General features: G+C 63.5%; 197 protein-coding genes and 6 pseudogenes (1 of these 203 cut by a window edge). 94 read left to right on the forward strand and 109 right to left on the reverse strand.

The features are described from left to right. The first annotated feature begins 481 nt into the window (after positions 1-481). The gene (locus C0Z18_RS05295; protein ID WP_102644351.1) at positions 482-1,408 is read left to right on the forward strand and encodes a glutaminase; all 927 of its coding nucleotides are present in this window, start codon (positions 482-484) and stop codon (positions 1,406-1,408) included. A gap of 38 nt (positions 1,409-1,446) precedes the next feature. Here C0Z18_RS05295 and C0Z18_RS33880 read toward each other — a convergent pair. Further along, positions 1,447-1,668: pseudogene (locus tag C0Z18_RS33880) on the reverse strand (inorganic phosphate transporter); the annotation flags it as partial. Between the two features lie 120 nt (positions 1,669-1,788). Between C0Z18_RS33880 and C0Z18_RS05300 the strand changes: the two are divergent. Next, a complete protein-coding gene (locus C0Z18_RS05300) occupies positions 1,789-2,130 on the forward strand; it encodes a zinc ribbon domain-containing protein YjdM (RefSeq protein ID WP_102644352.1) in 342 nt (113 codons plus the stop codon). Between the two features lie 78 nt (positions 2,131-2,208). Beyond that, a complete protein-coding gene (locus C0Z18_RS05305) occupies positions 2,209-2,598 on the forward strand; it encodes a nuclear transport factor 2 family protein (RefSeq protein WP_102644353.1) in 390 nt (129 codons plus the stop codon). A 144-nt stretch (positions 2,599-2,742) separates the two neighbouring features. Here C0Z18_RS05305 and C0Z18_RS05310 read toward each other — a convergent pair whose 3' ends face one another. Together C0Z18_RS05310 and C0Z18_RS05315 are read right to left on the reverse strand one after the other, a co-directional pair. Beyond that, positions 2,743-3,264, reverse strand: a complete 522-nt coding sequence (locus C0Z18_RS05310) for a hypothetical protein (protein WP_146013937.1) — start codon at positions 3,262-3,264, stop codon at positions 2,743-2,745. Then, on the reverse strand, positions 3,261-3,845 hold the full coding sequence (locus C0Z18_RS05315) for a GNAT family N-acetyltransferase (protein WP_233217098.1): 585 nt from the start codon (positions 3,843-3,845) through the stop codon (positions 3,261-3,263). The genes C0Z18_RS05310 and C0Z18_RS05315 overlap by 4 nt, the downstream gene beginning before the upstream one ends. Before the next feature lie 140 nt (positions 3,846-3,985). Between C0Z18_RS05315 and C0Z18_RS05320 the strand changes: the two genes are divergently transcribed. From C0Z18_RS05320 to C0Z18_RS05330, 3 genes are all read left to right on the forward strand, one after another. Further along, positions 3,986-5,467: an NfeD family protein gene (locus tag C0Z18_RS05320; RefSeq protein WP_199189395.1), complete on the forward strand. Its 1,482-nt coding sequence runs from the start codon at positions 3,986-3,988 to the stop codon at positions 5,465-5,467. Further along, positions 5,464-6,219: a slipin family protein gene (locus tag C0Z18_RS05325; RefSeq protein WP_102644356.1), complete on the forward strand. Its 756-nt coding sequence runs from the start codon at positions 5,464-5,466 to the stop codon at positions 6,217-6,219. Before C0Z18_RS05320 ends, C0Z18_RS05325 begins: the two co-directional genes overlap by 4 nt. 171 nt (positions 6,220-6,390) lie before the next feature. Continuing rightward, the gene (locus C0Z18_RS05330; protein ID WP_102644566.1) at positions 6,391-7,692 is read left to right on the forward strand and encodes an NCS2 family permease; all 1,302 of its coding nucleotides are present in this window, start codon (positions 6,391-6,393) and stop codon (positions 7,690-7,692) included. Positions 7,693-7,798: 106 nt separating this feature from the next. Here C0Z18_RS05330 and C0Z18_RS05335 read toward each other — a convergent pair whose 3' ends face one another. Beyond that, positions 7,799-8,089 (reverse strand): DUF1488 family protein, encoded by a 291-nt coding sequence (locus tag C0Z18_RS05335; RefSeq protein ID WP_102644357.1) that lies wholly within the window; start codon positions 8,087-8,089, stop codon positions 7,799-7,801. Between the two features lie 386 nt (positions 8,090-8,475). On the opposite strand from C0Z18_RS05335, the gene C0Z18_RS05340 reads away from it, so the two are divergent. The 7 genes from C0Z18_RS05340 to purU all read left to right on the forward strand — a co-directional run bounded on the left by C0Z18_RS05340 (position 8,476) and on the right by purU (position 15,102). Further along, a complete protein-coding gene (locus tag C0Z18_RS05340) occupies positions 8,476-8,775 on the forward strand; it encodes a 2Fe-2S iron-sulfur cluster-binding protein (protein WP_102644358.1) in 300 nt (99 codons plus the stop codon). Positions 8,776-8,903: 128 nt separating this feature from the next. Further along, positions 8,904-10,073 (forward strand): histidine decarboxylase, encoded by a 1,170-nt coding sequence (locus tag C0Z18_RS05345; protein ID WP_102644359.1) that lies wholly within the window; start codon positions 8,904-8,906, stop codon positions 10,071-10,073. Then, positions 10,070-10,459, forward strand: a complete 390-nt coding sequence (locus C0Z18_RS05350; protein ID WP_102644360.1) for an ACT domain-containing protein — start codon at positions 10,070-10,072, stop codon at positions 10,457-10,459. Before C0Z18_RS05345 ends, C0Z18_RS05350 begins: the two co-directional genes overlap by 4 nt. 68 nt (positions 10,460-10,527) lie before the next feature. After that, the gene (locus C0Z18_RS05355; RefSeq protein ID WP_102644361.1) at positions 10,528-11,775 is read left to right on the forward strand and encodes an NAD(P)/FAD-dependent oxidoreductase; all 1,248 of its coding nucleotides are present in this window, start codon (positions 10,528-10,530) and stop codon (positions 11,773-11,775) included. 196 nt (positions 11,776-11,971) lie between these two features. Continuing rightward, positions 11,972-12,256, forward strand: a complete 285-nt coding sequence (locus tag C0Z18_RS05360; RefSeq protein WP_102644362.1) for a DUF3331 domain-containing protein — start codon at positions 11,972-11,974, stop codon at positions 12,254-12,256. A gap of 283 nt (positions 12,257-12,539) precedes the next feature. After that, positions 12,540-14,102, forward strand: coding sequence for a methyl-accepting chemotaxis protein (locus C0Z18_RS05365; protein WP_102644363.1), 1,563 nt, complete (start codon positions 12,540-12,542; stop codon positions 14,100-14,102). Positions 14,103-14,223: 121 nt separating this feature from the next. After that, positions 14,224-15,102 carry a formyltetrahydrofolate deformylase gene (gene purU / locus C0Z18_RS05370; protein ID WP_102644364.1) on the forward strand — a complete coding sequence of 293 codons (879 nt, stop codon included), beginning with the start codon at positions 14,224-14,226 and terminating at the stop codon, positions 15,100-15,102. A gap of 106 nt (positions 15,103-15,208) precedes the next feature. On the opposite strand, the gene C0Z18_RS05375 is transcribed toward purU, so the two are convergent. From C0Z18_RS05375 to C0Z18_RS05420, 10 genes are all read right to left on the reverse strand, one after another. Beyond that, positions 15,209-16,072 carry a glycine betaine ABC transporter substrate-binding protein gene (locus C0Z18_RS05375; protein WP_102644365.1) on the reverse strand — a complete coding sequence of 288 codons (864 nt, stop codon included), beginning with the start codon at positions 16,070-16,072 and terminating at the stop codon, positions 15,209-15,211. A 122-nt stretch (positions 16,073-16,194) separates the two neighbouring features. Then, the gene (locus tag C0Z18_RS05380) at positions 16,195-17,346 is read right to left on the reverse strand and encodes a hybrid-cluster NAD(P)-dependent oxidoreductase (protein ID WP_102644366.1); all 1,152 of its coding nucleotides are present in this window, start codon (positions 17,344-17,346) and stop codon (positions 16,195-16,197) included. A gap of 18 nt (positions 17,347-17,364) precedes the next feature. Then, positions 17,365-18,606: an aromatic ring-hydroxylating oxygenase subunit alpha gene (locus tag C0Z18_RS05385; RefSeq protein WP_102644367.1), complete on the reverse strand. Its 1,242-nt coding sequence runs from the start codon at positions 18,604-18,606 to the stop codon at positions 17,365-17,367. Between the two features lie 47 nt (positions 18,607-18,653). Continuing rightward, positions 18,654-19,439, reverse strand: a complete 786-nt coding sequence (locus tag C0Z18_RS05390) for a drug:proton antiporter (protein ID WP_102644368.1) — start codon at positions 19,437-19,439, stop codon at positions 18,654-18,656. Beyond that, a complete protein-coding gene (locus tag C0Z18_RS05395; protein ID WP_102644369.1) occupies positions 19,436-20,620 on the reverse strand; it encodes an electron transfer flavoprotein subunit alpha/FixB family protein in 1,185 nt (394 codons plus the stop codon). The genes C0Z18_RS05390 and C0Z18_RS05395 overlap by 4 nt, the downstream gene beginning before the upstream one ends. A 7-nt stretch (positions 20,621-20,627) precedes the next feature. After that, complete coding sequence (locus C0Z18_RS05400) at positions 20,628-22,553, reverse strand: (Fe-S)-binding protein (RefSeq protein ID WP_102644370.1); 1,926 nt, start codon at positions 22,551-22,553, stop codon at positions 20,628-20,630. Positions 22,554-22,555: 2 nt separating this feature from the next. Further along, complete coding sequence (locus tag C0Z18_RS05405; RefSeq protein ID WP_102644371.1) at positions 22,556-24,619, reverse strand: NADH:flavin oxidoreductase; 2,064 nt, start codon at positions 24,617-24,619, stop codon at positions 22,556-22,558. 68 nt (positions 24,620-24,687) lie between these two features. Further along, the gene (locus C0Z18_RS05410) at positions 24,688-25,221 is read right to left on the reverse strand and encodes a DUF5943 domain-containing protein (RefSeq protein ID WP_102644567.1); all 534 of its coding nucleotides are present in this window, start codon (positions 25,219-25,221) and stop codon (positions 24,688-24,690) included. Between the two features lie 34 nt (positions 25,222-25,255). Continuing rightward, positions 25,256-26,227, reverse strand: coding sequence for a dipeptidase (locus C0Z18_RS05415; protein ID WP_102644372.1), 972 nt, complete (start codon positions 26,225-26,227; stop codon positions 25,256-25,258). 37 nt (positions 26,228-26,264) lie between these two features. Then, positions 26,265-27,539: a serine hydroxymethyltransferase gene (locus C0Z18_RS05420; protein WP_102644373.1), complete on the reverse strand. Its 1,275-nt coding sequence runs from the start codon at positions 27,537-27,539 to the stop codon at positions 26,265-26,267. Between the two features lie 327 nt (positions 27,540-27,866). Between C0Z18_RS05420 and C0Z18_RS05430 the strand changes: the two genes are divergently transcribed. Next, positions 27,867-28,940 carry a GlxA family transcriptional regulator gene (locus C0Z18_RS05430; RefSeq protein WP_408646964.1) on the forward strand — a complete coding sequence of 358 codons (1,074 nt, stop codon included), beginning with the start codon at positions 27,867-27,869 and terminating at the stop codon, positions 28,938-28,940. Positions 28,941-28,967: 27 nt separating this feature from the next. Here C0Z18_RS05430 and pdxR (C0Z18_RS05435) read toward each other — a convergent pair whose 3' ends face one another. Next, positions 28,968-30,464, reverse strand: a complete 1,497-nt coding sequence (gene pdxR / locus C0Z18_RS05435; protein WP_102644376.1) for a MocR-like pyridoxine biosynthesis transcription factor PdxR — start codon at positions 30,462-30,464, stop codon at positions 28,968-28,970. 77 nt (positions 30,465-30,541) lie between these two features. On the opposite strand from pdxR (C0Z18_RS05435), the gene C0Z18_RS05440 reads away from it, so the two are divergent. Further along, entirely contained in the window at positions 30,542-31,312 is a 771-nt protein-coding gene (locus C0Z18_RS05440; RefSeq protein WP_102644377.1) for an NAD-dependent epimerase/dehydratase family protein, read from the forward strand. Here C0Z18_RS05440 and C0Z18_RS05445 read toward each other — a convergent pair. Further along, complete coding sequence (locus tag C0Z18_RS05445; RefSeq protein ID WP_233217099.1) at positions 31,309-32,019, reverse strand: TetR/AcrR family transcriptional regulator; 711 nt, start codon at positions 32,017-32,019, stop codon at positions 31,309-31,311. The two genes, C0Z18_RS05440 and C0Z18_RS05445, sit on opposite strands and share 4 nt — an antisense overlap. A gap of 36 nt (positions 32,020-32,055) precedes the next feature. Here C0Z18_RS05445 and C0Z18_RS05450 point away from each other — a divergent pair, with 36 nt between their 5' ends. After that, the gene (locus C0Z18_RS05450; protein WP_102644378.1) at positions 32,056-32,688 is read left to right on the forward strand and encodes a glutathione binding-like protein; all 633 of its coding nucleotides are present in this window, start codon (positions 32,056-32,058) and stop codon (positions 32,686-32,688) included. Positions 32,689-32,748: 60 nt separating this feature from the next. Here the strand turns inward: C0Z18_RS05450 and C0Z18_RS05455 are convergent, their stop codons facing one another. Then, positions 32,749-33,228 (reverse strand): cupin domain-containing protein, encoded by a 480-nt coding sequence (locus C0Z18_RS05455; RefSeq protein WP_199189396.1) that lies wholly within the window; start codon positions 33,226-33,228, stop codon positions 32,749-32,751. Positions 33,229-33,321: 93 nt separating this feature from the next. Here C0Z18_RS05455 and pdxR (C0Z18_RS05460) point away from each other — a divergent pair, with 93 nt between their 5' ends. Then, positions 33,322-34,788: a MocR-like pyridoxine biosynthesis transcription factor PdxR gene (pdxR, locus tag C0Z18_RS05460; RefSeq protein ID WP_102644379.1), complete on the forward strand. Its 1,467-nt coding sequence runs from the start codon at positions 33,322-33,324 to the stop codon at positions 34,786-34,788. On the opposite strand, the gene C0Z18_RS05465 is transcribed toward pdxR (C0Z18_RS05460), so the two are convergent. Continuing rightward, positions 34,785-35,192 carry a CBS domain-containing protein gene (locus C0Z18_RS05465; protein WP_102644570.1) on the reverse strand — a complete coding sequence of 136 codons (408 nt, stop codon included), beginning with the start codon at positions 35,190-35,192 and terminating at the stop codon, positions 34,785-34,787. The two genes, pdxR (C0Z18_RS05460) and C0Z18_RS05465, sit on opposite strands and share 4 nt — an antisense overlap. Before the next feature lie 229 nt (positions 35,193-35,421). Between C0Z18_RS05465 and C0Z18_RS05470 the strand changes: the two genes are divergently transcribed. Together C0Z18_RS05470 and dmeF are read left to right on the forward strand one after the other, a co-directional pair. Further along, complete coding sequence (locus C0Z18_RS05470; protein WP_102644380.1) at positions 35,422-35,694, forward strand: metal/formaldehyde-sensitive transcriptional repressor; 273 nt, start codon at positions 35,422-35,424, stop codon at positions 35,692-35,694. A gap of 10 nt (positions 35,695-35,704) precedes the next feature. Then, positions 35,705-36,721 (forward strand): CDF family Co(II)/Ni(II) efflux transporter DmeF, encoded by a 1,017-nt coding sequence (dmeF, locus tag C0Z18_RS05475; RefSeq protein ID WP_102644381.1) that lies wholly within the window; start codon positions 35,705-35,707, stop codon positions 36,719-36,721. Between the two features lie 41 nt (positions 36,722-36,762). Here the strand turns inward: dmeF and fdhA are convergent, their stop codons facing one another. Continuing rightward, positions 36,763-37,959: a formaldehyde dehydrogenase, glutathione-independent gene (gene fdhA, locus C0Z18_RS05480; protein ID WP_102644571.1), complete on the reverse strand. Its 1,197-nt coding sequence runs from the start codon at positions 37,957-37,959 to the stop codon at positions 36,763-36,765. Positions 37,960-38,238: 279 nt separating this feature from the next. Between fdhA and betB the strand changes: the two genes are divergently transcribed. From betB to C0Z18_RS05495, 3 genes are read left to right on the forward strand one after another with little or no spacing between them, the layout of a single operon-like run. Further along, positions 38,239-39,717, forward strand: a complete 1,479-nt coding sequence (gene betB / locus C0Z18_RS05485; protein ID WP_102644572.1) for a betaine-aldehyde dehydrogenase — start codon at positions 38,239-38,241, stop codon at positions 39,715-39,717. A gap of 12 nt (positions 39,718-39,729) precedes the next feature. Further along, on the forward strand, positions 39,730-41,466 hold the full coding sequence (betA, locus tag C0Z18_RS05490) for a choline dehydrogenase (protein WP_102644382.1): 1,737 nt from the start codon (positions 39,730-39,732) through the stop codon (positions 41,464-41,466). Between the two features lie 45 nt (positions 41,467-41,511). After that, a complete protein-coding gene (locus tag C0Z18_RS05495) occupies positions 41,512-42,957 on the forward strand; it encodes an MFS transporter (RefSeq protein WP_102644383.1) in 1,446 nt (481 codons plus the stop codon). A gap of 45 nt (positions 42,958-43,002) precedes the next feature. Here C0Z18_RS05495 and C0Z18_RS05500 read toward each other — a convergent pair whose 3' ends face one another. Further along, a complete protein-coding gene (locus C0Z18_RS05500; RefSeq protein ID WP_102644384.1) occupies positions 43,003-43,395 on the reverse strand; it encodes a type II toxin-antitoxin system HicB family antitoxin in 393 nt (130 codons plus the stop codon). Positions 43,396-43,549: 154 nt separating this feature from the next. On the opposite strand from C0Z18_RS05500, the pseudogene C0Z18_RS05505 reads away from it, so the two are divergent. Next, positions 43,550-43,843, forward strand: a pseudogene (locus C0Z18_RS05505) (methyltransferase domain-containing protein); the annotation flags it as partial. Positions 43,844-43,973: 130 nt separating this feature from the next. Here C0Z18_RS05505 and C0Z18_RS05510 read toward each other — a convergent pair. Genes C0Z18_RS05510 through C0Z18_RS05520 form a run of 3 tightly spaced genes read right to left on the reverse strand, consistent with a single transcriptional unit; the run spans position 43,974 to position 47,735 of the window. Next, positions 43,974-46,214 (reverse strand): xanthine dehydrogenase family protein molybdopterin-binding subunit, encoded by a 2,241-nt coding sequence (locus C0Z18_RS05510; RefSeq protein WP_102644386.1) that lies wholly within the window; start codon positions 46,212-46,214, stop codon positions 43,974-43,976. Between the two features lies 1 nt (position 46,215). After that, a complete protein-coding gene (locus C0Z18_RS05515) occupies positions 46,216-46,671 on the reverse strand; it encodes a (2Fe-2S)-binding protein (protein WP_102644387.1) in 456 nt (151 codons plus the stop codon). Between the two features lie 11 nt (positions 46,672-46,682). Continuing rightward, on the reverse strand, positions 46,683-47,735 hold the full coding sequence (locus C0Z18_RS05520) for an NAD(P)-dependent alcohol dehydrogenase (RefSeq protein ID WP_102644388.1): 1,053 nt from the start codon (positions 47,733-47,735) through the stop codon (positions 46,683-46,685). A 190-nt stretch (positions 47,736-47,925) separates the two neighbouring features. Between C0Z18_RS05520 and C0Z18_RS05525 the strand changes: the two genes are divergently transcribed. Beyond that, positions 47,926-48,906, forward strand: coding sequence for an AraC family transcriptional regulator (locus C0Z18_RS05525; RefSeq protein WP_102644389.1), 981 nt, complete (start codon positions 47,926-47,928; stop codon positions 48,904-48,906). A gap of 18 nt (positions 48,907-48,924) precedes the next feature. On the opposite strand, the gene C0Z18_RS05530 is transcribed toward C0Z18_RS05525, so the two are convergent. Next, a complete protein-coding gene (locus tag C0Z18_RS05530; RefSeq protein WP_102644573.1) occupies positions 48,925-49,914 on the reverse strand; it encodes an aldo/keto reductase in 990 nt (329 codons plus the stop codon). Positions 49,915-50,220: 306 nt separating this feature from the next. Here C0Z18_RS05530 and C0Z18_RS05535 point away from each other — a divergent pair, with 306 nt between their 5' ends. Both C0Z18_RS05535 and C0Z18_RS05540 read left to right on the forward strand, forming a co-directional pair. Next, a complete protein-coding gene (locus C0Z18_RS05535; RefSeq protein WP_102644390.1) occupies positions 50,221-51,225 on the forward strand; it encodes a sensor domain-containing diguanylate cyclase in 1,005 nt (334 codons plus the stop codon). An 89-nt stretch (positions 51,226-51,314) separates the two neighbouring features. Then, positions 51,315-52,562, forward strand: a complete 1,248-nt coding sequence (locus C0Z18_RS05540) for an MFS transporter (protein WP_408646965.1) — start codon at positions 51,315-51,317, stop codon at positions 52,560-52,562. A 369-nt stretch (positions 52,563-52,931) separates the two neighbouring features. Here the strand turns inward: C0Z18_RS05540 and C0Z18_RS33405 are convergent, their stop codons facing one another. Continuing rightward, the gene (locus C0Z18_RS33405) at positions 52,932-53,291 is read right to left on the reverse strand and encodes a hypothetical protein (protein WP_233217108.1); all 360 of its coding nucleotides are present in this window, start codon (positions 53,289-53,291) and stop codon (positions 52,932-52,934) included. Here C0Z18_RS33405 and C0Z18_RS05545 point away from each other — a divergent pair. Continuing rightward, positions 53,290-55,284 carry a M1 family metallopeptidase gene (locus C0Z18_RS05545; RefSeq protein ID WP_408646972.1) on the forward strand — a complete coding sequence of 665 codons (1,995 nt, stop codon included), beginning with the start codon at positions 53,290-53,292 and terminating at the stop codon, positions 55,282-55,284. The two genes, C0Z18_RS33405 and C0Z18_RS05545, sit on opposite strands and share 2 nt — an antisense overlap. Positions 55,285-55,367: 83 nt before the next feature. On the opposite strand, the gene C0Z18_RS05550 is transcribed toward C0Z18_RS05545, so the two are convergent. Genes C0Z18_RS05550 through C0Z18_RS05575 form a run of 6 tightly spaced genes read right to left on the reverse strand, consistent with a single transcriptional unit; the run spans position 55,368 to position 62,434 of the window. After that, entirely contained in the window at positions 55,368-55,823 is a 456-nt protein-coding gene (locus tag C0Z18_RS05550; RefSeq protein WP_408646966.1) for a dihydroneopterin aldolase, read from the reverse strand. After that, positions 55,820-56,446, reverse strand: coding sequence for a sarcosine oxidase subunit gamma (locus tag C0Z18_RS33410; protein ID WP_102644393.1), 627 nt, complete (start codon positions 56,444-56,446; stop codon positions 55,820-55,822). Before C0Z18_RS33410 ends, C0Z18_RS05550 begins: the two co-directional genes overlap by 4 nt. Further along, positions 56,436-59,462 (reverse strand): sarcosine oxidase subunit alpha family protein, encoded by a 3,027-nt coding sequence (locus C0Z18_RS05560; RefSeq protein ID WP_102644394.1) that lies wholly within the window; start codon positions 59,460-59,462, stop codon positions 56,436-56,438. Before C0Z18_RS05560 ends, C0Z18_RS33410 begins: the two co-directional genes overlap by 11 nt. A 1-nt stretch (position 59,463) precedes the next feature. Further along, on the reverse strand, positions 59,464-59,757 hold the full coding sequence (locus C0Z18_RS05565; protein ID WP_199189397.1) for a sarcosine oxidase subunit delta: 294 nt from the start codon (positions 59,755-59,757) through the stop codon (positions 59,464-59,466). 23 nt (positions 59,758-59,780) lie between these two features. Continuing rightward, positions 59,781-61,025, reverse strand: coding sequence for a sarcosine oxidase subunit beta family protein (locus C0Z18_RS05570; RefSeq protein ID WP_102644395.1), 1,245 nt, complete (start codon positions 61,023-61,025; stop codon positions 59,781-59,783). Positions 61,026-61,048: 23 nt separating this feature from the next. Continuing rightward, positions 61,049-62,434, reverse strand: a complete 1,386-nt coding sequence (locus C0Z18_RS05575) for an L-serine ammonia-lyase (RefSeq protein ID WP_102644396.1) — start codon at positions 62,432-62,434, stop codon at positions 61,049-61,051. Positions 62,435-62,705: 271 nt separating this feature from the next. Between C0Z18_RS05575 and C0Z18_RS05580 the strand changes: the two genes are divergently transcribed. Next, positions 62,706-63,776 (forward strand): GlxA family transcriptional regulator, encoded by a 1,071-nt coding sequence (locus C0Z18_RS05580; protein WP_102644576.1) that lies wholly within the window; start codon positions 62,706-62,708, stop codon positions 63,774-63,776. A 430-nt stretch (positions 63,777-64,206) separates the two neighbouring features. Here the strand turns inward: C0Z18_RS05580 and C0Z18_RS05585 are convergent, their stop codons facing one another. The 4 genes and pseudogenes from C0Z18_RS05585 to C0Z18_RS05600 form a co-directional block, all read right to left on the reverse strand. Beyond that, entirely contained in the window at positions 64,207-65,157 is a 951-nt protein-coding gene (locus tag C0Z18_RS05585) for a choline ABC transporter substrate-binding protein (protein ID WP_102644397.1), read from the reverse strand. Positions 65,158-65,250: 93 nt separating this feature from the next. After that, the gene (locus tag C0Z18_RS05590) at positions 65,251-66,237 is read right to left on the reverse strand and encodes a GlxA family transcriptional regulator (RefSeq protein WP_102644398.1); all 987 of its coding nucleotides are present in this window, start codon (positions 66,235-66,237) and stop codon (positions 65,251-65,253) included. Positions 66,238-66,253: 16 nt separating this feature from the next. After that, entirely contained in the window at positions 66,254-67,162 is a 909-nt protein-coding gene (gene choW, locus C0Z18_RS05595; protein ID WP_102644399.1) for a choline ABC transporter permease subunit, read from the reverse strand. Further along, positions 67,155-68,441: pseudogene (locus C0Z18_RS05600) on the reverse strand (quaternary amine ABC transporter ATP-binding protein); the annotation flags it as partial. The pseudogene C0Z18_RS05600 and the gene choW, both read right to left, overlap by 8 nt. A 224-nt stretch (positions 68,442-68,665) precedes the next feature. Between C0Z18_RS05600 and C0Z18_RS05605 the strand changes: the two are divergent. From C0Z18_RS05605 to C0Z18_RS05620, 4 genes are all read left to right on the forward strand, one after another. After that, complete coding sequence (locus C0Z18_RS05605; protein ID WP_102644400.1) at positions 68,666-69,589, forward strand: TorF family putative porin; 924 nt, start codon at positions 68,666-68,668, stop codon at positions 69,587-69,589. Positions 69,590-69,726: 137 nt separating this feature from the next. Then, complete coding sequence (locus C0Z18_RS05610) at positions 69,727-70,503, forward strand: CDP-diacylglycerol diphosphatase (RefSeq protein ID WP_102644401.1); 777 nt, start codon at positions 69,727-69,729, stop codon at positions 70,501-70,503. A 197-nt stretch (positions 70,504-70,700) separates the two neighbouring features. Beyond that, a complete protein-coding gene (locus tag C0Z18_RS05615) occupies positions 70,701-71,234 on the forward strand; it encodes a hypothetical protein (RefSeq protein WP_233217116.1) in 534 nt (177 codons plus the stop codon). Then, positions 71,231-71,734, forward strand: coding sequence for a hypothetical protein (locus C0Z18_RS05620; protein WP_233217123.1), 504 nt, complete (start codon positions 71,231-71,233; stop codon positions 71,732-71,734). The genes C0Z18_RS05615 and C0Z18_RS05620 overlap by 4 nt, the downstream gene beginning before the upstream one ends. A 65-nt stretch (positions 71,735-71,799) precedes the next feature. Here the strand turns inward: C0Z18_RS05620 and C0Z18_RS05625 are convergent, their stop codons facing one another. Genes C0Z18_RS05625 through C0Z18_RS05640 form a run of 4 tightly spaced genes read right to left on the reverse strand, consistent with a single transcriptional unit; the run spans position 71,800 to position 77,499 of the window. Continuing rightward, positions 71,800-73,806: an acetyl/propionyl/methylcrotonyl-CoA carboxylase subunit alpha gene (locus C0Z18_RS05625; RefSeq protein WP_102644403.1), complete on the reverse strand. Its 2,007-nt coding sequence runs from the start codon at positions 73,804-73,806 to the stop codon at positions 71,800-71,802. A 35-nt stretch (positions 73,807-73,841) separates the two neighbouring features. Beyond that, a complete protein-coding gene (locus tag C0Z18_RS05630) occupies positions 73,842-74,627 on the reverse strand; it encodes an enoyl-CoA hydratase/isomerase family protein (RefSeq protein ID WP_102644404.1) in 786 nt (261 codons plus the stop codon). A gap of 34 nt (positions 74,628-74,661) precedes the next feature. Further along, a complete protein-coding gene (locus tag C0Z18_RS05635) occupies positions 74,662-76,269 on the reverse strand; it encodes a carboxyl transferase domain-containing protein (protein WP_102644405.1) in 1,608 nt (535 codons plus the stop codon). Positions 76,270-76,317: 48 nt separating this feature from the next. Continuing rightward, on the reverse strand, positions 76,318-77,499 hold the full coding sequence (locus tag C0Z18_RS05640) for an isovaleryl-CoA dehydrogenase (protein ID WP_102644578.1): 1,182 nt from the start codon (positions 77,497-77,499) through the stop codon (positions 76,318-76,320). Between the two features lie 199 nt (positions 77,500-77,698). On the opposite strand from C0Z18_RS05640, the gene C0Z18_RS05645 reads away from it, so the two are divergent. Beyond that, entirely contained in the window at positions 77,699-78,490 is a 792-nt protein-coding gene (locus tag C0Z18_RS05645) for a TetR/AcrR family transcriptional regulator (protein WP_102644406.1), read from the forward strand. A gap of 70 nt (positions 78,491-78,560) precedes the next feature. Further along, complete coding sequence (locus tag C0Z18_RS05650) at positions 78,561-79,571, forward strand: DUF2891 domain-containing protein (protein WP_102644407.1); 1,011 nt, start codon at positions 78,561-78,563, stop codon at positions 79,569-79,571. 67 nt (positions 79,572-79,638) lie between these two features. Here C0Z18_RS05650 and C0Z18_RS05655 read toward each other — a convergent pair whose 3' ends face one another. From C0Z18_RS05655 to mreB, 4 genes are all read right to left on the reverse strand, one after another. After that, positions 79,639-81,948 carry an amylo-alpha-1,6-glucosidase gene (locus C0Z18_RS05655; protein ID WP_102644408.1) on the reverse strand — a complete coding sequence of 770 codons (2,310 nt, stop codon included), beginning with the start codon at positions 81,946-81,948 and terminating at the stop codon, positions 79,639-79,641. Between the two features lie 107 nt (positions 81,949-82,055). Next, on the reverse strand, positions 82,056-82,838 hold the full coding sequence (locus C0Z18_RS05660; protein ID WP_102644579.1) for an alpha/beta fold hydrolase: 783 nt from the start codon (positions 82,836-82,838) through the stop codon (positions 82,056-82,058). A 101-nt stretch (positions 82,839-82,939) separates the two neighbouring features. Next, positions 82,940-83,809, reverse strand: a complete 870-nt coding sequence (locus C0Z18_RS05665) for an MOSC domain-containing protein (protein ID WP_102644409.1) — start codon at positions 83,807-83,809, stop codon at positions 82,940-82,942. A 106-nt stretch (positions 83,810-83,915) separates the two neighbouring features. After that, a complete protein-coding gene (gene mreB, locus C0Z18_RS05670) occupies positions 83,916-84,968 on the reverse strand; it encodes a rod shape-determining protein (protein WP_102644410.1) in 1,053 nt (350 codons plus the stop codon). A 250-nt stretch (positions 84,969-85,218) separates the two neighbouring features. On the opposite strand from mreB, the gene C0Z18_RS05675 reads away from it, so the two are divergent. Further along, on the forward strand, positions 85,219-86,802 hold the full coding sequence (locus C0Z18_RS05675) for an ABC1 kinase family protein (RefSeq protein WP_102644411.1): 1,584 nt from the start codon (positions 85,219-85,221) through the stop codon (positions 86,800-86,802). A gap of 22 nt (positions 86,803-86,824) precedes the next feature. Here C0Z18_RS05675 and C0Z18_RS05680 read toward each other — a convergent pair whose 3' ends face one another. From C0Z18_RS05680 to C0Z18_RS05700, 5 genes are all read right to left on the reverse strand, one after another. Continuing rightward, positions 86,825-87,841 carry a hypothetical protein gene (locus C0Z18_RS05680; protein WP_102644412.1) on the reverse strand — a complete coding sequence of 339 codons (1,017 nt, stop codon included), beginning with the start codon at positions 87,839-87,841 and terminating at the stop codon, positions 86,825-86,827. Between the two features lie 81 nt (positions 87,842-87,922). Then, entirely contained in the window at positions 87,923-89,425 is a 1,503-nt protein-coding gene (locus C0Z18_RS05685; RefSeq protein WP_102644413.1) for a PAS domain-containing protein, read from the reverse strand. Next, positions 89,422-89,880 carry a response regulator gene (locus C0Z18_RS05690; RefSeq protein WP_102644414.1) on the reverse strand — a complete coding sequence of 153 codons (459 nt, stop codon included), beginning with the start codon at positions 89,878-89,880 and terminating at the stop codon, positions 89,422-89,424. The genes C0Z18_RS05685 and C0Z18_RS05690 overlap by 4 nt, the downstream gene beginning before the upstream one ends. Positions 89,881-89,905: 25 nt before the next feature. Then, a complete protein-coding gene (locus C0Z18_RS05695) occupies positions 89,906-92,059 on the reverse strand; it encodes a sensor histidine kinase (RefSeq protein WP_102644415.1) in 2,154 nt (717 codons plus the stop codon). Positions 92,060-92,203: 144 nt separating this feature from the next. Next, the gene (locus C0Z18_RS05700) at positions 92,204-93,223 is read right to left on the reverse strand and encodes an AraC family transcriptional regulator (protein ID WP_102644416.1); all 1,020 of its coding nucleotides are present in this window, start codon (positions 93,221-93,223) and stop codon (positions 92,204-92,206) included. 291 nt (positions 93,224-93,514) lie between these two features. Between C0Z18_RS05700 and C0Z18_RS05705 the strand changes: the two genes are divergently transcribed. Then, positions 93,515-94,648, forward strand: coding sequence for an acyl-CoA dehydrogenase (locus C0Z18_RS05705; RefSeq protein WP_102644417.1), 1,134 nt, complete (start codon positions 93,515-93,517; stop codon positions 94,646-94,648). On the opposite strand, the gene C0Z18_RS05710 is transcribed toward C0Z18_RS05705, so the two are convergent. Further along, on the reverse strand, positions 94,629-94,982 hold the full coding sequence (locus C0Z18_RS05710) for an amidohydrolase family protein (protein WP_199189398.1): 354 nt from the start codon (positions 94,980-94,982) through the stop codon (positions 94,629-94,631). The genes C0Z18_RS05705 and C0Z18_RS05710 overlap by 20 nt on opposite strands. Before the next feature lie 183 nt (positions 94,983-95,165). Between C0Z18_RS05710 and C0Z18_RS05715 the strand changes: the two genes are divergently transcribed. The 6 genes from C0Z18_RS05715 (at position 95,166) to C0Z18_RS05740 (ending at position 101,942) form a co-directional block, all read left to right on the forward strand. Next, positions 95,166-95,633 carry a hypothetical protein gene (locus C0Z18_RS05715; protein WP_102644418.1) on the forward strand — a complete coding sequence of 156 codons (468 nt, stop codon included), beginning with the start codon at positions 95,166-95,168 and terminating at the stop codon, positions 95,631-95,633. Positions 95,634-95,895: 262 nt separating this feature from the next. Beyond that, entirely contained in the window at positions 95,896-96,144 is a 249-nt protein-coding gene (locus C0Z18_RS05720; RefSeq protein ID WP_102644581.1) for a hypothetical protein, read from the forward strand. A 304-nt stretch (positions 96,145-96,448) separates the two neighbouring features. Next, positions 96,449-98,200 carry an AMP-binding protein gene (locus C0Z18_RS05725; protein WP_102644419.1) on the forward strand — a complete coding sequence of 584 codons (1,752 nt, stop codon included), beginning with the start codon at positions 96,449-96,451 and terminating at the stop codon, positions 98,198-98,200. A 31-nt stretch (positions 98,201-98,231) separates the two neighbouring features. Continuing rightward, positions 98,232-99,752, forward strand: coding sequence for a CoA-acylating methylmalonate-semialdehyde dehydrogenase (locus C0Z18_RS05730; RefSeq protein WP_102644420.1), 1,521 nt, complete (start codon positions 98,232-98,234; stop codon positions 99,750-99,752). A 37-nt stretch (positions 99,753-99,789) separates the two neighbouring features. Beyond that, the gene (gene mmsB / locus C0Z18_RS05735; RefSeq protein WP_102644421.1) at positions 99,790-100,686 is read left to right on the forward strand and encodes a 3-hydroxyisobutyrate dehydrogenase; all 897 of its coding nucleotides are present in this window, start codon (positions 99,790-99,792) and stop codon (positions 100,684-100,686) included. A 53-nt stretch (positions 100,687-100,739) separates the two neighbouring features. Next, on the forward strand, positions 100,740-101,942 hold the full coding sequence (locus C0Z18_RS05740; protein ID WP_102644422.1) for an enoyl-CoA hydratase/isomerase family protein: 1,203 nt from the start codon (positions 100,740-100,742) through the stop codon (positions 101,940-101,942). Positions 101,943-102,048: 106 nt separating this feature from the next. On the opposite strand, the gene C0Z18_RS05745 is transcribed toward C0Z18_RS05740, so the two are convergent. Further along, on the reverse strand, positions 102,049-102,771 hold the full coding sequence (locus C0Z18_RS05745; protein ID WP_102644423.1) for an autoinducer binding domain-containing protein: 723 nt from the start codon (positions 102,769-102,771) through the stop codon (positions 102,049-102,051). An 88-nt stretch (positions 102,772-102,859) separates the two neighbouring features. Between C0Z18_RS05745 and C0Z18_RS05750 the strand changes: the two genes are divergently transcribed. The 9 genes from C0Z18_RS05750 to C0Z18_RS05790 all read left to right on the forward strand — a co-directional run bounded on the left by C0Z18_RS05750 (position 102,860) and on the right by C0Z18_RS05790 (position 115,857). Next, on the forward strand, positions 102,860-103,303 hold the full coding sequence (locus C0Z18_RS05750; RefSeq protein WP_102644424.1) for a DUF4902 domain-containing protein: 444 nt from the start codon (positions 102,860-102,862) through the stop codon (positions 103,301-103,303). 250 nt (positions 103,304-103,553) lie between these two features. Beyond that, complete coding sequence (locus C0Z18_RS05755; protein WP_102644425.1) at positions 103,554-104,189, forward strand: acyl-homoserine-lactone synthase; 636 nt, start codon at positions 103,554-103,556, stop codon at positions 104,187-104,189. Positions 104,190-104,481: 292 nt separating this feature from the next. Next, on the forward strand, positions 104,482-105,399 hold the full coding sequence (locus C0Z18_RS05760) for a hypothetical protein (protein ID WP_146013938.1): 918 nt from the start codon (positions 104,482-104,484) through the stop codon (positions 105,397-105,399). A gap of 646 nt (positions 105,400-106,045) precedes the next feature. Next, positions 106,046-107,455: a hypothetical protein gene (locus tag C0Z18_RS05765; protein ID WP_146013939.1), complete on the forward strand. Its 1,410-nt coding sequence runs from the start codon at positions 106,046-106,048 to the stop codon at positions 107,453-107,455. Positions 107,456-107,833: 378 nt separating this feature from the next. After that, positions 107,834-108,565 (forward strand): hypothetical protein, encoded by a 732-nt coding sequence (locus C0Z18_RS05770; RefSeq protein WP_102644428.1) that lies wholly within the window; start codon positions 107,834-107,836, stop codon positions 108,563-108,565. A 10-nt stretch (positions 108,566-108,575) separates the two neighbouring features. Further along, positions 108,576-109,493: a fatty acid desaturase family protein gene (locus tag C0Z18_RS05775; RefSeq protein ID WP_102644429.1), complete on the forward strand. Its 918-nt coding sequence runs from the start codon at positions 108,576-108,578 to the stop codon at positions 109,491-109,493. Further along, entirely contained in the window at positions 109,490-110,236 is a 747-nt protein-coding gene (locus C0Z18_RS05780) for a metal-dependent hydrolase (RefSeq protein ID WP_102644430.1), read from the forward strand. Before C0Z18_RS05775 ends, C0Z18_RS05780 begins: the two co-directional genes overlap by 4 nt. A gap of 120 nt (positions 110,237-110,356) precedes the next feature. Then, a complete protein-coding gene (locus tag C0Z18_RS05785; protein ID WP_146013940.1) occupies positions 110,357-111,415 on the forward strand; it encodes a hypothetical protein in 1,059 nt (352 codons plus the stop codon). A 119-nt stretch (positions 111,416-111,534) separates the two neighbouring features. Continuing rightward, complete coding sequence (locus C0Z18_RS05790; protein ID WP_102644432.1) at positions 111,535-115,857, forward strand: type III effector protein; 4,323 nt, start codon at positions 111,535-111,537, stop codon at positions 115,855-115,857. 206 nt (positions 115,858-116,063) lie between these two features. Here C0Z18_RS05790 and C0Z18_RS05795 read toward each other — a convergent pair whose 3' ends face one another. From C0Z18_RS05795 to C0Z18_RS05815, 5 genes are all read right to left on the reverse strand, one after another. Further along, positions 116,064-117,851 (reverse strand): hypothetical protein, encoded by a 1,788-nt coding sequence (locus C0Z18_RS05795; RefSeq protein WP_199189399.1) that lies wholly within the window; start codon positions 117,849-117,851, stop codon positions 116,064-116,066. Between the two features lie 76 nt (positions 117,852-117,927). After that, positions 117,928-118,389, reverse strand: coding sequence for a hypothetical protein (locus tag C0Z18_RS05800; protein ID WP_102644433.1), 462 nt, complete (start codon positions 118,387-118,389; stop codon positions 117,928-117,930). After that, positions 118,386-118,862, reverse strand: a complete 477-nt coding sequence (locus C0Z18_RS05805; protein ID WP_102644434.1) for a CesT family type III secretion system chaperone — start codon at positions 118,860-118,862, stop codon at positions 118,386-118,388. The genes C0Z18_RS05800 and C0Z18_RS05805 overlap by 4 nt, the downstream gene beginning before the upstream one ends. A gap of 173 nt (positions 118,863-119,035) precedes the next feature. Next, complete coding sequence (locus C0Z18_RS05810; protein WP_102644582.1) at positions 119,036-119,668, reverse strand: response regulator; 633 nt, start codon at positions 119,666-119,668, stop codon at positions 119,036-119,038. Beyond that, complete coding sequence (locus C0Z18_RS05815; RefSeq protein ID WP_102644435.1) at positions 119,661-121,295, reverse strand: response regulator; 1,635 nt, start codon at positions 121,293-121,295, stop codon at positions 119,661-119,663. Before C0Z18_RS05815 ends, C0Z18_RS05810 begins: the two co-directional genes overlap by 8 nt. 632 nt (positions 121,296-121,927) lie before the next feature. Between C0Z18_RS05815 and C0Z18_RS05820 the strand changes: the two genes are divergently transcribed. The 4 genes from C0Z18_RS05820 to C0Z18_RS05845 all read left to right on the forward strand — a co-directional run bounded on the left by C0Z18_RS05820 (position 121,928) and on the right by C0Z18_RS05845 (position 127,245). Then, complete coding sequence (locus C0Z18_RS05820) at positions 121,928-123,277, forward strand: RNA polymerase sigma factor (protein ID WP_102644436.1); 1,350 nt, start codon at positions 121,928-121,930, stop codon at positions 123,275-123,277. 587 nt (positions 123,278-123,864) lie between these two features. Further along, complete coding sequence (locus tag C0Z18_RS05825; protein WP_158244200.1) at positions 123,865-124,656, forward strand: response regulator transcription factor; 792 nt, start codon at positions 123,865-123,867, stop codon at positions 124,654-124,656. A gap of 260 nt (positions 124,657-124,916) precedes the next feature. Next, on the forward strand, positions 124,917-125,741 hold the full coding sequence (locus C0Z18_RS32890; protein ID WP_158244201.1) for a hypothetical protein: 825 nt from the start codon (positions 124,917-124,919) through the stop codon (positions 125,739-125,741). 73 nt (positions 125,742-125,814) lie between these two features. Further along, on the forward strand, positions 125,815-127,245 hold the full coding sequence (locus tag C0Z18_RS05845; RefSeq protein ID WP_102644440.1) for a hypothetical protein: 1,431 nt from the start codon (positions 125,815-125,817) through the stop codon (positions 127,243-127,245). A 240-nt stretch (positions 127,246-127,485) separates the two neighbouring features. Here C0Z18_RS05845 and sctC read toward each other — a convergent pair whose 3' ends face one another. The 10 genes from sctC to C0Z18_RS32895 all read right to left on the reverse strand — a co-directional run bounded on the left by sctC (position 127,486) and on the right by C0Z18_RS32895 (position 136,966). After that, positions 127,486-129,387 (reverse strand): type III secretion system outer membrane ring subunit SctC, encoded by a 1,902-nt coding sequence (gene sctC, locus C0Z18_RS05850; protein WP_233217144.1) that lies wholly within the window; start codon positions 129,385-129,387, stop codon positions 127,486-127,488. A 29-nt stretch (positions 129,388-129,416) separates the two neighbouring features. After that, entirely contained in the window at positions 129,417-130,871 is a 1,455-nt protein-coding gene (locus tag C0Z18_RS05855; RefSeq protein WP_102644441.1) for a helix-turn-helix transcriptional regulator, read from the reverse strand. 306 nt (positions 130,872-131,177) lie between these two features. Then, positions 131,178-132,014, reverse strand: coding sequence for a type III secretion system export apparatus subunit SctT (sctT, locus tag C0Z18_RS05860; RefSeq protein WP_102644442.1), 837 nt, complete (start codon positions 132,012-132,014; stop codon positions 131,178-131,180). After that, the gene (locus C0Z18_RS05865; protein WP_102644443.1) at positions 132,011-132,514 is read right to left on the reverse strand and encodes a hypothetical protein; all 504 of its coding nucleotides are present in this window, start codon (positions 132,512-132,514) and stop codon (positions 132,011-132,013) included. Before C0Z18_RS05865 ends, sctT begins: the two co-directional genes overlap by 4 nt. Further along, a complete protein-coding gene (locus C0Z18_RS05870; RefSeq protein ID WP_102644444.1) occupies positions 132,511-133,833 on the reverse strand; it encodes a FliI/YscN family ATPase in 1,323 nt (440 codons plus the stop codon). The genes C0Z18_RS05865 and C0Z18_RS05870 overlap by 4 nt, the downstream gene beginning before the upstream one ends. A gap of 1 nt (position 133,834) precedes the next feature. Beyond that, positions 133,835-134,587 carry a type III secretion system stator protein SctL gene (sctL, locus tag C0Z18_RS05875; RefSeq protein WP_102644445.1) on the reverse strand — a complete coding sequence of 251 codons (753 nt, stop codon included), beginning with the start codon at positions 134,585-134,587 and terminating at the stop codon, positions 133,835-133,837. Continuing rightward, on the reverse strand, positions 134,572-135,261 hold the full coding sequence (locus C0Z18_RS05880; protein WP_102644446.1) for a type III secretion protein HrpB4: 690 nt from the start codon (positions 135,259-135,261) through the stop codon (positions 134,572-134,574). Before C0Z18_RS05880 ends, sctL begins: the two co-directional genes overlap by 16 nt. Continuing rightward, complete coding sequence (sctJ, locus tag C0Z18_RS05885) at positions 135,258-136,052, reverse strand: type III secretion system inner membrane ring lipoprotein SctJ (protein ID WP_102644447.1); 795 nt, start codon at positions 136,050-136,052, stop codon at positions 135,258-135,260. Before sctJ ends, C0Z18_RS05880 begins: the two co-directional genes overlap by 4 nt. 11 nt (positions 136,053-136,063) lie before the next feature. Then, positions 136,064-136,480, reverse strand: a complete 417-nt coding sequence (locus tag C0Z18_RS05890; protein WP_102644448.1) for a hypothetical protein — start codon at positions 136,478-136,480, stop codon at positions 136,064-136,066. A gap of 9 nt (positions 136,481-136,489) precedes the next feature. Beyond that, a complete protein-coding gene (locus C0Z18_RS32895) occupies positions 136,490-136,966 on the reverse strand; it encodes an HrpB1 family type III secretion system apparatus protein (RefSeq protein WP_158244202.1) in 477 nt (158 codons plus the stop codon). 271 nt (positions 136,967-137,237) lie between these two features. Here C0Z18_RS32895 and sctU point away from each other — a divergent pair, with 271 nt between their 5' ends. Genes sctU through C0Z18_RS05945 form a run of 10 tightly spaced genes read left to right on the forward strand, consistent with a single transcriptional unit; the run spans position 137,238 to position 145,762 of the window. Continuing rightward, entirely contained in the window at positions 137,238-138,353 is a 1,116-nt protein-coding gene (sctU, locus tag C0Z18_RS05900; protein ID WP_102644450.1) for a type III secretion system export apparatus subunit SctU, read from the forward strand. Beyond that, the gene (gene sctV, locus C0Z18_RS05905) at positions 138,350-140,410 is read left to right on the forward strand and encodes a type III secretion system export apparatus subunit SctV (protein ID WP_102644451.1); all 2,061 of its coding nucleotides are present in this window, start codon (positions 138,350-138,352) and stop codon (positions 140,408-140,410) included. The genes sctU and sctV overlap by 4 nt, the downstream gene beginning before the upstream one ends. A gap of 17 nt (positions 140,411-140,427) precedes the next feature. Next, the gene (sctP, locus tag C0Z18_RS05910; RefSeq protein ID WP_102644452.1) at positions 140,428-141,177 is read left to right on the forward strand and encodes a type III secretion system protein SctP; all 750 of its coding nucleotides are present in this window, start codon (positions 140,428-140,430) and stop codon (positions 141,175-141,177) included. Between the two features lie 18 nt (positions 141,178-141,195). Further along, on the forward strand, positions 141,196-142,266 hold the full coding sequence (locus C0Z18_RS05915) for a FliM/FliN family flagellar motor switch protein (protein WP_102644453.1): 1,071 nt from the start codon (positions 141,196-141,198) through the stop codon (positions 142,264-142,266). Next, on the forward strand, positions 142,250-142,897 hold the full coding sequence (gene sctR, locus C0Z18_RS05920; protein ID WP_102644454.1) for a type III secretion system export apparatus subunit SctR: 648 nt from the start codon (positions 142,250-142,252) through the stop codon (positions 142,895-142,897). The genes C0Z18_RS05915 and sctR overlap by 17 nt, the downstream gene beginning before the upstream one ends. A 3-nt stretch (positions 142,898-142,900) precedes the next feature. Then, entirely contained in the window at positions 142,901-143,161 is a 261-nt protein-coding gene (gene sctS, locus C0Z18_RS05925; protein ID WP_102644455.1) for a type III secretion system export apparatus subunit SctS, read from the forward strand. Next, positions 143,158-143,910 (forward strand): hypothetical protein, encoded by a 753-nt coding sequence (locus C0Z18_RS05930; RefSeq protein WP_102644456.1) that lies wholly within the window; start codon positions 143,158-143,160, stop codon positions 143,908-143,910. Before sctS ends, C0Z18_RS05930 begins: the two co-directional genes overlap by 4 nt. Positions 143,911-143,955: 45 nt before the next feature. Continuing rightward, entirely contained in the window at positions 143,956-144,978 is a 1,023-nt protein-coding gene (gene hrpD5, locus C0Z18_RS05935; protein WP_102644457.1) for an HrpD5 family protein, read from the forward strand. 17 nt (positions 144,979-144,995) lie between these two features. Then, positions 144,996-145,247 (forward strand): hypothetical protein, encoded by a 252-nt coding sequence (locus C0Z18_RS05940; RefSeq protein ID WP_102644458.1) that lies wholly within the window; start codon positions 144,996-144,998, stop codon positions 145,245-145,247. A gap of 59 nt (positions 145,248-145,306) precedes the next feature. After that, the gene (locus C0Z18_RS05945) at positions 145,307-145,762 is read left to right on the forward strand and encodes a CesT family type III secretion system chaperone (protein ID WP_102644459.1); all 456 of its coding nucleotides are present in this window, start codon (positions 145,307-145,309) and stop codon (positions 145,760-145,762) included. Positions 145,763-145,803: 41 nt separating this feature from the next. On the opposite strand, the gene C0Z18_RS05950 is transcribed toward C0Z18_RS05945, so the two are convergent. Then, the gene (locus tag C0Z18_RS05950) at positions 145,804-148,524 is read right to left on the reverse strand and encodes a hypothetical protein (RefSeq protein ID WP_102644460.1); all 2,721 of its coding nucleotides are present in this window, start codon (positions 148,522-148,524) and stop codon (positions 145,804-145,806) included. A gap of 440 nt (positions 148,525-148,964) precedes the next feature. On the opposite strand from C0Z18_RS05950, the gene C0Z18_RS05955 reads away from it, so the two are divergent. Beyond that, complete coding sequence (locus C0Z18_RS05955; RefSeq protein WP_102644461.1) at positions 148,965-149,162, forward strand: hypothetical protein; 198 nt, start codon at positions 148,965-148,967, stop codon at positions 149,160-149,162. 236 nt (positions 149,163-149,398) lie between these two features. Here C0Z18_RS05955 and C0Z18_RS32620 read toward each other — a convergent pair whose 3' ends face one another. Both C0Z18_RS32620 and C0Z18_RS05965 read right to left on the reverse strand, forming a co-directional pair. Next, entirely contained in the window at positions 149,399-149,716 is a 318-nt protein-coding gene (locus C0Z18_RS32620) for a hypothetical protein (RefSeq protein WP_146013942.1), read from the reverse strand. 387 nt (positions 149,717-150,103) lie between these two features. After that, a pseudogene (locus tag C0Z18_RS05965) lies at positions 150,104-150,667 on the reverse strand (hypothetical protein); the annotation flags it as partial. 577 nt (positions 150,668-151,244) lie between these two features. Between C0Z18_RS05965 and C0Z18_RS05970 the strand changes: the two are divergent. Beyond that, positions 151,245-153,419: a hypothetical protein gene (locus tag C0Z18_RS05970; protein WP_146013943.1), complete on the forward strand. Its 2,175-nt coding sequence runs from the start codon at positions 151,245-151,247 to the stop codon at positions 153,417-153,419. A gap of 104 nt (positions 153,420-153,523) precedes the next feature. Then, positions 153,524-153,901 (forward strand): hypothetical protein, encoded by a 378-nt coding sequence (locus C0Z18_RS05975; protein ID WP_146013944.1) that lies wholly within the window; start codon positions 153,524-153,526, stop codon positions 153,899-153,901. Positions 153,902-153,949: 48 nt separating this feature from the next. Here the strand turns inward: C0Z18_RS05975 and C0Z18_RS05980 are convergent, their stop codons facing one another. Next, the gene (locus C0Z18_RS05980; protein WP_102644466.1) at positions 153,950-156,673 is read right to left on the reverse strand and encodes a sensor histidine kinase; all 2,724 of its coding nucleotides are present in this window, start codon (positions 156,671-156,673) and stop codon (positions 153,950-153,952) included. A gap of 248 nt (positions 156,674-156,921) precedes the next feature. Then, complete coding sequence (locus C0Z18_RS05985; RefSeq protein ID WP_102644467.1) at positions 156,922-158,160, reverse strand: autotransporter strand-loop-strand O-heptosyltransferase; 1,239 nt, start codon at positions 158,158-158,160, stop codon at positions 156,922-156,924. 389 nt (positions 158,161-158,549) lie between these two features. Between C0Z18_RS05985 and C0Z18_RS05990 the strand changes: the two genes are divergently transcribed. Continuing rightward, on the forward strand, positions 158,550-161,348 hold the full coding sequence (locus C0Z18_RS05990) for an autotransporter domain-containing protein (protein ID WP_158244203.1): 2,799 nt from the start codon (positions 158,550-158,552) through the stop codon (positions 161,346-161,348). A 38-nt stretch (positions 161,349-161,386) separates the two neighbouring features. Here C0Z18_RS05990 and C0Z18_RS05995 read toward each other — a convergent pair whose 3' ends face one another. The 3 genes from C0Z18_RS05995 to C0Z18_RS32900 form a co-directional block, all read right to left on the reverse strand. Beyond that, the gene (locus tag C0Z18_RS05995; protein ID WP_102644469.1) at positions 161,387-162,493 is read right to left on the reverse strand and encodes an AVRPPHE avirulence protein; all 1,107 of its coding nucleotides are present in this window, start codon (positions 162,491-162,493) and stop codon (positions 161,387-161,389) included. 292 nt (positions 162,494-162,785) lie between these two features. Then, the gene (locus C0Z18_RS06000; protein ID WP_146013945.1) at positions 162,786-163,067 is read right to left on the reverse strand and encodes a hypothetical protein; all 282 of its coding nucleotides are present in this window, start codon (positions 163,065-163,067) and stop codon (positions 162,786-162,788) included. After that, a complete protein-coding gene (locus C0Z18_RS32900; protein WP_158244204.1) occupies positions 163,064-163,438 on the reverse strand; it encodes a hypothetical protein in 375 nt (124 codons plus the stop codon). The genes C0Z18_RS06000 and C0Z18_RS32900 overlap by 4 nt, the downstream gene beginning before the upstream one ends. Before the next feature lie 529 nt (positions 163,439-163,967). Between C0Z18_RS32900 and C0Z18_RS32625 the strand changes: the two genes are divergently transcribed. After that, positions 163,968-164,612, forward strand: a complete 645-nt coding sequence (locus C0Z18_RS32625; RefSeq protein ID WP_146013947.1) for a hypothetical protein — start codon at positions 163,968-163,970, stop codon at positions 164,610-164,612. 150 nt (positions 164,613-164,762) lie between these two features. On the opposite strand, the gene C0Z18_RS06015 is transcribed toward C0Z18_RS32625, so the two are convergent. From C0Z18_RS06015 to C0Z18_RS06025, 3 genes and pseudogenes are all read right to left on the reverse strand, one after another. Next, entirely contained in the window at positions 164,763-165,206 is a 444-nt protein-coding gene (locus tag C0Z18_RS06015) for a hypothetical protein (RefSeq protein ID WP_102644473.1), read from the reverse strand. A 58-nt stretch (positions 165,207-165,264) separates the two neighbouring features. Continuing rightward, on the reverse strand, positions 165,265-166,650 hold the full coding sequence (locus tag C0Z18_RS06020; RefSeq protein WP_146013948.1) for a hypothetical protein: 1,386 nt from the start codon (positions 166,648-166,650) through the stop codon (positions 165,265-165,267). A 280-nt stretch (positions 166,651-166,930) separates the two neighbouring features. Next, positions 166,931-168,487: pseudogene (locus C0Z18_RS06025) on the reverse strand (methyl-accepting chemotaxis protein); the annotation flags it as partial. Between the two features lie 404 nt (positions 168,488-168,891). On the opposite strand from C0Z18_RS06025, the gene C0Z18_RS06030 reads away from it, so the two are divergent. Further along, positions 168,892-169,467 carry a chorismate mutase gene (locus C0Z18_RS06030; protein WP_102644476.1) on the forward strand — a complete coding sequence of 192 codons (576 nt, stop codon included), beginning with the start codon at positions 168,892-168,894 and terminating at the stop codon, positions 169,465-169,467. A 26-nt stretch (positions 169,468-169,493) separates the two neighbouring features. On the opposite strand, the gene C0Z18_RS06035 is transcribed toward C0Z18_RS06030, so the two are convergent. Beyond that, on the reverse strand, positions 169,494-171,710 hold the full coding sequence (locus C0Z18_RS06035; RefSeq protein ID WP_102644477.1) for a LamG-like jellyroll fold domain-containing protein: 2,217 nt from the start codon (positions 171,708-171,710) through the stop codon (positions 169,494-169,496). Positions 171,711-172,174: 464 nt separating this feature from the next. Here C0Z18_RS06035 and C0Z18_RS06040 point away from each other — a divergent pair, with 464 nt between their 5' ends. Then, positions 172,175-173,452, forward strand: coding sequence for a hypothetical protein (locus C0Z18_RS06040; protein ID WP_102644478.1), 1,278 nt, complete (start codon positions 172,175-172,177; stop codon positions 173,450-173,452). Between the two features lie 341 nt (positions 173,453-173,793). Further along, entirely contained in the window at positions 173,794-175,770 is a 1,977-nt protein-coding gene (locus tag C0Z18_RS06045) for a hypothetical protein (RefSeq protein ID WP_146013949.1), read from the forward strand. A gap of 69 nt (positions 175,771-175,839) precedes the next feature. On the opposite strand, the gene C0Z18_RS06050 is transcribed toward C0Z18_RS06045, so the two are convergent. Then, complete coding sequence (locus tag C0Z18_RS06050; protein ID WP_146013950.1) at positions 175,840-177,252, reverse strand: hypothetical protein; 1,413 nt, start codon at positions 177,250-177,252, stop codon at positions 175,840-175,842. A 311-nt stretch (positions 177,253-177,563) separates the two neighbouring features. Next, on the reverse strand, positions 177,564-179,147 hold the full coding sequence (locus C0Z18_RS06055; RefSeq protein ID WP_102644481.1) for a ShET2/EspL2 family type III secretion system effector toxin: 1,584 nt from the start codon (positions 179,145-179,147) through the stop codon (positions 177,564-177,566). Positions 179,148-179,551: 404 nt separating this feature from the next. On the opposite strand from C0Z18_RS06055, the gene C0Z18_RS06060 reads away from it, so the two are divergent. The 5 genes from C0Z18_RS06060 to C0Z18_RS06080 all read left to right on the forward strand — a co-directional run bounded on the left by C0Z18_RS06060 (position 179,552) and on the right by C0Z18_RS06080 (position 185,352). After that, positions 179,552-180,064, forward strand: a complete 513-nt coding sequence (locus tag C0Z18_RS06060; protein WP_102644482.1) for a sigma-70 family RNA polymerase sigma factor — start codon at positions 179,552-179,554, stop codon at positions 180,062-180,064. An 8-nt stretch (positions 180,065-180,072) separates the two neighbouring features. Beyond that, positions 180,073-181,050 carry a FecR family protein gene (locus C0Z18_RS06065; RefSeq protein ID WP_102644483.1) on the forward strand — a complete coding sequence of 326 codons (978 nt, stop codon included), beginning with the start codon at positions 180,073-180,075 and terminating at the stop codon, positions 181,048-181,050. Between the two features lie 152 nt (positions 181,051-181,202). After that, positions 181,203-181,979 (forward strand): energy transducer TonB, encoded by a 777-nt coding sequence (locus C0Z18_RS06070; protein ID WP_158244205.1) that lies wholly within the window; start codon positions 181,203-181,205, stop codon positions 181,977-181,979. A 53-nt stretch (positions 181,980-182,032) separates the two neighbouring features. Beyond that, positions 182,033-182,806, forward strand: coding sequence for a response regulator transcription factor (locus C0Z18_RS06075; protein ID WP_102644485.1), 774 nt, complete (start codon positions 182,033-182,035; stop codon positions 182,804-182,806). A gap of 257 nt (positions 182,807-183,063) precedes the next feature. Continuing rightward, the gene (locus C0Z18_RS06080) at positions 183,064-185,352 is read left to right on the forward strand and encodes a TonB-dependent siderophore receptor (protein WP_158244206.1); all 2,289 of its coding nucleotides are present in this window, start codon (positions 183,064-183,066) and stop codon (positions 185,350-185,352) included. A gap of 24 nt (positions 185,353-185,376) precedes the next feature. On the opposite strand, the gene C0Z18_RS06085 is transcribed toward C0Z18_RS06080, so the two are convergent. The 6 genes from C0Z18_RS06085 to C0Z18_RS06110 form a co-directional block, all read right to left on the reverse strand. Then, entirely contained in the window at positions 185,377-185,655 is a 279-nt protein-coding gene (locus tag C0Z18_RS06085; RefSeq protein ID WP_102644487.1) for a hypothetical protein, read from the reverse strand. Positions 185,656-185,760: 105 nt separating this feature from the next. After that, positions 185,761-187,920: an ATP-binding protein gene (locus C0Z18_RS06090; protein WP_233217150.1), complete on the reverse strand. Its 2,160-nt coding sequence runs from the start codon at positions 187,918-187,920 to the stop codon at positions 185,761-185,763. 4 nt (positions 187,921-187,924) lie between these two features. After that, positions 187,925-188,863 (reverse strand): substrate-binding periplasmic protein, encoded by a 939-nt coding sequence (locus C0Z18_RS06095; RefSeq protein ID WP_146013951.1) that lies wholly within the window; start codon positions 188,861-188,863, stop codon positions 187,925-187,927. Positions 188,864-189,000: 137 nt separating this feature from the next. Beyond that, on the reverse strand, positions 189,001-189,345 hold the full coding sequence (locus tag C0Z18_RS06100) for a hypothetical protein (RefSeq protein ID WP_102644489.1): 345 nt from the start codon (positions 189,343-189,345) through the stop codon (positions 189,001-189,003). 49 nt (positions 189,346-189,394) lie between these two features. Then, positions 189,395-189,724, reverse strand: coding sequence for a DUF3088 family protein (locus tag C0Z18_RS33415; RefSeq protein WP_102644490.1), 330 nt, complete (start codon positions 189,722-189,724; stop codon positions 189,395-189,397). Then, entirely contained in the window at positions 189,721-189,960 is a 240-nt protein-coding gene (locus C0Z18_RS06110) for a biopolymer transporter ExbD (RefSeq protein ID WP_233217162.1), read from the reverse strand. The genes C0Z18_RS33415 and C0Z18_RS06110 overlap by 4 nt, the downstream gene beginning before the upstream one ends. Positions 189,961-190,811: 851 nt before the next feature. Here C0Z18_RS06110 and C0Z18_RS06115 point away from each other — a divergent pair. Together C0Z18_RS06115 and C0Z18_RS06120 are read left to right on the forward strand one after the other, a co-directional pair. Further along, positions 190,812-191,252 carry a hypothetical protein gene (locus tag C0Z18_RS06115; protein ID WP_102644491.1) on the forward strand — a complete coding sequence of 147 codons (441 nt, stop codon included), beginning with the start codon at positions 190,812-190,814 and terminating at the stop codon, positions 191,250-191,252. Further along, positions 191,231-192,538 (forward strand): ImmA/IrrE family metallo-endopeptidase, encoded by a 1,308-nt coding sequence (locus C0Z18_RS06120; protein WP_102644492.1) that lies wholly within the window; start codon positions 191,231-191,233, stop codon positions 192,536-192,538. Before C0Z18_RS06115 ends, C0Z18_RS06120 begins: the two co-directional genes overlap by 22 nt. Positions 192,539-192,634: 96 nt before the next feature. On the opposite strand, the gene ribA is transcribed toward C0Z18_RS06120, so the two are convergent. Then, entirely contained in the window at positions 192,635-193,282 is a 648-nt protein-coding gene (ribA, locus tag C0Z18_RS06125) for a GTP cyclohydrolase II (RefSeq protein WP_102644493.1), read from the reverse strand. Between the two features lie 220 nt (positions 193,283-193,502). Here ribA and C0Z18_RS06130 point away from each other — a divergent pair, with 220 nt between their 5' ends. Together C0Z18_RS06130 and C0Z18_RS06135 are read left to right on the forward strand one after the other, a co-directional pair. Then, positions 193,503-193,979, forward strand: a complete 477-nt coding sequence (locus C0Z18_RS06130) for a CBS domain-containing protein (RefSeq protein WP_102644494.1) — start codon at positions 193,503-193,505, stop codon at positions 193,977-193,979. Positions 193,980-194,491: 512 nt separating this feature from the next. Then, entirely contained in the window at positions 194,492-195,196 is a 705-nt protein-coding gene (locus C0Z18_RS06135; protein WP_102644495.1) for a helix-turn-helix transcriptional regulator, read from the forward strand. Here C0Z18_RS06135 and C0Z18_RS06140 read toward each other — a convergent pair. Continuing rightward, on the reverse strand, positions 195,159-195,488 hold the full coding sequence (locus tag C0Z18_RS06140; protein WP_233217171.1) for a helix-turn-helix domain-containing protein: 330 nt from the start codon (positions 195,486-195,488) through the stop codon (positions 195,159-195,161). The two genes, C0Z18_RS06135 and C0Z18_RS06140, sit on opposite strands and share 38 nt — an antisense overlap. 210 nt (positions 195,489-195,698) lie before the next feature. Between C0Z18_RS06140 and C0Z18_RS06145 the strand changes: the two are divergent. Next, positions 195,699-196,187: pseudogene (locus C0Z18_RS06145) on the forward strand (acyl-homoserine-lactone synthase); the annotation flags it as partial. Positions 196,188-196,199: 12 nt separating this feature from the next. On the opposite strand, the gene C0Z18_RS33420 reads toward C0Z18_RS06145, so the two are convergent. Next, positions 196,200-196,868 (reverse strand): DNA-3-methyladenine glycosylase, encoded by a 669-nt coding sequence (locus tag C0Z18_RS33420; protein WP_102644496.1) that lies wholly within the window; start codon positions 196,866-196,868, stop codon positions 196,200-196,202. A 27-nt stretch (positions 196,869-196,895) separates the two neighbouring features. Continuing rightward, positions 196,896-197,822, reverse strand: coding sequence for a bifunctional Delta(1)-pyrroline-2-carboxylate/Delta(1)-piperideine-2-carboxylate reductase (gene lhpI, locus C0Z18_RS06155; RefSeq protein WP_102644497.1), 927 nt, complete (start codon positions 197,820-197,822; stop codon positions 196,896-196,898). Between the two features lie 256 nt (positions 197,823-198,078). Here lhpI and C0Z18_RS06160 point away from each other — a divergent pair, with 256 nt between their 5' ends. After that, on the forward strand, positions 198,079-198,933 hold the full coding sequence (locus C0Z18_RS06160) for a helix-turn-helix domain-containing protein (protein WP_102644498.1): 855 nt from the start codon (positions 198,079-198,081) through the stop codon (positions 198,931-198,933). Positions 198,934-199,022: 89 nt separating this feature from the next. Here the strand turns inward: C0Z18_RS06160 and amaB are convergent, their stop codons facing one another. From amaB to C0Z18_RS06175, 3 genes are all read right to left on the reverse strand, one after another. Next, a complete protein-coding gene (gene amaB, locus C0Z18_RS06165; protein WP_102644499.1) occupies positions 199,023-200,534 on the reverse strand; it encodes an L-piperidine-6-carboxylate dehydrogenase in 1,512 nt (503 codons plus the stop codon). 74 nt (positions 200,535-200,608) lie between these two features. Further along, a complete protein-coding gene (locus C0Z18_RS06170) occupies positions 200,609-201,850 on the reverse strand; it encodes an aminotransferase-like domain-containing protein (RefSeq protein ID WP_102644500.1) in 1,242 nt (413 codons plus the stop codon). Positions 201,851-201,903: 53 nt separating this feature from the next. Beyond that, positions 201,904-202,923, reverse strand: a complete 1,020-nt coding sequence (locus C0Z18_RS06175) for a DUF1338 domain-containing protein (protein WP_199189401.1) — start codon at positions 202,921-202,923, stop codon at positions 201,904-201,906. A 202-nt stretch (positions 202,924-203,125) separates the two neighbouring features. Here C0Z18_RS06175 and C0Z18_RS06180 point away from each other — a divergent pair, with 202 nt between their 5' ends. Next, complete coding sequence (locus C0Z18_RS06180) at positions 203,126-204,097, forward strand: LysR substrate-binding domain-containing protein (RefSeq protein ID WP_102644501.1); 972 nt, start codon at positions 203,126-203,128, stop codon at positions 204,095-204,097. On the opposite strand, the gene gcvA is transcribed toward C0Z18_RS06180, so the two are convergent. Continuing rightward, on the reverse strand, positions 204,024-204,893 hold the full coding sequence (gene gcvA / locus C0Z18_RS06185; protein WP_102644502.1) for a LysR family transcriptional regulator: 870 nt from the start codon (positions 204,891-204,893) through the stop codon (positions 204,024-204,026). The two genes, C0Z18_RS06180 and gcvA, sit on opposite strands and share 74 nt — an antisense overlap. Before the next feature lie 106 nt (positions 204,894-204,999). Between gcvA and bla the strand changes: the two genes are divergently transcribed. After that, a complete protein-coding gene (gene bla, locus C0Z18_RS06190; RefSeq protein WP_102644586.1) occupies positions 205,000-205,899 on the forward strand; it encodes a class A beta-lactamase in 900 nt (299 codons plus the stop codon). A 66-nt stretch (positions 205,900-205,965) separates the two neighbouring features. Next, the gene (locus C0Z18_RS06195; RefSeq protein WP_102644503.1) at positions 205,966-207,252 is read left to right on the forward strand and encodes an NAD(P)/FAD-dependent oxidoreductase; all 1,287 of its coding nucleotides are present in this window, start codon (positions 205,966-205,968) and stop codon (positions 207,250-207,252) included. Positions 207,253-207,287: 35 nt separating this feature from the next. On the opposite strand, the gene C0Z18_RS06200 is transcribed toward C0Z18_RS06195, so the two are convergent. The 6 genes from C0Z18_RS06200 to C0Z18_RS06225 all read right to left on the reverse strand — a co-directional run bounded on the left by C0Z18_RS06200 (position 207,288) and on the right by C0Z18_RS06225 (position 213,339). Next, positions 207,288-208,568 (reverse strand): hypothetical protein, encoded by a 1,281-nt coding sequence (locus C0Z18_RS06200; RefSeq protein WP_102644504.1) that lies wholly within the window; start codon positions 208,566-208,568, stop codon positions 207,288-207,290. A gap of 292 nt (positions 208,569-208,860) precedes the next feature. Further along, positions 208,861-209,604 carry an AraC family transcriptional regulator gene (locus C0Z18_RS06205; protein ID WP_233217173.1) on the reverse strand — a complete coding sequence of 248 codons (744 nt, stop codon included), beginning with the start codon at positions 209,602-209,604 and terminating at the stop codon, positions 208,861-208,863. 82 nt (positions 209,605-209,686) lie between these two features. After that, positions 209,687-210,961, reverse strand: coding sequence for an NAD(P)/FAD-dependent oxidoreductase (locus C0Z18_RS06210; RefSeq protein ID WP_102644506.1), 1,275 nt, complete (start codon positions 210,959-210,961; stop codon positions 209,687-209,689). Next, positions 210,958-211,245, reverse strand: a complete 288-nt coding sequence (locus C0Z18_RS06215) for a (2Fe-2S)-binding protein (protein WP_102644507.1) — start codon at positions 211,243-211,245, stop codon at positions 210,958-210,960. Before C0Z18_RS06215 ends, C0Z18_RS06210 begins: the two co-directional genes overlap by 4 nt. After that, positions 211,235-212,365 carry an NAD(P)/FAD-dependent oxidoreductase gene (locus C0Z18_RS06220; RefSeq protein WP_102644508.1) on the reverse strand — a complete coding sequence of 377 codons (1,131 nt, stop codon included), beginning with the start codon at positions 212,363-212,365 and terminating at the stop codon, positions 211,235-211,237. Before C0Z18_RS06220 ends, C0Z18_RS06215 begins: the two co-directional genes overlap by 11 nt. Next, positions 212,362-213,339, reverse strand: coding sequence for a 4-hydroxyproline epimerase (locus C0Z18_RS06225; protein ID WP_102644587.1), 978 nt, complete (start codon positions 213,337-213,339; stop codon positions 212,362-212,364). Before C0Z18_RS06225 ends, C0Z18_RS06220 begins: the two co-directional genes overlap by 4 nt. Positions 213,340-213,531: 192 nt before the next feature. On the opposite strand from C0Z18_RS06225, the gene C0Z18_RS06230 reads away from it, so the two are divergent. Further along, the gene (locus tag C0Z18_RS06230; RefSeq protein ID WP_102644509.1) at positions 213,532-214,437 is read left to right on the forward strand and encodes a dihydrodipicolinate synthase family protein; all 906 of its coding nucleotides are present in this window, start codon (positions 213,532-213,534) and stop codon (positions 214,435-214,437) included. Positions 214,438-214,460: 23 nt separating this feature from the next. Here C0Z18_RS06230 and C0Z18_RS32905 read toward each other — a convergent pair whose 3' ends face one another. Further along, positions 214,461-214,634, reverse strand: a complete 174-nt coding sequence (locus tag C0Z18_RS32905; RefSeq protein WP_158244207.1) for a hypothetical protein — start codon at positions 214,632-214,634, stop codon at positions 214,461-214,463. A gap of 103 nt (positions 214,635-214,737) precedes the next feature. Here C0Z18_RS32905 and C0Z18_RS06235 point away from each other — a divergent pair, with 103 nt between their 5' ends. Continuing rightward, positions 214,738-215,646 carry a hypothetical protein gene (locus tag C0Z18_RS06235; RefSeq protein ID WP_102644510.1) on the forward strand — a complete coding sequence of 303 codons (909 nt, stop codon included), beginning with the start codon at positions 214,738-214,740 and terminating at the stop codon, positions 215,644-215,646. A 10-nt stretch (positions 215,647-215,656) separates the two neighbouring features. On the opposite strand, the gene C0Z18_RS06240 is transcribed toward C0Z18_RS06235, so the two are convergent. The 6 genes from C0Z18_RS06240 to C0Z18_RS06265 form a co-directional block, all read right to left on the reverse strand. After that, positions 215,657-216,547 carry an alpha-amylase family protein gene (locus C0Z18_RS06240; RefSeq protein ID WP_233217175.1) on the reverse strand — a complete coding sequence of 297 codons (891 nt, stop codon included), beginning with the start codon at positions 216,545-216,547 and terminating at the stop codon, positions 215,657-215,659. A 28-nt stretch (positions 216,548-216,575) separates the two neighbouring features. Further along, positions 216,576-218,267 carry a bacteriophage N4 adsorption protein A gene (locus C0Z18_RS06245; RefSeq protein WP_102644589.1) on the reverse strand — a complete coding sequence of 564 codons (1,692 nt, stop codon included), beginning with the start codon at positions 218,265-218,267 and terminating at the stop codon, positions 216,576-216,578. Then, positions 218,264-220,222: a glycosyl transferase family protein gene (locus C0Z18_RS06250; protein ID WP_102644511.1), complete on the reverse strand. Its 1,959-nt coding sequence runs from the start codon at positions 220,220-220,222 to the stop codon at positions 218,264-218,266. Before C0Z18_RS06250 ends, C0Z18_RS06245 begins: the two co-directional genes overlap by 4 nt. A gap of 112 nt (positions 220,223-220,334) precedes the next feature. Then, on the reverse strand, positions 220,335-221,549 hold the full coding sequence (gene wecB, locus C0Z18_RS06255) for a non-hydrolyzing UDP-N-acetylglucosamine 2-epimerase (RefSeq protein ID WP_102644590.1): 1,215 nt from the start codon (positions 221,547-221,549) through the stop codon (positions 220,335-220,337). A 220-nt stretch (positions 221,550-221,769) separates the two neighbouring features. Further along, complete coding sequence (locus C0Z18_RS06260; RefSeq protein WP_102644512.1) at positions 221,770-223,413, reverse strand: DUF2334 domain-containing protein; 1,644 nt, start codon at positions 223,411-223,413, stop codon at positions 221,770-221,772. Positions 223,414-223,424: 11 nt separating this feature from the next. Next, positions 223,425-223,715 carry a hypothetical protein gene (locus C0Z18_RS06265; protein ID WP_146013953.1) on the reverse strand — a complete coding sequence of 97 codons (291 nt, stop codon included), beginning with the start codon at positions 223,713-223,715 and terminating at the stop codon, positions 223,425-223,427. A gap of 378 nt (positions 223,716-224,093) precedes the next feature. Between C0Z18_RS06265 and C0Z18_RS06270 the strand changes: the two genes are divergently transcribed. Further along, the gene (locus C0Z18_RS06270; protein ID WP_233217182.1) at positions 224,094-225,551 is read left to right on the forward strand and encodes an MFS transporter; all 1,458 of its coding nucleotides are present in this window, start codon (positions 224,094-224,096) and stop codon (positions 225,549-225,551) included. 30 nt (positions 225,552-225,581) lie between these two features. Here the strand turns inward: C0Z18_RS06270 and C0Z18_RS06275 are convergent, their stop codons facing one another. From C0Z18_RS06275 to C0Z18_RS06285, 3 genes are all read right to left on the reverse strand, one after another. Beyond that, positions 225,582-225,854 carry a hypothetical protein gene (locus C0Z18_RS06275; protein ID WP_102644514.1) on the reverse strand — a complete coding sequence of 91 codons (273 nt, stop codon included), beginning with the start codon at positions 225,852-225,854 and terminating at the stop codon, positions 225,582-225,584. A 76-nt stretch (positions 225,855-225,930) separates the two neighbouring features. Continuing rightward, positions 225,931-226,359: a DoxX family protein gene (locus C0Z18_RS06280; RefSeq protein ID WP_102644515.1), complete on the reverse strand. Its 429-nt coding sequence runs from the start codon at positions 226,357-226,359 to the stop codon at positions 225,931-225,933. Between the two features lie 132 nt (positions 226,360-226,491). Next, positions 226,492-227,934, reverse strand: coding sequence for a sigma-54 dependent transcriptional regulator (locus C0Z18_RS06285; RefSeq protein ID WP_102644516.1), 1,443 nt, complete (start codon positions 227,932-227,934; stop codon positions 226,492-226,494). A 1,008-nt stretch (positions 227,935-228,942) separates the two neighbouring features. Here C0Z18_RS06285 and C0Z18_RS06290 point away from each other — a divergent pair. From C0Z18_RS06290 to cpaB, 4 genes are all read left to right on the forward strand, one after another. Next, a complete protein-coding gene (locus tag C0Z18_RS06290) occupies positions 228,943-229,119 on the forward strand; it encodes a Flp family type IVb pilin (RefSeq protein ID WP_102644517.1) in 177 nt (58 codons plus the stop codon). Positions 229,120-229,191: 72 nt separating this feature from the next. Then, the gene (locus C0Z18_RS06295; protein ID WP_102644518.1) at positions 229,192-229,368 is read left to right on the forward strand and encodes a Flp family type IVb pilin; all 177 of its coding nucleotides are present in this window, start codon (positions 229,192-229,194) and stop codon (positions 229,366-229,368) included. Between the two features lie 150 nt (positions 229,369-229,518). Continuing rightward, entirely contained in the window at positions 229,519-230,052 is a 534-nt protein-coding gene (locus tag C0Z18_RS06300; protein ID WP_102644519.1) for an A24 family peptidase, read from the forward strand. Positions 230,053-230,539: 487 nt separating this feature from the next. Further along, positions 230,540-230,686: the beginning of a Flp pilus assembly protein CpaB gene (gene cpaB / locus C0Z18_RS06305; protein WP_102644592.1), read on the forward strand. 675 nt of this gene lie beyond the right edge of the window; 147 of the gene's 822 nt are visible here — the first part of the coding sequence; its start codon is at positions 230,540-230,542; its stop codon lies off the right edge, out of view.

Here is a 230,686-nt window from a genome sequence, read left to right on the forward strand (position 1 = left end):
CGCGTCGCTCAACCGTCGACAGCGCCAGAACAACTTCTTCTTTAGCACCGCCCGTCTTGCGTTGCTGCGTCAGCAGCAGAGAAACGAGATTATGCAGAACCTTTTGCATCTCGTCAACAGTTTTTTTAGCGTCGCTTGCATCTGCTTGCTATCGAACCGTTGACGAAAACCTCGCGGAAAACCGCACCGCGTAAGGCCTCGCTTCTCTTCGCTCAGTCACGTTGACTGCACGAAAGGGCGCAATTCTAGGCGGCTTCTTCGAACCGCGCAAGCGGTATTTTGCAGCACCCATTCGCACGCATCTCGGCACCGGCGCCACCCTCGTATACCGAGGCCAAGCCGGTACGCTCGACCAATACGCTTGACGACAATGCCCGCTTGCGGGTTCCATACGGGGGCTCCGCGCGCCCTATATATATGCAGATGGATGCCATGCGCGCGGACAGGCCTCTCGCAAGCCTATCGGTCCACAACACACCCAATGAATCATCAGCCGAACTACCCGCTCATCCTCGAGCAGATCTATCGCGACATCGAGCCCTGGCGAACCCAAGGTCGAGTCGCCAATTACATACCCGAGCTCGCCAAGGTGCCCGCCGAACGCTTCGGCATGGCCGTCGTCACGCTAGGCGGCGACGTCTTCACCGTGGGCGACGCGCACGAGCGTTTCTCTATCCAAAGCATCTCCAAGCTTTTCGCCTGCACGCTCGCGTTTCAATTGCTCGGCGACTCGCTTTGGCAGCGCGTCGGACGCGAACCGTCGGGCACGGCCTTCAACTCGCTCGTACAACTCGAGACGGAGCGCGGGCTGCCGCGCAACCCATTCATCAACGCCGGCGCGCTGGTCGTGACCGATGTGCTCTGCCGGCGCTTCGTCGGGGCCGAAACGGCGCTCGTGCAATTCGTTCGAAGGCTGTCCGGCGCATCGGACATCGATTACGACTCGCGCGTCGCGCAATCGGAACTGCAACATGCGGAGCGCAACCGCGCGATGGCGCATTTCATCGCGAGCTTCGGCAATCTCGAGATGCCGCCCGAAACGGTCGTCGATGCGTATTGCCGTCAATGTGCGATCGAGATGAATTGCGTCGAGCTCGCGCGTGCCGCGCTGTTCCTAGCGGGCGGCGGCGTATCGCCCGCCACGCAAGAGCGCATCCTCGATCCGAGTTCGACCAAGCGCCTGTCCGCGCTGATGCTCACGTGCGGCACCTATGACGCAGCCGGTGACTTCGTCTACCGCGTCGGGCTCCCGGCCAAGAGCGGGGTCGGCGGCGGCGTCGTGGCCGTGCTGCCCGGCGAGATGGCGGTTTGCGTTTGGTCGCCGGGGCTCGATGCAAACGGCAACTCGCTCGCGGGCACATTGGCTTTGGAGTGGTTGACGACCCACTCGGGACGATCGATCTTTTGATTCCCGCCCGGCGCCGGCGGCAAGATATCGCCGAGCGCATAGGCGACGGAGATACCGCCCACGAGTACGCCCACCAGATTCATGATCCCAGACCACACCACCGCAGGTACCGGTTGCAAGGTATGGGTATAGATGACCGTGGCAACGGCGTTCGACGAATCACGAAACCCATTGCTCGCCTCGAACGCCAAGACCATGACGAGACACACGATGAGCATCGCGACGATGACGGCTGAGGATGGAGCGAAGTGAGCGAGCATCTTGGCAATCCGCGTCGGATGACAGGCGTAAAGAAGGCGCCGCTGATCGCGCGAGTCGGTCCACCGGTGCGCGTATACTTCCGTCCTTTCATGACCGCCTCAAGCTATCTAGGATCAAACATGAGCGCACTGCCGCCCTGTCCGAATTGCAATTCCGAGTTTACGTATGAAGATGGGAGCGCCTACGTCTGTCCCGAATGTGCACACGAATGGTCGCCCAAAGAAAGCGCCGCAACCGAGGCGCAAGCCAAGGTCTATCGCGACTCGGCCGGAAACGTCTTGCAGGACGGCGACACCGTGACCGTCATCAAGGACTTGAAATTGAAGGGTTCGGGAGGCGTCGTGAAGATGGGAACCAAGGTAAAAAACATCCGATTGGTGGATAGCGACCACGATATCGATTGCAAGATCGATGGCTTCGGCGCAATGAGCCTGAAATCGGAATTCGTCAAAAAGGCGTAATTCGGGCAAGCGATCGCAGTCCTCGGGCCAGCCCAGCCGGTACGTCTGACGTCACGAACGTAACCGCGACCATCGAACATGAACGATCGAACCTACGCACGAGATTCGGCCGCATTCCCCGTCGAACAGCAACTGAACGCCTACAACGCGCGTGACATCGATGCGTTCATGCAATGGTGGACTGACGATTGCGAGTATTACGAATTCCCCTCCCGCCTGCTCGCAAGCGGCGCGGCGCAAATCCGCGAGCGCCACGTCAAGCGATTCGAGGAATCGAACCTGTTCGGCCGCCTCATTCACCGCGCCGTGGTGGGCAATATGGTCGTCGACCAGGAGTGCGTGACGCGAACGTTTCCCGAAGGCCCGGGGGAAATCGATGTTCTAGCGATCTATGAAGTGGCCGACGGGAAAATCGCGAAAGCCTGGTTCAAGATGGGGACGCCGCGACTGGCAGGCGAGACGCAGTAGTTCGCGGCTCGCCTGCCAGTCGCAATGGCCAAGCGCCGGTGTCGACACAACAGTATTGGAGCGATGAAATGGACTCGTCCGAAAACTGTGTCGAAGCCTGTAACAACTGCGCGGACGCATGCAACGCGATGGCGTGATTCGAGGTTATCGGCCCCCCACCGCATCTGTCGTGATCTGCCGGAGTACCACGCCATAGGGGCCCGCGAGTTCGGCGACTTGCAATACGCCCGCCTGAGGCGTGGCCGCCAACCTCCAGCGAGTTCCGCAGACCGTCATGCGAGCGCGCAGGACGGGATCCTCGAATGCGACGCCGAATCTGCAGTTTTTCCAACCCGCAGTAATGACATAAGCGGTCGATTGGGTGTGCGGCCGGTGTGCCGTCAGAACCACGACCACATCCGTCGTCAAGCGAACCAGGAATACGCCCGCGATAGCGCCAGTCACGACTGAGCCGAACGCATGGATCAACGGATTCTCCAGCGGCCGTCGCAGCCCGCGCAGCAGCCAAACGCAGGCGAGCGCCGCGAAGAGCGCGCAGGCAACGGTGAGCCGAAGCGCTGGAAGGCCAGGCGCCGGATAGACGTCGCGCGACAGAACGGCCAGGCCGAGAAGGAGCGTCAACAGCGCGATAAAGGCGCCTACCTTTACGACGGTGCCGCGAGTCAAGGGCGGGTTCCGCAAGCTAGTCCACCGGCCGTGTACGTCGCCCGCTCAAGATCCGCTGGCAGGCCAGCGCTCATGGCGCGCTCCGATAACGATGCAGCGCCCGCCATCGCCCGCCTGACGGCCGGCCGTTTCGCCAATTCCTCTATCGCGGCACGAAATTCCAGCGCGCGGTCATTCTCACGCATCGTTTGAAATCCGAGTTTCCGATGAAACGCAATCGATAGCCGATTCGTTTTGTAGACATGGCTCGTCAATTCGCGGATTCCTCGCTGGCTTGCCAGCACGGCGAGCTTCGCGATCAATTCGCTGATCACCGCGGAGGTGCGATATGAAGGATGCGTACCGAACGCGCCGACGAACCATTGCTCGCCCGAATCCGGGCGGAGCATAGCGTAAGCGACGAGTTTGCCTTCCCGTCGCACTGCGCAGACTTCGCTCACTGCTAGCGAAGCCTCGAGCATCGCCTTATGCTCGCTGAGCTCGAACGGAACGCCAGCCAGCTCTGTGTGTTCGCGCAAAGTCAGCGCATCGAGCGTAAGAAGTTCGTCGACGGACGGCGACATCATTAAGGGTAAGAACATTAGAAGAACCAAAATATACTGCAAACACCGGTTTTCGAGGCGGCAGCATTTAGCGAACGAGCGCAAATCGTCCTAAGCTTTTCGTATTAAGGCGGCTGTTCCGCCGGCGGCGACGCAATCGCATGCGTCGGCTGAAAACGATGAAAACCCATCCGTTGCCGCGACTCGCATCGACTCGCCTCGCGCGCCCGCACACGTGGCTGCGTAAGTGGCTTGCTCATTGCGCAACCGGTTTGATCGCCTTCTTGGCCTGCGCGGCAATCGCGAATGCCGCCACAGCCGTCGGCAAAGTCGTCGTCATTCCCGTCGTCGGGGCAATCAGCCCCGCCAGCGCCGATTTCGTTACACGCTCGCTCACCCGAGCGGCGAACGAACAGGCCCAATTGGCGGTCATCGAGTTGGATACGCCCGGTGGGCTCGATATCTCGATGCGGCAAATCATCAAAGCCATTTTGGCGTCCCCCGTTCCCGTCGCCGCCTTTATCGCGCCCGGCGGGGCGCGGGCCGCGTCCGCGGGCACCTACATCGTGTATGCCAGTCACGTCGCAGCCATGGCCCCCGGCACGAACCTCGGCGCGGCCACGCCGATCCAGCTCGGTGCGCCGGGTTTAGCGGCTCCGGAGCCGAAACGCCCGAACGAGCCCGGCAAGGGCGCCGCATCGTCCCCGGCTACCGATACGCAATCGACCGAGACACGCAAGCAGATCGACGACGCAGCCGCCTACATCCGCGGGTTGGCCCAACTGCGCGGACGTAATGCCGCCTGGGCAGAGCGAGCGGTCCGCGAGGCCGTCAGCCTCTCCGCCAAGGAAGCGCTCGAGCAAAATGTCGTCGATCTCACCGCCCGCGATGTGCCGGATCTAATGGCTAAACTCGACGGCCGAGTCGTCGAAACGGCAACCGGCCCGCACAAGCTCGCGACTGCGCACGCGCAAGTCGTCACGTTCGAGCCCGACTGGCGCAGCCACTTTCTTGCGGTCGTAACCGACCCCAACGTTGCACTGATCCTCTTGACGATCGGGATGTATGGCCTCTTTTTCGAATTCGCCAATCCCGGCTTCGTCCTGCCGGGCGTGGCGGGCGCCATTTGCCTGTTGGTCGGCCTTTTCGCGCTGCAATTGCTGCCGATCAGCTATACCGGCCTGGCATTGATTTTTCTCGGCATCGCGTTCCTCATCGCCGAGGCCTTTCTGCCCACTTTCGGCACGCTCGGCTTCGGCGGAATCGTCGCGTTCGCCGCCGGTGCGCTCATGCTGATCGACACGGACCAGCCCGGCTACGGCGTCCCGTTGCCGACAATCGCCGCCATCACGGCCGCCGGCGCTGTTTTCGTCTTCTTCGTCTCGAGCTTCGCCTACCGCGCGCGGCGACGGCCCGTGGTCAGCGGCGGCGAAGCGCTCGTCGGCAGCGGCGGCGAAATCATCGACGCCGCGCTCGCCCCAGCCGAAGGCGAAGCCGCGGGCGTCAGCGTCGGCTGGGCCCGTATTCACGGCGAGCGCTGGCGGGTACGGGCCAGCGCGCCGCTCGCGGCCGGCGCGCACGTGCGCGTTACCGGCCGGCAGGGGCTCATGCTCGAGGTCGTATCGGCCGAAGAACCAAAACAACGAGGAGTATCGCCATGATCGGTTTCACATTTAGCTTCGGCACGATCCTATTTCTAATCGTGATCGTCATCGTCGCCTCGTCCATTCGCGTCTTTCGCGAGTACGAGCGCGGCGTCGTCTTCTTGCTCGGCCGTTTCTGGAAAGTCAAAGGCCCTGGCCTCGTCCTAATCATGCCGGTCGTGCAGCAAGTCGTACGTATCGACCTACGCACGATCGTCTTCGATGTGCCGCCGCAAGACGTCATCACCCGTGACAATGTCTCGGTGAAAGTCAATGCCGTCGTGTACTTTCGCGTCGTCGATCCGGAAAAGGCCGTCATTCAAGTCGCCCGTTTCATGGAAGCGACCAGCCAGCTATCTCAAACCACGCTGCGCGCCGTATTGGGCAAGCACGAACTCGATGCGCTGCTGGCCGAGCGCGAGCAACTCAACGCCGATATTCAGAAAACACTCGATGCCCAAACGGACGCCTGGGGCATCAAGGTTTCGAACGTCGAAATCAAGCATGTCGACATCAACGAGTCGATGATCCGCGCGATCGCCCGGCAAGCGGAAGCCGAGCGGGAGCGCCGCGCCAAGATCATCCACGCCGACGGCGAGCTTCAGGCTTCGCAGAAACTATTACAGGCAGCGCAAACGCTGGCGCAAGAACCGCAGGCGATGCACTTGCGCTATTTGCAAACCCTGACAACGATCGCCGCCGACAAGAATTCCACGATCGTTTTCCCGCTCCCCATCGATCTGCTCAATACCCTGCTTACCCGCCGTTGAGCCGCCCACGGCCGCTTAGCCCTGCCGCAAGTGGCGCGCTGGCGTCCGCGCAGGCGCGCTATTACACTGTGCGGCTGGTCCGCGGATTGGCCGCCAGCGTTGAGCGTAGCGGCCGCCGGCGCATTCGATAGGAGACGGTACTCAATGGAACAAGTCAAAGCCCTTCCGTTTTTGGAATCGGCAAAGCGCTACTTCGGCTTCGAGGAAGCCGGCACGAATTTCCGGACGGAGATTCTTGCCGGTGTCACGACGTTTCTGACGATGGCTTACATCATCTTCGTGAACCCGGCGATCCTTGGGGATGCCGGCATGCCGAAAGCCGCGGTATTCGTCGCAACGTGCCTCGTGGCCGCCATCGCAACGCTGATCATGGGGCTGTACGCGAACTACCCGATCGCTTGCGCGCCCGGCATGGGACTGAACGCGTACTTCGCCTACGCCGTCGTCAAAGGCATGGGCTTTTCGTGGGAAGCCGCGCTCGGCGCCGTCTTCGTCTCGGGGTGCTTGTTCTTGGTGGTCACCCTGATCGGCGTGCGCGAAATGATCGTGAACGGCATACCGCGATCCATCCGCGCCTCCATCACGGGCGGCATCGGCCTGTTCCTCGCCATCATTTCGCTGAAGACGGCCGGTGTCATTACGGGCAATCCGGCCACGCTCGTCACGCTCGGCGATCTGCACAAACCCGAAGTGGTGCTCGCCACCATCGGGTTCTTTACGATCGTCACGCTCGACGCCCTGCGCGTTCGCGGTGCGATCTTGATCGGCATCCTCGCGGTGACCGTTTTGTCGTTCTTCTTCGCGGGCAACCAATTTCACGGTGTGGTTTCGGCACCGCCTTCCATCATCCCCACGCTGTTTCATCTCGACGTCCGTGCCGCGCTTTCCACCGGCATTTTGAACGTCATCCTCGTGTTTTTCCTCGTCGAATTGTTCGATGCCACCGGCACGCTGATGGGCGTGGCCAACCGCGCCGGGTTGCTCGTCGAAGGGAAAATGAACCGTTTGAACAAGGCTTTGCTCGCCGATAGCACGGCCATCCTCGCAGGTTCGCTGCTCGGTACCTCGTCCACCACCGCATACATCGAAAGCGCCTCGGGCGTGCAGGCCGGCGGACGCACCGGAATGACGGCGATCACCGTCGCCGCGCTCTTCCTCGCGTGCCTATTCGTCGCCCCGCTGGCGGGCGTGGTGCCCGGCTATGCCACGGCACCCGCTCTGCTCTATGTGTCGTGCTTGATGCTGCGCGAACTGGCCGACTTGCCTTGGGACGACGCGACCGAGGTCGTACCGGCCGTACTGACCGCGCTGATGATGCCGTTCACGTACTCGATCGCAAACGGCGTGGCGTTCGGCTTCATCACCTATGCCGGCCTGAAGCTCTTCACGGGGCGGGCCCGGCAGGTCGAGCCCATCGTCTGGATCATCGCCGCCATCTTCCTGTTCCGCTTCTTCTATTTGGGCGGCGGCTGACGGCGGCGGATGCGCGCCGGGCGCAAGTCACCAAGCCGCCGCCATCCTGGGGCGGCTTCGTCGTTTTTACGGCGAGCGAGCTTCGAGGCAACGACCTTCGGCGCCGTTAGGCGCGCGCGTTCGCCTCGTAGAATCTGACGTAGCCGCTGCGCAGCGTCACGCATTGGGCGCTCGTCTCGGCGAGCAACCTGCGCGTCGCCGCCTCGATACGGGTCCTGTGTGCGTCGAACGCGCCGACCATGTCCTCGAGCCGCGGCGAAGCGGCGCCGAAATGGTCCTCGAGCGCTTCCGCCGTGATGCTGCACCAGATACGCTCGCCGTTGACGAGCGCCGGAAATGCCACTTTAAGCTCGCGCCCCGAGTACTCGGGCGCTTCTTTAGGAAAACTGATCTGCATGGGGTTCGCCTTTGCCGTGACGAAGACACGCCGATGACCGCGCCGAGTGGGAGTGCTTCCTTCTTGCTGGAAGCGCGGGCTTCACGGCGGAAGCATACCGCCCCCCGCCGATTGCATTTACTTTAGAACGTTTGCGGCAGCGAGCAAGTTTTCCTTGCGTCGCAGGGGCTTTGATATGAGGAAATGCTCATCAACCGAGACATGCCGATAGATAGGAGTCCGAACCCTTTGGCCGGCGTACGCGAATCGTCCGCTTGGACCGCCTTTGCACCGACCATTATCGGCAAAGCGGGCCCTGCACATCGCTCGGCCGTCGTCGGTTGCGGTAAGCTCGCCTGACACCAAGGGCCTTCCCCTCAACTCATCCATTGCGCTTTTCGCTCGTCATGACTCACCCCGCCGCGCCGCGAGCCGTTCGCATCGAGCCTCACGGGCACTCATTCGAGGCGCCCGCCCCCCTTTCGGTACTCGAGGCCGCCACTGCCGGCGGCGTAAGACTTCCGCGCTCGTGCCGCAACGGCACCTGCCGCACCTGCATGTGCAAGCTCGTGAGCGGCAGCGTGTCGTATCGCATCGAGTGGCCTGGGCTGACGAAGGAGGAAAAAGCCGAAGGCTGGATCTTGCCGTGCGTGGCGACGGCCGACACCGATCTGGTCTTACTCGTGCCGGACGCCGAACTCGACTGACCGTTCTCGCCCCGGATTTCTTTCCCACCTTCCGTTGGCGTTAGAATGCACGCGCCTCATGATGGTGCATCGGCGACAGAATCGATGCCGCATGCGGCGTATCGTCCACCACTAGAAGTGTCTGCATCATGCTTACCGAACATGACCTCCGTCGGCTCGACGCGCTCTATCAATCGCTCGAGCAGGCTACGGAACGCTTCCTCGGCTATCCCGTCTCCAAAGACTTCGAGATGGGGCCGCTCGAGCGCTTTCTGCGCTTTCCCCTCAACAACCTCGGCGATCCGTTCGTCGATTCCACTTTCGAGGTGGGCACACGCGAGTTGGAGCGCGAGGTGGTCGGCTTCGTCGCCGACCTGCTGCGCGCACCGGCCGGCGAGGTGTGGGGCTACGTCACCAATGGCGGTACCGAAGGCAACCTATACGGTCTTTATCTCGCCCGCGAATTGCTGCCGAAAGGCATCGTCTACTTCTCCGAGGACACGCATTACTCGGTCGCTAAGAATATCCATTTCCTCGGTCTTCGGTCGATCACGATCCGCAGTCAAGCCAACGGCGAGATGGACTACGAGGACCTGGCCGAGACGCTGCGCATCAATCGCGACAAACCGGCCATCATCTTCGCCAATATCGGTACGACGATGACCGAAGCCCGCGACGACATCAACGTCATCAAAGGCTTGCTGGGCCGTTTCGCGATCCGCGACTACTACATTCATTCGGATGCCGCGCTGTGCGGTGGCTTCGCGCCGTTTCTGGATCCGCGCCCGGCTTTCGATTTCGCCGACGGTGCCGACTCGATCTCGATCAGCGGCCATAAGTTCTTCGGCTCGCCGATGCCCTGCGGCATCGTGATCGCACGTAAGCGCCACGTCGAGCGCATCGCGCGTTCGATCGGCTATATCGGCTCGCTCGACACGACGATCACCGGCTCGCGCAACGGCTTCACGCCGCTCGTGCTCTGGTATCGGCTCAAGGAACTCGGCATCGATGGGCTGCGCCGGCGCGCGGGCGCGGCGCTCGAACTCGCCGCCTATGCCGAGGCTCGCATGAAGGCCGCCGGCATCCCGGCTTGGCGTAACGCGCAGGCGCTCACGGTCGTGTTTCCGAAGGTCAGCGACGCGCTCAAGGCGCGCTGGCAACTCGCCACGCAGGGCGAACAATCGCATCTGATCGTGATGCCCAACGTCACGCGCGCCCAAGTGGATGCGCTCGTGAACGATATGATTGCCGAGCGCGAGCCACGCGAGAACGGCAACCCCACGAATACCCCGTCAACCCAGGAGCCCGGGCACGCATGAATTCCCTCACTGTGATCACCACCGACCGGACCGGTTTGATCGCCGAACTGTCCGGCCTGCTCGCGACGAACGGCGTCAACGTCGCGGCGATGGACGGCCGAGCCGTCGGCACGAACGCGATCTTGCACATCGATGTGGACAACCTTTCCGCCGCCATGGCCGTCCTGACGCGCGCCGGCTGCCAAGTCATGTCGGACGAGGTCCTGACGTTGCAGGTGGAAAACGTACCGGGCGCGCTTGCGCGCGTGGCAAGCGAGCTGGCCGAGGCGAACCTCGACATTCGCATGATGCGCACCGTGAGCCGTCAACCCGACAGTTGCATCGTCACGATCGCGACGAGCGACAACGCGCAAGCCAAGCGCTTGCTGGCCGACCGGCTCGTCTGATTCGCCGCCGCGGCGCGCCGCAGCCTCTCGCGCTGAATGCCTCAATCAATCGAACCGGACCACATCCCATGGATTTCGACGTCGTCGTTCTCGGGGCGGGCATCGTCGGCGTGTCTTGCGCCATCCATCTGCAAGACCGTTCGCGCCGCGTCGCGCTCGTGGATCGAGGTGCGCCCGGGGAAGGGACCAGTTTCGGTAACGCGGGGCTCATCGAGCGCTCGGCCGTGGTGCCCTACGCTTTCCCGCGCAGCCTAGGCGCGCTGCTGCGGTACGCGCGCAATCGCTCCACCGATCTGTACTGGGATTACAAGGCGCTGCCCGGCTTCGCGCCATGGCTCGCACGGTACTGGCACGAATCGTCGCCCGAGCGGCTCGCGGCCGCGGCGCGCGAGATGCTGCCGCTCGTTCAGCGATGCGTCGAAGAACACGATGCGTTGGTGGCCCGCGCCGGCGTGGAGGCGGCCACCCTCGTGCGTCACGGTGGCTGGATCGAAGCATTCAGGACGCCTGGCGAATATGCGGCCGCCGCCAAACGCGCGGAAAAATTGGCCAGCGCTGAAGGCTTGAGCCTCGACACGCTCGATCGCGCGGCACTGCGCGATCGCGAACCGGCACTAGCCGATGCGTTTTGCGCGGGTCTGCACTGGCGCGATCCCGAGAGCGTCACCAATCCCGGCGCCCTCACCAAAGCCTATGCGGCGCTGTTCGAAACGAGCGGGGGCAAGATTTTGCTCGGCGAGGCCTCCACGGTGCGCGCTGAAAACGATGCCTGGACGGTACGAACCAGCAACGGGGTGATCAGCGCGCGGGAAATCGTCGTTGCACTCGGCCCCTGGTCGGATCTCGTGTTCGAGCCGCTCGGCTACCGCATTCCGCTGCGAGCGAAGCGCGGCTATCACATGCACTACGAAGCGACGCGCGAGGCGCCGCTCGGCCGCCCCATTCTGGACCGCGAGCAAGGCTATGTGATCGCGCCCATGCAACGCGGCCTACGCTTGACGACCGGCATAGAACTCGCCGCGCGCGAGGCCCCGCCGACCGGCATCCAACTCGCCCGAGCGGAAGCGTTTGCGCGTCCCGCTTTCGGGCTCGGGCAACGCCTGGATTCGCAACCTTGGCTCGGGCTGCGTCCCTGCACGCCCGACATGCGCCCCGTCATCGGGCCGGCGCCACGGCATCGCGGCCTATGGTTCGCATTCGGTCACGCCCATCACGGCTTGACGCTGGGCCCGGTCACGGGCCGGCTACTCGCCGAAATGATGACCGGGGCAACGCCTTTCACCGACCCGGCGCCCTATCGTGCCGGGCGCTTTTGAGTACCGCGCGACATGCGTCGTTACCGTCGGCGAACGCACTATCACGCGAAGGTGCAGAAATGTGTACTGATTTGTGCAAATTGACGTAAGCCGAGTTCGATTATTTCCATTTGGAGAATTGTGTTTCTACGGATATAACGATAGCGATCCTGGCCGGACCCGAATACATTTAGAAAGCTCGAGTCCAGGAGCTGCTATGAGGACCAAAAAGTCTCACGCTATAGACGTAAGCCGCGTCCAAATCGAAATTCTCGAACAATCCGACACGACGCTAATCATTCGTTGGGTTGAGCCCGGCCGTTGCCACTACGGGGAGCAACGCTGGCGCCGCCGCTCGGCCAATGCTTCGGGAACCTGCATCGTTTCGCGCCGGGCGATCCGCCGCGGCGATGCCGTATTTCGTCCGGCGGAACGCCCGGCGCCGGCCAATGCGGCAGCCATGATCTCCGTCGATGCATTTCGACGTTCAGTCGAGGAGTAATTCTATTTAACCGCCTCGGCACGACTACGATTTTCTGTAGTTGCCTGCCACCGACAATTATGTCCATCCCGGCGTGCCTTGCACGCTCCCGCCCGAACCGTCTGTCGCAATTGTTCAGACCGCCGTCGCTTGCCGGCTATAGCGGCTCATTTCGGCTGCCGATATTCACGCGGTAAGCGCCGCTAGTTCACCGCTAGTTTGCGCGCTCACGTCGCCGTCTGCCGTCTTCGCACGCGCACCGGCGCCCGCCCGCCGTTGGGCGCACCGCAAGCGAGCAAACGTCATGCGAATCTCGTTGTCCATTCGAGGCGGCCTGGCCGCCGCCATCGCCGGCTACACGGCGTTGCTGGTACTCGTCATCGCGGGTGCGATCGCGATGCTCTCAGCGGGCAACGCCGCGCTGGCCGCCATGTATCGCGACGACACGGCCGCATTGCTTCATTTGAAAACGAGTTCCGAACAGTTGCTCGTGCTGCGCGGCGGCCTGAGCGAAGTCGAGCAACTCATCAGCGCCGGCCAACCGGCGCAAGCCCAAATCGCGCGCTTGCATCGATTGCTCGCGCAGAGTAACGACGAATTGGCCGCGTACCGGCAGTTGCATCGCCCGGATGCGGTGGAGAAAGACCTGCTCGACGTATTGCTGACCCGACGGCAAGCCCTCATGAGTCAAACCGTGCAAAAGGCGCTCTCGCAATTGGACGCCGACAACATGGTCGACTTTCTTTCGACGCAACGCGAGGCGCCGCCGGCGCTGTTCTCGGCCTATCAAGACGCCATCGCCGCGCTGGAAAACCTGCAAGTGGAGCGCGAGAAAGCGCGATTCGAGGCCGCCGATCTGCGCTTTCACCGAGCGTTATGGGTACTCGGCGCGGCGGCGCTGCTGGCGATCGCCGTGGGCGTCTCGACCCAGCGTGCACTGTCACGCGCGATCGTTACGCCGGTCAATTCAGCCGTGGACCATTTCGAGCGCATCGCTAAAGGCGATTTGACTCATACCGTATCGATCGCGCGCATGAACGAAATGGGCCATCTACTGACTCGGCTCAATCAGATGCAAGCCGGCCTCGCGCAGACGGTGAGTCAAGTGCGCGCGAGCACGGAATCGATCGTGGGCGATGCGCGCGCGATCGCCCACGGAAATATGGAATTGTCCGATCAAACCGAGCAGCAAGCCGCGTCGCTGCAAGAAGCGGCGGCCAGCATCGAGCAACTGACGGCCACCGTGCGTCAGACTGCGGAGAACGCCCGCAACGCACGCACGTATGCCGGCAGCGCCGCGGAGATCGCGCTCAGAGGCGGTGATGCGATGGGCCGCGTGGTCTCCACGATGAACGCGATTTCGACGAGCTCTGCGCAAATCGCCGGCATCGTCGGCGTCATCGAAGGCATCGCGTTTCAGACGAATATCCTCGCGCTGAACGCGGCGGTCGAAGCGGCGCGCGCCGGAGAAAACGGCCGCGGCTTTGCGGTCGTGGCCGCGGAAGTTCGTAATCTGGCGCAACGCTCGGCGTCGGCGGCGAAAGAAATCAAAACGCTGATCGGCGATTCCACGCAACGGGTGGACGGCGGCAGCGCACTCGTGGGCGAAGCAGGCGCCACGATGAGCGAACTCGCGCACGCCGTGGAGCGCGTGCGCACGATCATCGCCGAGATCAGCTTGGCCTCCGAGCAGCAGTCGATCGGTATCGAACAGGTCAACACGTCGGTGGCGCATATGGAGCAGGCGATGCAACGCAACGCGGCGCTCGCCGAGCAAGCGTCCGCCGCGGCGGCCTCGCTGGAAGATCAAAGCCACCGCCTGGATCAAGCCGTCGCCCGCTTCCGGCTTGCGCGCGACAGCGGCTGACGTACCGATACCATCGGCGCGGCGATTCGGTTCTATCGGCGGGAAATCTGGCCTGGTCTACTGCATGAGCCGCGTGGTGGTTCGATCACGCGCTTTTCATCGAAGAACCAAGGCTACCTTCATGTCCACTCCCGATCGTTCTCACCAATTCGTGCTCACCCTCGCTTGTCCGAGCGCCGCGGGCCAAGTGGCCGCCGTCGTGGCGCTGCTCGATAGGCATGGCGGATACATCGACGAGCTCACCGTTTTCGACGACGACCTCAGCGAACGCTTTTTCATGCGCTGCGTCTTTCACGGCGCGAGCGCGCAGAACACACCGCTCGATATCGATCGCCTCAAAACGCAGTTTGCTCCGATCGCCGCCGATTTCGACATGAAGTGGGCCATCCACGATGCGAACGTGCGGCCCAAAGTGTTGCTCATGGTGTCCAAGCTCGAACACTGCCTGGCCGATTTGCTGTTCCGGTGGCGCATGGGCGAGCTGAAGATGGATATCGTCGGCATTGCGTCGAACCATACGACGCTCGAACCGATGGCCGTTCAGCACGGCTTGCCTTTCCACTATCTGCCGCTCACGCCCGATACGAAAGCCCGGCAAGAAGCTCGGCTACTCGATTTGTTCGAGACGACCGGCGCCGAGTTGATGGTGCTCGCGCGCTATATGCAGATTCTTTCCGAAGACACGAGCCGCAAGCTCGCCGGCCGCGCCATCAACATCCATCATTCGTTCCTACCGGGCTTCAAGGGGGCGAAGCCCTATCACCAAGCCCACGCCCGGGGCGTGAAGCTCATCGGCGCGACGGCCCATTTCGTCACCGACGATCTCGACGAAGGACCCATCATCGAGCAATCGGTCGAGCGCGTCGATCACTCGCACAGCCCGGAGCGGCTGCTGGCCGTGGGGCGCGATGTCGAATGCATTACGCTCGCCCGCGCGGTCAAAGCGTTCATCGAACGGCGCGTATTCATTAACGGCGAACGCACGGTCGTGCTCCAGTAAGCGAGCATCGAACGAAGCCTCTTGCGCGTGCGCACCCGCAAAAAACCGGGGCGCACCGGTCTTCGACGACCGTGCGCCCCGTAGGGACACTGCTGTAGGCCCGACGTTACTTCACATCGGCTGTCCATTCGGATACGCGGTCGGGATGCGCCGACACCCACGATTTCGCCGCATCCACGGGCTTCGTGCCGTTTTGAGCCGCGAGCATCACGCCGTCGATCTCGCCCGGCTTCCACTGGAATTTCTTCAAGAATTCGACCACCTGCGGCGCCTTCTTTTGAAGCTCCGGATTGATCACGCTGTCCACGTGTTCCGCACCGCCGAATACCTTCTTCGGATCTTCGAGAAACTTCAGCTTCCACTTCGCGAACATCCAATGCGGCGCCCATCCAGTCACGACGATTGGCTTATCCGCGTGGATGTCGCGGGCAAGCTCGGCCGTCATCGCGCTGCCCGAGCTCGGCATCAATTGGTAGTCGAGGTTGTAGGCCTTGATCGCGTCGTCGGCTTTCTTCATGACGCCGGCGCCTGCATCGATCCCGACGATACGTCCGCCGAAGTCGCTCTTTTGCGACGCCAGATCCGCGATCGAAACGGCCTTCACGGTGACCGGCACGACGAGCCCGATCTTCGCATCGTTGAAGTTCGCGCCGAGGTCTTCGACCTTCGACTTATATTGTTCCCAATAAGCAGCGTGCGTGGCAGGCAGCCAAGCCGACAGCGTCGCATCCAAATCCCCGCGTGCCACCCCGCCCCACATCACGCCGGCCGCGACGGGCACGAGCTTGACCGGATACCCGAGCTTCGTCTCGATGACTTGCGCCGCCACGTTCGAGGTGGCGACGCTGTCGTCCCAGCCCTCGACATAGCCGATCTTGATGGTGGGTTTGCCGTCCGCTAGCGCGGGAATGGCGCTGGTCAGCGCCATGCCGAGCACTACGGTTGCCAGCAATCGTCTACGTACGTTCATGATGGTCTCTCCTGGTCATCGTCCGCGGCGCGGGTGTCACAGGCTTTAGAATGATGAGCCATAAATCGCCCGTGAGTGCGGTTTCCGACATGCGTTTGTCCGCGAGCGACGCGCGCATGTCGTTATTTGTCCACGACGAGATCGCTGAGCGGTTTGCTGCAGCAAAGCAACACCATGCCTTGATCGATCTCGCGCTGACGGATACCGCCGTTATGGCGCATATCCACCTGGCCCGACACGAGCTTGACTTTGCACGTCCCGCACATCCCTTGCGTGCACGATGCCGGAAGACGAACGCCCGCGCGCTTGGCGGCGTCGAGCACGTGTTCGTGGCCGCCGCATTCGATATCGCGGCGCATCTTCGCAAACGTCACGGAATACGACGTTGCACCCTCCGCTTGCGCCTCGCCGGCCGGCACGTTCGCGCCCTCCAACGCCGCCGCCTGCTCGGCGGCGGGCAGCGCATCGAAGGAGAAGCTCTCCTCGTGATAATGCGCGCGGTCGAAACCGGCCTCGGCCAGCATGTCACGCACCGCCTTCATATAGGGCGCGGGGCCGCACGTGAAGATCTCGCGCTCCATGAAGTCGGGGGCGATCAATCGCAGCAACGGCAGCGTCAGGAAGCCGGTGATCCCGGGCCACGTGGTGCGCTGTCCGACACGTTCGCAGACGAACGACGTTCGAAAATGCTGTTGATTCGCCGCGATCAGATCGAGTTCGCGCGCAAAGATGATGTCGTCCGGCGTGCGAGCACTGTGCACGAAGACGATATCGCGGTCTTCGCCGAGCTCGTGATGCGAGCGGCTCATCGACATCAGCGGCGTGATGCCCGAGCCTGCGGATAGGAACAAGTACTTGCGGGCGGCATGACGGGCGCAGGTGAATTCTCCGGCCGGCCCCAGCACGCGCACCGAATCGCCCGGGCGCAGATTATCGTGCAGCCAATTCGACACCTTCCCGCCGGGCACGCGCTTGACCGTGATCGAAATCGTGTGGGGTCGCGTGGGGGGCGAGGAGATCGTGTAGCAGCGATTGATCGTCTCGCCGTCGATCTCCAATTCGAGCGTGATGAACTGCCCTGGCTCGAACGCAAACGTCCGCCCCGCTCTCGACATGAAGAAAAAGCTCTTCACGTCATGTGTTTCCTGCCTAACTTGGCAGCAAACGAGCGTTTCCTCGGCATCGCTCGTCCACGGCTCGCCGGGGGCGCTCCAAAATGCGGGCCGCGTAAGGCGTCCGTCTTGCAGCTCGAAAGTGTGCGCGTCTCGCATCATGTCGTGCCTCGTGTATCGCTAAGCGCCGACGTGGGCGCCCATGCGCCGGATATACCAATCGCAGAACTTTTCCACGAGCCCTTCCGTGTACGGCGAATACGGCCCCGGCTCGTAGGCGCTGCTGCCCGCGCCGCGCTGCGAGAACTCCACGAGCGCGCGATCCTGGGCATTCGTCGCGTTCCACACGGCGGTCAGGTTTTCGACGTCGTAATCCACGCCTTCCACCGCATCTTTGTGCACCATCCACTTCGTGCGCACGAGCGTCTTGCCGGCCGAGAGCGGAATCACCGAGAACGTCACGATGTGATCGCTCATGAAGTGATGCCAGGAATTGGGTTGGGTCCAGAACGAGAGCCCGCCCAAATCGGCCTGCTTGAATTCCCCGAGCAGTTTCTTCGACGCCACTTTCGCATCGAGCGTCTGCGATTCGCCGCTGCGATCGAGCGGCAAGCGCTGCGTGCGAAAACCGGTGACGTCGCTCAAGCGGTCGATCTCCACCGACGGCAGACTCATCGCTTCCCACTGGGCCGCGCGCTCGACACAGGTGCGCTCGAACGCGGCCATCCCTTCGGCGTTGGCCGGAGAAGGTTGATAGCCGAAGCCGTATTCATAGAGGGAAATCGTGAGCTCCGGATGATTCGCGACGCAGTGGTAGCACTCGCGATTGTTTTCCATCGTGAGCTTCCAATTGCCCTCTTCGATGATGTCCACTTGCGCGGCGATCTTGCAACTGGGCAGATCGTGCGGCAGCAGGTACGGCTCCATCGCCGCCCGCATCATCGCGAAATCGGTGGGCGGCTCGTCCGCCAGGCAAACGAAAATCAGGCCCCCTAGGCTTTCGACGTGAACCGATTTCAAGCTGTGCTTGCAGCGATCGAACTTCTCGCCCATGTGCTCGGCGAACATCAGCGCGCCGCTCAGGTTGTAGGTCCAACTGTGATAGGGACAGACGATATTGCCCACCGTGCCGCGCTCTTCGTTGCACAAGCGCGCGCCCCGGTGCCGGCAGACGTTGTGGAACGCTCGGATCGACATATCGTCGTCGCGCACGATCAAAACCGATTCCCCGGCCAACTCGACGGTCACATAATCGCCGGGCTCGGGAATATCGGGCTCGACCGCGACATGAATCCAGTGCTTGCGGAAGATCGCGTCCATATCGAGCGCGAAAATCTCTTCGCTGAGATAAAACGGCGCCTCCAGGCTGTAACCTTGTTTGCGCCGATCGATGAGCGCGCGAATGTCTACGGATACGGTCATATCTGCTCCGGATGCTTACTTGCTTTAAGTGCTTCGTGTTTGCGAATTCAGTAATCGACGAGTCGATGCTCCCGCAAATACCCTAGGATGGCTTGTGCTTTTTCGACCGAAGTCCCTTCAATTACGACGTTTCCGCCACGGCTTTCCGTCGTCGTCGCCGTCAGCATCCGGGCGTGCCCGGAACGCTTCTCGGCGGCGGCGAGCTTGATCGGTTTGCGCTGCGCCGGGGCCGTTTGCCAGGCGTCGGCATCGGCATCGCGAACGCAAACCGTGCGTTGCGGCTCGATCGAACCCTCCACGGTGCGGGCATAGGCATAACGCGGCTTGGCCGCGGCTTGCGGATGCACGGTCACGACGGCGGGCAGCGCCGCGTCGAGACGGCGGCGAAAACCCTTCGGTAAGAACTGCGTCACCGATACGCGCTCGCCTTCGATCGCCATGTCAAGCGCGGCATCGATGAGCGCGTAGCCGAGTGCATCCGCCACCCGGTAAGGCAGCGTGCCGGTGTCGTATGCGCCCTCGGCGCGCATGCCCGTCAGGACGAGCGGCACGCCGCGCAGGCGATCGGCCAGCAATGCGGCGGCATCGTCGCCGTCGGCGCAGGTCAAGACGTCCACGCGCGGCGCGCCCAGGGCCAGGTAGTCGGTCAGCGCGAGATTCGAGGGATCGCCCGCGTGAACCACTTCGAGCGTGGCGCCGTTCGCTTGCGCGAGCGTACGCGCGATGTCGAGCGCGCATGCATCGTTTCGGCTATAGCAGGACACCCCGCTGACGCGATGGCGCCCCACCGAGACGAGCACGGCGATCCGATCCAGTTTCATCTGTGCTTTCATGCCGCCATCCCCTCACGAACGTCGGTACCCGCGACGGCCCCGACCTGATTGTGGCCGCTTTGCTTGGCCTGCCCGACGGTATCCGTCAACGCACGCATCGTCGATTGCGCATCGGCGATCACTGTCAAGTTCGCGCGTTTCACGATCGGCGCGCTCGCGTCCAAGTTCACCGCGATCACGTGGCGGCAATCCTTGATCCCTTGCAAATGCTGGACGGCGCCCGAGATACCGAAGGCGATGTAGACGCTCGCATTGACGGTCTTGCCCGTCGCGCCCACTTGCTTGTCGCGCGTGAAATGTCCGTTGTCCACCGCCACGCGGCTCGCACCGACCGCCGCACCCAACGTACGGGCCAGCGCCTCGAACGCCGCGATGTCGGTCACGCCGTTGCCTGCGGAGATGATGAAATCGGCTTCCTCGAGCGCAACTTCGGCGGCGTCGAGCTGAGCCGTGCCGCGATCGCCGTACCGCCCCACCGCGTGCGGCGGCTGAGCGGCGCCGCTTGTATCCAACGCCACGGATTCGCCCGCTCCGACGAACGGCAGCTTGGCCGATACGGCGTCGAACTCGAGCAGGATCACGTCGGGCAAGCTGCGCGTGGCGAACGAACGACCCGCATCCACGTAGCAGCCGACGTGCTCGGCATCGATCTCGACGACATGCGTCGCGATACTCGCGCGCGCCTGCGCCGCATACCGGCGTCCCAAGTCGCCGTCGCCCGTCGCGTTATCGGGCATGAACACATGCGCGGGAGAAAACGCTGCCACGCAATCGCGCAGCGCGGCGAGTGCTTGCTCGGGAGCAAACACCGGCCTCGCCAACGACGGCAGGTGGATCACCTTGTCCGCGCCGAGGGCAGCCGCATCGTCGGTCAGCTCGCCGAGGACGAGCAAGACGACTTCCGTTTGCGCATCGGCGAGGATCGCCGCGGCGGCCACAGCCTGGCGCGCATGTTCGTCGAGTGCGCCACGGTCGCTGTGAGCAACGGCCAACAGCGTGCGCCCGCCCGGTCGATAGACTCGCTTCGGCTTAGGCGCCGGCGCGTGGGCGCCGCGCAGGGCCGCGAACACGGCAGCATCGCTCGCATCGGCCGATCGCTCGTCGCCGAGCGTAATGCGCCGGAGGCCCGATGCAGCGATCACGAAGGGGCGCCGCGGATCGATTCGTTTGACGGTGTTCATTGACTTATCACTCCAGCGCGCTGGCAACGAGTTCCGCGACGTCCAGCACCTCGGGGCGCGGACCCACGACGCCTTCGAGCATCGCCGTACAGTTCGGGCATCCGACGGCGACCACATCCGCGCCGATCGCGCGCGCATCGCCCATCCGGATATCGGGGATGCGGGCTTTGCCGGGGATATCGGTCAACGGCGCGCCGCCGCCACCGCCGCAGCAACGGCCGCGCATGCCGTGACGTTCCATCTCGATCACCTTGATGCCGATCGATTTGAGCGCGCGCCGCGGCGCTTCGGTCTCGCCGTTGTATCGGCCGAGGTAGCACGGATCGTGATAGGTGATACGTTTGTCGGCCAAGGCCGCGGAAGCCTTCGGCGAAACGCGCCCCGATTGCACGAGTTCGGCGATGAGGCTCGTATGATGCTGAACCTCGTAGCGCACGCCGAACGCGCGGTACTCGTTACGCAGGCTATGCATGACGTGCGGATCGGCCGTGACGATGCGCTTGAAACTGAGTGCGCCCAGCGTGGCCGTCATGCGCCCCGCCATCGCGCGGAACGTCGCTTCGTCGCCCAGACGCCGCGCGACGTCGCCGGTATCGGCTTCGGCGCCGCCGAGCACGGCGAAGTCCACGCCCGCCTTGTTCAACACTTTGACCAGCGCGCGCAACGTGCGCTGATAGCGCATGTCGAATGCACCTTCACCGGCGATCAGCAATACGTCGACGGCAACGCCTGGCTGGGCGACGCGCGCATTCAGATCGACCGCCCAGTCGTAGCGCGCGGCGATATCGTAGCCCCCGGCACTGCCCGTCTCGCGCAAGTTGGCCAGGACTTCGGGCGCCTTGCCGGGAATGTCCCCTTCGGTGAGCGTGCGGTTGCGGCGCATATCGACGATCGCATCGACGTGTTCGATCAGCATCGGACACTCTTGCACGCAGGCGCGGCAGGTCGTGCACGACCAAATCGTGTCCGACTCGATGAGCCCGGAGACGATCGGGCCGCCCGGGCCGCCGCCGTGGCGGCCCACGGCGATACCCGGCGTCGGGCTGCCCGCGTAGGCCGCATCGGTGCCGCCCACCATCCCCACGACCAGATCTTGAATCAGCTTCTTCGGATTGAGCGGCTGCCCCGCGGCGAACGCCGGGCACGCGGCTTCGCATTTGCCGCATTGGACGCAGGCGTCGAAGCTGAGCAGTTGGTTCCAACGGAACTCGACCGGCCTGGCCACGCCGTATTCGCGGTGCTCGAGATCGGGCACCTTCAGCGCCGTCGGGGGCGTCGCATCGCCGCTGCCGGTGTAGGCCGCGCTCGTACCCGAAAACCGCTCCTGGCGCGGATGAAAGGCAAGGTGCAGCAATCCCGCGATGGCGTGCTTCATCGGGCCGCCCTTCGCTGCCCCGAGCGTCATCGCGAAGGCGCCCATGCCGATCAGCACCGCGCAGACGACGGCGAACGCCCGCGACATCGCACCGGCCGGTACGACGGTGAAGAGCAGCAGGCCGAGCGCGAACGAACCCAGCAACCACGGCAACGTATTCCAAGGGCCGCGCGAAAGCCGCGCCGGCACGTCGCGCGCTTGCCTGCGGCGCCAAACGAATACCGCACCGATCAGCATCGCGAGCGCCGCAAGGAAAATCAGCTTATCGAGCCACGGCGAATAGATCGCTAGACCGTAGTTGACGAATACCAGCGCGAGCGCGGCGATCGCGCCGCCCGCCGTCGCGACGTGGGTTTTCGCGATATACGGGTCGCGCGCCACGACGTGGTGCAGATCGACGAAATATCGCTTGGGAATGGCGAACAGATTGGACACGCCGAACGCACCGGGTGCGGTCGCGCGCCCAAGCCGCCAGTACGCCGAGCGCTTGGCGACGGCGAATGCGAGCCCCGCCACCGAGAGCCACAGCAACACCGTGATGAGAAACGCCGGGCTCATGGTTAGAAGTCCTTACAAAGCCGCAGCGCGTCGTAAATCGCACCGTGGATATTGTGCATGGAGATGCAATCGCCGACGCGGAACAACAGGAAGCGGCCGTCGCCGAGCGTTTCCGACAGCGACGGCTGGGGCTCGGCCGCGAAGAGTTTGTTCACGTCGGTCTGCCCGCGATTCACCGATTCGGGCTTGAGCTTCCAGTAAAGCGAATCGTTGGGCGTGCTGCCGTTTTCGATCACGACTTGATCGACGGCACGTTCTTCTTGCTCCTCCGTATACTCGTTGCGCAGTACGGCGATCGTCTTGCCGTCTTCCTCGTAGACACGGTCGAGCCAATAGTTCGGCGTATGAATCACGCCTTGCGCATAGAGCCGCCGGTAGAAGATCGGGAAGGTCGTCCCGCCGCAATCGTCGGCCACCTTGACGTCGGGCGTCACGATCTCGACCTTCGAGCCGCGGCTCGAGATGAAGTCGGCCACGCCCGCGCCGGCGTGTGTACTTACACCGTCATAGACGAGCACGTTCTGTTTGGGCTCCACGCGGCCGGACAGGATGTCCCAAGAACTGACGGCGATGCCGTCGGCCACGCCCCAAGCCGCCACTTGATCGGAGAAAGCCCGGCCGCCGGTTGCCAATACGACGATGTCCGGCTTCTCGGCCATGATCGCGCTCACGTCGGCTTGCACGCCGAGCCGGCGATCCACGCCGAGACGCTTCGTCTCCATATCGAACCACCGGACGATCCCAGCCATTTGCTCGCGCTGCGGCGCCTTCGACGCCAGGACGATTTGGCCACCCACCTCGGTGTTCTTCTCGAACAGCACGACGTCATGACCGCGCGAGCGCGCCACGCGCGCCGCCTCCAATCCCGCGGGGCCCGCGCCGACCACGACGACCTTGCGCTTGGGCCCCCGCGATTTTTCGATGACATGCGGCATGGTGGCTTCGCGCGAGGTTGCCGCGTTCTGCACGCACAGCACGTCCAAGCCGTTGTATTGGCGATCGATGCAATAATTCGCGCCCACGCACTGCTTGATCTCGTCTTCGCGCCCGTCGCGAATCTTGATGACCATGTGCGGATCGGCGATCTGCGCACGCGTCATGCCGACGAGATCGATCATCCCCGACGCGAGCAAGCGCTCGGCTTGTCCGGCATCGCGAATGCTTTGCGCGTGCATGACCGGAACCTTGACGACCGACTTGATGCCGGCCGCGAGATGAACGAAAGGCTCGGGCGGCAAGGCCATCGGCGGCATGCAATTGGCGAGCGTATTGTGTGTATCGGCCCCGGAGCCGATGACGCCCAAATAATCGATGAGCCCTGTTTCCGACATCGCCTGCGCGATTTCCTTCAGTTGCTCGTGATCGAGCCCATCCTCGTGAAACTCGTCGCCGCACATGCGCAGGCCCACGACGAAGTCTGGGCCCACGGCTTCGCGCACGGCCGTCAATACTTCCACGCCGAAGCGCAGCCGGTTCGCGAGCGAGCCGCCCCATTCGTCGGTACGGAAATTCGTACGCGGGCTCCAGAATTGATCGATCAAATGCTGGTGGGCCGCGGAGATTTCGATGCCGTCCATGCCCGCCTGCCGCACGCGCTTGGCCGCGGCCGCGAAATCGCCGATGATGCGGCGGATTTCCTCGACCTCGATCGTCTTCGCATTGCCGCGGTGAACAGGCTCGCGCACGCCCGAGGGCGTCATCAGATGCGGCCAATGCTCGCCGTGGAAGGCCGAACGACGCCCCATATGGGTGGCCTGAATCATGATCTTCGCGCCGTGCCGATGCATCGCCTCGGCCAGCCGGTTCAACGGATCGATGACGCGATCGGTCGAAAGATTCACCGATTTCCACCACCCTTGGGGGCTATCGATCGACACGGGGCTCGAGCCGCCGCATACCGCCAAGCCGACGCCGCCCTTCGCCTTTTCCTCGTAATAACGGATATATCGATCGCCGGGCAATCCGCCGGGCTCCGCGTAGACTTCCGCATGCGCCGTGCTGACGATGCGGTTGCGCAGCGTCAGCTTGTTCAGCGTCATCGGTTTGAACAGATGGGGGTAGCGCATGTCGATCGACCTCGAGCGAATTCTTTAACGAGCCGTATTGCTAAATCACAAGATGTTTGCGCCGCGAACTAATTCGGCCGCGGCGAGACTTCGAAAACGCAATACGCGTGGCCCTCGCCCGCGCACTGCGTCTCCTTCGATTGCGAACGCGGAGCGTGATTGGCTTGCCCGGCCGTATCGTTGACCCAATCCATCGCTCCGGCGAACCAGCCGGCGAACATGTAGCAAAGCTTGCCTTCCTTCTCCGGCTGAGCCAGAACGAACGACGAATGACGCAATTCGATACGGGCGTGCGCGCGCGCCGGATCGGCCTCGGCGATCGTGAACAGCCCCCACCCGCGCTGCGAAAGGCGTTTCAAGTAGTGCTCGAACACGGCCATGCCGGCGAGCCCATGTTGCTTCGCTTCCTTGTCGCACCAGTGATAGGCCGATTTGTAGCCGGCGCGATAGAGGATCTCGGCGTAAGCGTCGCGCCCGAGCGCCTCTTCGACGGCGACGTGGTTATTCGTGAAGAAATGGCGCGGCACGTAAAGCATCGCCAGCGCGTCGGTCGTCCAGACGCCCGTATCGGGATCGACGTCGATCGGAAGTTGCGGTTGCATCAAGTGGTCCTCGTTCGAAATCAATAGCGGTGCGTCACGCGCCCCATACTTCGCCAAATACCCGCACCCAGTTTTCGCCCATGATTTTGCGAATGCGCGTTTCGCTCCATCCGGCGCGCTCCATGGCGGCGGTCAGGTTCGGAAACTCGCCGATCGTGCGGATGCCCTCGGGATTGACGACCTTGCCGAAGTTCGTCAAACGGCGATAACGGCCCTTGTCGTGCGTGAGCCAATCGAAGAAATCGACGCTGTAACCCTGCGTGAAATCGGTGCCGATCCCGACGGCGTCCTCGCCGATCAGGTTCACGACGTAATCGATGGCTTCGATGTAGTCCTCGACCGTCGCATCGATGCCGCGCTTCAAGAACGGCGCGAACATCGTGACGCCGACGAAACCGCCCGCGTCGGCGATCTCCTTCAGTTGCGCATCGCTCTTGTTGCGCGGATGCTCTTTGAGGCCCGAGGGCAGGCAGTGCGAATAGCAGACCGGCTTTTTCGAAAACGCGATCGCCTCCGATGACGTGTTGCCGCCGACGTGCGACAGATCGACCATAATCCCCACGCGGTTCATCTCGGTGATCACTTCGCGGCCGAAATCGGACAGGCCGCCGTCGCGCTCGTAGCACCCGGTGCCGACCAGGTTTTGCGTGTTGTAGCAAAGCTGCACGACACGCACGCCCATGTCGTGGAACGCCTCGACATAGCCGAGGTTGTCCTCGAACGCATGCGCGTTTTGAAAGCCGAGGATGATCCCCGTCTTGTTCTCGCGCTTGGCGCGCAAGATGTCGCCGGTCGTGCGCACGAGCGTCAGGATTTCGCTGTGCTCGCGGATTTGCTGCTTCATCAGCGCAATGTTGTCGACGGTCTTCGGAAAGCTTTCCCAAACGGAAACCGTACAGTTGGCGGCGGTGATGCCGCCTTTGCGCATGTCCTCGAACACCGAGCGCTCGAACTTGGATATGTTCAAACCGTCGATGACGATGCTGTTTTCATGAAGAGTGGACATCGATTGCTCCTGGCTTGGGCGGGTCGAGTGGAAGCGGTCAATAGATGGGGAAGCGTTCGCACAGCGCGAAGATTTCGCGCCGCACGCGTTGCTCGGTTTGCGCGTCGCCTTCGGGGTGACGCGTCAACGCCTCGAACACCTCCAGAATCAGCCGCCCGATCTGCTCGAATTGCGCCACGCCGAAGCCGCGCGTGGTGCCGGCCGGCGTACCCAATCGAATACCCGACGTCACCGTCGGCTTTTCCGTGTCGAACGGGATGCCGTTCTTGTTGCAGGTAATGCCGGCGCGCTCGAGCGCCGTTTCCACCTGCGTGCCCTTCAATCCCTTCGGCCGCAGATCGACGAGCAACAGATGGTTGTCGGTCCCGCCCGTCACCAAATCGACGCCGCCTTCTCGCAATACCGCGCCGAGCGCTTGCGCGTTCGCCAAAACGCGATCGATATAACCCTTGAAGCTGTCTTCGAGCGCCTCGCCGAAGGCCACGGCCTTACCTGCGATCACATGCATGAGCGGGCCGCCCTGCAAGCCGGGGAACACGGCCGAGTTGATCTTCTTGGCGATGTCCTCGTCATTCGTCAGCACAAAGCCGCCGCGCGGCCCGCGCAGTGTCTTGTGCGTCGTGGAGGTCACGACGTGCGCATGTTCGATCGGATTGGGGTGGCGGCCGGCCGCGATAATGCCCGCGATATGCGCCATGTCGACCATGAGCTTAGCCCCGACGCTATCGGCAATCGCACGGAACCGCGCGAAGTCCAATGCGCGCGGATAGGCGGAAAAGCCCGCAATGATTAGGCTCGGGCGGTGTTCGGCCGCCAGCGCTTCGATCTGGTCGTAATCGATCAGCATCGTGTCCCGGCTCACGCCGTACTGCACGGCGTTGAACCACTTGCCCGACAACGCGGGCTTGGCGCCGTGCGTCAGGTGCCCGCCCGCATCGAGCGACATCCCGAGCACCGTGTCGCCGGGCTTGGCCAGCGCGAGCATGACCGAACCGTTGGCTTGCGCGCCGGAATGCGGCTGCACGTTCGCATACCCTGCGCCGAACAGCCGCTTCACGCGCTCGATCGCGAGCGCCTCGACCTCGTCGACGAACTCGCAGCCGCCGTAGTAGCGCTTGCCCGGATAGCCCTCGGCGTATTTGTTGGTCAACACCGACCCTTGCGCTTCGAGCACGGCGCGCGAAACGATGTTCTCCGATGCGATCAACTCGACTTGCGACTGCTGCCGCTCGAGTTCCCGAAGCACGGCCGCGCGCACGGGGGCATCGCGGTCGGCAAGCGTCTGCGTGAAAAACGGCTCTGAATTCGACATGGCTTATCCGTAATGAAGGCGCGGCGCACGCTAGTGGCTCGGCGCCGCCGATGTTCGTTGGCGACGGCTCTATTCTTGTCGCTCGCCCTTTTTGCGGATTGACGAATTCAGACGCGTTCTTTACCTTTTCCGACACGCGCGTCCGTTTTGGACAAGTCCGATGCGCCGGGCCGCGCTCGCCTTGCGATGCAGCACGGTTGCACCGTGATCAGGCCGAGTTCGGCTCCCATTGGGGCAGCCGCGCACGACCGCGGTGCAACATCGGACACCTAATCAGCCGGGTATAGGGTTAAGCCGTATGGCATGCTTGTTGCCCTGGAATCCACAATGAAACGCGCCGGCTCGGCGGTAGCCGCAGCAGCTTTAGATCGGATTCCAAGGAACGTCCCCATGTCCCCTGACCGCACTGCATCGCTGTCGAACTTCGCGTTTATGGCCTTGCCGAACTTCACGATGATCGCGTTCTCGAATGCGGTCGAAGTGCTTAGGATGGCTAATTATCTGAGCGGCCAGACGCTTTATCGATGGTCGGTCGTCAGTCCCGACGGCGGGCCGGTTATGGCCAGCAACGGGTTGGCCGTCGAGACGGCGCCGGTGTCCTCGCTCGAGCAGCAACCCGACGTCGTCTTCGTCTGCGGCGGCGTCGACGTCCAACACTCGACGACTAGCGCGCATTTGTCCGAACTGCGCCGTTTCGCGCGTTCGGGCGTCGCGCTCGGCAGCCTGTGCACGGGTACTTATGCGCTCGCGCGCGCGGGTTTGCTCGATGGCTACGCCTGCGCCATCCATTGGGAAAACATGTCGGCGCTCAAAGAGGAATTTCCGGGCACGCGTTTTCTGAAGGAGCTCTTCGTCGTCGACCGCGACCGTATCACCTGCACGGGCGGCGTCGCTCCGCTCGACATGATGCTGCATTTGATCGCGCCGCGTATCGGCACGCCTCGCGTCACGCAAATCGCCGAACAGTTCATCGTCGAACATGTGCGCGATACGAGCGCGCAGCAAAGGATGCCGCTCGTGGCACGCCTGGGCTCGGCGAACAAATCGTTGTTCGAAGTCATCGCGCTGATGGAAAACAATATCGAAGAGCCGTTATCGCGCGAGGAACTCGCGCGGCTCGCGAACATGTCGCAACGGCAGCTACAGCGGCTGTTCCGCGAACATCTGGGCATGACCCCGACGCATTACTACTTGACGCTGCGCTTGCGCCGCGCGCGCGAACTGCTGCTGCAAACGGACATGTCGATCATGCACATCACGATGGCGTGCGGCTTTCAATCGGCCTGCCACTTCAGCAAAAGCTATCGCGATGCGTTCGGCACCGCGCCAACGCGCGAACGCCGCAAACAGGTCGCACCGCTCGCACGCCCGACTGCAGCCGTTCTCGAGTTGCACGTTTGAAGCCCGGCCGCGCGCACCGCGCCGGCATCAACCGAGCGCCCACGCCTCGTGCAAGCGCCTCGCAATGACGCTCGCCTCGCGGGCCGACGTCACGTTCGTGAATCCCATCAACACGCCTTTGTCGCGCGCGCCCGCACCCGCGTTCGCGTAACGTTCCGATAGCGGCTGGCAATTCAAGCCTGCCTGTTGTGCGCGGCGCGCGAGCGTGCGATCCGTTGCACGGCCGCGAACACGCACGATCAAGTGCATGCCGCCGCGAGTCTGATCGATTTCGATCCGCTCGCCGAACGCGGTACGCAATGCTTGCGCCAGCCAATTGCGACGTTGCGCGTACAGCAGTCGCATCTTCTTCAAATGGCGCGCGAAGTGGCCCTGCTCGAGAAAATCGGCGACCACCGCTTGCATCATGCGCGCTCCGCTGCCTGGGGCTATGCGCGCGGCCACCGCGAAGCGCGGCACGAGCGCATCGGGCACGACGAGATAACCGAGCGATAGCGCGGGAACGAGCGTCTTCGAAAAGCTGCCGGCGTAGAGCACGCGGTCGCCCGAATCGAGGCTCTTCAGCGCCGGCAGCGTCGGGCCCTCGTAGTGAAACTCACCGTCGTAATCGTCCTCGAAGACCCAAGCCCTCGCCTTGGCAGCCCATTCGAGCAGCGTCAACCTGCGCGCGACAGTCATCGAGACGCATAGCGGCGCCTGATGCGACGGCGTGACGACGGCCAAGCGCGCATCGGGGGCAAGCGCGCGCCCCTGCGCGACCACGAGCCCCTCATCGTCCACCGGGACCGGCGCCACCGCCATCGATGCGCGTTCGAGCACCGCGCGCGTCGGCGGATAGCAAGGGTCTTCGATCCATACGGCGTCGCCCGGCGCGAGCAGCGTGGTGGCGGCAAGCGCTAGGCCGGCGCGATAGCCGGACGTCACGAATACTTGACGCGGCCGGCACGCGACGCCGCGCGAAACGAGTAAGTACGCGGCGATCGCTTGTTTCAGCGCGAGCTCGCCGGATGGATCGCCGTACCCGAAATCGGCGGGCAAAGTAGCGCGTGCGCGGCGCCCGGCGAGCCTCGACCAAATCTTGCGCGGAAACGCGTCCAACGCGGGGATGCCCAGTTGAAGCGGCGGCGGCGGATCCGGCGCGGTCGCGGTCGCGGCTTCATGTTGATCGACCATCGTCGAAGCGGCGGCCCGGCCTGCGCCATGGGCGCGTGCAAGGACACGAGGCACGATCGACAGGTTCGGCGAAACAATCGTCCCGGCCGGCCCCCGCGCCAACAAGTAGCCCTCTCCCGCAAGCCGCTGATACGCCGCCTCCACCGTTCCGCGCGCCACGCCGAGTTCGCTCGCCAGTACCCGGGCCGACGCGACGCGCGCCCCGGGCGTGAGCGCGCGCGTATCGATCGCGGCGCGGATCCGTTCGTAGATCTGCAACGCGAGCGGCACGCGATTGCGCCGGTCGATTCGCGCAACGGGCCCATCGTTATCCACGCCCTCGCGAATCGCTCGTTTCGATGGCCTAGTCATTTTGTCTAGTTTTGGTTCTTTCCAGTGGTGCATCGCTCGGACACACTGGCCGTCAGTGTACAGCGGAGGAACGGACCATGAACGAAAAGGTATTTTTGGCTGGGGCGGCCGGAGCGATCGGCACCGCGCTGACGCCGTTGCTCGTCGAGTTCGGCTATGAGGTGTACGGCACCACACGCCGGTTGGACCGAACCGATGCCATTCGCGCGGCCGGCGCGCATTCGGTACTCGTCGATATATTCGACCGCGAAACGCTAGCCAACACGATCGAATGCATTCAACCGTCGATCGTGATTCATCAATTGACCGATTTGCCGCCGGCGCTTGCACCGAATTTGATGAGCGAGGCGGTTGTCCGCAACGCGCGAATTCGTAGTGAAGGCACGGCCAATCTCGTATCGGCCGCGCGTGCGGCCGGGTGCAAGCACGTTGTCGCCCAAAGCATCGCATGGGCCTATGCGCCAGGGGTCGCCCCATACGACGAATCCCACCCGCTCGATATCGACGCGCAGGGGGCGCGCGCCGTAACGGTCGTCGGCGTGGCAGCGCTCGAGCGCTGGGTATTGAGTATGAATGAAGCGGGCGGCGTCGGCACCGTGCTGCGCTACGGCAACCTATACGGCCCCTGCACCGGCCGCGACGCACCCGAAGGCGCAAGCCCGTTGCATGTCGAGGCGGCCGCATGGGCCGCGTTGCTCGCCGTCCAGCATCCCATGGGCTGTCCATTCAACATCGCGGAAGACGGCGCGCAGGTCACGAGCGAAAAGGCCAAACGGGCGCTCGGCTGGCGGCCCGATATGCGGCTCGCCGAACCGCACACGGCTCAATCGCGATACGCCGCGCGCTAACCGCCCTGCTTGCCTTCGCGTTTCGGCATGCCGGCGCCGCATATCATGGCGACGCCGGCCTCGGCCGTCGCGCGCAGCACCGCACGCTCGTCGCCCGCGCGCGAACGTATGGCCATCGAATGCAAAATGGACGATGCGATCCTCGCGAGCAACACGGGATCGGCATGCGCGGGTAACTCCCCGCTGTGCTGCGCGCGTACGAGCCGTGCCTCGAACGAGCGATCGAACACCCGCAACCCGTCGGCGAGAATCCGACGAACTTGCTCGTCGTGGAACGCCTCGGCGACCGCCGTGCCGGTGAGAAAACACCCGGTGGGCGTGTCGCTCGAGCGATAGTAGAGCGCCAATGCGAGGTCGTACACGCGCATCAAAGCCGCATCGAGCGGCAAGTCGCTGCCCAATACCTCGTTCATCGCCGCGAGGCTGACTTCGATATAACGCTCCAGCGTGGACAGATAAAGCGCGTGCTTATCGCCGAACGCGCCGTACAAGCTCGGCCGATTCATGCCCATCGCCGCGCTCAATTCGTCCAACGTCGTCGCGCTGTACCCGCCCTGCCAGAACGTATCGCGCGCACGTGTGAGCGCATCGGACACATCGTATGCGCGCGGCCGGCCGCGCGTGCGCTTAGGCTCCGCGGTTGAGCCTTCCTTCTTTTTTTGTACCATGATGAACAAAAATGCTTGACCGTCCAGAATTTTGTTCACTATAGTACAAAAACCAATCTACGAAGGGGACGAGACATGGAGTTGTACTTTTCACCGCTGGCTTGCTCGCTTGCCACGCGGATCGCGTTCTACGAAGCCGGTTACGAGGCCACGTATCGGCAGGTCGACACGAAGCGCAAGCGGTTGCAGGACGGCACCGACTTTTACGAGGTCAACCCGCTCGGACAAGTGCCGGTGTTGCGCACCGACGATGGTGAGCTTTTGTTCGAGAATGCCGCGATCTTGCCTTACGTGGCCGATCGTTTTCCATCTGCCAACCTCGCGCCGAGCGGCGGCTTGGAACGCGCGCGCCTGCATCAGTGGCTCGGATTCATCGGCACCGAATTGCACAAGGCCGTGTTCGTGCCGGTACTGGACCCGAGCGCGAACGAGGACGTCAAGCGCTATGCGCGCGAAGATATACCGTTGCGGATGCAACGACTTCAGACCCACCTCGCCACGCGCGAATGGCTGCTCGACGCATTTAGCGTAGCCGATATCTACCTAGCCGTCGTTCTGAATTGGGCCCGCTATTGCGAGGTCGATCTTTCGCCGTGGCCGGCCGTGCTGGCTTTCTTCAAGCGCATGTCGTTACGCCCCGCCACGGCGCGAGCATTCGCCGAGGAATTCGAGCTTTACGGCTTGGAATTAAAGCGCGCAAACACCTAAGCTTGCATGCATCGCGGCGCCGGGTGCACGCCGCGGCGCTTCAATCGGCTGAAAGCGGCTTCAATCGATCAGATCTTGCACCGCCAAGCCGTTTGCTTCGCAGTACTGACGATAGGCGGCCAACTGCGTCGATGCGCCCACGCGGTTGCGCACGCTGCCGTCCGCGCCGATGAATTCCACCTCGCCGTACACCACCACCATGACGGTCAACGGCACGTCACCCACCACCTTCCACCAGTCGGTATTGCCCGGCGGCTCGAACACGTACTGCCCCGGGCCGATCCGCTCTCCCGTGCAAAGCAAGCGTTCGCCCTCGAGATTGAAAGCGTGAATCGCCCCCGTGTGCCGATGCAGCGGCATGATGGCACCCGGGCTCATCCGCATCAATTCCACGAAGCCGCTGCCGTCGGAGAAGAACCGCAGCGGCTTCCACGACTTGACGGGAGACTCGGGAATCCAAGGCATATCGGGCGCGCTGGCGATACGCGCGGGCAGATATTCGATCGGGGATGCGGGCAGTTGCAGCTCGGCGTGACTCATGACGGTGGCTCCAATAAACGTCGACCAAAGGCCGTATGAGTCGTACTTTAGCGATACACTGGACCACAATTTGATCCAGTTTTCGACCATTTAATGGAACCAGTTTTCGAATTTCCGATCGAGCTCGGCAAGCGCGGCCCGGGCAGCCGTGTGCAGCGCTTGCATCAGCAATTGCGCGCCGCGATCATCGAGCGACGCCTCGCCGCCGGAACGCGGATGCCGTCCACCCGGCGCGTCGCGCAAGCCTATGGTGTCGCACGCAATACGGTTATCGCCGCGTACGACCTGCTCATGGCGGAAGGGTTTATCGTCACGCGAGCGGGAGCCGCCGCCGAAGTGGCCGACGTCGCGACGCGAGCCGACACCGGCACGAGCAAGCGGCAGCGTCGGCTCGCCCTTCGTCCGCCAGCGATGGCGTGGCACAAGGCGCCCGGCGCAACGAGCGAACGCGTCACCGTATCGCGCACCTTCGAATTGGGAATTCCAGAGCATCGCTGGTTTCCGTCCGACATCTGGCGCCGTGCGCTTCTGCGTTCGACGAGCCTCGCCCTTGCCGACGCTTTCGGCTACCCCGCCCCGGAAGGCCGGCCGCTGTTGCGCGAAGCGATCGCTCAGCACGTCGCTTACGCGCGTGCCGTCGTCTGCACGGAAAGCGATGTGGTCGTGACCTCGGGCGCGCAGCAAGCGTTCGATTTGCTCGCACGCGTGCTCGTCACGCGCGGACAAACGAAAGTGGCCGTCGAAGACCCAGGCTATCCGCCGCTGCGAGCCGCCCTATCCGCAGCCGGTGCGCAACTGGTGCCGATACCGGTGGACGACGAAGGGCTGGTGGTCGAGCGATTGCCGCCCGATGTGCGGATCGTCTGCGTCACCCCGTCCCATCAGTTTCCGACGGGCGTTGCGATGTCGCTTGCGCGCCGGCGCGCGCTGCTCGATTTCGCGCAACGCCATAGGGCCGTCGTCATCGAGGACGACTATGACGGCGAGTTCCGCTACGGCACTCAGCCGCTCGATGCGTTGCAAATGCTCGATCGAAACGAGAAAGTCATTTACGTCGGCACGTTTTCGAAGAGCCTTTTTCCCGCGCTGCGGCTCGGTTATGTCGTGGCGCCGCCCTGGCTCATGAAGACGCTCGCAGCCGCCAAACAAAACGCCGATAACGGCGGCAACGTGGCCGTGCAAGAGGCATTGGCGCGCTTTATTCTCGACGGTCATCTTGCCCGGTACACGCGCCGGATGCGCAAGCGGTACGCGCGGCGCCGAGACACGCTGCTGGCGGCGATAGAACGCGAACTCGGCGAGTGGCTCATACCGGTCGTGCCCGATGCGGGCATCCATCTGTACGCACGGTATCGCGATCGGAGACAAGCGAAACGTATCGCCTCGGTCGCGGCGCACTATGCGATCGGCGCGCAAACCTCGGGCGATTTCCTGCTGGGGCGCGATGCCTCCGCCGGCCCCGCCGCGGACGCGGGCATCGCATTCGGATTCGGGTGCATCGACGAAGACGAGATCGAAGCATCGATCGCGCGCTTCGCGCATGCGATGGCGCGCGCTTAAGCGGCTCGCGGGTCCGTTCTCAAGACGTCGCGCCAACTGACGATCCCGATCGGCCGGAACGAGCCGTCGACGATCGGAATACAAGAGATCGGGTTTGCCAACAGCAGCGCGATGGCATCGGCCACCGTGGCCTCGGCGGTGAGCGTGACGGGTTTGCGCGACATGATTTGATGCACGCGCTTGCCGAGCGTACCCAAGTCCCTCGCGTTTTCGACGACGCTATCGATGAAAGGACTCAGCGCCGACAGCAAATCGCGGTCGGACACCACGCCTTGCAGGACGCCATCGTCCACCACGAGCAAGTGGTGAAAGTTCGCGTGATGAAAGATCTCGCGCACCGTCGCCAACGTCTCGTCGAAACCGACGGTCACGAGGCGGGTCGTCATGAGTTCGCTTACGTACATGGTCATCTTCGTTCGTCTTCTCGCTCAATAGGCGGATACCCGCGCAACGCGGCCAAACATTGTATCAATCCTGCCTCGCAAAACGAGATTTCGCGAACAAATCGACCCGGCTGTGAGCCAAATGCACCACGTTACTCGATATTGGCTCCCGCCGTTCGGATCGTCCGCTTAGCATAGCCCCCTAGGGTATTGCGCTATACTCCCGGCGGCCAGCAAAGGGAGCCCAAACATGAGCCATACGATCCGCGAGAAGCAAAAGCTTCTCAATCGCGTGCGTCGAATCAAAGGACAGATCGAAGGCATCGAACGCGCGCTCGAGCAAGAGCGCGGCTGCATCGACGTACTCCAGCAAATCACGAGTTGCCGAGGGGCCATGAACGGGCTCCTCGCCGTCGTCCTCGAAGACCACATCAAGACCCATCTCGTCGACGCGGAACCCGCCGACGAACACGGCAGCGGCACCGAGCAGTTGATCGAAGTCGTTCGCAGCTACTTCAAGTAAGGGGAATGCGATGAGCGAATTCGAGAACGTCGCGTTCGGCGCGGGGCACGACCACATTTTCCTCGGCGCCGCACACGAGGAAAACGAGCGCAGAACATGGATGGTGATCGGGCTGTGCAGCGCGATGATGGTGGCCGAGATCGTCGGCGGCACGTGGTTCGGGTCGCTTGCGCTCGTGGCCGACGGCCTGCATATGTCCACTCACGCGGGTGCGATGCTGATCGCCGCAATGGCCTATACCTATGCGCGCCGGCATGCAAGCGATCCTCGCTTCGCGTTCGGGACGGGAAAGCTCGGCGATCTCGCCGGGTTCTCGAGCGCGATCGTCCTGGCCATGATCGCTGCGCTCATCGGCTACGAAGCGATCGCCCGCATTCTCGCCCCGGTACCGATTCGGTTTAGCCAGGCGATTCCTATCGCCGTCGTTGGCCTGCTCGTCAATCTCGCCAGCATCTGGCTGCTGAGCGGGGATCATCATGGACATGGACATGGACATGGGCACGGGCACGAGCATGGTCACGACCACGGGCACGGGCATGGTCACGATCACGACGATCATCACGAGCACGCAGACGAAGCCCACGCTGCAACGGTTCGCGATCACAACATCCGCTCGGCGTACGTGCACGTCATCGCCGACGCCGCCGTCTCCGTGCTCGCCATCGTCGGCCTGATACTGGCCCGTTCATTCTCCTGGTACTGGATGGACCCGCTCGCCGGGATCATCGGCGCACTCGTGATCGCGAACTGGTCGTGGGGATTGATGCGCGATACGGGCGGCATCTTGCTCGATATGAATCCGGATCGGCGCATGGCCGAGAACGTCCGCCGCGTCGTCGAACAGCACGGCGACACGGTGCTCGACTTGCACGTCTGGCGCGTCGGCCCGGGACATTTGAGCGCGATCGTCTCGGTGGCGACGGACGATACCGAGCGCAACCCGAGCTTCTATCACGCTGCGCTGGCAACGTTCAACGGGCTATCGCACGTAACGGTGGAAGTGAACCGCCGGCAAGCGCTTGCTTGACCGGCACCGGCCGGCGATTCCCTACCCGGTTAGACGGGCCATTACGCGGCCTTGAGCATCCCGTGCGGGTCGATGACGAACTTGCGCGGGGCGCCGCCATCGAATGCGCGATACCCTTCGGGCGCCTGCTCGAGCGAGATGACGGTCACGTTGACGATCTTGGCGATCGGCAGCTTGTCCCACAAGATCGCTTGCATCAAGTTGCGGTTGTACTTCATCACCGGCGTTTGCCCCGTGTGGAACGAGTGCGACTTCGCCCAACCAAGGCCGAAGCGCAAGCTCAGGCTACCGCGCCGCGCAGCCGCATCCGTCGCGCCCGGATCGTCGGTCACGTAAAGCCCCGGGATGCCGATCGCCCCGGCCGGGCGCGTGATTTCCATCAGCGAATTCAGCACCGTCGCGGGTGCCTCTTGCGTATGGGCGTTGCCGTGACCGTGAGCCTCGAATCCGACGCAATCCACCGCGCAATCGATCTCGGGTGTGCCCAGAATCTGCTCGATTTGCTCGCCCAGCGAAGCGTCGAGCGACAAGTTGACGGTTTCGAAGCCCATCGCCTTGGCATGCGCGAGCCGCTCTTCGTTCATATCGCCGACGATCGTCACCGCCGCGCCGAGCAACCGCGCCGAAGCGGCGGCCGCCATCCCCACCGGCCCCGCCCCCGCGATGTAGACGGTCGAGCCCGGTTTGACGCCCGCGGTCACCGCGCCGTGGTAACCCGTCGGCAAAATGTCCGATAGGCAAGTCAGATCGCGGATTTTCGACAGAGCTTGATCGCGATCGGGAAACTTCAGCAGATTGAAATCGGCGTACGGCACGAGGACGTATTCGGCCTGACCGCCGATCCATCCGCCCATATCCACGTAACCGTATGCACCGCCCGCGCGCGACGCGTTCACGTTCAAGCACACGCCCGTGTGCTGCTCCTTACACATCTGGCAGCGGCCGCATGCAACATTAAACGGCACCGAAACCACATCGCCGACCCTGAGCGTCTCCACGTCCCGCCCCACCTCGATCACCTCACCCGTGATCTCGTGGCCCAGCACGAGCCCTTCCGGCGCCGTCGTCCGCCCTCGCACCATATGCTGGTCGGAGCCGCAGATATTCGTGCTGACGACTTTCAAAATCACGCCGTGCTGGATCGCGCGGCCGTTCGGATCGACCATCTTCGGATAGTCGATCGACTCCACCTGCACCTTGCCCGCCCCTTGATACACGACACCTCGGTTGCTGCTCATCGTATTCGTCTCCTTTCGTCTCGATCGCCGAAAAGCGATCACCATTGCGGCGGAGTCCACGGGCGGCAGGTGCAGGACGCGCAGGTGCCGGCCGGTCTCCTCCGTTGCCGCTTGCAGCGTAGTCCGCAACGCACTGCGGCGATCGTACAAAACGCGACACGGGCTTGCTAGAACCCGACACGCAGGGCGCGATACCGCCCTTATCGATTGAACGCCAGACGTAAAACGCCTATCGTTGGAGCCTTCGAATGACTGACGAAGCTTCTTGGAGAAATGCCGATGAATCCGTCCTCCGTCTACGGTCCGCAGCGCCTGTACATTGGCGGGACCTACGTCGAAGCCACGTCGGGCGAGCACTTCGAGACGTTCGATCCCGCCACGGGCGAACGCCTGGCGACGGTTGCGCAAGCGAGCCGCGACGATATCGAGCGCGCCGTGGTCTCGGCGCGCGAAGGGCAGCGGCAATGGGCGGCCATGAACGCCATGGCGCGCTCGCGCATCTTGCGCCGCGCCGTCGAGTTGCTGCGCGCGCGCAACGACGAACTGGCCGAACTCGAAATGCGCGACACGGGCAAGCCCATCGCCGAGACGCGCGCGGTCGATATCGTGACGGGCGCGGATGTCATCGAATACTACGCGGGCCTTGTGCCCACGATCGAGGGCCGCCAAATCCCGTTGCGCGACGATTCGTTCGTCTACACACGGCGTGAACCCTTGGGCATCTGCGCGGGTATAGGCGCTTGGAACTACCCGATTCAAATCGCGTGCTGGAAGTCCGCGCCCGCCCTAGCCGCGGGTAACGCGATGATTTTCAAGCCCAGTGAAATCACGCCGCTGTCGGCGTTGAAGCTGGCCGAGATCTATACCGAAGCCGGTGTGCCGGCCGGCGTATTCAATGTCGTCCAAGGCGGCGGCGCGGTCGGCGCGATGCTGGCCGAACATCCGGACATCGCGAAGGTCTCGTTCACGGGCGGTGTCGAGACGGGCAAGAAAGTGATGTCTATGGCCGGCGCATCGTCGTTGAAGGAAGTGACGATGGAGCTTGGCGGCAAATCCCCGTTGATCGTATTTGCCGACGCCGATCTCGAACGCGCCGCCGATATTGCGGTCACCGCGAATTTTTTCAGTGCCGGTCAGGTATGCACGAACGCCACGCGCGTGTTCGTGCAGCGTTCGGTCATGACCCGGTTCGAGGCACTGGTCGCGGAACGCGTGAAGCGCATCCGCGTAGGCAAGCCATCCGATCCCGATACGAACTTCGGGCCGCTCGCGAGCGCCGCCCAACTCGACAAGGTGCTCGGCTACATCGAACACGCGAAGCGCGAAGGCGCTCGTCTAGTGGCGGGCGGTATGCGCCTCGCCGAAGGTCATTTCGCGCATGGGCAGTACGTGGCGCCCACGGTGTTCGGCGAGTGCCGCGACGACATGCGTGCCGTACGCGAGGAAATCTTCGGCCCCGTGATGTGCCTGCTCGCATTCGATGAGGAAAACGACGTCGTCGAGCGCGCCAATGCGACCCATTACGGGCTCGCGGCAGGCGTCGTCACCGAAAACCTCGCGCGCGCCCACCGAGTGATCCATCGTTTGCAAGCCGGTATTTGCTGGATCAATACGTGGGGCGAATCGCCGGCGGAAATGCCCGTGGGCGGCTATAAACAATCGGGCGTGGGCCGCGAAAACGGCATCGACACGCTCGAGCATTACACTCAGATCAAATCGGTGCAGGTCGAACTCGGCCCCTACCGGCCCGTGTTCTGAAGGAGAGCGCTCGTGAGTGCCAAGGAATACGACTACATCATCGTCGGCGCGGGCTCGGCCGGCAACGTGCTGGCCACGCGGCTGACCGAGGACGCGGGCGTCACCGTGCTGCTGCTCGAAGCGGGCGGCCCCGATTACCGCTTCGACTTCCGCACCCAAATGCCGGCGGCGCTCGCCTATCCGCTGCAAGGGCGGCGCTACAACTGGGCCTATGAAACGGAGCCCGAGCCGCATATGAACCACCGCCGCATGGAGTGCGGCCGGGGCAAGGGGCTTGGCGGATCGTCGTTGATCAACGGCATGTGCTACATCCGCGGCAACGCGCTCGACTACGACGGCTGGGCGTCGAATAAGGGGCTCGAGAACTGGCGCTACCTCGATTGCTTGCCCTACTTCAAGAAAGCGGAAACGCGCGACGCCGGGCCCAATGCGTACCATGGCGGCGACGGCCCCGTGCACGTCACGACGAGCAAGCCCGGTAACAACCCGCTCTTCGGCGCGATGGTCGAAGCCGGCGTGCAAGCGGGCTACGCGCGGACCGACGATCTGAACGGTTACCGGCAAGAGGGCTTCGGCCCGATGGACCGCACGGTCACCGCGCGCGGGCGTCGCGCGAGCACGGCGCGCGGCTACCTCGACCAAGCACGGCAACGGCCGAACCTGACGATCGTCACGCATGCGCAAGCCGATCGTGTTTTATTCTCGGGCAAGCGCGCCACGGGCGTGGCTTACTTGCATCAAGACACGAACGTGACGGCCCATGCGCGGCGCGAGGTGCTCGTGTGTTCGGGCGCGATCGCCTCGCCCCAACTGCTGCAACGTTCGGGCGTCGGTCCCGGCGAATGGCTCAGCGAACTGGACATACGGATCGTGCTCGATCTCCCGGGCGTCGGCCGGAATCTGCAGGATCATCTCGAGATCTACATGCAGTACGAGTGCAAGGAGCCCATCTCGCTCTATCCCGCGTTGCAGTGGCACAACCAGCCCGCGATCGGATTGGAATGGCTCGTCAACGGGACCGGTATCGGCGCAAGCAATCAGTTCGAAGCGGGCGGCTTCATTCGAACGCGCGACGACGACCCTTGGCCGAACATTCAATACCATTTCCTGCCGATCGCTATCAACTACAACGGCTCCAACGCGATCAAGATGCACGGCTTTCAGGCGCATATGGGTTCGATGCGCTCCCCCAGCCGTGGACGAATTCGGCTGCGTTCGCGCGATCCGCGCGTCCATCCGAGCATCTTGTTCAACTACATGGCCGAGCCGCTCGATTGGCGCGAGTTTCGCGACGGCATCCGCGCGACGCGGGAGATCATCGCGCAACCCGCACTCGATCGATATCGCGGACGCGAGCTGAGCCCCGGGGCCGATCTGAAAAGCGATGCGGAACTCGACGCATTCGTGCGATCACACGCGGAGACGGCTTATCACCCATCGTGCTCGTGCGCGATGGGATATGACGAGATGTCGGTCGTCGATGCCGAAGGTCGCGTGCATGGTATCGATGGGCTGCGGGTGGTCGACGCCTCGATCATGCCTCGCATCACAACCGGCAATCTGAACGCGCCGACGATCATGCTCGCCGAGAAGATCGCCGATCGCATTCGAGGCCGTGCGCCGCTGCCCAGCGTCGAGGTGCCGTATTACGTGGCGAACGGGGCGCCCGCGCGAGCGGGAGCGCCTGCGCGTATGCCTGCGTCCGATGCCGCAAAGGCCCTGCGATCGACGGCGAACGTCGTGAGTTAGTCCCAACGCATTCCCACCGGCCTCTCATTCGGAGCGCAGCCCGCCATGCCGAAAGCCCAATTAGCGACGCCGCTTCGCGCAAGCGCCGCCGCTCGACTCGAACGCCTGCCGTTTTCGTCGTATCACCGCTTGCTGTTCGTCGTCATTGCCCTCGCCTTTTTCTTCGACTCTGTCGATCTCGGCACGATGACGTTCGTGCTGGGCTCGATCAAGAAAGAGTTCGGTTTGAGCACGGCGGCAGCCGGTCTCGTTGCAAGCGCGAGCTTCTTCGGCATGGTGGCGGGAGCGGCGGTGGCAGGCTTGCTTGCCGACCGTTTCGGGCGGCGGCCCGTGTTCCAATGGAGCATGGTGCTCTGGGGCATCGCCTCGTATCTCTGTTCGACGGCGCATAGCGTCGAAGCACTCATCGTCTACCGCGTCTTGCTCGGTATCGGCATGGGGATGGAGTTTCCGGTCGCGCAGGCATTGCTGTCTGAATTCGTGCCGGCCCGGTCACGCGGCCGCTTGATCGCGCTGATGGACGGATTCTGGCCGCTCGGGTTCATTACGTCGGGGGTCGTCTCTTACTTCGTTCTGCCGGGCTTCGGTTGGCGCACTGTCTTCGCACTGCTCGCGATTCCGGCCGTATTTGTTTTGGTCGTCCGCCGCATCGTTCCCGAGTCGCCGCGCTGGCTCGAGCATCATGGCCGCGTGCGCGAAGCGCAATCGGTGCTCGCCTCGATCGAAGCGAAAGTCATGCGCGCTTGCAGACTTCGTGAATTACCCGCGCCGGTCATCGACGCGGGTCCGCCGCCGGCGTTGCGGCAACGAGGCGCATTCCGCGAGATATGGAGCGCGACCTATCGCAGCCGCACGATCATGGTTTGGACGCTCTGGTTCTTTGCGCTGCTCGGGTTTTACGGCCTAACCTCTTGGCTCGGCGCACTCATGCAGCAATCCGGTTTCGCGGTGGCCAAATCGGTGCTCTATACGGTTTGGATTTCGCTCGCGGGCATTCCGGGCTTTCTCTGCGCCGCATGGCTCGTCGAGCGCTGGGGACGTAAGCCGACCTGCGTGGCGTCGCTCACGGGCGGGGCGGTGATGGCCTACGTCTACGGACAAACCGCATTGCACGGCGCGAGCGTCGCGCTGATCATTTGCGCCGGGCTGGCCATGCAGTTCTTTTTGTTTGGAATGTGGGCGGCGCTCTATACCTACACGCCCGAGCTTTACGGTACGGGCGCCCGTGCGACGGGTTCGGGATTCGCGTCGGCGATCGGGCGTGTCGGATCGTTGATCGGGCCGTACGCGGTGGGCGTCGTGCTGCCGACGTTCGGGCAAAGCGGCGTGTTCTCGCTGGGCGCGTGTTCGTTCGCGCTCGCCGCGATCGCGGTCGCGACGATGGGTATCGAGACGAAGGGGCTCGCGCTCGAGGCGCTCGGCCAGGCCGATCCCGAAGCATCGAACGCGAACGAGTACGTCGCCGCGTTCGATGAGGCGCGGGGAGGCTAATCGGCGATCGCGCGGCCATGGGGCTCGCGATGGCGCGACGGACCATCAGCGCGCGGTCATTTCATGCTCGGCAGCGAGCGCGAGAAACGCGGAGCGTGACATTCGGCGTTCGCGAGCCGCCTCATCGATTTGTTGGACGAGCCGCTCGGGAAGGCTGATATTGAGTCGAACTGCTTTCCCGTTGATGCGCGAGAGGTCGATATCGAACAACATCCAAACGCCGCCTTCGTATTGCGGGTCGTGAGCCAGACGCTCGAGCGGGGTCGGCTCGGGAACGCTCTCATCACCATCGGAAAAATGCGCTTCGACCGCTTCCTGCACCGCGCTCGGTAGATCCTCCCATTCGTCCGCCGCCGCGAAACAGCCGGGGAAATCGGGAAACGTTACGCCGTGCGAATGCTTGGCATCGCCAACGTGGACATAAAGTGGATAGAGCATTTCGAGCTCCTTCTATCTTCTATTGTGTAATCATACACAACGAACAGTCTCCAGCGTGGCGCCGGAAGCGTCGGTGCCAAGTGGTGCTCGATAATCCGGCAATGCACCGTCACTTTCGACGAGAGACAGATCGATCTAAAAACCGAGGCTTCACATGCCCAACACCGGCAACTCAAACGAATCGACCGGCCGGGAAGCGTATTCTCAGTTCGCCGAACGTTACGCCGAATTCGCGCCGACCAAAGCCCATAACGCGCTCTACGAACGCCCTGCAACGATGGCCCTAGTGGGCGACGTGCATGGCCTGGCGGTGTTGGACGCCGGGTGCGGTCCCGGCATTTGCAGCGAGCATCATGCGCGGCAAGGAGCGTCGGTACACGCGTTCGACGTGACGCCTGAGATGGTCGAGTTGGCTCGCAAACACTGCGAAGGCTTAAAAGTGAACGTCGTCGAGCCGCAGCCCTTGAAAGAGATGAAGGCGAAGTCGGAACGCCTGTACGCCGAGCTATCCCACTCGCCCGCCTTCATCTGCATCCGCGCTCGATGCTGACCGCGGCTCGACAATCACAACACGCGCATCACGCCTGCTTCAACTGCGTCCCAACCGGCAGCTTGCGCACGCGCGTACCCGTCGCCGCGTAAATCGCGTTCGTCACGGCCGGCGCGAGCGCCGCGGTACCGGGCTCGCCGATGCCTCCCGGCGCTTCGGTACTCCGCACGATGTGCACTTCGATCGGCGGCGTCTCGTTCATCCGCAGCACGCGATAGTCGGTGAAGTTCGATTGCTCGACGCGCCCGTCCTTCAGCGTAATCTCGCCATAAAGCGCCGCACTGATACCGAACACCACCCCGCCTTCGATCTGCGCCTCGATCGTCTTGGGGTTCACGGTCATACCGCAATCGACCGCACACACCACGCGTTTAACGGTGACTTGCCCGTCATGATCGACCGCCACGTGCGCCACCATCGACAAATAGCTGCCGAACGCATGCATGACCGAGACGCCGCGGCCCTCGCCCTTCGGCAACGGTTGCCCCCAACCGGCGGCACGCGTCGCCACCTCGAGCACGTTCGCCGCACGCGGCGACTTCTCTTTCAGCAGATCGCGCCGGTATTGCACGGGGTCGATACGCGCTTGAACCGCTAGCTCGTCGATAAAGCTTTCGACGACGAACGTGCCGCGCGTCGCACCCACACCGCGCCAAAACGCCGTCGGCACCGTGCGCGGCTCCTGACGGACATAGTCCACCCATTGATTCGGAATCGCATACGGCAGTTGCGCGGCCACCTCGACGGCATCCGAATCGACGCCGTTCTCGACGGCGCCGGGCGCGAATCGCGAAAGGATCGACGAGCCGACGATGCGATGCCGCCACGCGATGGGCCGCCCGTCGTCGTCGAGTGCCGCCGAGATGCGGTCGTAGTAGTACGGCCGATACATATCGTGCTGAACGTCTTCCTCGCGTGTCCAGAACACTTTGACGGGCGTATCCACCTGCTTACCGATTTCAAGCGCCTGCGCGATCATGTCGACTTCGAGCCGCCGCCCGAATCCGCCGCCGATCAAATGGTTATGCACCGCGATCTTTTCAATCGGCAAACCCGTCGCTTTTTGCGCAGCCTGCGCGGCGAATCCCGGCACCTGCGTGCCGACCCAAATATCGCAGCCATCGCGCCGCACGTGGACGGTGCAATTCATCGGCTCCATCGTCGCGTGCGCGAGAAAGGGCTGCTCGTAGACGGCATCGATGCGATGCTTGGCCGTACCGAACGCTTTGTCCGCGTCGCCTTCCTTGTGCGCAACGGCGCCGTTCTTTTGCGCGGCGCTCGCGAGGTCGTCGACGATATCCTTTGTCGACAACGTCGAGCCCTCGCCTCCGTTCCACTTCACGTCGAGCGCCGCGGCGCCGCTTTTCGCCGCCCAGGTATGGTCTCCGACCACCGCAACCGCGTCTTTTAGCTTGACCACTTGCCGAACGCCGCTGACTTTCTTGGCATTCGTCTCATCGACGCTCGCCAGCGTTCCGCCGAGCACAGGACAGTGCACGATGGCGGCATAGCGCATCCCGGGTACATGTGCATCGAACCCGAAGCGGGCGGCCCCATCGGCTTTTTGCGGAGAATCGAGCCGGTTGGTCGGCTTGCCCACGAGCGTGAATTGCTCGGGGCTCTTGAGCTTGATCTCGCTCGGCACCGGCATCTTCGCGGCGGCATCGACGAGCGCTCCGTAGCCAATGCGGCGCCCCGACGAAACGTGCACCACGGTGCCTTGCTCCGCTCGGCACGTCGCGGCATCGACCTTCCATCGCTGCGCAGCCGCGGCGACGAGCAGCGCGCGTGCCGTCGCGCCCGCTTCCCGCATCGGCTGCCAGGCATAGCGGATCGAGGTCGAGCCTCCCGTCAGTTGTCCGCCGCCGAGCAGCGGATCGCCGTATAGCTTTGCATTCGGCGGCGCATGATCGAGCGCGACGCTTTGCAGCGGCACCTCCAACTCCTCCGCGATCAGCATCGGAATGGCCGTATAAACGCCTTGCCCCATCTCGACCTTGGGCATGATCAGCGTGACCAAGCCCTTGCGATCGATTTGAACGAACGCATTCGGCTCGAACACGCCGGCAGGCAACGCCGGCGGGGCGTCGCCGATCTTCACGCCCGCGCGGTGCGCGGATTGCGCGGCGGCGGACACGCTGAAGCCGAGCAACAACCCGCCACCCGCGGCCGCACCCACCGACACGCCGAATTTGAGGAAGGTACGGCGCGATACACCGGCGTTCGAGGTTGCCCGCACTCGCCCGGCATCAAGGAGACCTTGGGACATATCAGGCCTCCTGAGCGGCATGTTTGATCGCCGCGCGAATACGGTTATAGGTGCCGCACCGGCAGATGTTGCCCGACATGGCCGCATCGATATCGGCGTCGTTCGGATGCGGGTTCGTCGCCAGCAGCGACGCGGCCGACATCACCTGCCCGGACTGGCAATATCCGCACTGCACCACATCGAGTGCGGTCCAAGCCGCCTGCACCTTGCGGCCGGCCGGCGTCTCGCCGACGGCCTCGATCGTCGTAATCTTTTTCCCGGCGACGGCCGCGACCGGTAAAACACATGAGCGAACGGCCGCGCCATCCAAATGAACCGTGCATGCCCCGCATTGCGCAATTCCGCAACCGAATTTAGTGCCCGTCAACCCTACGATATCCCGTAATACCCAAAGCAACGGCATATCGTCGGGCACATCCACATCATGGCTCTTACCATTGATCGTCAGCGTCGTCATGAACCCTCCGGTTATTGCCTCAGCGAATCGAGGTCGATTACGAAGCGGTACTTTACATCGCTCTTCAACATTCGGTCGTAAGCTTGATTGATGTTTTGCATGGGGATGATTTCAATATCCGACGTAATCCCATGCTGACCGCAGAAATCGAGCATCTCTTGCGTTTCGGCAATACCGCCGATCAACGAACCGGCCAGACGCCGCCGCTTCAAGATCAAGTTGAACACTTGCGGCGACGGGTGGTCGTGCTCCGGCGCACCCACGAGCGTCATCGTCGCATCGCGCTTGAGCAATTCGATGAACGGATTGAGGTCGTGCTGGGCGGCCACCGTATTGAGAATGAAATCGAAACTATTCGCGTGCGCTTGCATTTGCGCCGGGTCTTTCGAAATCACCACTTCATGGGCGCCGAGACGCTTCGCATCCTCGACTTTGGACGGCGACGTCGTAAACAGCACGACATGCGCGCCCATGGCACGCGCGAGCTTCACGCCCATATGCCCGAGACCGCCTAGCCCCACGATGCCGACCTTCTTGCCCGGCCCCGCGCCCCACTGGCGCAGCGGCGAGTAGGTCGTGATCCCGGCGCACAATAGCGGCGCCGCGCCGGCGGGATCGAGGTTATCGGGCACGCTGAGGACGAAGGCTTCGTCCACGACGACGCTCGTCGAATAGCCGCCGTACGTGATCTCGCCGCTCACGCGGTCCACGCCGTTATACGTTCCGACCCAGCCGTTCTCGCAGTATTGCTCGAGGCCTTCGGCGCAGCTTGCACACGTACGGCAAGAATCCACGAGGCAACCCACGCCGACCAAATCGCCGCTCTTGTAGCGGGTGACGCCGGCACCGACCTTCGTCACGCGGCCGACGATTTCGTGGCCCGGCACAACGGGGTAGATCGTGTTGCGCCATTCGTTGCGTGCCTGATGCAGGTCCGAGTGGCAGACGCCGCAAAACAGCACTTCGATTTGCACATCGTGCTCGCGTACGTCGCGGCGCTCGATGTCGAACGCGGCGAGAGGCGTATTGGCGTCGTTCGCTGCGTATCCGTGAGTCTTGTACATGGTGATTCGCTCCTGCAAAATGCGCGCTCCGACATGGAGCTTCGCAGGTGCAAATGGTAGAAACCGGGCGGGCCCCAAGCCAATGCCTGAATCTATCGAACGCTTGCCTTTTTCTCTTGAGGGCCGGCGACGCAGCAAAATAGGCGCTATATTTTCAGCCTGATTCTCCTAACCGCTGTGTTCGACGGCCATGTCCACTCCCGCCTTACCCCCCTCTTTCACCAGTCCCGCTCAGGCGCGCATGGTGCAATTGCTTGCGACGCTGGCCCCGGACGAGGGCTACACGCAATCGGCGCTGGACGGCGTGAAGTTCATGCGTGCGAATGCCCCGATCCCGCGCGTGCCGGTGATGTACGAACCGTCGATCGTCATCGTCGCGCAAGGCCGCAAACAGGGGTTTCTCGGGAGCCAGGCGTTCATCTACGACGCCCAGCACTATCTCGTGCTCGCCGTGCCGCTGCCGTTCGAGTGCCAAACCGAAGCGACACCCGAGGAGCCGATGCTGGCCATCTCGATCCGGGTGGACCTCGCCGTCGTGGCGGAGTTGCTGATGATGCTCAACGATACGCGCGGGCCGATGGACAGCGAGCCGCGAGCCGTTTACGCCACGCCGCTCGACACCACGCTCAGCGACGCCGTGCTACGGCTCCTCGAGTCGCTCTCGTCGCCGCACGATGCCCGCATCCTCGGTCCGGCGATCGTTCGCGAGATCTGCTACCGCGTCCTCACGGGGTCGCAAGGCGACATGATTCGAGCCGCGCTCACCCATCAAGATCATTTCGGCAGGATTGCAAAAGCCTTACGACGCATTCATATGGATTTCGCCGGCAACCTCGACGTGCCCACACTCGCACGTGAGGCCGGAATGAGTTTGGCCGTGTTTCACGCGCAGTTCAAAGCCGTCACCGAAACCTCGCCCATGCAGTACGTGAAGACGACGCGGCTGCATCATGCGCGGTTGTTGATGGTTCAGGACCGGCTCAATGTCAGCGCGGCCGCGACGCGCGTGGGGTACGAGAGCGCTTCGCAGTTCAGCCGCGAATTCAAGCGCTTATTCGGCATGAGCCCCGCCGACGACGTGAGGCGCATGCGCAGCGGAGGCGACACGCAAGCCAAACGGGTGCCGCAGTCGGCCAAGCCCGGCGAGCCGTGCTACGTCACCGCCGACTGAGGCCCCGGCCGGCGGTCGTTAGCGCGTCGCGTCGCCGAAACGATATTCGTGCGTCAGTTCGTCGAGCTGCGCTTTCAGTTGCGGATCGAGCGTAAGATCGACGGCGGCCAAGGTATCGGCCAACTGCTCGGGACGGCTCGCGCCCAGTATCGCCGACGTAATCGAACTATGGGCCAGCACCCAAGCGACGGCGACGGTGGAAAGCGAAAGACCGGCATCGGCCGTCAGTTTCTTCAGCGCTTCGATCGTCTCGAACTCGCGCTCGTGCCAATAGCGCGCTTGGTACATCTCGCCCGCCGTACCGACCGTGAACCGTCCCTCGGGAGGGGGCGCCTCGCGCCGGTGCTTGCCCGTCAGCAAGCCGCCCGCGAGCGGGTTATAAGGAAGGACTGCTAAACGTTCTTCCTCGGCAAGCGGCAGCAGCTCGCGTTCGATCTGACGAAATAGCAGGTTGTAACGCGGCTGAACCGAGACGAAGCGAGCCGTGCGCAACGCATCCGCTCGACCGAGGGCCTTCGCCAAGCGGTACGCCAGGAAATTCGACACGCCGATGTAACACGCGCGGCCCGAGCGGACGATGACGTCGAGCGCTTCGAGCGTTTCGTCGAGCGGCGTTTCGCGGTCATCCGAGTGCAGTTGGTAAAGGTCGACGTAATCGGTGCCGAGCCGCTGCAAGGAGGCATCGATCGCGTCCAGCAAGTGCTTGCGGGAGGCGCCCTGATCCCAAGGCGCAGCGCCCATTTTGCCGACGGCCTTCGTCGCGAGCACGAAGCCGTGCCGCTTGCCCTTGAGCCAACGGCCGACGATTTCCTCCGTGTGTCCGACGCGCGTGTCGCCGCCTCCCAGCGGATAAACGTTCGCCGTGTCGAAGAACGTCACGCCGGCTTCGGCCGCCGTGTCCATGATCCGGATCGACGTCGCCTCATCGGACTGGAAACCGAACGTCATCGTCCCGAGGCACACGCGCGATACGCTCAAACCCGTTGCGCCGAACTTACGGTATTGCATCGCATTCTCCCAAGCACGCCGCTCCATGCGGCCAAGGCGAAAGGATAATCCCTCTTGGAAAAGGCCGTACGCGATGCGCGCAGCGGGACGCCGCGCCGTCATCATGGCTCCCTTCGCGCGTGATTGCTCCGACGATTGCAACGTTCGTACCCAGCCGCCGGGGGGCGTCCAATGCCGCGAATCGACGGCTAATGGCGGCGTTGTTCGCTCAATCGTCGAGCGCGCAGGCGTCTTATCCTGTAGGGCATGAAAATGGTGCGGCCGGTAGATCGCACCTGGCCAATCAAATGGAGCGATAGGAGCACTATGGACATCCCGGCTCATGGGTCGAACGAGGCCGCTCGAATCGCGCTCCTGCGATCGCTGAATATTCTCGACACGCCTCCCGACGAGCGCTTCGATCGCTTGACGCGGCTGGCCAAACGCCTTTTCGACGTACCCATCGCGACCGTCTCGCTCGTCGACACCGATCGCCAATGGTTCAAATCGTGCATTGGGCTTTCCGTCGAGGAAACCCCGCGCGACATTTCGTTTTGCGCTCATACGATTCTCGACGACGATTTGCTCGTCGTCGACGATGCGCAATTGGACCCGCGCTTCGCCGACAGCCCGCTGGTCACCGGCGATCTCGGCATACGCTTTTATGCGGGGTGCCCGCTCACACTGAATAAGAGCCTGCGAGTGGGCGCTTTTTGCATCGTGGACAAAAAACCTCGGAAACTCGACGCGACCGAGCGCGAGTTACTGCGCGATCTCGCCCGTATTGCCGAGCGCGAACTCGAGGTCTTGCAACTCGCGGCCACGGACGATCTGACCGGGCTTTCCAATCGCCGCGGGTTCGAGGCGCTCGGCCATCACGTGCTCGCGCTCACCAAGCGGGCTCGCTCGCGCGCGTCCTTGCTCTTCTTCGATCTGAACGGATTCAAGCAGATCAACGATGTCTACGGTCATGCCGAAGGCGATCGAGCCCTCGTCGGCTTTGCCGGGGTATTACGTGGGGCTCTGCGCGAAACCGACGTCCTCGCTCGCCTTGGCGGCGACGAGTTCGTGGCGCTGGTCGCGGGCGCGCAAGCCGGTGACGAAGCGCAAATCATCGATCGCGTTCGCCTTGGCGTGGCCCGCTACAACCGTGACAACCGGCGCGGCTACGATCTGAAATTCAGCGTCGGATACGCGCCGTGCGGCACACAAGACGACACATCGATTGCGGAATTGATCGATATCGCCGATCACGCGATGTACGCGAATAAGCGGGCGGCGCGAGAAAAAAGCCCCCGATCGGAGGCGAGTGCGCTGGTCCCGGCGCAATAGCGGGTCTCGACGGTGCCAACGAAGTAAACTATCGGCCGCCCGGCGCCGTTGCCGGTCGTTAGCCGATCATTATTTTCACGAAGCGCACCGTGCAAGCACAAGCCCAACCGCCCGTCGCCGATTCCCCGCTTACGGCTCCCCCGTCGCCCTCCTACGCACGCAAGGCGCTGCTCGGCTCCGCGCTCGGCTACGCAATGGACGGCTTCGATTTGCTGATCCTGGGGTTCATGTTGCCCGCCATTCGGGCAGCGCTGCATCTATCGCCCGAACAAGCGGGCGCGCTCGTCACTTGGACGCTCGTCGGCGCTGTGGCGGGCGGCATCGGCTTCGGGCTGCTCAGCGATCGCTTCGGCCGGGTGCGCGTTCTCAGTTGGACGATCGCCGTCTTTGCGCTGTTCACGGGTTTATGCGCGCTTGCTCGGGGATTTGGCGATCTGATCGCCTATCGAACCATGGCGGGAATCGGGTTGGGCGGCGAGTTCGGCATCGGTATGGCGCTAGCGGCCGAGGCGTGCCCCCCGCATGCGCGCGCGAGGTATTCGTCGTGCGTGGCGCTCGGGTGGCAGGCCGGCGTACTCGGCGCGGCGCTGCTTACACCGGCCCTGCTCCCGATCGCCGGCTGGCGCGGCATGTTCGCCGTTGGACTCGTACCGGCGCTCGTTGCCTTCGGGGTGCGGCGTACGCTGCGCGAGCCGGAGACCTTCGCTCGGCGCGAACCGGCGACGGTCCGCGCGAGCGAACGCCTCAGGGCGCTGTTCGCCGATGCGCAATCGACGCGATCGAGCATCGGCCTATTCATTCTGTGCTCGGTTCAAAATTTCGGGTACTACGGGATCATGATCTGGATGCCGACGTTTCTATCGGCAAAGCTCGGGTTTTCGCTGACGCGTTCGGGTATGTGGACCGCCGTGACCGTCCTCGGCATGATGGCCGGCGTGTGGTGCTTCGGGCAGCTAGCCGATCGCATCGGCCGTAAGCCGGCCTTCTTGCTGTACCAAGTCGGCGCGGCCGCCATGGTGCTCGTCTATGCGCGCTTGGCCGATCCCTTATCGATGCTCTGGGCCGGCGCCGTCATGGGCGCATTCGTCAACGGGATGGTCGGCGGGTACGGCACCTTGCTCTCGGAACTCTATCCCGGTCACGCGCGGGCCACCGCGCAAAACGTTTTGTGGAATGCGGGACGGGCGGTAGGCGGCTTCGGCCCGCTCGCGGTCGGGGCGGTTGCGGCCCGATACGCTTATCCCGTCGCGATATCGGCACTTGCCGCGCTCTATCTACTCGACATCGCCGCCCTGCTCTTTCTAATCCCGGAGCGCAAAGGGGAAGCGCTCCATTGAGCGTGCCGGGCAAGAGGCTGAGCAGGTAGCGCCTGAGCCCCCCGATCCTCAACGCTCGGAACGACCCACAAGCCATTCAGTCAATATTTCACATATTTAGATCCCCGCGGAATCAATTACCACAAAAAATATACAGACCAATCTACTGATCGCCGTAGTAAAAAAACCTTCAACTGTTTTCAAAAAATAAAAAATTGAAATGAAGTTGACACGGCGAGCTTGGCGCACCTAATCTCTCTCGCATCGCCGTCGAATATCTCGATCGAGATGCACGTACAGAGGCCGAACCTCCGAACCTGCGCCGGCGAAACCATGAAAGACAGGCCTGTCCATCGCTGTCGTTTCGATTCCGCATTTTGTTTAGCAGTCCTAACCAGCATCGTGTTTATCGTAGCCCGAAAAATACCGGGCCCGAATAACACACTCCACTATTTCGCACGCCTTGATTGCGCGCAATAGCATCGCCTTGCCTTTCTTCGAGATAGCTTTAAAAGAAGTTCGTCCCGCAAGTGAACGAAACATTCCCATCAGAGGGTTGAAAATGCGCTTTCCATTCAATACGAAATTGAACTGCATTTCGTTGGCCGCCGCCATTGCGCTGGCAGGTTGCGGCGGCGGAGACGGAGGCTCGTCGGCGGGCACTCGCGCCGGCGCCGCGGCGTCTCCGTCGGGATCCTCCGCCGCAGCGGCCCCCGCTCCCGCCGCACCGGCCGCCGCGACACCTGGCATCGACAAAACGGTCCCCCCGGTCGAGATGCCCGATACCGTGGTGCCGGTGAACTACAAGCTATGGTTCCGTCCGAACCCTGCGCTCAACGCGTTCGATGGTCGCGCCGACGTCGAAATCAAGGTGCTCCAGCCGGTCAACTCGATCGTCGTGGCCGCGCACCGCCTCTCGTTCGTCAACGGCAACCTGACGCTCCAGCCCGGCAATGTCGCGCTCATCGCCACTCCGCAAGACGACGGCGACTACTACCAGCTTCGCCCGCAAAGCGGCCAGATCGCGCCGGGCACCTATTCGCTGCATATGGAATGGAAAGGCATCATCAACTTCAAGACGTACGACGACCCGGCAACGAAGACGGGCGGTAGCTGCGGTAACGACAACTATCCGGGCTGCTCCGCCGCCGAAGGCGTATTCCGCGTCGACCTGAAATCGCCCGAAGGCAAGACGAGCGGCGCGATCTTGACGCAAGGCGAATCGGATCTCGCGCGCCAATGGTTCCCGGGCTGGGACGAGCCCGCGTTCCGTCCCACCTACGAGGTGAGCGCCGACGTGCCGCAAAACTGGCGCGTGGTGTCGAACGCCGCCGAGAAGGACGAGGTCAATGTCGATCAAGGCTACAAGCGCGTGAGCTTCGAGAAGACGCCGCCGATGCCGTCGTATCTGCTGTTCTTCGGCGGCGGCCAGTTCGAGACGCTGGAGGACGACTTCTCGAGCCCGCTACCCGACGGCAAAGGCCTGCATCTACGCGTGTTCACGCCCCCGGGCATGAGAGAGTGGGCGAAGCCGGCGATGGAGCAAACCAAGCAAGCCCTCGATTTCTACTATCGCTATACGGGCATCGCCCTGCCCCTGAAGAAGTTCGACACGATCGCAGCCAACGACGCATTCAAGGCCGAGAAGGATCTGAACTTCGGCGGTATGGAGAACTGGGGCGCCATTCTCGAATTTGCCGACGACATCCTGCCGCCGCCCGGAACGACGATGTCGGACTATGGGGTCACCGTGCTGACGCACGAAGCGGCCCACCAATGGTTCGGCGATCTCGTCACGCTCGATTGGTGGGACGACGTTTGGCTGAACGAATCGTTCGCGACGTTCTTCGAGAACAAGACGAAGATCGCGTTCTTCCCCGACCGCTTCAGCTTGGCCGGTCAGGTCAAGAACAAGTATCAAGTCATCGCGGGCGATCTATCGTCGTCGTCCTACCCGGTGCAGCCGAACTTCAACGCCTGGGCGTCGAACGATTTCGTGATCAACGCGGCATCGTTCGTCTACGACAAGGGCGGCCAAGTGCTGAAGATGTTCGAGGGTTACCTCGGCGAAGACGTGATGCGCAAGGGATTGCAGCAGTATCTGACCGACTATTCGTTCGGCAATGCCACGCCCAAGCGGCTCTGGGACGAACTCGCTCGCGCGAGCGGACAACCGATGAACGCGATCGGCGACAGCTTCGTGCGTCAAACGGGCGTGCCGCTCGTCTCGCTCGAAACTCAATGCGATCTCACGAGCAACCAAACCGTCGTCTCGCTCAAACAGCAGCCGTTCCCGAATCACAATGCCTACCCGGGTACGCAGTGGACGATTCCGCTGACGCTGGCCTACGGCGAAAGCCTGACGAGCCGGCAAACGGTGGCGATGAAGGATACGAACATGCAGGTGCGCTTGCCGGGCTGCGGCGCCGTGCTCGCCGATCCGAGCGGTCAGGACTATTACGTGGTCAACTACGGCGACAACGCGTGGAGCCAATTGCTCGCGCAAAGCACCGCGCTGCAAGACCCGCCGCGGCTCATGAACCTGAAGCTCGAAGCGCACTTGCTCGTGGGTGCGGGCCTGGCGGACCCGTCGCGCGAGCAGAGTATCAATTCGATCGCCACGGCACCGGGCGTCGTCGCGCGGATGATGATGCTAGATCGCACGCCGGTGGAATCGGTCGTTCGTAGAATGCCGTTCTATCAAGGGAAAATGAAGGCCAAGCAGCAATCGAAGTCGAACTGATCCACCCCGTCCCGGCGCGTTCGATCGATACGACGGACGCACCGGGACGGACATTTGGAAGCCCCCGCAACCCTCCCCGACGCTCATGCGGCGCGACGGTGCGCTTCATAGTCCGACCGGGTCCAAGCCAATTCGATACCGATCCGCTGCGTGCCCGGGCGGATCTTGGGCTTGTACAGCACGAGCGTGACGGCGTCGAGCGCGCCCCATTGCTCGAACGACAACACCGCGAGCTCGACCGCCAGGGTTTCGAGCAAGCGCGTGTGCGGCTTCGTTTCTAGAAACCGCGTCAATCGCTCGCAATACCCTTCGTAGTCGATCCACTCGCTCGTATCCGTTTCCGCGGGCGTGCATCGGTAGCCGAGCCGGGCGTCGATGACGACCGGCTGCGGCGCCTCATGCTCGTGCGCGTGAATGCCCACCCGCGTGCGCACCTCCAAAGCGTCGACGAACACGGTCCATCCGCGCCCACCGCGGATAGGCGGTTCGCGCAAGCGCCACAGCGCTTCGTCGACGGCGAACGGCTCGTTTGGCTTCACGATACGATCGGCGCGGCCGCATCGAGCAGGATGCGGCAAAAGTAATCGGCGAAGCTGCGCCGCACGATGATCTCGAAGGTATCGTCGCTCGTCGGAATCAAAACGATCGACGCCTTGAAGAAGTGGCTTTGCGCGCATTGCCCGCATTGCAGCATCTTGGGATGCAGATCGAGCGGACACCCGCGCGAAATAACATCGCGCACGCGTTCGCCGCTCGCCTCGAGCACCGTGTATCCGCTGCCCACATCGACGACAGATGCGAACAGCGCGCCCAACGCCGTGCGCATTTTTCCTTCGAGTTCGGGCGTGCGCGCCTCGTTGGGGCGGACGAGCCACTCGTCGGGGCCGAGCCACAGTGCCTCATACTCGCTGCCCCGAGAGACGGTGTTCGGCGTAGTCGGCAACGGCGTGCCGATGACGCTGTGCACCGCCGCCGCGATCGCACCGTCGCGCGCATCGCCGCGTACGTTGACGAGTTCGAGGAACGGCCGCTCGCGCAATCGGAACAGCTTCGATTGCTGCGCCAGGCTCGCGTCCAGCAAGGATTGCGCGCCGACGAGCGGGGATTCGAGGCGCACACCCGTGCCGGTCATGACCGCGCTGCTTCTATTTTCATTCCACATGTTGGCGCACTCCTTCGACGTCGTAGAAGACGGGGCTCGCGATCGTCGCAGCCATCGACTTTCCGTTCAGATCCACCGAAACTTTCTGGCCCATCTTGCCGAGGCCGCCCTTCACGACCGCCATGGCGATCGAACGCTTCAAGATCGGGCTGTAGTAGCTCGAGGTCACGTGCCCCAGCATCGGCACCGGACTCTCCGCGACTTGGTCCTTGGCCGGACCGGTCGCCCCTTGCGCAACGATTTGACTGCCCTCGGGCAACACGTACGACGGATCGTCCGTCAGCAGACCGACCAATTGCTTACGCCCTTCCTTCGCGGTATCGGAGCGCGTCAGCGAGCGCTTGCCGAGACAATCCTTCGTTTTAGCGACCAGCCCGCCCATACCGAGATCGAACGGTGTCATCGAACCGTCCGTATCCTGGCCGACGATGATGTAGCCTTTCTCGGCACGCAGCACGTGCATCGTTTCCGTGCCATAGGGCGTGATGTCGAATTCCTGGCCGGCGGCCATCAACGCTTCCCACACCGCGCGTCCCGCATTGGCCGGTACGTTCACTTCGTAAGCCAACTCGCCCGAGAAGCTGATCCGCATGATGCGCGCGGGCACCTCCGCCACCGTCCCTTCCCGGAACGACATGAACGGGAACGCCTCGTTCGCGAAATCGATGTCGCGGCAGACCTTGCGCAAAACCTTGCGGCTGTTGGGGCCCACCACGGCGAACGTCGCGAAGTGATCGGTCACCGAGGTGAGCCGAACCTTCATGTCGGGCCATTCCGTTTGCAGCCAACGTTCGAGCCAGGTCAAGACGCGAGCGGCGCCGCCCGTCGTCGTCGACATCAAGTAGTGCTGCTCGCCGAGGCGCACCGTGACGCCATCGTCGAACACCATGCCGTTTTCGTCGAGCATGAGGCCATAACGGCACTTGCCCACTTCCAGCTTCGACCACGGGTTCGTATAGACCCAATTGAGCAGCTTCGCCGCATCGGGACCTTGGACGTCGATCTTGCCAAGCGTCGAGGCATCCATGATCCCCACGCTCGTTCTCACCGCCAAGCATTCGCGCGCCACGGCCGCATGCAAATCCTCGCCGCCCTTCGGGAAGTACCAGGGTCGCTTCCAATTGCCTACGTCTTCGAAGAGCGCGCCGTGTTCGACGTGCCATTCGTGGATACACGTCTTGCGGATCGGATCGATGAAGTCGCCGATCTCACGCCCCGCGATCGCGCCGAACGTCACGGGCGTGTAATTCGGGCGGAACGTGGTCGTCCCGGTCTCGGGAATCGTCTTGCCGAGCGCTTGGGCGAGGATCGCCATGCCGTTGATGTTGCCGAGCTTGCCTTGGTCCGTGCCGAAGCCCATCGCCGTATAGCGCTTGACGTGCTCGACCGACTCGAAGCCTTCGCGCGCGGCCAACAAAATGTCCGCGGCCGATACGTCGTTTTGGAAGTCGACGAACTGCTTGGGCCCGCGCGCCGCGCGCGCATGGGTGCCGACCAGCCAAAGCGGCAGGATCGGCGACTCCTTGATATCGGCCACTTGCGGCGAAGCGGGCCGCGAAGCCGTTTTCAAGCCGAGCGAATGGACGGCCTCGGTGCCCGCATCGAGCGCCAATCGTATCCCGCGCGCCAAGCTGAATTCGCCCGCGGCGGCGCCGACGCTCACCTCCGGCTGCATGCCCTTGCCGGGCACGAAGCAAGCCTTGTCATCGTGCCAATGCGCTTTGCCGCCCGATTGTGCGAACAAGTGCAGCACGGGGCTCCAACCGCCCGACATGGCCACGAGGTCGCAAGAGAGTGTCGCGAGGTGCGCGCCCACCGCGCCCTTGGAAAACGATGCGACTTCGACGGACGATACTCGCCACTTGCCGTGGGCCTCGTTGATCACCGCGCCGTTCATCACCACGACGCCATGCCGCCGGGCCGCAGCCGGCAGCGAGCCGTCGGTTTGCGCGCGCGGATCGACGACGGTGACTTTCGCGCCGCACGCCTTCAAATCCAGTGCGCTTTGATAGCCGTCGTCGTTGTTCGTGAAGACCACCGCCTCGCGCCCGGGCAATACGCCATAGCGCTGAATGTACGTCGATACGGCCGAGGCGAGCATGATTCCGGGCAAATCGTTGTTGCCGAACACGAGCGGCCGCTCGTGAGCGCCCGTCGCCAAGATCACGCGCTTGGCGCGGATCTTCCAAACGAGCTCGCGCGTGCCCTTTCGCATCGACACGGGCAGGTGGTCGGTCAGCCGTTGCACGACCGTGACGAGGTTATGGTCTTGGTAACCGAACGCCGTGCTGCGCGACAGGATTTTGACGTCTGGCATCTGCGAGAGCGCCAGCTCGATCTTCTCGACCCATTGCATGGCACTCTTGCCGTCGATCTGCGCGCGGCACGAGAGCAACGAGCCGCCCAGCTCGCGCTGATCGTCGACGAGAACCACGCGCGCACCGGAGCTGCCCGCCGCATGCGCGGCGGCCAGTCCGGCCGGCCCGCCGCCGACGACGAGCACGTCGCAATGCGCGAAGCATTTGTCGTAGCGATCGGCGTCGCGCGTATCAGGGGCCTTGCCGAGCCCGGCCGCCTCGCGGATTTTCTCTTCATACTTGGGCCACCATTTGCGCGGCCACATGAACGTCTTGTAGTAGAAGCCCGCGGGAATGAAGCGCGCGATCTTCTGATTGACGGCGAGCCTGTCGTTCTCGATCGACGGCTCGGCGTTGACGCTCGTCGCCACGAGGCCCTGATAGAGTTCGATTTCGGTCGCGCGGGCGTTCGGCACGCTATAGGCCCCGCTTTCGAGTTGCACGATCGCGTTCGGCTCTTCGACCCCGGCCGTCATCACGCCGCGCGGCCGGTGATATTTCCAGCTCCGGGCCACGAAATGCACACCGTTCGCGAGCAGTGCCGAGGCGAGCGTGTCGCCTTGATAACCCTGGTACGTGCGCCCGTTGAACGTAAATGTGAGCGGGATGGCGCGATTGATACGCCCACCCGAGCCCAGGCGATCTTTTTGATTGCTCATCTCACTTGTCTCCTTGCGTGCTCTTATGCGCAGCCGCGCCGCCGAACGTTTCATAGCCATGGAACGCATAGGACACCGTATCGCGCGTCGCCATGAACCAGCGGCGGCAGCCTTGCGTGTGCAGCCATTGCTCGCGATGGACGCCGCGCGGATTCTTTCGCATGAAGAGGTACTCGCCCCACTCGCGATCGCTCAGTTTTTCGGGTTCGAGCGGACGGGCGATATCGGCCTCGCCGCCGCAGGAAAATTCGCTTTCGGCGCGCGGCCCGCACCAAGGGCATTCAATCGTCAGCATTTGAGTCTCCAAAAGTGCGTGCGTTAGTGCGCGACGGCGGCAGCGCCGTGCTCGTCGATGAGGTGGCCCGTGTAGAAGCGATCGAGCGAGAACGGTGCGTTCAAAGGATGCGGCTCGTCCTTCGCGATCGTATGGGCGAACACCCAGCCCGAGCCCGGCGTCGCCTTGAAGCCGCCTGTTCCCCATCCGCAGTTGAAGTACAGGCCCTTCACATCGGTCTTGCTGATGATCGGGCAGGCATCGGGCGAGACGTCGACAATGCCGCCCCATTGACGGTTCATCCGCACGCGCGAAAACACCGGAAACATCTCGACGATCGCTTGCAGCGTGCCTTCGATCACGTGGAAGCTGCCGCGCTGGCCAAAGCCCGTGTACTGGTCGATACCGGCGCCGATCACGAGGTCGCCCTTATCGGATTGACTGATGTAGGCGTGCACCGCATTGGACATCACGACCGTGTTCACCACCGGCTTGATGGGCTCGGAAACCAATGCCTGCAAGGGGTGGCTTTCCAGCGGCAAACGCACGCCGGCCATGTCGGCCAGTGTCGTCGTGTTGCCGGCCGCGACGACCGCAACCTTCTTCGCCTTGATGAAACCCTTCACCGTTTCGACGCCGACGACAGCGCCCCCTTCGCGGCGAATGCCGGTGACTTGGCAGTTCTGGATGATATCGACGCCATGCGCATCGGCCCCGCGCGCGAAGCCCCAGGCCACCGCATCGTGGCGGGCAACGCCGCCGCGACGCTGGAACGAGGCGCCCAGCACGGGATAACGTGCGTTGAGATTGATCGTCGGCTCGATTTCCTTGATCTGCTCGGGCGTCAGAAACTCGGCGTCGACGCCGTTCAATCGATTCGCGTTCACGCGCCGCTGCGTGTCGCGCACGTCTTGCAGCGTATGCGCGAGGTTCATCACCCCGCGCTGACTGAACATGACGTTGTAGTTGACGTCTTGCGATAGCCCTTCCCAGAGCTTCATCGCCTTCTCATAGAGCGCCGCCGATTCGTCCCAGAGGTAGTTCGAGCGGATGATCGTCGTATTGCGAGCCGTATTGCCGCCGCCGATCCAGCCTTTCTCGAGCACGGCGATGTTGCGCACGCCGTGCTCCTTGGCCAGGTAATACGCCGTGGCAAGGCCGTGTCCGCCTCCCCCGACGATGACGACGTCGTATTCGCGCTTCGGCTCGGGGCTGCGCCATTGGCGCTCCCAGTTCTCGTGATACGACAACCCGTTGCGCACCAAACTGAATATCGAAAAGCGGCTCATAGCGGTGGTCCCGATGGGTTGAATTAGCATTCGATGACGTTCACGGCCAACCCGCCGCGAGACGTCTCCTTGTATTTGGTCTTCATGTCCGCGCCCGTCTCGCGCATCGTCTTGATGACGGAATCGAGCGAGACGTAATGATCGCCGTCGCCTTTGAGCGCCATGCGCGAGGCGTTGAGCGCCTTGATCGCGCCCATCGCGTTGCGCTCGATGCACGGAATCTGAACGAGGCCGCCGACCGGATCGCACGTCATGCCGAGGTTGTGTTCCATGCCGATTTCGGCCGCGTTCTCGACTTGCCGGGGCGTGCCGCCCATGACGGCTGCCAGCGCCGCCGCGGCCATCGAACAAGCGACACCCACTTCGCCCTGGCAGCCGACTTCCGCGCCCGAGATCGAGGCCGTTTCCTTGTAGATGATGCCGATGGCGGCCGCCGTGAGCAGGAAGTCGACGATGCCGCTTTCGTTGGCACCCGGGACGAACTTCACGTAGTAATGCAGCACGGCGGGAATGACGCCGGCGGCGCCGTTCGTGGGCGCCGTGACGACGCGCCCGCCCGCCGCGTTCTCCTCGTTGACGGCCATCGCATAGAGATTGACCCAGTCGAGCATGGACAACGGATCGCGCAACGATTCCTCCGAGCGGGCCCGCAGATGCTTCGACAGCTCGGCCGCGCGCCGCTTGACGCGCATCGGCCCCGGCAATTCGCCTTCGGCTCGGCAGCCTCGCTCGACGCAGGCTGCCATCGTGCGCCAGATTGCAAGCAGCCCTTCCCGCACTTCGGCAGCCGATCGCGAGGCGCACTCGTTTTCGAAAGCGACTTGAGCAATCGACAGGCCGCTCGCTTCGCACGCCCGCATCAGGTCGGCGCCCGTGCGGAACGGGTGCGGTACCTCGGCGCCGGCGCGCACGCCGTTGACGCGGTCGCCGTCGCGGTTGACGACGAAGCCGCCGCCCACCGAGTAATACTCCTTCTCGACGAGCAGTTGCCCGTTTTCGTCGAAGGCTTGAAAGCGCATCCCGTTCGGATGCACGACGCTCGTGCCGCTCATGAGCTTGCGGTAGAACGTCAGATCGTCCTTTTCATCGAAACGGATCGGCGAGCGCCCCATCAACGTCACCGATTTGTTCGAACGAATGCCGGCCAGCCGCGGCTCGATTACGTCCGGATCGATCGAGTCGGGCAAGTTGCCTTCAAGCCCGAGCAGCACGGCCTTGTCGGTCCCGTGCCCCTTGCCGGTCGCGCCGAGCGATCCGTACAGCTCCACTTTGACGCGCCGCACATAGTCGAGAAGATTGGCATCCTCCACATGCGATACGAAGCGGCAAGCGGCGATCATCGGTCCGACCGTATGAGAACTCGACGGGCCGATGCCGATCTTGAACAGATCGAAGACGCTGACGTTCATGGGGGCAGCCTCGCGATGACGATGAGTGTCGTTGGGTGTCGTTGGAACGTGGGTTGGAGCGGCAATCGACTTCACCGCGCTTGGACGCCAGTACACCAAAGCGTAAAATCGGCCGATAGAACAAAAACGGCATCGCCGTGGGATGCCATCGCCAAACGCGTATCCGGTGGGCGTTCGCATGCGTTTATGCGATGATTGGCGGCGAAAAAACGCAAACCCGGGAGCATATCGAGGCTACCCTGTCGTTGCGCCCTACTTATTGCCGAGCAGCATGAACGCAGTCGAATCGTCACCGCTGGTTACTACTCCCCCGCGCACCCGCATCCGGTTCGGCATCGTGCTGCTGCCGAATTTCACGTTGACGGCGTTCTCGGGTTTCGTCGACATGCTGCGGCTCTCGGCGGACGACAGCGACTTCAGCAAGCCCGTACGCTGCGCGTGGAGCGTCGTGGGAAAAACCCTCGCTCCGGTGCGCGCCAGTTGCGGGATTCAAATCACGCCGTGGGAGACGTTCGACGAGTCGGAGCCGTTCGATTACATCGTCGTCGTGGGCGGATTGCTGCATTCCGGTCCCCAAGCGGACGACGATACGCTGGCCTTCATTCGTCGTGCCGCGACCAATGGCGCGACGATGGTCGGTATTTGCACGGGGGTGTTTACGCTCATGCGGGCCGGCGTGCTCGATGGCCATCGCGTATGCGTGAGTTGGTTTCACTACTGGGATTTCATCGAGCGCTTTCCGCATACCGACGTGCAAATGCTGGTGGCCGATCGCCTATTCGTGATCGACCGGCGGCGCATTACGTGTTCGGGGGGACGCGCGTCGATCGATGTGGCCGCCGCTATTTTGCTGCGGCATTTCGATCATGCGACGGTGCAAAAGGCGCTGCGGATTTTGCTCGTTGGAGAAATGCAAAGCGGCAACGCCCCGCAGCCTCATCCGCCGGGGCTCGAGCCGGCCACGCATCCGAAGATCAAGCGCGCGATCTTGCTGATGGAGCAGCACCTGGGGCGTGCGTTGACGCTCGAGGAATTGGCCGGCAAGCTCGATTTATCGCCGCGTCAGTTGGAACGGCTTTTCAAAGCGCAAACGGGTAAGTCGCCGCAGACGTTCGCCAAGCATGTGCGGCTGCGCACGGCGGCTTGGTTGCTCACGAGTTCCGATCGAACGGTGGCCGATATCGCATCGAGTTGCGGCTTTTCCGATGCCTCGCATTTGGGGCGGGAATTCCGCAAACAGTACGGGATGCCGCCCGTGGCGTTTCGAGAACAGCGCGCGGGAAGCGCGCCGGACGAGCAGGTTTGTGACGAGTATTTTTTGGCCTCGGGGGCGGGTGTCTGACTTGTTGATTTCTACTCTCTTCTCTTTTGCGTCGCCGCACGGCGCTTGGCTAGGATTTCCCTGAGCGGGCGGAGCCGTCCGAACTCCTCGTCGCTTAGCTCCCGAGTGTCCGGGTCCGCAGCGATACCGAGCCGAATCGCCGCATCTTCTTCTTCAGTCGGATAGACGAATTCACGGTTTCCGCTCATAGCGGTGGGCCCTCGACAAAAGCTGTCCATGATGGATCCGCCCGACGTCGGCTGGCCGTTTCGCCGTCGGAATCGGAATGAATTACCCCGATCGTATCCCACGCCCGCTTCGCCCGAACACCGTATACCCTGGGTTAAAACAAAAACGGGCCGAACGGCCCGTTTCAAATTGCTGCATCGAGTAAGACCACCCTACCGCAGCGATGCGAATATCGTCCGCCCCCGGGGGCGAACGTCCGCCTTCAATGCGACGCGATATACGACTTCACCGCGGCCAGTCCATCCTTGCCGTCGAACGTCGTCACGCCCGCGAGCCACTTGTCGAGTACCTGCGGGTTCTTCTTCAACCACGCGGTGGCCGCCTTGTTCGGGTCTTGCTTGTCCATGATCGGCATCATCACGTGGTTTTCGATATCCGTCGTGAAGTGCAGGTTCGACACGAGCTTCGCCGCATTCGGACAACGCGTCGAGTAATCGGGCGGCGTGGCCGTGAAGACCTTCGCCTCGCCGTAATTCGGCCCGAACACCGCATCGCCGCCATTCAGATAGTCGATCTTCATCTGCACGTTCATCGGGTGCGGCTCCCAACCGAGGAAGACGATCCATTGCTTCTCGCGAATCGCCTTGTTCACCTGCACGAGCATGCCCGCTTCGCTCGATTCGACGAGCTTGAACTTGCCCAGCCCATACTGATTGCCCGTGATCATCTTCTGGATCAACGCGTTGCCGTCGTTGCCAGGCTCGATACCGTAGATGCGCCCGCCGAGTTTATCGGCGAACTTCTGAATATCGTCGAATGACTTGAGGCCCCCGTTGTAGACGTAATCGGGCACGGCGAGCGTGTATTTCGCGCCGGTCAGATTCGGCGTGCCGAGCACTTCGATCTGCTTCGCCTTGACGAACGGTTCGATCATCGGGTCCATCGTCGGCGACCAATAGCCGAGAAATACGTCGATCTGCTTGCTCTTGATACCGGCGAACGTGATCGGCACCGACGCGATCGTCTTCGTCGGGTTGTAGCCCAGCCCCTCGAACACCGCCGAGGCGAGCCCCGTCGTGGCCGCGATATCGGTCCAGCCGACGTCCGCGAAGCGCACGTTGCGGCACACGGCCGAATCCGAGGCATAAGCACTCGTCGTGACCAGGGCGGCCGCAGCCAAAGCCCAGCCTGCTTTCGTCAAGCGTTGGTTCATTAGACTCTCCTCAATCGCGCAATTATGTCGGCTCATCGCCGTTTTCAAAAATACTTCGACGTATTACAAGGACTCCTAAACATCGACTTCGAATCAATTGACTTGCCGGCGTTCGCGGCTCGGCGCGTAACCGAATTGCGCCCGGTACGCCTTGCTGAAGTGGCACGGCGACTGAAACCCGCACACACTGGTTACGCGTGCGATCGAAGCATCGGTCGTGCGCAGCAGGTCGCGCGCGCGCCGCAATCTCAGCGATAGGTAGTAATGCGTCGGCGACACGTCGAGGTACACCTTGAACATGCGCTGCAAGTGCCGTTGCGACAGCCTCACGAGCCGCGCGAGTTCTTCGAGCGAGAGCGGCTCCTCGATGTTCGCCTCCATCAGCCGCACGACCTCGATCAGCTCCGCCCGTGAAAATCCGATGCGGGCATCGACGGGAATCGGTTGATGATCGTTGGCGCTGCGGATGCGTTCGAGAATGAATTGCGCCGATACCTGCGCGGCGAGATCGCGCCCGAGCCGCTCGCCCACCAGGTGCAACATCAAATCGAGCGGCGCCGTGCCGCCCGTGCACGTCATTCGATCGCGGTCGATGACGAAGAGCTCGTCGCGGAACTTCACGCGCGGAAACTCGTTGTGCAGCGACGACATATCCTCCCAATGCACCGTGCAGCGATAGTCGTCGAGCAGCCCCGCGCTCATCAAGGCGTAGGCCCCCGTGCAAATGGCGCCTAGCTGCACCCCGCGCGCGCCGAGGTCGGCCAGCAGCGCCTTCACGCGCGTATCCACGGCGCTACGAATCTGAGTACCGCCGCACACGATCAAGACATCGGGGACGCCGGCCTCCTCGAGAGTGCGCGTCGGCGTGACCGTCACGCCGTTGCTGGCGCGCACCGGCACGCCGTCGCTCGAGACGACCGACCAGCGGTAGTGCGTCCCGCGGCTGACGTAGTTCGTCATCCGCAGCACCTCGACGGCGCTCGTGAAAGCGATCATCGAGAAGTTGGGCAGCGTCAGAAACCCGAAATGAACGGGCCTCGACTCCACGGGTTCGGGCTGCATCACGGTGGCCGGCGTCATGCTTGCCTCGCGCAGGTCAGCTTTGCGTCATCGGTTGCTGGGCACCGGCGCGCAACCGCATCACGCTGCGCAGGCCTTTGAAGCGCGGCGCGTTCGCCATTCCGGGCGTGCGGCCGAAGCTTTCGGTGATGCGATCCAACACGATCGCGAGCAGCACGACCGACAAGCCGCTCTCGAAGCCCAAGCCGATATCCAAGCGCTGAATGCTCGCGAGGACATCGTTGCCGAGGCCGCCCGCGCCGACCATCGACGCGATGATCACCATCGAGAGGGCCATCATGATCGTCTGGTTCACGCCCTGCATGATCGAGGGCAACGCGTTGGGAAACTGCACTTTGTAGAGCAATTGCCACGGCGTGCAGCCGAATGCCTGCCCCGCCTCGACGATCTCTCGATTGACGTGGCGAATGCCGAGACTCGTAAGGCGCACCGCGGGCGGCATCGCGAACACGACCGTCGACAAGATGCCCGGCACGCGGCCCAGACCGAACAGCATGGCGGCCGGAATCAGGTAGACGAACGCCGGCATCGTCTGCATCAGATCGAGGATGGGCCGCACGATCACGGCCACGTGCTTGTCCTTGGCGGTCCAGATGCCCAGCGGAATGCCGAACACGAGGCTGATCAACGTCGAGGACAGCGTCAGCCCCAGCGTGATGACGGTCTGATCCCAGAAGCCGGTGGCATAGATGAGCAGCAGCGAGAGCAGCGTAAATAGCGCAAAGCGCCAGCCGATGCGCCACAGGCCGACGCCGACGAAGACAGCCATCAACGCCCACATCGGGATAGCTTGCAGACCGTGTTCGACGAGACCGGCGAGACCGTCGATCCCGCGGCCGATCATATCGAACGTTTGGCTGTCATGATCGAGCAGATAGTGGACCGATTCGTCGACCCAAGTGCCGAGCGGGATGAGTTCAGACATGGGAGCCTCTCGTACGCGTGATGGCTTTCAGAACAACGGCGCGATCGACCGAGCCGCAATAACAGCCGTCGTCGTCGACGACCGGGAGCGCGCGCGTATGCGCGACGACGCGCGAAACGACATGCTCGAGCGTCGCGCTGCGCGCGATGCACTCCACCTGCGCGACGCTCGGTGCACTCTGTCCCAGCGCGTCACGTGTGACGAAACCACGGATTTTTCGTTCGGCATCGAGCACGAACGCAAAATCCGCACTGCCGTTGAGGGACGCGGCCACGCCGGCCGCATCGAGTTGGCGCACGAGCGGAACGGCATCGGTTTGCATCAGATCTCCCGCCGTCAAATAACGGCTCGTATCGACGCCCTCGAAGAAGGCGCGTACGTAGTCGTTGGCCGGGCGGCTGATGATCTCTTGCGGCGTGCCGAGCTGCACGAGGCACCCGCCTTCCATGATCGCGATGCGGTTACCGATACGCAGCGCCTCTTCCAGATCGTGCGAAACGAACATGATCGTGCGGCGCTGCTCTTTTTGCAGTTGCAGCAAAACGTTTTGCATTTCCTTGCGCTTGAGCGGATCGAGTGCCGAGAAAGCTTCGTCCATGATCATCAGCGAAGGATTCACGGCCAGCGCCCGCGCCAGCCCCACGCGCTGCTGCATGCCGCCCGACAATTCGGCGGGCAGCTTGTGGGCGAACGGCGCAAGCCCCACCTGCTCGAGCACCGCCATGGCGCGCGCCTCCCGCGTTTTGCGGGCGATGCCGGCCACTTCGAGGCCGAAGGCGGCGTTCGAGAGCACGGTGCGCTGCGGCATCAGCGCGAACGACTGAAACACCATGCTCATATCGGTGCGGCGCAGCGCGGTCAAATCGCTGCGCCGCGCCGTGGCGATGTCGCGGCCGTCGATCAAGACCTTGCCGGCCGTCGGATCGACGAGCCGATTGATCAGGCGAATCAACGTCGACTTGCCGGAGCCCGAGAGCCCCATCAAGACGAATATTTCGCCTTCCTGAACATCGAACGAAACGTCGTGCACGCCGACGACCTGCCCTGTGCGAGCGAAGATTTCATCCTTCGTCGCACCGGCCGCCAGCATATCGAGCGCTTGCTTAGGGTTTGCACCAAACACCTTGCATAGACCCTGCACCATCACCTTCGGTGAACTCATCTCTTCCGTCTCCTTGCGGCAGGCCGACGCCTGCACAGTCTGCCTACATGGTTGCCAGAAAAATCCCCGTGCGGCCGACGAATTCCGACGCACGCTTGCGAAAATGCGACACGAGCGGTTTCGCCGCTGCGGCCGCCATTCACGCCGAGCGCCGTAGCATAAGGCTCCGAGGCTCGAATGCAACACTCGTATGCGTGACCCGTGTCGCGAAACGACAGATTCCCGTCCAAAAATGCGTGCGCACCGCGCATATCGGCTGGCAATACTCAGCCAACCGGATCCGTACCTGATTGGAATCCGGGCAGGTCGCGAGACCGATTACAACGACGACGGAGCGCACTATGAGTCAACGCAAGACCCAGTCACGCCTATCGTCCGCTGCTCTCGGCAGCGCGGCGCTATTGATCGGATCGCTGCATGCGAGTGCCGCACTCGCGCAAACGGCCGATACCACCGGAACGAACGCTGCGGCACCGGCCGCCACAGCACCGGCTGCCGCAGCACCGGCTGCCGCAGCATCGGCCCCGAGCGCCGCCGCACCGGCCGCGTCGCCGTTCACGGCCAACGTCACCCTTGCATCGCAGTACGTCTCGCGCGGCTTCCGCCAAACGTGGGGCAAGCCTGCCATTCAAGGCGGCTTCGACTATACGAATCCGAACGGCTTGTTCGCGGGCACATGGCTCTCGACCGTCAGCAGCAAGTTCATCGAAGGCGGCAGCGTCGAATGGGATCTATACGGCGGCTATGGCGGCTCGCTCGGCGATCTGTCGTATACCGGCACGGTGTACTACTACGTGTATCCGGGCGCGCGCATGTCGGCCAGCGCGACGAACTACAACTACGGCGAGTTCGTCGCCGCGCTGACGTACAAGTGGTTCACCGCCAAGTACTGGCTTACTTATACGCCGAATTACTTCGGTTATGACAGCCAATCGCTCGGCGTTGGCAGCGGCCAAAACAGTCGCGGCTCGGGTTACCTCGACTTGAACACGAACATCGACCTCACGCACGGCGTCTCGTTGCTGGTCCACTACGGCTGGCAACGCGTGCAGAACTTCTCGGCCTACAACTGGCAAGACGCGAAGGTCGCCGTCTCCAAGACGTTCGACGGCGGCTGGACGCTGACCGGCGCGGTGACCAAGGGCTGGGGCGCGACGAACGTCTATGACCGCTACACGACCGGGGCGCCCGATTCGTCGGGCAATATCGCGGTGTCCAACCCGTTGCAAACGACGTTCTTCGCAACGCTCACGAAGGTGTTCTAAATTTGTCGAATCACCCGGCGCACCGCCCTCGACGGCGGCGGTGCGCCGGCGGACGGCGTCTGCTCGGCCGGACGCCGTCCGTTTTCGTTTCATGCCAGAATTGCCGCGTCTCGCAACCTGCCCGCACGCGACAAGCCATGTCCCTTTCGTTGCGATCGCCCCGACGATCCTTCATCCTCGCCGCATGCGCCGCGCTGTTCGCGGCCGGCTGCTCGGTACTCGCGGCCGCCGACCCCAACGCGCTGTGGCAGATCGTCGATCTCGACTGCGTGCCGGCCGCGCGCACGACGGGAAAAACCGGCATCTGCGCGACCGTCGATCTGCCGGGACGCTATGCGTTATTGAAAGATCGATCCGGCGTCGCCCAGCACCTATTGATTCCGACCGACCGGATCTCGGGCGTCGAAAGTCCCCTGCTGCTCACGCCTAACGCACCGAATTACTGGGCCGATGCGTGGGACGCGCGCCGTTACGTCGAGGCCGCCTTGAAGCGCGCCCGGCGCGCGCCGCTCCCCGACGATCGAATCGGTCTCGAGATCAATTCCGCCATGCGCCGCTCCCAGGAGCAATTGCATATCCATATCGACTGCATGCATGCCGATGCGACAGCCGCGCTCGCCCGGCACCGCGAAGACCCGCCGCGAGTGTGGACCTGGGACACGATCGACGGCACCCGCTATCGCATCATGCGCATTCCGGGTCCGGCGTTCGACTTCAATCCCTTCGATCTCGTCGCCGGCGCCAGGTCGAGCCCCGACGTCATGGCGAGCCAAACGATCTTCGTGACGGGTGCCGGGGCATCGGCCTCCGAGGCAGGCTGGCTAGTCCTCAACAGCAGCCTGGATACCGACGGCGGCACAGGCTCCGCCGAAACGCTCCTCGATCATGGATGTACGGCAGCGGCCCCGTTGTAATCGAATAGCCGATTCAACTCGCCGTTTGCAATTTTTTGCATTTTTTGACTGCCATTATCCAATCCGATCCTGCAAAATGCCGCGGCAATGCACGCGCCGCGCGGTTTGCGGCGGGCCAAGGGAGTCGACCCGCTAGGCGGCTTGCTTCGTGCTATCCGAAAGCCAATGCAAAAAGTAAGAACCAAGAGGCAGGCAACATGCAATTCACCAAGCAGCGGTTTGCGATCGCCGTACTGGCCGCGGCGGCCATTGCGAATCTGAACGCTTGCAGCTCGTTGTACGGCGAAAGCGCCTCGGCCGGTGCCGGTATTGCCGGCGCCGCCCTGGCGGCCAAAGTCACGCGGAACGCGGCCGTGGCCACCGGTATCGGCCTGGGCGCCGTCGCCGCTGCGAAAGCCGGCGTGCAATACACCGAGCGCGTAGTACACCGAAACACGCAAAACTCCATCGCCGCGGTGGCGGGGCCGCTTGCGGTCGGCGCGGTCGCACCATGGGACGTGGAGCACACAGTAGCGATCGAAGCCGACGAACACGGCCGCGTGACCGTGAGCCGCACGATCAGCACCGGCGCGCTCGACTGCAAGGAAATCGTATTCTCCGTCGATCAGGACGCGACGAAGAAGGAGCCCGCCTCGAGCGCCTTCTACGTCGCATCGATCTGCCGGGACGGCAATGCATGGAAATGGGCCTCGGCGGAACCCGCTACCGAACGCTGGGGTGCCCTGCAATGAGCGCGCGCATGATGCTGGCCGCGCTCGTATGCGCCGGCGCCGGCGCGGCGCTCGCCGGCTGCTCGTCGATCGGGGCAGCCAGCGGCGCGGCCGCCGGTGTCGCGACGGGCGTCGTCACCTCGAATCCGGCGGTCGGAATCGGCGTGGGTATCGCCGTGCAGGCGGCGACGGACGAAGCCGTCAACCGCTATATGCTCGTCATGCATCGAGATCAGCAAGACGCGATCGCCATGCTGGTCGGCGAGATGCCCGTAGGCGCAGCTCAGCCGTGGCGAGTGAGCCACACGCTCCCGATCGAGAACGGCCATGGGGAAGTGCGTGTGATCCGCGCCTTCGACACCGCATTGACGAGTTGCAAGGAATTCGCCTTCTCGGTCGTCGACGGCGACAAACCCGATGCGAAGGTCGATTGGTTTACCGCAAGTGCGTGCCAACAAGGCGGACGGTGGAAGTGGGCGTCGGCCGAACCCGCGGTCGAGCGCTGGGGTACGTTGCAATGACTTTGCAATGACGATGGGGCACCGGCGCGTTCGATGGCGAACGCGCCGGTGCCCCCGGGTTCGGCTTACTGCGCTTCCATGACCAGCAACTGCGCGCCGTCAGCCACTTGATCGCCCACGGCGTAAAGCACTTCCGCAACGGTGCCCGATGCCGGCGCGCCGATCGTATGCTCCATCTTCATCGCTTCCATCACGATCAGCGGCGCGCCCTTCTCCACGACCGCGCCCGGCTCCACGAGCACTGCGATGACTTTGCCCGGCATCGGCGCCGTCAACCGCCCTTCGCCGTGCTCCGCGTCGGCCGCGTGCGCCAAGAGGTTCTGCCATTCGAACGTGAGCGCGGAACCTTGGCAGAAAACGTGGAAAAGATCCCCGTCGACGAATACCCGCCCGGTGATACGCGCTTCGCCCAAACGCGCGCCGAAGGTATGCGGCTCGCTCCCGCGCCACCAGTCGAAGGTTTCACGCGCACCGTCGTGTTCGAGCGTACGCGTCTCACCCTCGCGCCCATAGACGACCTGAAACGCGTGCTCGTTGTCCGTGTCGCGCCATTCGATCGTTTGTCGATAGCTGCCGTTCAAGCGCCAATGCGACAACCCATCCCACGGCGAGGCGCCATGCGCGAGCCCGCCTTCGCGCGTGAGCAGCGCGCCGCATGCGAGCGCCAACGCTTCCTTGAATGGCTTCTCGACGGGCGCGAACAGCGCCGCATGATGGCGTTCGATAAGCCCGGTATCCAAATCGGCCGTTGCAAATGGTTCGCTTTCGACGATGCGCTGCAGGAACGCCACGTTCGTTTGCGGACCCACGGCCTCGCACGCCTGCAACGCCCGGCTCAAACGCGCGAGCGCTTCCGCGCGATCGGCGCCGTGAACGATCAGCTTAGCGATCATCGGATCGTAAAACGGCGTGATCGTATCGCCTTCGCGCACGCCGCTGTCGATCCGAACCGGCGCGCGCGTGGGCGAGCCGATCGCGAATTCGACGCCTTCGGGCATGCGCAGATACTTGAGCGTGCCCGTCGAAGGCAAGAAGCCGCGCGCCGGATTCTCGGCATACACGCGCGCCTCGATCGCATGGCCGTCGATCCGCAATTGATCCTGCCGCAACGGCAACGGCTCGCCGGCCGCGACTCGCAATTGCCATTCGACGAGATCTTGCCCCGTGATCATTTCCGTCACCGGGTGCTCGACCTGCAAGCGCGTGTTCATCTCCATGAAGTAGAACGCGCTGTCGGTCATGATGAATTCGACCGTACCCGCGCCTACGTACGAGACGGCGCGCGCGGCGGCGACGGCCGACTCGCCCATCGCGCGGCGCACTTCGTCGGCCAGACCCGGCGCCGGCGCCTCCTCGAGCACTTTCTGATGGCGGCGCTGGACCGAGCAATCGCGGTCGAACAAATACACCGCGCCGCCGTGCTTATCGGCGAACACCTGCACCTCGACGTGGCGCGGCCGCGTCAAATACTTTTCGATCAGCACGCGATCGTTGCCGAAGCTGCTGGCCGCTTCGCGCTTGCACGAAGCCAACGCTTGCGCGAAGTCCTCGCTCTTCTCCACGACGCGCATGCCCTTACCGCCCCCGCCCGCGCTCGCCTTGAGCAGAACCGGATAGCCTATCGCGTCGGCTTCGCGCTGGAGCAGCTCCGCGTCTTGCTCGTCGCCGTGATAACCCGGCACGAGCGGCACGGCCGCCGCGTGCATCAACGCCTTGGCCGCGGCCTTCGAGCCCATCGCGGCGATGGCGGAAACCGGCGGGCCGATGAATACGAGGCCCGCGGCCTCGCATGCCTGCGCGAAATCCTCGTTCTCCGAGAGAAAGCCGTAGCCCGGATGGATCGCTTGCGCGCCCGTACGCACGGCGGCGTCGATGATGCGCTCGATGCGCAGGTAGCTCTCGCTCGCCGCGGCACCGCCGATATGCACCGCCTCGTCGCACGCCGCGACGTGCTTGGCGTTGGCATCGGCATCGGAATACACCGCGACGCTCGCGATGCCTAGCCGCTTGCACGTCGCCGCCACACGGCAAGCAATCTCGCCGCGATTTGCAATCAGAATCTTGTTGAACATGGAATGTCTCGCAATGGAGCGGCTATCGGTTGCGGTCAATCACGCCAAGCCGGCGCGCGTTTTTCGAGGAACGATGCAACGCCCTCGCGCCCCTCGTCGCTCGCGCGTATCCGCGCGATACGGCGAGCGGTATCGTCGATCAAAGCTTCGTCGAGCGGACACCCGGCGACGTCCTGCACGAGGCGCTTCGATTCGCGCACGGCCTGTGGCCCGTTCGCGCACAGCGCGGCCGTGATCTTTTGGATCGTGGCGTCGAGCGTATCGGCCGTGGCCATTTCATGCACGAGCCCGAGGCGCTGCGCGGTCGCGCAATCGAACGGCTCGGCCGTCGTGAAGTAGCGGCGCGACGCACGCTCGCCCAGCGCACGCACGACGTACGGAGCGATCGTCGCGGCAATCAGACCGAGACGCGCTTCCGATAGACAGAACCGCGCGCTATCGACGGCCACGACGATGTCGCACGCCGCGACCAGACCCACGCCGCCCGCGAACGCATCGCCCGACACGCGGGCGACGACGGGTTTGGACACACGATAGATGGCCGCGAGCATGTCGGCGAGACGCCGTGCGTCGACGCGGTTCTCCTCGTCGGAGAACGCCGCCATCTTCTTCATCCAGTTCAAATCCGCCCCCGCGCAAAACGCGGGACCGTTGGCGGCCAGCACGATCGCGCGCACGTCTTCGCGCGCATTGAGCTTCGCGAACACATCGGTCAACTCGGCGATCGTCGTTTCGTTGAAGGCGTTGCGCACGTCCGGGCGATTGAGCGTGACGGTTGCCACGTGCCCCGCGAACGCCATTTCCAGCATGCTGTAATGCATTGACATTGATCGTCTCCGTGCGAAGGACGACGCCTTACATTCTGAACACGCCGAAGCGCGTGTCTTCGATCGGCGCATTCATCGCGGCCGACAACCCTAAGCCCAGCACGTCGCGCGTCTGCGCGGGATCGATGACGCCGTCGTCCCAGAGCCGCGCGCTCGCGTAGTACGGGTGCCCTTGGTGTTCGTATTGTTCGCGCACCGGCTTTTTAAAGGCCTCTTCCTCCTCGGCGCTCCACGTACCGCCCTTCGCTTCGATGCCGTCGCGCTTGACGGTGGCGAGCACCGACGCGGCCTGCTCGCCGCCCATCACCGAGATGCGCGCGTTCGGCCACATCCACAGGAAGCGCGGCGAATACGCGCGGCCGCACATGCCGTAGTTGCCGGCCCCGAACGAGCCGCCGATGATGACGGTGAACTTCGGCACCTTCGCGGTGGCGACGGCCGTCACCATCTTCGCCCCGTTGCGCGCGATGCCTTCGTTCTCGTACTTGCGGCCCACCATGAAGCCCGTGATGTTTTGCAGGAACACGAGCGGAATCTTGCGCTGGCAGCACAACTCGATGAAGTGCGCGCCCTTTACGGCCGATTCGGAGAACAAGATGCCGTTGTTCGCGACGATGCCGACGGGGTGCCCCCAGATATGGGTGAAGCCCGTGACGAGTGTCGTGCCGAAACGCGCCTTGAATTCGTCGAACTCCGAATCGTCGACGATCCGCGCGATGACTTCGCGCACGTCGAACGGCTTGCGCGTATCGGCTGGAATCACGCCATACAGGCTTTGCGCGTCGTAGCGCGGCGGCTTCGGCTCGCGCATCGCGACGCTCGGCTGCTTCGTGCGATTGAGCTTACCGACGATGCCGCGCGCCAATGCGAGCGCGTGGGCGTCGTTTTGCGCGAGATGATCGACCACGCCCGACAGCCGCGTGTGGACGTCGCCGCCGCCGAGGTCTTCGGCGCTCACTTCCTCGCCCGTAGCCGCTTTCACGAGCGGCGGGCCGCCCAGGAAAATCGTGCCTTGATTCTTGACGATGATCGATTCGTCGCTCATGGCGGGCACATAGGCACCGCCGGCCGTGCACGAGCCCATCACGACGGCGATCTGCGCGATGCCCGCGGCCGACATGTTCGCTTGGTTGAAAAAGATGCGGCCGAAGTGATCGCGATCGGGAAAGACGTCGTCTTGATTAGGCAGGTTCGCGCCGCCCGAATCGACGAGATAGACGCACGGCAACCGATTCTCGGCCGCGATCTCTTGCGCCCGCACGTGCTTTTTGACCGTCATCGGGTAGTACGTGCCGCCCTTGACCGTGGCGTCGTTACAGACGATCACGCACTCTTGCCCCGCGATCCGGCCGATGCCGGTGATGATGCCGGCACCCGGCGCGGCATCGTGATACATCGAGAAGGCGGCGAGCTGAGAGAATTCGAGGAAAGGCGTCCCCGGGTCGAGCAACTGCGCGATACGATCGCGCGGCAGCAGTTTGCCGCGCGAGACGTGCTTGTCGCGCGCGGCTTGTCCGCCGCCTTGCGCGAGGTGGGCCACCTTCGCGCGCAGATCGGCGACGAGCGCCTCCAGCGCGGCGGCGTTCGCTCGGAATTCGTCCGAGCGCGGGTTCAACTTGCTTTCGATGATCGGCATAGGGCTCGATGCTCCGTCGCGAAGAACGTACTTAAAGTTGGATCGGCATCAAAGCGTTTCGGCGAACAGCTCGCGGCCGATCAGCATCCGGCGCACTTCGCTCGTGCCCGCGCCGATCTCATAGAGCTTCGCGTCGCGCCACAAACGGCCCACCGGATACTCGTTGATGTAGCCGTTGCCGCCGAGCACTTGGATCGCTTCGCCCGCCATCCACGTGGCCTTTTCCGCGGTGTACAGAATGACGCCCGCGCAGTCCTTGCGCACCTGGCGCACATGGTCCTTGCCGAGCGTGTCGAGTTGACGGCCGACGGCGTACAAATAGGCACGGCATGCCTGCAGCGTCGTGTACATATCGGCGACCTTGCCTTGAATCAGTTGGAACTCGCCGATCGCTTGGCCGAATTGCTTGCGATCGTGGATGTACGGAACGACGGCGTCCATGCAGGCGAGCATGATGCCCGTCGGGCCGCCGGCCAGCACGGCGCGCTCGTAGTCGAGCCCGCTCATCAGCACCTTCACGCCGCCGTGCAGTTGGCCGAGGATGTTTTCCTCGGGCACTTCGACGTCTTGGAATACGAGCTCGCCCGTATGGGAGCCGCGCATCCCGAGCTTGTCGAGCTTTTGCGCGACCGAGAACCCTTTCATCCCCTTCTCGACGATGAAGGCCGTGATGCCGCGCGCACCCGCCTCGACATCCGTCTTCGCGTAGACGACGAGCGTGTCGCAGTCCGGGCCGTTCGTGATCCACATCTTCGTGCCGTTCAGCACGTAACGGTCGCCGCGCTTGTCCGCGCGCAGCTTCATGCTGACGACGTCGGAGCCGGCGTTCGGCTCGCTCATCGCCAACGCGCCCACGTGCTCGCCCGACACGAGCTTGGGCAGGTACTTGCTCTTTTGCGCCGGCGTGCCGTTGCGGTGGATCTGGTTGACGCACAGGTTCGAGTGCGCGCCGTACGAGAGGCCGACCGAGGCCGATGCCCGCGAGATCTCCTCCATCGCGACCATATGCGCCGTGTAGCCCATGTTCGCGCCGCCGTACTCCTCGGAAACGGTCATGCCGAGCACACCCAGTTCGCCGAACTTGCGCCACAAATCCATGGGGAATTGGTCGTCGCGATCGATCTCGCCCGCGCGCGGCGCGATTTCCTTCGCGGCGAAATTGGCCACTGCGTCGCGCAGCATGTCGATGTCTTCGCCGAGCGCGAACTGCAAACCAGGCACATTGCTCATGAACGTCTCCTCGAATTCGGATGGGGAGGCCGGGTGCGGCCATACGAGCGGCAACCACGCTCGATCACCGCGCATTTCACGCCAGATTTACGTAAGCGTCAATAGTTTTCTTGAGTAAAGCTCATATTTTTGCGGCGCCGCGTGGATCTGGGCCTGCGGTGCTAATATCGGCCCCGGCAATCGAGCGAGCGCGACGAACTTGAATACGACTCAGACCGGGGAAGAAACGAAGCCCGAAGCGGGCGGCGCCAGGCGTCAGCCGGCCGGACGCAAATCCCAGCAACGCGTGAAGGACATCCTTCAGGCGGGCCGCGAGGTGTTTTCCGAAAAAGGTTACGAACGTGCGACCACCGCCGAAATCGCACAGCGGCTCGGCGTCTCGGAGGCAACCGTATTCAGTTACTTCCGCGGCAAGCGTGAGCTTTGCGCGCGCGTCATCGCCGACTGGTACGACGAAATCATCGCCGCGATCGAAACGGGCCTGCCGCGCGAGGGCACGGCGCGTCAGCAGTTCGCCTTCATCGTACGAACCCATCTTCGACTGATGCTGGTGCACGGTACCGGCATGTGCTCGCTGGTTTTATCGGAAGGGCGGGCCAAACATCATGAACTCAGTGCCGAGTTGACTTCCTTGCAGCGCCGCTACACGGCGCCGCTCATGCGCGTGCTCGCTCAGGCCCAGCAAGCGGGGCAGATCCGCACCGATTTGCCGTTGCGCTTGATGCGCTCGATGGTGTTCGGCCCGCTCGAGCATGTGCTTTGGGACGCGGCGTTGGGCCATCGCAGTCCGGACATCGATGTCACCGCCGACCGTCTCGTGGACGTTTTATGGACGGCGCTGCAACCGCCGGCTCCCGCCATTTCGGCCCTGGTCCAACTCAAGGACGACCTCGGCGAAGCGATGCGGCGCTACGAGGCGAGCGCGGCCAACGGACCGCCGCCCGCCTCCGCCGAGAAGCGCAAGTCGAAGCGCGATCGAGCAGACGATTGACCGCATCGGCGCACTTGCCCAATACGGATGGCACGACTATCGTGTGGGTTCCTCATCTTTTGCCCCTTCGATGACTACCCGTCTTACGCCTGCGCTCGCCTCGAAGTTCGCCGACTTGGCGTTATCCCATCTGACCCGCGAATACCCGAACAAGCTGACGCATTCGCTCGCCGGCCCGCAAGACGTTCGCTCGCCGCGCGAATTGCACCCGATCTTTTACGGCAGCTACGACTGGCATTCCTGCGTCCACGGGTACTGGCTGCTGCTGCGGCTGCTCGATCGATACCCGGAGCTGCCGCAAGCGCAGCAGATCCGCGACGTCGTCAATGCGCACTTCACCGATGCGAAGGTCGCGGGCGAGCTCGCTTATTTGAGCCTTCCTCACAATCGTGGCTTCGAGCGGCCCTACGGCTGGGCCTGGCTGCTCGCGCTGGCCGGTCAATTGGATGCGATGCGCTCGCCCGAAGCCGCGCGCTGGGCGTCGGCGCTGGCCCCGCTGACCGATGCCTTCGTCGATCGATTCACTGAATTCCTGCCGAAGGCGACCTATCCGTTGCGCGTCGGCACGCACTTCAATACGGCATTCGCGCTCGCGCTGGCGCTGGACTTCGCTCAAGCGACCGAGCGCGCCAAGCTGGAAGCGCTCATCGAGGAAACGGCCTGGCGCTGGTACAAGCGCGATATGGACTGCCAGGCATGGGAACCCGGCGGCGACGAATTTCTATCGCCTGCGCTGATGGAAGCGGAATTGATGCGACGCGTGCTGCCGCACGACGCCTTCAGCATCTGGTTCGAACGGTTTTTGCCTCGCCTGGCACAACAAGAACCCGCCACGCTCTTCAGCCCGGCCGTGGTGACCGACCGCACCGACGGCAAGATCGCCCATCTCGACGGGCTCAACCTGAGCCGAGCCTGGTGCCAGCGCTCGCTCGCGAGGGCCCTGCCCGATGGCGACGTGCGTAAGGCGTTACTCGAAGACGCCGCCGAGACGCACCTGAACGCGGCGCTGCCGCACGTGGCAGGCGACTACATGGGCGAGCATTGGCTCGCGACGTTCGCCTTGCTCGCCCTCGAAGCGTGAGCGCCGCGCAGGCTCGACCCTCGTGAACGTTGGTGTTGCTGCCCGGGCAGCGCCCGGGCCGGCGCCATCACAGCATCGCCACGACGCGCACGTTGCCGCCATCGGTTGACGGCACCACCTTTTCGCCGACGCGCCGGAACGTAATCGAGACGGTGCCCTCGCCCACCCGCAAATTGCGCACTTCGAGCCAATCGATACCCTCCGGCAAGGCGGGCTGATCGATCCGCACTTCGCCGCGCTCGGCATCGACCGTCACGCCGAGACATGCTTCGAGCATCATGAACGGCGCGCCCGCGGCCCACGCCTGCGGCAAGCAAGCGACTGGATACGCCGTGGGCGGCTCGCCGCGGCGGCGCCCCAATCCGCAAAACAGCTCCGGTAGCCGCATGTCGAAACTGACCGCGGCTTCGAACAGCGCCTGCAGCAAGTGCACGGCGGCTTGCTTGTTGCCATAGCGCGCCAGCCCGCGCGCGCACAGCGCGTTGTCGTGCGGCCAGACCGAGCCGTTGTGGTAGGCCATCGGATTGAAGCGCGCCTGGCCGGCCGCCAGGGTACGCACACCCCATCCCGTATGAAACAGCGTCGATTGCAGATGCCGCGCGACGGCCTCGCCGCGCGCCCGAGTAGGCAGTCCGAACGCGAGCAAGTGACCGGCGTTCGATGCCAGCACGCGGCACAGCTCTCCGTGTCCGTCGAGCGCGATGCCGTAAAAATCGGCCTCGGGCATCCAGTACAACGCTTCGACACGCTCTCTGAGCGCGGTCGATCGCGCCGCATAGCGCGCGGCGTCCTCGGTCAAGCCACGCTGGGCCGCGAACTGCGCCATCGTGTCGAATGCCGCGCACGCGTAAGCCTGCACTTCCACGAGCGCGATCGGGCCTTCCGGGAAGCGCCCGTCGGCATGAAACACCGAATCGTGGCTGTCCTTCCAGCCCTGGTTCGCGAGACCGCGATCCGACTCGCACCGGTAATCGACGAGCCCATGACGATTCTTGTCGCACACTCTCGCCACCCACTGCGCTGCCCGCTCCAGCGCCGGCCACAATTCGGCGATCAGCGCCTGGTCGCCCGTGCGCGCGGCGTAGGCGCCCGCCAGCACGATGAACAGCGGCGTGGTGTCCACACCGCCGTAATACAGCGCGAACGGCACCTCGCCCGTCGCGGCCATCTCGCTCTTGCGCATCTCGTGCATGATCTTGCCCGTGGCCGCGTCACGGAACTTCGAATCTTCGCGTGCTTGGTGCTCGGCGAGAAAGCGCAGCACGCCGCGTGCGAGCCAAGGCTGCAACCACAGGGTTTGCAGCGACGTCACGACGGCATCGCGCCCGAACGGCGTCGAAAACCAAGGGATACCGGCGTACGGATACGGGCCCGTGGGCAGATCCGTCGTCAGCAAACTGAGATCGGCGAACGAGCGATCGAGCCATGCGTTGAACAGCGGATTGCTCGAGCGAAGCCGCGCGGTACTCTGGCGGCGTTCGCGCATCGACAAGTGCGAATTGGCCAGCGCCGCCCGCACCGCGGCGCGTCCCACGCGTGGCGGTACCGCATCGATTTGCGTGAAATGGGCGGGGCGCGCGCTATGGGGCGGTTGCGCGACTTGGGCGCTGGCCGGTTCGACACCGTCCGCGCCGGCGAGCGTTTGCGTGTGCGCGGCCACGGACAAGTAGATCGATACGCAGGCATGGGCCGGGAGTTGCACCGTGTAGTCGGCCCGATCCTCGAAAAGGTAATCGGGCGCGGGCGCGAAGGCGATGCCGACAGTGCGGCGCACGTGGTCCAGGCCGACGTAGACCAACTTCACGTCGTCGCGCCCGACTTGCGCCGGCTCGAGCGAGCCGTGCCGCGTGCGCTTCAAGCCGCGCACTTCGAACATGTCTTTGAAATCGCTGGCGAACGAAATCGACAACGGCACGACCGCATCGCTGAAGCCGTAGTTCGTCAACGTAATCGCTTCGTATAGCACCGTGCCGCACAGCACACGCAGCCGCTCGACGTGAATGACGCCCTCGGGCGTGCCCTCCCCACCCATCGGCGGCAACGGACGGTTCGTCAAATGCGCTGTAAACGATGTGTTGTCGCTGCTGACGTTCCCCGAGAGCAACGAGGGCGCGCGCCCGCCGAACGTCAAACGCAATTGCGACAGCATCCGCGTGTCGTTGACAAACAGGCCGTCGTCGAGCCCGTTGATGTCGCCCAGCGGATCGTTGACGACGAACGTATCGCCCGATTTCAGCACGTATTGGCTGGTGCGCGCGATGTAGGGATGCTCGGGCGCGATGAACGCGCCGTCGGGGTCGGCGTGCAACGGCGCGCCGGTTTGCGTGGGGATATCGGTCAGTGCGTCGGTTGCGTCGGTTGCGTCGGTATCGAGCATCGTCTTGCTCCGGTCGGTTGGAGTTGGCGCTTCGCCACTGTACCGCTTCGGCTCGCTTCGTGCCTATGGTGCCTGCATCGGCGCAAATGCGATGCCCGTCGATCGCGTTACTCGCTCTCGCGGATGAACTCGTCGATGTGACGATTGAACGCGCTCGGATGCGCAAGATTCATCCCATGCGATGCCCCGCGGATCGTGTGCCGCCTCACGTCGGGCAACCAGCCTTCGAGCATACTCACGTTGCGTCGAAACAGCCCCGGGCTCTTTTCTCCGTCGATCAACATGGAAGGGCATCGTAAGCTCCATGCGGCCTCGCGCGTATAGGCGGGCAACGGATCTTGGAACTGCAGGGGCAACGTCAGCGCGTTATCGAGCGCCATGGCACGGAAAGCGGGAGGGCTCTTCGCCCACGAGCCGACGCGGCTCACCGAATCGACGAACAGTTCCAATCCCGCCTCGAGTTTCCCTTGCTCCACCAAGTGCTCAGCCCGCGCGCGAAGCGGGTTCACGGTATCGGGAAGCACGGCCTGGGGCTGGCCGGGCGCCCACAGCGGGCCGCCCGGATCGGCGAGCGTCAACGTGCGCACATGCTGCGGATGGCGCACGGTGAATTGGAATGCGACCGCTCCGCCGCGCGAATGCGCGACGACGTGAGCCGGACCGCCGCCAAGCCGTTCCAAGAACTCGGCAAGCTCGTCGGCATGGTGGCTCCAGCTGAAGGGCACCGTGCTCGGCAACGCGGTGGCGGGCCAGTAGTGCGTCAGGCTCACCGCCACGCAACGGTAGCGCGCCGCGAGCCCCGCGAGTTGCGGCTGCCAGTACCGGTAATCGCAAAGCGAGCCGTGCACGAATAGCACGAGCGGCCCGTCGCCGCGCTCGACGTAAGGCATTCGTAACCCGCCATCGAGCGCCACGAAACGCACTTCATCGTCGGGAACGACGGCCGCGCGCCCGATCGCACCCGACCGGGCCGGCATCGATGAGGCTCGGCTCATGCGTCGAACCGCAGTTCGGCCTCGACCGCATGCCCGACGGCCAGCGTCGCACCGGCCCCGGCGGCGACGATCGCGTTTTGCCCGAACGTGATCGCGCCGTCCACGCGGCTGTCGCTTCGATAAAGGCTCATCGTATCCGTCGGCTCGTTCGGCCAACGCGGATCGCGCTCGCCACTTGCTTGATCGATCGTGGGAATCGGACAACGCGGGCACGGTTTGACGAGGCGCAGCCGCACGCTGCCGCCCGCGGCCTCGATGCCGAGCGTGTCCGTGTAATCCTCTTCGTAAGCATCGATGCCGGCCAGCACCAGGTTCGGCCGGAACCGGTTCATCGGGATCGAATCGACCCCCTTGGCGCTCAGGCGCGCATTCAAATCCGCCAGCGACGCTTCGCCGATCACGAGCAGCGGATAACCGTCGGCGAAATGCACGTCCGCGGTGAGATCGCCCGTCCACTTGCGGCTCGCGGCGCGCTCCACCGCGGGGCTGAACCGCACCAGCCGCAGCGGCGCGCCGAGGAAATCGGAGAACCAGCGCGCGGCATCGTCGCCCGCGTCGAGCGCCGTCACGGTGTCGCTCCAGACCGTCACGGCCAGCGCCGGTGCGCCGGCCAAGGCGGCGGCGTCGAGCGCGAGAGTGAGCGTGGTCATCCCCGGCGCCAGCACCTCGAGCCGATCGTCGTTCAACGCAGGCTGAATCAGCGCCATGCGCGGGTGGGTGCGCTGCGTGACGAACCGCCCTTGCGCGTCCACCACCATCCAATCGCGGTCGTATTCGAGGCCGTGCGCGGTCAAACGGACGGCATCGCGCGAAATACCCGCGCACGACTTGATGGGATAGACGTTGAGTTGACTGATGGAAGGCATGGCGAGGCACGCGCCCACTGACGCGAATAGGCAAACGGCGATGGTAACACCGTGCCGTGGCGAGCGTTTTTCGCTTGGGAAGGCAGGCCCGGCGTTGCGCCGGGCGTTATTGAAGAAATGATGCGGAGTCGACGCAATCGGCTGCCGCGCCGGCGCCGCGCACCGCGCAGGTCAAGGGCTCGTTCGCGACGCGCACCTCGAGCCCCGTCACTTCGGCCAGCCGCCGGTCGAGATTGGCCAGCAGCGCACCGCCACCCGTCAACACGATCCCCGTATCGGCGATATCGGTCACGAGTTCGGGCGGCGCATTCTCGAGTGCGTTCTTCACCGCCCCGATGACGACCTTCAGCGGCACGGCCAGCGCCTCGGCAACGTCATAGTTCGACAACTCGATCGTGCGGGGCAGCCCGTCGCTCAGGCTGCGGCCAACGGCGCGCATGCATTGACGCGGTACGTTAGACGTCGCCGTGCCGATGGTTTTCTTGACGAGTTCGGCCGTCTGATCGCCGATGATGACGCCATAGGTATTGCGAACGTGCCCGATGATCGCGGCATCGAATTGATCGCCGCCGACACGCACCGACGTTTGATAAGCGATTCCGCCCAGGGAGACGATGCCGACTTCGGTCGTCCCGCCGCCGATATCGACGACCATCGAGCCGCGCGCTTCCGCGACGGGCAAGCCCGCCCCGACCGCCGCCGCGAGCGATTCGCCGATCAGCGTCACTTTGGACGCCCCCGCGGCGATCGCCGCCTCGCGGATCGCGCGCCGCTCGACGGCGGTCGCGCTGGACGGCACGCAGATGGTGAATTCCGCCCGGCGCCCGAAGAGCGAGCGCAACCGGGCCATATCGACGAATTCGCGAAACATGTGCTCGGCGGCGGAGAAATTGGCGATGACGCCGTGCCGCATCGGCCGCACGGTCTCGACGTTACCGGGTGAGCGCCCGATCAGTTGCTTCGCTTGATCGCCGACCGCCGTGACCTTGCTCCTGCCCGCCTCGGCCGATTTTTGGAAACAGACCACCGACGGCTGATTGAGCAAGATGCCCTCGCCGCGCGTGTAAATGAGGGTATTCGCCGTGCCGAGATCGATCGCCACGCTTTGCGGGAACAGTCGATTAAAAAACGCAGGATGCGACATCGTTGACTCTCTCATGGATGACAACAACGGCAGGCGTCCCGTCACGACGAGCGAGACGCTCGCGTACTCGTTGCGGGTAGCGCGGTCGGGCCGATGTCCCCTTTACGGCAATGTGGCGCATAACTTTAGGGTCGGTTGGTTTTTTCCGATTGTGCGGTGCCGCAGCCGATAAGCGCGGCGACAGTCAACGCGTGCGTTCGCCGATGCGCCGGACGTGGCATTCTTCTCGCTGGCATCCCTCCTTCCTTTCGCCAAGCCCTCGCCCATGCGCACAACGTTTCGACGACTGGTTCTCCTGGCTTGTCTACTGCGCTACGGCGCAAAGCTGTTATGGTCGGCGGCGCCGCGCGGGCAACGGCTGCGTTGGTTCGCGCACCTCGCGCGGCGCTTGCACGAAACGCCGCGCTCACGGCAGATGTTGCATACGGCGCTCCCGCTGCTGGGCCCGCTCGTCAGCGCGTTTGCGGTGCACGCGCTCTCCGATCCCGAAACCGCGGAACGCTCGATTCACGATGCGCTCGCTCGGCTTGCCGATATCGAAACGGCGCTCACGCGGCCGCTTCCGCCCGGCGAGGTGGCCGCCGCGCTCGAACAAGCGATGGGACACGCGCCCGATGCCGTATTTGCCTCGATCGATCCGATGGCTTTCGAAAGCGGAATCGCGGAGCAAGTCCATGCAGGCCGACTCCGAAACACGGAAAGCGCCGGCAGAGCCGACGGCGGCTTCGACAGAACGGCGATCAAGCTGCTGCGCGTCCGGGAAGTGGAGCGCCTTGGCGACGATATCGCCGTACTCGGCTGGGCGGCGCGGCTGCTCGAGCGCTTCTCTCCCAGAGCGCGAGAACTCCAATTGCACGCCCTTGCCCAATCGTTCGCCGCCGAAGTTCAGCGCCGCTTCGATTTGCGCACGGAAGCGGCGAACCTCTCGCAAACAGGCCGGCATCTCGAAGACGACGAACGCGTCGTGGTGCCCGAAGTCGTTTGGGCGCTCAGTAACGACGACGTCCTCGTCATCGAGCGGATCGAGTCCGTCGCGATCACCGACCTTGATTCCCTACGGGCGAGCGGCGTCGATCTCGAAGCGTTGGCCGAGCGCATCGTGCAGATCGTCGTCGAACAGGCGTTCGCGCATGGCTTCTTTCATGCCGCGCTCGATGCGCAGCGCCTGCGGGTCAGCGTCGAGGCGCGCAGCTTGGGCAGGCTCGTGTTCGGCGAGGGCAAGATCATGGCGACGCTCACCGAGTCCGAGCGCGAATTTTTCGTTCACGGGGCGACGGCTCTGTTCGAGCAGGAATATGGACGGCTCGCCGCGATGCATCGCGAAGCCGGCCACGTCGCGCCGGGCACGCGCGACGAAATGCTCGGCGCGGAATTGCGGACACGCGCCGAGCCGCATTTCGCGGCGCGCGGCGCCGATCGCTCGCCCGCCGCGCTATTGGGGCATCTACTCGGCGCGGTCGAGGCGTTCGACGGCGGAGTCTCCCCCGCGCTCGGGTTGGCCCATCAAGCACTTGCGCGCGCGGAATCGCTCGCCCGCGCGCTGGCGCCGGGACTCGACACGTGGCAGGTCGTCAAAGGCGCGCTCAAGGGACTCGCTCGCGAGGATATCGGCCACCGCGGCTGGATCAAGCGGCTCGCGCGCGAGCTGCCGCATCTGTCGGCCATGCCGCGTCTGCCCAATCTCTTCGTGCATCGGCTGCAAGCGCACTTCAGCGAGCACGAGCGGCCCGATACGGCGCTATGGGCCGCGCAACTGAGTCGTGAGCAACGTCTGACGCGGCGCTTGCTTTGGGCGTGCGTCATGACGGGCGCGCTGCTCGGCGCCGGCGTCGTCTGGCTTGTTCGATGAGAAGCGCGCGAACGGGCGCGGATCAATCGGCCGTATCGGCACCCTCCGGCACCCGCGCTCGCACCTCCGGCTTCGGCTGCGGCGACCATGCCGGCCGCGTACTCGCGCCCGAGTCCACGACGACCAGGTAGCGGCCGGCCCATGGCGTCACCGCGCGATCGGGATGCAGCACCCACAATGAGAGGCCGGCGTCCGCCATCGCTTGGTAATCGGCGTCGAGCACGCCGAAATGGTCCAAAAAGCGGTCGAGCGAACCGGGTATCCGCACGCATCCCTTCGAGTGGCGAATACCGAGCAACGGTTCGAGCTTGTCCGGGTCGGTTGCATGCATCTGCAAGCGCATGGAGGAAATGCCGCCCTTGCCCCACCCGCGCTCGGCGTCGTTCCAGCCGAAATCGAAGATTCGCGAGTCGCGCGCGCCGTAGCCACGGATGCCGTTTTCGTTGAGCGTGCCCTCGGCACGGAAATCCATGTTTTGCGGCGTATGCTCGAACACGCCGATCGGCGTCACGAAATGATCGTATTGACCGGGCCAGCCGGTCGAGACGGGCGATGCGCCGAGGAGCGACCAGGCCCCGCCCGGATCCCCTCGAAAATAGATGAACAGCGCTTGCACGTTCGGATTGCGGTCCACGAGCACGACGTATTGCCGGGACAATGCGCCGAGCCCTTTTGCCGCCAACGCGGCTTGCAAGCGGCGCCCATAGGCCAGTTGGTCGGCCGGCGGTACGGCCAACCGCCTCGTCACCGCGCTGTCGAACTCGCTGCCGAGTTTGAGCGCATCGCGCGGGTCGAGGTGCGCCGCGCGATCGGCGGCTTGATGCGCCGCAATCGCAACCGCCGCGGAGGCGGCCGATGCGGCTTCGGCGGCCGAAGCTGCGGACGCCGCCGAAGCGGCAGACGCTTCCGAACCGGCCGAGGCACTGGCGCCTGCCCCGGACGCGAGTGCGGGACACCCGAACGTCGCGAAAACCACCGCGCAAGCGGTTACCGATAAACGGTGCGCGAGGCGCCGGCCGGAAAGCTTTGCTTCTGTCATCGACGAGACCCGTAGAAAGTGCCTAACCTACGAGCAAAGCAACTTCCGTGCTCGTGTTGGCGCTTCGTTCCTAGTCGCTCGTCAATGCCTGACCGCCCCTACTCCCGCATCGTCGATATCAGGCGCCTCGACCACCGTGAGCGGCAACGTCACGGTCAACGAAAAACCTTCCCCTGGCGCCGTGGCGACGTTCAATTCACCGCCGAGGCGAGCGGCCCGCTCGCGCATGCCGAGGAGTCCGAACGACTTGCGGCTGCGCCGCGCATCGGGCAGCGCGCCACGGCCGTTATCGCGAATCTTGACGATGCAAAACGGCTCCTCGCGTGCAATTTCGACCTCGGCCTCGCTTGCGCCCGAATGACGCGCGATGTTGGTCAACGCTTCCTGCACCATCCGAAATACTTCGGTGCCGCTGTCGCGATTGAACGCGACCTCGTTGATGTCGAGCTGCGCGTTGACGGCGATCCCATGCCGCGCCGAGAACTCGTGAATGAACCAATCGATCGCCGGAATCGGGCCGAGATCGTCGAGCATCACCGGGCGCAAATCGGCGGCGATGCGGCGCACCGAGGCCACGAGCTGGTCGATGAGCCCATAGATACTGCGTAGCGCATCGCCGGCGGATTCGTCGATTTTGCCTTCGATCGTCCGCTCGAACCGTCCCATGTCGATCTTCATCGCGGTGAGCAACTGCCCTAGATCGTCGTGCAGCTCGCGCGCGATCCGCGTTTTCTCCTCTTCGCGAATGTGTTGGATATTCGCCGATAAGCGCTGCAATTCCTCACCCGATTCGCGCAGCGCCTCGTCGGCGCGTCGCCGGTCGGTCACATCCAAAATCCAGCCCACCATCCGATACGCTTTGCCGGACGCATCCCAAAGCGCTTGCGCGCGCGACTGAATCCAACGGTATTCCCCGGCGCGCGTCCGAACCCGATATTCGACGTCGTACGGATGCTTGTCTTGGATATGCGCATTGATTGCGAGCATGACGCGCTCGAGGTCGTCGGGATGAACGAGGTCGTAATGCGCGCGCATTTCGTTCGGCAATTCGTCTTCGTCATGCCCGACGATTTCACGGAAATGCGGCGACAAATACATTTCGCCCGTACGCAGATTCCAATCCCACAGGCCGGCGCTCGCGCCGCTCACCGCGAGTTGGAACCGTTCCTCGCTCGCGGCGAGCGCGGTCAGGGCGCGGTTGCGCTCGATGGCATAACGTATTGCGCGGCTCAGCAACGCGGCCTGAATCTCGCGCTTGAGCACATAATCTTGCGCACCCTCTTGGATCGCCACGAGCCCGACGGAGATATCGGCGAGGCCCGTCAGCACGAGCACGGGCGTATCGGGTGCGATGTGGCGAAAGCGCCGGAACGTATCGATACCGTTCCCATCGGGCAACCCTAAGTCGAGCAACACGACGTCGAAGTGCGCGCCGCAAGCCAACGCGAGCGCATCCCCGAGCGACTCCGCACGCGTCAGCGTGTGCTCGAACTCGCTGATATCGATCAGTGCCTCGCCGATGATCAACGCATCGGTCGGACTGTCTTCAACGAGCAAAACCTTGACGGACGAAGGTGTATTCAAGAGCGCACGGGTGGCAGAGTAACGACACCGAACCAGAAATCACTGATGCTGCGCACGACGTCGATGAATTTCGAAAAATCCACGGGCTTGGTGATGTAGCAATTCGCATGCAGACAGTACGACTTCACCACGTCCTCTTCCGACTTCGAGGTAGTCAGCACCACGACGGGAATGTTGCGCAATTCCGGATCTTGCTTGAGCTCGTAGAGCACTTCGCGGCCGCTCATCCGCGGCAAGTTCAGATCGAGAATGATGAGCCCCGGGCGCGCCGGCTCGCGGTCGGCGTACTTGCCGCGCCCCTTTAGGTAATCCATGGCGTCCACGCCGTCCTCGACGATATCGAGCGGATTGAGGACCTTGTATTGCTCCATCGCCTCTCGGGTCAGCATGACGTCCGTGGGGCTGTCTTCGACGAGAAGGATGTGGACGAGCTTACCGCTGTCATCGCATAGCATGAGCAACACTCCAAAGAACGATGCATTAGCCAGCCGCTGCCGCACCCGCCGCGCGCGGCATGGTAAAGAAGAACGTCGTGCCTTCGTCCGGTTTGGACTCCAGCCAAATGCGCCCGCCGTGGTGCTCGACGATACGCTTGCACAATGCGAGCCCGAGCCCCGTTCCGGGGTACTCGCGGCGCGTATGCAGCCGCTGGAAGATCACGAAAATGCGTTCGAAATATTGCTCCGCAATACCGATGCCGTTGTCCGCAACCGAGATCTGCCAGGCATCGTCCGCCGGCTGCGCGCCCACGTGGATGCGTACCGGCCCGTCCTTTTTCCGAAACTTGATGCCGTTGCCGACGAGGTTCTGAAACAACAATGTCAACTGCGTCGGAATGGCCTGCACCGTGGGCAACGGGTCGTGCGTCACCTCGGCCTGGGTCTCTTGAATGATGACCGCGAGATTGCGAAGAGCAAGCTCGAGCGCATGCCCGACCTCCACCGGCTGCTTCGGATCTTCGAGCCGGCCGACACGCGAATAGCTCAGCAAGTCGTCGATGAGCGTCTGCATGCGCGTGGCGCCGTCCACGGCGTGACCGATGAATTCATCGGCGCGCTCGTCGAGCTTGCCTTCGTAGCGACGCTGCAAAAGTTGCAATGGTCCGGCCACCGCGCGCAGCGGCTCTTGCAAATCGTGCGACGCAACATAGGCGAACTGCTCGAGATCGCGGTTCGACCGGGCGAGCTCCTCGGTACGCTGCCGAAGTTGCCGCTCCGAGCGCTTGCGCTCGGTGATGTCCGCGATCGAACTCAAGACGAAGGTCCCCTCGGACGTCTCGATCGGGTTCAGACCGATCTCGATCGGAAACTCGGAGCCGTCCTGCCGCAAACCGTAGAGATCGCGGCCCGAGCCCATCGGCCTTACCGACGGATTGGCATAGAACGCCGTGCGAAAGCCAAGGTGACCGCTGCGAAAACGCTCGGGAACGAGCATTTCGATCGTCTGACCGAGCAACTCGTCGCGCTTATAGCCGAAGAGCCGCTCCGTTTGCGTATTGACGAGCGTCATCTTGCCGGCGTCGTCGACCATGATCATCGCGTTCGGCGCCGCCTCCACCGCCACACGGAAACGCTCCTCGGCACGCTCGCGTTCGGTGACGTCGTGCAAGACGAGGACCGACCCGACTAGCTGCCCCGCCGAATCGAAGGTCGGTGCGCCGTTCGCATTGACGGGCGTGCGCTTGCCGTCTCGACCGATCAGCAGCGTACCGCTCGAATGATCGACGGCGCGCCGCTCGCGGATGGCCATGATGCCCGGGTTCTCCGCGCGGCTCTTGTCGCTGCTGCGCTCGAATCGCAAGATGTCATCGACAGGACGCCTCATGACCTCCTCGGCACGCCAGCCGGTCAGTGTCTGCGCCACCCGGTTGAAGAAGGCGATGCGCCCGTCGACATCGGTGGCGACCACGCCGTCGCCGATGCTCGAGAGCGTTACCTCCAGCAACTCTTTCTGTTCGAACAACGTATTGGCCGATTTCGCGGCGTCTTGAAACATGCGCCGCGCCAGGTAGCCGAACGACAGACACAGGAAGACAGTCAACGCCCCGGACGCAAGGCCCGCCACGACGGCCAAATCGCGCGTGCGCCGCGCCACCGACTGGCGCGCGGCCAGTTGCACCGACACCTGATGCTCCATCGCAAGCACGAGCGCCCGTGCGCGATCCATGAAGTTTTTGCCCGTATCGTTCAGTACGATCGCCTGCGCGGGCTCGAACCCGCGCGCACGCCGAAGGTCGATGACCGAGCGCAGTTCCTTGCGCTTTTCGTCGAGCAATGCGCTCAGTTGGGCCAGCCGCTGCTCCTGCGGGGCGTCCCCTTTCAACAGCGCTTCGAGACGATCGAGCTGCGCCCCGATCAGCGGCTCGGCATCGACATAGGGCTGAAGGTAGTCTTCGCGTCCCGTAATGACGTAGCCTCGCTGCCCGGATTCGGCGTCGCGCGCGAGCGAGAGCAGCCGCTCGAGATCGGCGTAGACCTCGTTCGACTTTTGCACCTCGGCCTCGCTGTTATACAGCGTGACGGTGCCAACCGCGCCGATACCCGCCGTCACGATCATGAGCAGCCCGATGAAAGGCCAGCCCCATCCGATCCACCGCCACGCCTTGCCGCTGAATTGTTTGACAGCGTTGTTCATTTCCTCGCGCCTCGAACGTGCATTTCGGTGCTTCGTTACAAGATAGTAGGAAATTCAACCGACGAATCGCAAACGCAAATACAAACGCCCATTCCGGCCGGCCGTTGCCCCGACCGCCCGGTGGCGGTTTCGTCATGGTCCGCGCTAGGTGGCTCCCGCGCTCGCCGGACGGTAATCGGTCGGCCGCGCGCCGGTCCATTTGCGGAAGGCCCGATGAAAGGCGCTCGGCTCGGCGAACCCCACGGCGACGGCGATGTCCGCGATCGTTCCCTCGCCGCTTTGCAGCGCGGCGATCGCGATGTCGCGGCGCAGCGCGTCCTTGATCGACTGATAGGTTTCACCCTCGCGCTTGAGCTTGCGACGCATCGTTGCCTCGGCAATGCGCAATTCTTCGGCCAGGACATCGGCCGCGGGCCAATCGGGGATCGGACGCGCCCGCAACGCTCGCCGTACGCGCGCCGCCAAGGAATCGGGGTTACGGTACTTGACGATAAAGCTTGCCGGGGCGTTGCGTAAAAACGTTTTCAACGATTTCGGCGTTTGAACGACGGGCAACGCGAGGAAGGTGGGCTCGAGTTCGACGTAGGACTGCCCTTGCTCGAAACGAAGATCGTCGCAAAACATCGAGCGATACTCGTGCCCCGCGGCGGGTTCGGCGCAACCGAAGCGAGCGGCCCGGACCGGAATGCGGCGCCCGACGAGCCAGCACACGAGGCCGTACACGAGGATGAAATGCGTGGCGTAGGCGAACATCGGCTTTTCGTCGACGCCCTCGCGAAGACGATAGACGAGGCGTACGCATTCGCTCGAGATATCGACGTGGGCCACGATGTCGTCGAGGACGAGCCGCATGAAGCCCGTGGCGCGGGCGATGGCCTGGGCACCGTCGCGCGCGGTCAGCGCGGCCTGGCACATCGCGATGAAGCTGCCGCTGCGCATCGGATGCGAATCTTGGCCGAAAAATTCGTCGTCGAGCCCTCGGCCGATCGCGTTCCAGAGCGCGCCGTACTGCGTCGACGAAACGCGCGCTTGCGGCGAGGCGAGTAGTTGGGAAGAGATGCCGGCGAGTTCGAGCATCGGCGAGGGATCGACGCCGCAGCGCTCGACGCAGCGTATCGCTTCCTCCACGAGACTAACGGCGATGGTCCCTTTTTCTTTGTCCATGAATCGTTCCAAGCGCGCCTGGGGCTCCCCGTGGCAAATGCGCTCACGCCGATTGAGCGGCCTGAGCATCGAAAGCCGCGGCGAGGCTGCCTACACTTCGACGCGTATGCGGCTTACCCGATGAACGCGCCAACGCACAGGCCGCGGGTTCGCGCCCGAGCGGCCGCACAAACGCGACAGTGTAAAGCCGGCCCGTCCCGGCGCCAAGCCGGCGTCCTAGCGGGCCCGCGTGCCGGCGCGCGACGGCCGCCTGTCGCGTTCTCCCTTTTTTTCGTAGCTTCTTGCACTGCCATGGACGAGTTCTACACCGAAGAACAACGGATGATCCGCGATACCGCGCGGCAATTCGCGACCGAATGTCTCGCGCCGCATGCCGCCCAATGGGACAGCGAGGGTGCGTTGCCGGCCCACATCGTCCGGCAGATGGGCGAGCTCGGCTTGCTCGGCATGATCGTTCCCGCGGAACTCGGCGGCACCTATACCGATTACACCGCCTACGCGCTTGCGCTGGAGGAGATCGCCGCCGGCTGCGCGTCATGCGCGACGATGATGAGCGTCCACAACTCCGTGGGCTGCGGACCGATCCTGAAATTCGGCACCGCGGCACAACAAGCCCGTTGGCTCGGCGAGCTTGCCCTGGGCAAGACGATCGGCGCGTTTTGCTTGACCGAGCCGCATGCCGGCTCGGAAGCGAACAACTTGAAGACGCGCGCCGTGCTCGAAGGCGGGCGTTGGGTCATCAACGGCAGCAAGCAATTCGTGACGAACGGGGGACGTGCGGGCGTTGCGATCGTGTTCGCCGTCACCGATCCCGAATTGGGCAAGCGCGGAATTTCCGCCTTCATCGTGCCGACGGATACGCCCGGTTTCATCGTGGGGCGACCGGAGCACAAGCTCGGGATTCGAGCATCGGATACCTGCCCGATCACGCTCGACGCCTGCGCCGTGCCCGAAGAGAACTTGCTTGGCGAGCGCGGAGAAGGCTTGAAGATCGCCTTGTCGAACCTGGAAGGCGGACGCATCGGCATTGCCGCCCAGGCCGTAGGCATTGCCCGGGCTGCCTTCGACGCGGCCAAAACCTATGCCACCGAGCGAATCCAATTCGGCAAAGCGATCAAGGAGCACCAGTCGATCGCCAACATGCTCGCCGACATGACGACGCGCCTGAACGCCGCGCGGCTGCTCGTGCATCACGCCGCGCGTTTGCGCAGCGCGGGGATGCCGTGTCTTTCGGAGGCATCGCAGGCCAAGCTCTATGCGTCGGAAGTGGCCGAAGACGTCTGCTCGAAGGCGATTCAAATCCATGGGGGCTACGGCTACCTGGCGGACTACCCCGTCGAGCGCCACTACCGCGATGCGCGGATCACGCAGATTTACGAAGGTACGAGCGAAGTGCAGCGGATGGTCATCGCGCGCAGTCTCTGAGCGGCGCGCCGCCCTCGATTCTCCTTGAAGCTGCCGGAAACAGCTTCAAGGCGTTGCGGCCGATCCGCGCTACTTGTCCGGCATCCAGTCCCGACGACAGGCGCAACGCGCGCATGTTGCCTTCCATCGCCTCGAAGCACGTGCACGGCACGCCGCAGTCGGAGCCGTAGACGATATGCTCGACGCCCGCCATAGCGACCGCGGGAGCGATCGTATGAATCGAGCCGGGCATCGCCGTATCCACATACAGTCGTGCAAGCTGATTACGCTTTCGGCCGCCGTCATCGGACGGCGTAAAATGCCCGTGCACGTCTATCCAAGTATTCGACTCCATATTTCCCTCTCCGACATGGCCAAGTGGATATGCCCCGTTCCGACCTGTCATATTTGGGCGTTCGCGCCTAGTGTGCGCCCGGTCCATGCAAGGGCGGCGAACCCGAATTTTCAAGCAAAGGACCCGCACTGTCCGATACATGGCTGCGATCTGGAATACACGCCCGACGGTCCGGGGAGGCCGATGGCGCTAAAGACGGCGGCTGTCCGTCGCTTGGACGCGATCGGTACCATCGATAGGAAGCTCGGCATTCTCGTGGCCATTCACGATGACTCGGTTCCGATCTACTGCGACTACCATCAGCGCAAGCACGTCTATCTCGGGAACTGGCCAGGGCAGACGCCAACCGACAAGCCGGTTTTTTTGGGCAGTCTATACGGCCAGAGCGAACTCACCCTCTGTAAGCGCATTGCGGCCGCCGTCCCATGGGAGCGATTCATGAATAACGTCGGTGGCGTCGATATCATCTTCGATTGCGGCCGAGTGATCGTCGGGACGGAGGATGAAACCGATATTCTCGTGCAGGGTGGCTGGCAGAAAGAAAAAGACGGGCCGGTGATTACGTTCCATGCCTATCCGATCGCCAACGCCGGGTCACAGGCCAATACATTCAAGAGTTGCAAAAAAGACGGCAGATACCTACGGCTGTAACGACGGCCCAGCGTGTCGAACCGTGTGTTTCACGATTGGCTTCGGGGTGTTCCCATCCTTCGAAACTGTAACGTCCCATTACTTGCCGGGTCGCCACAATTATGCGGCAACGTCAAAAACCCGTTATATATCAACGGCTCTCGATCTTCTCGGTATCGGAGCGACGCGCCGGCGCCTAGGCCGGCAACCCGCCTTTTTAAGCATCTCTTAAGGCGCAATGTCCAATATCTGCCCGCAGCCAGACGCGATGGAGGCCGGCCCCATGAGTGACCCGAACGAATACCCTACGCCGCGCAAGCCGCGCACCATGTTGCGGCGCATCCTCAGCCATCACGAGATCGCCACGTTGTTGCTGCTCCTGCACGCGCCGATCGATGCCTCCGCCAAGCCCGAGATTCCCATGCTGCAAGAGGCCGGGCTCGTCGAACCTATCGAGATCGAATCGGGCGGCACCCGCTTTCAGTTGACCGAGGACGGCACCGCCGTCTTGCGCGGGCTCGGCATCCGCTGAACCGCGCATCGCCCCCCCTCTCCCTCGCTACGCCCCGTGCCTCCACGGGGTGGCAAATGCGCTCATACAATGTGAGCGTCTTGAGCATCGAAAGCGGCCCCGCCGCTGCCTACACTTCGACGCAGTAGTACATCGGCATAAGCGGCCAAAGAATCGCCTTGCCGGTCGCATCGACGTAGCCGCATCCATCAACGAGGAAACGCGCGGGCAACATCGGCAAGGCCATTCGACCTTGCGCGGGCCACGCGCGCCATGGGATCCAAGCATCCGCGCAAACGCCTGCTTGGATCGACGGGAGACAAGGATGAACGCATCACAGCGCTTTCTGGCCGCGCGCGATTTCCTATTGCGCCATCGGACGGACTACGACCACGCCTATCGTCATTTCACGTGGCCCGAACTGGACGATTTCAATTGGGCCCTCGACTATTTCGACGAAATCGCCCGCGGCAACGATGCGTGCGCCTTGTGGCTCGTCGACGCCGCCACGGGGCAACAAACGAAGCGCTCTTTCGCTCAGATGTCCGAGCATTCTGCGCGTATCGCGAACTTTCTACGCGAGCTCGGCGTGGGCCGCGGCGATCGCATCTTACTGATGCTGCCGAACCGCGTGGAACTCTGGGATACGATGCTCGCCGCCATGAAGCTCGGCGCGGTCGTGATGCCGGCCACGACTCAGCTTTCGGCGGAGGATTTGCGCGAGCGTATCGAGGTCGGGCAGCCGACGTACGCCGTGGTCGATACGGCCGAATGCGGCAAGTTTGCCGGCATCGAGGCGCCGCTCGTCAAACTGGTGGTCGGGGCGCCAGAAGGCGCGCACGATCATGCCGGCTGGCGCCGCTTCGAAGACGGCTATGCGGCCTCACCCGCCTTCGAGCCGCTCGGCGTCACGCGCGCGCGCGATCCGCTGCTGCTCTACTTCACCTCGGGCACGACCTCCAAGCCGAAGCTCGTCGAACACACGCACGAGAGCGCCCCGGTCGGTCACTTGTCCACCCTGTACTGGATCGGACTGCAACCGGGCGACGTTCATTGGAACATCAGCTCGCCCGGTTGGGCCAAGCACGCTTGGAGCTGCTTTTTTGCCCCGTGGAATGCACAGGCTTGCGTCTTCGTCTTGACGTATGCCCGTTTCGACGCCAAGACCGTACTCGATACGCTCACGCAGCACGGCGTTACGACCCTGTGCGCGCCGCCCACCGCGTGGCGCATGCTCGTGCAGGAACCGCTCGCGTCGTATCGCGTCTCGCTGCGCGAAATCGTCGGGGCGGGAGAGCCGCTCAATCCGGAGATCATCGAACGCGTCAAAGCGGCATGGGGCATCACGATCCGCGACGGTTACGGCCAAACCGAGACGACTTGCCAGATCGGCAATTCGCCGGGACAACCCGTCGTGCCCGGCTCGATGGGGCGTCCGCTGCCGGGCTACCGCGTGATGCTCGTCGATCCCGACGGGCACCCCGCCGACGAAGGGGAAATCGCATTGCCCCTCGGCAATCTCGGCACGCCGGACGATACGGCCGGCGCCGGCGAGCCGTGCCGCCGCCCGCTCGGGCTGATGACGCGCTATGCCAATAACGCCGACGCGACCGCGCACATCATGCGCAACGGCCGCTATCACACGTCCGACGTCGCGATGCGCCGCGACGACGGCTATTACGTCTACATCGGCCGGGCCGACGATGTCTTCAAGTCATCCGACTATCGCTTGAGCCCGTTCGAGCTCGAAAGCGCGCTGATCGAACACGAGGCCGTCGCCGAAGCGGCGGTCGTCCCGAGTCCCGATCCGCTGCGGCTTTCGGTGCCGAAAGCCTACGTGATGCTGCGCCACGGCTATACGTTCGACGCGGAGCTTGCTCGTAGCATTTTCGCGTTCTCGCGCGAACGTCTGTCGACGTACAAGCGTATTCGGCGCCTCGAAGCCTATGAGTTGCCGAAAACGATTTCCGGCAAGATCCGCCGTGTCGAGTTGCGCCGCCGCGAGATGGAGCGCGGCGACGCGGCGGAGCGGCTGCCGGGCGAATATTGGGAAGAAGACTTCCCCGAACTACGATGATTTACGAACCGAACCGATCAGGAGTCCATCGATGAGCCATCCCTCCGCCGCCGGCACGAACCGGCCGACCGTCAAGCTGCTGATCAACGGAGAATTCGTCGAATCCGTCTCGACCGAGTGGCGCGACATCGTCAATCCCGCCACGCAAGAAGTACTGGCGCGCGTGCCGTTCGCGACGCGCGCTGAAGGCGACGCGGCCGTCGGCGCCGCGCATGCGGCATTCGCACAGTGGAAGTCCACGCCGATCGGCGTACGCGCGCGCATCATGCTCAAGTACCAGGCGCTGATACGCGAGCACATGCCGCGTATCGCCAAGATCCTGACCGCCGAGCAAGGCAAGACGCTGCCCGATGCCGAAGGCGATATCTTCCGCGGGCTCGAAGTGGTCGAACACGCCGCGTCGATCGGCACGTTGCAGCTCGGCGAGTTCGCCGAAAACGTCGCCTCGGCCGTCGATACGTACACCCTGCGGCAGCCGATCGGCGTATGCGCGGGCATCACGCCGTTCAACTTCCCCGCCATGATCCCGCTGTGGATGTTCCCGATGGCGATCGTGTGCGGCAACACGTTCGTGCTCAAACCGTCCGAGCAAGACCCGCTCTCCACGATGGCGCTGGTCGAGCTCGCGCTCGAAGCCGGTGTGCCGCGCGGGGTGCTCAACGTCGTGCACGGCGGCAAGGAGGTCGTCGATGCGCTGTGCACGCACGAACACATCAAAGCCGTTTCGTTCGTCGGTTCGACGGCCGTCGGCACGCATGTCTATACGCTCGCGAGCGAGCACGGCAAGCGCGTCCAATCGATGATGGGCGCGAAGAATCACGCCGTGGTGCTGCCCGACGCCAATCGCGAGCAAACGCTCAATGCCCTCGCGGGCGCGGGCTTCGGCGCGGCGGGCCAGCGATGCATGGCCACGTCGGCCGTGGTCCTCGTGGGCGAGGCGCGCGAGTGGCTACCCGATCTCGTCGCGCGCGCGAAGACGCTCAACGTCAACGCCGGTACCGAACCGAACACCGATGTCGGCCCGCTCGTATCGAAAGCGGCCAAGGAACGGGTGTCGTCGCTGATCGCCAAGGGTGTCGAGGAAGGGGCAACGCTCTTGCTCGACGGCCGCGGCGTACAAGTGCCCGGATACGAGAACGGCAACTTCATCGGCCCGACGATCTTCTCCGGCGTGACGACCGAGATGGCCATCTACCGCACCGAAATCTTCGGCCCGGTGCTCGTCGTACTGACCGTCGATACGCTCGACGACGCCATCGCGCTCGTGAACCGCAATCCCTTCGGCAACGGCGTCGGTCTATTCACGCAAAGCGGCGCGGCGGCGCGCAAGTTCCAAAGCGAGATCGACGTCGGCCAAGTCGGCATCAACATTCCGATCCCGGTGCCCGTGCCGATCTTCAGCTTCACGGGTTCGCGCGGCTCGAAACTCGGCGATTTGGGCCCGTACGGCAAGCAAGTGATCCAGTTCTACACGCAAACGAAGACGGTCACGGCGCGCTGGTTCGACGACGCGCCCGCCGGCGGCGTGAATACGACGATCAACCTGCGCTGACCTGCAAGGCCGAGCACCGCACACGGAGAGACACGCCATGAAGATTGGATTCGTTGGGCTGGGCAACATGGGTGCGCCGATGGCGCGCAACCTGCTGAAAAACGGTCATTCGCTGCAAGCGTTCGATTTGAGCGAGGACGCGTTGCGCTCGCTCGCGCAAGCCGGCGCGGCGGTGTGCGCCTCGCCGAAGCAAGCGGCGGCCGACGCCGAACTCGTCGTGACGATGCTGCCCGCCGCCGCGCACGTGCGCAGCGTGCTGACCGACGAGCAAGGCGTGCTGGCCGGCATCGCGCCCGGCGTGACGATCGTCGATTCGAGCACGATCGATCCGGCTAGCGCGCAAGCGTTCGCCAAGCTGGCGGCCGCCCACGGCAACGCGTTCGTCGATGCCCCCGTGTCGGGCGGGACCGGCGGCGCGGCCGCCGGCACCCTGACGTTCATGGTCGGCGCCAGCGAAACGCTATTCGCCGAGATTGCACCCGTGCTCGGCGCGATGGGCAAGAACATCGTCCGATGCGGCGACACCGGCATGGGCCAAGTCGCGAAAATCTGCAACAATCTCCTGCTCGGCATTACGATGACGGGCGTTGCGGAGGCGATGTCGCTCGGCGCCGCGCTCGGCATCGATCCGAAGGTATTGGCGGGGATCATCAACACGTCGACCGGCCGCTGCTGGAGTTCGGACACTTACAACCCGTACCCCGGCATCGTCGAGACCGCGCCGGCGTCGCGCGGCTACACGGGCGGCTTCGGCGCGGATCTCATGCTCAAAGACCTGGGCCTCGCCGCCGAAGCGGCTCGCGGCGCCAAACAGCCGATTTTCCTCGGCGCGCTCGCGCAGCAGCTTTATCAAACCATGAGCGCGAACGGCCAAGGCGGACTGGATTTTTCCGCCATCATCGCGCTGTATCGACACCACGCGGCCCAGCAATGAACGAGGCTCGGCCGCGCTTACCGTCATGTATCGACTATGAATGGAGACAATGAATGAACGCACGTGTCGAACTCTCGGATGCCGGACGCGACGGCGTATCGGGCGCCACGCCGCCGGCCGAGGGACGCGTGCTCAGCCACGTGGTCAACGGCGTCGCGATCCTCACGCTCGACCGGCCGCACGCGCTCAATGCGCTGTCGCACCGGATGGTGCGCGAGCTCGCTGAGCACGTCGAGCGTTACCGCGAAGACGATGCGATCGTCGCCGTCGTGTTGCACGGCAGCGGCGAAAAGGGGTTTTGCGCGGGCGGCGACGTCCGGGCGCTTTACCACGCGGCCAACGCCGGCCGCGCGGAAGGCGACGACGGCTGGCGCCAATTTTTCATCGACGAGTATCGCCTCGATTTCGCCCTGCATGCGTTTCCGAAGCCGATCGTCGCGCTCGCGGACGGCATCACGATGGGCGGCGGCATGGGACTCGCGCAAGCCGCTTCGCTGCGGATCGCGACCGAGCGCAGCAAGATCGCCATGCCCGAAACGCGCATCGGCTTCGTGCCCGACGTCGGCGCCACCCGCTTTTTGAGCGTGATGCCGGTCGAACTTGCGCTTTACGTCGCGCTGACGGGTGCGGTGTTGTCGGGTGCCGACGCCGTGCGCTGCGGGCTCGCCGACGTGTGCGTCCAAAGCGAATGGCTGCAGGGATTCGAAGCGCGTCTGACCGCGCTGCCGGCCGATGAGGTCGGCGCGCGTTTGCGCGAGGCATTCGTGCCGCCCACGGCACCCCTGCCGCCCGCCCCGATCGAGGGGGTGCTCGGCGGAATCGAAAAGCACTTCGCGGCGCGGTTGACCGTGGATGAAATGGCGGCCTCGCTGGCGGCCACGCTGATCGCGAACCCGCCGCCCGAGATGCGTGCCTGGCTCCAATCGGCGCTGGATACGCTGCACGGCTACTCGCCGACGATGCTGCACGTCACGCGCGAGGCCATCTTGCGCGGACGGCGCATCACGCTGGCCGACGCCTACCGCATGGAACTCGGGATCGTATCGCGCGCGATCGAGGAAGGCGATTTCCGCGAGGGCGTACGCGCGCACCTCGTCGACAAGGACCGCAGCCCTCGCTGGCAGCCGGGATCGCTGGCCGAAGTGCGCCAGGAGCGAATCGCGCACTTTTTACGCTCGCCGTGGCCGAGCGCACGGCATCCGCTCGCCGATCTCGGCGCGTTGCCGCAGACCCGCGCCTCGCGGTTGCCGTCCTAGGCGCGAGGGCGCGCTAGATTCTCGCATCTAGCGCGCCGAGCACGAAATGAAACGGGCGGCTCATCGGCCGCCCGCATCGCCTCGCCCCACCGGTTCGCGCTCTACGTCAAACCGAAGCGATCAGCCCCATTGCGATCGCCTTCACGACCGCCTGCACCTTGTTGGTCGCGTTCAGCTTCAACAGGACGTTGTTGACGTGGAAGTTGACGGTTCTCTCGGAGATGCTGAGGATTTGGCCGATCTCGCACGCGGTCTTTCCCTCGCCGGTCCAGCACAGCACCTCGCACTCCCGCGGCGTGAGCACGACGCCGGCCTCGGGCGCGAGCCGCGGCACGAGAAACTCGCTCATCAGCGAATGCGATAGGTTCGCCAGCCAACTCGCTTGCAGCGTCAGATCGTCGATTTCCGCGGTGGTGAGCGAGTCGGAGTGGCGCGCCATCGTCAGCAAACCATAGACACCGTGGGCGGCCCAACTCGAATGGGCGACACCCACACGCAGCCCGAAATCGCGCGCATCGTTCCATAGCCGCGGCGCGTTCGCCGACGCTTCCGGCCAGACGATGAGCCGCGAGCTGGTCATCCCCTCGCGCACCGTCGGGTCCACGTCGATGAAGTGGTTGTCTTGGTAGTGCTTCATCCACCCCGACGGATAGGTGTCGAAGATGGCGACGGCAGGATTGGACACCGGCAGAGGCACGCGAATCCCGTAACAGCAGTACTCGAAACCGAGCCGCTTCGCCAACCCCGCGATCCGGTCGAACAGTTGCCGCTCGTCGGTCGCCGAGCGCAACTGTTCGTAACTATCTTGCCACCGCAACGGCGATTCCATGAATACCCCAATTGATAAGTAACACGGGACACAAGGCTGTCATAGTTGCCAGGTCCCACGACTGCGACAGGCTGCTACAGTCCGGCGCATGAGACATCCTTCTGCCACGCAGCGCATCCACCGCGTCGACGGCTATGTCCGCCTCCAAGAGTGCGCGCTTGCCGGACTTCATTTCGACCACGTCGACTCCGGGCTCGACGACAGCCTGCTCGCCGAATTGCGCGCCGAGGGCGTCGATGCGAGCACCGCGGGATACACCGAGTGGCAACGCGCGCGCGGTCCCGGCGCGACGTACGTCACGCTCGGCTGGGACTGGTACGTCGACCGCGGCTCGGGCGCCCTGCTCGTTGCCTGGAGCGATATTCGCAGCAACGTCATGTGCGTCGATCCACGCGGAGTCGACCTCGGCATGAGACAAACGGCCCAAGCATTGTTGCGGCGCGTCGCCGGCCTGAACTGGCCGAACGCGGTCGCGCAAGCGGCGCTCGCCCCGTTGGGCGAACCGGTCACGTGCAACCCGACTCTCCAATAACGCCGAGTGGGGGCGCCAAATCGGTACGCCCGCGCTCGATTCATCCGTAAATTTATCCACAGGTCTCATTTATAAGCAAATCGTCGCCCCATTTCAATCTCATTATTAGATTCGACTGACTTGCCCTGAAGCGGACTGCCGCTTTGGCAGGGAAAAGTACGTCCATTCTAGTCCTGTCAACGTTGACAGTTACCGACCCTCGGAGCGCGCGCTGTAATGCGCTCATCAAAAATCAAAAGCGAGGGATTTCATGCGGACTTCTGTTCACGGCGACGGGCGGTTGCCCGAAGATCTCGATGCTGCACTAGCGCATTATCGGCACCGGATTTTCGTCGAGTTGTTGGGATGGCGTCTGCCGAGTGCCGATGACCGCTTCGAACGAGACCAATACGATCGCGACGACACCGTGTATGTCGTCGCCCATGACGAATCGGGGGCCATTTGCGGTTGTGCACGATTGTTGCCTACTACCCGTCCTTATTTGTTGCAAGAGCTTTTTCCGTCCTTATTGGCCGACGGTATTGCGCCGCCGAGCACGGCCGACGTCTGGGAATTGTCGCGTTTTGCCGCGAGTACGTCCGACGGGGCGTTCGGGGACGAAGCGGGGGCGTGGGCGGTGCGCCCGATGCTCGCATCGGTGGTCGAGTGCGCCGTCAAGCTCGGTGCACGGCAGTTGATCGGGGTGACGTTCCTCAGTATGGAGCGCCTGTTCCGGCGCATCGGCGTGCATGCTCACCGTGCCGGTCCCGCCCAGCGCATCGACGGCCGCATGGTCGTGGCATGTTGGATCGATCTGGATGCTCAAACGTTGACGGCACTCGGGCTGGATTTAGCACTCCTTGCGCACACCGAGGACTGCGACCTGGCTTTGCAAGCCTGCGTTTGACGGCTTCACGGTGTGCCGCTCCCCGCGTGGAGCGGCGCCCGCAATCCTTACCGGACCGCGTCCGGCCGCGTCGCGTCTCGAGAGCGCTGCGCGGCAAGTCTCGGCGCTCGCTCGCCGCCATCATCTGCCTGCCCGGGCCGGCCGGGTGCTCGCGCCTGCGGCGGGCATCCCACCGCCACCACGCGCCTGCTCACTCCGCCCCCCTTGCTTCGCGCGTTGCCCCTCGATGCGAGCGGCCACGCGTCAAGGCCGCCGCTGCCGTCGGCCCACGCTATATAGAAGGAGAAACACCGTGTATATCAGTCATGACGTGCCGACACCCGTTTCCCGTGACGACTTTGCGGCACGGGCGAGAATCGACGTGCAATTTGCCGACGATCCAGTGGCGATGCCGCTTATCAAGCTAGACCGTCAAGGCCTGACCGTGACCGTTGGCGAAGCCGATCGACCGGCGCTTGGCTTGCCGCGGCGCGCACGGATCGTCGCCGGTCATGAGACGCTTTGCGAGCTACGGCTCGTGGCCCGCCGAAGCGCTCCATTGCGAGGCGGCGCGGTCGCGCTCACACTGCAACCGTCGCGCGCCGACGATCACGCGCTGCTCTGGCGAGCGCTACGCGCCTATCAAATTCACCTCGGCGGCGTTGCATCGGGAGACGAGCCGGTTCAATGGACCAGCCCGGCCCCGGCCGAACCCGACTACAGTGCGCCACGAGCCGTTCGGCTGCCGCTCGGCGCGAACGCGGCTAAGAAAGGTAAGCGCTCGCAAAGCGAGCGCAGCGACGGCACCGGTTCGCATTGGGCGAACGCAGCCGGCCTGCGCAGCCTCGTTTCGTGCGACGCCGCTTTTTCGTTGGCGGGCCCCGAAGACGCCTGGTTCTTTTCTCATTGGCTCGACTATCACTTCGCGGAAATCCGAGCGTGGGCAAAGATGAGCGATGCGACAGTCGATCTACGCGAGATTTTCATTCGCGTGGCCGATCACGAGGTGGAAGTACGTTTCGTCTTTCAATCGCCCGAGCGCGCTGTCCGGGCCGCAACGGAAACGGTCTGCGGCCGCATCGAGGCCGAGGCGGCGCGCCAATTGGGAATGACGGTCGAGCACTGGTTGTCGGGCGCCGCGACTACCTTGGCATCCACAACTGCATGGTCGGGACGCGGCGCCGTCGTCGGCTCGTGCGCAGGCGGCTATTCGTTCTCGTCGAAGTATTGATCCTTCCATTTCGCAACCATGAAATTGATATTGAAATTGATTCCAGAAAAACAGAGAAAACAAAATCGTTCGCTGATGTAAAAGCAAGTTCGCTGGAATCGCCCTCTCGCGCGAGTTACTCGTGATCTCATGCTGGCCAGCCTGAGCGCTAAAAATCGAAGCGCAAAAACCTCAGCCACGCCTTTAGATGAGAGAGCAAGGAACAATGGATTTCAATTCATGCGGGCTTGAACTTTTTCACCAGCACTACGGAGACGGGTCGGCCTCCGAATCGCACGAAGCGCATCATGCTCAGGCGAACGACGCGCCCAGCAGCCATCAATTGGACAACGGCCCACTGCACACGCTTGCTCGCAGCAACAGCCTCCCGGCCCGGCTCGGCCCTTCCCCCACTGTGACATCGCCCTCTCCAAGGCCGCGCCTGAACATCGGCGGTGGCCCCGGTTCGGCGCCGCCGGACGCGTCCGATATTGCCGATCGCCATTCCGGCGTCGAAAGGCCGGCCGTCGAACGGGCGGGTATACCGGCCGCGCACGAGCATCGTGTCGATATCGACGACGAGCGCGGGTCGGTCTCGCCGAGCGCTGCGAACGGAAACCGGCCCTGGGCATCTTCCGCGCTTCGCACCGCAAAGGCGTTGGTGAAAATGAGCGACGCCGGTACGTTGTTGAGTCGCGCCGACGACCGCGAATTCATCGCCGGACTGCGTGCGCCGTCGAACGGCGCAGCCGGCGACGGCCCGAAACTCGATCGCTTGACGGCTCACGTCGGCGAGCTCAAAGCGCGTATCGGCGAAGCGGGCTTGGAGGACGCCCTTGCGGCGCGCTTCACCAAGCGCTTGGACGAGGTGGGCGTCACGCTGAACGCACTGCGAACAGACCGGCCGCTACACGAGCGAGCAGCGAAAATCGCCGGCCTGCATATGCTGCTCGCGCCGCTGCCGCTCGCCATCCCGCTGATGACGAAGCCCCGGCAACAGAAGACGGAGGCGGAAATTGCAGCGCTCATGGCCAAAGCGATGGTCGAAGCGATCGGCATGATCCGTACGCCGACCACGGACGACAACCTCCTGAAAGACCGGGCCATGGCGCGCTACTACGCGAACATGGTGCAGGCTATCGAGTTCGCCCTGCCGACCTTCGTCAGCAGCCTGCGTTTTTTGAACAGCAACGCGGCATTCAACATAGCCGCGGGCGCGGTTTCGACCGGCGCGCTGTTCGGCGGCTTCCTTTCGGAGGAGATCCGCCAAAAGTTCAACGTTTGGCGCTCGGGATCGGCGAACCCGCACTTGCATCGGGCGGGGCGCTCGCTGTCGGCCGAAACGAAAGCGGCGTTGGAAGCCGTGAGAGCCGCTGCCGAGTCGGACGGGCAGTCGCTGAACGACGCAAAAGCCGCATTTTTGGCGAACGGATCGCACGAACTCAGTCCTCACGTCGGCAAACAAGTCGCGATCGCGGTCAACGCATATCAGCGGCTTGCGGACGAATTGGCCGATTGCATCGGCTTGCCGCCCGCGGCATCCCCGGCGGAAAACCGCGATCGTTCCGCCAAACTCGCCCTCGCGTTGTTCTCCACGGCGGTCTGCGTAGCGACGACGGTACTCATGCTGCCCGACAAGATCGGAACGGTCGATCTCGCATCGGATGCCGCTTTCACCTCGGCGTTGATGTTCAGCCTCATGGCGGACAAAAACGTCAGCCGCAAAGATGCGCTCGAGGAATTCAAAACGTTTGTCGGATTAAGCCTGGTCATGCTGGCCGTACTCGCGGTCAATAAAGCGGCGAACGACTTCATCGAAGACGGCGTCAGCGGACTGATGGTGGGATCGATCGCGATGACCGCGCTGAATCTAACGGTGCCGGGTCCGGTCGGCCACGCAGCCGCGCAAGCGATCGAGACGCTCATGTCCTTGAAACCGGCCGACTTGATGGCGGGACTCAGAAACATCGGCGATCGCGTATTCCAAATGTTCTGCGGCCAGACGCCGACGCAAAATCCAAGCAGCGTGCGCATCGAGGAATTGCCGGCCGACATCGACGGCGGGCTACCGGCATGACCAAGAAGCGATAACCACGAGCGTATTCGTTCCGCATGCCGGATAACACAAATCCGGCAATACGCCTTGCCCGGCGCCGACCCGCGCAAGAATCATTCCTCTTTTCTTTCAAACGGACAGAAGCCAGTTATCGGACCGCCATTAAGGATTTCCTGAAATTGCCGTCAGGAAATGATTAAACAATGACGCCCCGCCAACACGTCAATCATACCAAACATCCATACATTTCATGCACTTACGCATATAATCATTCAATATAAAACCGTCGCTTCCCGTTACCCCACCGATACCGTCATATCGACGACATACGAATAAGAAAAAATCCCGGCCATTCGCACTTGAATCGACTGCGCACTCTTTCGCGCAGCATGCTAGCCAATGGATCACAGCCTTCATTTCCTCGCTCCGCCCGCCGCCCGCCCGGTCGAGACAGAACCGGCGAGGGCGCGATTGCTCGGCCGTCGCGACCTGCCCGCCCTGATGGAGTTGGAACGCGAGAAATGGACCGACGTGCAGGCGGCATCCGAGGACCAGCTTCGCGAGAGGATCGACGCGCATCCTGAACTAGCGATAGGCGCGTTTTGCACGCGAACCGGCCGTCTGCTCGCTTCGTTGTTCATGCGCCCCATCGCCGATGATTTTTACCGGCACGTTCAAACCTGGGACGATTGCGTGAGCGCACCGTTGCCGGATCAGAGTTCGACGCTGTTCGGCATTAGCCTGTCGAGTCGCAATTGCGAGGGTGTCACAGCGCTGCTGAACTATTTCTGGCCCATCGCGCTCAAGCGCGGCTGGCGCCACATCTATCTCGGCTCTCCCGTGCCCGGCCTACGCGACTGGCGCGAGACTCATCCGGAGCGGCCCATCGACGACTACGTTCACGCAACGCGTCGCGGTATGCCGCTCGACCCGCAGTTGCGCTACTACCGCTCGCGCGGTTTCACCAAGATCGTCTGCGCCAAGCCGCGGTACTTTCCGCACGAGCGCTCGCTCGACTACGGCGCGATTTTGCGCGGCACGGTTCCGCTGTCGACGCTCGCGCCGCTGTGGGCCGCGTTGCCCGAGTCTTGCGTGCGACGCGTCACACGCGCGCTTTCGTCATTGCTGTGAAGCGCGCCGCATGACCGCACACGTTCGACCGTCACGCTACCGGTGGTACGCGGACCTCCCAAGCGCGTTGTTCGTCTTGGCCGTGGCAACGAATACGATCGTCATTTGCCGAACCTCCAGCACCGAACTGCTGGCCGCACTCATACCCCTGCAGGCGCTACTGATGGTGGGATGCCAGGAGGCCAAGCACCTGAGCGTGCATGGGACGTTTTTCCGCAGCCGCCGTTTGAACGACGCGGTGGGGATCGTCTGCGCGGCCTTGTTCGGCGTGAACTTCGTCGCGTACCGTTACTTTCACTTCGCGCACCACCGTGCAACTTGCACGGAGGCCGATCCCGAAGGGCGGCTTTATTCGCTCAGTTGGCCCACGCGGTGGATCTGGCTGCTCGCCCCTATCGAGCTACCTTGGGTGGCTTGGCATATCGGTCGAACCGCTTGGCCGATGGTGCCTGCCGGCAAGCGCTCGCAACGCCACGTTGCGCTGCTTTGGATGGTGGTTTTCGGCCTGCTCGTCGTCGCGGGTTCGCTCCTCGCACCGACGGCAATCGCCTGCGCTTACCTCATCCCGCTCGCGTTGTTTTCGTGGTTCGACTTCATTCTGACGCAAGCGGAGCATTACGGTGCGGCAGTCACGCCCGCTTCGTACGCGCGCGATCCGCAAACGGTGAGCCATGACATCGTGCTGCCCTTGGGGCTCGGATGGCCGACGCTGCATCGCTCGCTTCATGCGGTCCATCACGGCAATCCGGCGCTTCGATGGTTCGAGGCGCCCCGCGTGTTGAAACGAGATCGGGCGGCCGAGCCTGTCTCATACGGCGCGTTCGCGCGCCGATGGTTCACGAGCGGACCGCGGCTTTGGCTGACCGAGCAAGGCGAACGCGCAAGCGCAACGATGTCCGATTCATTTCGCTCCACTCGCCGTTCATGACAAGCAACCTTCGCCTTTCCACATCGGCTCCGAGCCCGCACCCATGGAACGGAACAGGCGTGCGTAGCCGCTTCTTCGATGCGCTCTCGCTGCTGCTGCCGGGCGGCGAACAATTCCTGATCGAGACGCTCGAATCGTGGCGAGCGTCGGCGCAGTTGGGCCCGGGCGATGAGCTCGGCGGTGAAATCGACCGGTTCATTCGGGAAGAGCAAGCGCATCGGCGCGCGCATGCCAACTACAATGCCGCGCTCGTCGATGCCGTTCCGCACATGCAGCCCCTCGTCGAACGCGCCAACGCCATTACCGCGGACCTCGCCGGGTTTTCCGCACCGATGAAACTGGCGCTCGTCGTGGCATTCGAGCATCTGACGGCGGTACTGGCCGAAGAAATCGAGGCTCATCCGTTCTTGCTCGTCCGGAACGACTCGCGCGCCGCACGGCTTTGGCGCTGGCACGCGCGAGAAGAACTCGGGCACCGTCATGTCGCCGTTTGCGTAGCGAACCGCGCCGGCATCGGACGCGGTGCGCTCACACTCGCCCTCCTGCTCGCGACGCTCTATCTTGCAACCGATCTGCTGCGTTATACGTTCGCCCTTTGTCGTTGCGACGTTCGCGCGGGAGCAAGCCGCGCAACGTTGATTGCCGATAGCGTCCGTTTCGCGGGCGGCGCGATCCCTTCCCTTCTTCGCATGGCTCGGCACTGGTTCGGCCTGCTTCTCTCGCCCACGCGGTGCGCGCGCTGACACGCGCAGTCGGCACCGGGTGCGGCGGCACCCGCTTCGCACATTATTTTCTGACGGCCTATGACTCGGTACTCCCTTTGCTTGGCAGATCCCGCGGACGACGCGCAGTTGCGTGCACGAATGGCACACGATTGGATCGAAGGCGACGCCGCGATTACCTTGCGGCGCGAGCCATCGTACTTCGACGCCTCGCGCCTGCTCGGCCCCGCGGTGCAGGTCATCGTGGCCCGGGAAGCCTCGACCGATCGCATCGTCGCAACGGGATGCCGCTCCGTCGCGACTTCGTATATCGATCGCGAGCCGCGGCGCACGGCCTTTCTCTCCGATCTGCGCATCGATCCTGCCCATCGCAACGGCTTCTTGCTCGCACGCATCTATCGATTTCTTAGAACGCTCCACGACGCTGATCCGTTGCCGAGTTACACGCTCGTCTACGATGACAACGAGCGGGCGCTCACCACGCTAGTGGGAGGCCGCGCAGGCCTGCCGCACTATTTGCCGCGCGGACGCATGATCGCGCGGGCCGTCAGGCTCACGCGCAAGCGCAGGATGCCGCGCTTGGCGGGGATCGACATCGGACGCGCGACGCGCGACGCACTGCCCGATATCGTGGAATTCCTCAATGCGCAACGCGCTTCCCACCGTTGGGCGCCCGCGCTCGATATCGCCGATTTCGAGCACGGGCGGCGATGCGATACGCTTCGCGCGGAAGACTTCTTCGTCGCGCGTCGAGACGGACGGATCTGCGCCACGATGGCCGCATGGGACCAAGGTGCGCTGCGTCAGGCTCACGTCGAACGCTATGCGCGTGCCATGCAATGGCTTAGGACTCCTTATAACCTGATGGCGACGGTACGCGGATGGCCGAAGCTACCCGAGCACGGCAAGCCGCTTCCCTATGTTTATCTTGCCTTCATCGCGGTGCAAGACGACGATGCGGCGCTTTGCGCCGCGCTCTTGTCACGCGTCTATAACTCACTGTGCGGCGAACGCTATCTTTACGCGCTCGCCGCGTTGCACGACGACGATCCGCTACTACCGGTGTTCGACGACTATCCCGGTACGACCTCCGCGGTCCGGCTATTCGAAGTGGATTTCTCGAGCGAGCCTGAGGGCGATCCCACGCGAGCATCGACGTTTTCCGCCGGGCGTGCCTGTGTCGAATTCGCCCTGACTTGAGCGGTTCCGGCGCGAGACCCCGCTTCGCTCCGGGAGAAAGGGTTTCGCCGGCGCGGAAAAAAGTGCAACGGGGGCTGACCTAGCATGCGCGATACGTCCTCTCCCGCTGCGTGGTCCCCATGAAATCCGCCTCGAACCGCATCCAATCCACGGCCACCGCTTCCTCGTCGCCCCCACCGGCGGTTGCCGGCGCACCCGCGCCGCAAGGGGCCGCCCCCGAGCCCGCCGCACAGCCGTCCGGCTCGGCTAAGTCGGCGCGCGGCACGGTGCGCGGGCGCCTCGCTCAGTTGCTCGACATCAAGAAGGTGCAGCACGATCCAGCGGTAAGCGTCCCGCAATGGGACGAAGCGTCCACGCTCGAGATTTGCGAGCGTTGGACTCAAGGGCAGCGTTCGCAGCCTTCGATCGCCGGGCTCGCGCGGCTGGCGGCGCTGAACTTCGAACGCGCAAGGCCGGACTCGATTCCGGCCGAACTCAAGAACCAGCGTTTGCTGCCCGAAGGCGCGGGCAACGAGGCCTACTATCGCGAGATGATTGCGACGTTCTTGAAGACGGTCGGGCTCGACGATGCCGATGCGGCGATCGATAGCTTCAAAAAAGCGGGGACAGGTAGCTTGCATCGTCAATACGCGACCGCCTCGTCGTTGGCGGGCGGTGCATTCGGCGTCGCGCAATTGGCCGCTTCCGCCAATCTACCGGCGAAAACGGCCCTTTCAGCCGTGCAGTTGCTCATGACGGCGCTGACCACCGAACTCGGTTTCGAATCGGCCAATCTCCGGTTTCGCAACTCGGGGACCGAGGAGATCATGCCGGCCGGCAAAGCCGATGCGTCGCCGAGCGCGAAGGCCGGACCCCACGTGATGCAGGCCGCCGGGCGCGTTGCCTGGGACCTGCACAAGGTGGGACACGCGGTACGCAAGATGGAGCGCGCGCAAGCCGACTTCGACGATGCGCGAGCACGCCTTTCGAATCCGGCAGCCACCGCGCAGCAGCGCAAACAGGCCGAGAAGGATCTGCATGCCGCCGGACAGGCGCTCTCTATCGCGCACGCGCGTTATTGCATGCGCGCGCAATTGAAGGCCGACTACAAGAGCGCCTCCGAAAGCGCGAAGATCGAGTACCACGGCAACAAGCGCGCACTGGGCGTGGGCGTGGCATCGAGCGCGGCCAGCATCACGGCGACGGTGCTCGGCGTACTGACGCCCGTGGTCGTATCGGCGGCGGTCACGGCCGGTGCGACGGCTGCGGCTGTGGCACTGGCCGCGACACTCTACGTGGGCTATCAGTTGAGTGCCGGCCCGAGCAAAGACGGCGAGGACAAGGCCAAGCGCGCCATCGTCGCGCTGGCCAAGTCTATCGATTGGCTGGCGGGCAATGCCGCGCAGCAGCAGAAAGACCGCGCTGACGCTTATCGAACCTACATTTCCGAAAAGCGCACGTTCGCCAAGCCTCAAGTACGCAAGCAAGCGAAAGCCAAGTTGCTTGCAACGCTCGATGAAATCGCGCGGCGCGACACCGTCAAGGACGATCTCGATCCGGTCAAGAACTGGAAAGACTACGCGGCGTTTCGAGGACAGGTGGCGGCGTCCGGTGCGGACGAAGCAGCGGTGCAAGCGCTCGAAGAAGCGTTCACGCAAGCCCATGCGAGTCAGTTCAAAACCTCCACGGTCTCCGGCGCGTGGAAGACCCCGGAACGCATGCGCTTCGACAGCATGGGGCGCGTACTGGCCGGCAAGGTCACCGCGTCGCTCGTTTCATTGCACGAATTCAACGAGCGCGGCGCGCCCACCCACGCCCGCGATCCGCGCCTTGCGAGCGCCACGCGAGCGCAACTGCAGGGCCGGCGCGCCGAGGTGAAGGCGAGCCTGCGCGATTGGCTTCATTTCGAACTGGCGCAATCGCGCATGAAGGCGGCGCTGGCGGAGAAGGATCCGGCGCAGGCCCGAGCCACGTTGCAGATGGCCGCGAAAGCGATGGCGGCGATCGAGAACCCCGACGCTCGCGATCTATTCAGCCCCGATGCTCGCAAACAGGTCGAAGCAACCGAGCGCGCCAAGGCGAGCACGATCGGCGAACGCGAGCGCTATACGATGACGAACGCCGGCCCCGCGGCGCTGGCCGGCGCCGTCAACGCGTTCGGTGCAGCGGCGGGTTTCGGGTTGACCGTCGAGAAGGACATCGCGGTCGGTCACGGCATTCATCCCCAGGCCAAGTTCGGCGATCAAAACGACGCACGCGTCCTCGTCCAAGGCAGTGCGCCCGTGACGGCGCCTTATTCCGCCGCCGAGCGTGCCCGTTTTCAGAAGACGGGCATGAGCAAGCTCGTGGACACGATCAAGCGCGATACGGAGCCGGTCGTATTGAAGGTCGATCTCGCAGCCGCGAATGCGATGCTCATCGATCTGAACGACCGGCACAACGACGCGGCGCTCGACAAGCTGCTCGCCGCCATTGAAGCGACGAACGACGTGCCCGATGAGATCCAGTTTTCAATCGGCGGCGCCAAACTATCCTCCGCCAAGCTCAGCGGCACGACGGGATACTACGACTGGCGCTATCGGCAGGCGCCGCTCGCGGCGAAAGCAAAATTCGTGGCCCAGAAAGTAAAGATGTTCGCCGACAGCGTCCGCGTGTCGGTCGCGAGCCCGGTGGCGCAAGCAATTGCGCAAATCCCGCTGACGGCGACACGCCGCGCGGTAGATCGCGGCAATGAAATGAACGCCGGGGTGCGTGAACGCCTAACCGAGTTCGCCGCGCGCAAAGAGAACGACGAGAGTCAGGCCGCGCAAGACGTTCCGGTTGCAAGCGAGCCTCCGCAGGAGCAGGCCGTGAGCGCGGAGCGCGATTCGATGGTCCATGGCGATGCGCCCGTCACCGGCGATGCCGCAGCGCGAGCGGACACCCCGCTGCCGAGCGAAACACCCGCGGATGGTGATGCGCCTTCAGGAAGCGAGGCATCGACGAGACGCGATGTCCCGGCGGCGGCGGCGGAGCCTAACGCTCCTGCGTTCGATCCGCGCGCGGCGGCGCTCGCATTGCGCGACATTCCCGAGTTGGGGCACAGTGCGCGCGCCACCCACGGCGACACCCCGGCGGCGCGTCCCGAAGCCGCATTCCGCCCGCGACCCGCGCACACCTCGTCAGCCGATCCAGCGGACGAACGTCGAGCGATTCCCGCGCTCACCGAGCAACGCGACATGATGATGGGCACCGGCCGTGCCGAGACGCTGCAGTGGTTCGAGCAGCACGGCATCCGTGCAGCGTATAACAGCGGGCACGGGATGGACTGCCTGATCATTTCGCTTTTGCAGCACGCAACAGGCCGATATGGCCCGGAATCGGAGCCCGAACTGGTCGGACTGGCCGCGCGCTACCGCGCACAACTGACCCTTAGCCACCCCGAGATCGAGCAGGGCGATCGCATGCTGTACGACGACGAGCCCGCGCTCGAGGCCTTGATTCGGTCGATCAATCGCGACTATCAGGCCGACATGAACGTGCAGTTGATCACGCCGAGCACCGATGGACCCGTGCGCTTTCAGACCTCCGCCTTGGGTTCGCATCCGGTCGGCGTCGTCATGTTCGGCAATCACTTTCAGGCGGTACATCGGCCGGCGGACGAGGCACCGGAAGCCGGCGCGGGCGCAGGCGAAGCCGAGGCCGAGCACGACCGGCCGTGGCCGTCGCCCTCGCGCGAAGCAAGGGATGCAGGCGGCGACACATCGCCTCGCACATCGCTCGGGCCTCGCGCGCTCAGCCGGGACGACGAGTCACGCATGTCCGGCCTCGCTGCGCAGCGGGCACGCACGCGCGCCGGAGCCAGCCAGCGGACGAGCGAAACGCCGGACGAAGCCGCATTCGTACGTACGCCGAAACGTGATGCAAAGTCGGCACGAAGGAGCGTCAAAAGCTGGCTCTCGGCGAGTCCGCATCCCGATGCCATGGAGCAGCACGAAGACGACGGTTTCGTTAGCACCCCTAAGCGCGACTCGAAGTCCGCGCGAAAGAACGTCAAAGCGTGGCTTTCGGCGAGTCCCCTTCCCGATCCCGTCGAGCAGCACGAAGGCAACGATTTTATTCGCACGCCAAAACGCAACAAAAAGGCTGCACGAGAGAAAGTCGACGCCTGGCTGTCGGCGCTTCCCGAACCGGGTTCGATGGATAGGCCGGAAGAAGACGGTTTCGTTCCCACCCCCAAGCGCGACTCGACGGCCGTAAGAAACGACGTCAACGCTTGGCTCCAGACGAATCGCGGTTTGGCGCCCGCCTATCCGATCAATGCCGGCAGCGCCGCTCGCACACCCGGGCGCGGCGGGCAAGCCGCGAGCCCCGAAGGCGGAGCGTGGTGGGAGGCCGTCCCCGATCCGAATTCCGACGAGGCGATCGCGCAACGCATCAAGGCTACATTCGATTCGGCTCTTGATCCAAAAGAGGAAGAATGAGGCATAAGCCGGGCGTCGAAACGAGGCGCTAGGCAGCGGCAAGCCGCGGCGCAAATGGGCATTCGCAACGAAATCAAGGCTATCGGCATCGCTCGCGGCCTAGGCATGGCCAATACGGTGGCGGAAGCGGTGGCCCGATCAAAAACAAATCGCCGCCGATTCGTTTGGAATCCGAATCGGCGGCGATCTTCCAGCCCCCTCCGCACTCACACGTTTTCGTCGCCTCTCGGCGCGTCGGTCTCAGCCGCCGCTTCGGGGGTGGCATCATTGCTCCGGCGGTTAGTCTGCGCTTCACGCACGGCCGATCGCACAGCGGATTCCGCTTGCCACGTGCGCGCGATCGTACTGTATGTCGCGCCTGCCCAAACGGCGGTCGCGCCGTTGGTCATCAAGCCGCTCAACCACGCCGGCGCGTGCAGTTTCTGCGCCACGATCCCCAATGCGTTGCCGAGCGAAATGTTCGAGCCGATGACCGCGGTACGCGTCACCGATTGATCGAGCACCCGCCCATAGTCGACGCCCGTCAACGCGGGATCCAATACTTGTCGCGTGCCCGCCTCGTTCGCTTCTTGTTGCGTGACGTGGATCCAGTCGGACGTCTCGAGCAGCGTATTGATCGTCGCTTTGACGGCCGACGAATGGGCAAACGTACCGAGCGCCTGTCCCATCGAGAGCGGCGACGGATGGGCCGCGAGCGCCGCTTGCGCGTCCTTGTCGCCGAACTTCGCGTCCAGTGTCGTGCGCGCGTCGCTCAAGCCCGCCGGGACGGCGCCGAACGCGTAATTCGCCGCGAAGTTTGCCCCACCATAGAATGCGGCAGCCTTGCCCAAATGCGCGCCGCTGACCCCGCCGTTCGTCTCCTGCTCTGTGTTGACCATCCGGAACGACGCCTGAATCGAATCTCGCGCGGCCGCGTAGGCCATCACTTTCAGATCCGTCGCGAGCACCTGCGCGCCAAGGTGGGGTTGCCCGATGCTGGCTCCGCCGAAACTCAACGCGACGTTCGTCACGACGCTCGACATCGCAAGCGACATCACGGCATCGGAGTAATCGCGCTGCGCTTTCATCTTCGCTTGTTTCTCTTCGTGAGGCAGCGCCTCCCACTGCGCCGCGCTCAGGTTGTGAAACCCGCGCGCCGCCACTTCCGGATTGCGCTGCTCTCGAACCTGGCGCAACCGATGCAAGCCGAGCGTCGTGACGCCTGTCGCGACTTGCATCGCGGACACCGCATGCGGCGGCAGCTGGCGCAACGCGGCGTAGATCGCCTCGTACATCATCTCCCGCGCGAACGTCGGCAAGCCGGTCGAGACCGTCTGGTGGACGAGGTGCCCGGCTGCCGCGCCGACCAAGCGCGGCGGGACACCTAGCACGCGCAGGCCCGACACCGCGCTCGTTCCCACCTGCGCAGCATGGTGAGCACCTGCGCTGAGTAGCTGGCCGCCGCCCTCAACGGTCGCCACGACGCCGTCTTTCGCCGCGGTGAGCCCGGTTGCCGCCGCATTCTTGGCCCTCGTGCCCAGTTCCGCCGCCTTGCCGTACAAGTGTTGAAGCGGAGCGGTCAGCGAGCGCCCGCCGCCGCTCGGTGCCCCGCCGGTTTCCGTTCGCGCCTGCCCGCCTGCGGCACTCGTCTGTCCGTGCTCCGCGCCCGAGTCCCCCTGGGGAACGGTCGCGCGCATCGATGGGAAGTCCGTCTCCAACGCCAAGCGCATTCGTGTCGAGCCGAACCGAGAGGACGGCGCCCCATGGAACAGCGTCGAGCTCTCGCTTTCGTCGCTTTCGTGGCCGTCGCTTTCGTCGTCGATGTCCCCGGTCGTAAGCGGCAATGGGCCGCGTCGCGCCGACGGTAAACCTTGCAACCGAGAATCGGTCGTCCGCACCGAGTGCGCACCGGCAGGCGGTGTCCAACGCGGCTGCCGCGCCGTGTTTTCCTGTGCGGGTTGTTCGTGCTGCGCCGATGAAGCGCCCGACGTGCCCGCGATACCTTTGTTGTGCATAGCCTCTACCTCATGTCGAAACTACCGGACTAATGGTCGAACGATCGGTCCGGTCCGATCGCAGCGCACATGACTGTCAAGCACGCGCGGCTTGTAAATCGGCCGCGAACGCGGCGAAATTTCCCAGCCATCGCGCGAGCGCATCGGGCATCCGGGGTTCCAAAGTCCATCGGCAGAGCAATTGAGGACCGCCCAGACCGATGGCGAAGCTGATGCCGGCGGTCAGCAGCCAGTGCGCGTTGGCTTGCAGCAGCAGCGCGCGCCGCTCTCGGGAGCCGGCCCAATCCTCGTCGAGCAAGGCGCCCACGATCAGTGCGGATTCGTCGGGCGCCAGGACGAGCTGCAACCGTTGCGCCCCGAGTTGAATGCGGCCCGTGCGGGCCGCTTCCCGGGCCACGTCCGGCGCAGCGCCGAGCGCAGCCATGACTTCGACGACAAAATCGAGCACCGCCTGGGGCGCGTCGAACTCCTGATCGGTCGCGGACGCGGCATCCATCGTTCGCGTTGCGCCTGTCTCCCGGGTATCGATCGTTTTCATTGGGAGACCCTCTGCGAAGTGGGCAGCGCCGATGCGCCCTCACGCACGGCGGTGCAAAGCTCGTACATGCCTTCGAGTACGGCGCGAAGGCAGGCCGGGGTTTGCATCGATTCGGTCACGCGCATGACGAGGCTCGCCGCGCCTTCTTCATCGACTACGAAGCCCCACTCGCCGCTGATCATGGCCGCCTCGTTGGCCACGAGCAGCGCGTCGTGCCAAGTCGAGCGCTCCACCTGCGGCGGGCAAGCGAGCGCTGCCTCGGCAATCAACTGCCGCGGGTGCGCCGATCGATCGTTCGTGTGGAGCGCAAACTCGATATCGCCGAGACTCAAGCGCCCCGAGCCGGCGAATTGCCGCGCGGTCTCATCCTCTAGTCCCAGCGTGCCCGCGAGCTCCATCAAGAGCGCCGCATCGTTGCGATGCGGTGGGCTTTGCGACGCCAGCGCCTGTTGGCCGGTTTGCGCCATATCCATGTCCCTCCTAGTCCGGTTGCGCATGTCATGTTGGATAGGGAACCCAACGATGCGAACCGAGTCTAGGTGGGCAAAACTTCGCTCCCCGCGCTAGCCGGCGAAATGCCTCGTACGGCAGCGAACGAAATCGTTTTCACCCCCGGGCGGGCGAAAGGTGCTCTGGGCGGCGGCTTTCAGTGCGCCGCGAGACCGTGGCGAATGGAATAACGGATCAGTTCGGCGTTGTTTCTCAAACCCAACTTCTGCATGAGACGCCGCTTGTGGGTGCTGATCGTTTTCGCGCTGAGCGCGAACGTATCGGCGATATCGTTGATGCTGCGTCCGCTCGCGAGCGCACGCAGCACCTCGAATTCGCGATCGGAGAGGATTTCGTGGGGCGGCACGTCGGTCGAGTGGCGCTCGAACACCACCGCGTCGACGAGCTTCGGATCGATGAAGCGTCCACCGTCGGCGAGCTTTCGGATCGCGGCCAGCAATACCTCGGGATCGCTGTCCTTGGTGACATAGCCGGCCGCGCCGGCACGCAACGCGCGCGACACGACCTGCGCTTCGTTATGGATGCTCAGAATGAGGACCGGCATCTCCGGATACTCGCCGTGCACGCGGCGAATGAGGTCGACCCCGCTGATACCGGGCATCGTCATATCGAGCATCAGCAAATCGACTTCCTTGCTTCGCAACTTGGTCAACACGTCGGCGCCGCTCACCGCCTCGTCGACGACGGCGATATCCGTGGCCGTCGCCACGATCTGCTTCAATCCGCTTCGCACGACCGCGTGGTCATCCGCGATGAGAATCTTAATCATGTCCGCTTCCATCTTTAGCAGGAATACCAATTGAGATCACGGTCCCGCAACCGGGCGCGCTGTCGATCTGCAGCGACGCGCCGATGAGGCGTGCGCGTTCGATGATACCGAGCAGTCCATAAGAGTCACGCTTTCCCGCACTGGCCGGGTCGAACCCACAGCCGTCGTCGCTCACGTGAATCTGTAACGTGTCTTCCCCGGACACGACCGTAACATGCGCGCGCGTTGCGCCGGCATGTCGAGCGACGTTCGTCAGCGATTCTTGCACAACGCGAAACACGGCTGTCGCGTGCGAATCGCTAACGTTGGGCTCGCAGCCGATCGACAGAAGCTGACAAGAAATACCCGTGCGCTTCATGAAGTCTTCCGCCAGCCACTCGAGCGCCGATAGTAGCCCAAAGTTCAGCGCCGCCGGGCGCAAATGATTGGCTACGTTACGCACCATGAAGATCGTGAGCTCGACCAATTCGCGCATGTCGGTCACTTTCTTGAGCAATTCGGGGGCATCGCTCAGCCGCATTTTGAGCAACGATACGTCCATCTTCAAAGCTGTCAGCAACTGCCCGAGCTCGTCGTGTATTTCTAGCGCGATCCGCTTGCGTTCCTCCTCGCGAATCGCTTCCATATGTGCGCTGAGCTCGCGCAGTTGTTCGCGCGATTCGAACAATACGCGTTCGATACGCTTTCGTTCGGTAATGTCGCTAATGCCGAGGTAGATCGCCGGTTCGTCGTGGTACGTGGCCAGCCGTGCGGTGAGCGTCCCCCAAAACGTCGAGCCGTCGCGCCGGCGCAACTGCACCTCTTCGTCCTGCACGATGCCGTCTCGCCTTACCCGCTCCGTCACCCGCTCGCGATCGCTTTCATCCACGTACATGTCGTGGCTATCGGTCTCGCCTCGCGCTTGCTCGCCGATGCCGAACAATTCTCGCCACGGGTCATTCGCATAGAGGGCATACGGCGCATGCAGACGGCCGATGCTGAGCGGCACGGGGCTCGCCTCGACGATGACGCGCAATCGGGCCTCGCTGCGCTTGAGCTCGGCCTCGGCGCGTTCACGTACCGCGATCTCCGCGCGCAATTCGTCGTTCGCCAGCGCAAGCTCGCGCGTACGCTGCACGACGCGCTGTTCGAGTTCGGCTCGGATGCGCGACAATTCGTGCTCGGCCTGCTGCCTGACGCGCACTTCCTCCTGCAACTGGTGGTTCTGCTCGACGAGCGCCTCTTGCATCTCGCGCATCGTCAAATGAACGTTCATTCGGGCGATCAGTTCCTCGACGCGAACGGGCTTCGTCACGTAATCGGCTCCCCCCGCGCGGAACCCTTCGAGCATTTCGTCCACGCCGTCTGCGACGGTCATGAACATCACGGGGATATCGCGCGTTTGCGCGTCGGCTTTCAAGCGCCGGCAGGTTTCGAAGCCGTTCATTCCACTCATGTTGACGTCGAGAAGGATCAGCTCGGGCAGACCATACCGGGCACGCTCGATCGCTTCCACGCCATCGAGCGCGATCAACACACGGAAACCGCGTTCGCTCAACGTATCGACGATCACACCCAGATTCGCCGGTGTATCGTCCGCGATCAGCACCGTCATGGTACGCAGTTGGGACTCGGGCGGTCCGTTCATATTTACGCGGCCTCCTGTCCAGCGCCGATTCCAACGAAGGCGACGGCGAACAGCCGCGCGATCGCGCGGCCATGCAGGCGATCGACCGGGCTCCATCCGGAAAGCGGGACACGGACCACCATGTCCTCGTCAAATGAGAATCGTTGGCATGCGCATATTGTGCATGCGTTGGCGTGGCGGTTGCAGCCTCATCTCCGAGGAAAAGGCGGCAAAGAAGCTGAGCAAAATGCTGATTATCGCGTCAGGAAATCCTTACCCACAACCGGTACCTTGGTCTCACGCTCGGGCACGGCGCGTCGCGCGAGCCGCAAGATCTCCGCAGCGCAGCGGCGACGGAACGCTCGATTTGGTCATCCTTCCCTTCTGAATTTTCAGGATTAGCTGACCTCGTTACGCATTCCGGCTGCACCGATAGATACAGTAAATTGCGGCGATAGGCGCCGACGATACCCATCCGTATGGCCCCGCATCGAAGCGATGGAAATATCGATATCTATGCCGAGGTGCGCCGCGTATCGGGCCGACGCACCGCGCAACCGGGCGGCGCTGTTCGAACCGAGGCGCCATCGTGATTCACGCGCGGTAACCGCCGTGCGCGAAGAATCGGCAGTTCGTAGGGAGAAGATAAAGATATGACGACAACGAGCACAAAGGAGCCGCGTCTGCTTTGGTCCAGTGCGCACGGGCGATCCGCACCGGCCGCACTGGCACCGTATGCGGCGCACGCCGGCCTGGCCGCATCGATCGGCGCAGCCGACCCGACCGTCGTATTCATCGACTGCGTCGATGTCGACGCCGACGCCTCTACCGAAGTGAGCAAGTGGCGAAACCGTCATGGATCGGCACCGTACCTCGTGCCGGTGGTGAAAAACGTATCGCCGCAAATCATCGTCTCGCTGGTGACCCGCGGCGCCAACGACGTCGTCGGACAAGACGACTTGCTGTTCCCCGACGCCATCGTCGGCCGTTCTCGCGACGAAGCCAGGCTCATGCACCTCGCCAAGTCGTGCGCCGGCGATACCGATTGGCTGCAACGCGCCGCGGACAATCTCTCGTCGCCCGTCTTCTTCAAGGACGCGGCCGGCGCCTATACCGGGTGCAACGAGGCCTTCGAGCGCCGGTTGGGCCGTGATCGCAGGCAGCTCACGGGAAAAACCGTCTACGACATCGCGCCCTCCGATCTTGCGCTCGTCTATCAAAAGGCGGATCTCACGCTCGCCTCGCGCGGCGGTGTACAGATCTACGCCACGGGACTGCCCAAACCTTCGGGCGAAGTGGGGCTCGTGCGGTTCTACAAGAGCGTCATCTCCGACGGCACGAACGTGGCCGGCATCGTGGGCACCGTTCACGACATCGGGTCGTCCACGGCGGAAGAGGAGATTCAAGAGGCCCTGCGCGAACTGCTGCACCACGCGAATGCCCATGGCGCCGAGGCATTGCGTGCCGATGCGCGAGCGGAAGCCGACCGTCTGCTGCTCGCACGCATTGCACGCAAAGACGGCGCTGCGTTGGCGCAACTGCACAGGCAATACGCACGGCGGCTCGCACGATTCCTGAACCGGATGACGTGGAGCAGCCATATGATCGATGAGGTCGTGAACGATGTCTTCCTCGTCGTATGGAACAAAGCCCCGGATTTTCGCGGCCAGTCCTCGGTGTCCACATGGCTGATGGGTATCGCGTATCGGTGCGCCTGTCAGGCGATTCGCAGCGAGCACCGATTCGCGAATACGGTGCCGCTCTCCTATGAACAGCATCTGGCGGCGCTTCACTATTCGCACGACTACGAAGGAGCGGACTTGCTGACGAAAGCGATGGGGCAGCTGCCCGTCGATCAGCAGCTCGCCATGTCGCTTTGCTACGCGTTCGGTCATTCCACGGAGGAAGTCGCGGCCATCACCCAGTCGACGGAGTCAGCCGTCAAGGCGCGCATTCGCAGGGCGAAGGACCGCTTGCGCGACGTCATCGAACAACTGGGCTGACGAGCCCCTCCTCGGTCGGGGCCGGAGGCAATCTCCGGCTTCCCCCGCCCGCCGCGGATGCACGAATGACCGCACCCTCCACCTCGTAGTCCGCTTCTCCCCCGCTCCCACGTTCGGCCTTCACACCAGGCCATGCGTCCTGTCGATAAAAATGCAACTTGCGCGCATCGAATAACGAATCGTCGATTCCGAGGTTCGATCGCGCGCGATCGCTCAGATCAGTCGGATTCAACTGTAAGAACTTTCTGACGTCACATTACCGGTGAATCGCGCAAAGCCAACGTACACGGCGCTGGCCCGCGTAAGGATGTCGGAGAGTGCGCTAAAAACCGGGCAAAACCCGAAGTATCCGGAAGAACGGCGAACGACACTAACGGATAAGACTTCATTCAATGAAGCAAGGCCGCGACCGAGCGCGACCGATTGGGGGTGAACAACGCCGACGACGCGGGAGCCCCTGAACGAAACAGTATTCGTCGGAGAGGACGATACGTTTCATCGAAAGGCCGATCATCGCAGGAGCGTACGCGATGCGGCAGCTGTGGCATGCGATCGAGCCTCGATCGAGCGCCGACTGGAGAATTAAAGTGCGATTCGCTCTCGTTACCGATGACCCGCAACTAGCGACCAACCTTAGTGATTGCTTCGCCGAAGACGGCATTGCCATCGAACCGTTCGAGGCTGAGTTGCCGCTCTTTCGCGCCATGCGGACGAAGGCGTTCGATGCCGTCTTGATCGATGCGAAAGACAACTCGATGCTCGTGAACTCATTGCTGTCGTGGCAGAACTGTAACGGCGCAACGTCGCTTCCGGTTATCGTGCTCACGCCGTTTTCGAATTCGGCGGCCATGCTGCGCTGGATCACCTCGGGCGCGACGGACGTGGCAAACCGCTTCGATCTGCAGCAAGTGCGGTTGCGCGCGCATATCGCGGCGCGGCGCCGCGCGCCCGAATCTCAGGACGATGTGGTGTCATCCGGCAGATACGTGCTTCGACGGCATGAGGGCACACTCACCATCGACGGTGAGCAAATACCGCTGACGCCGCGCGAATTCGCCATGGCATGGCTGCTGTTCTCCAATGCCGGCAAGTTCCTGAGCCGCGCACAAATCGCAAGCAGCGTGTGGGGCGCTTGCGAAGACATCGCCGGCCGTTCGATCGAACAGCACATCTACAAGCTGCGCAAAAAGCTCCAGCTCTCGGGACAAGGCGGCGCGAACCTCAAGACCGTCTATGCGCTCGGCTATAAGCTCGATCTCGCTTCGGCGGAGGGTTTCACGCCTGAGCCGTTGCAATGGGACGCTCCTCGCTCCCGCACCGCGCCCGCCAAGCCCCGCTCTTACGGTGTTTCATTCGCCGTCGCACCGGCGCAAGGCTGACCGGTCCGCATCGCCGTGCTCGACCGCTGCGTCGATTTTCGCCGGCGCTACGCATTGTCAGTGAATTCTTTCGCACGCGGCAAATAGACTTCGCCGCGACGCCCGCGCGAAAACCTGCCCGTCGATATCTTCGAGACCGAACGATGCCCTCTGTGTTTCCTCTTTCGGCAGGAATGCGCGCGGGCCTCGTCGCGCGGCGAAACACCTAGACGCTGTCTTTTGGCGGCGGGCATTCACTATTCATGACGACGAGGTCATTCATGAGCGTATCGATCGGCGGTTCTTCCCAAGTCGGCCTCAACGGCGCCGACTTTTCGGCGTCCTTTGGCGCGGACAGCAGCAACGGCAGCAGCGGCACGGCAGAAATCGAAAAAATGCTGGGCATGATGCTCGACATGATCGAGAAGATGCTGGCGCAAGCGATTCAACAGCAAAACCAGATCGCAGGCATCGACACGAAGGGCAGCACCAGCCCCGCGCCCGCGGCCGGCACTAACGCGGGCAGTGGCGCCGACGCAGGCGCCGGTGCGACGGGTGGCGCCGGTGCGACGGGTGGCGCCGGTGCGGCGGGCGGCGCGGATGCGGCAGGCGGCGCCGATGCGGCAGGTGGGGCCGATGCGGCGGCCGGCGGCCTGCAACCGATCGAATCGATGCTGCAAACCATCTTGCAGATGCTTCAGCAACTGCAATCGAGCGGCAGCCAGGCGAACGGCGGTCAGGACAACAACCAGATTCTGCAGATGCTCGGCGAAATCACGCAGATGCTCGGACAGATCCAGCAAGCCAACGGCGCGCAAGGCGGCGCCGCAGGCGGCGACGCGGCCAGCGGTCCGGCTGCCGGCGGTGCTGCGCCTGCCGGCGGTTCGCAAGCGGCAACGGGTGGCAATCCGCAATCGTCGATCGAATCGATGCTGCAGGAAATTCTGAAGATGCTGCAACAGATGACCGCCCAGCACGGCCACTCGGGCAACAGCGACGGACGCAGCGGCGACGGCAATCAGCAGGTCCTGCAGATGCTCGGCGAGATCACGCAAATGCTGCAGCAGATGTTGCCGCAGGCTCAGGCGAGCGCCGGCGCGAAGTGAGTGCGCGAGGCGAAGGCCGGCTCGACGATCCGGCCTTCGCCACTTCATCGCTACAGCAAACAAAGGAAATGTGATGAGCATTTTTTCCAAGATCGGACACGCTTTCGAGCACCTCGGCGACGACATCAAGCACGTCGCCAAAGACGTCGAGCACGGTGTCGAAAACATCGGTAAAGACATCAAGCAGGGCGTCGAACACCTGGACCCGTTCGCGAACACCAAGATCGGCGAAGGCATCGAGCATGCGTTCGCCAAGATCGGCAAAGGCATCAAGGACGGCGTCGAGGAAGTCGGGAAGGGACTGGCCAAGGATGCATCGACGGTCGTCAAGGATGTGAAAAAGACCGGCCACGATCTCGCTCACGGGCACTTCAAGCAAGCCTTCCACGATGCCGTCGACACGGGCAAGGATGCGTTCAACGGCTACTACGACGCCGTCACCGCGGTCGGTCACGCGGCCGTCGATTCGCTCGCCGACATGCACCTGAGCAAGGGCATGGACAAGGCGATGGGCAAGGTCGAGAAGGGCTACAACGCGTTCACCAACGACATCAAGTCCAGCGTCGACCAAGTGGGCTCCGAGGTGGTCGAAGGCACGGTGGGCGCGATCTCGAGCACGATCCAGGCGGGCAAGGATGCGGTGCACGGCAAGTGGGGCGCGGCGCTCGACAAGTTGGGCGAGGCCGGTATGGACACCCTCAGCGTGGCGTCGGATCTCACGCCTGAAGGCGCCATGGCCGCAGTCGGCACGAACGCCCTCATCAATGCGCACATCGGCAACGCGCAACTGGATACCGTGATCGGCGGCGCTTTGCACGGTAACGTCGCCGAGACGGCGAAGGGTATCGCGAAGGGCGTCGGCGAAATGGAAGCCGGCAACGTGGCACAAAAGGCGCTCGGCGGCGTCGAATCGAAGATCATGTCGACGGGTGGCGGGTCGGATTCGAGCATCGTGGCGGCCAGCGTCTTGGGCGCCGCGGCAGGGGGAGCAGGCGGCTTTTCGTTCGGCCGCAAAGGCTCGCATGAGTCGTTCGGCGGTTCGGGCGGCTCCGGCGGTTCGGGCAAGTTCGGCAAGTTCGCCTCGTTCGGCAAGTTCGGCGGCGGGAGCGGCGGCTCCGGCGGCTCCGGTCTCTCAAGCCACTTCCCGACGCTCAGCAAATTGGGGCAATCGGGCAAGTTCGGCGGTAAGACGAACACCGGCGGCCAGGAAGAACTGCATGCAGGGCACGCAGGCGCGGGAAGCCCCGACCACGCGAACTATGCGGCCCGTGGCGCCGAAGACGAGCACGAAAAGAAACAACAGCGCGCCGACAACGCCCAAAACGCGGCCGACAACGCCGCGGCCAATAACACGGCATCCAACACTGCGCCCGGCGGCATGTCCCCCATGCCGTTCATGATGCCGCCCCAAGCACCGGGAGCAGGCCGCAGCGCGAGCCTCGTCGGCGGCGACGACTCGAGCTCGAGTTCGAACTCGAGCCCAACCTCGCACTCGAAGGCCTGAGCGCCAGGCATCGCGTCGTATCGCCAGGCAGGCCCGTACGGAAACGACAGCCTGCCGACCCGCTGCGCTCGGCACTCAGTGGCAGGACTTCGGACCGGCATTTCAGCCGGTCTTTCTATTTGCCCCAGCGTCGGGCGAAATCGTTACGGCCATCGAGAACAAAAAAAGCATCCGCCCGCTTGTGGCGGTGCGGATGCAAAGCGCTTAAAGCTCAACGCTTCAAACGAGGGAAGACGGTGGCTACATGGCGGAATCGCGACCGCAGCAAGCCGAGGCATCGGCCGCCGAGGCATCGGCCGCCGAGGCGGCCGACACGACGCGCGGCGTCAATAAGAACAAACGTTGGAACTTCTGACCCTGATGGTGCTTGAACTTGAACAGCCCGCCGATCACGGGGATCTTCGACAGGGCAGGCACGCCCGACTCGCTGTGATCGTCCTGATCCACGGTATAGCCGGCAATGAGTAAGCTTTGCCCCTGATCGATCAACGTCTGCGTATCGATCGTGCTCTTGCTGACGATGGGCAACTGCCCCACGTTCTGGCTCGTCAACTGGCCGTCCTCGATATGCACATCGAGCCGAATCTGCGGCTTGCCGTCCTCCGAGACGATGCTGGGCAACACGCGCAGCGCCACGCCGGCCGATACGCTGTACAGGCTCCCGGATTCGAAGCCCTGCACCGGCACGTAGAACGTCTGCTTGTTGTCCATCACGGCTTCCACGTTGTCGAGGGTGGTCACCTTCGGGCTGGCCGTGATACGTGCGTTGTCCGTCTGTTCCAGCGCGCTGATGCGGCTGAGCAGGTAACGCCCGGTGCCCCCGATGACTGCCGTCAACACCCCGCCGACCGGCGTCATCGCGGCGGCCGCGCCGGCCGCGTTCGATAGCGCGGACGACGTGTTCGAGTTCGGGAACCCCTGCGGGTTGATCGAACCGGGGAAGCCCGCCTGCGCGTTCTGCCCATTGCCCGTTTCGATATCGATATGGCTCGAGTTGAGCCGCCAATCGACGCCGAGTTCCTTCAAGCCGGTTTCCGAAATCTCGATGATGCTCGCGTCGATTTCCAGCACACCGGGGCGGCGGTCGAGCGACGTGATCAAATGTTCGAGCGCGGGCATCGACTCGGCGCGCGCACGCACGAGAACGGCGTTGTCGCGTGCGTCGGCGCGAATGATCGGCGCGTCGGGATGGGGGGACCCCGATCCCATCGACGACGGCAACCCCGAGCTGGCGCTCATCATGTCGTCCGGCAAAGGAGGAATTTGAGCGTTGCGTGCCGAGTCCGAGCCGCCCGAGGGGCCCGGCTGCGAGGGCCCGGCGCCGCTGAGAAAACTCGGCAGCGGTGGGAACAGCCGTCCGTTCCCATTTGCATTCGCGTTCGCGTTCGCCCCCTGCCCTTCCGACGTTCCGCCGATGCTTCGCAGCCGATAGGCATCGGCGCCGACTTGCGTGGCCGCGTTTCCGACCCGCGGGTCACCGTCGTTCGAATACAGACTGCGCAAGACCGTCACGACGCCCGGCACGACGACGGGCTCGCCGTTGATCATGAGCGAACGATCGGTGGCCCACGCATAGTGCAGCTTGAACGAACGCACCTCCGGCGTATCGCCGCGCTCGACGTCGCGATCGATCAAGTGCGCGACATCCGACGCGAGTTCGACCATACGCGGCGGCCCCGATACGACGGCGGTACGCGTCTTGTCGTCGTACAGCACGGGAAAACGCGGATCGTTCACGCCCAGTCTGGACAGCGCCGCACGCAAGTCGTCGGTCGTCGCGTGCACGAGCCCGATCGTCTGGCTACGCGCTTCGTTGGGGCCCGATACACGCAGCACCGAGCCGTCGTAGTACCAGATGAAGCCGAACGAATCGGCCATGCGATCGAGAAACCGTTGCGGCGTTTCATCGAAGCGGCCCGTCACGACACCTTCCACTTGCGGCGAAATCCAGGTCATCACGCCTTCGCTCGCACCGAGATCGCGCAGAACCTCCTTGACGTCCTTATGATCGGCCACGTAGGCGAAGTGATTCGATTTCCAAGGAATCGGCCGTGCGTGCGCATCGCTGCTGCCCAATCCGATCCCGACCAACGCAGACAACACGAGCGCTCTGACGCAGCGCATGCGTCCTTGATATTTCATTGTCTTTTGCTCCGCGAGAATCGATCCCGTTACCGAGTACAGGCGACGATCGTCTGCGACGGCGATTCGTTGAAGTGCTTGCGATAGCCCTTCGCCAGCGTCGATCGGCTCTTGAGTCCCCAGCGGTTCGCGGTGTCGTAAATCGAGGAGGCGGGACTGTTTTCGTCGAGCAAGTCGCGGCGAATGCCTTCGAGCCGCAACGATCGGATCAAGCCGCACGGGGTCACGCCCAGCGCGCGTTTGAAGACGAGTTGGATCGTGCGCATCGTCACGTTCATTTCGGCCGCGACCTCGCGCGTCGTCAGATCTTCGCGGTCGATGTTCTCGATGATGTAGCGATAGGCACGCCGATACTTCGCAGGCAGACGCGCCGACATTTCGTCGTTGACAGGCGCCGCACCCAGCGGGCGTGCCGCGCCTGCCGCGTGCGTCGGCGCGGCAGGCGCCGCGTCGCTGCGCAAGCAGCGAAGCGCTTCGGCCGTGTACTGGCAATAGAATTTCAGCGCCTGCGCATGCTCGCCGCGACGCGTCGCGACTTTCGCCATGCTGTAGAAGTAATCGACATCGCGATGCACACGTCCGTCGATTTGCGACAACCCGTTCATCAATTCGACGCCTAGATCGTCCTGACCGCCGGCGAATGCGGCCAGCGCCATTTCGAGGATCGCGTGAAATTCGAAATCGGGATTCGCCGCCTGGCGCGAAATGCGCGCGGCAATCACCGAGGCCGGCGCGGCGCACTCGCCACTCGCCATGCGCTCCATGCTGTGCAAGAGTTCCTGATGCAACGACAGCAGCGCCGGGCGAACGGCAACGGCGCAAGCCGGTGCGAGCGGCGCCCGGCTACTCGCGGCCAGCGACGCCGACGCCAGCGTCGATTGCCAAAACGCATGATCGTCGAGCGCTCGCGATGCGCGCACTTTCAGCCGCACATCGAACTCTTGCGCAAGCAAATCGACGACGAGGCGAAAGCGCGGCTCCTCATGTGCATCGGCCAACTCCGCCGCCCGCAACAATGCATCGTCCGCGGCCTGTTGCCGGGCCAGTTGATGATGCGCGAGCGCCATGCCGATATAGGCTTCGATGCGTTGCTCGACCGTTGCTTCAGGCTCCGTGCTGACCCGTGCGAAACCGCGTTGCGCGACGACCGGGCGCGCGCGGAACAAGCTGATCCACGCCGTATTGCGGCAGGACTGAACACGCAGTTGGTCGTCGTCTTTCCAGATGAGCTTTTGCGCGCGACGGTAATGATTCTCCGCCGCCTCGAAATCGCCGACGACGACGGACACATCGGCCAACGCCGTCAGTTCTTGATTCGATTGCGCACGTGCCTGCAATTGCGCGCGTTCGCCCTGGTCGGCGACGTCGTCGACGGTGCAATAGGCTCGTGCGAAATCGCCCTCGAGCACCGAGGCGCAATAGCGGGGCACGCTGTTACGGGATTTGAGGGCTGACAGCAGCGCTAGATAGACCGTCGGATACATAGCTCGACACTCTTCGAATACGCCCCGTCATTTGTCGGCCGACCGGGCTAAGCCGTGCACCGGATCGAACCGCGAGTCGCTCGCGCATCACCGTGCTTGAGTGGATATTAGTCGGCTGCCGTTCGCATAATTTCAACAATCTCACGGGCATTTACAACAATTCTGACTACGCGTTGAGAATGAGCGAATCGGCCCGCGATGCGAGGGTCTACCAGTAGAAACGCGGGGACCGGCGAGCGAACTGAAATACCGCCCGCTCGCCGTGACGAGGGAAGCAACGCGTGGAAAGTACCGAGTGCGGCGCGCTCAATTCGGCGCATGCACGGCGCCTGGCGATGCGAGCGCAGCCGCTTGCCGGATGAAGCCGTCGAGGCGCAGCGAACCGATCACCTGTTGAGAAAGCACGCCCACGAGGAGGATCAGCATGAGCAGGCCGATCGCGCCGCGCAGCGGCTGACTGAGCGATGACGGCTCGAGCTTTTCCGCGGCACGCGCCAGCATGCCGATCGACAGATCGACGAAGACCAACGCGAGCATGACCGGCGTGCCGAACTTTACGGTAGCCGTCATGATCGAATCCGTTTGCGAAATGATGAAGCTTTCCGCCACGCTTGCCATCGAGGGCGTCAGCGACGCCAGCGGCCACCATTTGAACGACTCGAATACGGCTCCCATCAAGAACGTCATACCGCCTCCCACGTAGAACAACGCCGTGGCCAATTGCATCAACGTGTTCGACGTGGGCGTACTTTGATCGCCCCGCAGCGGGTTGTTCATCTGAACGCTGTTGTAGCCGGCGAGATCGTCGATCAGCGTCCCGACGCATTGCGCGATCCAAAACACCGACGAGGCGGCGAATCCCAGCAACGCGCCGAGAAACATTTCCTTCAGCGAGATCATCAACAGTTGCACCGAGCCGAGGCCATCGAAGTAATGAGCAGGCTGCGCGGCGGCGACGAACACCGCAAGCACGTAGATGATGCCGTTGCGCGCCGTTCCCGGCAGCATATCGCCGCTCGTGGGCGGAAAGATCGACAAGGCAACGGCAATGCGCGCCGCGCTCAGCGCAAGCGTAAAAAAGAAACCCTGATACTCGTTGAACAGCTCCGCAAGCGCGCGAGCCGTGGCCAATCCCTCGTTCATCGTTGCCCTCCTGCGCGAACGAGACGCGCGGCGGCCGTTTCGCCGGCCTCGTCGTCCGCCCGCTCGTCGATGCGGCGCTGCGCCGCCGCGATCGCTTTGCGCAATTGCTCACGCGCGGCTTCCAGCGATGCATCGGCCCGCCGTACATCGATCCCAAGTTGTTCGATCACCTGCTGTTGCGCCTCGACGGCATCGGCCGCGCGGCGCACGGCGGCGCGTTCTTGCTCGACGGCCTCCATCAATGGCGTCCGATAACGATCGAGGTCGAGGTATGCCGTAGGCGACAATCCGTTCGGATCGCTCAGCAGTTGCGCAATCCGCTCTTCATGTGCGAGGCGGCGACCCTGCGCCGCTTGAAGCTCGTGCTCCGCTTCTTGCACTGCATCCATCAGCCGCCGCAGTTCTTTCCGGGCATCGGCTAGCGCGCGCTCGGCGCGGTCTTTCGCGCGCGCTTTCGCCGCAACGACGATCTTCCAAACTTGCTCGATTGCGCGGCTCATGACTCGCCGAAGCTGCACAGCACATCGCGCGTTTCGGCTAGATCGGCCAAGTCGTCGGTACGCTGACGTACGAATCCTTCGATCTCCTCGTGCATCGCGATGGCCTCGTCGGCGAGCGGATCGGAGCCGCTCTTGTATTCGCCGATTTGCAGCAGCATTTCGACCTCGTCGTATTTCGCCATCAAGCGGCGGATGCGCCCGGCCCCGGCGCAGTGCGCCGGCGATGCGATTTGCGGCATCACCCGGCTCAAGCTGCCGAGCACGTCGATAGCCGGATAGCGGTTCTTCGCGGCGATCTTGCGCGAGAGGATCAAGTGCCCGTCGAGAATACCGCGTACCTCTTCGCTGACCGGATCGCCGCCTTCCTCGTCGTCGGCCAGCACCGTGTACAGCGCGGTAATCGAGCCGTCCCGTCCCATGCCGGCGCGCTCGAGCAGACGCGGCAACTCCGCGAATACCGACGGCGGGAAACCGCGGCGTGTCGGCGGCTCGCCGGCCGACAGCCCGATCTCGCGCTGGGCTCGCGCAAACCGCGTGAGCGAATCCATCATCAGCAGCACGCGCTGGCCCCGATCCCGGAAGTACTCGGCGATCGCCGTGCCCACGTGAGCCGCCTTCGCACGCTCGATCGAAGAACGATCCGAGGTGGCGCAGACGACGACGCTACGCGCCATGCCATCTTCGCCGAGAATGAGTTCGATGAATTCGCGCACTTCACGTCCGCGCTCGCCGATCAGGACGATGACGTTGACGTCGCACTCGGTGCCGCGCGCGAGCATGCCGAGCAACGTGCTTTTACCTACGCCTGCCGGCGCGAAGATACCCATCCGCTGACCCTCGCCCAACGCCATCAAGCCGTCGATCACCCGCACGCCGGTGCCGAGCTGCGTCTCGATCATCCGCCGCTCGAGCGGATCGGGCGCGTTCGCGAATACCGGCACGCGCTGCAACGCTTCGATGGGTCCCAGCCCATCGCTCGGCTCTCCGAGCCCATCGAGCACGCGCCCGAGCAACCCGGGACCGACGGGAACGGAAAGCGGCTCTCCGCTGCCCGTGACACGCGTGCTGCGGGAAATGCCGGTCATGTTGCCGAACGGCGCCAACAACACGTGCTGCCGTGCAATTCCGACGACTTCCGCGCGTTGCATCAACGATCCGTCCGGGCCCCACAACTCGCATAGCTCGCCGAGCTGCGCGTCCAATCCGCCCACCTTGATCAACGTACCGACCGCCTCCAGCACCTTTCCATAGCTTTCGAGCGACGCACTCTGGCCGAGCGCGGCTTCGAACTGGTCCGCAAAGCGGGCGATCGTGCTCATTTCACTCGTCCTCGTCGTCGAACGCGTCGTCTTCCCACTCGCCCTGCGGGAGGCCATCCGCAGCCGGCACGCCGCTAGCAGACATGACGGCGCCTTTCAACGCGCGTTCGAGCCCCGCCAATTGCGCGCGCAGATTGCCTTCGATCACGCCGTAATCCCATTCGCACACGCAGCAGCCTTCGTCGATCGCGTCGTCTACCAGCACCTCGACGTTCAGCGGCGGGTTCGCTTCGCGCGCCAGCGCGCCGAACGCACGCCGCGCGCTCTCCGCTTCGGCCTGCGAAACGATCACGCTCAGGTGCGATGCGTCGTCGATCGCGCGCGACACGGCGGCCGCGACGCGGCGCATGAGGGCGTCGCGATCGCTCTCGGCAATCACTTGCTCCACCGCGCTCATCACGAGCCTTGCGAGTCGTGCCGATTGAGCGTGAAGCTCCTCGCGCTCGTCGCGGGCGCGCGCGAGCAACTCCGCATGCGCTTCGGCCAGCGCGCGCCGCTGGCCCGCCGCATACCCGAGCCGGGCGCTCTTCTCGAAGTTGCGGCGGGCGGCGGCGGCGAGCGCTTGCGTCTCGCGCCTCGCGGTTTCGACCAAATGCTCCGCGCGCTTGTTCGCATCGTGCATCGTTGCATGCACCACTTCGTCGAGCGCTTGCATCGCATCGTTCAACTCCATCGTCCGCGCGAACTCCCCCGCGCGCACGACATCGCTGTCGATCGCGATGACCTTAGGCTGCTGCTTCAACCAAATAGCCATTGGAACTCCGGAAACAAAATGCCTGCGATGGAAAGGAACTCGTCCGTGGCGCTCGTGCCCGGCTTCGGCCCACCGCGCGCGACCGCACCCGCTTCTAGCGAGGTATGCGCCTCAGCCGCCAGCACGTGCTGCCAAATATCGCCTTCCGTCGACAACTTTAGGCCCAGTTCGACCGTGCGGCGCAACGTCGGATCGGCGCACGCGCCGTCCGCCAGCATCAAGGCCCACCCGCGGTGCGCCAAGGCATCGGCGCTCAAGTCATCGGGCAAAGGCTGTCCCGAGGTGGATGTCAGCGCTTGCTCTTGCAGCGCCGCGAAGGCCGTCGGCCCGATGCTGAGCGAGAGCGCACGCTTGGTCTGGCGGTCGACGCAGCGGCGAATCGCATCGCGGCAGTCGTACAACGCGCGAGCCGATAAAATCGGCTTCAACGCGTGCGCAGCAACGGTCGCGATGCGATTACCTGTACTCAGAAATGCGTCCGCCGGCACCGGTGCGAGAAACCACAAGCGTCGCGCCGACGCGAATCGCAGTGAGGACGTGCGCCGCCCGGCGAGCGCGCTCGGCATGGCAAACGGTGCCCGGCGCGCCGCTTCGTCCGCAAGTGCCGACGTCAATTCGTGCACGCGCGATTCGAACTCGCTCAGCACGCGAATCAGCGACTGGTTCGAGCTCATGGCGCTACGGCGGGCGCACCGCTCTCCTTTTTCACGCGCTTGAACCACTGCTTCGGCCCGGCGTCGCGCCAGGCGCGCGGCGCAAATGCGAGCCACAGCGCGACCGCGGCGGCGATGACACCCAAGACGGCCGCCCCCACGATCCACGGAGTCGATGCCCCGGTGCGTTCCTGCTCGGCGACCATCCCATCCGGGATCGGCTGGCTCGCTTGCACGAGCGTCACGCTGACGTTGTCGTAGGTCAGACCTTCGACGCTGTGCACGACCAGATTCTTGATGCTAGGCACCAGCGCTTGAATGTCGGTGCCCGCTCGATATTTGATGAACACGGCCGCGGACGACGGCTTGATGACGTTCGATAGCGGATCGTTGTTCGGCAGCACGATCTGCACCTCGGCCACCGCCACGCCGTCGATCTTCGACAACGTATCGGAAAGCTGCTGCGACACGCCGTAGATGAACCGTACCCGTTCCTCCGTCGGCGTGGAGATCAGCCCATCCTTTTTGAACATGTCGCCGAGCGATGTGTATTTCGGATGTGGCAGTCCGTGCGCACGAAGCACTTCCATCGAACGCGCGAAATTGTCTCCGCCCACTTCGACGGCCCAGCTCTTTCCGCCGTCGGGGGAAGACTTGCTGGCGTCGATGCCCGCTTCGAGCAGCACCCGCATCAAGTCGTTCGCGTCCGGCTCGGTCAACTGCGCATACAGTTGCTTGCTGCACCCGGCAAGCGCGGCGGTCATGGCCACCACGATCGCCAGGGTACGCAGCGGGCTCAAAAAGCGGCGCATGGCGCCCTCCGTCATTGGTTCTTCATCAGGGTCTGCACGGTACTCTTGCCGCCTTGCGCGACCGCCGTGCCCGTGTAGATCTTCACCATTTCATCGGTGACGGCGTGCTGGATCGCCATCGTCTGCGCCGCCACTTGCTGCATCGACATGTTGCCGCTCTGCGCTTCGAATGCATTGATGCGCTCCGTCAACGCGCCGAATGCTTCGTCCTGCTGGGTAACCGCCTGCGAGATCGTCGAGGGCCCCTGGATGTGCCCCGACTGTTCGGGAACCAAGCGCGCTTGTTCGAGCGCCTCGCGAAAACGGGCACCGAGACCCTCCGGCGCATGATTGCCGAAGGTGGCGGGCGTCGCGTCGGAGGGGCCGCCCGCGGCGTTGACGCTCGGCAGCGAGACCGGCGGCGTGATAGCGGAGATGGGAACGGTCATGTCGGCACCTCACGCGCGCATATAGCTGAACGACATCGCTTGCCGCATTAGATCGGCATCCGCGCGTTTGCTTTCCGCCGGCGCGCTCTCCTGTGCCGTCTCGTCGCGCTTGCCCGTCAACAGCTTCATGAGGCCGACGGATTCGGGGTCTTCGTCGCGCTCGAGCACTTCATTGGCATAGATTCGCCACGAGGGATCCTTGAGCGAAGACAGGCAAAGCGCGAGCAGTGCCGTGACGTAGGGCCCGAACGGCGGTTTGAGATCGCGGCCTTCCAGTTGGCGCAGCAACTGCGCGGCCTCGCCGGGGCGATTTCGCCGAATCTGCAGCCACGCGTCGTAGGCATGCAGTTCGATGAAGTCGGGCCGCATGACGTGAAGCGCGGCCAGCATGCGCTCGGCTTCGTCCAAATGACCCTTGCGAGCCGCCCACGTCAACATCTCCACCATCGCGGATACCAGGTCTTTGCTACATGTCGTGAGATCCATCTTTCCCCTCGCGAAGTTCGAATCGAAACCAAGGCTGTGCGCCCGGAACGGCCGACACGAAAGGCGCGCCGCCGATGCCTCGTAACGTAACGGGATCCGGCGGCCTGCCCTGGCGCACCCGGCGAATTTCCTCGTCCGGCAACGAATCGGACGCCGGGATTTCGCTCGATGGCGCGCTGTTTCGTCGTGCGCGAACGCGCGTGCGGCGGCAGCGGGCGACACTCGCGGCCAATTCGATCGATGAATTGATGGTCTTACCTGCGAGCGCCCCATGTCAGACGAGAAAACCGAAGAGCCAACCGAGAAGAAGCTTCGGGACGCGCGTCAGTACGGCGAGACGATCAAGAGCCCGGACTTGTCGTTTGCGATGCTGCTGCTCGTGTCGGCGCTCGGCCTATCGCTGGCGGGCCCGACGATGGGGGAGCACCTGAGCGCGCTGCTGCGCATCGCGCTCGACGTGCACTCGGCCGGCACCACGGATGCGGATCTGCGCCGCGCCATGGCTCGCATCGGCATCGAAGCACTGCTGCTGTCCATTCCGGTAGGCGTCGCGGTGGTCGCCGCGATCGCCTCGGTGGCCGCGCAGATCGGCTTCGTGATCTCGTTCAAACCGCTCGAGCCGAAATTCAACGCCATCAATCCGGGATCGGGACTGAAACGGATGTTCTCGATGCGCTCGTTCATCGATCTCATCAAGATGACGATCAAGGCGGTCATCATCGCCGCGGCGCTTTATAAGACGCTCACCGCGCTCATGCCGCTGATCGTCGGCGTGGCATACGAGCCGGTACCGGACCTCATCGAAATTTCCTGGTCGGCGCTGTGCCGTCTGTTCGCCGTAGGCGGCGTGCTCTACCTCGTGCTCGGCGTCGTCGATTACGGAATCCAACGCTGGCTGTTCATGCGCGATCACCGGATGAGCAAGGACGAAGTCAAGCGCGAATTCAAAAACTCCGAAGGCGATCCGCAACTGAAGGGCAAGCGCAAGCAGATCGCCCGCGAGATCGTTCAGGACAACCCCGACAAGGCCGTGGCCGGCGCGCGCGCCGTCATCGTGAACCCGACGCACTACGCGGTTGCCGTGCGCTACGAGCCCGACGAGTACGACCTACCCCGCGTGGTCGCCAAAGGGGTCGATGCCGATGCAATGGAAATTCGCCGCATGGCCGAACGCCACGGCATACCGATCGTCGGCAATCCCCCGCTTGCGCGAACGCTCTATTTGGTGCCGCTCGAAGACGCGATTCCCGAATCGTGCTTCAAGGCCGTCGCCGCCGTGCTGGCGTGGGTCGAGGATATGCAAGCGGGCGACGGCGCCGGCAGCCACGCGTCGGCCGCCCCCGCAATGAGCGTGCACGTACAACCCAATGAAGGACTGCCGTCATGACTAAAGCCGCATCGCTTTCCCGAGCGTCGCAATACAGCGGCGAGGTGGGTATCGCTGGTGTGATCGTCGCCGTCGTCGCGCTGATGATCCTTCCGCTGCCGACGTTTCTCATCGATATGCTGCTGGGCGTGAACATTACGGCCAGCGTCGTGTTGTTGATGGTGACGATGTACATCCCGAACGCGACCTCGCTTTCGGCATTTCCGTCGCTGCTGCTTTTCACCACGCTGTTTCGGCTCTCGCTGAACATCGCATCGACGAAGTCGATTCTCTTGAAGGCCGAAGCGGGCCACATCATTCAGAGCTTCGGCGAACTCGTCGTGGGCGGCAACCTCGTCGTCGGTCTCGTCGTCTTCCTCATCATCACCACGGTGCAGTTCATCGTCATCGCCAAGGGCTCGGAGCGCGTGGCCGAGGTGGGTGCGCGCTTCACGCTCGACGGGATGCCCGGTAAGCAAATGAGTATCGACGCCGATGTGCGCGCCGGCAATCTCACGGCCGAGCAAGCGCAGAAGCGCCGGGCCCTGCTCGCGCTCGAAAGCCAGTTGCACGGCGGGATGGACGGCGCGATGAAGTTCGTGAAAGGCGATGCGATCGCCGGGCTCGTCATCACGATGGTCAACATCCTGGCGGGGATCGTCATCGGTGTGACCTATCACGGCATGTCCGCCGGGGAAGCGGCAAACCGCTTCTCGGTGCTGTCGATCGGCGATGCGATGGTCTCGCAGATTCCCTCGCTCTTGATCTCCGTCGCGGCCGGTGTGCTGATCACACGTGTAGCCGACGACGACAGCAAACCGCGCTCGCTCGGCACGGAAATCATCGAGCAGTTGTCGGGGAATGCACGCGCCTTGTTCAGCGCCGCCGCCTTGCTGTGCGGCTTCGCCCTGGTGCCCGGATTTCCGTCCATCTTGTTCGTCGTATTGGCGGGCGCGCTGGCGGCCGGCGGTTTCACGCTCATCCGCAAGCAGCGCAAGGCGGACTCGCCCGCGGGCCCCGAGCTGCCGGCACTCACGCGCGAAGGTTCGAAGGAAAGCGCGCCGACCATCGCGAAAATGGCGCCGTCTTTCGCCGTCCCGCTCGCCATCCGCTTCTCGCCGCAACTCGCGTCGCTGATCGACTCGGGCAAGCTCGATGACGCCTTCGAAAAGGGCCGCCGGGCACTGACCGCCGATCTCGGTTTGCCGTTTCCGCGCACGGCCTTATGGGTGGCCGAAGAACTGACGGGACACAGCTACCAGTTAATCGTCCAAGACGTGCCGTCGCTGCCCGTCGATCTGCCGCCCGGGCTTTCCGTCTTGCGCGAGGCGCCCGACGCATTGCGGCCGCAATGCGAAGAACGGCGCAACGTGGCAGGGCTCGCGCATAGCTACTGGATCGATACCGCCAAGGTGCCGCCCGATTCCGCCGATGCGGTCGTGAGCCGTGAAGCGCTGATCGCAGGACACGCGATCACGCAGCTCGGTGCGGAAGCCAAGCTGTTCGTCGGCCTGCAAGAAACGCAATGGCTGCTGGAGCGCGCCGGCACCGAGTACCCCGGGCTCGTCGCGGAAGTCCAGAAAGCACTGCCTGCGCAGCGCATTGCCGAAGTGCTGCGCCGCATGCTCGAAGAGCGCGTGCCGATTCGGAACATGCGCGCGATTCTCGAAAGTCTGATCATCTGGGGGCCGAAGGAAAAGGACCTGCTGATGGTGACGGAGTACGTTCGCGGCGATATCGGCCGCTTCATCGCACACCGCGCGACGGGCGGCACCGGCGAGCTACCCACCATCGTGCTCGATCCGAACGTCGAGCAAACGATTCGGCAATCGATCAAGCCGACACCGGCCGGCAACTTCCTCGCGCTCGAACCCGCTACGATCGACGCCCTGCTCGGCAATCTCGAAGGAATCTGCGGCCCCGTGCCAGCCGAACATCTGGCGATCGTCACCGCCATGGACATTCGCCGTTACGTGAGGCGAATGATCGAGCACCGCTTCCCGGCCCTGCCCGTCTACTCCTTCCAAGAACTCGGCTCCGACGCGCATCTCACGCCGGTCGGTCGCCTGAGCCTCTGAGCATCGAGGACATCGCCATGTCGAATCGCACGCACAACGCGCGGGACGTTCGCATTTTGCCCGCCACAGGCGCCACGGCCACGGCCAGTTCCCGCCCAGGCGACGTATCGGCCGGAGCCGCCGCGCAATTCGCTCTCTTACTGGCGGCGCAGTCGGGAGCCGGAGCCCGCTCATCGTTCGACGCCTCCGGTGGCGGCGGTACTTCCGATCAGGACGCGCAAGACGAGCCGGAGCAAGGAGCGGCCGATAGCGCGATGGGCGATTCGATCGGCGGCGAATCCATAGGCCCAAAGGAGCACACCGAGCCAGCATCGCCGCCCCCCGCTCGCGACCCTGCCCCGCAAGCGTTGTCTACGAGCGCGCCGCGTACGCTGCGACTTCAACGCACGCAGGGCCAGCGGGCCCCTGACGCGCGGCAGACGGAGCAGGACGCGATGCTCGGCCGGCACATCGTGCACGCCTGCACGGCAGCGGCGCATGGCGATTTGCTCACACGCGAACTCGCCGATCGCATCGCGCGCTTTTGCTCGATGTCGGGCGCGGGCGGCGATTCGTCGTGGGCCGTGACGCTGCCCATGAACCCGGCTGTCTTGCCCGACACGCTGTTGCATCTCCAACTTTCGCCGTCGTCCATTGCAATTCGCTTTGAAACGCAGAACGCGCGAGCGTCGCAATTAATCTCCGATAACGCCGACGCACTGCGTGTGCGGCTGGCCGATGCGCTGGGCCGACACATCGACGTCGACGTCGCCGCATCCAGCGTTTGACAAGGAGATCACCGGATCATGTTCGAAGCCCGCCCGACCTCGCTCAACGGCAAGCTGCCGCGTTACCCGAGCGAACTCGCGCAACTCACGCGAGCGCTCGGCGTGCGCGGCGCGGCTCATCCGGGCGCGCGGCACGACCTGCGGCTGCACGGGATGGGCGAGGTGCGCGGCGAACCATGCGCAACGATGATCGTCGATACCCCACACGGTTCCGTCACGATCGTCATCGATGTTGCCGATCACACGATGCTGCAAACGATCGCGCACGATTGCGACCCGATACGCTCGGCCGCGCTGGCCAACCTCTGGCTCGGCGAACTGCTCGCATGCTTCGACACCGGCAACGCGGCAGCGCCCGCCGTTCGCTCTTTCAACGCGGCTCGCGATGCACGAACCCAGCGCGGCTTGCTGCTTTCGTTCATTGCCGCGGGCATCGAATGCCGCTGCGCGGTACTCGAGTTGCCGCCCGCGCTGGCCGCCGAATTCGAGCGCCGTTGGGCGCCATCCGGCGCGAACACCAACCTCGCCCTCGACACGCTCGATGGCTTGACACTGGCCGGTGCTATCCGGCTGCGCAGCCGCCGCTGCTCGCCCGAGATGCTGGCCTCCCTGCACCGCAACGACATTCTGCTCGGATGGCAGCCGACCCTGCCCTATGCGGCGGGCAAGCCGCTACTGGGCGCGACGCTGCGTATCGGCGCGCCGCGCGGCCGCCACTTGTGTGCCGCGGTCCGCGTCGATACGAACACCGTTACTTTGGAGACCCCCGTGACTCTGGCCACCGCACAACCCGACGACTTCGACCCGCTCGAAGGCGCATCGAACCACCCGCTGACCGAGCCGCTGGTGCCGGTAGCGTCGATGGAGATGCCGGTACACGTCGAGCTTTTCAGCGTCGATCTAGGCCTCGCGCAAGTGAGCGCGCTGCAACCCGGCTATGTGCTCGACCTCCCGCTGCCGCTGGAGGACGCCGCGGTGCGGCTCGTCTCCTACGGGCAAACGCTCGCCTTCGGCAAGCTGGTAGCGGTCGGCGAGAACCTCGGCGTGCAAATCGAACGGATGGCGGCGAGCGATGAAAGACAATCTTGATGTCGCCTCGCTGCTGGTCGCGCTGTTGGCGTTCGGCTTGCTGCCGTTCGCCGCGATGGTCGTCACGTCTTATACGAAGATCGTCGTCGTGCTCGGCCTGCTGCGCAATGCGCTCGGTGTACAGCAGGTTCCCCCCAGCACCGTGCTCAACGGCATCGCCATGATCGTGACGTGCTTCGTCATGGCGCCCGTCGGCATGGAGGCCATGCATCGCGCGCAGGTATCGAGCGAGCAGAGCGCGACGAGCCAGGTCATGCCGATCTTCGATGCCGCGCGTGAGCCGTTCCGCCAATTCCTGCTGAAGCACACGGACGAACGCGAGAAAGCCTTCTTCATGCGCTCGGCCCAACAGATCTGGCCCGCGGACAAGGTCGCGGCGCTCAAACCCGACGATCTCATCGTGCTGGCACCGGCCTTCACGCTGACGGAGCTGACCTCCGCCTTCAAGATCGGCTTCTTGCTCTACCTGGCGTTCGTCGTGATCGATCTGATCGTGGCGAACCTGTTGATGGCGCTCGGTCTATCGCAGGTGACGCCGACCAACGTGGCCATCCCTTTCAAGCTCTTGCTGTTCGTATCGATGGACGGATGGTCCACGCTGATTCACGGGCTCGTTTCCACCTATAGGTGACGTATGGATACAGATGCGATTACCCATTTGACGACCAACGCCTTGACGTTGTGTTTGCTCGTATCGCTGCCCGCGGTAGGCGTTGCCGCCGCCGCGGGTTTGTTGATCGCGTTCTTGCAGGCCGTCACGTCGCTGCAGGACGCAACGATCTCGCACGGCGTGAAGTTCCTGGTCGTGACCGTGGTCATCATCGTCGCCGCGCCGTGGGGTGCATCGGCGATCCTGCAGTTCGCGCAATCCGTCATGCATACGGTGTTCCCATGAGCCGCCTTCGCGTTTCCGGCACGACCGTCGTCCCCGTCGGCGACGCGAGCGATTCCGATAGCCCGTCCGCACAGCAGACGCAGCAGGCCCATCATCGGCATCATCACGCACACCACGTCCAAAAGACGAACCGCTCTCGCACGAAACGCAGGCGCGGAGCGGATTCGCAGGACGGCATCGACGAGGCCGGCGCCAGCGAAGAACTGTTGATGATGCTCACCGAGTATCTACAAAAGACCTCGGAAAGCGTCATGCGTGTGGGCGATCGCCCGCAGCAGGAACATTCCGGCTCGAGCGGCGGCAACGACGACGAGCGCGAGCAAAACGAAGACGACGTGACCGCCGCGCCTGGCGCGCGCGGCAAGCAGTTCCTACGCGGCGCGGGCAGCGCACACGAAACCGAAACGGCCCGGATGAGCGCGGAGCAGGCGCTGCTCGACGCGCGCAAGGCGCAGGCCGCCGCGCTGCGGACCGCCGGTTCGACCTACGAGCCGCTGAAGGTCATGCTCGAGTTCCTGGCGCTCCCGGGTGGCGATCTCGTTTCGCCGGCCCGGCTCGCGCAGGTGCGCGAACGCCTCGTGCAGGCGGTGGAAAAACCGGCCGGCACCGCGCCGCAACACCAGCAGTCGGCCAACTTGCTGCTGCCGTTGTTGCTGCTCAACCTCACACGCCGGCGAACGGACGACGAACGCGCGCGAGGCACCGCCATTTTGAAGTCGCTGCTCAGCCGCCGCCGTATTGCCGCCTAATCGCCGCCGCGCAACGCGCGGCATTTCATCAAAAGGGAGTCGATCATGACCAAAGAAATACGTTTGCTGACCGGCCGCCACGCCGGGGCTCGCGTTACGCTGAACGCGCTGCCGACCGTGATCGGAAACGACGAGCAATCGGATATCCAGATCAGCGACTGGGACCAGCACGCCATGCAAGTTCTCCGGCGCGACGACGGTGCCTTGATCATCGTTTCGGGCGAGGCTTCCGGCGAAGCCATCGTCATGGACGATTTCAAGCCGCATCGCTTCGGCAACGTGGTGCTCTGTGCGGGCGACGCCGACGCCCAATGGCCGTCGGATATCGAATTGCTGGAAACGCTGTTGTCGCCCTCATCTGCCCCGGCGCCCGATCCCGCATCGGCGCCGATGGCGCTCATGGCCAGCCATGAATTGGCGCCTGCATCGGGACCCGCTCCCGGTACCGGGGCACGTCGCGGGCTCCACGCGGCGGCCGTCGCCGGTATCGCGCTGATGGCGATCGGATGCGCCGGCATTGCATTGCCTGCCGTCCTCCACCCGCGCGGCAGGAACGCCCTCGAAGTCCCGCCGCCCGCCCCCACCGCGGCTACGGTGCAGCGCGTGCTCGATCGCCTGCATGCATCGGATGTGACGGTCACCCAGACCGGCGCTCGCTTCGCCGTCGTCGGCATCGTGCCTGACAGCGCGCACGACGCAACGTTGCGCACCGCGCTGGAAGCGGTCGCGCCGGGCAAGATCGTCTGGCGGCTCGGGTGCGCGGATCAAATCGCGCGCGACTTGGCCGAATCCCTGCACGAGCCGGCGCTGAAGGTCGGCTATCTCGGGCGCCGCGAATTCGAGGTGACCGGCGTAGCCAGAAACGCGACTGCCGTGCGCGAGACACTCGATCGGATGAGCACGGACTTGGCCCCGATGGTCACGCGCATCGACCAGCGATTCGCGCTGAACGACGCCTTCGCGGCCCCGGCCAACGTCGAATCGGCGCTGGCCGTGGACGCCCTGCAATACGTGGAAGCCAGCGACGGCACCAAGCAATTCATCGATTCGCACACCGAAACACATTAAACGAACGGAGGTTAATCATGTACGACGCAATTACGCCTGAAATGATCGATACCATCGACAAGGCCGGCACGCTGGCGGACACCCCCGGTTCCGACCGTGCGCCGCTCTCGTTGGCCGCGACGGGACTCGAACGCGCGGCGGCCGGCATTGCCATCCAGGCCGTCAAACTAGCCGATCCGATGGCGCGCCAACATGCAACGACCGTCGCCGACGGGCTGAGCGCGGCAGCGCAACTATGTCGCGCCGCCATCGATGCGCGGCCCGAATAACGCGTGCGCAACGGCGATCCGACGTTCGGTCGCGATCGATCTAGAAAGGCGGCCGCCCCATGAGCCTCGAACGTCGGAACCAGCTCATTCGGGAGCTCTGCAGCCTGCGAGGAATCGGTAACGCCGATCTCGTCATCGAACGCGGCGTCATCGCGATCGACGACTTCGACGTCGCGATCGATTTTTACAAGGAAGACCCCGCGGCGATCTACGTCAATTTCCAATTCGGCGTGGTGTCGGGCGGGCGCACGCTGCGCGTTTTTCGGCTGCTGCTCGAGGCCAACCTTTCCGTCTACGCGCAAGATCAAGCGCAGCTAGGTGTCGAAGCCAATACCGGGGGCGTGGTGCTCGTCGTGCGCGCCGTGCTCGAAGCCAATACCGACGGACAATGGCTGGTCGAATTGATCGAGCATTATGTCGAGCATGGGCGGTACTGGCGGGAAAACATTCTGCTTTCCGACGACGAGATGTTCCGCCATCTCGCCAACGGCGACTACATCTGGATTCGCGCCTAGGGCGCGGCCGCGCGCGTCGCGGCCGCGTTGACGCCCCGCCGTTACTCCTCCATTTCGCGCAAGACGCGCTCACGCGTTGCGTCGTCGGTGCGGCTGAGTTCCGACTGAATCAACCGCATTGCCCATGCGTGCGTGCCGGGGGCCGCTTCGCCGCTCGACGACGACCCTCGCGGAAACTGCCGCGCCGCCATGGCGAGGTGATGGAGTACTTGCGCGTGCTCGGCGCCCGGCGGGAGTGCGCGAACCCCGTGTTCGATCATGGCGCCGAGGCGCAGACGCTCGACGTCGAACGTCGCAGGCCAACGCGCGAGCGTGTCCGTCAACGCCCCCACCAACGCATGATGATCGCTCCACGATTCGAGCGACCGCGGGTAGAGCCCCTCGACGACCGTGACGGCGCGAGCAGCCGGCGCTTGCCCCCGCACGGAGGGAAGCAAGCGTGCAACGCCGGTCGCCATCGATAACCTGTCGCTTGCAGGCACCGTGTCGAGCCATCGGTGAAACTGCTGCGAATTGCCCGAGAACATCGCGCTTGCCAGGTATTGGTAAGCCACGGGGCCGACCCGTTGCGCGGGTTCCGGCCGCAGGTAGGCGGCGAGCACCGCGGCGCGCGCCTGCACCGGCGTATCGTTGACGATGCGCAGCGCCTCTCGCACGCTGTTTCTTACCGCCTGAGGACGCGCCGGCTCGGGCATCGTCATCGCGGCCCAGGCAAGCACTTGAGCGATCGAGGATGCGGCCGCGGCACGCTGCGCCGGTGGCCGTTCCGCGAGGATGGTCTGCAAAGTCGCATGAAGCGCGTCCGCATCGTCGATGCCACGTTCGACGAGATCGTTCGCCATCGGTGCGCTTCTCGCGTCGTTTAGTGCTCCGAGCATGGCATGCAGCCGCGTTGCGTCGACGCCGGCGAAGCGGCGCATGGCAAACTGCATGTAAGCCGTGTCGACGGCGACCGCGTGCGCGAGCAAGTGCGCGCTAGCATCGGCCGGAAGCAACGGCAGGAACCTGTCCCACAGTTGCCATACCGCCTCTTCGAGCGCATCGTCTTCGACCGCTTCGTCCGCGTGCCCGAAAAGCACCCCCAGCGACAGCACGATGTCGTCGACGGGTGCATGATCGAGCAGGCGTCCGACGACAGCGAGCAATCTTATGTTGTCGCCCGGCGGCGCCTCGAGTTCGCGCGCCTGTTCGAGCAGCCGTTGCCGAGCGTCGCCGGGAAACCGCTCGATTGCGCCCGGCGCCGTTTGATCGAGCAGCAACCCGAACGCGTCGTCGCGCAATTCATCGCCCAGCGTGTTCAGCTGATAGATCACGGTCAGGAGCACGCGGGTTCTCGCCGGTGCGTCCAAGTGAGCCAGCCAATCGTTCGTGCGAGCTGCACCGGGGCGATGTTGCGTGACGAGATTGAATGCGCGGCGGCGCAGTCCGGGCTCGCCAAACGCGGAGATCATCCCCGAGAGGTCTGTATAGGATTGGCCTCGCTCGGGCCCATCGACATGAGCGAGCAGATGCTCGTAGAGATCCAGTAGGGCGCGCTGGGCCTGCGAATCCGGCATACCGCGCCCCACCATCTGTGCTACGGGGAACAAGATGCCATATGCGGCGCTCGACGTCATCGACGCTGTGCCGCGAGCCGCCCCGAGCAGCATGGGAATGATCTCGGCAAGGCCGTTTCGATGGAGCCCGGCGAAGGCGGCGATGCTCGCGGCATCCACGTTGGCGGCGGGCGCGGGCGCATCGCCCGCTACGGGGCCGCTTGCGGCCGAAGAGAGCGTGATCCAAGCAACCGTGTTGACCGAGAGCAGACCTTGGCAGAGCAACGAAAGCGCGGTTGCCCGCTGGCTATCCGGTAGCGCGCGAAAATAGTGCGGCTGCAAAACCAACTGCGCGAGACGGTGAGCGTCTTCGAGCGTCGGCGCGCACAACGCCGACGCGACCAAATCGAGTACCGCGTTCGCCTGCGAGCTCGGCCCACCATGCTCGAAGTGCTCGCGAAGATCGGCCTCGGCTTGCTCGATCGTGCGCGACATGGGTTCCGAGCGCACCGCCCCGGGGAAATGCCTGCTCGCGAGGCCGGCGCGCATCATCCAGCCGGCGCGCCTCAAGGCGACATCGGGAGTACCGCCGCCAAGCGAATGAGCAAGCGCTTGCTCGTCGCGCGACAGGTAGGCACCGGCAAGCCCCGGCGGTAGCAATCGCGCGACCTCGGCACGTTCTTCTTCGGATAAATGCAGGACGTCGTTCAGTAACCTGTGATGGTCCGGGGCCGTCAAATACCGTCCGGCTTCCGCCAAGACCCAATCTCGCCGCACGAGCGCCGCTGCGGGTTGCCGCTCCACATGCAGGCGATCGATCAGCGCGCGTTGGTTTCGAGCGATCTGTTCGTTGATGCTGCGCTGCTCCGGATCGTCGGCCTCATGCCGCGGCATCGCGCGCAAACGTGCCATGGGTTGCGACGAAGACGGCCCGGCCGCGCTCGCGCTCCCCTCGCTCGCAGGCTCCGCGAAGCGTACGCCGTGTGCCGTGCGCAGTTTCTTGCGCGGCCGCTGCGCACCGCCCGAAGGGTCCGTCCGCTCGGATGCCTCAGACGCATCGGGCGAGCGCGATCGCCGGTGGCCGGCGAGCGACGCTAATGCGCCGGCGGGCTCTTGCGTCGCCTCGGGCGGGGTGGATGCTGCGGCGTGAGCGGGACTGCGCGACTCTTCGCTCGGCGATTGTGGCTCGCTCCGCGCGCTCGAAGCATGCGTTTGGTTGATATCCATGACTGCCTCCGTTAGCCCTCGACCATCATCCGAGCGCCGCTGGAAGAATCGACGGTCACGCGTGCGACGATGGAGATCGAGGAAATCAAAAGCTTATTGCGCATCGATATCGCATACCCGCCAATACGACGAAATCGAACACATCGAGGCGAAACAGGCGCCCTATCGTTTCGAATGGAGTTCACCGAACGAATCGCAGTCTATTCGTCACATCGTCGATTCGCTATCGTCCCAGAAAATTCGTTCTCATACGGAATTCGGCTTGTGAACTTGGGCAAACTTCAATCCAACGCAGACAACATTGCGTGGCCCAGAGAAGAAAATCTCTAAAGCCGAAAGTTGTTACTTGTACGAAAGTACGAATCGGCCATACTTCGCAGCCGCGAAGCCATGGCAATCACCGCCCGCTTAGGGCTAAACTTTGAATCGAGGAGTTGATCATGGCATTTTCCGTTCCGTCGTCGGTTGGATCCGGTGCAAACGCTGCTGCTGCGGCTGATTGGGGCAAGAACACGGCAGAAAGCATCGCGCTGCAAGACTATGCAACGCAGCTCGAAAACGCGATCAACAACGACATGACGAAGGACCAGCTCGCTGAATCGGGTCCGAAGAACGCCAAGAGCTTGACGCAGGGCTAATGCACTAGCAGCGCTTAGGTGTGCCCTCGCGCCGCGCGGGGCGCACCCTTTTTTGCGTTGTGTCGTACCGGCAGTAAAGGTGCCGCCCCCCAAAGACTCACGCCTCTGCAGCAGCTTTCTCGATCCCGCTTTTCAATTCCCGCCCCTCTCCCCTCCTCTACCCTCCAATTAAAATCAAATCACCACATTTCGCTCTATCATGCGATATATCTCCGATTGAATTCAATAATTCGCCCTTATTTCTTACGCCTCATTAAGCGCTTTCTGATATCGAGAACCATCTTCGCGATTTGATGCAGTTCGCTGATTTCACGCCTGAGTTGTTCCACCATCTTTGGCGTCAGTTCCGAACCGTAGTCGTGATGCAAGGTGTTCAGCCGATGGACGATGTCCTCCAGACGATGGCTTGCGTGGGCATCGAAGTGCCGGCGCAACACCGGGTGTTCGATCTCATCGGGCTCGACATCGTGGCGCTGCGCACTGCTGGCGGCCTGCGAAGCAGCCGACCCTGCGTCCACCGGCGGCCGAGCGGACAGACGCGATAGCGCTTGCATCGCCACTCTCGGGCGCTTGCTCGCCGGGCCCGGCGCAGGAGCCGCAGCGTGCGAATCCGACGACTCGGCCGACTTCCGTGGCGACAACGCATCGAGTTGCGCGGTTGCGGCGGTACGCTTCGAGCCCACCGACGGCGAATGCGGGGACAGTCGCGGCCGCTCGCCGGGTAGTTCGGGAGACGCGTTGGTGTGGGAAGCGGGCGTGAGTCGATTGAGCGAGATAGACATTCGGTATCACATGAGGTCGTATCGATCCGACCGATCGAAGCAGGATGGGTCACGCGCTCGGTCCAGCGACGGCGCGCCGCAACGCGGATACGAACCCGCTCGACGCAGGCAGTGTTTGTTGCCTGAAGCCGAGCGGGCTGTTTTGCGTCACTTCTTCTGATCGAGGCCGCCTTGCGCTGCCCAGTCGAAGTCGTTCACACCGGCGATCCCGTCGGAACCGGCCACGTCGTGCGTTTCCAGCTTGTTGAACTTGTCGGGATTCTGCAGCATGAACTTGGCGGCTTTCGACACCGTCGACGGCGTGCCCGCGGGCGGATTGTAGGCCAGTTGATAGAGCGTGTTCGGCGTCTGGTTCATGATCGAGTGATCATGCATGAACGCGGCGAGCGCACCTGCGGCGCCAGCGATCCCACCGGCGAACGCGGCTTGGCCGCCGTCGGACGCACCCGTTTGAGCGTCGCCCGAAGCGGACAAGCCGCCTTGCGCGGCCCAATCGAAGTCGTTCACGCCGGCAATGCCGTCCGAGCCCGCCACGTCATGCGTTTCGATCTTGTTGAACGCATCGGGGTTCTGCAGCATGAACTTCGCGGCCTGCGATACTTCCGGGGGCGTCCCGGCGGCCGGCTTATAGGCCAACTGATAAAGCTGATCGGGATTGAGCGTATTGACGTTGTGCTCATGCATGTAAGCGGCCAAGGCCCCGGCTGCGCTCTGCGTGGTCATGCTGGGGGCTGCCTGCTTCGTCGCATCGGCTGCTTGCGTGCCCTGTGCCGGAGCGCGGGTGCCCGAAGCACCGGTGTCGGGTGCGGAACCGATTTTCGACAATTCACCCAGCACCGACTGCAGCATCTTCTCGAGCGACGTCATTGCCGATTCGTAAAGCGCCTCGTAGTCGGCGGTAACACCCGTGTCGCCGGACGACTTGGTTTTGGATTCGGAATCGCCGGGCTGATCGATGTTGACTTGGCTGTTGCTGGAAACATTCACGTTCATGAGGGCCTCGATGGTGGATGTGGCCGTCACGTGTTCGCACGGCCGGCCTTTCGCGGGAGCAGCGCGATGGATCCTCGTTCGCCGGAATCACAGGCGAACGCGTCGCTCTGTCGGGACGATAGCGGCCCCCATCGATCGATTGCGCCTCTTGCAGCGAAAAGCCCATGCCAACGACGAATCGTCGGCGCGTGTAGGACGGCGCACCCAAGTCCGCACATTCCATCGCCGCTCAGCCGTTTCGCTCGCGGCTCGTCAATTTCGCCTTGCGCTCGCCCCTTCGGCTCATTGGCGTTCGATACTGGCCGGCATGTCCAATGATCGAATCGGCCGCGCGCGCCCCACTCCGTCCGCAGACCCGGGCGACGCATCGTCATCCGCAACGCCCGCGCCCGCCGCCGCGGCAGACCACTCCCGCGCGGGCGAGCCGAACGCACCCGCTCGCCCCGAAGCGTTGAACCGATTGCAAGGGCGCCGAGCCGCAGCGGCTTCGTCCGCAACCGGACGCCGTGCCGGCGTCGCGACGCTACTTGGTCACCGTACGGTGACTCGCAACGAGCAAGCGCAAATCGCCGAATATGTCGCCGCGGTCGAAGCCGCTCAACGGCACGGCAGTCAGTGGCAATTGAGCAGGGCCTTGGGCGGCCATGCCGATCCGCAAGCAACGCTCGCTTCGGCCGACGCCGTCATCGCCGACCTAGTTCGCGGCTTGCAAGCGCTCGACAGCGCGAACGCACTGAATTTCGAGCCGCCGCAAGGCTACGAAGCCATCAAGGCGCAGTTGCATCGATACCTGCTACAAGCGGCCGAAGCGGGAACTCTCGCGCTGAGCGGCCAAATGCAGCAATGGCAAAGCACCGGCATGAAGGTCGACAACGTACGCGCGCCGGTAGACGAGCCCGGCGCACGGAACGTATCCACCGCCGGCGAAACGGCCGGTCCCTCTCATCGGCCGGCCGGCGCGCAACAGCCTGCACGTTCGGAAGCGCCATCGGGGCAAGCCACCCTCATCGCGCTCGCGCTACAGAAGCTGTCCGACACCCGCGGGAAACTCGCCGGATACGAGCAAATCGTGGACGACTTTCCTCACTCGCAAGCGCAAGGCGCGACACACGATGCCCTGCGCGAGTTCGCGCGGCTTGCGAAGATCGTCGCGCAATCCGTCACACGCGATGTCAATAGCCTCTCGATCCAACTGAACGTCGCGCGGCTCGAGTTGTTCGGCACCTCGCTCGACAGCATCTTGGGGCGAATGAATGCCCGATCGATGCAAGCGGTCGGGGATGCGCCGGTTGTGCAAGGGGCATGGGATGTCATCGATCGAGCCCGCGAGGTCGATCCGAAGCAGCTCGCCGATGCGAAAGTGGTCGCATCGGCCTACCTGGACGGCGTCGATGCGCTGAGCGAGCAGCTCTGTATCGAAGCGGCCTCCCGTATCGATGCGAACGACGACTCGCCTCTTTGGCGCTGCGCGCTCGAGGCGGCCGGTGCCTTTCAGACATATGGCGCTTACTTGCGCCAGGTGCGCGACGAAGCACGTCCCGGCGCGGCCGCATCGCCATCCAGTGCGGCAACGCCGGCCCATGCTGTCCAGGCACGGCCAACGCCCAATGCCGAAGACACGCGCGCCGACTCGTCCGGGGATTCGGGCCAGGAACGCCAAACGGCAAGCGCATCGCGCCGGCGCGCTCGTACGCCTGCGGCGTCAAGCGCGGCTGCCGAACGCAGCGCACCGAGTGGACGACCCGCACCCACGCAAGAACCCGCTCCGGCTCGGACACCGGCAATCAGCTACCGCGATCTAGCGCGCAGCGTCGACGGCGACGTCGTATCGATCGCGCGTGCGCTCGGGAAAGACTCGAGCACGCTGGAACAGATGCGCAGCCCATCGTTCGATCCCATCGAATCCGCGCAGTACGCCCGCAATGCCGTGCAAAGCTGGCTGGGCGACATCGACAACGTTCGCAAGACATTGCGCCGCGCAACGGCCGGCGCGTCTGCCGCCCCGGCGCGAATCGAACAACTGACGGACCGGCTCGACGCGCTGACGGTGATTCACCAACACATCGCCACGGTGGAATCGGACGCACTCAAAGCGCTCGCGTGTCCGAAAGCCAAGCACTTGAAACGCTTGTTGCAATTGAACCAACTCGAGCGCGTCGGCGCCCCGCTTCGATTGCCGTCCGACGGCGACGTGGAAAACAAAGGCACGCTCTTCGAAATGACGATCCAGCCGAAACCGCTTGCGAGCGGCGAGGCGGCGCGCCCGCTGTTCGTGCATTTGCATACGTCCGAACTCATGGATGCCGCAACGGCAGGCACGGTGGCGTTCAGAAGACTCACGGCCGCCCACGTCAAAACGGAGGCCCATCGACGGCTCGGCGCCAAATGGGAACAAATGGCGAACGCGTTGGGGTCCGTGCATCGCGGCAAGATCGATGCTGCGTTGCTCGGCGAGTTGCGTGCATTCGCCCGTACGCCCTAAGGAAGTCCTGACAAGAAAATCCGCTTGAGCCGACTTCAAGCCCGCCGAGACCCGTGTAATAGTGCGCGCCGGCGTTGCATGACCGTTCTCGATGGAATACAGAATTGGAAAAGATAATAGAAGAACCGCTATTCGTTCTGAACCGGGTAGTCGTGGTCGTATTGCCGAAGGCGCCGCTGATCGAGTGGGTCAACCAACCGAGCATGGGCGCGCGCCCTTCCGTCTCGCTCGACGTTGCGCGGGCGGACCCCAATGTGTTTCTGATCCCGACTCAAGCGGACGAATTCGAAGCGCCGGGAGCACTGTGGCTCGATGAGCACTGGGAGAGGTTGTTCGAGCGGGTATTGCGTGACTGGAGCGAGGATACGGGGCGATGGCCTCGAGCACGAACGAAAGCGCTCTTCGAACAATGGTGCGAAGTGAAGACCTACTCGGTGGTGTTCGACTGCTCGACACAGGCATTGCAATACAGCGACACGTGAGCAGCGGTACCCGAGCGTGCAATTGAGCGGGAGCCTTAACAGCGTTCCCTAAGCTCGCTCGGCAATCCGGTCGACGGCGGCATCGTCCGCCTGGCCGATCGGCAATTCGACCTTGATCGCCGTTCCCTTACCCGGCGCGCTCACGATATCGATGTTACCGCCGAGCATCAGCATCCGCTCCTTCATACCGGCTAGACCGAACGATCGCTTGCGTGTCGCCACCGGATCGAATCCGCAGCCGTCGTCGCGTACCTGAAGAAGACAGTCGTTGCCGACGCGCTCGAGCGTCACGGATACATGACGGGCCCGCGCGTGGCGCGCGACGTTCGTGAGCGATTCCTGAACGATGCGGAACAGCGCGATGGCGCGCTCCTCGGCGAGCGGCAGCGTCTCATCGGGCACCGATAGCGAATGGCCGATCTGAGTGCCTCGCGAGAATTCCGCGGTCAGCCATTCGAGGGCGGCCGCGATGCCCGCGTCGAGCGCGCCCGGACGCAGCGAGGACACCGCATCGCGAACGACCTGCATCGTCTGGTCCGCCAGTTCCAACAGCTTTTGCACTTGCTCGGTCAGCTCGGGATTATCCGGTCCGAATCGGATACGAAGCGTCGATGCCCCCATGCGCAAGGCCGTCAACTGCTGCCCGAGTTCGTCGTGCAGTTCGCGCGCGATACGCTTGCGCTCTTCCTCGCGCGCGGTCTCACGCCGTGAAGTCAGCTCGCGCAGGATGTCGTACGACTCGCGCAGGCGCTGCTCCACTTCCTTGCGGTCGGAGATGTCCCGCCAAATCGTCAGCCCGCTTTGCACCTGTCCGCGGGCGTCATACTCGGGTACGAGCTGCACGGACCAGCATTGCGGCTTGGTGGGCGTATCCCAGTTCAGTTCGAATTTGGCCGCCACGCCCGTTCGCATGACGGCCCGTAACTTATCGCGAAATCGACGCGAGACCGCCGCGGGGGCATGGAGCACGTTTCCGGCTTTCTTGCCCAGCAGCACCGCCGCATCGCGGCCGCACACGCGCTCGAATTCCGGATTGACATAGATACGACGGCACTCGCGATCGTACCGAATGATCGGGTCCGGTGCATTCTCGGCCAATGTTCGAAATGCGCGTTCGCTATCGCGAAGCGCGGTTTCCATTGCTCGCAGCCACGTAATGTCGCGCGCCACACCGAGTACGCTGACGACACGTCCCTCGGAATCGTGTTCGGGAATATGCCGAAGCTCGAACACCCGTACGCCGGACTCGGAATACCAGCGCGCCTCGGATTCGTTCGACACGCCCTCCGCGAAAGTTCTCTCGATGCCGATGCGAATACTCGCGATCAGTTCCGCCGAACCGTCGATCTCCAGCGTGCCCAGCGCCTTTCCGACGATCGCGTCCTGTGCGATCCCGAATGCTTTGGTCACAGCCGGATTCACGTACAAATAACGGCCGTCCGCATCGAAGCGGCCGATCATATCGGGGAAATTTTCCGTCAACGTGCGGAACAACTGCTCACTGCGCTTCAGATCGTCGACATCGCGGCTAATCGCGAGCACGCTCGCGACCTCGCCGCTCGGCGTAAACTCCGGAACGATCCGAATGTGCCCCCAGCGAATTCGCCCGGCGGCATCGCGCAGGCGAACCTCTTCCGTCACTGCCTGACGTGTCTCCACCACTGTGCGCAAGCTGCGCATGTAACGCACGGGGTCGACGAACGCCCCCGTTTCCGCGGGTGTTTTTCCGACGACATCTTCCTTCGTGAGCGAACGCAACGCCGGGTTCGCGTAGATGCGCCGGAAGCTCAGATCGTAACGCGCGATGTAATCGGGCGAGTGCTCGACGACGGCGCGAAAGGCCTGCTCGCTCGCGTGCAGCCGGTCTTCCGCTAGCTTGCGTTCGGTCACGTCACGGCCGAGTGCGAGCGCGCCGACCGTTTCGCCGTATAACGTGCGCTCCGGGAAAATGCGGATGTGATGGTAGCGAGGGCCGTTCCCCGTATCGGGCAGCCTCAATTCGATGTCGCATTGACTTCCGGTTTCGATCGCCTGCTCGAGCAACGCTTGATACGGCGCCAGCCGCCGGTCGGGTTGGTGCTCGTTCGGGGTCTTGCCCAAAAGGTCCTGCAGCGGCCTGCGCATCAGCGCCGTCAGCCCCGAGTTCGCATACACGAGACGGCACGCGCGATCGTATCGGCAAATGATGTCGGAGCTGCTTTCCGCCAGGCTGCGAAACTGCCCTTCTAGTTCGTTTCGAACCGCCTCGAGCGAGACGGTACGCTTATCGCACGTCACATCGCGCGCGATGCCGAGAATGCGCCGAACCTGGCCCGAGGCATCGCACAGCGGCAGCAGCACCGCGTGGAGATCGCGGCATCCGTTGGCCGATTCAATCGTGCGTTCGTCTTCGCACGCCTCGCGCCGAGTCATGCAGCGGCAGGCGGCGCCGTAAATGAAGTCGGCAAGATCGCTCAGTTGCGTATCGTCGACGAACACGCCGGCCAGTTCGGCAGCCGGCGCGCCGAACAATCGCGCACAGGCGGGGTTAACCCGCAATAATCGCAACCGCCCGTTCGATGTCGACTCCAGCAAAAAGAGCACGTCGCCGGAGTGTTCGAAGAGGAGATCGAAGCGTTGCTCGGTTTCGAGTAACGCCTCGTTTTTGGCGGCGGGGCGCTCATCGCCTTGAGCCAACTGCCGTTCGAGCGCCTGCAGCGCCTCACGCAAGGCATCGTTCTCCCGCCGCAGCGCCTGTATGTCGTTCAGCGATTCGCGCGAAGCATTTTTCATGCGTTACCTGCAAAGTTCAGGCATGCCGCGCAAAGGGCCGCGCGGCTAAAACGGGCCTGGCAGAAACATACCATGATCGCTCAGACGAGTCGTATTAATGTGTTTCATAGGATGTAAATCTGAATGTCCTCGAGGCCGGCGTTGGCAGCATGTAGATGCGCGATATCAAAGCGCAGGCGTGGGCAGCCTAAAGCCCGGGGCGCGCGATCGTTCGAACACGCAGCGAAAACGCGAGGCCGCTAGCGAGCCTACCGCTGGCGCGGCGGATTCGCAAAACCGGGAACCCGCTTCACCGCGGACTTCACCTGCTCGGGCGTGATGAGCCTCGTACATTCGAATTGCCGCGGCGTTCCCTTGTGACGCGGGCACCAGAAAAAATCCTGATGATCGAAACGCTGCCGTACGTCGTTCCAGCAGCTATTGCAGGCGTGATAGTTGATGACGCGAAAAGGCGTCGTGAACTCATTCGTCGCGTGCGTGAAGCCGCTAATCAAGACCGTGGGCGTACCCGATGCCCAAGCCAGCCACGTAAGGCCGCTCGATAGGCCGATGAAGAGGCTCGCATGACGCAGCCACCGTGCGCGCTCTTGCAACGGCCGATCGCCCGTCTCGTCTTCGGCGCCATAGGGAATGTGATTCCAGACGTAGCCTACCCCGTGCGTCGGCTTTTGATCGATGCATACGACGCGGTAACCGTGATCCTTTAGAAAGGCCACGACTTCACGCCAGCCCGTGGGGTGATTCCAGTATTTCGCTTGCGTCGAGCTTTGAACCGCTATCGCAACATAGGGCGCCTCGATCGGCCGGCTCTCGTCCGCCAGAGCCAAGCGCGGCGCGTCTTCCTCGGGATCGACACCGAGGATGTAGGCCGCGGTCCGGTGCAACCCGACGAGCCGAAAATCGCAGGGCTGACGCGTAAAGTCGGCATCGTCGAAGTAGAGCCCGAGATTGTAGGTCGCGTAAAAACGCTCGGGCAGCACCTGTTCGTGCGTGATGAATTCGATATCCGGATAGGCAGCGGCGAACAAGGGGATCAGCTTGTCCGACATTGCACACGTGAGCCGGCAGCCATGCCGGCGTTGAAACCTTACGGCATAGGGCAGCCATCCCACGACGTCGCCGATCGTGCCGACAGGGAATTGGATCAAGACCTGTTGCCCCGCTGCGTCATAACGATGGACGAACGACGGCGGATCGCTGGGCGCGCCGCTGCAGGGCTCGACCTCGATGCAAAAGCGCACGTAGTACTTCTTGGTGCTCATGACCCAACCCGCTTCGAGTTCGGTTTCGAACAACACGTTATCGGTATCGATATCGCGCAGCCTCACACGCCAGCCGCCGGCAGGCACGGCAACGCGGCAACCGTCGTTGAAATCGAAACGAATTCCGTTCGGTCCGGACTGAGTGGCAACCTCAGCCGGTGCGGGGAAAGCGGGTTTCGGCGCCTCGATGCCGGCGCTTGGCGCGACAGGTTCGATCAGCGACATGGCGGATGCAGTTTGGCAGCCGGAAACAGGCTCCGCCGGCGGAGGGCAGTGAGGGGATTGAGGACCGAGCATCGATAAACGCTTTAGAAAAGCGGGCCGAGCCGCGATAAGGATCGATTATCCGCCATTCGGACAGCCGCATTGCGAACAGATGGATTCGGCATATCGACGTGCTTCAGGCACGAAAAAGGCTCACCGGCGGATGCAGCATTGCAGCCGCAATGCAACCCGTAGTTACACGGCCTATTCAGGGCTTGCAATCGTCATATTATTTCCATGTGACGCCGGATCATGCCCTGCAGCCGGTTCGCACGAGTTCGTCCCTTTGCGGGCCCGCGGGGATCCACATACTACGTGCGGCCAGGAAAAACGATAAGGGAGGCGCGGGCATGAAACCAAGATTCGTTCACGGGCAGTCCGGCGCTCATCGATTCCACCGGCAACGCAGCACGTCGTCGAGACTGCTGACCTTCATGCTCGCGTCGCTCGCTGCCCGCGGTCTGCTCGTTCAATCGGCACTCGCGCAGTACACCTGCCCTTCGTCCTGCGCTGGGCTCACGCTCAGAGGCGGGAACACACAGACCGTCAATTCAGGTGGGCTCGCCACTTCCACGACCCTCAACGGCGGCTTCCAAACGATCAATTCCGGTGGCGTGGCTTCCAGTACCACCATCAACAACTTCGGGCAGCAGGGCATTTTCACGGGCGGCGCGGCCGACACCACCACCGTCAATAGCGGCGGCGGACAGTTCGTTCTCGGTGGGGCCGCGACGCATACCACGGTCAACAACGCCGGCTTCCAGGAGGTCGATAGCGGAACGGCGAGCGGGGTCACCGTCAACGATTTCGGCGCGCAATACGTCTCGGGCGGCACGGTCACGAGTACGACGGTCACCAACGGCTACCAAGAAATCGACGGTGGAACGGTGATTGGCACCGCAGTCAACAGCGGAAGCTACCAGAACGTTATCGGCGGATCTGTCGATCAGAGCCGGATCAACGACAGTCTGCAATCGGTCAACGCAGGCACGGTGACGAACACCGTCGTCAGCGGCAGCGCGGCAGAGCAGGACGTATCGGGGGGGGCGGTCGTCGGCACGACGGTCGTTGGCGGCACGCAGTTCGTATCGTCGGGCGGGGTGGCCAGCGCGACGACGCTTGGGGCAGGCGCCAGTCAATATGTCAGTAGCGGCGGCGCGGTATTCGGCACCGCGGTGAGTGGCGGTGCGCAATACGTCTCGTCGGGCGGCAACGCTGCCGGCACCACCTTGCTGAGCGCCGGAATTCAGTCTGTCTACGCCGGCGGCACGGTCACCGGCACGACGATCAATAGCGGCGGCTTGCAAAACGTTTTTTCGGGCGGCGTCGCAAGCGCGACCACAGTCAACGGTGGCGGGACCCAGTTCGTCACGAGCGGCGGCCTCGTAATGGGCGCAACCGTCAATTCGGGCGGCGTGCAAACCGTGAATAGCGGCGGCATCATCTCGGGTACTGTCGTCTCCACCGGCGGCGTGCAAAGCGTCGCATCGGGCGGCGTGGCGCTCGGTTCCGTGATATCGAGTGGCGGCGTTCAAGCCGTATCGAGCGGCGGTATGGTACAGCCTACCGCCGTACGCCAGGGCGGCGCGATTATGAACAACGGCACCGTCATTTTCGCTCCAACCAGCACGACGACATTCGACGGCAGCCTCACGGGCAACGGCGCTGTCTCGCAGCAAGGCGCCGGCACGACCATCGTGACGGGCGACAACCATGCGTTCGCCGGCACGACGACCGTAACCTCCGGCACGCTGATGATCGGCGACATCGGAAATGCGGGCGCATCGTTGGGCGGCAACGTTGTGGTCACTTCAGCAGGCGCTTTGCGCGGCCACGGCTTGGTCGGCGATAACGTCGCCAACGGGGGCGTCTTGATGCCGGGCGGTACCATCGGCACGCTGACCATCGGTGGCAACTACACGCAAAATACGAACGGCACGCTCGTGATCGAGCTGAGCCCGACCTCCGCTTCGCAGCTCAAAGTTCAGGGCACGGCCGCGCTCGGCGGCGGCCTGCAGATGGTCTACGATCCAGGTACTTACTCGGCACGCCGCTATGCGATCCTGACTGCGAACAACGTCGGAGGCCGCTTCGACAGACTATCGAATGTGACCCAACCCGGCGTCGATCTGTCAGGTCTCACGCCCTCGCTGGACTACAGCGCCAGCGAGGTCGATCTCGTGCTCGCGCCGTTCGCCCCACCGGTCACGATCGCCCCGCTCGACACGAGTATCTATACGGCGCTCGCTTCGACGGCGGCGTTGGGCGAGCGCGCGTTCGACGCGGCGCTGATGGGTCACCTTGCGACTTCCCCCACCATCGATCGCGCAGGCAAACGCAACAGCGCATGGGCCACGCTCATGGACGGCTACGCACGCGCCGACGGCGACGGCGCGGCTTCTGCGTTCGGCGCCCATCGCTCGGGTTTTGCCGCAGGGTTCGATCACGAGATCGGCAATGGAACCGTGGGCGGCGCGATCGGCTACGAACACGACGAGATCAGCGAAAGCGCTACGCCCAGCACCGGCAAACTCGACACGCTGCACTTCGCGATCTACGGACGTCGCATGTTCGGCCCGGTCGAGGCATCGGGCGTCTTCGGTTATGGCTTCAGTTGGGCGAGCGAGAAGCGGCCGCTCGCCCCCGGCCCGAACGGCACGCCGGAAGGCAGCAACCACCTTCAGTCGCTGAGCGGCTCGGCGCAAGCCGGCATACCGTTCGAGATCGGCAGCCATACCGTGTTGGAGCCGCATGCCGGACTGCATTGGGCATGGCTGCATGGACAGGGTTTCGCTGAATCAGGCGGCAACGGACAAAATCTCGCAGTCGGCGCCGACACCGTACACAGTGCGCAGCCCTACCTCGGCCTCTCGCTGATGCATGCCTTCGGCACGATGGCCGAACCCGTGAGCGTTCATGTCGACGTGGACTACGCGTACGAGTTGGCAAATCGAAACCGCTCGGTGACCGTCTTTACCCAAGACGGCACGGCCTTCGCCTCGCCGGGCGCACCGCTGGCGCATCACATCGTTTCGATCGGCGCCGGCGTGCGCGCACAGGTCCGCCCGTCGTGGTCTATTTCGGGCGACGCATCGACGCAACTGCGCGTGGGTTCGATGGTTCACCTTCAACTCGATTACCGGTTCTAACGCGGAGCGGCTGTTCGGCCGTCCCTTCTCTTGTCACGCTAAAAATCCTCGGGCGCATACTGTGCCGGGTGCGACGGCAGGTTATAGTCGCGCGGATCCACCGCGACATCGGCGATACGCGTGGCTGCACGGGTGATATCGCGAAGATCGCGGGCGCCCAACGTACGCGCCGTTTCGGTCGCGTGAATTTCTTGGCGCAATGGCGCCATCCAGCGTTCATTCGTCGGTATCGGCGTTGCCCACCCGTGCCCCCCGTCTTCCGGGGGAGGCGCCAGATAGGCCGGGTTGGGCTCTTCGATCATTCTGTCCACTGCGCACTGTGCGAACGCACCCGAGACGACCGGTGTCGCCGGCCAGAGCGAAGACTCCGGGTACCGGAAATTGGGCCCAAGTGCGTTCATCGCTTCGCGCACATCACTTTTCAGTTGACGACCATGTCGGCGGTGCAGCTTCCTCATCTGAGCATGTGCCTTGGCGCCGGTTGTCCGATCGTAATGGTGCTCGACCGTTAACTCATGCCCGTTACTCGAAGATGCGCCGTCGTCGGCGAAGATGGCAGGGCCTTTGCCCCACGGGTCCATGATGACGTGATGGGATCGGTCAGCGTGGTCGCCGCGCAACTCGGCCCAACTGTGGTCGTCCGTCTCATCGGTCACGACGCAGACCTGCTGGCCCTCCCTCAGCTTGGCGGCATGCAAAAAGGCCGCTACATGAGCATGCTCTCCGCAGTTGCCGGCCTGCGCGGCCAACGAGCTCGCAGCGACGCGAACCGGGTGGTCGAATGTGTGCGGAAGGTTCTTCCTGGCCCGGCGGCCGGCCGCCGTTCGAATCGAACTCACCCCATTGCTGTAGTCGACGTCGTCGGTCATGTTCCCGCGGCCATACGCCAGCGCCTCACGCGTCTGCATGACCGTCTCGTTCGCACGCACGAGGTTCTCGAAATCGTCGCCCTCCACCGGCCGTCCGGTGATCTGGCGGTCCAGAAGGTACCCGCCCAGTTGCAGTTCGCCATCGGGCAGCGTACTGCGCGGCGCAAGACCTGCCAGCATCCCCGATGCTCGCGGCGCGCGAGGCGCGCTCGTCGTCGGCTCGTCGGCGTGCCATTCGGTGTGCCACTCGACCGGTGCCTCGTGGCTTGCACTCATCTTTCCAACACAACCGCCCATTTCCGCCCCTCAGGATAAATCGCGACGTTACTTTCCCGCGAAGACCGAATGACTTCTCACCATCACGGCGAAAAGATCGGGGTTGCAGCGAAACGTATTCGGCCTTTTCGAACTACTTCGATTTCAACGCCAAAGAATGGTTAACGGTGTCCCAACCGCCAGGAAACAAATGTCGAAAAAATCTAGAAATCCTCGGGTGCAAACTGTGCCGAGTGCGATTGAACGCGGCCATGAGCGAATGGACCGGTGCATCGAATAATCCTTCGTAGTGCTAAAAATCGTCGTCCTCGGCCAGCGCCGGATGTGGTCTCATTGGATAGCCCAGCGGGTCCGCTGCAACCTCGGCGATCCGCGTGGCCGCCCGCGCGATTTCGCTGGGACCGCTCGCTCCCAGCGTCACGGCCATGTCCGTAGCGTGGAACGCCAGGACGGCCGGGTCGACTCCTGCGTTCATGGCGTGCGCGACGTTCCATGCGAACTCATCGGAGAGGACGGGCGTCGGCGCCCGGACCGTATCCTCCTCGTACCGGAAATCGGGTCCGAGTTGTTTCATCTTCCGGCCAAGCTCGGCGTCCATCCGCCACTGACGCTGTTGCCGTAACTCATGCAACTGTGCGTGGGCGTTGGCACCGGTCGCTCGGTCGCTCGGTCGTAGTGATGATCGACATCCACTTTGTGCGCCTCTCTGGAAAACGCACCGTCTTCCGCAAAGATCGCCGGACCTTTGGCCCAAGGATCCATGACGATGTCTTGAGCACGGTCGGATGTCTGCGCGCGCAACTCCGCCCAACTGTGATCCGCTTTGCCCGCGACATAGAGGTGCTCGCCTTCCCCGAGCTTGGCGGCATGCAGGAAGGCGCCCACGTGAGCGTGCTCGCCGCACTTGCCGGCCTGCGCTGTCGTCGCGGCAGCGACGGCGCGCACGGCAGGATCCAATGGCTCGCCGGATGGCAATTTTTGCGGGATCGCACGCCTCGAGAGACGGCCCGCCTCCGTTCGCAGCGAACTTTCGCCGTTGCTGTGCTCGATATCGACCGTCACATTGCCGCGACCATGCCTCAATGTCCGGCGTGTTTCCCTGACGGTCTGGTTCGCGCTTCTGAGCTGTTCGAACGCGCGACCCTCCACAGGGCGGCCCAGAATGCGGCGGTCCAACAGGTAGCCTCCTAGTTGGCATTCGCCATCGGACAGCGCGGCCGGCGTCGCATGCACCTGGTGCTCCGGTAAGGCCGCTGTATCGGTCGCATACCCGGACGACGACCACTGCCCCGCCATGCTGTGTGATGGATGATATGGATCGTCGCCCGCCGGAGCGAAATAATCGGGCCTTCGGCGAAACGGCGTGAGTCTTCGCATCTGCCCCGCGAATTCGCTAGAGCGGAATATCTTTCGTTTTCATTCGATCACACGGGGCGGCATACAGAGAAAATGCGTGATCTTAAAGGAGACCGATATGGGTATTTGTTTTGGAAAACCCGCACCAATCTCTCGTGGACAGTCATTTACCCCTTCCGCTGATGCCGCCCCGGCACGACGGCCACAGCCCTCGCCGTCGGCGCGCAATGCGGAGGAAGGTGTCCTTTCCGGTCTGCCGCGGCGAGGCCAACAGGCCAGTTCATCCCGTCATGTGGTTGTCGACGCCGATTCGTACCGTAACGTGGTCGATTTCTCCGCTGCCGCTACGAAAGTCGAGCGACAAACCATTACCGAGCCGGGCGAATCATTGCGGACATCCGCGCTTACGGTATGCACTGGCGTAGTCGTCGGCGGCGTACGCCGCAATAGCGACGGCAATGTCGCCGCCTCCGCCGTATCGATGTACCACGTTTTACCGGGCGTACCGTCACCCGGTGTGTCCATTGCACGGAAAGTGAACGTGTTAATCGCGGCCGGTTTTGAAGTCAAGGCGGCCATCGCCGGTGGCGACGGCACGACTCGAGCAGGACAGCAAGTGCGCCACGCCTTGGAAGGAATGCTCCAGGAGATGGGAGTCCCCCTCCAAGCCGGCCCGCTTTCCGACGGATTCAAATCGCACTTTATTTCCGCAAAAATCGAGGACAACGGAGAAATCGATTACGAGCTATATAGTGGCCATTGATGACGATCGAAGAGAGGCGCAAACACGCCTCTCGCCGTATGAATGCGCGGAGTCGGCCCCAAAGTAAGTCCCAGTGCGAGACGACTCAGGCGATGCCTCGCCCTGCTCCGCCTCATGCTTTTGCCAACTGTCGCTTGCTCATACCCGGTTTTACACACCGTATCGCGCCAAATCGAAATTGGATGCAACCTTCTCCAACCATTGCGCGACCGGCTCGGCCACCTCCGACGATACGTCCTGATCCCAAAACTGCGAGGCAACGAGAATGTCGAGGTCGAGCCCATCGAGCGAAAACCTCGTCATCACGGCACCGATCTGCAATTTCCTGGCGCGCTCGACGATGCTCCAGACATTGACTTGACCGGCATTGCAAAGGAGCTCGATTCGAAATGCTTCCTTTTCCACCGCATCGAGCGATTGTTCGGGCAGCCAGTCGACCCGTGAAGCCAGCAGTTCATCCTGCAGCAACACGCACAGAAGCCGCTTCGCCTGGGCGCCCGTGAGCGGAACGACGACGAACCGCTCCGTTTCGAATTTCTTTGACTGCGCGGGGTTTTCGGCCCAACGATCTCTGCGGTCCTCGTTTGTATTCATCGATTTCAATTGAAACGGGTTAAAACTCCAGAATCTTGGAGACGGCGCCGCGTCACCCTCAGAGCACCGGCTTCCATGCGGCATGAATCGCATCACGGATCTGCGCCATCGCCTCCCCTTGCGTCTCGCGGTCGAAGCCGTAGAACGCCTGATCGAATACCGTACCAAGCTGAGCCCGCAGTTCACCGGCTTGCATACGTATCGCTTCGGCCTGCGTCGGCGAAATGCGGCTGAATGTCGCGACGGGCAGATAGTCCATTGCCCAATTGCCGTCGTTCCCGGAACCGGGCGTCGGCTCGGGCGGCACGCTGCCGGTCGCGAGCAGCGCCGCGCCCACGAAACACTCGGCCAGCCGCTGCTGTTGTGCACGATTGCTTGGCTTGATCGAGCGCCAGGCCGTGTTCGTCACGTCTTGTGGCCAAATGTTCACCGCCGCGGACGTCACGGCTCGGATCGCGTCGGCGTCGCCGCTGAAGTAGGCTCTTTGCAGCGTGTCGCTGCCGACGGCTCGCTCGAGTTCAGCCGCGGCGGTGGCCCACCGCTTCCCGTTGGACAGCCGGCTGAAATCATGCGGGCCCAGCTTGCCCACGGCGTGGCCTGGAAGGCGATCCGCGAAATGCTCGGTCAGCGCCTCCTCGATCGATTCCGCATGAGGACTTCTTGCGAAAGCGGAGACAAACGCCTGATGCGTAAAGCAATGCAGGTATTCGTGATGCACGGCGTGGCGGCCGCCTGCATTCGCCGCGAAGCGATTCAATCGCATATCCGTCGGACGCCAATCGCCCGATCGGTAGTTGCGGCGCTCCACGTTTCCCGCCGTCGCCATCGACATATCGTCGACTATCCGCGGCGTGACGCCGTAGCAGGCGCTATCGGGCGGAATGAAGTTGCCGTGCTGTTCGATGACGTCTGCTCGGCCTTGTGCGACGGTGTGCTCGTCGACACGTTCGGCGAAGGAGATGCCTCCGCCGAGTACACCGAGGGGGCGCTCGATGATGTCGCGCGGATTGCGAGCCGCTCGATAGGCGGTGGAAACCGCCGCCAAGCCGACGTAGATTTTCGTCGCGCGAGCGAGCCCGTTTACCGTTGCGCGGGCCGCCCGGCGCGCCAGTTGCCCGACGCCGCCGGGGTCGGCCGCGTTTGCGTCGCCTGCCTCGGGCGCTTCGTGCGATTCCGAGGTCGAGGCCTGCGCCTGCCGATGACGACGCTCGCCGACGGCGCGACGCCTTCGCATCGTCGCAGGCTCGAAGGACGTGGACCCCGATCCGCTCGCTTCCGATGAACGCTCACGCCGTGGGCCCAGCGCTTGCAAATGTGCCCCTTGATCGCGCGAAAACGCCGGCTCCGCCCCAGCGTTTTCGTCGCCGCGCTCGTGGGCGGCATCCTCGTGGTGGTCGACGTCGCCGTACTCGGCGTACCCGCTCGACGAGCTTACTTTCGGCATCAAGAACTCCATGCGGATCGTCGTAGCGAGCTCACCATGGCGAACGCCGGCAATGGCGGCGAAACCGTGCGTGGTGGCTACGATTGATTAGAATCTTCGTTTTTCTCATACCGAAGCCTCGAGACCACGCGTTGGCGGCGAAAGAAGCAGGCCCAAAGCGAAAGGCGCCCAAGATGGGCGCCTTCGAGGGAGCATCGACGAGATGCTCGAGGAGACAGCGGACCTGCTGCTTCGCAGGCCCGCGACAGCGGGGAAGTGAAATGCGGCCTAGTCCCTATACGCGAAAGGACGCCACCGAGCTGCTCAACTGCTGCCCCTGAACTTCGAGCGATTTGGACGCCGCCGCCGCTTGCTCGACGAGCGCCGCGTTTTGCTGCGTGACCGCGTCCATTTGCGTGATGGCCAGATTGACTTGTTCGATGCCGCGGCTCTGTTCGGCCGAAGCTGCGGCAATCTCGCCCATGATGTCGGTCACACGCGCGACCGCCTGCGTGACCTCCGACATCGTCGCTCCCGCGTCGTTAGCGAGTGCCGAACCATCCTGGATCTTCTGCACCGAGGCGGCGATCAACTCTTTGATCTCCTTGGCCGCGCTCGACGAACGCTGCGCGAGCGAGCGCACCTCGCTGGCCACCACCGCGAAACCCCTACCCTGTTCGCCGGCCCTCGCTGCCTCGACGGCTGCGTTGAGCGCCAGAATATTCGTCTGGAATGCGATGCCTTCGATGATGCCGGTGATATCCGCGATTTTCGACGATCGCGAACTGATGTCGCCCATCGTCTCCACGACCTGCTCGACGACGACGCTGCCGCGCTGCGCCACGTCCGACGCGTTGCCGGCCAACACGCTCGCTTGCTGTGCGTTCTCCGCGTTGTGTTTGACTGTCGATGTCAACTCCTCCATGCTCGAGGCCGTCTCCTGCAACGAGGACGCTTGCTGCTCCGTGCGCGAAGACAGATCCTGATTGCCCGAGGCGATTTCGCTCGATCCCGTCGCAATACCTTCGGCTGCGGAGCGTACCTGTTGGATCAATCGCACCAGACTGGCCTGCATCTCCCCCATCGAGGCCAGCACGCTGCCGTTGGGGGCGCGGTCGGCTCCGGCTACCGGGCTCAGGTCGCCGCTTGCCACACGTCGCGTGACTTCGCTCAGTTGCGCGGGCTCCGCCCCAAGCGCATGCGTCAAGCTACGCGTGATCAGCATGGCGGCCAGCAACGCCGCCGCAACCGTCGCAACCGAAACGACGATCGCCAGCAGCCGCTGCGCCGCGTAGTGCTCCGCCGCTTCGGCCTGCATCGCTTGCGCACGCTCATGCGCATGCGCGGCGAACGCATCGGTGGCTTCGATCAGCTTTGCCAATAGCGGCCTGCAATTCTCCACCAACATCGTGACAGCCTTGGCGTGATCGCCGCTCAACGCGGCGTTCTCGATCGCCAGCGCCACCGGCCCATACTGCTCCTCAACTTGGTCGATCCGCGCCACCAAGGTGCGCGACTGATCGTTCGCGTCGCCGGCATTCACCAACTGATGCAATTCGGACAAGCGCGCTTGCACATCCGCGTGTGCGCGGCCAATGGCCGCCTTCTCTAGATCGATGTCCGACTGTTTGGTGACCTCGACCAGATTGCGAGCGCCGATCGCACGACGATCCACCGCGGTGCGCACCTGTTCGGCCAATTGCGCCTGTGCGTTGATACCGTTCACGAATGAAGAAAACCGAGCGTTGGCATCGCTAAGCGCATGGAGCGCAAACATCGATACCGCCAACACCAACGCGCTCAACACCCCGAAAGCCCACGCCAACTTCGTGCGAACCGTCATCCCTTTGACATCCATTCAAGACTCCACTTTTCTCAATTCTGCGTGATCGACCGCCGATGCGGTTGCGGATTGCATCCGTCCCACCCGCGACGGCATTCGTGATATCGGCAGCACTAGCCACGGATTTAAAAGTAATTTCTTTTCAAACGTTTGCACTCGGGTTGTCGATAAGGGCGTTGCAACTCATGGGTAAGGATTCCCTTAGCACGATGCAATCGCACGACCCTATTGCGCTCAAGCGCCCATGGCGGAGGTGAGAATTGCTTGATGGATAGGGAAAGACTCAATACGACGTAAGGAAATCCTGACATAAAAACAAAGAAATTCCCGGCCCATTTTTATGTGGCACATTGTATAAATTAACGCACTGTTCTATCGGTGTCTGCGACGAATCCTCGGATAACCATTTTTCAATAGATATGACCCTCAATCTTTCCAAAGCCGCTTTATGTACCGCCTTGCTTGCGTTGGCCGCCCAGGCCGCGCATGCCGGCGATGCCAAACCCGTGCTGCGCCCGCTCGTCGAAAGCTCCGCCCAGCGGCTCGGCATCGGAGATGAAGTCGCACTGTCGAAGTGGGATAGCGGTGCGAGCGTCGAAGATGTTGCTCGCGAAGAAGCGGTGATATCGAGCGCCGTCGAGCAAGGGCAGCGGGCGAATTTGGCCGCCGCCGACGTGACGCGTTTCTTTAGAGCGCAGATCGAGGCCAACAAGCTCGTGCAGTACACGGCGCTCGCCACCTGGCGTCGCGCCGGCTACGCGCCGCCGCATGCCCCGGTCGATCTAAAGGGTACGATTCGGCCCGAACTCGATCGCCTGCAGACGAAGATGATCGCGGAGCTTGCCGAGGCCGCGCCCGTGCTCGAGAGCAAAGAGTGCGCGAAGGAAGTGGCACGCGCAGTCGGACGTTATTCGTTCGAACATCAATTCGACCCGGCCAACCTCCCGGTCATCGCGCTCGATCGCGCGATGGCCGGGTTCTGCCGCGTGTACTGATGTGAAGACCGTCGGCCCTTGCGCGTTCAACTGTCCATCAGCGATACGACTTGGGCCGCGCTAAGCGCGCCCCGGTAGACGCGAAAATCGTCGATCAGGCCGTTGAAGCCAGCGTCCGCGGCGTATTGCGATTTCCCCAACCAGTTCTGTGTGGTGCTACCCAAGCGGAACGGCGCGAGGAACATGCGCGCATTGCTACCGGCGGGCGCGCCGTCCACATACAACGTGCCGGTCGAGCCGGATAGCGTGACGGCCACATGCACCCAGCGCTTGCTCGGCAGTTCGGCCGCGGCGTCGATCATCTGATCGCCGAACCCGTTGACGGTCAGGGAGAAGCGCACGGCGCCGTTGTTGGAGCGGCGATCGGCGCTCGGCGTGAGCATCATGTAGCGCCCGATGCCTGCCCCGAAATCGAAGATGCGCGCCCAATTTTGCGAGCCGTCCCAGAACACCCAGGCCGCGATCGTAAAGTCCGACACGTCGGAGAGCAGATCGTCGGGCAATGCCACGTACGCCCCCGTCCCATTGAGCGACACCGCGTGACCGTGTCGGCCCGTTGCCCATGTCGCACCGTTGAGCGTGGCGGTATGCCCGTTGCCCGAACTGTCGGCGGCTGCCGGCCCGCTGCCCTCGTCGAAGCTCAGGTGCGCGAGCAACTGCACCGCCGTGATGACCTTCGCTTGATTGGAGAGCGCCGATTCGCCGGAAGACCTTTGAGCGGTAACCGCATAGAAGTATGGTCCGGCGGCGGGCGGCGTATCGGTATAGGTCAGCAGATCGGTGATGCCGCGCTTGATCGTGGTGTACGGCCCGCCCGCATTGCTTGCGCGTTTGACGTTGTAGCTGACCGCATCGCTGCAACCCCACCACGACAACACGGCTTTGCCCGCGCTCGCATAGGCCGTGAGCCCGGTGGGCGTGGGGGCGGGCGTGCCGGGATCTCGCGTGCAGGTGAGCGTGCCGTAACCCAGTTGGTCGAAGCCGCCGCTGTTCGGGCCGTAGTTGCCGCCACCGCCCTCCGGCGTCATTTGCTCAGCGAAGCGCCGGCTGTAGGGTGCCGCCAAGCCCCTGCGATTGATGTAATGGTTGGCGACTAGTGCCCAGCACGGGCGGCCCCCGCCTTGTGAACCGGTGGAAAACACCGTTTGGGTGACGTCGCAGTTTTGATACGTTGCAAACGGGACCGTGTAGAACGCGCCGTCGGGTTGCTTCAGATTCGACTTCGCCACGTATTCCGCGCCGGCCAGGAAGCGGTTGTTGTCGTAGCCGTACAGATCGATACCCTGGTTCCACGCCATCTCGCAGATGGCGCCCGCGAGCGCAATCCCGAGCATCGTGTGTCCCTGGTCGCGCCCTGCTTCTTGCCACTGCCCGAGGTTGCCGGGATGGACGAAGTACACGGCCTTTCCGATACTGCCGTTGCCCGCGCCGTTCTTGAAGTACTCGACGGCATCGTTGACGATATCGGCGTCATCGCACAGCACGCCGATGGCGAGCATCGAGGCAAGGTTGCACAACTCCCAATTGGCCCAGTAATGCGTTCGTTTAACGTCGACGGGGCGGTGCAGGAAGCTGTAATTGATCGGATAGAAAACGTTACGCATCATCTTCTGAAACGCGGCCAGGCCCGCCGCGCTCCAGCCGCTGTAGCTGCGCATGATCTCGCCCACGTTGGCGAACTGGTAACCGTAGATGCCGGCCGCCAGCGCCACGTTCGAATTGCCTTCGAGCGCCGTCAGCGTGGATGCCCACCGATCCAGATATTCCACGGCCTTAATGGCGTAACGTGGATCGTCCGACACCTTCCAGCGCAGCGCGTCGCCATAGGCAGCCGCGATATCGTTGTAGAGGATCCAGTAGTTCTCATTGCCGCCACCGCGCCGAATGACGGGCTGCGGATTCGGCTCGTTCGTCAGCTTCGTGTGGCCGTTGGCGACGAGCACTTCCCAACCGTCGATCCACGGCGACGCGTGCGCGCCCACCTTCGACCGCATGCGCAGGAAATCAGCCTCGGTATGCAGAAGGCCCGGATGCGTGAACTTTGCCGTGCCGGCCGGCACCTGGCCAGGCGTCGCGGCAAGCGAGGCCGCGACTCCGGCAGCAACGTTACCGCCCAGCCCGTAGCCAGCCACCAGCGTTGCACCGATCCCCTTTACGAAGTGCCGCCGAGACACGCTCGCCACGTCAGCGGCTACATCCGAACCTTTCGGCCACACCGCCGTCCATACGTTTTTATCGCTCATGCACGATCCTCATTTGGATAGCACTAAAACGTTGTTCGAATACTCATCGTCTTCCGAATCGTCTCGTGAAAAGACCATTGACGATCGTACAGAAAATTACATTTCGCCATAGCCCGTTACAATCAATTCATCGGGCTCGAAAACGAACATGTTCATCCCGGAACGAAGCCGACGCAGCGCCTTGAACGTCGCCTCCCGCCTCGGTCTCGACGAGTGTATACGACACCCTCCATAAGACCAAATTTCAACGAAATCTCAACAAACTCAAATATTCTCATAGGCCATTCACATCCGCCTGGCAATGGTAGTCTCGCGATTCGCGGGCGGTGTGGATCGCGAGCCTTAATTTGCGATAAATCGAATACGCCGATATTCAACCAACACGAGTGTTTCGCAAAAATTTTCAAAGCGCGAGCGCACGCTGCCGCATCCTAAAATCAGATTGATTCGAAGAGGTGGGAACAATGAAAAAGGAAAGTGAAGCGGGCATCGCGCCCGGCGCGCGCTGCGCTGCCGATTCCCGTAATAACGACATCCGCGGCGTCGCCCCTCGGTATGTTGCGGCAGCTTTGATTTCACTCGCGCTGTTCGGCTGCGGCGGCAGCAGCGGCGATGCCGCCTCCGGCACCAGCACCAAGGCGGCTGCGGTCCCATCGGGCGCGAGCCAAGCCGCGGTCAATCACGACCAGACCAGCAATCCCGCGACGGCGATTTTGCAGAAGATGGGCGTCGTGCCGCGCCTGCAGATCGGCCTCGGTGCCGGCCAATCGATCGATGATATGAAAGCCCAGGGGATTCGCCCGGACATCATCGACACCTATCTCGTCGGTGTCGGCTCGGGCTCGTGGCCTTACTGGAATACCGATGGCGCTTACATCACCTACACCGCCCAAAACGACCGTGCCAACGGGGCGACGCCGATGTTTACGCTGTACCAGATGGCCGCCAAAGGCGACGGCAATCTGAGCGGCATCAACGACCAGACGTTCATGAACGCCTACTGGTCGCAGGTGCGGACGATGTACGACCGCATCAACGGACTCAATATGCCGGTGCTAGTCAATCTGGAGCCCGACTTCTGGGGCTACATCTATGCGCAGGCGCCCAATCATGACGTGACGCAAATGCCCGCGGTCGTGAACAACCAGCCCGAATGCAGCTGGATGCCCAATAACGCTGCGGGCATCGGCATGTGCCTCGTGTCGATGGCCCGGTGGCACGCGCCTAAAGCGCTGATCGGCTTTCCGCCCGCGTTCTGGAACGGCCCGCCCGACGTGATCGCCAAGGAAATGCAGGCGGTCGGCGCCGACCGTGCCGATTTCATCGTGGCCCAAACCAGCGACCGCGATGCCGGCTGCCTGGAATTGGCGACGATCGCAGAATGCATGGGCCGCATCGGTCCGTTCTATCGCGATGAAAACAACATCAACACGCCCAACTTCCATCAGGAGCAGGACCAATACACGACGTACCGCGCCGCGTTGGGCAACGGACTGCCGATGCTGTGGTGGCAAACGCCGTTGGGCGTAGCGTCCGACACGCCGGGCGGTACGCCGGGACACTACCGCGACGATCACGCCGACTACATGCTGAAGTACCCATGGGAGTATGGCGGCATCAGTACGTTCGCGATCGTCTTCAGCGGCGGCGGCACGTATTCGACGTCGATCAATACCGACGGCGGGCAGTTTGCGCGGCTGTTCAGCCATTACCTCTCGTATGGCGGCGTGGGCGTGAAGTAAGCGCATTCCGCCTCTCCACGATCACGGGCCGGCGACCGGGTTGTCGCTTCGCCGGCCCTATGGCAAGGATGTATATGGTTCGGCCAATCGGCACACAGCAGCCTGTACCGGCACACAGCGCGGGCGCGTCCGCTTCATCCGCTTCGTCCGCGGGATCCACCGAGTCCGAGCGCGAACGCAGTACCCGTGAAACCAGCCCAGGCCCATTGCGCGATCTCGCGCCGCGCACTTCGACCACGGGCGGCGCCGGACCGTCCATGCGGGGCCCAGCGAGCGCCAGCCGCGCGCCGCGGGCAGCCATGATCGATGTGCCGACAGCCCTTCTGAGTCGAGGCGACGACGTGAAAGCCGTCGTCGCGCTCGCGGATACGATCGGCCGTTTGGAAGCGCAGCTTGCCGTGCTCAAAGCGCCGCCCGCGCCCAATGCGCAGGCGGCGCACCCACTGTCGGAAGCCGAGTTGACGCAGGCGATACGACGGCTGCGCGCAAGTCGCGAGCTGGCAAACGGCAAACTTCAAGAGCTTGGCGCCAAATGCGAAGAGGCGCGCGAGGCGGTCGAGCAGTTGAACGCAACACTGGCCGGCAAAGAGCAGCGGCTCGAGCAATTGCAGCGCGAGTATGACGCCGCGCTTGCACCGGAGCCGGCGGTGTCCGCTAAGAAGCCACCTCCAAGCACGGACGCTCTTATCGCCAGCGCCAACGTCAACCACGGTCGGATGAGACAGCTCTCGCGGCAGATCGAATCGCTGTCGGCGAGCCGAGAGGCCGCGGCAAACGAAGCGAAGACGATGGCAGGGCGAGCGGCACTGAGGCAGGCCGGCGAATTCAGCCCGCTCGAAACGGTCGGTGACGTGAGTGAGGATTTGCAGGAGAAGACCGCTCAGTGGTTGCGCGGAGACTCCCGATCATCACGCCGCTCGGCGCGTCCTCCTCGCGATCGGGAGTTTCAAGCAAGCCTGACGACGGCGTTCGAACGCATCGCGGCGCACCGCGGCGATCCGCTCGAGGCTGCGCGGGCGTTCATACGGGCGGCTTCGGGGACCGGGCTCGAGGGCGTGGGCGCCAACATCGAGCGGATGCTCGCCTATGATCTCGGGCTCAGCTTGCGCGAGTCGAATCGGGACGCGCACCGAGGCAAGTTGCGCGGTCGGATCAACAGCGTAAAGCGTTGGCTTGGGCAATCGCCGCCGCAAGTCACGACGCGTCGCATATTCGAGGAGATCGAACGAGCGGCCGTGCAGATGCACAGCGCGCTGCGCCGAGACGCCTCGATCACTCGGTTCGGCGATCAGGTGCTCAGCAAGCCTGAAATCGAAGTGGCCGCAGCGAGGCTCGGCGATTTGTCGGCAAGACTGGATCGGCACCACGACGCGTTCGCCGCGATGGTCGGCGCGCTTGAAAAGCATCTCGTCAAAAGCCTGGAGGTCGACGACGCGCTACGAGAAGAGATGGCGCAACGAGTTGCGCCTCACCTCGATGGCTACTATGGTGCAAAGATCTCGGCACTCGCGGCTGAACGAAAGGCGCTTGGCCGTCCCGCCGCGCAACCGCCACGAACGCGTGCCGCGCCGGACACGCCGAGCACGAGCCGAACGGGCACCCATCTCGAACAGCTCGAAACGCGGATCCTTCGCCTGCAGGGTGAGATTCCGCAATACGCGGCACAGCACAAAAGCGAGTTCGAGCATTACGCGAGCCTCAGTGCGCGTCACATGTCGGCGGCCGACGAGCTCGAAGCGATCGACGGCGAATTGGCTGAACATCAGAACCGGCTCGGCGATCTCCGAGCTTCGCGCCATGAGGAAACGAAACAGCGTGGCGCGCGCGGCGGCGAAGCGGAGCGCATCGAAGGTGAGCTCGAAGCGCGATGGAACACGGCGATCCGTAGCCCCGATTTGCACCGCATCATCTCGCCGGCAGCGCTCGTCCGTGCGATCGACGTTCATTTCGGGCAGAGTCCCGAGCAGATGCGAGCGCGCCTCAACAGGCCGGGGGGTACGGTGTCGCGCACCGGGACGTTTTCGTCGCGCGCCGGGTTGTTGCGCGCAATCGCCGATATCGCCAATCACGAACTGTCGAAGCCCAATTCAGCATTGCTCGCACGTAGCGAAGGCGAGCTTGAACGGATTGCGAGCGGCTATGCCGGCGGGCGCGTCGATGCCCTTTGCAATCACGGCCGCGCGATCGGTGTCGGCGTGCGCAAGAGCGCGAGCGGCATCGTCGAAATGAGAACGAACACGAGCCAATACTCGATCCAATGGGAGCGGGGAACCGGAGCACGCATCAGCCATCTGCATCCGTGGGTCTCGCCGTATTGAGCATAGCGGCGGCGCGGACCCGCTATGACCCGCATCCGCTTTCCTCACGTCGACACCCAATAAAGTGCGCTAACCGCCCGCGCTGCCGCTGCTGCTCGCCCCAGCCGCTGCCGCCTCCTCGAGCAACTCCGCTATCCGCACGATCTGCATCATTTGCCGCGAAATCGATTCATGGTCTCCATCGAGAAGCCGGATGGGCGCGGTGTCGCTTCTGCCGTCATCGAAGAAGCCGACGTCGTCGTCGACGGATTCGAGGATCTCCTGCGCGATGCCCTTCGCCTTCGGCAAGTCCCGGTTCAACGCCGCCGCGCGAGCTTCGTCGATTCGACCGATGTAGCTGCGTGCCCTCGCTTTCTGCTCGGGGGTGGCTTCCTTGGCGGTGCCCAACGCAGCGCACCTCTGATCCAGTTCTTTCAGTGCGCCGATGACGCCGCGCCGGGGTTCCTCCGCGCGCAGCAGATCGAGCAACTGCCGATAGCGCGGCATCACGCGGACCATCCCCTCGAGAATGCCGAATGCATTATGCCGATGAGCGTCGGCCGCGCGCAAATCGAAGTCATCTCGGCCGCGGGCGGCATGCAATACACCCGTCAACGTCGAGTTCAACCATTGGACGTGCAGGTCTACGATAACGGGGTGAGCCAACGCCCCTGCCTGCGGCTCGAGCCGAACGATATGCGTCAGCGGCGTTCGTCCATTCGGGTGGCGAGCCTGCGGATCGACCCGCGGGTTCGCGACGAGCTCATTGAGCATCGATTCCCAATGCGATGATCGCCCGTGGTAGTTCACGGCGTCCGCCCACTTTTCGAGTACCTGCCACAACGGCGTTCTTCCCTTGGCATCGAGCCTATTCGGATCCGCATTGGGATGCAGCGCGATCGCTTTCACGATCGAGGGGCTGGCTCGTTCGATGGCGAGCTGCATTGGGGTTCGCTCGCCGCCGGGGGCAAGATCGGGCAACGCGTCGTCGCGCTCGAGGATGGCGAGGGCCACCTGTTCCGCCCCGCGCGCTCGCTTGCCGTTCATGTTCCTCAGCGCAAGATTGAGGGGCGTCAGGCCGTGCAGGTCAGGCAGGTTGACGTCGACGAGAGGCGCCTTGACGCCGGACACCGGCGCGGCGTGAAGGCCCAAGAACAGCTTCGCGATCCCGTCGTCGCCCTGTAGGGCGGCATGCGCGAGCGCCGTGCGTCCTTGCGCGTCGGGCAGATTGACGATGTCGCGAAAGTGGGTATCGTCATCCGTACCGGGTTGCGCAGCCAACGCCTGCGACAAGCCGGCTACTTGCAAGATGACGTGTACAGCGTCTCGATTGCCGGTGGATACAGCGTGAGTCAACAACGTATGTCCCGCGGCCGTGCGTTCCTTCAGCAACCGCGGCAGCATGCTCAACAGTTGCCGCAGGCGCGGCGCGTTCCCCTTATCGATGGCAGCGACGACTTCCTTGACGGCCGAGTCGTGAGCAGTCGCCCGGGCGCTCGTCATTTCCGCGATCGCCACGCGGGGTCTTGGCGCACCGGGCGACGTAGTCCCTCTGGCCGCGAGAGGCAACGCTTGCGCTCCTCTGGAAGGTTGATCCGCCGATGACGCGGGCGAAGGCTCGAGCGGTCGCGCTTCGGGCGGCAAAGCCGGGTTCGATACCGGAGTTTCCGGGCGGGTGGGGGCGATGGGTCTCATGATCGAAGGCGAATCCACGGGCGAAAGAATCGATACTCGAAGTTTGAGGCTGCGTCCCCGGCCTATGCGCGCCGCTCGGCGAAATCGCGTGGCCAACGTGGAAATAACGGGTGACTCGGCTACTCCAAGTTCGACATGCCGTCTTCGAGGTCCGCGAGCAACCGGCGCGCACTGTCGCTGTCCAGATCGCCGCCACGTTCGAGGTCCTTGACCGCATCTTCGAAATCGAAATGCCCGAAAGCCGGACGCATGCTCTGTAGATAGGCGGCCCGCCGATCGCGCGGCTGCGCCTTGGCGGCCTCGACGAGCGCAGTGTGCGCCGGCATGCCCATTGCCCCGAGATACTTCCGATTGATCGCGTGCGAGAGATCCTTGTCCGCCAGGTAGACGTTGACCGATCGATGGCCCCCGGGCGTGTATAGCGGTTCGCTCGGCTGCTTCAGAAATGCGTCGTTCGGTATCTCGGCGACACTCGTCACCGGGCCGCCGGTTCTGAATTCCCGATCGGCCCCGTAGTAGTACGCCCGCGTGTCGGCGTCCCGGATGAAATCCTTCATGCCGAGCGAGGCGAATTTCGTGTAATCCGTCTCCTTTACGCGAACATGCTCCGACATGCTATTCGGGTCGAAAAAACCAACCACGTATTCCATGGCGTTCGCGCCCGGCGGTCGACCTTTTACTCGCTTTGCCGAAAGAAACATCGCCATGGCGTGCTTGTTCGTCTCCAACAAAAGGCTCACCCGCCCAGGCTTCGGCATTCGCGCGAATCTATCCGCGATCAATTCGCCCCACTTCTCATGGCTCAGCAGAGCGTTCTCGGTGCTGCATTGCTTGATCTCGTGGTACCTCGTTTCGATCGATGCGTCGATGTGCCGGCTCATTCTGGAGCGGGTGCCCATCAAACCGTGACGGACATCCGCCCGTCGCACGGGTCTCGTCGGCACATCCCGATGCGCGTTCTCGGCGTCGGATCTTTCCGCGTCCAGGAGCTGTCGGAGCGTCCTTCCCATCGCCGGCACGCCATGCTCTTTCCGCGCGTCGAATCGCTGCGCGTCCAAGATCTCTCGAACCGCGATATGCCGGCACCAGATCAATTCGCCACGACGGCCCGGGAACGCAACCTCCCCGTTGAGGCTATCGGAACTTCGCGTCTTACCCCTGGATAGGTAGACTTGGCCGGTAGCCGTGCTCGTGCCGACCGTCTCGCCCGCGACGACATGCTTGACCAGCGTTTTTTTGCTTGCGTTCGTTCGGTTCTCCACCTGGGTCGCCGGCGGCACCTTGACCTTCGCCAGCTTCGGCGCGCGCAACGTCAGCTTTTCTCCCGCGAATCCGCTCGCGTCGACGCTTTTCAGCTTTGGCAGGTCCGCCATCCAATGCGGGGCCGAGGTCGTTCCTTCCGGAAGCCGCACGGTCTTCACCTTGGCGAGAAAGCGAGCGCTTCGCGGAGCGCGGTCCTGTATCGCCGCGGGGTCGTGGCCGCGTAGATCCAACGAGGGGCCGCGCAGCCACTCCACGCCTTTGGAGACGGCCTTCGCAACAGGGGCACGCCCTAGTTGCTTGAGACCTTGTATGAAGCCGCCCTGCGCGCTGCCCGCATCGGCCGTGCTACGCGCGCCTCGCGCCTCGGCCGGGGGTGTTGCGGCTGTCGAGCCTGAATCGGCATTGGCTGGACGAGCGGTGGAGGTCAACCGCAATGGCATGAGGGAATCGCTCCTTGCGCGGGCTGTGTTCGGCCCCCAATCGGGCACAACGGGTCGCAGGGTATCAACCGGGGCGGCGGCCGCTGCCTTGACGGCGCGAAACCAGTGGGCGGACAGCGAAACGACTCATCGTTCACTCCCCGTGCGAGCCGACGACGAGCACCGCACGCGGGCGCGGCGGGTCGTTCGTTCACCTCGCCGCGCCCCCGCATTGTCATACTATTGACATACATTTCGATTAAACTCCTGCGTCCGGTCGCCGTCTGCCCCCTCCATTTCCCTGATTGATAGGACTTTTTCCGTCCCGTACTCTGCGTGGGTATCGGAGCTTCCGACCGCCTCATCCGCCGCGGCGTCGACGTTAAACGGAAGGAAGCCGGATAAAGCACGCACGGAGTTGCCGTATGCCCAACGCCATTGCCAGCCGCAATCTCGCGCCGATCGAATCGATCTTCCGCAATGAATACCGGTGGCTGATCAACCGCCTGCGGTCGAAGCTCGGCTGTGCGTTTACCGCCGAAGACATCGCCTCCGAGACCTTCGTCCAGTGGATCGAACTGCCCGATCGGGCAGGTGTGCGTGAACCGCGCGCAATGCTGACGACGATCGCGCATCGGCTCGTCTATGATTTCTGGCGTCGGCGTGACCTCGAACGTGCCTATTTGGCCGCTCTCGCCGCACGGCCTGAAGGCGTGGCGCCTTCGGAAGAGGAACGGGCCATCGTCATCGAGATCCTTCATGCAGTCGATCGCACCTTGTCGGGCCTTTCCGCAAAGGCCCGCAACGCGTTCATCTACAGTCAGTTCCACGATATGACGCACGCCGAAATCGCCGAGCGGCTCGGCGTGTCGAAACGGACCGTGCGCGACTATCTCGCCCAAGCGATACACGCTTGTTGTCGGGCTTCACTCCAGTAATCGACGATATGTCCCGAGCCACGGCATTAAGCACAGCCGCCAACGAGACCGAGCAAGCCATCAGCGCCGCGATTCGCTGGATGGTGCTGCTGCGTTCGGGCGACGCCACGGAACGCGATCGTCAGCACTTCGAGGCATGGCGCAAGGCCGATCCCGCTCATGCGAAGGCGCTGGCCCACGTGGAGGCATCGCTCGGTGCCCTGCTACCGCCCAGTGCGGCCGGCGTACCGCGCCGCGCCGCCGGCGACGCGCTGCTTGCGGCGCCCTCGCGCCGCAAGCTCGTGCGCGGCGTGCTTTCGTTCGGGGCGATTGCGGTCGGCACCGGCGCGCTCGTCGATCGGCTGACGCCGATCGGCCAGTGGAGAGCGGATCTGCACACGAACACCGGCGAGCGCAAGGAGACGGTGCTGGCCGATGGTTCCACCGTCACGCTGGGCGCGCGCAGCGCGGTCGACCTCGCCTATCGCACCGAGGCACGCGGGCTGGTGTTGCGCACCGGGGCGGCGTTCGTCAGAGTGACGGATCGCGACGCCCGTCCGTTCGTGGTTCGCAACGGCAACCGGCGCGTGCGCGCGCATGCGGGCTCATTCTCGGCGCGCACGGAAGGGCAATGGCTGCACGTCGCCGCGCTCGACGCACCGCTGCAAATCTCCGTGGCCGGCGGCGATGCCATGACGCTTGCGCCGGGCCGTACTGCGCGGGCCGGCTTGCAGCGGATCGAGCCTCTGCGCGAAAGCGCGGCCTTCGAAACCTCGTGGGCTTCGGGCCAGTTGCAAGTCGACGAAATGCCGCTCGGCGCCGTCATAGAGCGCCTGCGTCCCTATTTCCCAGGGGTGATCCGTGTGGCAGACGATGCGGCATCGCTCCCCGTCACGGGTGTGCTCCCGCTCGATCAGCCGGTGCGCGCGCTCGATGCGCTTGCCCATACTTTGCCCCTTCAGATCAGCCGCTACGCGGGATATCTCGTGCTAGTCGAGCGCGCCTGAATTCCGTTGTACTCGTTGCACCAGCCAAAAAATAGCCGGCCGTGGGAAAAAAATTCGCCGGAATTACGTCACTTTCGCCCGCTCGTCGCACATACCGTTTGAAAGCGCGAATGCTGGGTCGCAAACGCGCGCCAACGAAGCGAACGAGAGAGATGACGAGTAAGGTCCGCCCCTTAGCGATGCAGCGTCCTCCGGCCGAGCCCAGCGCGAACGCGCGGGCGGCCGGCGTCGTGCTATTCGTCGTCTTGGCGCATCTCGCGCTGTTTGCCGCCCACATGCGCGCCGCGCGCTCGGGCGTATCGGGTCTGCGCGAAGCTCATGCCGTCGCGCCGTCCGGGCCGCTCGAAGTCACTTTGCTCGCCGCACCGTCGCCGGTCGAACGGCCGTCGCCGGCCGGTCCCCCATCCCATGCATCGATCAATCCGCGCGAATCGTCCTCCCAACCTCGTGCGATTTCGCGCAAGCCGGCGCCGACCGAGGCCATTGCGGCGCCGGCACACACAGTTGCGCCGCGAAAAATGGTGGTAGCCGAACCGGCTGCCTCGACGGCCGGCGCCGCGAGCACGCCGAGCGCAGCGGCGTCGGCGGCCAGCACGGCCAAAGCGCCAACCTCGGCGGAAGCGGCGAGGTTCAGTGCCCGGCCCGCGACGAAGCGATCCGATGAGGTGGTCTGCCGGATTCCGGCGCCGTCGTATCCGGCCCGAGCGCGCCGGCTCGAGGAGGAAGGCACGGTCACGGTGCGCATGACACTCGATACCGACGGACGCCCGACGGCCGCGAGCATCGAGCAAGGCACCGGCTTTGCCGAGCTCGATGCGGCCGCGCTCGACGCAGTACGCGGTGCCGCCTGCGAGCCATACATCGAGCGGGGGGAGGCCGTGCCGGTGAGCGTCGTCCAGTCGATCGATTTCAAGCTCACGCAGCCATAAGGGCGGATAAGGGCGGACACAGTTTTCAAGCCAATTGCACCGAAGGGATCATCGTGAATTTCGTCATCCTTACCAAAGACGCCGGCTTGGCGCGACGCATCGAAGAAAGTCTCGTGCTGTGCCGCGCAAGCGGCGAAGCATTTGCCGACGAAATCGATATGCTGCGCACGTTGCGCCGCAAGGTCTACGATCTGACTGTGATCGACGCGCGCGCCACCGATGCGGCCTCGAGCGCGGTCGTCACTTGGCGCCAGTGCCATTCGAGGCAGGACACGCCGTTGCTCGTGGTCGGCTCGTTCGCCGATCCGGCCACGCTCTTTCAATGGTACGAGGCGGGCGCAACCGACATCCTCTCGCTGCAGTTCAATGCGAACGAATTCTATGTTCGCGCGACGCGTGCGGTACTGGGCAACGCGCGCCCCGTGGACCGCGACCCGCCTACGCTGTGCGTCGGACCCTATACGCTCCATAAGGCGTACTGCGTCGTCGAGCTTCGCGGCAAGGAGATCCAACTGACGCCGCGCGAGTTCGCCACCGCCTGGCTCTTCTTCAGCAACGCCGGTGTCAGCCTGACGCGAGCGATGGTGGCGAAATCGATCTGGGGCAGCGAGACCGAGTGCGTCGATCGCACCATCGCGCAGCACATCTATAAGCTGCGTACGAAACTCGCGCTCGGGGCCGAGCATGGCGTCACGTTGCGCACCGTCTATTCGGTCGGCTACCGGCTCGAAGTCTCGTCGAGCCGGGAACTCGCTCATGCACGCTTCGAGCGCGCTTGCGCGCGCGCGCCGTTCGTGTCGACGGCGGCACACGCCGTACTCGTTTGAAGCCACGCGCGTCAGAAAACCCTGACGCGACAATCAGCGCCTTCTGACACCCGCGAACCTCAATAAATCGCTATTTTGGCCGTTCATCCGAAACCGGCGCGCAGACATCGAGCGCGTTTTTTTCCGAACAGTAACGGCGCTCGGATTTGCATCGCTCTAACGTAAGCGGTCGAGTCGACAGTGCTTTAGTCGAGATCAATGCAATGGCGGGAATGGGGCGCGTCACGCGCGCACGTTGGTCATGGCTTGCGATAGCCATGGGGTGTTCGACTGCGGCGCCGCATACTTGGGCTGCGGGTGCACCCCCTATCGAATTTCACGTGGCGGGCGGCCAGCTCGATAAGGTGCTGCTGCAGATCGCGAAGCTCGGGCACGTCGTACTTTCGTTCGACGCGTCACTGACGCGCGGCCTCTCGGCTCCCTCGGTGGACGGCACGATGACGGCGAAAGAGGCGCTCGCCAACGCGCTGACGGGTAGCCACCTCGAATTAATCGAGGTCGCGGGCGGTACGCTCACGCTGCGCCGTGCCGACACGGCAGGCGAGCCAGGCACCATATCGGCGCCGGACCATGTACTGCCGAAAATCGATGTACGGGCCCGCGCCGACGACGATGATGCGGCTAGGCACAGCTTCGTCGTCGCGCGCTCGTCGGCAGCCACGCGTACCGACATGGCGCTCTCGGATGTGCCCCAGTCCGTCGGGGCCGTCAGTCAGGAAGTCATCACCACTCAGCAAGCCGCAACCGTTGCCGACGCGCTCGCCAATGTGAGCGGTGCCACGCCGTTCTATGGCTTCAACAGCTCGGACTACGACGTCAAGGTGCGCGGCTTTCAAACCACATCTCTGCTGGCCGACGGCATGCTCTACGAAGCGAGCGCCTATCCGCCGTTGGAGGGCATTGAGCGCGTCGAAGTGATCAAAGGGCCCGTCACGTTGATCGCGGGAGGCGTGCCCGCGGGCGGCATCGTCAATCTCGTCACCAAGAAGCCCGAGTTCACGGCACAACGCACGCTCACGACGCAGATCGACTCGAACGGCCAGCGCCGGGCAAGCGTCGACCTCGCCGGCACCTTGGGCGACGCGTCTCATGTGGGCTACCGCTTCCTAGCGGCCGGCGAGTTGGACAGCCGCAACTATGGCGGCTACGACGGCAAACGCGAGTTCTATCTGGCGCCTTCGCTGCGCTATCGCGATTCGGCAACCGATATCACGCTCGGCGTCGAGCATTACCGCAATCGTTTGCCTATCCTGCCGTATACGGTCGGCGGCCCCGACGGCAATCCGCTGCCCGATACGCCGCTGACACCGGTCAGCGCGCCGAGCGATTACATCTCCAATGAAATGACCGAGGTTCACCTGCTCACCGAGCACTCGTTCGGCGATGGTTGGAGCGTACGGGCGCGCGCGCGGCTGTTGCGCTACGAGACCACTACGTTTTGGGATCTGCCGTTGGCCGTTTTCGACGCCGGCGGCGACGTGGGACTCGACGCGATCGATGCCCGCACGGTCCAGCACGAGGCTACGGTGGCGAGCGAAGTGGTACGCAAGTTCAAGCTAGGCGGGGTGTCCGGTACGCTGCTCGCCGGCTTGGATTTCTGGCGGTTCGGGTATGCCAACGATCAAGCGCCCGATAACTTTTCGCTGCAGAACCTCTATACGCCGCAGCCGCTGCAAACCGTACCGGGCGGCCCTCTCATGCCGTTCTCTTCTTACGATTCGAAGCAGTGGAGCACCTATGTGCAAGCGCAACTGGCATTCGGATCGCGGCTTCGCGTGCTGGCCTCGATGCGGCACACGAACGTACTGTTCTCCGATCAGCTCAATCAGTTCAGTCAGCACAACAACGCCTGGACGCCGAATCTCGGCGTCAGCTACCGGCTGACGTCGTCCGCGACGTTCTACGCCAACTGGCTGCACGGGTTCGACCAATCGCTGGGTAACCAGACGTCGAACGGCTCCGGTTTACCGCCGATGCGCAGCGAACAGATCGAGACGGGCGTGAAATTCAATCTGCTCGACGATAAGCTCTACGCGACAGCAGCCGTCTACCGTCTACGCAACGACTTTTCGATCGGCCCCGATCCGGCGAATCCGCTCTTTGCAGCGCAAGCACCGGGTCAGCACAGCCGCGGGTTCGAGTTCGATGTCCAAGGGCAAGCGCTGCCGGGCTGGAACGTGATCGGCGCCGTCACCGTGGCGAGCGCCAATGCCGACGGTGGCGATACGGGCGCGCCGGCCGTCCCGGCGCGCAGCGCGAGCCTATGGAGCACCTATGCGTTCAGCCATGATCCGGCGCGCGGCTGGAGCGTGGGCGGCGGCATCTTCTGCCACTCGCGCGCGCCGACGGATATGCCCGGATTTTCGCTGCCCGGTGACGCTCGCGTCGATGCGACCGTCTTCTATCGGGCCGCGCACTGGTCCGCGCAACTGGGCGTGAAGAACGTGTTCGACCGGCGCCTGTACGGCGCGTCGATGCACGCGGTCGCCATTCCCGTACTGCCGGGCCGTACCGTCACATTGACGACGACATTCGATCTGAGCTGAGAGCCGAGTATTCGAACTCACGCGTCAATGCAGCGTCGCCGTATCGGGCCGTTCGTCCCCGAACAAGACGTGCGTGTTTTGGACGGCGCCGCCAATCGCATCGAAAAGCTGGACGGCCGCTTGCGCGCTGAAGCGGATTCGGCGCTCGGCGAAACACCCGCCTTCGTCTTGCTGCATCAAGTCGATGACGACGATATCGATATCCCCGGACGGATGCCGGACCATCGAAATCGGCACGGACACATTGAACGCTTCGTCCGGCGAATCCCATGCATCTGACTGTTCGTTGTTCTCGAAAATCACCGGAAGGTCCTCCCATTTGCAGTTTTGTTCACCAACGTAACGATTGTCCGCAAGCGGCTTCGTATTGCCCCGCGATGAAACGAAATATCGGACACGCCGACGAATTCACGGCATCGGCTCGAGGTGCCGTTCGACGAACGCAAGCAACGCCTTCGATTGATATGCGCGAGCCAACGCGTGCAACGTCGAGGCGAACGCCGCGCAGTCCTGGTCCTCCTGCGCGACCTTGTCCGCCCAGTCCCTTACGCCCCGCATGTCCCCCATGCGCGCAAGAAGATAAAGCTCACGCATTCGCGCTTCGGGCGGAACACGCAGCGTCAACGTCGAAATCCGATCGAGACACGGTTCGGGCTCGTCCCGCTCCGGCCCGTAGATCCACGTGAGCCCCACCAACGATGAAATCTCGGCCTGTAGCCGTGTGAAATCGATCGGCTTCGAAAGAAATGCATTGGCGCCGGCCTGCAGCGCTTTATCGACGTCCGCTTGGGATGCGCTTGCCGACAACGCGACGATCGGAACGTCGACGCCCTCGGGCCGCGCGCGCAGGCGGCGAATGAACTCCAAACCGTCCATACCGGGCATCACGACGTCGGTCAGCACGATCGATATGGGCTCCCGGGCCAGTGCCGCCAGCGCATCGCACGCCGAGCCGGCCGTGACGACGTCGAAACCGAGTGGCCCCAGCAAGTCCCCGATGACCGTCCGATTCAGGGGTGCGTCGTCCACGACGAGCACCTTATGCCGCGGCCCGGCATAGCCCGTTACGTGCCCTTCGTATCGTCGTAAGCACGCGTCTGCGCTCGCGCGTTGGGCCGCCGGCAATTCGAAGCTGAACACACTCCCCTTGCCGACTTCGCTTTCGGCAACGATATCGCCCCCCATGGCCCGTACGAACTGACGGCTGATCGCGAGCCCCAGGCCGATCCCGCCTTCACCGCAGAGCGCGGATCGTGCTTGCTCGTAGGGTAAGAATATTCGCTCGAGAAAGTCCTCGGCGATCCCGATGCCGGTGTCGATCACCTCGAAACGCACATCACCGGATGCCGCTCGGCTAACGCGCAACATTACGCTGCCCTGCGCCGTGAACTTAACGGCGTTGGTCAACAAATTGAGAAGCACCTGCCGCAGCCGGCATTCATCGGCCCGCACCGCTACCGGCGCATCGGGCGAAATCCGAGGAACGAATGCCAGCCCCTTCTCCGCCGCCTTCATCGCAATGACTTCGCCCATCGTCCCCACCGTTGCCGACACCATGACATCGCTGATCTCGACGCGCATCCGGCCGGCTTCCACGGTCGCAAAATCGAGCACGTCGCGAATCAGCGCGAGCAACTGCTCGCCACAGCGCTGAATCACCGCCACGGCGTCACGATGCGTCGCCCGCAGTGAAGCGTCACGCTGAAGCAGTTGCGCATATCCGAGTATCCCGTTCAGCGGGGTGCGCAGCTCATGACTCATGCTGGCGAGAAAGGCGCTCTTGGCCCGATTTGCCGTTTCCGCCTCGATTCGCGCCTCGCGCTCCGCCGCGGCGTCGCGCTCCTCCTGATAGGCGCGATGGGCCCGGACGCTCATTTCGTTGAACGCGGACACCAGTCGATCGAATTCATCGGGCGCCACGCTAGGATTGCGATCGAGCGCGAGCGGTATTGGCGGATCGCGATAGTCGTAGGTATCCACGGCCCGTGCCACGGCACCGAGATGCCGGGTGATTAACCGGTTCAACAACACCGTGATGAATACCGCAATCAAGAACGTGTTCGTCGCCTGGCCGACGATAATCAGGACCGCCGTTCTTGCCACGGCTCCGAATAGATCGTCCAGCGTCGCTACGACGTGCAACGTGCCGATCACTCTGTCGGTGCCCTGCACGCGTCGCACGACCGGGAAATCGCGCGACACGATAGAGCGTCCGGGCGTCGACAGACCAGCGGAAACGACGAACGGCTCGCGGCCGGTCGCGCTCACGCGCACCGAACGGATGTCTCGAAGCCTCAGCATGTCGTCCAGTTCCGATTGCAACTGCGGACGATCGAGCCGCCAAAGCGCCTCTCCAACGCTGTCGCGATAGCTGCGCTCGACGTCCGCTAGGCGCGTTTGCACGAGATCCACGCCCTGCCGATACTCGCGATAAAGTTGTACCGCGGCGAGCAGGATCGTGACGACGCAACTGAACGCGAAAATCGCGGCAAAGAGCCGCAAGACGACGCTGCCGCGTAGGCGATCGATCAGGCTGCGCAAACAAATCGGCACAATGGCGACTCGCACGACCCTATCGCCTTGCCGCGTTACGCGGTGCTTGAACGTTCATCCAATACTCGGCGGGTATTTCGCGATCCTGTTTGGACAACCACGGATTGTCGATCCAGATGACCTTGCGATGGGCCAAGTCCGCGCCATCGAGCGCCGCGCGGATATAAGGGTGTGACCGAAATAGCTGAATATACGAACCATCGGCGTACGCTTTGCGCAGTCCTCCCTCGATGGCGTTCGCGAGCCGAGTGTCGCGTTTGCTCGTATAAAAAATGAAATCGGACCGATAGGCCAGCAAAAGGTGAGTCTCCACGGCCAGATCCGGATTCGCCTGATGCCGCGCTCGCAGCTCGCTGTATGCTTCGATCACACCGCGCGGGTAATAGTCGATGTGTCCCGCTTCGAGCATCCGAAACAACGCGTCGTAGGGCGCCGTTTCAATGTGCAAGCCCGCGCTGCGCAAGATTTCGGTGTCGACCCATCCGATCCCCTGGCCGCCGATCAATGCTTTCAACTGCTCGAGCGTATCGATACGATCGAACTCGGTCTGGCGGTCTTTGCGAATGAGCAGCACGCGAAAACCGATCAGCCCGCGATGAATCGGAATACGAATCGCGCGCAGCTTGGCCTCGTCGATCCGCGACATGCTCGACCAATGCAGATCGATCGTTCGGCCTTCGGCCAATTCAGTCAACGCTCGCTCGCGTTCCATCACGTCCTTGGACGCGCGAATCGTGTAATCGGCGTGGATCTCGCGCATCGCTAGATCGAGGACGGCTTTGGCGAAAGCCGCCCGCGGATCGTCGAACTCCGTGACACGCGGATACACGATATCGAACCGTTGCGCCCGAACAGGCGCCGCATGCCAGCACGAGAATGCGGCCAGCAACACGAACAGCCATCGACGCCATGAGCTCGAACCGCGCGATCGCACGCGTGCCCGCATGATCCAAAGCATCGAAATAGATCCTGACATTTCCACGACCGGCGCACGAAAAAAAAGGCCGTCGATCGACGGCCTCAAGAGCACCAACGCGCATGACAGCGTGGAAAACGCCGGCGCTACAGGGGATTCGTCGAAGTGTCGTTCGAGGCTCAAGACGGAGCGCTCGGCTCGAGGACTTTCAGGTATCGATTGACTTCTTTCACGAGCTCCGTCGTATAGGTGGACGAGAAGCCATCGTCGTCGCCGAGCGCGAGCAATCGCTCGATTCTCCCGCGGAACGTACTGGCGATATCGGCGCGTGTCTGCGCCGGCAGGTGAGAGACGATCGAATTGAGCAGCTCTCCGGCAACCAGCATCCAGGTACCGTGCTGCACGATGGCATTGCTATGCGCTCCGCACAGCTCGACGATCGCGGCTCTGAGTTCGTCGGCGTTGTCGGGGTCGTCATGCGTTCCGACTCCCTCCTCCGACTGCTCTTTTCGTGTCAATGTCATCGGCTACCCATTTCTCGCGGCTTCGGCTCTCCAGTTGCCGATCGCGGCATCACGCCGCCGTACGCTGAATTCTAATGCGCGAGCATCGCGGGATATCGACCGAAAAGGATGAATCGATCGTCAGGATTTCCTTAAGCAGACCGGCAAAATATACGGAGCGATCAGTCTGGCGGGAACGGAGAACGGCGCGAACGGCGCGACAGCTAGCCGCTTGCGCCCGGCCCCACTCGCTCAATGCACCTTCGGAAAACCGTGACGTTCCACCAACAGCGCTAGACTGCGCTTCGATCGGTGCGGCATGAGGGCAGATGAAACGTTCGCCGAGATACGCGGGATCGGTAAAACCCGGCTCGAGCAACAGCAACACATCACGAGTCATACCTGGCCATGCGCATCGCGGCTCACCGCGATCGGCGGGTCTTCTTCGTTCAACGGCTTTGCGTTGCCCGTCGGCAAATCGACTTGGACGCCCGATGCCATCAACGGCGCCGCCACCATGAACACGATCAGCAGCACCAGCATGACGTCGACGAGCTGCGTGACGTTGATCTCGCTGACCGGCGCGCCGTAAGCCGCGCGCGGCCCATGGCCGGAATTCGGAATACGCGCTCCCATGTCAGGCTCTCCTCGCTGCGGCGCCGCGGGTCGCGAAAGCAGTTGCATGGGCTGCCGTGTCGGCGCCCGTGCCGCGCGCGGCGGCACCGCTGTGATCCAAGCTCTGGGCGACGTTCGAATGAGTGAACCGGGTATCGCCGGCCTCGAGCGCACTCACGCGGAACAATGAGTGCTCGATTCCCGGAGCACGATGGTCCGCACGCCACCAATGAATCCGCACCACATTATGTGCGGCGCTGCTAAACGAGATGGATATACGGTTGAGCTAACGGAAGAACAGTTGCCAGGCCGGGTGTTGACGTCGCGACTGGACGTACTGATGCGTGCGCTGTTTCCAATCCAGATCCATGCTTTTCCGTGCCACTCGCAAGGTGCAAAAGCCGACGACGCAAACCCGAGAGCGATCGATGTCGCGCCAAAAGCGGCTGCATTAGCACGCCACGGCAGTGCGAAATCCACTGCATTAGAGTCATAGGGCGTGTCCTCGGGATATTGCCACGGGAATGCTGCGCATAACACCGCCCGTCAGATTAAAGGACGGAAACCGCCGTTGTCGCAAAGGCCGTAAAGCGCTGCGAAGATTTTCGGCACGTCAGCCGTGGCGCATTACCTGCCGGAACTCGTTGGTTGCCCACCTCGATGGGAGCAACCTCATCGCCTTGGATCACGCGTCGGCCGCCCTGGGCCGAAGCTGCCTCCCTCAGCCATAGACACCGGATGCGACGCTTGCGTCGAGGTTTGGTAGGCCGAGTGGCCGAGGCGTCCTATATGCGGCAAAAGGGCGGTGTGATTGTGCGAAAATACGGAAACTTAAATCTGAACAACCCAGTCATCTGAGCCGGATTACGTTTATGGCCCGCCGCCCCGGAAATAATCCCAAACGCCGTATCGCCCCACTCGAGCGCCTAACCGAAGAACGGAAAAATGCGCTGACGGGAGCCGTACGCTACGTCGGCAGCGGTCACCATAAACGCAATCCGGCTGACTACGGGCTGCCGCGAGCGAACCCGCGACCGACCAAGTCACTGTGCGATCTCGAGCGCACCATCCTTTCGGATGAGGCTCGGCGGCTCGTGGCCAGTGGTATCCGGTACGGCCTGTACAGCGAGCCCCAGGAAGACGGGTTCCCGAAATTTATCTGGAGTGTCTCTGAGCGCGGCGAGGTGTTTGAAGCGAAAACAGACACCCATGGGACGGGCGAATACCATGGGTATCCGCTGGAAGACGAAGATGCCATGCACAAGTATGTGAAATCGATCTGGGAAGAACGATGTCAGAACGCTGGTCAATAGGTATTGAATGGGCACAGTTGGACACGGGCGCACCGGAAGAACGGGCGGGGTTCGCCGCGCTCGGCATCCATTCCCACGATGCCTGCCTGACGTTTGGATACGACAGCCTTTTGCAAAGCGTCCGGCGCGCGCCCTATCTGTCGGCATACCATCTTGCCGAATGGCTCGCCTGGAATTGGTGGCGCCTGCGCTGGGAACCGCACCGGCAGTCGGCCGATTGGGAACTGTCGCATGCGATGGCGAGTATCGGTGGCGGATACATCTGGCCCAACATTCACATTGTTTCGGATGGGATAAACGTCTCACTGATATCCAAACCCACCTCCGAACGGATACGCACGCCCTACCGCTATCTCAGTGACAGTGTGAGCGTCATTTCCGCCACTGACTTTGAAGGCGAGGTCGATCTGTTCGTCGAAGCAGTTTTGCAGCGACTGCAAAGCGTCCACGTGACCCACACCAATCTGCACGATATCTGGCGGGGTTTAGCAGAGGAACGGCAGGACCCGGCACTGACCAAGCAACGCAAGTTCGAAGCCTTGCTGGGCGAAGATCCGGGTGAAATGGACGATGCGCAGCTACAAGGCTTTATCGCCAACGCCGAGGCCACGGGTCAAGCAGCGCTTGAGGAAATCGCTGCCAATCGAATTCCCGGAAAAGCTGTACCCGATATCCCCCATTTGCTTGAACTGGGCCATGCACGCGGTGTCGTGACTAACCCCAGTGACCGAATCACGTTGCACGGGCATATTCCACACGATATGGACGCACCCTGGCGGGCCGGCACCCGTGCGGCTCAGTTGCTGCGTGCCCAAGAAAATATCGATCCCGGTGTCGCGATCACCAATGACCAACTTGCTCGCATGTATGGAGCCACGCGGCATATTTTCGATCCGCTGGACCAATCACCCGACTTGTCCTTCGACTTGTCCGAGTCCGATAAATGTCATCGGGTGATACTGCGGCGCGCCGGGCGGGAGACGGCTCGTCGTTTCGCCCTGGCCCGCCTGTTGGGCGACGCTTTGACTCACACGACGAACGACGCCGTGCGCCCCGCCACACACTCGGATACTTACCGGCAAAAGGTACAGCGTGCATTCGCTGCCGAGCTTCTCAGCCCTTTTCAGGCGGTCGACCATATGCTGGATGGAGATTACTCCGCAGAGAACCAGCAGGAAGTCGCTGACCATTTCCAAGTGTCCGATCGAACCATCCTAACGCTCTTGGTCAACCAAAGACGGCTCGACCGCGGCAAACTCGACGAAGCTGATTGGGTACAGGCTTGAGTTGGATCGCAGACGGGAAGGATCGCCTGCTTGCCCTTGCCCGCGCCGTACAAGCCCGAATCAGCCCGAGCGAACACGCTCCGCCCGTAGCCTCGCCTACTCGTTCTCGTCGAAGTAATGCCCGAACTTGACCTGCTTCGTACGAATGTACCGTTCGTTCTCGTCGCGAACCGGAATCGCCAGCGCGACGCGCTCGCACACCGGAATACCGTGACGCGAGAGCGTTTCGAACTTGTCCGGATTGTTGCTCATCAAACGCACCGACGTCACGTTCAGGTCGCGCAAAATCGCGGCAGCCGAATCGTACTCCCGCGCGTCGTCGGGTAACCCCAGCTCGAGGTTTGCCTCCACGGTGTCGAGCCCTTGCTCCTGCAACTGATACGCGCGGATCTTGTTCGACAAGCCGATACCCCGGCCCTCATGGCCGCGCAGGTACAGAAGCACGCCGCGCCCTTCCGCGGCAATGTAGCGCAGCGCCAGGTCCAACTGCTCCCCGCAATCGCATCGATACGAGCCCAGCACGTCGCCCGTCAGGCATTCGGAGTGCAAGCGCGTGAGCACCGACTCCTGTCCGCCGACCTCCCCCATCACCAACGCCAAATGTTCGGCTTCGCCTGAAGCGACACGATACGCGTACGAGGTGAACGTTCCGTACCGGGTGGGCAAAGTGGCCTTGGCGGCGAGCGAGACGCATTGCGTGGCGCGCTCGTCGCCGGCACGAGGCGGCTGGGCTGACGTGGGCATAACGAGAGTTGGTAATGACTTTGGGCTTATATCGGTTCGCGCGCACCCATAGCCGGTCCGCGCACCGCGAGTTTAACCCTAATCGTCGTTCAAGGCCCGCCGCGGGCGCCACGGCGGCCCGCTTCACCGCCTATACTGGGAAAACGGACCCGCGCCGGCAAGCCGATGCGACGCGAGCCGATCCCCGCCCCCAACGACAACAGAAGACGGAGAGACGCCCATGCCCAACGTAGCGCAGATTCTCAAGTCGAAGCTGGACGATCCGCAGGCCGCAAAGAGAATCGCTGAAGCGCCGGTCATCACGATCGATGCAAAATCGTCGGTTTTCGAAGCCGTCAAAATGATGGCCCAACATCAGATCGGTGCGCTCATCGTCACCGAGGGCACCGAGGGCAAAATCGCGGGGATCATCACGGAGCGCGATTACGCCCGCAAGATCGTCTTGTTGGACCGCTCGTCCAAATCGACGGCGGTGGGCGAGATCATGACGCAGCAAGTGCTGCACGTGCGCATGACGGACACCACCGAGGACTGCATGGCGCTCATGACCGAGCACCGCATGCGCCACTTGCCTGTCATCGACAACGGCAAGCTCGTCGGCATGGTGTCGATCGGCGATTTGGTCAAAGCGATTATCTCCGAGCAGCAGTTCACGATTCAGCAGCTCGAGCATTACATCTCAGGCGTCCATATTTAGTCCCGCATATCGCGAGTGCACCCGCACTCGCACAACCCCACCCACACCCGCGACCGAGCCCTCGGTTTTTCGCGAAACCTGCTTTTTTTCGTAGGTCCCGCGAAAACCCCGCGCATCGGTTAATCACTTTTGCACGATCCGCAAATATCAAACCACACCCGCCCGAAAGAGTCGGATCGAATTAACGCCAAAATCTACAGTGGGATCGGTTTTAAGAAGGTCAACCGCATAAAATAGGCGCCAAACGATTTCGACGCAACCCAATTTAAGCGCATGGCTGAAATCGATCCCGTGCGCCGCTCGATCGAGCTTCTATTCAAAACCCCCAGTTTTAATCAGACAATACCTCACAGGCCGGGTACCAGCAGGATAGTATTCCCTTCGTCTGATCGGTTTCGCACAAAACAGAGAGCCGCCTGAAACTGATGTCGGTAAGTTGGGCAATTTACCTGTTTCAGGCAAGTAATATTTTCGATATGCGAGGACATATGCCACGACAATTTATTGAACCAATGTCGCCGCTTTGGCGCGCGACCGACGAAAAAACGTGGTTCGAGGCGCTTGCGTTGTTAGGTAGAAAATACGGTTTCGAGCACACGCTTTTCGCGGTAGTCCCGAGACCCGGCATGCGCTTTAGCGACGCTTATCTACGCAGCACCTACGATGCCGGCTGGCGGCAGACCTATAACGAACGCGCCCTTTTCCATATCGACCCGACGGTCGCTCACTGTCTTACCCAGACGTCGCCGTTGATCTGGACGTCGTCCAATTTCGCCGACATCAACCAGCGGGAAATGTACGAGGAGGCCTGTCAGTACGGGCTCTGTAGCGGCATAGCGTTGCCGATCCATGGCCCGAAGCAGGAGGTGGGCATGCTCTGCTTCGTGCGAGACGAGCAGGCACCCAACGCGCTGAACGCCCACGTGGAGCGCAATCTGCCGATGTTGACGCTGCTGCGCGACGTCGCGTTCGATACGAGCCAACGATTCCTGGACGGCTATACGGAGCGGCTCGTACCTAAGCTGACACCGCGCGAATACGAATGTTTGAAGTGGACGGCGCAAGGAAAGTCCACCTGGGAAATCGCCAAGATTTTCGGTTGCTCGGAAGCAACCGTGAACTTTCACATGACCAACATTCGCAGCAAGTTCGGCGTCAGTTCCCGGAGCGCGGCCGCCGTCAAGGCGACCCGAATGGGGTTGATAGATCTTGATTGACCAACGCCGGCCGAAGTGCCGGTGTTCGCTTTTGCGACACGCTGCGAATATCTTCGTCCGAAATCCGTGCCTCGAAATAGAGCCGCAGGAGGATCATCACGGGTTTCGGGATATTAGCGCCGAGCTCAAAACGGCTGCCGCGAGACTGCGTTACGCCGAAACGCGCCCAAAAAGTCTTTTGGCTCTCCTTGACTTGTTTGCGATAAGCCTGAACGAAGGCACTGTTGATTTCGGTCCTAACCGGCCGGGCTGCGTCTTCGGTTTGCGGTTGACGAATATCGGCGAGGGACATGGTTTTCACCTGTTCAAGGGACGTACTCGATACCCGCATCATCCCAACTGTTACCGATGTTTTGTACCTATCTTGCTTGACAGTTACACCTAGCACGCAAAGTGCATATGGTCGATGCCCCTTAGGCGCATGACAATCCGGGAGAGCGAGATGAGCACGAAGATCACGATCGATAAACAATGCCGCTTGGATCTCGGCGCGCTGGCGCAAATGTATCGGTTGCGCGCCAAGATTTTCGGAGAACGGATGGGATGGGAAGTCGCGGTGTTATCCGGGATGGAAATAGACGAATATGACGCGCAATCAACCTATTACATGCTAATGCGCGATAGTTACAACGAGGTATGCGGGTGTTGGCGTTTGTTACCCACCGAAGGGCCTTACATGTTACGCAACACTTTCCCGCAACTGCTTTACGCGCACAACGCCCCCGTTTCTCCGCGGGTCTGGGAACTAAGTCGTTTTGCCATCGTTTCAAGGGAGCGATCACGATTCGGTTTCGGCGAATTGGCGCTCGACGCCATGCGAGCCGTCGTGGCCTTCGCCGATCGGCACCGGATCACGAACTACGTCACGGTCACGACCACGGCCGTTGAGCGACTGCTGATCCGCGCGCGGATCGCGACGCGACGCTACGGGCCGCCGATGCGGATCGGAAACGCCGACGCGATCGCGCTATCGATCGATCTCGGCGAGCAGACGCACGAGGCGCTATTTGGCGGCGAGCCGTCCGCCGCGCCGGCCTACGATGGGTTCCAGCAATCGCTTGGGCCCGCTGACGAAGGCGCTGCCGGGCTCGTAGAATCTGAGCGGTTCGTGCATCTCGCGCGAGAGACCGATGCGCTTGGTGACCGCGATGCGAACCGGGGGCGAATCTTGCTCGTTTGAGCGTCCTATCCAGAGCGCGTGTCCACCGCACAGGTCCAGGCCGTCGCAGGGCGGGCCGATGCCGAACGCCGCGCATAGCCGTCCCGGCCCGCGCGCCAGGTCCGCGTGTTTGGCGCCGGGCCGTCGAGCCCGCATGAGCGGCACGCCATCGAGCGGCTCGACGGCGCGAAGGAGCACCGCCGCTCCCTGCCCCTCGACTTCAGCCGACATATTGATCATGTACGACGCGCCGTAGACGAGCTTCACGTACGCATGGCCGGGCGCTTTGAACAATGCCCCGTTGTATGAGCGCAGCCCGCGGAACGCATGGTTCGTCGAATCGCCGATCGGGTAGGCCTCGGTTTCGACGAGACGGCCGCTCACGCGGCCTTGCGGCGAATCGTGAACGAGGTATTTCCCGATCATGAAGCGCGCGAGTTCGACCGTGTCGATAGGAAGCGCCTCGCGCGTCAAAGGCACGATACGGTCATCGACTACTCGCGCGGCGTCCATAGGCGGCACCGAAGGCCGGATCCCGAATTACGCCCCGCCCGCTCGGCGGGCGCGCGCGACGCGGCACGCCGCCAAGTCCCAAGCGGCGCACCCCACACTCTTGAAGACGACGGGCATCGCGCCGCGCGCAGCGTTTTCCCCCCGGGCCAATACGTCGGCCAGCGCGGCCACGCGCGTCCAGTCGACGCCGGCCTGAATGAAATCGCCGGCTTCGTGAGGCGCGCCGGCCGGATCGTCGACGTAAAGCGCGCTGCCTTCGAGCGTACGCGGGCCGATCTCCGCCATCTCGGGCGTGAATGCGCCGACGCCGATCACGAGCCGGCCGGGGCGTGCGGGCTCGTCGTATACAGGCGAGCGGCTCGTCGTGAGCGCGATGACGACATCGACCTCCTGAGCGATCGCGGTGCCTTCTTGCGGCCGCATCTCGATCTCGGCGCGCCCGTGCCGCGCGCAAAATGCCTGTGCGCGTTCGAGCGAACTCCCGCGCACGCTCACGCGCGCCCCGGGATAGACGGCGGCGAGCGCATCGGCGTGATACGCGGCTTGCGTGCCCGTACCGATCAGCAGGACTTCACGCGGTGCGGCGGGCAAAAACGTCCGCAGCGCCAATAACGTCACGGCGGCGGTGCGCCGGCCGGTGACCGTGGGACCGTCGAGCGTCAGCAAAGCCTCCCCCGTATCGGCATCGCACACGCTCACGTGACCGTGAATCGTCGGCAATGCCCGGCCGCGATTGGCGGGACAAACGGTCACGAGCTTGTGGATCGCCAAATCGCGCGCCGCCGCCGGCATCGACAGCATGATGCCCCCTTCGTTGAGCGGCACGACGAGCCGCGCCGGACTCGCGATCTCGCCGCGCGCCGCGTCCCGGCACGCCTGAGCCAACGCATCGACGAGGGCGGGGAACGGCGTGAGTGCGGCCGTTGCCTCGGCGTCGAAAAACGGTATCGTCATAGGGTTTTCTCCAATACGGACGCTTCATGAGTGGCGCAAGCCGCTCGGGAAAAGGATAAGGCCGGGCGCCGGGCACACCCGCCATTGACCACCAGTAACGAACGTAACCTGTCGATACATATTTGACGAGCGCGGCGCGACGCGTTGCCCGTTAAAATACGCCCCGCCTCCATACTTTTAACGCTGCGGCCCAGCCTCGTGGCCCGGCGATTCTCGTTCCGTGACCGCTACCGACGCCGCCGCGCCCTGAAGCAGCATGACCACAGAAGCCACATTAGCGGACTCTCTCGCCGTTGCCGATCGCGTGCGCGCGCTGATGGTTCGCCATGGCATCGGCAAACGACAGCAAACCACCGAGCTTTGCCGCATCTTAGATCTGAGCTTTTCGCAGGGACACCGCAAACTGCGCGGCAGCAGCCCGTGGACCCTCGCGCAGATTCGCAAAGTCGCCCAGGCTTTCGGCGAGCCGCCCACGCAGCTCTTTGCCGCGCAGGAAAACGGCCTGGGCGCCGCCGGTGCGCAACCGCGCGAGGCCACGCTGAACTTGGGCGGTTTCGAAGGTCCTTGCATTGCTTGGATAGGCGCGCCGCTCGGCCGTGACGAGCGTGCCGAATTCGTCGCGTACGGCGAAGGCGAGCGCTGGCGCATCGTGCGCTGCGACGGTTCGCCCGGCGAGCACGCTCACGAAGTGCAGAAGATCGAAATTCATCCGCGCCGAGGCGAAGCGCAAAGAGCGACGATCGCCGTCGTCGATGCCGATCGAGCGGCGGCCGAGGCGCTGTGCGATTACCTTCTTCAAAACGGCTTCGAGGCGCGGGCCTACGATCGGCTCACGGCGTTCACCGATGCGCTGCAAACGCAAACGTTTGACGCGATCGTGACCGATTGGCTGTTCGACGGCTGCACGGCGGCCATGGCGATCGAATCGGTACGCCGCTCGGCCCAGCCTGACGCGCCGATCTTCCTGCTGACCGGCGATTTGCTGACCGGCAAGGCGAGCGAATCCGAGATCAGCGAGGTCATTCGCCGCTTCGACGTGGCCTGCTACGAAAAACCCGCGCGTCTGGCGATTCTCGTCGCGGATCTGTCGAAGCGATTGGGCCGCGCATGAGCATGCGGGCGGCCGCCCTTCGGCTTGCCGCCCTCCATCGCCGCCATCGCCGATGAGCCCCGGCCGCGCCGGGGCCGCGAAGCGCGCGCTCAAACGTCGAACTTCACGCCCTGCGCGAGCGGCAGCTCGCGGCTGTAGTTGATCGTGTTCGTCGCGCGGCGCATGTAGTTCTTCCAGGAGTCGGAGCCGGATTCCCGGCCACCACCCGTTTCCTTTTCGCCGCCGAACGCCCCGCCGATTTCGGCGCCGCTCGTGCCGATATTCACGTTGACGATCCCGCAATCGCTGCCGGCCGCCGACATGAACTGCTCGGCTTCGCGCATATCGTTCGTGAAGATGGCGGACGACAGACCCTGCGGCACCGCGTTATGCACGGCGAGCGCTTGTTCGAATTCGTCGTACACGAGCACGTAAAGGATCGGCGCAAACGTCTCGCGCTCGACGACGGCCGTTTGCGCCGGCATGCGCACGATCGCGGGACGCACGTAATAGGCGCCGTCGTGACCCACGTCGACGCGCTCGCCGCCCGTCACTTGGCCGCCGTCCTTGCGGGCCTCGGCCAGCGCCGTTTGCATCGCGTCGAACGAGCCGCGGTCGATCAGCGGGCCGACGAGCGTATCGCCTTCGAGCGGATCGCCGACCTTGACCGATGCAAACGCTTTTTCCAGACGCGGCAGCAACTGATCGACGACGCTACGGTGCACGATCAAGCGGCGCAGCGTCGTACAGCGCTGACCCGCGGTACCGACGGAGGCGAACGTGACGGCGCGCACGACGAGGTCCAGATCGGCGCTCGGCGCGACGATCATGCCGTTGTTGCCGCCCAGTTCGAGAATGCTGCGCGCGAGCCGCTTGCTCAGCGTTTGCGCCACTTCGATGCCCATGCGCACGCTGCCCGTCGCGCTCACGAGCGGGACCTTGTGCGAGCGCGTCAATGCTTCACCCACGTCGCGGCCGCCGATGATCAATTGCGACAGCCCCGCGGGGGCGACGCCCGGATGGGCTTCGTCGAAGCGTCGCAGCGCTTGCTCGAACAGCGCCTGGCAAGCGATGGCCGTGAGCGGCGTCTTTTCGGAAGGTTTCCATACGACCGGATCGCCGCATACGAAGGCAAGCGCCGCGTTCCACGCCCATACGGCCACGGGGAAATTGAAGGCGGAAATGACGCCGCACACGCCGAGCGGATGCCACGTCTCCATCATCCGATGGCCGGGGCGCTCGGAGGCGATCGTCAAACCGTACAACTGGCGCGAGAGACCGACCGCGAAATCGCAGATGTCGATCATTTCCTGGACCTCGCCGAGCCCCTCCGAGCGGATCTTGCCCGCCTCGAGCGTCACGAGCCGGCCCAACGCGTCCTTGTTTTCGCGCAGCACGTTGCCGAACACGCGTACGAGTTCGCCGCGCAGCGGCGCGGGCACGGTACGCCACTTCAGAAAGGCGGCATGGGCAGCATCGATCTTGCGCTCGGCGCCGGCGGCCGAGTCGACGGCGAGCGTCGCCAGCGTCGCGCCGTCGCGCGGCGAGCGGGCCGTGAGGGCATCGCCCTTCCAAGCCGATAGGTCGACATTGAGCGCTGCGAAAATATCGTTGACTACCATCACGTCCTCTTAGTGTCGAGTTACTTCGTCAAAATTCGATTGAAACGCGTTCGCGCCGCATGTGCAAGCGCGCGTTAATTCCCCGAGAGCGCCGACGCGAGCCGGCGCGCACCTTCGAATGCTTCCGCCTCGCTCGGCGCGGCGAACGAAAGCCGCAAGCTGCTCGCATCCGCATCGCGCACGAAAAACGCCGTGCCGGGCACGAACATCACGTTGCGCTCGATCGCTCGCTTGAGCACGTCGCCGGCATCGCGTCCGCCCGTCAGCCGCGCCCAGACGAACATGCCGCCTTGGGGCGCGCAAAACTCGATGTCCGCGGGCGCGAAATGCGTCAACGCCTTGAGGAGCGCGCCGCAGCGCGACCGGTACGCCCCGGCGATCGTGCGCAGATGCGACTCCAAGCTGCCGCTATCGAGATAATGCCGCGCCGCTTCCTGTGACAGCGGCGAGGTGCACAAATCGCTCGTTTGCTTGGCGACGATCATTCTGCGCGCGATGGGCGCGGGCGCGAGCGCCCAACCGATTCGCAAACCCGGCGCGACGATCTTCGACAAACTGCCGAAATAGACGACCCAATCGCGCCCGCCGGGGCATGCATCGGCCAGTGCGAGGATCGGCGGCACCGGCGTGCCGGCAAAGCGCAGTTCCCCGTACGGATCGTCTTCCACCAGCACGATACGGTGCCGCACCGCGAGCCGTACGAGCGCCTCGCGCCGCGCGCGCGGCAACGTCGCGCCGGTCGGATTGGCGAATGTCGGTACCGTATAAAGCAGCTTCGGCCGGCCCGGCTCGCTCCATGCATCGAGCGTCGCGGCCAGCGCATCGACGTCGATCCCGTCGCTATCGGTGCGCACCGTCACGATATTGGCGCCGGCGAGCCGCAGCGCCTGGATGGCTGCCGGATACGCGGGCTCCTCGACGAGCGCGGTATCGCCGGGCGCGATCAGCGTGCGCACCAGCAAATCGAAGCCTTGCTGAGAACCGGTCGTCACGACGATGTCGTCGCTATCGCACTCGACGCCGCGCGCACCCATGAGCCGGGCAAGCGATCGGCGCAACGCCGGCGCGCCGGCCGTATCGCCATATTGGAGGCACGCGATCGGATCGCTACGATAGGCCGCGTCGATCGCCCGCCCGAGGCCGTCGCGATCGAACAGATCCTTCGAGGGGTAACCGCCCGCGAACGAAATCATGCCGGGGCGGCCGACGTACTTGAACAGTTCGCGGATCGGCGAGCCCTGCGGCGCGCGAAACGGCGCCGCGAATTCATACGCCTCGTCCGGTGTCCGCGCTTGCAGCGTGTTGGCTGACGTCATCGGTTTTCTCAAGGCTCCATCCAAAGTGCGGAAAGCGACCCGATCAGAGCTTTTCACGCCGCCGCGGTCATCTTGAAGATGCCGGTCGCATTGCCCGCATCGAAACCCAGGTCGAGCGCGACGCGCCCGGTTTCCTCGTCCACGTAGGTGTCGCGCGTGATGAATTCATAAAACGAACCGGGCACTTCGCGGCGTGCCTCGGTGCCGTCGTCACCCCGAAAAACCCGGACGACCGGATCGGCCTGAAACGCCGTCTGTTTGACACGCCCCGATTTCGATACTTCCACGCGCTCTTTGATCGGACGTCCCAACGCGCGCTGCGCATCCGCGACGGCAAACACGTCGGCGACGCGATCGGTCGCGTGATTGAACGCGTTGCCCTCCGTTGCGATCCACGCCATCTCGGCCGACTCGGCGCGCAGCGTCTGATAGTCGGACAAGCGCGGCGTCATATGCTGACGATCGAAGCAGCGCACGAGTACCGGCAGCAGCGCGCACGCGTCGGCCAGCGGCAGCGCCGCATCGCGTTCGAGTTCGGCGAGCCACGCCACCGCCTGCGGCGTCAGCGGGTCGACCGACGAGCCCACCACGTCCGTCACGGCTTGTTGAAATTCGGCGGAAAAACGCTCGGGATGCAATTCGCTGACGAAAAACTGAGCGATGTGCTCGGGCGCGTCCAAATGGGCGTACGAACGTCCGGTCATCTTGATGCGATCGAGCGGATAGGTGCCGTTCAAGCGATAGCCGAGCGGCCTCAAGATGCGCGTGAACGCCGCCTCCCCCGGAGGCAACGCGCCGCAATGCGGCCAGCGCACCGTGCGCAGCGCGCCATGATCGAACTGCACGCGAGCACCTTCGCGCACGACGTCTTCCGTATAGGCGCGGCCCGTGGGCACACGCTCGAGCAGCCCGGCGAACAGCGCCATATTCAAGGCCTGGGCCAATTCGGCACGGGTGACGACGCCCGGCTCGAAGCGATCCATGGCAGCCGGCACATTCATCAATCTCACCAACTGCTGTGCGGCCCCGGCCCCGCAGCCGGCCTCGAGCATCGCTTCCAGATTGCTGTTCATCGCATCGTTCCCCGTTTGACGTATGTTGCGCAGGCTTGGCAGCTAGCGCTGAAGCGTGCGAACACCGCACGACGACGCCTTGCCGATGGAGTGGCATTGTCGCCGTCGCCCGCCCCCTCGACAATTGATTTAAACTCACGACTTCATTCCTAAAACGCACCAAGTCAAATTCGGAGGCGCGGAATCGAGCGCCACGCCATCGATGAGAAAAGGAATCCCGAATCTCGCCGCGCTGCAGGTATTCGAGGCGGCCGCACGGCACGAAAGCTTCACGCGGGCCGCCGATGAACTGGCGCTGACGCAAAGCGCCGTGTGCCGCCAAGTCGCCTCGCTCGAGAACCGGCTTGGAGTGGCCTTGTTCCTGCGCATCAAGAAGCGGGTCGTGCTGACGCCGCACGGGCGCCACTACGCGGACCAGATCCGCAAGAGTTTGGAGCGCATCGAGCGAGATACGCTCGAGTTGATGGCGCAGCGCGGCATCGGCCGCGTACTCGAGCTCGCCGTCGTGCCGACCTTCGCCAGTCAATGGCTGATTCCGCGCCTGCCGCAATTTCGCGCGCTGCGGCCCGACATCACGATCAACCTCTCGATCCGCACGGAGCCGTTCCTATTCAGCGATTCGCCGTTCGATGCCGCGATCTATTTCGGCCGGTCGGTGTGGCCCGGCACGCAAGGCACGCTGCTGTTTCGCGAGGGCAATGCGGTGCCCGTTTGCAGCCCCGTGCTGACGGCCGATTGCGCGCCGCTTACCCGGGAGCGGTTGGCCGACATGCCGCTTTTGCATCTATCGACGCGCCCCGACGCGTGGCGCGAATGGTTCCGCGCGCACGGTTTCGCCGAGGATGCGCGCGCCGTGCGCGGACCGCGTTATGAACTCTTCACGATGCTTTCGAGCGCGGCGCTGGCGGGCATGGGCGTCGCCTTGATGCCCGAAATCTTGATCGCCGACGAACTGGCCTCGGGGCGGCTCGCCGTGGCGCTCGACATGCCGCTGCCGAGCGATGCGGGCTATTACCTCGTCGCGCCCGATGCGGTGGCGAGCGACGAGCCGTTCCTCGCGCTCTCGCAATGGCTCATGTCGCTCGTGCCGGACGAGGCCGCTACGCTTGCGCGGCCTGCTCGACGATCCAATCGCGAAATACCTGCATCGCCGGCGCCATCCGCTTCGATTTGAGCCACGTGAGCCAATAGCTGCCCGTGTCGACCTCGACGTCGAACGGACGGACGAGCCGCCCGGCTTGAAGCTCCCGTTCGAACATACGCGCGGGAGCGAGCGCCACCCCCGCTCCGAGCATCGCGGCCTCGACCATCAGGCGCGACGAATCGAACACGGGCCCGCGCACCGCACTCTCCGGCAAACCCGCCGCCGTCAGCCAAAGCGCCCATTCGTCGGCCCGATACGAGCGCAGCAGCGTCTCGGCGGCCAAATCGCGCGGCGTCCTCAGTCGCTTTGCCAGTTCGGGCGCGCATAGCGCGCTCAAAGGCGCGTCGAGCAAGGCCACCGCCTGCGTCCCCGGCCAGTTGCCGTCGCCGAAGCGAATCGCGAAATCGAAGCCTTCGGCCGCGAAATCGACCAGATTGTTATGCGTGAGCAGTCGAAGCTCGACGAACGGATACGCGCTTCGGAACAGACTCAGGCGCGGCATGAGCCAACCCACCGCAAAGGTGCCGACGACTCCGACGGTCAACACTTCGTGAAAATGGCCGCCCTCGAACTGCTTGAGCACCGCGTCGATGCGGCCGAACGCATCGGAGAGCACCGGCAACAACGCCTGTCCCTCGTCCGTCATCCCGAGCCCGCGCGGAAGCCGCTTGAAAAGCTGCGCGCCGAGCCGTTCCTCGAGCGCGCGAACCTGCTGACTGACGGCCGCCTGCGTCACGTTCAGTTCGCGGGCCGCGCGCGTGAAACTCAAATGGCGCGCCGACGATTCGAAGGCACGCAAAGCATTGAGCGGCAGATGTCTTGCCATACCGGGAGACCCATAAGAAATAGTTTTGCGTCCGAAAAATTATCGTCGATTGTCGCGGACGGTCGAAAACGCGATATTCATGCCTCTTTCAACGGAGAAAAACAAGATGCAAAGAAGACGATTCGTCGGCACGGCGTTGGGCGCCATCATAGCCGGGCTATCGGCTCGCACCTCGGCCAAGTCCGCGCCCTCTTCCATGCCCGACCCGCGGGCGCGGGCCATCGAAGCAGAGCTCGTCTCGATCGAGAAAGGCATCGGCGCTCGGCTCGGCGTGGCGATACACGATATCGAGACGGGGCTGCGCGCGGGTCACCGCGCCAATGAGCGCTTCCCGATGTGCAGCACCTTCAAGCTGATGCTCGCGGCGAGCGTCCTCGCTCGCGTGGATCGCCGCGAGGAGAGTCTCGAGCGCCGGATCGTCTTCGGCGAGGATCGGCTCGAAACGTATGCCCCCGTCACACGAGCCCATACCGGTGCGCCAGGGATGACGATCGCCGAACTTTGCGACGCGGCGGTCACGATGACCGACAGCGCGGCCGCGAACCTATTGCTCGACACGATCGGGGGGCCGCCCGGCTTCACGGCGTATATGAGAAGGTTAGGCGATACTGTCACGCGCCTCGATCGGACCGAGCCTACGCTGAACACGGCGATCGCGGGCGACGCACGCGACACGACCACGCCGCTCGCGATGCTCGGCAGTATGCGCGACGTGTTGCTCGGCGACGCGTTGTCGAGCGCATCGCGGGCGCAGCTCTTGGCTTGGGCGGTGGGCAACCGCGTCGGCGACGCGCGCTTGCGCGCAGGGGTGCCGCGCGATTGGCGCGTCGCCGACAAGACGGGAACGGGAGAGCATGGGACGACGAACGACATCGGAATACTGTGGCCGCAGGCAAGCGCGCCGGTCCTCGTCACCGTCTATCTCACCGGCACGCAGGCGCCGACTCGCGCCCGGGAGGCCGCGATCGCCGGCGTCGCGCGCACCATCGTGCGGCACTTGGCATGACATACCGGCGTAACGAAAACAAGCGCGCCGTGCCTAGCGCGCGATACCTTGAGGAGGACCTCTCGCATGCGAACGGCAGCCACGAGCTTTTATGAAGCGACGGTCGAGCGACCGGAGCGGCCCGCGCTTCACGGCGCGCGCGAGCAAGCCGAGGTCTGTATCGTCGGCGGCGGGTTCGCGGGGCTCGCCACCGCACTAGGTTTAGTCGAACGCGGCACGCGCGACGTCGTCGTCCTCGAGGCCCAACGCGTGGGCTTCGGCGCGTCGGGCCGCAACGGCGGTTTCGTCTTCGGCGGCTATAGCCTCGAATGCGCCGACTTATTGCGCTTGCTCGGCGAAAAGGACGCCCGCGCGCTGTACCGGCTCACGCTCGATGCCGTCGAATTGATCGGTGCGCGCATCGCACGGCACGCGATCGATTGCGATGTCGTGAACGCAGGCATCGTCCTCGCCGATTGGTTCGGCCGTCCGCAGAGCTTGGAGGCGCAGCGCCAGTTGATGCAACGATCGTTCGGCGTCGAATGGGAGCCCGTGTCCAAAAGCGCGCTGCGCGATCGTCTAAAGACCGATCGCTATCACGGCGGCCTCCTCGAGCGGCACGGCTTTCATTTTCATCCGCTCAAATACGCGTTGGGCATCGCGAAAACATTGACCGATGCAGCGGTGCGCATCTACGAGCATAGTGCGGCCGTCAAGGTGGAACGCGAGCACGATGGCTATTTAGTTAGCACAACGAACGGATCGATCCGTGCCCGCCACGTCGTGATGGCAGTCGGCGGGTACGGACTAGGCCTATACCCGCAGGTGGAGCGCGCCGTACTGCCGATCGCCACGTATGTCGTGACCACGCAGCCGCTCGGGGCCCGGCTGACGGACGCGATCGACTGCGCATCGGCCGTGTACGACACGCGCTTCGCGTTCGACTACTATCGCGCGTTGCCGGACACGCGCATCCTCTGGGGCGGACGCATTTCGATTTTCGAACGCGATCCGCGCACGATCGCGAAACTGTTGATGCGCGATTTGCTACGCGTTTATCCCCAGTTGGAGGGCATCGAGATCGAGCATGCTTGGGGCGGGCTGATGAGCTATGCACGGCATAAGATGCCGCAGATCGGCCGCTGCAATGACGGGATTTGGCATGCGGTGGGGTTCGGCGGACACGGCGTGGCGCCCACCACGGCGGCCGGCGAAGTGCTCGCCGCCGCCATCGCCGAAGGCCGGCCGATTCCCGCGGCGTTTGCGCGCTTCGGCCTGGAACCGACGCACGGCATACTGGGACTCGCGGCCGCCGAACTGACCTATCTCACGAAGATTGCGGGCGATGCGATCGCCGAGCGCCGGAAACATTGAGCGCGACTCAGCGCGCCCGCCGACGCAGCGGTCGTTCATTGCACCATCGGCACTTGAACGTTGTCGGGCCCCGGGCCGGCCGGTGCGACCGCCGCGCCCGACTCCACGATCGCCCGATCGACGAGCGCTTTCGCCTCGGTGCTGCTCGCATCGATCGACAGCGCCTTACCCGCGTTATGCCAGACGCAATTCCATCGCGACTGCACGACACAGCCGTGTGCCTCGCTGAGCGATGCATCGCGCGCTTGCTCACGCGCGAGCAGGTCCTCGCGCAAGGCGAGCGCTTGCGCGTTGCGCGGGTCCGCGCTGAGCACTCGCGCGAGCGATGCTCTCGCGCCGCGCAGATCGCTCTTCGACAACTGCGCTTGCGCAATGTCCAGCGCGTGTGCCGCCGACGCGCGACCCGTCCCGGCCGTGTCGCGCTGGGGCTGCGAGCGGCTCGACTCCCGTGCAGGCACATTCGCGACTGTCGTGCCGCTGCTTCGCACGCGCGATTGCGCCGATCGCGTGTCGCTCGGCGGGCGCACATCGGTCGATACGGGTGCTTGTACCGCGCTCGGCGGCGCCTGTACGACGCTCGTAGCGGGTGCGGGTACCGGAGCGATCGCCGCGGCCTGAGAAACGGGCGGCGCCGCCGGTGAGGGCGCCGTCGCATTCTGCGTCACGTTGGGCGACGACGAAGCGCCATCCCCCTTGCCGGTCCCCATCGGCGGCGCGGCGAGCGCCGTATCGTTCGCATGGGTCGCGTTGGTCGCATTGGTCGCCGCGCTCTGCTGAGGCGCCTTGCTGCTCACGGGCGGGGGCAGGCTCGCATCGGCGCCGCCGTTCGGCGCAATCACGCCTTCGACCGACTTGGACGCGCTCGGCTGCGGCAGCGGCGCCACGCCATCGTATCGATGAATCGCCACCGCTCCACCATAGAGCACGATAAATCCGGCCACCACGAGCGCGGTGCCTCCTTTGAATCCCCATGGGCGAGCCCCTCGGAACGCGGGGGCACGCACATTGCCGTACGGGTCGCCGTCAGGCGACGCGAACAAGGGCGTGGGGCGTCCCGGCCACGGCGGGTCCAAGTCGCCCTCGAAATCGTCGGGCGGCACAGCCGATCTCGCATGCGCCGCCGTACGCTGCGCGTGGGGCTCGCGCCGGCCGCTCCCGGCGTGTTGCGTGGGATCGGCAGGTGCGGCCGTACCGGCGAGCGCGAAGCGCGCATGGGCGCCGCAGTGAGGGCAGAAAGCGATAGGTTCCGAAATCCGGCCGCCGCATCTGGCACATGCCACCGGAAATTTCGGATCGCGAGCGGTTTGATCGCGCATGTCCGTACTCCTAGCGTACGGACGAAGCAGACGGTACGCCTCGCTTCGAATGTGCGCCCGTCATTGCGAGCGCGACGAACCGCTCGATTCGATAAAAAAGCTTTTCCATGATCGTTGATCGAATCGAACCAGTGGCCCACTATCGGCTAGCCACTCCCATGCGTCAAGCCTAAGTGGCTTTTTCGCTCCAGCCAAATCGGCCAGAAGTTCGGGGTAAGTTGCCAATCGCATCCGTCGCCGTTTTGGCGGCGGGCGCCGACCGGCGCCCACACGGGTCATCCGATGCAACGTTTCAGCGCGCCGCCGTGCCGTGCAACATCATTCGATATTCGCTCGGCGTCACGCCCACCGTTGCCTTGAATTGCCGCGTAAAGGCGCTGTGATCGGTGTAGCCGCAAAGCGCGGCCACGTCGGTCACTTTGTCATTCGATGCAAGCAAGGCCGTTGCCGCGTCCAAACGCGTCTTGAGCAGCACCTGACGCGGTGTCAAATGAAAGACCTTATGAAAATACCGTTCAAGCTGAGCAACGGACATGCCTGCCATGCTCGCGAGATGGGTCAAGTTCAGCGGCTGAACGTAGTTCTCTTGAATGAACTGAACGACCTCGGCCAACTTCGAATACGCGGGGTGCGTCCGCTCGTTGGCTTTCAAGTCGCGCGATGCTCCGGCGATCCCCAGCACCCGCCCCGCGCTGTTGAATAGCGGCACCTTCGACGTGAGACACCATCCGGGCTGGCGTCCGGGATACAAATGCAATTCGAGCTGATCGATCATCGGGGCGCCGCCGTTGATGATCGATTTGTCCTGCTCCATATAGGCCGCGCCGAAGCGCGAGGGAAACACTTCCTCGGTGGTCTTGCCGACGATGCCGCGCTTGTCCTTGCAACCGCAGCGCGATGCCAGCGTACGATTGACGAGCGCATAGCGCGCATCGCGATCCTTCACGAAGAAGACCAGGTCGGGCAACGCATCGAGCACCGGTTCGAGCTGCGAGTAATACGGCAGCATATCGGCTAGCGTTTCGGCGGCAGGCATTTGCGGCAAAGGAATCGTGGGCGGCATCGTTGCGAGGTGCTAAGAGCCGCGCGGCAGGGACGCGCCGCGCGAAGCGCCTCGATTATAGGCGAGCGTCGTCGTGCTCCCGCGCCTGCAACAGCGCGCCGATCCGCATCGGCACGAGCGGCGGACGCGGCAGCGCGGCGTCCCATCCGAAATAAGTTTCGAGCGCCGCGCCGCACACCCGGCCCTGACAGGGCCCCATCCCGCAGCGCGTCTGCAACTTCGCCTCGCGCCAGCTTGCATGAGCCGCCACATCGCCGAAGGCCACGTCCTCGCAACGGCAAACGATCGTTTCCGCGCTGGGCCACGCGCGCGCGCTCGCGCCTAGCTCGAATGCATGCGCCGCGCGTCGAGCGAAGCGGCGCCAACGCTCGCGCTCGCGCACGTCGGATGCGGATACCGCTTGGCCGCTCGCCGCAAGTCCGGCGATGCGGCCTTCGACCCGAGCAAGCTCCGTCCCGCCGATTCCCGTGCACTCGCCCGCCGCCCAGACGTTTTGCACCGAGGTACGTTGCCCTTCGTCCACGGCGACGGCGCCGCTTGCGAGCGCGCATCCGGCCATCTGGGCCAACGCCACGTTCGGCACGAGCCCATAGCCGCCGGCGATGCGATCGCAAGCAAGTGTGATGTCGCGGCCGCCGCGTCGAATGATCGCCCCCTCGACGCGCTCGTTGCCGAGCGCGCGCGTCAGCACGCTGCCCGTCCAATAGCGTGTGTCCGTAAAACCGCGTGTCAGCCGCAGCGCTTGCCCAAGCTTCGACGGCGTCGCCGCAAGCGAAAGGCCGAACGGCAAGACCGCACGCCACGGCGCTTGTTCGACGACGGCCAAGACCCGCGCCCCCGCCGCCCGCGCCGTCGCCAGCGCGGCGATGAGCAAGGGGCCGCTGCCGGCCAGAACCACCCGTTCGCCTCGTACCGGCATCCCGCCTTTGATCAACGCTTGCAAACCGCCCGCGCCCGTGACACCCGGCAAAGTCCATCCGTCGAAAGGCAGCAAACGCTCGCGCGCGCCCGTGGCAATGACGAGCCGAGCGAACGAAATCGACATCCCGCCATGCTCCGCGCAGTCCACGATCATTTCCCGCGCATCGGCGAGCAGCGAGATGCGAGTGGCTTGATAGGACGTTACATTAGGATTCCTAATCAAATCGCCTAGCATCCGGCTCAGGGCCGCGGGCTTTTTCGCGTGCGGTCCTTGCCGCCAAATTTGGCCGCCCGCGCGCGGATTGTCGTCGATCACGGCAACCGATAGTCCGCCCGATGCGGCGGCGTGCGCGGCGGCCAGTCCCGCGGGACCGGCGCCGGCGACGACGATATCGAAGTTCGCTTTCATGACGTCGATACTTCCGTACGGATGATCATCCCATCCCGGCAAATCGTTTGACACGCGAGGACGTGCGCGCGCTCGTCCACGCTCACCCTGCACTCTTGACACACGCCCATGCCGCATAGCGCCGCACGCGGCTGCCCGCTCACCGATCGACGCGTGCCTCGCACGCCGTAGCGCGAAACGAGCGCTGCGGCGACCGTCGTATCGGGGCGTACGTCCAACGGCGTGCCATCGATCATGACCACGAGCACAGGCCCTCGCTCAAGTCCGGTATGTTCACGCGCCATGACCGTACTCCACTGCGAAACGATCGACTCGATACGGCGCCGCATCGATCGCCGCGCGGGTGCCGAACACCTGCGCCGCCAGCAGCTTGGCCGTTGCCAACGAGGTGGTCACGCCGAGGCCTTCATGCCCCGCGGCGACCCACACACCGGGCCACTCGTCGCCGGCCGGTCCGATGACGGGCAGACCATCGGGGCTCGCGGCACGAAAACCGGTCCATGCGCGAATCGCATTCATCGACGGCAACGCGGGCAAGTAGCGCGCGGCGCGCTGAACCATGCGCGCCAGCACCGACCACTCGACGACCGGATCGAGCGTGTCGAACTGACGCGACGAGCCGAGCAGAACCTGCCCCGTCGGCCTCGGCTGCGCGTTGAATGCGACCGACGCGCCTTGCGTCTGGTGCGCGCTCTTGATGTATCCGAGTTCGAGCACTTGATGGTGAAGATAGCCGGGATAACGATCGGCGATCAGCAAATGTCCTTTCTTCGGCACGATCGGCAAGCCGGGCAAGAGACGCTGGGCAGCCAGCCCGTTGGCGACCACGATCAGATCGGCGCTCACGAGTTCGCCGTCGGCAAGCCGGACGTTGCCCTTCGTCAGCGCCGTCGCCTCGCATTCTCGACGAACCGTTATGTTTTGGTGTCCTAACGAATGCTCGAGCAGCCATTGTGCAGCGCGCGGCGCATAGACGATCGCATCGTCCTGCACGAGCAAGCCCCCTGCCATCGGCGTCGCCAACGAGGGCTCGCACTCGCGCAACGCCGCTGCGTCCAGCAGTTGCGCCCGCACGCCGCCGCCGGCAAACGCGCTTTGTAGCGTGCGGGCGGCGTCGAACTCCTCGTCGTCGGCCGCGACCCAAAGCGTGCCGCAACGGGCGAACGCGTCGGCCGCACGCAGCGAGGGGGCGAGCGCTAGCCACAGTTCGCGCGAATAAGCGCTCAGCGCCAGTTCCGCGGGCGAATCGTTCATGACGACGATATGCCCCATGCCGGCCGCCGTCGCGCCGCCGCCGATACCCGCCGCGTCGAGCACGTCGACGCGCATGCCCTGCGCGGCCAACTCCGCCGCGCACGCCGCGCCGACGATCCCGGCGCCGATCACGACGGCGTCGCGCGTCATAGCGGGCGCGTGCTCGGAATGCCGGCCGCGAACGGATCGTCGGACGCAAACAGCAACTTGCCCTCGGCCATCACGTGAGCGCGGCCCGTGATCGTCGGCACGATCGCCGGCGGCTCGCCCGCGACCTCATCGGCCGGCGCGTACCGTCCTTCGAACACGCTGCCGACGATGCTTTGCTGACGCCATACGGCGCCGGGCGCCAACTTGCCGTCGGCGGCAAGGCAGGCCAGCTTGGCGCTCGTGCCGGTGCCGCATGGCGAGCGATCGTAGGCATCGCCCGGGCACAACACGAAATTGCGGCTGTCGATGCCGGGCTCCTCGCCCGGCGCGAATAGCTCGATGTGATCGATCAGCGCGCGGTTCGCACCGGTCACGTTCTGGGCGATCAGGGCCTCGCGAATCTCATGCGTGAACGCGGTCAATTCGCCGATGCGCGACGGCTGGAGCACGCGGCCATGGTCGGCGACGAGAAAGAACCAATTGCCGCCCCATGCGATATCGCCCACGATTTGCCCGATGCCGGGCACCTGAACCGCGACGTCGCGCCGATAGCGGTATGCCGGCACGTTGCGCACCGACACCGCGCCCTCTTCGTCGAGCGTCGCCTGCACGACGCCGACCGGCGTCTCGATCAGATGATGACCGGGCGAAAGCCGTCCCATATACGCCAGCGAGGCGACGAGCCCGATCGTGCCGTGCCCGCACATGCCGAGATAGCCCACGTTGTTGAAGAAGATCACGCCGGCCGCGCATCGCCGGTCGAACGGCTCGCACAGCAAAGCCCCGACCATGACGTCTGAACCGCGCGGTTCGGTGACGACGCTCGCGCGCCAATCGTCGTGGCGCGTGCGCAAGATGTCGAGCCGCTCCGCGAGCGGGCCGCTCCCCAGGTCCGGGCCGCCCGCGATCACGAGACGCGTGGGCTCACCGCCTGTATGGGAATCGATGATGTGGATGGTTTTCATGCGGCTAATGGTAGGAACGCACGCGCGCCGCGTCTTGGCGGCGGTGCGCGCAAGGCATGCAGATTTCGGCATAGCGCACCGCGGCTTCGTACGCTGTGCCGAAATCGTCATCACCGATGCGCGAACGGCGCAAGACGCCGGCAACGCCCCGCCCTAAACTGGCCCCGCATTGTTCTTATCGACCGCATCCGGAGAAATGAAATGGCACCAGTCTGGCAAGGCGTCATGCCCGCCGTCACGACGAAGTTTCACGAAGATTTCAGCATAGACCGCGCTTGGACGAAGAAAAACATCGAAGCGCAAATCGATGCCGGGGTGGACGGCATCATCGTCTGCGGCTCGCTCGGCGAAGCATCGACGCTCTCGCTCGACGAAAAGCTGGAAGTGCTCGACGTCGCCGTGGACGCGGCGCGCGGCCGCGTGCCCGTGTTGCTGACGATCGCGGAGGACAGCACGCTCGAGGGCTGCCGCCAAGCGGAACGCGCCGCGAAGCACGGCGCCGCCGGCTACATGGTGCTGCCGGGCCTGCGCTACTTGTCCGATCGACGCGAGACCATCAATCACTTTCGCATGGTCGCCAAAGCCAGCCCGCTGCCGATCATGGTCTACAACAACCCGCTCGCCTATGGCGTCGATATGACGCCCGAGATGTTCCAGGAAGTAGCCGACGAACCGAAGCTCGTCGCCATCAAGGAATCGTGCGGCGACGTGCGGCGCGTCACCGATTTGTTCAACGCGGTGGGCGAGCGCTACGCGATCTTTTGCGGGGTCGATAACCTCGCCATGGAAGCGATCTTGATGGGGGCGCACGGTTGGGTGGCCGGCCTCGTCTGTGCGTTCCCGCACGAAACGGTCGCGATTTACCGTCTGCTGCAAGCGGGGCGTATCGACGAAGCGCGCGCCATCTATCGCTGGTTCGCGCCGTTGCTCGCACTCGACGTTTCGCCGAAGCTCGTTCAAAACATCAAGCTCGCGGAAGCGATCGTGGGTCTCGGCACCGAGCCGGTTCGGCCGCCGCGGCTACCGCTCGCCGGTGAAGAACGCAATGCGGTCGAGCAATTGATTAGGAATGCTATCGAATCTCGGCCGCCATTGCCGACCCTCTAAAACCCTCCTCGCGCAAGCGGCTTTCATAGCCGCTTGCCTACGCCTGCAAAGCGCCTCTCGAACGCCAAAACCTCGTCTTTAAACGCCGCGAACGCCGCCATTTTCGAGTGGCGATTCGTTGCCTTCACAACCAATTTCTCGATCGGTTCATCACACGAATACAGCGCTATCTTCGGATAATTGGTATTTATTTCCATGTAACATCGCGCTTCCTTCAGCCCAACCCAAGGAAGACACGTGACGTTCAGACGATTTAAATTCCTCTCAAAACTAGCTGCTTCTGCGCTCGTCGGCTGCGCAATGTACCTGCCCTTCGCACAATCCGCGCATGCGCAGGTCGAAACCCCGAAAGCCCCGATCTACGGCGTGACGCTCGACGACCTGACGAAGTTCAACGCGATCATCGCCTCTTTGCAAAATCTTCCCTACCGTCCGACCGTGCGTGTCGTGTTCGATCCGGGCACGTCGGCGGCCGATTACTACCCCTACATCGTCAAGCTGCATCAATACGCTTACGTAATGGGCGAAATCTACGATTCGTATTATTTCCCGACGGATTTGACGACCTATACGGCTCGCGCGAAGGAACTGGTCGGCACGCTCGGCGCCAATGTGGACGTCTGGGAGATTGCGAACGAGATCAACGGCGAGTGGCTGCGTGCCGACTCGAACGGTCCGACCTCGACGGCCACGACCGAAGAGCAGCAGATCGGACAGATGGTGCAATCCGCCTACAACGTGGTGAAGGGTGCCGGCGGCAAGGTTGCCGTGACCGTGTACTACAACCAAGATCCGTCGGGCAACAATTGCTGGCAATTGCCGATGGACAATTGGCGCACGTGGCCGACGCAGTTCCTTTCGTCGACGGTGCGTAACGGCGCCGACTATGCGCTGTTCAGCTACTACCCGTACCAGGATTGCCCGGGACTGAACCCGTCGTGGAGGAACGACTTCGCCGCGCTCGAGAGCCTGTTCCCGAACGCCAAGGTCGGCTTCGGCGAAATCGGCACGTCGAGCACCTCGGCCCCGTGGTCGGTGCAGTCGAACCTGATCAAGACGTACTACCCGATGGTCAACACGCTGGCCGATCCGAAGTTCATCGGCGGCTTCTTCTGGTGGAACTACTACGAGCAGATGCTCCCGTACTCGACGAGCCAGTACTTCCAACTGCTGCGCAACACGATCATCAACCTCAAAGCGCCGTCGTGACGCACCGCCGTCATCGAGAACTCGCCGCCCCAAGCCGCGCCGCGGCGCGGGGCGCCAAAGTCCGGGTCAACTCGTTCGACACGTAATGCGGCCCGTCGAACAGGTAGGCCCGGTACCCGCGATACGCCGCGAGTTGCGCTCGCAACTCGTCGGCGCTCGCCGCGCGAAAGCCGCCGTGCTCGCTCGGGCGAAACGCCTCGGCGATGACACGCACGCGATCGCGGCCCAGCGCCTCGGTCAACTCATCTAGATACGTTCGGGCAACCTCCGGCCCGCGTGCGTACACGCCGCAGCCGTCTTGGAAGAACACGCCGACGTCGCGCGGCAGCCAAGTATTCAGCCATTGCGCGAGCGAGCGCCCCCCCACGTTCGATCGATCGTAGACCGAGATCCATAAAGGACGCGGTAATGCCTGCAATAAGGCCCCCAGCTTCGGCGCATCGGCCCAGGTCGGATCGACTTCGACAGGGAAGTAATAGCCGGTCACGTGCAACGGTAGCGGAACGCGGGCGATCCGAGCGGACTCGCGCACGAGCGTTTCGACGTTCTCTCTCGCGCGCTTTTCATCGGCATTGCCGGCCAAGCCGAGGATGACGTTGCGCGCCCAAGGTTCGCGACCGATACGCGCCCAATCGGGCAGGTTGGCGGCCTCGTGCACGCCGGCGTTCGGCACGAACGCCGTATCGTCGACCACCACCCATTGCACCAGCAACTCCCGCACGCCGAGCAAGTGCCAATCGCCCACGGGATTCGCCGTGGCGTTATCGAGCTGCCAGACGATGCCTTGCGCGCGGCTATCGGTGGGCACGTCGGCGCACGAAGCGGTGAGTGCCGTGACTGCGTACGCGGCGCCCAGCACCGCCAATCGTAACGGCCACCGTCCGCGCAAGAACCGCCTCATAAGCCCTCCCTCCACCACGCCGTCCGCGTTAGTACCAAAGTGTCAACTGAACGGCTAAACCGCGCGCGCGCGCGGCCGACGTCAGCGGGACATGGTACTGAACCGTCAAGTCGGCATAGCTCGCCGGTGCGCTGTAGCGATTCTCGCGGAACCAAAAGCGGAACTGCACACCCGGGCCGACGCTCATCGCGGTTTGGTGCTGTTCTTTGCTGTCGTAATCGAAAATGAAGGCCACATGCGGGTAGACCGTTAGATGATCGCTGATCGAAGGTAACGCCCAAGTGTGGCCATACCGTAACTGAGAATACAAAATGTAACGGCCTTGGTGAAGGAAATAGTCGGCTTCCGCGTACACTTGCCACGCTCGCCAGCTCGGTTCGGTCACGCGCAAATCGTTACCGGCCTCCGACGAATAACCCAGCCTCGCGAGCCAATCGTTTTGCGATTGGCTACCCAAACGCACGAGGCGCTCGGCACTCAACACGAGGTTCTGATCGGCGAGCGGCTTGTAGCGCGCACCGATCGAACCTTGTATCGTCGGCGCGCCCGTGACGTTGCCCGATCCATCGTAGGCCGTACCGTAGCCGCGCACGAAGAACTGCAAGATGCGTCCGTTTTGGAAACCGATCTTCGGCGGCTGCCAATAAGCCTCGATACCCGGCTGCAACACGCTGACCGTGCCTTGGTAGGAAAAGGCCGATACCTGATACGGCAAGCTGACGACGAAGCCCCACGTACGTTCGAGTTGCTGCACCTCGCGCCGATAGCCGAAGCGCCGTTGCTCGTCGAACTCATGCTCGTGGTCGTCGGCGTCCAAGCTCGCTTCGAACATCTTGACGGCTTCGCCGTTCTCGCCGAGCCGCTTGGCCGCATAGCCCGCATCGGCATAGTTGTCGGCCTTGCCGCCGCCGAGTGCGAATCCCTCGTGAAAGGCCGTGAGCGCCTGGTCGTCCTTGTTCTCGCGCAAGAGGTCGTAGGCGTGTTGCAGCGTCTTTTGTGCCTCTTCGTTCTTCGGATCGGGTTCGCGCTGCTCGGCGTAGCCGATCAACGCGGCGGCGCTCTTCTTATCGTCGTCCGTCACCGCATGAGCCTGTGCAAGTTGCGCGGCCGCCAACGCGCCCTTGCGGTCGCCGTTTCGCAAACGCAGTTGAGCGACGCGCAGTTGAACGCCAGCATCGGGCTCGCCCTCGATCGGCTCCAACGCCTTCGCGGCTTGATCCGGTTCGTGCGCCATCAATGCGCTATCGGCCCAGGCGATCCGAAGGTTATGCTGCTGCGTGTCGTCCCACTGCCCTTTTTCGAGCGCCGCCGAAAAATCCGCCGCGGCCTGCTCGTAGCGCTGCTGCTTTTGCTGTAGAAAGCCGTGTTGCGCCAACACGCTGCCCTCGCCCGGATAGCGGGCGAGCAATACATCGGCTTGCCGGTCGGCCTCTTCGATCTTGCCCTCGCGCACGTAGACGTCGAGCAACAGCAGGCCCAACTGCAGGCTCGATGGCTGGACCTTCACCGCGCGCGAGGCATAGCCCTCGGCCTGCACGAGATCGCCTGACGCAATGGACTTATAAGCCGCATCGGCGAGGCGATACGCGCGCGGCGTCAGTGGCTGCGCACCGGCCAAGGCCACGTTGGCCTGGAGTGCCAGCACGGCGAAGGCCGCCAACCCGCCCGTTTTCGCGAACGCGGGCAAGCGCCTAGGGCGCGTCGATCGTTCTCGTTTCATCTGCATTCCCCCGGTTGGGCCGACTGCGCCACGCGGGGCGAAAACGCGCCCCCGGCCGCCGCCCGATCGAGATCCGTGCGTCGCGCATGGCGCGCGAGCTCGGTCGCGATTTCCGCATCGCTCGCCACGAAATACGCGACGTTGCAGCCTGCCGCACGCTTGACGGTCTCTCGCTCGTCTTCGGTCAGGGGACTGCCGACGGCAACGTTGAGCGTTCCGTCGTCCGCCGTCGAGAACGGCACGGCGCGATACGTTTGTTGTAGTTCAAGTGCGAAGGCGGCCTTGAAATGCCCAGCCGCCACGTTCGATAGGCTCACCCGCGGTAACTCCGCTTGCTCGGCTAACGCATCGGCGAGCGTCTCGGTGCCGACGAAGTCCGCCTCGAGCAACAACTCGCCGAGCCGCCTGCCGCACTCGGCTTGCCGAGCCAGACCGGCCTCGATTTGCGCCGCCGTCACCACACCCCATTCGATGAGGATTTCGCCTAGCTTGCGCCGCGCCTTGCCCATTTGGTCGTTCGATAAATAGGTGTGGCTCGTCTTATCCCAGGCGATCGCCTTCCCGGTAATCAAGTGATTGACGAAGATGCGCCATGCCCGGCAAACCGCCAGGAAATTGATGAGGTTGTTGACGAATAGGCGCGGCAACGACAGCACGCCTTGCAGCGCGCCGTTGAGCTTGGCGACGAAGTACACCCGTTCACCGAGCCGGAGCACGAGCAGAACGCTGTTGATCGTCAACAGCGGCACCAGCGATCCGCTCACCAACCCCTCGCCCGGCCCGCCGAGCGGCACCCATCCGGCCGCGCGCAACCCGGCAATCGACAGGTAGTTGACCAGCACGGCGTAGGCGACGATCGAGATGAGCGACGTCACCATCCCTTTACGATCGCGAAAGAACATGTACCGATCGCGCCAGCTTCCCTTCCATCCGAGCTGCTGCCACCCCTGAAACGAGATGCCGAGGATCCAGCGCGTGCGTTGCCGATAGGCCGTGCGCAGCGTGCTCGGAAAGTATTCGCGTGTCGCGAGCAGATTGCGCCCGATCGACATGGGTTTGCGCTGCTTGCTTGCCTGCTCGCGCACGGCGTCGGCAATCGGAAACCGCGCGAACATCTCCTTCATGCCTAGCTCGCGTAGGCGAAAGCTGAAATCGTAGTCTTCGGTCAGTGTGGACGTATTGAACGGCTTTCCGCCGCGCTCGGCCGATACGGCCTCGATCGCGCGCCGGCTGTAGCACGACGCGACGCCCGCGCCCGGTACGATACCCGTCAACTGTTGCCGCGACGGAATGTCCTTTTGATGCGTTTCGCTGAAGTCGTCCATATAGGTGCCGGCCACGAACTCATTCCATTTACGCGGCAGCGATAAGACCGGCAATTGCACGAGATCGTGATCGACGATCGCATAGTTGAAGTACTTCAGCTCGATCGGATGGATCACATCCTCGCAGTCGTGCATGATCACGCCCGCGAACTCAATGTGATGCGTGCTCTCGTAGCGGCGTATGGCGCCGATGATCCAGTTCAGGCAATCGGCCTTGCAGGTCGGGCCGTCGTTGAGCACGGTCGCGCGCACGACGCGCCCGGGGTGCCGGCGCACCATCCGCTCCACTTCGGCCGTCGTTTCGGCATCGTTGTGATAAGTGCCGGCGAAGATGATGAAGCGCTCGTACTCCATCGTCGCCAGCGTGTTTTCGATCATCTTCGCGATGACGTCGTATTCCTTCCACGCCGGAACCATGATCGCCAAATACTGCTCGTCGAGTTCGCGTAGCGCCTGCGCATCGACACTCGAATTCGACTCTTTGCGAAACATCCGCTTTATTTCGAATATCCAGTAAAAACCATCCAGAAATAGATCGTCTATCGTGCTGATGAAGATGATGATCGCCGTCGCCATGGCGACGGCGTTCAGCGCCTCTAGATAAGAACCCCACACCGATATATCGTGCATTTTCCGTTTAGCCGCTTTCGATTTCCACACGAATATCGTGCGACGATTACCGGCTTGTTACCGTGCGTAGCCCCACACTGAATACGCAGTCGAATAACGAAACCTGGGGCGCTCAAGCCGAGCGCAATGCTTGCAGCCCCGAAGCGATCGCATTGTGCAAAGGCAGCGCTTGCACCCCTGAATGGGACATCGACGAGAAGGTCGCCGGAACCGTCGACAAAGCATCGACGATGCGCTCGCTCGCATGTCCGTCTCCATAGGGATTCGTCGCATGGGCCATCGCGGCGTATTGACTCCGATCGTCCAGCAAGCGGCTCAGTTCGAACACGATGCGCTCGGTATGCGTGCCCACGAGTCGCGCGGTACCGGCACGCACCGCTTCGGGACGTTCCGTCGTTTCGCGCGTCACGAGAACGGGTTTTCCGAGCGCCGGCGCTTCCTCCTGAATTCCACCGGAGTCGGTCACGATGAGGTACGCCTTCGACATCAAATAGACGAACGGCAAGTAGTCCTGCGGATCGATCAGATGCACGTTCGGCTCGTCGCTGAGCACCGCGTTGACGGGCGCGCGCACGTTCGGATTCAAATGAACCGGGTACACGAGCTGCACGTCGTCGTACTTGCGCGCGATTTGCCGCAGCGCTTCGCAAAATTGCTTGAACGGATCGCCGAAGCTTTCTCGCCGATGTCCCGTAACGAGAATCAAGCGGCGAGTAGGATCGAGAAACGGATAGCGTGCCGCGATCGAATCGGCGAGCACGGCATTTTCATCGAGCTTGCGCTTCACCTGCAGCAGCGCATCGATGACCGTATTGCCGGTGAGGATGACCTGCGAGGCCGGCGCCCCTTCGCTGAACAAGTTGTGCTTGGCCTGCTCGGTCGGCGCGAACAGCCACGACGCCACGGCGTCCGTCACACGCCGGTTCAACTCTTCCGGCCATGGCGACCATACGTTGCCGGTGCGCAGACCGGCCTCCACGTGCCCCACCGGTATATAGCGATAGAAAGCCGCCAGGCTCGCGCCGAGGGTCGTGGTCGTGTCGCCGTGCACGAGCACGGCGTCGGGCTGCCAATCGTCGTAGACCTTTCCGATCGATTGCAGGATGCCCGAGGTCAGATCCCCGAGCGTTTGGCCCTCGCGCATCAAATCGAGATCGTACTCGGGCACGATATCGAAGAGATCCAACACTTGATCGAGCATTTGCCGATGTTGAGCCGTGACGCAAACCTTCGCGTCGATGCCCGGCTCCTCGGCCAGGGCTTTCACGAGCGGCGCCATTTTGATTGCCTCGGGCCGCGTACCGAATACCGTTAACACCTTCTTCATTTTTTCCCCGCTGATTGGGCTGTTGCGCTTTCCAGCGACACCGATCGGCGCGAGCTCACCCATCGTCACGCGCAACCACCGGCGTCATTCGCTTGCTTGCAAACTCCTTGCAACGAGACAGTAGAAGACCGAGCTTGGCAATGTCTGTGTGAGTCACCTCATTGCGGCGGCGCGAGCGCGCCGCCTATGGCGCGCTCGTGATCGAGGTCAAATGGGGCGGTTACTTGGCCGTCGTACCGTCCACCCACTTGTAGCCGAGCTTCGTCACGCCCGATACGAGGCTCTTGAAATCGCTCATCGCGGGCAACTTCAAACTGGGCTCGAGCCAGTACGGGTGGAAGAAGAACGAGGCGAATCCATCGCGTACGACCAGCGCGTACTGTGCGTTCGTCAAGACTTGCTGCCACGTGTAGGCGACGCACGAGTAGGGATCGATATTGCAGATGTTGTATTGGATGCTGCCCAGGTTTTCCGGAACGATGCGCTCTCCGTAGTAGTCTTGATTGATGATGTACGGGAAAAATTGGCCCGCGGAGAAGTCCTGATTGGCCGCGCCGGTGCCGATCTGCGGGTCGGTTGCGGTGTAGTAGACGGCACGCTGAAACGAGGTGGTGAACTCGGCTGCCGCGGCCTGGGAGGCGAGCGGCGACATTTGATATTGCGGCGCGCCCCAGCCGGCCACCTTGTAGCCGTTGTTCGTGAACTCGGCCAACCCATCTTTCATGCGCCCTTCGGCCCATTGCATGGAGTCTTCGTCGACCGGCCGGTTTTGGACCGCATACCAAAACTCGTAATCATTGCCCGATACGGCGTTTTGCACGTTCGGCGTCGAATCGTACTGGTGTGTCTCGCCATGCATCACGATGGAGCCGCCTCGCGCGATGGCGTAGTTCAGCGCCGACTTCAACCCGGTGGCTTGCGCAAGGTGAATCGTCTCCGGCACTCCGCCGTTGTAGTAGCCGTTCGGATCCGTATATACGGGAATGGTCGCCATCGTGAATGGAATCTTCAGCCCGTATAGATAGTTCGTCAGCTGCTGCATCGAACTCGTCGTCGTATAGGCGTCGAGATCCTCGAGGCGCACGAGCGCGCGATGATTGACCGGGGCGCCCGTATTGAGGATGTCGTGCAGCATGTCGCAAATCACGAGATACCGGTCGGTCGGTCCGATGTAGGAGAACGGGTTATCGGCGAAGTACCAGAAGTTGCCCGAGCGGATCACGTACGGTGCCGTCGCGCCCGTCTTGCTGTTCGTGATCGTGACGAGCGATTGCGCCAGCGCCGAATTGGCCACGGAGGTGAGGCCGATATCGGGATCGGCGCTAACGGCACCGGACGAGGCGTCGTACGCGTAGTACTTCACCATCGGCATGCTCTTGTAGGTGACCGTGTCGTAGAAACCCGGCGTTGGATTGCTCGACGAAGGCTGCGCGTTCAGCCCGGCCAAACCGAGGAAATTGATCCCGTACGTCTGCGTAAACGTATAGGCCGAGTTCCAAGCCACTTCCCACAGGTTGTACTTGAACCAGACCACGGTATTCTTCGCGGTCATCACATCGTTCATGAACGCGGTGGGCAATGGGTTGTTGTAGTAATCGCCGATATAGAACGTCGCGGTGGTCGCACCGATTTGGCCGGCGGTGTAGTTCTGAACCGGCTCGATCGTGACCGTGGTATTGAAATGCCCGAGTAGGTTGCGCAGCATGATCGCGTAGATCAACCCGAGCTTCGAATAGGGATCGTTTTGCGGGTTGTCGTACAGGATCAGCGTGCTCGCGGTCGTCGCTTGCGCCCTCGCGATGCTCGGCACCGTCAGTTGCGCGAAGCCGGCCAGCAGCGCGACGATTAGGATGATCTTCCTCATTTTCGGTCTCCCTACTCGCGCTCGACCGTGCCGCCTACGCGCTTGACGGTGTTCAGTTGAAACTTCGGACGTCCTGTTTCCTTGTAAGCGTCGCTCCAGTCCTTTTTCGACATCCCCGGCTGAATCTTCACATTGCCGGAGAGGATCGGCCGCGGCGGCACTTTATAACTCGTGGCGGGGTTCGGCGCACCCGCCTTGGCTTCGTGAAGGGTTAACGCGCCGCAAAGCACGATCGATAAAAGCGCAGCCGTCGCAATGGGAGAGATACGGCGAGGGCGAGAGTCGATGGGGTGAACAGGCATAGCCGGCTCCTGATTCGTCCGCGCACGGCCTCGGCAACGGACGGTTATTGGACGTGCAGCCGCGCCACGTAGCTCGGGGGAGCATCGCGGGAAGCTTTCTCAAGTTTGATCAGCACGGGACGGATAAGGCGAAGGGGGTTCGCGCTTAACTCGATACCCTGCGTTATCAGCATGCACGGTTAAGCGAGTTCTCGCGCTATCAAATCGAACGAAAGTGTCAGGCGGCGCACACTCGATCGTTCGCCATCCGTGATAGAGCAGTTGATATGTTGATAATTTCTTATTCGGAAATCGCGCCTATCGCCGTGCGAAATCCCGCGCCGAAATCAATCGACATTTCGTCGTACCACGAAACGTCGCGGCGCACATACTGCTAGCATGGTCGGCATGAACTCAGACCATTCCCCCGCCCCATTTACACCCGATGTTGCTCGGGTGCTTCTAACGGTTAGCGTCGCATTCGTGGTCACGCAACTGGATGTGACCATCGTCAATATCGCGCTGCCCAGCATCGGCTCCCGCTTGCATGCCCCCGTCTCCGTTCTGCAATGGATCGTCGATGCGTACACGTTGGCGTTCGCGGTCTTGATGCTCTCGGCCGGCGTCCTCGGCGACCGCTTCGGCGCACGCCGCTTGTTCGCATCCGGCCTCGGGCTCTTCGCGATCGCTTCGGTCGCGTGCGGATTGGCACCCAACGCGCTGGCGCTCGTCGCCGCGCGCGCCATTCAAGGCGTCAGTGCCGCGGCCATGCTTCCCAATTCGCTCGCGTTGCTCAATCAGGCATGCCGCCACGATCCGCATTTACGGGCGCGCGCCGTCGGCTTATGGACCGCATCGGGCGCCATATCGATCGCGGCGGGACCGGTGCTCGGCGGCATTCTCATTGCAACGTGGGGCTGGCGCAGCATATTCCTCGTCAACCTGCCGATCTGCCTGGCCGGACTCGCCGCCACCTACGCATGGATTCCGCGTCGCGAGGAACAGGCCGCGCACGCCCCTCGTACCTCGATCGGCGTCGATTTGCCTGGGCAGGTCATCGCCATCGTGGCGCTGACGGCGTTCACGGCCGCCGTGATCGAGATGCGCCCGCTCGGTGCGAGTCATCCTTTGATCGTCGGCGCCCTCATCGGGTCGGTGTTGGCGGGGATCGCGTTCGTGGCGGTGGAAGCACGCAGCGGTGCGCCGATGGTGCCGCTGGCGCTACTACGCGACAAAACCTTCAGCGCGGCGGTCGCGTTCGGCATTTGCGTGAACATGGCGTATTACGGCACAGTGTTCGTTCTGAGCCTGTTCTTGCAACGGGTGCGTGCCGAGACGCCGCTGCAGGCCGGTCTTGCTTTCCTACCGCTCACCGGAGGGTTCTTGCTATCGAACGTCGCGAGCGGATGGGTCGTGGCGCGCTACGGCCCACGCAGGCCGATGATGATCGGCGCTGTGGTCGGGGCGCTCGGCTACGCTCTGCTGCATTTCACGCAAGCAGGCACACCGCTCGTCGCGATGCTGCTGCCGTTCCTCTTGATACCGGCCGGCATGGGCCTAGCCGTGCCCGCCATGACCACGGCTGTTCTCGCATCGGTGGAGCCCAAGCGCGCCGGCACGGCATCGGCGCTGCTCAACACCGCGCGTCAGGCCGGCGGAGCGGTCGGCGTTGCCGCGTTCGGCGCGTTGGCGAGCGGCGCCGGCACGGCGCCGGTCGTCTCGGGCATGCGCATTTCCGCCGCGGTGGCGGCAGCCCTGCTCTTCGCGGGGCTGCTGCTCGCGACGCTCGTTCACCCTGAAGCGCACACGCGAAAAGGCGCCGCTAAAGAAGCGCAGCGCGAGAGCACGGGCCGATAATCGCGGCCCTCTCTCTCTCGAACGCGACGGCTAAAGCGTCGCGTTCTGCACGATACCCGTATCGAGCGCGCGCTCGATGAGGCCCTCGTCCAGGGCCTTGCGTATCGCATCCGAAATCAACTGCTCGGGCGCGGCCATCTCCGCCTTCAACGAGCCGATGAGCCCCGATGCGTCGAAGATCACCAGAGTCTCGGCCGACTCGTCACGACTAATGATGACGCGATGCTTGGACTCGCCTTCACCCAAGCTTGCGCAAAATTGCATGGTGCGTCCGTCGATATGCTGCTCGAAGCTCTGAATCATCCGCGGGTCCTCCTTCAGCGCACATACCCGAGCACTAGCAAGCAAGGATCGTGCGCGAGGCCGCGGCGAACGGCCGCTACAACGACGGCCGTCTCGGTGCGCGGGCCGCGTCGATGCTCGCGCCGCCGGCTCCGGTCACCATGAGCAGCAAAAAACCGCCCGCGATACCGACGTTCTTCCAAAAGTGAATGACCATATCGTGCTCGAGCGCCGCGTTCGTGACATTCCAGAAATCGTGGCCCAGCACGGCGGTGGCAATCGTATAAACGGCCATGAGCAGCGCGAGCGGCCGAATCATGAAACCTACGACGAGCATTAGGCCGCCGATCACCTCCACCGCCGTCGCCACCGCGGCGGCGATTTGCACGAAAGGCACGCCCTTCGCCTGCAGGTAGCCGACGAACGCGCCGTAGCCGAGCACTTTCATCACGCCCGACCATAAGAACAGTACCGATAGCGCCAGACGTGCAATGAGAATGATTCCCGAATCGGCGGCACGCGTCATGAATCCACACCTCCTAGTCCGTAAAAAGAACAGCGCGCAAGCGTAATGCGCGCAGACGTCGAAGGTCAGAATATGCGCTGCGGCCCGGATTTCCAAGCGCCGATCGGAATCGCGCGTGCCGAATCCGAACGACTAGGGCGCGATTTGCTCGATACCGTGCCGGCTGTTATCGCTCGCGCCCTCGCATTCGGAGGGGGTACGGGCGTGCCGCTGCGAGGGGGACTCGTCGCGCAGCCCGCTCGAGTTCAGCAAGCGATACAACGTTGCCCGCGAAATACCGAGTTCGATGGCGGCGCTCGACAGGCTGTATGCGTGCCGCGCGAGCGCGTCGCGCACGGCGGCACGCTCGGCATCGCAACGAATCTCCGCCAAGGTGCGGCCGGCTTTCGCCTCCATGCCGGGCAGGCCCAGATCCGATGCGGTAATGAAGCGCCCTTCCGCCATGACGACGGCGCGGCGCACGCAATTGATCAACTCACGCACGTTGCCGGGCCAGCTGTAGTTGAACATCGCCGAGATCGCATCGCTGGAGAAGCCGCGGATCTTGCGCGCGCCATCGCGGCGATAGAGTTCGAGCGCATGTTGCGCGAGCAGCTTGATATCGCCGCCCCGTTGGCGCAGCGGCGGCTCGTCGAGACGCAGCACGCACAGGCGGTGATACAAGTCCATGCGGAAGCGGCCCGCATCGATCGCCGCCATCAAATCGACGTGCGTGGCCGAAACGATACGCACGTCGACCTTGATCGGTCCCGAGCCGCCGAGCCGCTCGATCGTGCCTTCCTGCAAGAAGCGCAGCAACACGGCCTGGCATTCATGCGGCATGTCGCCGACTTCGTCGAGAAACAGCGTGCCGCCATCGGCCGCTTCGATGCGGCCGATCTTTTTTTGCAACGCTCCGGTGAACGCACCGCGCTCGTGGCCGAACAACTCCGATTGCAGCAATGAAGGCGGGATGGCCGCGCAATTGATCGCAACGAAGGGCGCCTTGCCGCGCGCCGACCGATCGTGAATGGCATGTGCCGTCAATTCCTTGCCGGTGCCCGATTCGCCGGCGATGAAGACCGGCGCTTCATTGCGAGCGCATTTATCGACACCGCGGTTCAGTTGCTGCATGGCCTCGCATTGACCGATCATCGCGCTCTTGACGACCACCGGCTCCGCGCGGCTGGCCGTTTCGCGCAGCGACCATAGCCCGTCGGCATGCCCCATCAAGATCGTCAGCCGTTCGTCGTTGCAAGGCAGCGTGACGAAATCGAAGCAGAAATCGAGTATGAAGCGACGCACGAGCGGATCTTCCGCCTGTCCCGGGCGCACTTCGGCGATCCAGGCCACGTCGTTGTTCGAAATGCACGATTCGAGTTCGGCCAGTTGCTGAGAATTGCAATCGGCAGGCAATTGCACCAAGCCGACGTGAATTGAACCGCGTTCGACTGTCCGCTGTACTTGCTGTGGTGTTTTAGCGTGGACGACGTGCCAGCCCGCCGACACGAGCCAGTCGACGCTCTCCGCGTCCGGCTTGAGTGCAACGAGAAGAACGGTGCGGTCCGCGCACAGCGGATTAAAAACGGTACTCATGTATTACCCCCGTTATCGATACGCGAGTGTCCTCGGTCAGGCTACCTCGGCGAATCGAAGCCATTTTTGATCTCGATCAGTGTCTCGGTTTCGCTAAACCATATCTCGACCCGCAATCGAAACCGCGTCGGCACGCCGTCTGATGCGGCGTTGCCAGCCATCACGCATTGGCAAGCATTCGTTATGGCGCCCGGGTGCCTCCGGCCGAATCGTCATACCCGAATGCGAACCCCCACCTCGGAATCTCTCTCGAAGCGTCGCGACTCGTTCCGCCCGCGCTTCTAATTCATTATGCAATGCAACATAGCCCCGAAACTTACGATTTACTATAGGAAAAAACGCCATCCGGCCGAATACGGAGTCGCAGTAAAACTTACCGGAGTGTGTGAGCAACCGCTCATAAGAGCGACGGCAGCCTGATAGCAGCGACTCGGCGAGCCCTTCACGGGACCGCGTCTCATCGATGCGACATCTATGGCGGATCGCTTTTCGAGGTGCCGCGGCGGCTTCATTGTTTGGACCAAATGCCCCGCCTGCCCGGTGGCGCAACGGTTTCGCTGCGCTGCGCAAACCCATTCGATACCCGCGAACGTTCGTTCGAACTTTTAGGCCGAGCGAGTTTATCTTCAGTCGCAATGTTTCAGTAACGAAACATCCCCCTTTCCAAAACCGCCAAATCAATCGCAACGCGTTGCGGCGTTCCTTGCTGCGCAATGGTTTGCGCCCCGATGGCACACCCATTGCCTTAATGCCTCGCAATCGAATTCGCCGCAACTGCATACGTTTCATTGGGATTGCGGCAAACAACTTTGGCGAAGGGCGGGTGATATCGGACGCTGCCCTAGCCGAAGAGACGACGGGGCCATCGCGGCGCTATGCGAGCTGTACGGACATACGAGCGAAACGCCCCGTCTAGGTGGTCGCCCTAGGGCGACCGAGCATGTCGTGGTCCTCTAAAGAAAGGCCGCGGCGTTTTGGTTGATTTCAACCTCTCCATCGGGGGCAAATATGAGCAAGTTCCAACGTTTCCTGCGCGAAGAAGACGGTGCTGCCGCAATCGAATACGGTCTTTTGGCCGGTCTGATCGCGGTCGCCATCATCACGACGGTCACCTTCATCGGCACGAGTTTGAACACCGTCTTCGGCTACGTGCAGACCGCCTTGGCGGGCGTCACCGCGCCCTAATCGCGGGCCGCAGGTCTCGAGCGCCTCGCCGCGCTCGAGACCCCGCGAGATTTCATCCATCGGGGGAAAAGCATGAACAAGTTTCGAGCGTTCTTGCGTCGAGAAGAAGGAGCAGCGGCGATCGAATACGGTCTGCTAGCCGGCCTGATCGCCATGGCGATCGTCGTGTCGGCCGGGATGATCGGTACCAGCCTGAACACCGTCTACGGGTATGTCAGCGCTGGGCTCGCGACCATTAGCGCGCCTTGAAGCCGACCCTGAAAAAGACCGGAGCGCTTCGCCTCCTGCACCGCACGCCATGCCCTCGCGAGCTCCATGAGCGCGGCGGCATCGGAAGGCGACATGTCGCGAAGCGCGCTTTCGAATTCATGTATGCGATAGCGATGAACGGGGAATGTAATGAACGCCCTCCTATTTCCAACGGGCCCCTGCGTAGTGGCGCTGGTCGTCGTGGCGATGTCCTTCGATCTGCACACCCGCCGCATCCCGAACTGGCTCGTGGCAACGGCGCTGGTCGTGGCGCTCCCCGTCGAGATCATCGCCAACGGGTTGCCGATCGGTCCGATCTGGTGGTTGACCGGCTTGTTGACGGGCGGCTTGCTGTTTCTACCCGGATATTTGATTCGCATGCTGGGTGCGGGCGACGTGAAGTTGATGGCCGCCGTCGGCGCGCTGATGGGACCGCGCGGTGCGCTCGAGGCCGCGATGGCGGCGACGGTGGTGGGCGGCTTGATTTCGTTCGTCGCGTTGCTGCAAAAACGCCGGCTGCGCCGAGGCGTCGCTAGCGCGATCTCGACACTGATCACGATGTCGGCCGACGACGCATCGAATCGCGCCGACACACAGGCTGCCGTCGGATCCGCGGTCGGCGCATTGCCTTACGGCGTCGCCATCGCGATCGGCTCGGTGGTCGCGATCGCCATCAACGCGTAACCGAACCTGAGAAGAACAAGGTAACGAAATTCGAGTGGCAGAGGGCCGTGGGGGTCGATCGAAGCCGAACCGAGCGCGCGATACGCCGGTCAAGAAGCCGAGACGACACGGAGAAAGAGAAGCCGCGCCTGGGAGGGAAACGCGGACGCGAGGGGCAGCAGTTCACGCACACGAAGAGGCGCGAGCGGAAGTTGCCCAGTTTATCGCCCGCCGTGAGGCGGGCTTATTCGGGGGAAGTGCAATGAGCAAGAACGTCAAACGAACCGCTTGCGCGGTCACGCCAAACGAAGCCGCATTCCGAAGCGCGTACGAATCGTATGCGCGAGCAACGCAGGCCGCGGCCTCGTTGTACGACTCCCCCGAGCTTTGATGCTTAAACGACGCGGCGCCGCCGCACGGGAAAACGCTTGATACACGCCGCCTCGACGCGCTGCTCCGGCAACTTCGAATGCCGATCGCGCTGCGAAGCAACCGATAGGTGAACGACATGAAAAACCTTCGCGCATTGATGATGCTTCTGATTGCCGCAGCGGCCGGATTGACCGCCGTCGTCTTCGCATCGCGTTGGATGATGGCGCAAAACACGAATGCGACGACCAAAGTGGTCGTCGCTACCGCCGACATCGACCTCGGG

Origin of the sequence: Trinickia dabaoshanensis, from assembly GCF_002879885.1 — a bacterium.
GTDB lineage: Bacteria > Pseudomonadota > Gammaproteobacteria > Burkholderiales > Burkholderiaceae > Trinickia > Trinickia dabaoshanensis.

Bases quoted from the DNA above. Each gene is read 5' to 3' on its own strand.
- sctS (WP_102644455.1), top strand. From the start codon at position 142,901: ATGGATACAGATGCGATTACCCATTTGACGACCAACGCCTTGACGTTG.
- sctJ (WP_102644447.1), bottom strand. From the start codon at position 136,052: ATGCGCCGCTTTTTGAGCCCGCTGCGTACCCTGGCGATCGTGGTGGCC.
- C0Z18_RS05575 (WP_102644396.1), bottom strand. From the start codon at position 62,434: ATGAACGTCAGCGTCTTCGATCTGTTCAAGATCGGCATCGGCCCGTCG.
- C0Z18_RS05500 (WP_102644384.1), bottom strand. From the start codon at position 43,395: ATGCTCTATCCACTTTATGTCCACGTTGGCGATGCCAAGCATTCGCAC.
- C0Z18_RS05705 (WP_102644417.1), top strand. From the start codon at position 93,515: ATGGACGAGTTCTACACCGAAGAACAACGGATGATCCGCGATACCGCG.
- C0Z18_RS05725 (WP_102644419.1), top strand. From the start codon at position 96,449: ATGAACGCATCACAGCGCTTTCTGGCCGCGCGCGATTTCCTATTGCGC.
- lhpI (WP_102644497.1), bottom strand. From the start codon at position 197,822: ATGACGATACCGTTTTTCGACGCCGAGGCAACGGCCGCACTCACGCCG.
- C0Z18_RS06300 (WP_102644519.1), top strand. From the start codon at position 229,519: ATGAACGCCCTCCTATTTCCAACGGGCCCCTGCGTAGTGGCGCTGGTC.
- C0Z18_RS06060 (WP_102644482.1), top strand. From the start codon at position 179,552: ATGCCCAACGCCATTGCCAGCCGCAATCTCGCGCCGATCGAATCGATC.
- C0Z18_RS05650 (WP_102644407.1), top strand. From the start codon at position 78,561: ATGACTACCCGTCTTACGCCTGCGCTCGCCTCGAAGTTCGCCGACTTG.
- sctP (WP_102644452.1), top strand. From the start codon at position 140,428: ATGTCGAATCGCACGCACAACGCGCGGGACGTTCGCATTTTGCCCGCC.
- C0Z18_RS05955 (WP_102644461.1), top strand. From the start codon at position 148,965: ATGGCATTTTCCGTTCCGTCGTCGGTTGGATCCGGTGCAAACGCTGCT.
- C0Z18_RS06015 (WP_102644473.1), bottom strand. From the start codon at position 165,206: ATGAATACAAACGAGGACCGCAGAGATCGTTGGGCCGAAAACCCCGCG.
- C0Z18_RS05845 (WP_102644440.1), top strand. From the start codon at position 125,815: ATGAGCATTTTTTCCAAGATCGGACACGCTTTCGAGCACCTCGGCGAC.
- C0Z18_RS05495 (WP_102644383.1), top strand. From the start codon at position 41,512: ATGCCGAAAGCCCAATTAGCGACGCCGCTTCGCGCAAGCGCCGCCGCT.
- C0Z18_RS05915 (WP_102644453.1), top strand. From the start codon at position 141,196: ATGTTCGAAGCCCGCCCGACCTCGCTCAACGGCAAGCTGCCGCGTTAC.
- C0Z18_RS05665 (WP_102644409.1), bottom strand. From the start codon at position 83,809: ATGCCTTCCATCAGTCAACTCAACGTCTATCCCATCAAGTCGTGCGCG.
- C0Z18_RS32895 (WP_158244202.1), bottom strand. From the start codon at position 136,966: ATGGATCTCACGACATGTAGCAAAGACCTGGTATCCGCGATGGTGGAG.
- C0Z18_RS05795 (WP_199189399.1), bottom strand. From the start codon at position 117,851: ATGCACAACAAAGGTATCGCGGGCACGTCGGGCGCTTCATCGGCGCAG.
- C0Z18_RS06035 (WP_102644477.1), bottom strand. From the start codon at position 171,710: ATGAGCGATAAAAACGTATGGACGGCGGTGTGGCCGAAAGGTTCGGAT.
- C0Z18_RS05450 (WP_102644378.1), top strand. From the start codon at position 32,056: ATGGAGTTGTACTTTTCACCGCTGGCTTGCTCGCTTGCCACGCGGATC.
- C0Z18_RS06230 (WP_102644509.1), top strand. From the start codon at position 213,532: ATGGCACCAGTCTGGCAAGGCGTCATGCCCGCCGTCACGACGAAGTTT.
- pdxR (WP_102644376.1), bottom strand. From the start codon at position 30,464: ATGACTAGGCCATCGAAACGAGCGATTCGCGAGGGCGTGGATAACGAT.
- C0Z18_RS05315 (WP_233217098.1), bottom strand. From the start codon at position 3,845: ATGTTCTTACCCTTAATGATGTCGCCGTCCGTCGACGAACTTCTTACG.
- C0Z18_RS05320 (WP_199189395.1), top strand. From the start codon at position 3,986: ATGAAAACCCATCCGTTGCCGCGACTCGCATCGACTCGCCTCGCGCGC.
- C0Z18_RS05470 (WP_102644380.1), top strand. From the start codon at position 35,422: ATGAGCCATACGATCCGCGAGAAGCAAAAGCTTCTCAATCGCGTGCGT.
- C0Z18_RS05660 (WP_102644579.1), bottom strand. From the start codon at position 82,838: ATGCCTTACGTCGAGCGCGGCGACGGGCCGCTCGTGCTATTCGTGCAC.
- C0Z18_RS05400 (WP_102644370.1), bottom strand. From the start codon at position 22,553: ATGAGCCCGGCGTTTCTCATCACGGTGTTGCTGTGGCTCTCGGTGGCG.
- C0Z18_RS06215 (WP_102644507.1), bottom strand. From the start codon at position 211,245: ATGGCGCGTGAACATACCGGACTTGAGCGAGGGCCTGTGCTCGTGGTC.
- C0Z18_RS05615 (WP_233217116.1), top strand. From the start codon at position 70,701: ATGCAATTCACCAAGCAGCGGTTTGCGATCGCCGTACTGGCCGCGGCG.
- C0Z18_RS05800 (WP_102644433.1), bottom strand. From the start codon at position 118,389: ATGAAAACGATCGATACCCGGGAGACAGGCGCAACGCGAACGATGGAT.
- fdhA (WP_102644571.1), bottom strand. From the start codon at position 37,959: ATGAGCAGCAACCGAGGTGTCGTGTATCAAGGGGCGGGCAAGGTGCAG.
- C0Z18_RS05640 (WP_102644578.1), bottom strand. From the start codon at position 77,499: ATGAGCAATGTGCCTGGTTTGCAGTTCGCGCTCGGCGAAGACATCGAC.
- C0Z18_RS05305 (WP_102644353.1), top strand. From the start codon at position 2,209: ATGAACGATCGAACCTACGCACGAGATTCGGCCGCATTCCCCGTCGAA.
- C0Z18_RS05855 (WP_102644441.1), bottom strand. From the start codon at position 130,871: ATGTATCCGACGGTCTATCTAGCGCTGCTGTCAGCCCTCAAATCCCGT.
- C0Z18_RS05465 (WP_102644570.1), bottom strand. From the start codon at position 35,192: ATGTACGTAAGCGAACTCATGACGACCCGCCTCGTGACCGTCGGTTTC.
- C0Z18_RS32890 (WP_158244201.1), top strand. From the start codon at position 124,917: ATGAGCGTATCGATCGGCGGTTCTTCCCAAGTCGGCCTCAACGGCGCC.
- C0Z18_RS05945 (WP_102644459.1), top strand. From the start codon at position 145,307: ATGAGCCTCGAACGTCGGAACCAGCTCATTCGGGAGCTCTGCAGCCTG.
- C0Z18_RS32625 (WP_146013947.1), top strand. From the start codon at position 163,968: ATGGGTATTTGTTTTGGAAAACCCGCACCAATCTCTCGTGGACAGTCA.
- C0Z18_RS05675 (WP_102644411.1), top strand. From the start codon at position 85,219: ATGCGCACAACGTTTCGACGACTGGTTCTCCTGGCTTGTCTACTGCGC.
- C0Z18_RS06275 (WP_102644514.1), bottom strand. From the start codon at position 225,854: ATGATTCAGAGCTTCGAGCAGCATATCGACGGACGCACCATGCAATTT.
- C0Z18_RS05455 (WP_199189396.1), bottom strand. From the start codon at position 33,228: ATGAGTCACGCCGAGCTGCAACTGCCCGCATCCCCGATCGAATATCTG.
- C0Z18_RS06200 (WP_102644504.1), bottom strand. From the start codon at position 208,568: ATGCGCGATCAAACCGCTCGCGATCCGAAATTTCCGGTGGCATGTGCC.
- C0Z18_RS05635 (WP_102644405.1), bottom strand. From the start codon at position 76,269: ATGCCGATCATCGAAAGCAAGTTGAACCCGCGCTCGGACGAATTCCGA.
- C0Z18_RS05775 (WP_102644429.1), top strand. From the start codon at position 108,576: ATGACCGCACACGTTCGACCGTCACGCTACCGGTGGTACGCGGACCTC.
- C0Z18_RS05950 (WP_102644460.1), bottom strand. From the start codon at position 148,524: ATGGATATCAACCAAACGCATGCTTCGAGCGCGCGGAGCGAGCCACAA.
- C0Z18_RS05780 (WP_102644430.1), top strand. From the start codon at position 109,490: ATGACAAGCAACCTTCGCCTTTCCACATCGGCTCCGAGCCCGCACCCA.
- C0Z18_RS06135 (WP_102644495.1), top strand. From the start codon at position 194,492: ATGTCGCCGCTTTGGCGCGCGACCGACGAAAAAACGTGGTTCGAGGCG.
- C0Z18_RS06195 (WP_102644503.1), top strand. From the start codon at position 205,966: ATGCGAACGGCAGCCACGAGCTTTTATGAAGCGACGGTCGAGCGACCG.
- C0Z18_RS06070 (WP_158244205.1), top strand. From the start codon at position 181,203: ATGACGAGTAAGGTCCGCCCCTTAGCGATGCAGCGTCCTCCGGCCGAG.
- dmeF (WP_102644381.1), top strand. From the start codon at position 35,705: ATGAGCGAATTCGAGAACGTCGCGTTCGGCGCGGGGCACGACCACATT.
- C0Z18_RS06050 (WP_146013950.1), bottom strand. From the start codon at position 177,252: ATGACGAGCGCCCGGGCGACTGCTCACGACTCGGCCGTCAAGGAAGTC.
- C0Z18_RS05590 (WP_102644398.1), bottom strand. From the start codon at position 66,237: ATGACGCCGGCCACCGTGATGCAGCCCGAACCCGTGGAGTCGAGGCCC.
- C0Z18_RS05930 (WP_102644456.1), top strand. From the start codon at position 143,158: ATGAGCCGCCTTCGCGTTTCCGGCACGACCGTCGTCCCCGTCGGCGAC.
- C0Z18_RS05870 (WP_102644444.1), bottom strand. From the start codon at position 133,833: ATGAGCACGATCGCCCGCTTTGCGGACCAGTTCGAAGCCGCGCTCGGC.
- C0Z18_RS06210 (WP_102644506.1), bottom strand. From the start codon at position 210,961: ATGAAAGCGAACTTCGATATCGTCGTCGCCGGCGCCGGTCCCGCGGGA.
- C0Z18_RS05990 (WP_158244203.1), top strand. From the start codon at position 158,550: ATGAAACCAAGATTCGTTCACGGGCAGTCCGGCGCTCATCGATTCCAC.
- C0Z18_RS05815 (WP_102644435.1), bottom strand. From the start codon at position 121,295: ATGAACGGACCGCCCGAGTCCCAACTGCGTACCATGACGGTGCTGATC.
- C0Z18_RS05520 (WP_102644388.1), bottom strand. From the start codon at position 47,735: ATGTACAAGACTCACGGATACGCAGCGAACGACGCCAATACGCCTCTC.
- C0Z18_RS06120 (WP_102644492.1), top strand. From the start codon at position 191,231: ATGTCAGAACGCTGGTCAATAGGTATTGAATGGGCACAGTTGGACACG.
- C0Z18_RS06175 (WP_199189401.1), bottom strand. From the start codon at position 202,923: ATGAACAGCAATCTGGAAGCGATGCTCGAGGCCGGCTGCGGGGCCGGG.
- C0Z18_RS05625 (WP_102644403.1), bottom strand. From the start codon at position 73,806: ATGTTCAACAAGATTCTGATTGCAAATCGCGGCGAGATTGCTTGCCGT.
- C0Z18_RS05985 (WP_102644467.1), bottom strand. From the start codon at position 158,160: ATGTCGCTGATCGAACCTGTCGCGCCAAGCGCCGGCATCGAGGCGCCG.
- bla (WP_102644586.1), top strand. From the start codon at position 205,000: ATGCAAAGAAGACGATTCGTCGGCACGGCGTTGGGCGCCATCATAGCC.
- C0Z18_RS06205 (WP_233217173.1), bottom strand. From the start codon at position 209,604: ATGCCTGCCGCCGAAACGCTAGCCGATATGCTGCCGTATTACTCGCAG.
- C0Z18_RS05610 (WP_102644401.1), top strand. From the start codon at position 69,727: ATGTCCCTTTCGTTGCGATCGCCCCGACGATCCTTCATCCTCGCCGCA.
- C0Z18_RS05430 (WP_408646964.1), top strand. From the start codon at position 27,867: ATGAAACGCGCCGGCTCGGCGGTAGCCGCAGCAGCTTTAGATCGGATT.
- C0Z18_RS05890 (WP_102644448.1), bottom strand. From the start codon at position 136,480: ATGACCGTTCCCATCTCCGCTATCACGCCGCCGGTCTCGCTGCCGAGC.
- C0Z18_RS06240 (WP_233217175.1), bottom strand. From the start codon at position 216,547: ATGAGGCGGTTCTTGCGCGGACGGTGGCCGTTACGATTGGCGGTGCTG.
- C0Z18_RS05620 (WP_233217123.1), top strand. From the start codon at position 71,231: ATGAGCGCGCGCATGATGCTGGCCGCGCTCGTATGCGCCGGCGCCGGC.
- sctL (WP_102644445.1), bottom strand. From the start codon at position 134,587: ATGGCTATTTGGTTGAAGCAGCAGCCTAAGGTCATCGCGATCGACAGC.
- C0Z18_RS06065 (WP_102644483.1), top strand. From the start codon at position 180,073: ATGTCCCGAGCCACGGCATTAAGCACAGCCGCCAACGAGACCGAGCAA.
- C0Z18_RS05730 (WP_102644420.1), top strand. From the start codon at position 98,232: ATGAGCCATCCCTCCGCCGCCGGCACGAACCGGCCGACCGTCAAGCTG.
- amaB (WP_102644499.1), bottom strand. From the start codon at position 200,534: ATGGTAGTCAACGATATTTTCGCAGCGCTCAATGTCGACCTATCGGCT.
- C0Z18_RS05980 (WP_102644466.1), bottom strand. From the start codon at position 156,673: ATGAAAAATGCTTCGCGCGAATCGCTGAACGACATACAGGCGCTGCGG.
- C0Z18_RS32905 (WP_158244207.1), bottom strand. From the start codon at position 214,634: ATGGAAATAAATACCAATTATCCGAAGATAGCGCTGTATTCGTGTGAT.
- purU (WP_102644364.1), top strand. From the start codon at position 14,224: ATGTCCACTCCCGATCGTTCTCACCAATTCGTGCTCACCCTCGCTTGT.
- C0Z18_RS05710 (WP_199189398.1), bottom strand. From the start codon at position 94,982: ATGGAGTCGAATACTTGGATAGACGTGCACGGGCATTTTACGCCGTCC.
- wecB (WP_102644590.1), bottom strand. From the start codon at position 221,549: ATGAAGAAGGTGTTAACGGTATTCGGTACGCGGCCCGAGGCAATCAAA.
- C0Z18_RS05350 (WP_102644360.1), top strand. From the start codon at position 10,070: ATGAATTCCCTCACTGTGATCACCACCGACCGGACCGGTTTGATCGCC.
- C0Z18_RS05415 (WP_102644372.1), bottom strand. From the start codon at position 26,227: ATGTCCACTCTTCATGAAAACAGCATCGTCATCGACGGTTTGAACATA.
- C0Z18_RS05560 (WP_102644394.1), bottom strand. From the start codon at position 59,462: ATGAGCAATCAAAAAGATCGCCTGGGCTCGGGTGGGCGTATCAATCGC.
- C0Z18_RS05380 (WP_102644366.1), bottom strand. From the start codon at position 17,346: ATGATGCGAGACGCGCACACTTTCGAGCTGCAAGACGGACGCCTTACG.
- C0Z18_RS05790 (WP_102644432.1), top strand. From the start codon at position 111,535: ATGAAATCCGCCTCGAACCGCATCCAATCCACGGCCACCGCTTCCTCG.
- C0Z18_RS06040 (WP_102644478.1), top strand. From the start codon at position 172,175: ATGAAAAAGGAAAGTGAAGCGGGCATCGCGCCCGGCGCGCGCTGCGCT.
- C0Z18_RS05690 (WP_102644414.1), bottom strand. From the start codon at position 89,880: ATGCTATGCGATGACAGCGGTAAGCTCGTCCACATCCTTCTCGTCGAA.
- C0Z18_RS05720 (WP_102644581.1), top strand. From the start codon at position 95,896: ATGAGTGACCCGAACGAATACCCTACGCCGCGCAAGCCGCGCACCATG.
- C0Z18_RS32620 (WP_146013942.1), bottom strand. From the start codon at position 149,716: ATGCAAGCGCTATCGCGTCTGTCCGCTCGGCCGCCGGTGGACGCAGGG.
- sctU (WP_102644450.1), top strand. From the start codon at position 137,238: ATGTCAGACGAGAAAACCGAAGAGCCAACCGAGAAGAAGCTTCGGGAC.
- C0Z18_RS33410 (WP_102644393.1), bottom strand. From the start codon at position 56,446: ATGTGGAATGAAAATAGAAGCAGCGCGGTCATGACCGGCACGGGTGTG.
- C0Z18_RS05365 (WP_102644363.1), top strand. From the start codon at position 12,540: ATGCGAATCTCGTTGTCCATTCGAGGCGGCCTGGCCGCCGCCATCGCC.
- C0Z18_RS06140 (WP_233217171.1), bottom strand. From the start codon at position 195,488: ATGTCCCTCGCCGATATTCGTCAACCGCAAACCGAAGACGCAGCCCGG.
- C0Z18_RS05535 (WP_102644390.1), top strand. From the start codon at position 50,221: ATGGACATCCCGGCTCATGGGTCGAACGAGGCCGCTCGAATCGCGCTC.
- C0Z18_RS06170 (WP_102644500.1), bottom strand. From the start codon at position 201,850: ATGACGTCAGCCAACACGCTGCAAGCGCGGACACCGGACGAGGCGTAT.
- C0Z18_RS06270 (WP_233217182.1), top strand. From the start codon at position 224,094: ATGGTCGGCATGAACTCAGACCATTCCCCCGCCCCATTTACACCCGAT.
- C0Z18_RS05340 (WP_102644358.1), top strand. From the start codon at position 8,476: ATGACTCACCCCGCCGCGCCGCGAGCCGTTCGCATCGAGCCTCACGGG.
- mreB (WP_102644410.1), bottom strand. From the start codon at position 84,968: ATGAGAGAGTCAACGATGTCGCATCCTGCGTTTTTTAATCGACTGTTC.
- C0Z18_RS06030 (WP_102644476.1), top strand. From the start codon at position 168,892: ATGACCCTCAATCTTTCCAAAGCCGCTTTATGTACCGCCTTGCTTGCG.
- sctT (WP_102644442.1), bottom strand. From the start codon at position 132,014: ATGAACGAGGGATTGGCCACGGCTCGCGCGCTTGCGGAGCTGTTCAAC.
- sctC (WP_233217144.1), bottom strand. From the start codon at position 129,387: ATGAAATATCAAGGACGCATGCGCTGCGTCAGAGCGCTCGTGTTGTCT.
- C0Z18_RS06285 (WP_102644516.1), bottom strand. From the start codon at position 227,934: ATGAGTACCGTTTTTAATCCGCTGTGCGCGGACCGCACCGTTCTTCTC.
- C0Z18_RS05630 (WP_102644404.1), bottom strand. From the start codon at position 74,627: ATGCATTACAGCATGCTGGAAATGGCGTTCGCGGGGCACGTGGCAACC.
- C0Z18_RS05355 (WP_102644361.1), top strand. From the start codon at position 10,528: ATGGATTTCGACGTCGTCGTTCTCGGGGCGGGCATCGTCGGCGTGTCT.
- C0Z18_RS05755 (WP_102644425.1), top strand. From the start codon at position 103,554: ATGCGGACTTCTGTTCACGGCGACGGGCGGTTGCCCGAAGATCTCGAT.
- C0Z18_RS05385 (WP_102644367.1), bottom strand. From the start codon at position 18,606: ATGACCGTATCCGTAGACATTCGCGCGCTCATCGATCGGCGCAAACAA.
- C0Z18_RS05570 (WP_102644395.1), bottom strand. From the start codon at position 61,025: ATGAGCCGCTTTTCGATATTCAGTTTGGTGCGCAACGGGTTGTCGTAT.
- C0Z18_RS06160 (WP_102644498.1), top strand. From the start codon at position 198,079: ATGACCACAGAAGCCACATTAGCGGACTCTCTCGCCGTTGCCGATCGC.
- C0Z18_RS05805 (WP_102644434.1), bottom strand. From the start codon at position 118,862: ATGGATATGGCGCAAACCGGCCAACAGGCGCTGGCGTCGCAAAGCCCA.
- C0Z18_RS05995 (WP_102644469.1), bottom strand. From the start codon at position 162,493: ATGAGTGCAAGCCACGAGGCACCGGTCGAGTGGCACACCGAATGGCAC.
- C0Z18_RS06100 (WP_102644489.1), bottom strand. From the start codon at position 189,345: ATGACATTGACACGAAAAGAGCAGTCGGAGGAGGGAGTCGGAACGCAT.
- C0Z18_RS05605 (WP_102644400.1), top strand. From the start codon at position 68,666: ATGAGTCAACGCAAGACCCAGTCACGCCTATCGTCCGCTGCTCTCGGC.
- C0Z18_RS05970 (WP_146013943.1), top strand. From the start codon at position 151,245: ATGTCCAATGATCGAATCGGCCGCGCGCGCCCCACTCCGTCCGCAGAC.
- C0Z18_RS33415 (WP_102644490.1), bottom strand. From the start codon at position 189,724: ATGACTCGTGATGTGTTGCTGTTGCTCGAGCCGGGTTTTACCGATCCC.
- C0Z18_RS05700 (WP_102644416.1), bottom strand. From the start codon at position 93,223: ATGGACAAAGAAAAAGGGACCATCGCCGTTAGTCTCGTGGAGGAAGCG.
- C0Z18_RS05740 (WP_102644422.1), top strand. From the start codon at position 100,740: ATGAACGCACGTGTCGAACTCTCGGATGCCGGACGCGACGGCGTATCG.
- C0Z18_RS05410 (WP_102644567.1), bottom strand. From the start codon at position 25,221: ATGCAACCGCAACTTCCGATCGACGTCGATCCCGATACGGGCGTCTGG.
- C0Z18_RS05525 (WP_102644389.1), top strand. From the start codon at position 47,926: ATGTCCACTCCCGCCTTACCCCCCTCTTTCACCAGTCCCGCTCAGGCG.
- C0Z18_RS06180 (WP_102644501.1), top strand. From the start codon at position 203,126: ATGAGAAAAGGAATCCCGAATCTCGCCGCGCTGCAGGTATTCGAGGCG.
- C0Z18_RS06055 (WP_102644481.1), bottom strand. From the start codon at position 179,147: ATGCCATTGCGGTTGACCTCCACCGCTCGTCCAGCCAATGCCGATTCA.
- C0Z18_RS06295 (WP_102644518.1), top strand. From the start codon at position 229,192: ATGAACAAGTTTCGAGCGTTCTTGCGTCGAGAAGAAGGAGCAGCGGCG.
- C0Z18_RS06130 (WP_102644494.1), top strand. From the start codon at position 193,503: ATGCCCAACGTAGCGCAGATTCTCAAGTCGAAGCTGGACGATCCGCAG.
- C0Z18_RS05680 (WP_102644412.1), bottom strand. From the start codon at position 87,841: ATGACAGAAGCAAAGCTTTCCGGCCGGCGCCTCGCGCACCGTTTATCG.
- C0Z18_RS05345 (WP_102644359.1), top strand. From the start codon at position 8,904: ATGCTTACCGAACATGACCTCCGTCGGCTCGACGCGCTCTATCAATCG.
- C0Z18_RS05695 (WP_102644415.1), bottom strand. From the start codon at position 92,059: ATGAACAACGCTGTCAAACAATTCAGCGGCAAGGCGTGGCGGTGGATC.
- C0Z18_RS05530 (WP_102644573.1), bottom strand. From the start codon at position 49,914: ATGCAATACCGTAAGTTCGGCGCAACGGGTTTGAGCGTATCGCGCGTG.
- C0Z18_RS06115 (WP_102644491.1), top strand. From the start codon at position 190,812: ATGGCCCGCCGCCCCGGAAATAATCCCAAACGCCGTATCGCCCCACTC.
- betB (WP_102644572.1), top strand. From the start codon at position 38,239: ATGAATCCGTCCTCCGTCTACGGTCCGCAGCGCCTGTACATTGGCGGG.
- C0Z18_RS05510 (WP_102644386.1), bottom strand. From the start codon at position 46,214: ATGTCCCAAGGTCTCCTTGATGCCGGGCGAGTGCGGGCAACCTCGAAC.
- C0Z18_RS05300 (WP_102644352.1), top strand. From the start codon at position 1,789: ATGAGCGCACTGCCGCCCTGTCCGAATTGCAATTCCGAGTTTACGTAT.
- C0Z18_RS06220 (WP_102644508.1), bottom strand. From the start codon at position 212,365: ATGACGCGCGACGCCGTCGTGATCGGCGCCGGGATCGTCGGCGCGGCG.
- C0Z18_RS05820 (WP_102644436.1), top strand. From the start codon at position 121,928: ATGACGACAACGAGCACAAAGGAGCCGCGTCTGCTTTGGTCCAGTGCG.
- mmsB (WP_102644421.1), top strand. From the start codon at position 99,790: ATGAAGATTGGATTCGTTGGGCTGGGCAACATGGGTGCGCCGATGGCG.
- C0Z18_RS05585 (WP_102644397.1), bottom strand. From the start codon at position 65,157: ATGAACCAACGCTTGACGAAAGCAGGCTGGGCTTTGGCTGCGGCCGCC.
- C0Z18_RS06290 (WP_102644517.1), top strand. From the start codon at position 228,943: ATGAGCAAGTTCCAACGTTTCCTGCGCGAAGAAGACGGTGCTGCCGCA.
- C0Z18_RS05745 (WP_102644423.1), bottom strand. From the start codon at position 102,771: ATGGAATCGCCGTTGCGGTGGCAAGATAGTTACGAACAGTTGCGCTCG.
- C0Z18_RS05375 (WP_102644365.1), bottom strand. From the start codon at position 16,072: ATGAACGTACGTAGACGATTGCTGGCAACCGTAGTGCTCGGCATGGCG.
- C0Z18_RS05880 (WP_102644446.1), bottom strand. From the start codon at position 135,261: ATGAGCTCGAACCAGTCGCTGATTCGCGTGCTGAGCGAGTTCGAATCG.
- C0Z18_RS05785 (WP_146013940.1), top strand. From the start codon at position 110,357: ATGGCACACGATTGGATCGAAGGCGACGCCGCGATTACCTTGCGGCGC.
- C0Z18_RS06245 (WP_102644589.1), bottom strand. From the start codon at position 218,267: ATGAAACGAGAACGATCGACGCGCCCTAGGCGCTTGCCCGCGTTCGCG.
- C0Z18_RS05715 (WP_102644418.1), top strand. From the start codon at position 95,166: ATGGCGCTAAAGACGGCGGCTGTCCGTCGCTTGGACGCGATCGGTACC.
- C0Z18_RS05810 (WP_102644582.1), bottom strand. From the start codon at position 119,668: ATGATTAAGATTCTCATCGCGGATGACCACGCGGTCGTGCGAAGCGGA.
- C0Z18_RS05390 (WP_102644368.1), bottom strand. From the start codon at position 19,439: ATGAAAGCACAGATGAAACTGGATCGGATCGCCGTGCTCGTCTCGGTG.
- C0Z18_RS06080 (WP_158244206.1), top strand. From the start codon at position 183,064: ATGGGGTGTTCGACTGCGGCGCCGCATACTTGGGCTGCGGGTGCACCC.
- C0Z18_RS33420 (WP_102644496.1), bottom strand. From the start codon at position 196,868: ATGGACGCCGCGCGAGTAGTCGATGACCGTATCGTGCCTTTGACGCGC.
- sctR (WP_102644454.1), top strand. From the start codon at position 142,250: ATGAAAGACAATCTTGATGTCGCCTCGCTGCTGGTCGCGCTGTTGGCG.
- C0Z18_RS06020 (WP_146013948.1), bottom strand. From the start codon at position 166,650: ATGCCGAAAGTAAGCTCGTCGAGCGGGTACGCCGAGTACGGCGACGTC.
- C0Z18_RS06265 (WP_146013953.1), bottom strand. From the start codon at position 223,715: ATGCCTGTTCACCCCATCGACTCTCGCCCTCGCCGTATCTCTCCCATT.
- C0Z18_RS05335 (WP_102644357.1), bottom strand. From the start codon at position 8,089: ATGCAGATCAGTTTTCCTAAAGAAGCGCCCGAGTACTCGGGGCGCGAG.
- ribA (WP_102644493.1), bottom strand. From the start codon at position 193,282: ATGCCCACGTCAGCCCAGCCGCCTCGTGCCGGCGACGAGCGCGCCACG.
- C0Z18_RS06235 (WP_102644510.1), top strand. From the start codon at position 214,738: ATGTACCTGCCCTTCGCACAATCCGCGCATGCGCAGGTCGAAACCCCG.
- hrpD5 (WP_102644457.1), top strand. From the start codon at position 143,956: ATGACCAAAGAAATACGTTTGCTGACCGGCCGCCACGCCGGGGCTCGC.
- C0Z18_RS06250 (WP_102644511.1), bottom strand. From the start codon at position 220,222: ATGCACGATATATCGGTGTGGGGTTCTTATCTAGAGGCGCTGAACGCC.
- C0Z18_RS05580 (WP_102644576.1), top strand. From the start codon at position 62,706: ATGAACGCAGTCGAATCGTCACCGCTGGTTACTACTCCCCCGCGCACC.
- C0Z18_RS06110 (WP_233217162.1), bottom strand. From the start codon at position 189,960: ATGGGAGCGCGTATTCCGAATTCCGGCCATGGGCCGCGCGCGGCTTAC.
- gcvA (WP_102644502.1), bottom strand. From the start codon at position 204,893: ATGGCAAGACATCTGCCGCTCAATGCTTTGCGTGCCTTCGAATCGTCG.
- sctV (WP_102644451.1), top strand. From the start codon at position 138,350: ATGACTAAAGCCGCATCGCTTTCCCGAGCGTCGCAATACAGCGGCGAG.
- choW (WP_102644399.1), bottom strand. From the start codon at position 67,162: ATGTCTGAACTCATCCCGCTCGGCACTTGGGTCGACGAATCGGTCCAC.
- C0Z18_RS05360 (WP_102644362.1), top strand. From the start codon at position 11,972: ATGAGGACCAAAAAGTCTCACGCTATAGACGTAAGCCGCGTCCAAATC.
- C0Z18_RS05565 (WP_199189397.1), bottom strand. From the start codon at position 59,757: ATGCTGACGATTGAATGCCCTTGGTGCGGGCCGCGCGCCGAAAGCGAA.
- C0Z18_RS05765 (WP_146013939.1), top strand. From the start codon at position 106,046: ATGAGCGACGCCGGTACGTTGTTGAGTCGCGCCGACGACCGCGAATTC.
- C0Z18_RS05770 (WP_102644428.1), top strand. From the start codon at position 107,834: ATGGATCACAGCCTTCATTTCCTCGCTCCGCCCGCCGCCCGCCCGGTC.
- C0Z18_RS05865 (WP_102644443.1), bottom strand. From the start codon at position 132,514: ATGAGCCGCGCAATCGAGCAAGTTTGGAAGATCGTCGTTGCGGCGAAA.
- C0Z18_RS05750 (WP_102644424.1), top strand. From the start codon at position 102,860: ATGAGACATCCTTCTGCCACGCAGCGCATCCACCGCGTCGACGGCTAT.
- C0Z18_RS33405 (WP_233217108.1), bottom strand. From the start codon at position 53,291: ATGCCAGGTGTCGCGGCGGCCGGTGCGGCGGGAGCGGGGGCCGCTGCG.
- C0Z18_RS06260 (WP_102644512.1), bottom strand. From the start codon at position 223,413: ATGAGGAAGATCATCCTAATCGTCGCGCTGCTGGCCGGCTTCGCGCAA.
- C0Z18_RS05295 (WP_102644351.1), top strand. From the start codon at position 482: ATGAATCATCAGCCGAACTACCCGCTCATCCTCGAGCAGATCTATCGC.
- C0Z18_RS05325 (WP_102644356.1), top strand. From the start codon at position 5,464: ATGATCGGTTTCACATTTAGCTTCGGCACGATCCTATTTCTAATCGTG.
- C0Z18_RS05395 (WP_102644369.1), bottom strand. From the start codon at position 20,620: ATGAACACCGTCAAACGAATCGATCCGCGGCGCCCCTTCGTGATCGCT.
- C0Z18_RS05515 (WP_102644387.1), bottom strand. From the start codon at position 46,671: ATGACGACGCTGACGATCAATGGTAAGAGCCATGATGTGGATGTGCCC.
- C0Z18_RS05420 (WP_102644373.1), bottom strand. From the start codon at position 27,539: ATGTCGAATTCAGAGCCGTTTTTCACGCAGACGCTTGCCGACCGCGAT.
- C0Z18_RS06280 (WP_102644515.1), bottom strand. From the start codon at position 226,359: ATGACGCGTGCCGCCGATTCGGGAATCATTCTCATTGCACGTCTGGCG.
- pdxR (WP_102644379.1), top strand. From the start codon at position 33,322: ATGGAACCAGTTTTCGAATTTCCGATCGAGCTCGGCAAGCGCGGCCCG.
- C0Z18_RS05440 (WP_102644377.1), top strand. From the start codon at position 30,542: ATGAACGAAAAGGTATTTTTGGCTGGGGCGGCCGGAGCGATCGGCACC.
- C0Z18_RS05940 (WP_102644458.1), top strand. From the start codon at position 144,996: ATGTACGACGCAATTACGCCTGAAATGATCGATACCATCGACAAGGCC.
- C0Z18_RS06000 (WP_146013945.1), bottom strand. From the start codon at position 163,067: ATGAAACAACTCGGACCCGATTTCCGGTACGAGGAGGATACGGTCCGG.
- C0Z18_RS05405 (WP_102644371.1), bottom strand. From the start codon at position 24,619: ATGCGCTACCCCCATCTGTTCAAACCGATGACGCTGAACAAGCTGACG.
- C0Z18_RS05655 (WP_102644408.1), bottom strand. From the start codon at position 81,948: ATGCTCGATACCGACGCAACCGACGCAACCGACGCACTGACCGATATC.
- C0Z18_RS06095 (WP_146013951.1), bottom strand. From the start codon at position 188,863: ATGCTTTGGATCATGCGGGCACGCGTGCGATCGCGCGGTTCGAGCTCA.